This window comes from Streptomyces umbrinus (assembly GCF_030817415.1).
Taxonomy (GTDB): Bacteria; Actinomycetota; Actinomycetes; order Streptomycetales; family Streptomycetaceae; genus Streptomyces; species Streptomyces umbrinus_A.
This window is the reverse complement of sequence record NZ_JAUSZI010000002.1, coordinates 2,457,368-2,688,053: the sequence shown is the minus strand read 5'-3', so window position 1 is coordinate 2,688,053 and position 230,686 is coordinate 2,457,368. Positions and strand designations below refer to the sequence as shown.

Below are 230,686 nucleotides of genomic sequence, written 5' to 3'. Positions count from 1 at the left end.
CCACCACCGCGCCCAGGGGACGGGACTCAAGGGCGACACCCGTCGCGAAGGCCGCCGCCGACGCGGAGTGCCCCGACGGGAACGAGGTGGTGATCGGCTGGCGCTTCAGCTGCCGGACCATCGGCACCGCGTCCAGCAGGGGGCGCGGGCGGCGCACCGAGCGCTTGCCGAGGGTGTTGATGGTGGCCGAGGCCAGGGCCAGCGAGGCGACACCGCGGACGGCCGCGCGGCGGGCCCGCGGCGAACGTGTCGCCGCGAGCGCCGCCGCCGTGCCGAACCACAGCAGGCCGTGGTTCGCGCTGCGGCTCAGTTTCGGCAGCAGCGGGTCGGCGCCCGGCCAGTGCCGGGCGGCCACCGCCTCGAAGAGGCGGCAGTCGAGGGCCAGCAGCCGGTCGCGCAGGGCGTGGCCGGGTCCGGTGACGGTGAGGTCCAGATCTGCGGTCATGCACCATCGTGTACCCAGACAGGGCTCCGCCGCGCATGTCTGTCCGACGAGAACGGGTTGTGTGACCTGTCAGTCCTCCGTCCGCCGCGGTGGTCTGTCGCGAACGGTCCGCCGGCCGGGTAACCCGTTTGCCGCGCGCCCCGCCCACCCCGGACAATGCCCAATCATGGGACATCTGGAAGCCGCGCACCTGGAGTACTACCTTCCCGACGGGAGGGCGCTGCTCGGCGATGTGTCCTTCCGGGTGGGCGAAGGGGCCGTGGTCGCGCTGGTCGGGCCCAACGGAGCCGGGAAGACGACACTGCTGCGGCTGATCTCCGGCGAGCTGAAGCCGCACGGCGGCACCGTCACGGTGAGCGGCGGGCTCGGGGTGATGCGCCAGTTCGTGGGATCCGTACGGGACGAGTCGACCGTACGGGACCTGCTCGTGTCGGTCGCCCAGCCGCGGATCCGGGAGGCCGCCGAGGCCGTCGACCGCGCCGAGCACCTCATCATGACCGTCGACGACGAGGCCGCCCAGATGAGTTACGCGCAGGCGCTCTCCGACTGGGCGGAGGTCCAGGGGTACGAGGCCGAGACCCTCTGGGACATGTGCACCACGGCCGCGCTCGGAATCCCGTACGACAAGGCGCAGTTCCGCGAGGTGCGCACGCTCTCCGGCGGTGAGCAGAAGCGTCTCGTCCTGGAGGCCCTGCTGCGCGGCACCGACGAGGTGCTGCTGCTCGACGAGCCGGACAACTACCTCGACGTGCCCGGCAAGCGCTGGCTGGAGGAGCGGCTGCGGGAGACCCGCAAGACCGTCCTGTTCGTCTCCCACGACCGGGAGCTGCTCGCCCGCTCCGCCGAGAAGATCGTGAGCGTCGAGCCCGGACCCGCCGGCGCCGACGCCTGGGTGCACGGCGGCGGCTTCGACACGTACCACGAGGCACGCCGGGAGCGGTTCGCGCGCTTCGAGGAGCTGCGGCGGCGCTGGGACGAGAAGCACGCCCAGCTGAAGAAGCTGGTGCTCAACCTGCGGCAGGCGGCCTCCATCAGCCATGAGCTGGCCTCCCGCTACCAGGCCGCGCAGACCAGGCTCCGTAAGTTCGAGGAGGCGGGACCGCCGCCCGAGCCGCCGCGCGAGCAGGACATCACCATGCGGCTGCACGGCGGACGCACCGGCGTACGGGCGGTGACCTGCAAGGGGCTCGAACTCACCGGGCTGATGAAACCCTTCGACCTGGAGGTCTTCTACGGCGAGCGGGTCGCCGTGCTCGGCTCGAACGGCTCCGGCAAGTCGCACTTCCTGCGGCTCCTCGCGGGCGGCGACGTCACGCACACGGGGGAGTGGAAGCTCGGGGCGCGTGTCGTGCCCGGCCACTTCGCGCAGACCCACGCCCATCCCGAGCTGGAGGGGCGCACGCTGCTCGACATCCTGTGGTCCGAGCACTCCCAGGACCGCGGGGCCGCCGCGTCCCGGCTGCGACGCTACGAGCTGACCGCCCAGGCCGAGCAGCGCTTCGACCGGCTCTCCGGCGGGCAGCAGGCCCGCTTCCAGATCCTCCTCCTGGAACTGGAGGGCTGCACGGCGCTGCTTCTGGACGAGCCCACGGACAACCTCGACCTGGAGTCGGCCGAGGCGCTTCAGGAGGGGCTGGAGGCTTTCCAGGGCACGGTTCTCGCGGTCACTCATGACCGCTGGTTCGCTCATTCGTTCGATCGGTATCTGGTGTTCGGCAGTGATGGGCGTGTGCGGGAGTCGGCGGAGCCGGTCTGGGATGAGCGGCGGGTCGAGCGGGTTCGGTAGCCCGCGGCTGGGCTGGGCCGACTGCGGCTCGTTTGTCGGGTGCGGGTCCGTCGGGGTTGAGCGCGCCCACGCGGCGGAGCCGCATATGTCACAGCCCCGCGCCCCCAAGGGGGCGCGAGTGTGCCCCGGTGTTCGTAAGGTGGAGGGAGACACGACGATCGGGGTAGCGCCATGACCGGAGTCGACCCGGGCAGCCTGGACGATCAGCAGCTGATGAAAGAGCTGGAGACGATCCATCGCACCCGCCACGACACGTTGCTGCACGGTTCGAACGACGCGCTGCGCACGCACAACGTCCGGATGGCGGAACTGGAGGGCGAGTATCTGCGCCGGAACCCGCGCCGCCCGGTCGCCCTGGGCCGGACGCGGGCGGGGGCGCGGGACAGGCATCCGGACGCGAGCCGGTGAGGCGCGCGGCGGGCTCTGCTGAATCGGCGTAGGCCTGGCCGGGCGGGCGTCGGCCCTGCTGGACGGGCGTGGCCCTGGTCCATGGGCGTCGGACCTGCTCTACGGGCCGTGGTCAGCGGTGCTTGGCAAACTCCGGCAGGAACGCCTCGGTGAAGGCCTTGAGGTCGTCCGGTTTGCGGCTGGTGACGAGTGTCGCGGGTCCGGCCTCGCAGACGACCACCTGTTCGTCGACCCAGGTGCCGCCCGCGTTGCGGATGTCCGTACGCAGGCTCGGCCACGAGGTGAGGGTGCGGCCGCGGACCACGTCGGCCTCGATGAGCGTCCACGGGGCGTGACAGATCGCGGCGACCGGACGGCCCTGCTCGAAGAAGTCCCGGACGAACGACACCGCCTGTTCGTCCATGCGCAGCGCGTCCGGATTGGCCACGCCGCCCGGCAGTACCAGACCGGCGAAGGAGTCGGCCGAGGAGTCGCCCACGACCTCCTGCACGGGGAACACGTCCGCCTTGTCGAGGTGGTTGAACGCCTGGATCTGCCCCGGCTTCGTCGACAGCAGCACGGGTTCGCCGCCCGCGTCGTGGACGGCGTGCCAGGGGTCGGTGAGTTCGATCTGCTCGACGCCCTCCGGCGCCATCAGAAACGCGATGCGCATGGGTCCTCCACGTCCTTTCCGGCCGCGCGACATGTCACGGGGGCTGTGCTCTCGTCTCCGGCCGCGAGGTCTCTTCGAGTCACGCGCGGGCCCTCCCCCGGCCGTCGTCCGGGGAGGCCCGGCTGATCTCCGCGAGAGCCGACTCCGGGTTCTCGGAGATGGCCAGGTCGCCCAGGCTGACCATGCCGACCGCCCGTCCGTCCTCGACGACCGGGAGCCGCCGCACGACGTGGTCGCGCATCAGTGCGACCGCCGCCACCACCCCGTCGTCGGGGCCGACCACGACCGGATCGGGCGTGCACACCGACCGGGCGCTCACCGTCAGCGGGTCGGCACCGTTCGCGACCGCGCGCACCGCGATGTCGCGGTCGGTCAGGACGCCGATGAGAGCTTGGTCGTCCGCCACCAGGACATCGCCGATGTCCTGGGCCCGCATGAGCTGAGCGGCTTCGACGAGCGAGGCGTCCGGGCGGACCGAGACGACGCCTGGCGTCATGACTTCCCTCACGAAAACAGCCATGGCTGTGGGCCTTTCCTCCGTTCCCCGGCGAAGGGGTACGGCTACGTCGGTGTCACGTCGCCCGCAGTACCCCTGAGACGGCCGGTTATGCGTCCGGCGGCGGCTCTTCGGACGCCTCGGCCCCGCTCTCCGCGGAGCGCACGACGGCGTCGGCCAGTTCCTGCGCGTTGGCGTAGCGCGCGCCGCCGGGCAGCCGCTCCACTGCTTCGACGAGCGCGTCCGGCGCGTAGCGGTCCCGCAGGACGCCGATCAGCGCACGGGGACCCGCGGGGAACGACGTACGGCCCAGGTGGCGTGCCAGATCGAGGCGGACGGCGGCCACCGAGCCCCGGTCAGAACCCGGTGTCACCGGGCCGCCGGCGACCGGTGGGTCGTCGTCGGCGATCGGCTCCGGATCGTGCCACTCCTCCACCCGGGTCGGACGGCCGGACCTCAGCAGGCCCTGCAGTTCGTGCTTCATCTCCTCGTCCCGGTGGACGCTGAGGCGGTTGCTGCCTCGCTCCATGTGTCCCTCCAGCTGTTCGGGGGTGGACCCTCGCGTACCCGTCTCCCGGGCATCGACACGGAGGGTTTGCACCGGGGTTTGCAGTGGCGCGGGCACCGGCTTGTGCGCAGGAGGTTTGCCCGCCCGGGACCGGGAGACCCGGTCTCCGCCCTCCACTGTGATCCCCTTGGGGAAGGACAGGACCATGGCGGTGCTCGCTGTGATCATTCCGGTCCTGATGCTCGGCGTCGTCCTGGCACTCGGCCGCTACGAGGAATGGCTGCTCCCGGACGAGGACCGGCTGCGTCCGGCTCCGCCGGCCCAGCAGCTCGGCGCGACCGACGGCGCCGCGCTGAGCGACTGACGACCGAGCCGCTCAGCCGCCGACCGGACGGTCTTGGCCCCGGCGCCGGAACCACGTGCCCGGGCGTCGGAACCACGTGCCCGGGGTCCGGGACAACGGCGCGTGTTCGTCCGGGCAAGTCAAGTTTGCCGGGCAGGGCGAGGGGCAGGCGAAAACTCAGTGCTTCGGACAGGAGGCACGTCCGTGGGAGCGGTGTATCCCCCCGCCACGGGTGTGCCCGTCCGGCTCCGGGTGCGCTCCCACGTTTGACCGTCCAACCAAGGCACCACTCAAGGGAGTTGCACGCACCATGCGAACTCACGCGAGCGCCAAGCACCCCCACGACGACGCCCCGGACACCGCGGAGGACTTCCGCAGGCTCGCTTCGTTGCCTCCGGGGCAGCTGCGCGACACTCTCCGGGAGCAGATCATCGAGGCCTGGCTCCCCATGGCCGACCGCCTGGCAGGCCGTTTCCGGAACCGTGGTGAGAACTACGACGATCTGCGGCAGGTCGCTGCCATGGGCCTGGTCAAGGCCGTCGACCGCTACGACCCGGAACTCGGCAACGCTTTCGAGAGCTATGCCGTACCCACCATCACAGGTGAGATCAAGCGTCACTTCCGTGACCACATGTGGACCCTGCACGTGCCTCGTCGGGTCCAGGACCTGCGCAACCGTGTCCGCTTCGCCCGCCAGGACCTCTCCCAGACCATCCCGGGCCGGCAGCCCACGGTCGCCGAGATCGCCGAGCACGCGCAGATGAGCGAAGAGGACGTACGCGCCGGTCTGGAGGCCCTGGAGAGCTTCACGGCGCTGTCGCTCGACGCCGAACTCCCGGGCAGCGAGGACGGATACTCCCTCAGCGACGCGCTCGGCTCGGCCGATCCGGCGCTCGACGTCGTCATCGACCGTGAGGCGGTCAAGCCGCGGTTGGAGGCACTGCCCGAGCGCGAACGGGCCATCCTGTACATGCGGTTCTTCGGGGACATGACGCAGAGTCGGATCGCCGAGCAGCTCGGGATCTCGCAGATGCACGTTTCTCGGCTGATCAGCCGGTGTTGCAGCAGGTTGCGGGAGCAGGTTCTGCAAGACGTTGCGTAGGCCTCCGGCGGTTTGGCGGAGTACTGCGGGTCGTGGATGGCTGCGGGTCTGTTGTCGGCTGCGGGTTTGTTGTGGCTGGGCGCGCAGTTCCCCGCGCCCCTGTCGGGGCGCCCCTGCGGGGTCCGTTACCTTCGGTCCAAGTTGGCCATGGCCAGGGCTATGTGACGGGACATCATGTCCATCGTCTGGGCCTCTGCCATGGAGAAGGCCAGGCGGGGGCCGGTGCGGAAGAGGGTGAGGACGCCCTGGACCGCGCCGTCGAGGGTGAGGGGGACGCAGAGGAGGGACGTGACGTTCGCGCGGACCAGGACGGGGGCGTCGGAGGCGTCGCGGCCGAAGGCGTCCGGGTCCTCCGGGCGTACCTGGAGGGCCGTGGAGCCGCCGCGTGCCGCCTCGACGACGAGGGGGCACGCGGCAGGGTCCTGCGCCTCCAGGTCCTCGGCTCGTACGTCCCGCTGGTCCGCGGGTCCGAGGACGGTCGTACGGCACAGCCGTGCGGCCCCCTCGTCGGCCACCACCCAGTCCGCGAACCGCCCGTGCAACACCCGGGCCGCCCGCTCCAGCACGGCGGCCCGGGTGCCGGCGGGCTCGCTCAGCAGCGCCGTGGTCATCATGTCCAGCAGGTCCATGAGCGCCGCGTGCCGTGTCGTCTCGCCGAGGTCCGGCACGGGGCCCGGCCCGCCCTTGGCCGACGGCGCCCGCGCTCCGGCGGACTGGAGCACCACGAGTACGGCGGTACGCGGCTCGCCGCTCGGGCGCAGCGCGGTGAGTGTCGCGCGTACGGGAACGGTGGGTCGCTGCTGGAGGTGGACCGTGAGGCTGCGGTCGCCGTCGCCGCGCGCCACCGCCGCCGTCTGTGAGCGGAACGCGGCCCGGTCCGGGTGCGCGAGGAAGCCGGAGAGCGGGCGGCCCGTCGCGTAACCCGCCCTGACACCAGTGAAGTTGGTTCCCGCGAAGTTGAGCCTGCGGACCACCGTCTCACGGTCGATCAGCGCGACGGGCAGCGGCAGCCGTTGGAAGATCCCCTTGAGCAGCTGCTGTTCCTGACGGTCGGCGGAGGACGTGTTCGCGGCGCCGGTGGCCGTCAGCCGCTCGTACCAGGGCCACAACTGGCCGACCACATGGTCGAGTTCGAAGATCGCCGTGTCCAGCACGGTGGGCAGATCGTCGTGGGGCACGGATCGTGCCGCCTTCAGCTCCGCGACACGGCGGACGAAATCCGCAAGTTCCTCACCGAACTCCTCCGTCTGCGCCATGCGACGAACGTAGCTCCTCACGAGCACATCCGGGGAGGCCGTGATGGAACCCCGCGAACTCGTTTTCTCCGCAGGTGACCGGGAAGGCGCAGGAAAGAGGAGGTACGAAGTATGCCGGATACGGAACATCTCGGCCCCCGGCGGACGGCATCCCCGGAATCTGCACTTCCGGGTCGTCGGCTGTCGGAACTCGCCGAGCAGGCCGTCCGCTGCACCACCGACTGCTGCGGCGCGGGCACCACGGTCTCCGACGGCGGCACGGAGCGGCCGGCCGCGGTGACGCATCCGGACCTCGCCGCGCTCGTCTCGATGCAGCTCCGCTCCGGCGAGGGCCCGATCCCGGCCGCGCTGGAGCGCGGTGAGCCCGTCGAGTCGGGCGATCTGCTGCGCGAGGAGCGCTGGCCGCAGTACCGGGCGATGGCGCTCGACTCGGGAGTGCGCTCCAGCGTCACCCTTCCCTTCCGCCGGGCGGGCCTGACGGTCACCCTCAGCCTCTACAGCTTCCGCGCGGGCGGCCTGGAGGACGTCCCGCACGGACCCGCCCGCGCGCTCGGTGATCTCGCCGCGACCTGTCTGGTCCGTGACCGCTCCTACCGCGCCGCGCTCACCGAGCTCGACCAGCTCGGCGCCGCGCTGCGCACCCGCCCCGTCGTCGACCAGGCGTGCGGCATCGTCATGCATGTGCTGGCCTGCGACGCGGACGCGGCCTTCAAGGTCCTGCGCCGCATCTCGCAGGGAACCAACCGCAAACTCTCCGAGGTCGCCTCGGCGCTCGTGGACTCTCGCGGCCGCGGCCTGGAGCAGGAGCTGGTCTCCCTGTCGAACTGAAGCCGAACCGAACCGGTACGGCGTCCGTCGGTGTCACCCGCTCGGGCGTCCGCGTGGCACGAATGGTGTCCGGCCGCGCGCGCCCGGGCGGCGGCCGGGCTCTGATGGGCTGCGGGGCATGTCGGTCGTGCCCCGCCTCCGCCGCCGTCCACGGGCGTGGGGGTCCCCAGCCGCCGGCCGAAGGAGCCCGAGCCCATGCGCATGCGCCGTACCGTCCGCGCCCTGTCCGCCACCGCCCTCACCGCCGTCGCCCTGGGCACCACCGTGGCGGCCGCCGAGAACCCGGGGGCGGAAGTCAGCCCCCGCACCGTGGCCCCGGGCGGCACGGTCACCGTCTCCGTGGCCTGCGAACCGACGGGCGGTCCCGCACCCGAGACCATCGACGCCACCTCGCAGGCCTTCGAGCACGGCACCGTCCAGCTGAACAAGGACGGCGGTGGGGAGGACGCCGAGGGCGGTCCGGCCTACAGCGGCACCGCTCGTATCGCGCCCGCCGGGAACTTCGAGGAGGGCGGGCCCGACGCGGCCGGCAAGGACTCCGACTGGAGTGTCGACGGCACCTGCCCGGCCGCGCCCGGTGGCCAGGGAAAGCAGTGGAGCGCGTCCTTCTCGGCGTCCCGTGAGGGCTCCTCCGGCGAGGACTCCTCCGGCGAGGACTCCTCCCGCAAGGACTCCCACGAGGGTTCCCGTGACGAGGGTTCCCGTGACGAGGGCTCTCGTGACGAGGTGCCCCGTGACGGCGGATCGCGCGACGGCGGTGCTCGTGACGAAGGAGCCGCGGTCCAGCACGGGGTGCACGCGGGCGAGGGCGGCGCCTTCACCGACTCCACTCCCGCCCTGGTCACGGGTGGTGTCCTCATCGCGGGCGCGGCAGGCGCCGCCGTCCACAGACTGCGCCGCCGGGAGTCGTCCTCGAACGGCTGAGTTGGCCACGCGATCCACTGGGTACGCAGAGCCTTGGGTACTCGAAGCACAGGGGCACGACAGGCACCGTGGGAACCACGACGGACCACGGACCGGCGTCCACGGATCCGCGATCCACGGAGGCCCGGTCCACGGAACGCGGCCGGTCCACGGATCACTGCGCGGAGGCACGTATGCGGCGGACCGATCCGGAAGGCCACGGCCCCGTCCGTTACGGCCCACCGCTCCCCGGCCAGGACCTGCCGGTGCCGCCCGGACTCGCAGCCGCCGCGACGGGCGCGCACACCGAACCGACCGGCGGGGGACCCGCGCTCCTGGACGCCGCCCTCGCCTACTGGGCCCGGCGCGGCCTGTCCGCCGACCGCCACCGGACGGCCGCGGCGCCCGGCGCCCCCGCACTCCTCCTCGCGCTGACCGCCGCGCTCGGCGGCGACGTCCTCGTGCCGCGCCCCTGCGCGGCCTGGTGGGCACCGCAGGCACGCCTGTTGGGCAGATCCGTCTTCCACGTGGGGACACCCGCCGAGTGCGGCGGCATCCCGGACCCGTACGCCCTCCTGGAGACCGTGCGCCGAGTACGCGCCGAGGGCGGCGACCCGCGGCTGCTCGTCCTGTCCGTCGCCGACGACCCCACCGCCACCGTCGCGCCGCCCGAGGTGGTCCACGAGGCCATCGAGGCGGCCGTGGGCGAGGGGCTGCACGTGGTCAGCGACGAGACCTGGCGCGACACCCTGCACGAACCGCACGACACCGTGTTCCTGAGCCCCGCCGAGATGCTGCCGGAGCATGTCACGGTCCTGACCGACCTCGCCGGCCCCTTCCTGCCGCCCGGCTGGCCCGCCGCGATCGCCCGCTTCCCCGCCAACGACACCGGCGTCCGGCTGCGCGACCGCGTCCTCGACGTACTGACCGCGCTCGACGCCCGGATCGCGGCCCCGGTCGCCGCGGCCGCCGCGTACGCGCTCGCCGAACCCGACGACATCACCCACCGCCTCGCCGCGTCGGTACGTCTGCACGCGCGCGTGGCCACCGCCGCGCACCAGGCCCTCGTGGCCGCGGGCGCCCTCGCCCGGCCCCCGCGGGCGGGCCGCCATGTGTACGCGGACCTCGGCCCGCTGCGCTCCGCGCTCACCGAGCGCGGTGTCGGCGACGCCCAGGAACTGGAGGACTTCCTCACCGACCGCCTCGGCATGCCCGTGCCCGGCGGCCACCGCTTCGGCGACGACCTCGGCGCGCTGCGCGTACGCCTGGCCACCGGCCCGTTCCTCGGCACAACCCACGAGGAGCGGATGGCGTCTCTCTCGTCACCGGAACCTCTGGAATTGCCGCATGTGGAACGCGCGTTGAGTCTGCTGGGCTCGGCACTCGCCGAGCTCCGCGATGACGATGACGCTCGGCGACGGGAGTCCCCTCGATGACGCAGCAGTCCGAGTCGACCACGACCACCACGACCACGGACGCCGAAGACCCGGCGTCGACCTCCCCTCTGGCCTCCTCTCTGTCCTCACCTGCGTTCGTACCCGCCGTCGGAACTCCGCCCGCCGGGCCCCGGCCTCTCGCCGAGCCCCGGCCGCTCGGCGAACGCCGCGTCTGGCCCCGCTCGTTCGCGGACCGGCTGACCGCTCCGCTGCCGGGCTTGAGCGGCTTCGCCCGGTTCGCCCGCGAGGGCGCGCTGCGGCCGGGTCCCGAGGGGCTCGCCGACATTCCCCGACTTCCGTACGAACCGGGCCCGTTGCCCCGGGTGGACGCGCGCACGGTCGCCGTCTCCTGGGCGGGGCACGCCAGTTGGGTGGTCCGCATCGGTGGGCTCACCGTGCTCACCGACCCGGTGTGGTCCCGCAAGATCCTCGGAACTCCCGCCCGGATCACGCCCGTCGGCGTGGCCTGGAGCGCACTGCCGCGCATCGACGCGGTCGTCATCAGCCACAACCACTACGACCACCTGGACGCGCCGACGCTGCGCCGACTCCCGCGCGACACACCGGTGTTCGTCCCGGCCGGGCTCGGCCGCTGGTTCAGGCGCCGCCGCTTCTCGCACGTCACCGAGCTGGACTGGTGGGAGGCGGCCGAACTGGACGGGGTCCGCTTCGACTTCGTACCGGCCCACCACTGGTCCAAGCGCAGCCTCCACGACACCTGCCGCACCCTGTGGGGCGGCTGGGTCCTGACCGCGTCCGACGGCCGGCGCGTGTACTTCGCCGGCGACACGGGATACGGCCACTGGTTCTCCCGCATCGGCGCCCGCTACCCCGGTATCGACCTCGCCCTCCTCCCCATCGGCGCGTACGACCCCCGCTGGTGGCTCAGCGACGTCCACTGCGACCCCGAGGACGCGGTCCGAGCCACCCAGGACCTGGGCGCCCACCGCATGGCGCCCATGCACTGGGCCACCTTCGTCCTCTCGGCAGAACCGGTCCTGGAACCGCTGACGCGGGTGCGTACGGCATGGGAGAAGGCAGGCCTGGCGAGGGAAAACCTGTGGGACCTGCCGGTGGGCGCTTCAAAGGTGCTCGACTGAGGTCCCGTCTTCTGGGGCAGGGCGAGCAGGCAGGTCTTGGGCGCGGGGAGGGCGGTGGGCCTGGTGGGCGGGCGGTGAGCAGCAGGTCTTTTGGGCTCGCGCGGAGCGGCGGGCCCTTCAGGCGCGCGGTGACTCGCAGGTCTTTAGGGGCGCGGGGAACTGCGCGACCGGCCACACCCAACCCGCAGACAACACACGGCAGAAGACCCCCGCACCCACACCCGCCACGACCCCTACCGCGGAGCGCCACGCAATCGCCGCCACAGCCCCGGCGCCACGCTGATCACAACGGTCAGTACGACCACCGCAACCACCCCCTCCCAGGGCTCCTTGAACAAGGAACCCCCAGCCACCCCGATGAGCTGATACGTCGCAGCCCACGCAAGGCACGCCGGCACATCCCCCCGAGCAAACCTCCGCAACGGCCACTTCGCCATCAAGCAGGCCAGCATCACCGGAATACGCCCCGCCGGCACCAGCCGCGACAACACCAGCACAGCCACACCATGCTCAGCGAGCTTCTCCTGCGCCTGCGCCAGCCGATCCTCCGGCGCACGATCCCGTATCGCGGCCAGCCACCGCGACCCGTTCTTCGACCTCATGCCACGGCGCCCGAGCCAGTACAGCGCGACATCCCCGAGGAACGCCGCGAACGCCGCCACCACGAAGACCAGCACCATCGAGAACGGCGCGGTCTGGTGAAACGCGACCACCGCAGCCGAACTCACCAGCGCACCCGTCGGCACGACGGGCACCAGCGCCCCGATCAGCACCAGCAGGAACAGCGACGGATAGCCGAGCGCCTGCTGGGTGGACTCGGGCGGCACGGTCGTGACCGCGGCGGCGAGCACATCCCTCACCGGGCTTCGCCCTCCCGCTCGTCGTCGCCCCGGCCGGCCGGCGCGTCCCTCGGGGATGACCGGTACCCCGCGACCCGCGGACGCACACGCTGTCCGTGGTCCAGAAGGTGCACCGCCACCTCGGGCGCACGCTCGGCGGCCAGGCGCACGAACTCCTCGCCGGGCGCGTGGAATTCGTGGGGGCGCACGGCATCCATCCCGATCGGCCAGTACGTGCCGTAGTGCACCGGCACCGCGCTCCCCGGCTGCAGACGGGCCAGCGCCTCGGCCGCCCGCCCCGCGTCCAGGTGCCCCTCGCCCAGATACGGTCCCCATCCACCGACCGGCAGCAGCGCCACGTCGACCGGTCCGACCTCCTTGGCCATCGACTCGAAGAGGCCCGTGTCCCCGGCGAAGTACGTCCGTGCCTCGCCCTCGATCACATAGCCGAGGGCGGGCGCGCGGTGCGGCCCGACCGGCAGCCGCCGCCCGTCGTGCCGCGCCGGAACGGCCTGTACGACCAGGTCACCGACCCGCGTCCGGTCGCCGCTCGCCATCTCGGTGACCTGTAGATGGCCGAGCCTGCGCAGCCCGTGGACGGCCCGCGGGGCGCCCTTCGGCACCAGCAGCCGGGTGCCCGGGGCGAGCCGCGCCAGCGACGGGACGTGCAGATGATCGGCGTGCAGATGGGACACCAGGGCCACGTCCGCCACGGCGGCCTCCGGCGGGGGCGGCGCGCCCCGGCGCCTGCGCAGATGCGCGAGCCGGCGCGCGAAGAGCGGGTCCGTGAGCACGCGCGCGCCCGAGTCCTCGACGGTGCAGGTGGCGTGCCCCCACCAAGTGATCTCCACCGGCACTCCTTTGCCTCCTTCGCGCGACTCCCCCCGAGCGTACGGGCAGGAGTAGGGTCGGCGACGAAACCCGGAGGTGAGGGGGGACGCCATGGGAGACGCACGCCGTGCCTCCGGCATGCTTCGCGTGACGACGATCGCGAGTCTGACGCCGTTGGAGGAGCTGGAGGCGGATCCCTTCCTGGTGGACTCGCGCAGCCAGCACGCCATGTGCGCGCGCTGGGCGGCCGAGCGCGGCTATGTCGTCACGCGCGAACTGCTCGTACGGGGGCTGCGGCCGGACCACTGCGCGCTCTGGGAGGACGTCGAGGCGGGCCTCGTCGACCTGTTCGTGGCGCCCAGCCGCCGGGTCCTGGAGCGGGCGCTCGCCTCCGTCGACGAGTTCACCGCCGAGTGTGCCCGCCGCGGAGTACGGGTCGAGACGGTCGGCCACGCGGAACCCGCGTACGACGCCCAGATGAAGGCCCATGTCCACCGCCGGCTGTCGATGCCGACGGCGGGCTACGACGGCCGCTGACACCTCCGGCGCTGCCGGGCCCGGGCCGGGCTGGGGCAACTCCGTGAGGTGGCCCGCGGTCACCCTGTGTGCGCGTGGCGGACAACCGTCGTGCCCTTGTGCGCCGCCGAAACGGCTTGCGTGCTTGTGACAGGGTTGGGGCAGGTCTGAGAGCGGGGTGGAGGTGGGCGTGGCGTGAGCGGCGCGAGATGGCGGAGGCTGGTGAGCGCGCTCTGGCGGAGCGTTGCCGTGTGGGCCGTGTCCACGGTCACCATGCTGGCGCTGGCCGGGATCCTGCCGGACTTCAGAATCCAGTCCGCCGACGGGGACAGCGCGACGCAGATCGCCGTCACGGCCGCGCTCGGCGCCGGGGCGTTCGGCGTGCTCTCCTCCGTCGTGTGGCCGCTCCTCGTCCGGGCCCTGCTCCTCGTCCCCGCCCTCGTCCTCGGCCTGCTCGTCTTCTTCCTCAACGGCTCGCTCCTGTGGCTCGCCCTGCGCATCATCCCGTCGGGAGAGAGCGAGGCCGCCCCGGAGACGGCCGTGGTGGTCGCCGCGGTGATGTCGGCCGTCGCCTCCGCCACCGGCGGTGCCCTCGCCGTCCGGGACGACGACGCGTACAGGCGCAGGCTCTACCGGCTCTCCGACCGGCGGCGGGCCGAGCTGGAGCCGGGCTCGGGCCCGTCCACCCCCGGCGTGGTCTTCCTCCAGCTCGACGGCGTCGGCCATGACGTACTCCTGGAGGCGGTCGGACGCGGTCTGATGCCGACCGTCGCAGCCTGGCTCGGTGACGGCGAGGGGGCCCGCACCACCCACCGGCTCATCCCGTGGCGCACCGACTGGTCCAGCCAGACCGGCGCCAGCCAGCTGGGCATCCTGCACGGCTCCAACCACGACATCCCCGCCTTCCGCTGGTACGAGAAGGACACCCGGGAGGTCATGGTCTGCAACCGCCCCACCAGCGCCGCCGAACTCCAGCGCCGCGCCGTCGCACGCACCGGCGACGGCGGACTGCTCACCATGGACGGCGCCAGCCGGGGAAACCTCTTCAGCGGCGGCGCCGACCAGCTCGCCCTGGTGCTCTCCGTGGCCGCCAGAAGGGGCCGGGAGAACCGCTCGCGGGCCGGCTACTTCGCGTACTTCTCCGACCCCGCCAACGCCGTCCGTACCGCCATGTCCTTCGTCGCCGAGGTCGGCCGCGAGATCGGCGAGTCCACCTGGGCCCGCCTCAAGAAGCGGCGCCCGCGGGTCGGCCGCGGCGGCCTCTACCCGTTCATCCGGGCCTTCGCGACCGTCATCGAGCGGGACGTCGTCGTCACGGCGGTGATCGGGGACATGCTCGCCGGACGCTCCTCGATCTACGCGGACCTGGTGGCGTACGACGAGGTGGCGCACCACTCGGGCCCGCGCAGCCGCGACACGGAGAAGGTCCTGGCCCGCCTGGACCGCTCACTGGCCCTGATCGCGCAGGTCGCCGAGCACGCCCCGCGCGCGTACCGCATCGTCCTGCTGTCCGACCACGGCCAGAGCCCCGGCGAGACCTTCCGTACCCGGTACGGACTCGGCCTCGGCGAACTGGTCCGGGCCGGCTGCGGGCTGCCCGTGCCCCGCAAGGCGCGCCGCACCCACAGCGGCGCCGAGGCCAGGGCCGCCGTACGGGCCGCGCTGCGCAGGCCCGTCGAGGAGGGCCGCGAGGAGTACCGCCCGTCCAGCCGTCACTCGGAGCCGCTCGTGCTGGCCTCCGGCAACCTCGGCCTCGTGTCCTTCCCGGACGTACCGCACCGGATGAGCCGCGAGGAGATCGACGCCCGCCACCCGGCCCTGCTGACCACGCTCGCCAACCACCCCGGCGTCGGCTTCGTCCTCGTGCGCAGCGAGGAGCACGGCGGCCTCGTGCTCGGCGCGAACGGCGCCGAGATCCCGCTGGACGAACTGGACGAGAACCCGGGCCCGCTCGCCGACTTCGGCCCGGGCGCCGCCGACGCCGTACGCCGCACGCACGCGTTCCCGCACACCGCCGACATCATGGTCAACTCCTGGTACGACCCCCAGGAGGGCGAAGTCCTCGCGTTCGAGGAGCAGATCGGCTCGCACGGCGGCCTCGGGGGAGCGCAGGGGCGGCCCTTCCTGATGTCTCCGCTCACGTTCTCCGCGCCCGTCGAGGACGGGGAGGAACTGGTCGGCGCGGAGCAGGTGCATCACGTGCTGCGGCGGTGGCTGCGCGAGTGCGACGGCCCGCAGGTTCCCGTCGAGACCGAGCCCGAGCGGCGGGTCGCGTAGACCCCTGCGCTCCTCAAGGGCCCCGTAAATGGGCTGCGGTCCGGGGGAGGAGCCGCGCACACTGTCCGCATCGGACATCGCGCACCGGCGCGCCCCGCTCGAACACCCACCAGGAGCCACTGCGTGCAGGCAGCCGTCACCGTCACTCCCGCCCGTATACCGGAACTGCTGCTCGGCCTCGCGACCGTGCGGCCGGTCTTCATCTGGGGCGCTCCCGGCATCGGAAAGTCCTCCCTGGTGAGGGAGTTCGCCGAGTCGCTGGGTCTTGAGTGCGTGAGCCTGCTGGGTACGCAGCTGGCGCCGGAGGACCTGATCGGCGTACCGCAGATCCGCGACGGCCGTTCGGTCTTCTGCCCGCCCGAGGCGATCGCCCGCGACGAGCCGTACTGCCTGTTCCTGGACGAGCTGAACGCGGCCACGCCGGACGTCCAGAAGGCGTTCTACTCGCTGATCCTGGAGCGGCGCATCGGCAACTACGAGCTGCCGGCGGGCTCGATCGTGATCGGCGCGGGCAACCGCGCGACGGACAACGCGCTAGCGCGCCCGATCGCGTCGGCGCTGGTCAACCGGCTCGCGCATGTGCACCTGGAGGCGTCCCCGAAGGACTGGCTGGTGTGGGCCGGGGCGAACGGCATCCACCCGTGGGTGCTCGACCATCTCATCGACCGACCCGACCACCTGTGGTCCAGGCCGCCGAAGACCGAGGAGCCCTTCTCGACGCCCCGCTCCTGGCACATGCTCTCCGACGCGCTGCACTCCTTCGGCCCGACGCTCGACGAGCCCACGCTGAAGGTGATCGCCCACGGCACGCTGACGCCCGCGCACGCGGTCGCCTTCTGCGGCTACGTGAAGATCGTGCGCAGCCGGTTCGGCATCGAGGCCATCATGAAGGGCGAGGCCCGCTGGCCGAACCGCCTCGAGGACCGTGACCTCCTGTACTACCTCGCGGAGTCCTTCCGGGGCCGCCTCGTCAAGGAACTCCCCGCCAGCAAGGAGCACGCCTCGGCGAGCGGCCGCCAGACCGCCCACCGCGCGAAGTCCCTGCTCGTGCAGCTCGCCGAGATCTCCGTCGAGGTCGCCCAGAGCGTCATCGCCTCGGACGAGGACGGCAACCCCGTACTGCCCGCCTGGTTCCTGGTGGAGGCGGCCCGCGACATGCCGCGGCTGGTGGAGGCGCGCCGGTGAGCGCGCAGAGCGGGACAGCGGGCGCGTCGAGCGGGACGACGGCGGGCGAGCCGCGCGGGGTGGTGAGTGCTCTGCGCGGGACGGGGAGCGTGCCGAGCGGGACTGGGACCGGGCGCGCGCCGGCGCCGGGCGGGAAGTCGGTCGCCGGGTCCGGCCCGGCGGTGACGCAGGCAGCGCGTTCGTCCGGCCAGTCGCCGCGGCCCGCGCCCCGTCGCCGCATCTCGGCGCCTGCCCCGTCCGCCCGACGGCAGGCGGCCCATCGATGAGCCGTACGCGCAATCAGGAGCAGCCCAAGAAGAAGGACCTGGCCGCGGAGGCGTTCGCCGAGGGGATGCGGCTCGTGCGCGCCAACCGTGCGCTGGCCGCCATCGGGTTCAGCACCTGTCGTCAGGAGGACTGCGAGGAGGCGCCGGACGACGGGCTCGTGCGCGTCGACTCGGACGGCGTGCTGCACGTCCACCCCGAGCGCCGGGCCGACCCCGTCGAGTGGGCCTGGGCGGTTGCGCACGGCGCCCTGCATCTCGGCTTCGGCCATGTCACGGCGGCGACCGGCCTGCGCGCCCAGCCCGACCGGTTCGACGTGGCCGCCCGCTGCGTCGTCGTCAACCGCTTCCTGCTGGGCTTCCCGATCGGCCGGACCCCCGCGGACCTGCCGATGTCGTACCCCGACGGCGACGAGGAGCAACTCGCCGCACGCTGGCGCCGCGACGGCATCCCGGCCGTGTACGAGCGCTGCGGCACGGCGGGCCCCGAACCCGACCAGCTGCTGGTGCCCTGGGACAGCTGGCTCGGCGGCCGGCCGCCGGACTGGCAGCTCGCCTTCGCCCACGCGCTGACCCGCACGGTGGCCACCGCGATGGACATGGCGGGCGGCCGTCGCGAGTCGATGCGTGGCGGGCTCACTCCGCGGCAGCCCTGGGAGCGGGCGCTGAACTGGTTCGTCTCCTCCTACCCCCTCCTCGGCGGCATCGCGGCGGGCATCACGATCGTCGCGGACGCCGAACTCGCCCGCGCGCACGGCATCTCCGTGGCCGCGGTCGACGCGGGAGCGGCCGAGATCTACATCAACCCGCTGCGCCAACTCGACGACGAGGAATGGCGGTTCGTCCTCGCGCACGAGATGCTGCACGCCGCGCTGCGCCACGGCGACCGCTGCGGCGCCCGCGACCCGTACCTCTTCAACGTCGCCTGCGACTACGTCATCAACGCCTGGCTGGTCGAGATGCAGGTCGGCACGATGCCCGAAGGGCTGCTGTACGACCAGGAGTTGAAGGACCTCTCCGCCGAGGAGGTCTACGACCGGCTCGCCACCGACCTGCGCCGCATGCGACGGCTCGCCACCCTGCGCGGCAAGGGCGTCGGCGACATTCTCGGCGGTCCGCTCGGCTCGCCGCGCGACTACGTGGACCTCGACGAGTTCTACCGCCGCGGCCTCGCAGGCGGCCTGGACCTGCACCAGCAGCAGAGCCGCGGCTACCTGCCCGGCGGACTGGTGGAGGAGATCCGCGCGCTCAGCCACCCGCCGCTGCCCTGGGACGCCCAACTCGCCCGCTGGTTCGACGAGTTCGTGCCCCGCCCCGAGCCGGTACGGACGTACGCGCGCCCGGCCCGCCGCCAGGCGGCCACCCCCGACATCCCGCGCGCCGGACGCTACTTCCCGCCCGAGGAGATCGCCCGCTGCACCTTCGGGGTCGTACTCGACACCTCCGGCTCCATGGACCGCACCCTCCTCGGCAAGGCACTGGGCGCCATCGCCTCGTACGCCGAGGCCCGTGACGTACCGGCCGCCAGGGTCGTCTTCTGCGACGCGGCCCCGCACGACGCGGGCTTCCTCCCCGTCACGGAGATCGCGGGCCGGGTACGCGTCCACGGTCGCGGCGGCACCATCCTCCAGCCCGGCATCGACCTGTTGCACCGAGCCGAGGACTTCCCGCCGGGCGCCCCGATCCTGGTCATCACGGACGGGTGGTGCGACGTCCTGCGCGTCCGGCGCGAGCACGCCTACCTGATCCCGCAGGGTTCGTCCCTGCCGTTCACCGCACGTGGGCCCGTCTTTCGCGTGCGCTGAGCCCGAGTGTGATCGGATAGTGCTACGGACCCCAAAACCGGGACCTGATCGAAAGGGATTCATCGTGGCAACCACGCGCTCCGCACACACTGTCTGGGAAGGCAACCTGCTCGAGGGCAACGGAGTCGTCAGCTTCGACTCCTCCGGCGCCATCGCGCAGCAGCCCGTGACTTGGGCGTCGCGCTCCCAGGACGCGAACGGCAAGACCAGCCCCGAAGAGCTGATCGCCGCCGCGCACTCCAGCTGCTTCTCCATGGCGTTCTCGCACGCCCTGGCCGGGGCCGGCACGCCGGCCACCAAGCTCACCACCTCCGCCGACGTCACCTTCCAGCCGGGCGAGGGCATCACGGGCATCCACCTCACGGTGGAGGGCACCGTGCCGGGCATCGCGGAGGACGCGTTCGTCGCGGCCGCCGAGGACGCCAAGAAGAACTGCCCCGTCAGCCAGGCGCTGACCGGCACGACGATCACGCTGTCGGCCAAGCTCGCCTGACCGGCGATTTCCTGCTGGTCGGTCATCCGAGGCACCTCGGAGAGGCTGCTGGGCAAGCTGCTTCACTGACAGAGCTTGCCCAGCGGCCGGACCAGGATCCGGCGGTCCGACCAGGAACCGACCGGGAGCTCGACCTCGACCACGACGGCCTCGAAGGGCGATGCCGCCCGACATCCCCGTGGTCCGCATCCCCGTGGTCCGCGTCGTCCTGTGTTCGGCCGCCGGTCACCCGGGCTCCCTAATGTGCGGGCCATGAAGAGACTTTCGATCACGGCCGGCGCTGTCGCGCTGACCGTCGGACTCGCGTCGCCCGCCGTGGCCGACCGCGACTCCAAGGACCACGGTCGGGCCACCACGGCCTTCGGCCAGGCCAAGTTGACCGGCTTCGCCTCGCTTCCGGCCGAGACGTTCGTCCCGAACAGCGAGCCGTCCGGCTCGGCCATCGGAGCGGGCCCGTTCAACGGCATCACCGGCCCGTTCGCCGACCAGCCCGTCCAGGGCTTCAGCGGCGCCGTCAACCGTCACGACGGCAGCTACGACGTGCTGTCCGACAACGGTTACGGCGGCAAGGCCAACAGCGCCGACTTCCTGTTGCGCGTGCACCGCGTCGCGCCGGACACGAAGACCGGCAAGGTCAAGGTCCGGGGCGGCTTCGACCTCAGCGACCCGTACCGCAAGGTGCCGTTCCCGCTCACCCGGGCCAACCGGGTGCTGACCGGCGCCGACTTCGACGTCGAGTCGATCGTGCGGGCGTACGACGGCTCGTACTGGCTGGGCGACGAGTTCGGCCCGTTCCTGCTGCACTTCTCGTCGAAGGGCAAGCTTCTCGAAGCCCCGATCCCGCTCGACGGAGTGCGGGCGCCGGAGAACCCGTATCTGAACGGCGCCCAGCCCACCATCGGTGGCAGCAAGGGCTTCGAGGGCATGGTCCGCTCGGTCGACGGCCGTCACCTGTACCCGCTCCTCGAAGGCACGGTCAACGGTGACACCCCCGGCGACCTGCGCTTCAGCGAGTTCGACCTGAAGACCCGGGACTACACGGGGAAGCGTTTCATCTACCGTCCGGAGTCGCCCGCCAACGCCATCGGTGACGCAATCGCCGTCGACAAGAATCGCTTCCTCGTCATCGAGCGTGACGGCGGCCAGGGCGCCGACGCCAAGTTCAAGCGGATCTACCTCGCCGACACCCGCGACCGCAACGGCGACGGGGCCATGGACAAGACCCTCGTGGCCGACCTGATGAACATCGCGAACCCGAAGGGCCTCGGTGGCTTCGGCGAGACCTTCACCTTCCCGTTCACCACGATCGAGGACGTGGTTCTCCTCGACGACCGGACGCTGGCCGTCCTGAACGACAACAACTTCCCGTTCTCCTCCGGCCGTACGCCGGGCAAGGCGGACAACAACGAGTTCATCACCATCCGGCTCTCGCAGAGCCTGAAGGCGGACAAGCGCGCACTGCGCTAGGGGCGCGGCCCCGCCGCCGATGCCGCGGCCCGAACTGCTTCGGGCCGCGGCATCGGCATGTCCGGGAGCCGTCGCCCGGGGGCGTCGTCCGGTTCCGTCCGGGGTACCCGCCCCATTGACAGGAAGGCACTCAAGTTTTGTGATGGTAGGCGTTAGGGCCCGGGCGGAAGGGGACGGACATGGCACGTGCGGTCGGGATCGATCTCGGTACCACCAACTCGGTGGTGGCTGTCCTGGAAGGGGGTGAGCCCACGGTCGTCGCCAACGCCGAGGGCGCGCGCACCACCCCCTCGGTGGTGGCCTTCGCCAAGAACAACGAGGTCCTGGTGGGTGAGGTCGCCAAGCGGCAGGCCGTGACGAACGTCGAGCGCACCGCGCGCTCCGTCAAACGGCATATGGGCGACCCGAGTTGGCGGTTCCCCGACAGCGGCACGGTCGACGGCACCCGCTACCGCGCGCAGGAGCTGTCCGCGCGCGTGCTCCAGAAGCTGAAGCGGGACGCCGAGGCGTATCTCGGCGAGGACGTCACCGACGCGGTGATCACCGTGCCCGCCTACTTCGACGACACCCAGCGTCAGGCCACCAAGGAGGCCGGTGAGATCGCGGGCCTCAAGGTCCTGCGGATCATCAACGAACCCACGGCCGCGGCCCTCGCGTACGGACTCGACCGCGGCGAGGAGCAGACCGTCCTCGTCTTCGACCTGGGCGGCGGCACGTTCGACGTCTCGCTGCTGGAGATCGGCGACGGCGTCATCGAGGTCAAGGCCACCAACGGCGACACCCAACTGGGCGGCGACGACTGGGACCACCGGATCGTCGAGCACCTCGTCAAACGCTTCAAGGGCTCGTACGGCATCGACCTCGGCCAGGACAAGATGGCGCTCCAGCGGCTGCGCGAGGGCGCGGAGAAGGCCAAGATCGAGCTGTCCTCGTCCACCGAGACGTCCATCAACCTGCCCTACATCACCGCCTCCGCCGAAGGTCCGCTGCACCTCGACGAGAAACTGACGCGTGCTCAGTTCCAGGAGCTCACCGCCGACCTGCTCGACCGCTGCAAGAACCCCTTCCACCAGGCGGTCAAGGACGCGGGCGTGAAGCTCTCGGTGGTCGACCACGTCATCCTCGTCGGCGGCTCCACCCGGATGCCCGCGGTGACCGAGCTGGTGAAGGAACTCACCGGCAAGGACCCGCACAAGGGCGTCAACCCGGACGAGGTCGTGGCCCTCGGCGCGGCCCTCCAGGCGGGCGTCATCCGCGGCGACGTGAAGGACGTGCTGCTCCTCGACGTCACCCCGCTGTCCCTGGGCATCGAGACCAAGGGCGGCATCATGACCAAGCTCATCGAGCGCAACACGACCATTCCCACGAGGCGTTCGGAGATCTTCACCACCGCCACTGACAACCAGCCCTCGGTCGGCATCCAGGTCTTCCAGGGCGAGCGTGAAATCGCCGCCTACAACAAGAAGCTGGGCGTCTTCGACCTCACCGGCCTGCCGCCCTCGCCCCGCGGGGTCCCGCAGATCGAGGTCGCCTTCGACATCGACGCCAACGGCATCATGCACGTCTCCGCGAAGGACCTCGCGACCGGCCGCGAACAGAAGATGACCGTCACGGGCGGCTCGGCGCTCCCCAAGGACGACATCGACCGCATGATGCGCGAGGCCGAGCAGTACGCCGACGAGGACCGGGGGCGCCGGGAGGCCGCGGAGACCCGCAACCAGGCCGAGCAACTCGTCTACCAGACCGAGAAGTTCATCCGCGAGAACGAAGAACGCATCCCGTCGGACGACACGAAGACGGAGGTCGAGTCCGCGATCACCGAGCTGAAGGCCCTCCTGGAGCAACGGGAGACCACGGACACGAACACCCTGCGCACCGGCGTCGAGAAACTCGCCACCGTCAGCCAGAAGATGGGCCAGGCCATGTACGCCCAGGCCCAGCAGTCACCCCCACCCCCACAGGACCAGCCCGGCACCGAGCAGACCCCGCCGAACGACGAGGAGGGCGTGGTCGACGCGGAAATCGTCGACGACGAGAAGGACCCGACGGAGGGCAAGCCCGGCAACACCACAAAGGACACCCCGACCTGATGGCGCCGCGCCCCTGAGGGCCGCCCCTCAGGGGCGCGGGGAACTGCGCGCCCAGCCCAAGACGGCCGTCACCCAACAAACAACAGTGAGCCCCACACCCTAGAAGTCGGCCCGCCGCGCCCGAATCAACTCCGCGGTCCGCCGTGCACCCGCCGCCCCGGTAGTCATATGGTCCAGCACCTCCAAATGCGCAGCCACCTCGTTACGAGAGTCGAGATACAGCGCCCCGGTCAGATACTCGGTGTAAACCATGTCCGGCAACTCCGGCTCCGCGAAGCGGAACAGCACGAACGGCGCGTACGTCCCCGGATGGGGCCCCGCCGCGAACTCGGCGATCTGCAGCGTGACGCGGTCGCTCTCCACCGCCTCCAGCAGATGGTCGAGCTGCTCCGCCATCACCTCGGAGCGGATACTGACCGGCCGCCGCAGGACCGTTTCCTCCATGATCACCCAGAGATGGGGCGGGTTCTCCCCGGTCAGCAGCTTCTGCCGGGCCATCCGCAGGGACACATGGCGCTCGATCTCCTCGGGCCCGGTCTGCCCGACCGTGCCCGCCTCCAGGACCGCACGCGCGTAGTCCTCGGTCTGCAGCAGCCCGGGCACGAAGTGCGGCTCGTACGACCGGATGATCGAGGCCGCGCCCTCCAGGCTCACATGCAGGCTGAACCAGTCCGGCAGGACGTCGTGGAAGCGCTGCCACCAGCCTGGCTGGTTCGCCTCCTCGGTCAGCCGGACGAACGCCGCGATCTCCTCGTCGGGCACGCCGTACGTCGACAGGAGCACCTGGACGTACGGAATCTTCAGCGCGACCTCGGCCATCTCCATCCGGCGGATGGTCGCGCCCGTGACCCGCAGGATCCGCGCGGCCTCGTCCCGTTTCAGACCGGACGCCTCGCGCAACTCCTGCAGTCGTCTACCCAGCACCACCTGCCCCACGGTCGGCGCAGGACGCCTTTCACTCACGCCACGCCTCCCCACGCGCCGAGCATGGCCAGAAGTGTGCCATGTTCCCGCTCAACCCTCACCTGATCCGGAGCGTTGTCATTACCTCGGCGGTAATCGACCGTCACCCGAGGCGCACGCCATGGTGGGTGTACCGGTTTCCGGGCCGGCGCACTCCGGTCCGGAAACCGGGTCCCACTATTCCGCCACGACCTCGACGGAGGGTGATCCGCCATGTCCACAACCCAGTTCGCCGCCCTGGCCCGCACCACCGAGCCGCAGACCATGCTGCGCCGCTTCCTGGCGCTCGACGCGGCGGTGACCGGCGTGAACGGCGTCGCCTACCTCGTCGCGTCCGGACCGCTGGGGCGGCTGCTCGATATCGACTCGGGGCTGCTGCCGGCCCTCGGCCTGGTTCTGACGGTGTACGCGGCGGGTGTCGCGTGGCTGGCCTCGCGTCGGCAGTCGCCCGTCCTCCCGGTACGGGCCGTGATCGAGATCAACCTCGCCTGGGCGGTGCTGAGTTTCGTCGCGCTCGCCGTGTGGCTGTCGCCGAGCACCACGGGAGCGGTGTGGATTCCCTTGCAGGCACTGGTCGTTGCGGGGTTCGCGCTGGCGCAGTACGTGGCGCTGCGAGCGCTGACGGGACCTCAGGACATCAGCGACTGAAGGTACTTGACCGTAGCCGGGTCGGCCGGGAGCAGCGTCTCGATGGCCAGCTCGGCGACGGTCACGTCCATCGGCGTGTTGAACGTCGAGATGGACGAGATGAAGGACAGCACCCGTCCGTCGTGCTCGATCTGCATCGGCAGGGCGAAGTAGGGGACGGTCTCCCCGGTCCCCTCGTCGCTCCCGCTCCCGGGAGAGCCCTCCGAGGAGCCCTCCGAGGGATACGGGTACGCCGCCACCTCCTCGTACAGCGCACGCAGCGGCTCGGAACGGCGCAGGGCGATGTCCCGCTCCATCTGGGCCAGCAGATGGCCGCGCCACTCCCGCAGATTGCGGATCCGCGGCGCCAGACCCTCCGGGTGCAGCGTCAGCCGCATCGCGTTCAGCGGCGGGGCGAGGAGGTGCTCGGGAACGGTGTCCAGCAGCATCGCGATGCCCCTGTTCGCGGCGACCACGTTGTACGTCGCGTCCACCACGAACGCCGGATAGGGCTCGTAGCCCTGGATCAGCCGCACCACACCCTCGCGCAGCGCGTCCAGCGCCGGATCGTCGAGCGGGGTCTCGGGATAGCGGGGGGCGTAACCGGCCGCCAGCAGAAGGGCGTTGCGGTCCCGCACGGGTACGTCCAGGTGCTCGGCCAGCCGCAGCACCATCTCCTCGCTCGGCCGGGAGCGGCCCGTCTCGACGAAGCTGATGTGCCGCGCCGACGACCCGGCCCGCAGAGCCAGCTCCAGCTGGCTGACCCGACGCTGCTCCCGCCAGCCACGCAGCAACGGACCGACGCCCTTGGCGGACGTGGCAGCCGGCGTACTGGTGGACGGGGAAGCGGACGCGGCGGCGGTCATGCACCGACCGTAGTCGATCCGCGCCCCGGGAGTCGATGAGCCGCCGAGCGGCCGAATGCCTACCCCGCCCATTGCGCCGGACGCGCCTGACCAGGGACGGGACGGCCGGACTGTGGCACGCTGAAGAGATCCGGACATCATGGAAGGAGCGCGATCATGCCCCCTGCACCGCTGTCGCAGAAGGAGATCGAGGACCGGCTCGCGGAGCTGCCCGGCTGGTCCCTGGACGGAGAACGGATCGCCCGCTCCTACCAGCTAGGCTCGCACTTCGCGGCGGCCGCGCTGGTCGTGCACATCGCCCAGGTGCAGGACGAGCTGGACCACCACTCCGACCTCACGCTCGGTTACCACACGGTCTCCCTCACCGTGAACACGCACAGCGTGGGCGGAGCCGTCACCGAGCTGGACTTCGACCTGGCACGCCGGGTCGAGGACCTCGCCGCCGGGCACGGCGCACATTGAGCCCACTGGTGTTCGACTACGACAAGGAAGCCGAGCGGTACGACGTGTCCCGCGGCGGCGAACCCCGTGCCGCCGCGGCCGCGAGCGCCGTGCTCGGACTGATCCCCGAGGGCACGGGCAACCTCCTCGACATCGCCTGCGGCACCGGCATCGTGACCCGTCGGCTCGCGGAGGCCGGTCTCGACGTGGCGGGCGCCGACGCGGCGTATGGCATGCTGCGGCGGGCCGCCGAGCGCGTACCCGGCCGTGTGGTCCTCGCGGACACCCGCCAACTCCCCTTTCCCGACGCCTCGTTCGGCGCTGTGACGGCCGTCTGGCTGCTGCACCTGCTGGACGACGCGGAGCGGGTCGTCGCCGAGGCGGCCCGGGTGCTGCGGCCCGGCGGTGTCTTCGTCACGACCGTCGACAAGGCAGCCTCGCACGACGTCCGCAGCGACATCGACGCCGTGATGGCCCCGCGCCCGCGCCGCGCGGCCCGGGACCGCGACGACCTCGTGGGGTCCTTCGCCGACCGGCAGGCCCTGATCCCGGCGGGCCGGGCGTGCTTCCGCGGCTACGGCCAGGGCCGGGCTCCGGCACGGGCCGCCGCCGACGTACGGCGCGGCTGGTACTCGCTGCTGCCCCCGGGCGCGCCCCTCACCGAGAAACTCGCGCAACGCCTGGAACAGCTGCCGGACCAGCATGTCCCGCGCCCGGACCCGAAGTTCAAGCTGCGGGCGTTCCGGAAGCCGGGGCCGGCGTTCAGCCCACCCCGTACCGGCGCGTGAAGTCCATGACCCAGTTGGTCACCCATGTCTTCTCACCGTCCACGGAGAACGCCTGCTCCCAGCGGGCCGTGGTCGCCGAGATCCCCGACCACACGAACCGCACGCGTACGTCCTTGCCGTCGTGGGTGTCGTCGCCGTAGAACTCGCCCCGCCCGTCCGTGAATCGGCCGATCACGGGCGGGAACAGGCGGCCGCTGCGACTGCTGGACCAGTTCAGCGACCACTGCCCGGTCTCGCGGTCGCGCAGCCGCAGGGTCAGCCCCTTCCACCCCTGGCCGGGCACGTCCATCTCGTCGATGTTGCCTGCCCCGTCGAACAGGCTCCAGCAACGGTTGGTGGCCGGGAACTCCTCCCAGTCGCTCCCGGGGTCCAGGAAGTCGGTGCGGCGGCGGTGGGCCACGTCCCACTCGCCGACGAAGAAGTCGAAGTCGTGCGGCGTGTTCATGAACGGTCTCCAGTCGTGCCCTCGGACAGGCAGTCGGCCATGTAGGCGTCTAGGTCGGGGGCGTCGGGCGCGAGCATGTGCCGTACCCAGGCGTCGCGTTCGTGCAGGATCGGCGGCAGCTCCCAGACACAGCCGATCCACGGCAGGTCGGGGGCGATGAAGTGCGTCGGGTCGCGGTCCGGACAGCCGAGCACCGGCTGGCCCGCCGAGGCACCCTTGAAGTGCAGGACGTTGTCCCACACCCAGCTGTACGCGTTCAGGTAGGCACCGTCGTCGGCGCCCCGGTGCAGCACGACGAACGTCGCGGGCGGCGTGCTGTCTTGATTGGCTCCGCCTCCGGGGCGCCAGAGCCCGTGTCGAGCGGACGACCGTGCTCGACCCTCCGGGCCTCCGCGCGCTCCTCCGCTCGACACCGGCGCACCCCTGCGGCTCTGCCCGCTCGCTTCCGGCAGCAGCTTGGGCAGCATCGCGTACGCCGCCTCCTGGACGTCGGGCGCGATCCCCGCCGGGTCGGCGGTCACGTGGTAGCGCTTGATCCGCCGCCCCGCCACCTCGATGGGCGGCGGCACGGTCAGCAGCTTCTCCGCGAAGTTCTTCGAGGTCTCGGGGCTCTCGGGGCTCTTGGAGGTCATGAGAGGACGCTAGGGCGGCTTCACTGACACCTTCTGTCAGTGAAGCCTGACATTCTGGGGAGGTGAAATCAGCCCGCCTCGTCTCGATTCTTCTGCTCCTCCAGACCCGGGGCCGGATGACCGCCGCCGACCTCGCCGAGGAGCTGGAGGTCTCGGTGCGCACGGTCTACCGGGACGTCGAGGCGCTGAGCGAGGCCGGCATCCCGCTGTACGGCGACGCGGGACACGCGGGCGGCTACCGCCTGCTCGACGGCTACCGCACCCGGCTGACCGGCCTCACCGCGGGCGAGGCCGAGGCCCTGTTCCTCGCGGGCGCGCCCGGACCCGCCGCCGAACTGGGCCTCGGCCCGGTCCTCGCCGCCGCCCAGCTCAAGGTGCGCGCCGCCCTCCCACGCGAGCTGCGCGAGCACGCCGACCGCATCAGCGGCCGCTTCCACCTGGACGCGCCCGGCTGGTACGCCGACACCGACAGCGGGGGAGCCCCGTACCTCCCCGCCGTCGCCGACGCGGTCTGGAACAGCCGCGTCCTGAACGTCCTGTACCGCCGCTGGCGCGAGCCCACCGACGTGGAACGCCGCCTCGAACCGTACGGCCTGGTCCTCAAGGCGGGCCGGTGGTACGTCGTCGCGGGCCCCGGACCGCGTACGTTCCGGGTCGACCAGATCCTCGAACTGGCCGCGTCCGGCGAGGGGTTCACCCGCCCCGACGACTTCGACCTCGCCGCGTACTGGACGGCGTACCAGCGCGACTTCCACGACCGGCTCCACCGGGGCGAGGCGGTGGTCCGGCTGGCCCCAGGCGCACGCCTCACCGGACCGGCGGGAGACGCCGTGCGGGCCAACGGCCGTACGGGCGCGGACGGTTGGACCCTGGCCGCCGTCCCCATCGAGTCCGTGGACCACGCACACGGCGAGTTCCTTCGTCTCGGCACGGACGTCGAGGTGCTGGAACCGGCCGAGTTGCGCGACCGCATCGCCGGAACGATCGCCGCCCTGTCCCGTACGTACGACGTATCTCCTACGCACAACGAATCCCGCACGTACGACGCATAGACAGCGCTTGCTGAATCGCGGCAACTCCCGTGCCTCCAGCGGCAACTGAGGTAGCAGAACCCGTCTGCCCCTCCCAGGGAGGTACGTCACTGTGCAGCACCCGCAACGCAGACGCAGCAGCAGGACCAGGACCAGCAGCAGGACCAGGACCAGCAGCAGGACCAGGCTTCTCCTCACCACCGTCGTCGCCGGGGCCCTCGCCGCCGCAGGTCTCACCTCGCTCACCGCGACTCCGGCCCATGCCGCGACCGCGCGCCAGGTCGAGAAGCTGGACCGGGGTGTGGTCAGCGTCCACACCGACGCCGGCAACCTCGTCAGCTGGCGCTGGCTCGGCACCGACCCGAACGACGTGGCGTTCAACGTCTACCGGGCGGGTACGAAGGTCAACTCGACCCCGGTCACCGGCTCGACGAACTACTTCCACTCCGGTGCGCCCTCCCAGGCCGACTACACGGTCCGCGCGGTCGTGGGCGGCGTCGAGCAGGGTGACTCGGTGCACGCGATCCAGTTCCGTACCGGATACAAGGATGTGCCCATCACCCCGCCCGCCGGTGGCACCACCCCGGACGGCGTCGCGTACACCTACGAGGCCAACGACGCCTCGGTCGGCGATCTCGACGGCGACGGCGCGCTCGACTTCGTCCTGAAATGGCAGCCGACGAACGCCAAGGACAACTCCCAGTCCGGCTACACCGGCAACACGATCATCGACGGCGTCAAGCTCGACGGCACCCGGCTCTGGCGCATCGACCTGGGGCGGAACATCCGCTCGGGCGCGCACTACACGCAGTTCCAGGTGTACGACTACGACGGCGACGGCAAGGCCGAGGTGGCCGCGAAGACCGCCGACGCCACGGTCGACGGAACGGGCGCGGTCATCGGCAGTTCCTCCGCCGACCACCGCAACTCCAGCGGATACGTTCTCGCCGGGCCCGAGTACCTGACCATGTTCAACGGCCAGACGGGCAGGGCGATGCAGAGCGTCGACTACGTCCCGGCGCGCGGCACGGTCTCGTCGTGGGGCGACTCGTACGGCAACCGCGTGGACCGGTTCCTCGCCGGTACCGCCTACCTGGACGGCGCCCGGCCCTCGCTCGTCATGGCCCGCGGCTACTACACGCGTTCGGTGATCGCGGCCTGGGACTGGCGCAACGGTGCCTTCACTCGGCGCTGGACCTTCGACACCAACTCCTCGACCAACACGGGCAAGGGCTTCGACGGCCAGGGTTCGCACAGCCTGTCCGTCGGCGATGTCGACAACGACGGCAAGGACGAGATCGTCTACGGGGCGATGGCCGTCGACGACAACGGCAACGGCCTGTGGACCACGAAGACCGGGCACGGCGACGCCCAGCACCTGGGCGACCTCGACCCGGGGACGTCGGGCCTTGAGTACTTCAAGGTCTCCGAATCCACCTCCCAGCCCGCCGAGTTGTACATCAACCCCGCCAACGGCGCGATCCGCTGGCAGCTCGCCGCCTGCTGCGACAACGGCCGGGGAGTGGCGGGGGACATCCACGCCGGCAACGACGGCGCCGAGATGTGGTCCGCCTCCGACACGAACATCCGCGACGAGTCCGGCGCCACCAAGGGCCGCGAGCCGTCCTCCGTCAACTTCCTGTCCTGGTGGGACGGGGACACCACCCGCGAACTCCTGGACGGCACCCGTATCGACAAGTACGGCACATCCGGCGAGACCCGCCTGCTGACCGGTTCCTCGGTCCACTCCAACAACGGCACCAAGGCGACGCCGGCGCTGTCCGGCGACCTCTTCGGCGACTGGCGCGAGGAGGTCGTCTGGGCCACCAGTGACAACACGGCCCTGCGCATCTACTCCACCCCGAACGAGACCACCACAAAGATCACTAGCCTCCTCCACGACACGATGTACCGCACGGGCATCGCATGGCAGAACACCGCGTACAACCAGCCGCCCCACCCGAGCTTCTTCATCGGCAACGGCATGCCGACGGCACCCAGGCCGACGGTCTACACGCCGTGACCTGCTGAAACGGGTTCCAGGGTGACATGAAGGGGCGGCCGTCCGAGCTCATGGGACGGCCGCCGAACTCGCGTACGGTCCGTCAGCCGACCTTCTTCCACGTCTTGCATCCGGTGGACTGGAACGCCCCGTCGCTGCTGGAGATGGTGATCGTGGTGGGGCCCTCGACGTTGCCGTTGGTGATGATGTCCTCGAAGTCGCCCGACGTGCCCTTCAGTCGCGCCCAGTAGCAGTTCGGGATCACCGAATCCTCGGCGCCAGCCGTCTTGTAGGTGCCTGCTTTGATGTCGTCCCCGACGACGAAGGTTCCGTCGCCGGGGATGGTGGCGACCTTCGGCTCGGGCTTCTTCGACGGCTTCGCCGTCACGGTCTTCGTTTCGGTGACAGTGACCTCCGGTGCCGGTTCGGCGTCAGCTTTCAGCTCGGCCCCGCCGGCGGTCACGGTGACGGTCGGCCGTGCGGACGCCTCTTTGCCGGAGTCCTCCCCGCCGGACGCTCCGATGCCGGCCCCGACGAGCAACAGGACGACTGCCGCGGGGATCACGATGCGCTTGCGCGCCCAGCCCGGCCGGGGAGGTGCGGGCGGCTGCGGGGGCGGGCCCCACTGCGGCTGCGGAGGCGTGGACGGTGGCGGTCCGAAAGACATGGTTCCCCCCGGGGTTGTGGAGGAATGACCGTAACGGGAGGAGTGAAGAAAGTGTGAGGGATGTGCATGGATGGTCACTTGGTTGTGATGTGAACAATTGATGCCCGCGGCCGTCGAGCACGATGTCCGCGGCCGTCGAGCAGACGAGGAGGGCGCGGGCCCTGTCGGGCCCGCGCCCTCCTGTTCGTCCGGCCCGGTTGTCAGGTCACCGTGCAGGACTGGTCGCCGAGCCTGAACGCCGCCGGAGTCCCGTTCGTCCCCGACCAGCTCCCCGTGAAGCCGAAGCTCACCGAGGAACCGGCCGCGACATTCGCGTTCCAGCCCAGGTTCTTCATGGTGACCGCCGCTCCGGACTGGGTGTGCTCGGCGTTCCACACCTGGGTGACACCCTGGCCGTTGGGGAAGGACCAGCCAAGTGCCCAGCCGTTCCAGGTGGTTGAGCCGGTGTTGTTGAGTTGGACGTCCGCCTGGAAGCCGCCCGACCACTGGTTCGTGATCTTGTACGTCACCGCGCAGGCGCCGGTCGGTGTCGGGTCCGTGCCGCCGCCCCCGCCCCCGCCGTCCGTGTCGGACGAGTCGCCGTAGATGACGCCCCGCCCGTTCGTCGACACGTACACGCGCCCGTAGACGCGCGGATCACCGGTGATGGCCGCGCCCGTCCAACCCCACTGGTGTGCGTCGTCGTTGATGCGGGTCCAGGTCGTGCCCTTGTCCGTGGAGCGGAAGATGCCGCGTACGCCGCCGATCTTCGCGCTCGTGTAGAGGGTCTGGTAGGAGGCGCCGGCCGCCGCCTTGCCGAAGCCGATCGTGTCGGCCTGCTCGACGCCCGACAGCTTGGTGAAGGTCGCACCGCCGTCCGTGGAGTGCCACAGCCCGTACGCGCCGTCGCTCGCGCCGCCCGCCAGCCACACGTCACCCTTCGTACCCGGCAGCGCCTTGAACCGTACGCTGTCGCCGCTCGGCAGCCCGGTCGCGGACGAGGCCGTGAAGGATGCACCGCCGTCCGAACTGACGTAGAACCTGCCGGACTTGAAGCCGTAGAAGGTCTTCGGGTCGACCCGGTCCGACTCGACGATCGCACCGGCCGGGATGCCGGTCGACGCCGACCACGAGGTGCCGAAGCCCGTCGCGTAGTGGACGCCCGCGCCCTCCGGACTCCACAGGAAGCGGCTGCCGTCGGACGCCGCCGCGACCGTGCCACCGCCACTCACCCCCGAAGGGTCAGTGCCTGCGAACCAGTTGGCGCCGTTGTCCGTGGAGAACGCCACATGTGGACCCGAGTCGAGATTGCCGGCCCGCACCACCGTGCCCGGGTTGGACTCTGCGAAGTCGAGGCTCGTCGTCGTGGTGAAGTTCGGCGAAGTGAACATCATCGAGGGGACCTTGGTGAGATCCGTGTGCCGGAAGCCGCCGATGTCGCCCAGCGCGCTGAGGAGTTGGGCCCCGCCGGACGGGGGAGCGGCCAGGTCGTTCACGGCCGTCTCCTCCAGGCCCTGGACCATCGGCTTGATGGTGAACTGGCCGCCGCTGTCCCACTGGCCCAGGTTCTCGGTGCCGTAGACCGTCGCGCCCGTCCCGTACATCATCCGGGCCGAGTTGAACGGATCGATCTCCAACGCCTCGGTCATCCAGCCCAGTTTGGGAGCCTGCTCGGGCGGCGACGGATTGGCGCCCCAGCTCAGCCACGGCGAGGACGAGACGTCCATCGTGTAGCGGTTCGAGCGGTTGGGGTACGAGGTGTAGTCCCAGGCCTTCGTCCAGGTTCCGCCGCTGTCCGTGGAACGGAAGATCTGTGTGTCGGGCCACCAGGAGCTGTATGCCGTCGCCATGACCGTGCCCGGCTTCTGCCGGTCGACCGTCAGCCCGCTGAAGCCGTAGTAGGTGTCGGCCTCCGCGACCGGGCTGATGTTCGTCCAGGTGCCGGTGGCCGTCGCGTACCGCCACAGCTGACCTTTGCCGCCGTCGTACGGGCCGCCCTTGTCGCTGTACGCGAGATAGAGGTAGCCGTTCGCCGCGTCCAGGACCCCCTTGTGGGCCAGGTGTCCCGTGGGCTGCCCGGCGAGACGGGACCAGGTCGCGCCCGCGTCGGTGGAGCGGTAGACGGCGTTTTCCTTGTCGGCGACACCGACGTAGAGGGTCCCGGTGGCGTTCGAGCCCGTGCCGGTCGACTCGTCGAAGGTCACCCAGGCGATGCCCTGGTTGTCGGAGGCGTACCCGCTCGTGTCGGTCGGATCCTGCACGTAGTTGCCGACGTTCGGAAAGTTCGTCACCTGCGACCAGGAGGCACCCGAGTCCGTGGACCGCCACAGTCCCTTGCCGCTCGGGGCGCCCAGATACAGCACGCTGTTCTTGTGGGGGTCGACAGCGAGCCGTTCGCCCATGCCGCGCCCGGGCATGTTGCCGCCCAGCTTGAACGGCAGATCGGCCTTCTGCCAGGTCGCGCCCCGGTCGGAGGACCTGAGCACGGCCCCGTTCCCGGGATCCCAGCTGTTCGTGTACGTCCCGACGGCCGCGTACACCTTGCTCGGCGCGACCGCGTCCGAGGCCAGGCTCACGACGCCCGTGTGTCCCCAGCGGTCCCAGCCCACCGAGTCGAGCAGCGGGGTCCAGCTCTTCGACGACTCCTGCCAGCGGTAGGCGCCACCGATGTCGGTCCGGGCGTACGCGAGGTTCTTCTCGGACCGGTTGAAGACGATGCCGGGGACGAACCCGCCGCCGTCGATGCGCGCGTTCTTCCAGGTGTACGTGTCGGCGGCGATGGACGCCGAAGGCGCGGCCTTCTCGGCGGGCTGCGCGGCCAGCGCGGGCGGCACACCCGCAAGCAGCCCGGCCGCGAGCCCGAGCACGGCGATGAGGACGGAGGTTCTTCGCACGGTGACCCTCTCCTTGCGTGGGGGGAAGAAGACGCGAAAGGCGCGTGTGGACCGGACGGCCCCGGTGGGGTTGGGGCCGTCCGGCCCGGCGCACGCGAAGCTCTGGGCGCCCCGCGCCCCTCAGGGGCGCGGGGAACTGCGCGACCAGCCACATCAGGCCCGCAGCCTTCGTACCGCCCAATCCGCGGGGCGCCACGCGGAGCAGCAACGGGGCTATTCGAGGAGCTCCGCGTACGAGCCCATCGCGAGAGCAATGTCCGCCTGGGCCCAGAACCGGTGATACGTGAACGAGGGCGCGGCCCCGCCCGCCAGATACGCCTCGATCTTCGACCAGGCCGGATCGTCCTCGTAGAACGAGCGGATCGAGTCGAAGGTCGACGACGAGTTGATCGTGTCGCCGTTCGGCATCCTGCCGCTCCAGCCACTCGGGACGTACACGCCGTCGTCGAAGCGGTTGTAGTCGGCGCGGGTCTCCGGGACAGCGATGCCCAGCGCGTCCTGGTTGTTCTCCCACATGCCGTCGAGCAGCGCCTTGGCCGTGGTCGCGGCCTCCGCGTCACCGGAGCGGTCGGCGTAGTACGTCAGGGTCTTGGCGTACGCGGCCGCCACACCGACGTCGTCCGTGTAGTCGGCGACGGTGACGTGAAGTCCCGTGTTACCACCGGGGCTTGACGCGTTCCAGGTGTCGGGCTTGCCCGACCACTGGAGCGTGTTGGGGATGCGGAAGGAGCCGTCCGGGTTGACCGTGGTCCTGGACAGCGCCCAGTCGACCCACTTGTCGAGGACGACCTTGGCGTCCGCGTCACCCGTCTGCTGGTAGTACTCGGCGACCCGCTCCATCGACCACGCCTGGAAGCCGAACCACTGGTTGGACGGCGGGTCGTGGTAGACGGGCTTCTCGTCGTAGAACATGCCGTAGAAGGTCGGCGTCCCGGAAGGCGGCGTCGCGTAACGCCCCTGCCAGCTGTTGGTCGCGCCGCCCGCGATGGCCCCCTCACTGGACTGCAGCCAGCGGTAGAACTCCAGCTGCCGGTCGAGGGACTTGGCCCAGTCCGCCTGCCCTGTGGCCGACTTGGGCTTCAGATCGGCGTACGAGCTGAGCGCGTACGCGGCGAGCGGGTTCTGGTAGCCGCCGTGGGTGTGGCTGGAGCCGATGCGCCAGGCCCAGCCCGCCGAGGCGTCGGTGGCGCCGCCCCACGCGTAGTACCAGTTCAGCAGGTAGTGCGAGGCGTCCTTGCCGGTGCCGGCCGGGCAGGTCGACGGTCCCACGCAGTTGCCGATTTTCTTGAAGTACTTGTCGTACATGGAGTAGCGGAGATAGTCGCCCATCTTCGCGGCCTTGCCGACGGTCGCCGTGACGGCGGAGCCGTTGCCCTGCTGCTTGGCCCAGATGTCGGCCCAGTACGCGGCCTGCACGGCCCGCGCGTCGGCGTCCGGGGCGTTGGTGAACTTCCACTGCTTGGCGTACGAGGCGTCCTTGGTGAACAGGTCCAAGTACCCGTTCGTGCCGCCGTACTTGAACGCGTCGCACGTCGGCTGCGGCACTGTTTCCCACACCGACTCCTGCGATCCGCGCTGGAAGGTGTTGATGTACGAGGGGCCGGTGTCGGTCGGACCCGCCTCGCATTTGCCGGGCGAATTGCCGTACCCGTAGACGTTGTCGACGTCCTGCAGCCAGTGCATGCCGTAGATGTCGTCCGTGCCGTACGCGCTCTTCAACTCGGCGGCGATCGGGTCGGGGCCGACCGATACACCGGTGTCGAGCTGCGCCGGATACTCGTTCGGGGTGTCGTGCTCGGGCGCGTAGGTCGCGGGTTTCGACGCGTTGTAGAACGAGTTCGTCGGCTGGTCGGCCTTCGTGGGGATCATGAACTTCTCCATGATCTCCCAGGCCCCGTTGAACCTGGTCCAGTCGCCCGTCACCTTGCCGTACATGGCCTGGAGCCACAGCAGATAGCTGTACGCCTCCGACGTCGTCTCATGGCCGTGGTCGGGCGCCTCGACGATCAGCGTCTCCACCGAGTGGTACGGGATGCCCTCGGGTGAGAAGTAGCCGTTCGCCGGGTTGGTGATCTTCCCGTAGAGCTCCAGGAAGCGGGCGTCGTACTCCTTGGACGCGGCGAGCTGCGTGACGGTGACCGCGGCCTTCGCGTGCCCGGTGGCCGTCGACTCGAAGGTCGCCGAACCGGTGCCCGAGGCGGCGGCCGTGACGGTCACCTTCTGGGCGGTGTTCCAGTTCGACGGCGTGAAGGTGAGCGACGCCCCGCCGGTGACGGACAGGCCCGTGTTGCCGCTCGCCCGAGCGGTCGCCACGGTCACGTTCGCCGACGGCTGGGTCGAGAGCTTCACGTCGTACGTGCCCGTCTTGCCCTGCTGGACGCCCAGTTGGGCCGGCGAGACCACCACGGCGGGACCCGAGGCGACCGTGATGCCGACCGGTGTGGACTCCGCCGACGCGCCCAGGCTGTCGTACGCCTTCGCGAGCAGCGAATGACTGCCCACGGTCAAGCCGGAGGCCGAAAGCGAGTAGGGCGAGCTCGTGTCGGTGCCCAGCAGTGTCGTGTTGTCGTAGAACTCGACCTTGCTGATCGTCGCGTTGTCCGCGGCCGCGGCGGTTGCGGCGAGCGGGACCGCGGCGCCCTGGGAGTACACGGCGCCCGCGGTGGGACTGGTCAGCACGGTGATCGGCGGCTGGTGGGCGCCGGTGCAGGCCGTGCCGTTGATCGCGAAGGACGTGGGCGCGGCGTTGGTGCCGCTGTACGTGAACTGGGCGCCGGTCGTCACCGCGGCACCCACCGCGATCGTCCCGTTCCAGGACGCGTTCCTCGCGGTGACCGTCCTGCCGGACTGCGACCACGTACCGCTCCAGCCGCTGCTGAGCTGCTGGTTGCCCGCGTAGTCGTACGTCAGGGCCCAGCCGCTGATCGCCTCCGTGCCGCGGTTGGTGAGGGTGAGCTCGGCGGTGAAGCCGGAGCCCCAGTCGTTCGTCTTGTAGTCGACGCTGCACTGGACGGCCGCCGCCTGAGCGGGGGTCACGCCGGTCGCCAGTGTGGTCAACGGAAGGGCGAGGGCCGCCACCACGGCGGTCCACATCCGCCGCGCGAGGCGGCGTCCGGGTCTGGGTGCCATGTTCTGGTTCCTCTCCATGCGGCTCGGAGATGGGGGGAGGGGCAACAAGCCTTGAACCAGTGGGAGCGCTCCCATAGTGGGGATGAGGGTCGAAGGGGTCAAGGTGCTTGAAGAGTCGAAATGATTCGATAGATCAAGAGTGCAATTCCTCTGTCCTTTACCAACACTTGGCGCTACTTTCATCGGCACCAGTGGGAGCGGTTCCATCAGTCGACACGTCCGTCACGACGTGTCAGAGCTGCAAGGAGTCGCTCATGCGACACCCCCCGCGTTCATCTCTTTTAGTGGCCGGTGCTGCGGATCTCTGTCATGGACACCGCATGCGCGTCGGTCGCTGCACGGCTTCGGGAGTCGCGCCCGCCTGCCCGGTGGAGTGCTCCGAGCTCACCCTCATCCCCCATGACGACGGCACTCCCACGCCGTCGTACGGCATCGGGCTGCGCGAACGTCCGCGCTCCCTAGACGGATAGGACACCCCGCACATGAGCCGTACCAGAACAGCAATCCTCGCGGCGGTGGCGCTGGCCGCCGGCACCGCGGGCGCCGCCGTCGCGGCGATACCCGCGGATGTCGGCGTGGCCGCCATTCCCTGCACCGTCGACTACAAGGTGCAGAACCAGTGGGACTCCGGCTTCACCGCCGCGGTCACCGTCACCAACAACAGCGCGGCCAAGTCGAGTTGGGCCGTGAAATGGTCGTACGCCGGAAACCAGAAGGTCACCAGCGGCTGGAACGCGAAGCTCAGCCAGAGCGGCACCGCCGTCACGGCGGCCAACGAGAGCTACAACGGCACGCTGGGGACCGGGAGTTCGGTCAGTTTCGGCTTCAACGGCACCTACGGCGGCACCAACGCGCTGCCCACCACGTTCACCCTGGACGGCGTGACCTGCAACGTCGACGACGGTGGCAGCGGCCCCGGACCCACGGACCCGCCGGCCCCGGGCGCCAAGGTCGACAACCCGTACGCGGGCGCCAAGGTGTACGTGAACCCGGAGTGGAAGGCGAAGGCCACCGCGGAAACCGGGGGCAGCCGGATCGCCAACCAGCCGACCGGCGTATGGCTCGACCGGATCGCCGCCATCAACGGCGTGAACGGCGGCATGGGCCTGCGCGCCCACCTGGACGCGGCGCTCGCGCAGAAGGGCTCCGACGAACTGGTCGTCCAACTGGTCATCTACAACCTGCCGGGCCGTGACTGCGCGGCCCTCGCCTCCAACGGCGAACTCGGTCCGACGGAGATCGACAAGTACAAGACCCAGTACATCGACCCGATCGCGGCGATCCTCGCCGACAGCAAGTACGCGGGTCTGCGGATCGTCACGACCGTCGAGATCGACTCCCTGCCGAACCTCGTCACCAACGTCTCGCCCCGTGCCACCGCCACCGCCAACTGCGACACGATGAAGGCGAACGGCAACTACGTCAAGGGCGTCGGCTACGCGCTGAACAAGCTCGGCGACGTGCCCAACGTCTACAACTACGTGGACGCCGGACACCACGGCTGGCTCGGCTGGGACGACAACTTCGCACCCTCCGCAGCCCTGTTCAAGGAGGCGGCCACCGCCGAGGGCGCGACCGTCGCCGATGTGCACGGCTTCATCGTGAACACCGCCAACTACAGCGCCCTCAAGGAGAACCACTTCACGATCAACGACTCCGTCAACGGCGCGTCGGTCCGTACGTCGAAGTGGATCGACTGGAACCGGTACGTCGACGAGCAGTCGTACGCGCAGGCCATGCGCAACCAACTGGTCTCGATCGGCTTCCCGTCCGGGATCGGCATGCTGATCGACACCTCCCGCAACGGCTGGGGCGGCACGGCCAGGCCCACCGGTCCCGGGGCGACGACCAACGTCGACACCTATGTCGACGGGGGCCGCTACGACCGGCGCATCCACCTCGGCAACTGGTGCAACCAGTCGGGCGCCGGCCTCGGCGAACGGCCGCAGGCCTCACCGGCGACCGGCATCGACGCGTACGTGTGGATGAAGCCGCCGGGTGAGTCGGACGGGTCGAGCACCGCCATCCCCAACGACGAGGGCAAGGGCTTCGACCGGATGTGCGACCCGACGTACACCGGCAACCCGCGGAACAACAACAACATGTCGGGTGCGTTGGGGAACGCGCCGTTGTCCGGGCACTGGTTCTCGGCGCAGTTCCAGGAGCTCATGAAGAACGCGTATCCGGCGTTGTGACCTTCCGCTGGCGCGGGTCACCTGAGCTGGTGGTTCGTCTGCCGGCTGAGTGCGGCTGGTCGCGCAGTTCCTCGCGCCCCTAAAAGAATGCGCAGCTCCCCGCGCCCCTGAAAGGTGCGCCGTTCCCCGCGCCCCCTGAAAGGGGGCGTGGGGGACTCTTTGCTGTTTCCGCAAGGCGAGTAGCTGTTTTGGGGAGGTGGTAGCACGCTGTCCGTATCCCGGACGAGAGGCTTGGAACCATGGGACACGACCACGGACAGCACGAGGAACACGGTCACGAACACGGCCAGGGGCACGGCCACACGCACACCCACATCGACTTCGCCGAGATGCTTCCGATGCTGGAGCAGGAGGCCGAGCTGTTCACGCCGCTCTACGCGGAGGCGGCGGGCTGGCTGCGGGAGCGGCAGCCGGAGCCCGAGATGATCGTGGACGCGGGCAGCGGTCCCGGTGTCATCTCCTGTCTGCTCGCCGACACGTTCCCCAAGGCGCGGGTCGTCGCCGTGGACGGTGCAGGGCCCCTCCTGGAGGCGGCCCACGCCCGTGCCGCCCGCCTCGGGATCGCCGACCGCTTCAGCACACTGGAGGCCGAACTCGGCGACGGGCTGGGCGACTTGGAGTACCCGGCCGATCTGCTCTGGGCCAGCCGGTCCCTGCACCACGTCGGCGACCAGCGGGCCACCCTCGCCGGATTCGCCGAGCGGCTCGCGCCCGGCGGGGTTCTCGCCCTGCTGGAGGGCGGCCTGCCCTCGCGCTACCTTCCGCGCGACATCGGCATCGGCCGGCCCGGTCTGCAGGCCCGGGTGGACGCGGTCGAGCAGGAGTGGTTCACGCGGATGCGGCGTGAGCTGCCGGGGGCGGCCGAGGAGACCGAGGACTGGGCCGGCCTCCTGACGGCCGTCGGCCTGCGGCACGCGGCGACCCGTACGTTCCTGCTCGATCTGCCCGCGCCGCTGTCGGAGGAGGGCCGCGCCTTCGTCGCGACCAGCCTCGGCCACCGCCGGACCGGGCTCGCGGAGGGCCTTGAGCCCGATGATCTCGCTCTGCTCGACCGGCTTCTCGACGCGGACGACAAGGCGAGCGTGTACCACCGGCCCGATGTGTTCGTGCTTGCCGCGATGACCGTGTATGTCGGGGTGAAGGCTTAGCGCTTCGCGCTCCACAGATGTGTTGACATCGAGTGCTCTCCAAGTGATGGACTCCACGCACTTCGTGACGGACACGACACGGACACGGCTTGGGGGAACTCATGACTGACTCACCAGTGGCGCTGATCACCGGCGGCGGCAGCGGGATCGGCGCGGCGGTGGCGCGGCAACTGCTCGACGCCGGGCACCGGGTGACGGTGACGGGGCGCGGGGAGGAGCGGCTGCGCGGGTTCGCCGAACAACTCGGCAAGCCCGAGGGGCTGTTGACGATCAGGGGCGACGCGGCCGACTACGACCACGTCCAGGCGGCCGTCGAGGCGACGGTGAAGGAGTTCGGACGGCTCGACACCGTCGTCGCCAACGCCGGGTACGCCACGCACGACACCGTCGCCGAGGGCGATCCGGCCGGGTGGCGGGACATGGTGCTCACCAATGTGCTCGGCCCCGCGCTGCTCATCCGGGCGTCGATCGACCAGTTGAAGGAGACGCGGGGGCGGATCGTGCTCGTCGGCAGCGTCGCGGGCCACGTCCACGGGCCCGGCAACATCTACGGAGCGACGAAGTGGGCCGTGACCGGGCTCGCCGAGAACACCCGGCGGCAGGTCACCGAGTACGGCGTGGGCGTGACCCTGATCTCGCCCGGCCGCGTGGAGACACCGTTCTGGGACAGCTACGGCAGCCTGCCGCCCGGGCATCTGCTCACCTCCGACCAGCTCGCGGAGTCGGTCGTCTGGGCGATCCGGCAGCCGACCGGGGTGGACGTGAACACCGTCGTCGTACGGCCGATCGGCCAGCCGGTCTGATGAGCAGCCGGTCCGAGCCGGTTCGAGCCGGAGGAGATGAGAGGCCGGTCCGGCCGCGGTAGCGTCCGCGGCCGGACCGGCCTCTCATCTCCTCCGGCTCGCTGGTTCGCCGGTTCTCAGTTGCTTGATTCCTGGTTGTCCTCAAGGAACTGCTCCGCCAGCGCCTCGCCGAGGGACGCCGTCGCTTCCTGGTCCTCGATGGGGGAGACCCGGGAGTTGGTGAAGACGATGTACGTCACTCCGGAGGCCGCGCCGCCGGTCGCCGGGTCGGGATTGATGCCGAGGGCGCGCGCGGTGGCGTACGAGGCCTCGCCGATGATCTTCGTGGGGCCCGTGTCACCGACGACCGCGTACTGGACGTCGTCGCCGTGGATCACCGCAGCCACGCTGCCGCCCCTGATGCCGGAGCTCGTGTAGTTCCAGATGCCGCTGGGGCCGGGCACCACGACGTACGGGAGTTCCTCGGAGTTCAGCGGTCTGCCGTCGGACTGGTGGAAGGCCGTCTGGTCCTGGAACCACGGATCGGTGCGCTTGTTGCACTCGGTGGTGACCTGGCCGTCGCAGTCGATGTCCATGTCGGCCTTCCAGAAGACCGCGCCGTTCATGCCGCACACGGGGACGGTGGCCGGCGCCCCCACGTCGAGGCCGTACTTGCCGTTCGAGATCTGCGAGCAGGACGTCATCTCGGCGAGGAGGTCGGCGGCGGTGACCGTACCCTCCGGAGCCTGTACGGGGGTGGCGCCCGCCGGAAGGGCCGCGGCGGCGATCAGCGCGGTGCCGGCGGCTGCGGCGGCGAGGGTCAGTGTTCGAGTGCGCACTGTGGGAGGACCCTTCTGGGCCTTGGGGACGTCACGCGGCGGGGCGACGTGCATCCGACGTGTAGGGGGACATCGACGGGGACATATGTGTGTTCGCTGAACGGGTACTCGGGCGAGCCTGACCGATCCCCCTCCCGTCGGCGAGGATGCCGCGCCTTGTCTCACCCGGCCGCCGCATCCACGACACCGTGTCGGCCCCGAACACACCGGACACATGACGAAGCCGCCGCCCGAGCGAGTCGGGCGACGGCTTCCGGTGCCGCGTGTCGTACGTCCGTGTCGTGCGACCGTACGGTCAGTCGTTGACGTTCGCCGGGTTCGAGCCGACCCGGCGGTCCTCGTTGAGCGCGCTGATCGCGGCGATGTCCTCGGTGTCGAGGGAGAAGTCGAAGACGTCGATGTTCTCCTTGATCCGGGACGGGGTCACGGACTTGGGGATCACCACGTTCCCGAGCTGGATGTGCCAGCGCAGGACGATCTGGGCCGGCGTGCGGTTGTGCTTCTGGGCGATGGCCACGATCGCCGGGACCTCCAGCAGGCCCTTGCCCGAACCGAGCGGGGACCAGGCCTCGGTGGCGATGCCCTGCTCCGCGTGGTACTCGCGGGACGCGTGCTGCTGGAGGTGCGGGTGCAGCTCGATCTGGTTGACGGCCGGAATGACGGACGTCGCGTCGATCAGCTTCTCCAGGTGCTCCGGAAGGAAGTTGGAGACACCGATCGACTTGGCACGGCCGTCCGCGTAGAGCTTCTCGAAGGCCTTGTACGTGTCGATGTACTTCTCCTTGGCCGGCATCGGCCAGTGGATGAGGTACAGGTCGACGTAGTCGAGGCCGAGCTTCTCCAAGGACGCGTCGAAGGCGCGCAGTGTCGAGTCGTATCCCTGGTCGGCGTTCCAGAGCTTGGTGGTGACGAAGAGATCCTTGCGGGCGACGCCGGAGGCGGCGAGGCCCCTGCCGGTGCCCTTTTCGTTGCCGTAGATCGCCGCGGTGTCGATGCTGCGGTACCCGGCCTCCAGCGCGGTGGCGACGGCCCGCTCCGCCTCGTCGTCCGGCACCTGCCAGACCCCGAAGCCCAGCTGGGGCATCTCGACGCCGTTGTTCAGGATGATCGGGGGGACCTTGCTCACGAGCTCTCGATCCTTCAGTCGTCGGGTGGTACTCCCATCGTCAACGATCACGGGCCGTCGCGCATTCCTGTGCCGTTTTTCGGTCATTTCGGTCCCGTGTCTGCGCCGAATGGATCGGAGATTGGCCGGAAACCTACCCGGGTTCATAGGTCCGAACCATTGACCGCGTCCTGTCATGCCGAGGACTCTTTGCATGTTGGTGAACGGGGTGCACGTATATGAACCCGACGACGAGGATGAGGGACCCATGACCCCCACACGTAGGAACCTGCTCGGCGCGGCACTGGGCGGCGTGGCCGCCGCGGCCGTCGGTTCACCCGCTCTCGCGGCACCCGCCGCGTCCTGGCAGCTGAAGTGGTCCCCGTCGGCGCGCACCAACGGGCTCGGCGCCTTCGAGACCCTGGAGGACGACCGCGCGGACTCTCACCCCGCGGCTTCCCCGCACATCTTCGCCACGGGCGACAACTGGCGGTTCAACATGCACACCGTCGACCGCGACACGTCGACGGACCGCCAACGGCACGAGGTCACCGGCCTGCGCAACGGCTCAGGCAGCAACTACCTCAAGTGGACCGAGGGCCAGACCTGGCGGGTGACGTACTCGATGTACATCCCCAGCTCCCTGAAGGCGACCACCACCTTCACCCACATCATGCAGATGAAGCAGCCCGGCGCCGGCAGCTCGCCGATCGTCGTGCAGTCGCTCCGGCGGGTGAACGGCGTGCAGACCATCGAACTCAAGCTCTTCGAGAGCGACATCCTCGTCGGCCGCACGAACCTCGAACCCCTGCACAACAAGTGGATCGACGTCGACTTCCAGATCAAGGTCGGCAACGGCTCGGCCGGTTCGGTCCGCTGGATCCTGAAGAACGGCTCGACGACGGTCGTCGACGCGTCACGCACGGGCGTGGACACGTTTCTGGCCGACCGCGTACGCCCCAAGTGGGGCATCTACCGCTCCCTCGGCGACACGTCCGGGTCCCTCCAGGACTGCTATCTGCTGCTCTCGAACATGCGGGGTTACCAGTTGGTGTGAGCCGCGTGCGTGTGGCTGGTGCGGGCCGTCAGTCCGCGGTCGTGCCCAGGTACGCGTCCCGCACCCGCCGGTCGGCGTGGACCTCGGCGGGGGTGCCCTCGGCGAGGACGCGGCCCAGGTCGAGTACGACGATCCGGGCGGACAGTTCCATGACGAAGGCGACGTTGTGCTCGACGAGGAGGACGGCACAGCCCTCCTCCTCGGAGAGCCGGCGGATGACGGACGACAGGTGACGGCGTTCGTCGGCCGTCATCCCGGACGCGGGCTCGTCCAGCAGCAGCACCCCGGGCGGGTCCGCCACCGCCCGCGCCAGTTCGACCATGCGGGCCCGGCCCACCGGCAGGGCGCCGGCGAAGGTCTCACCGAGGTCGTCGAGCCCGCAGGTACGCAGGACGGCGGCCGCCCGGGCGCGGCGGTCCCGCTCGTACGTACGCCGTGTCGGGGACGCCAGCAGATCGGCGGCGAGTCCGCCTCCGCCGCCGCGCCACTCCTGGGCCACCACCAGGTTGTCGGCCACGGTGAGCTGGCCGAACAGCTGCTGGCGCTGGAAGGTGCGGCGCATACCGTGGCGGGCGCGCCACACGGGGGAGCGGCGGGTGACGTCCGTGCCGTCGAGATGGACCCGGCCCTCGTCGGGGCGCCGGATACCGGAGAGCACGTCGAAGAGGGTCGTCTTTCCGGCACCGTTGGGGCCGATGAGCCCGCAGATCTCCCCGGGACGGAGAGTGAGGCTCACGTCGTCGAGCGCCCGGACACCGCCGAAGCGGACGCCGATGCCGGTGGCCTGGAGGGCGGGGGGTGCGGTGGGTGCGGAGGGCTCGGACGGTACGGAGAGCGCGGGGGTGCTGCTCATGGCCGGACTCCTCCCCGGGTCTGGGACGGGATGGTCGGGTTCATGGGGGACGTGGGGTCTGGATCGGAATCCAGGTCGGCACCGGTATCCGCCTCGGGCGTGGCCGCCAAACCCAGATACGCCTCCGTCAGCCGGGCCGTCTCCACGGATGCCCGGGGGCCGCACCACGTCACCCGCCCCTGCGCGAGGTACGCGACCGTGTCCGCGACCCCGAGCGCCTCGGTCGCCTTCTCCTCGACCAGGAGCAACGCCGTTCCGGTGTCGCGGAGTTCGGTGAGGAGGCGGAACACCTCCTCGACGATGCGCGGGGCGAGGCCGAGGGACGGTTCGTCCGCGATCAGGACCTTCGGGGGGCGTTGGAGGAGCGGGGCGAGGGCGAGCATCTGCTGTTCGCCGCCGGAGAGGGACCCCGCGGGCACGCCACGTCGTCCGGCGAGGCCGGGGAACCGCTCGTACACGGCTTCGCGCTGGTCCTTCTCCCTCAGGTACAGGGCGAGGTTCTCCTCGATGGTGAGCGCCGGGAAGAGGCCCCGCCCCTCCGGTGCCAGGACCACCCCGGCGCGCGACCGGCGTACGGCTCCCTCGCGGGTGGCGTCGCGCCCGGCCACGTACACCTGGCCGCCGAGCGGACCGACCAGGCCCGCCGCGACACGGCATGTCGTCGATTTCCCGGCCCCGTTCGGGCCCAGGAGCGCGACGATCTCGCCGGGGTGTACGGCGAGGTCCACCCCGTGCAGGACGGGCGCACCGTCGTATCCGGCACGGACGGCCCGGAGTTCGAGGGCGGGCGTCGCATCGGTGGGGGAGGAGGGCGCCGCCGACGGGGCGCCGGTTTCGGCGACACCGGTCGGATCCCCACTCGGCGCCCCCGTCGGACTCCCGCTCGGAGCCCGGAACACCTCGGCCCGGCTCCCGCTCGGTGTCCCGACCGTGCCGCCCGTCGCACCACTCGCTGCTTCGGACTCGGCGCCTGTCACGCCAGTTGCCGCCCCGGTCTCTGCCTCCGCCCTCGCACCCATCCAGGTCCTGGCCCCGGTCGCATCCGGGCCCCCACGCACCAACCGCCTCCGATGCACCCGCACCGACACCGCCGCGCAGTACCCGTCCGGATCGTTCGCCAGTGCCAGGCCCGCCAGGCCGAAGAGGATCACCGGGAGGTGGACGGACTCGGTGACGTAGTCGGAGACGAGGTGCGGTACGAGGGCGTAGACGAGCCCGGCGACGACGGCGAACTGCGGCCGACGCAGGCCCGCCGCGACGACCACCGCGAGCCAGATCAGTCCTGTCATCGCGGTGAAGTCGGTAGCGGTGACACGGGTGTTGTAGGACGCGTACATCACGCCGCCGAAGCCCGCGAGCCCGGCCGACAGGGTGAACAGCACCAGCTTGGTGCGGACGACCGACACGCCGGAGGCCATCGCGGCCGCGGGCGCCGAGCGCACCGCGAGCATGGCCCGCCCGGACGGCGAGCCGCGCAGCGCGCTGAGCGCGGCGACGGCGGCGGTGACCAGCACGAGCAGTGCGACACCGAACGCCCGGTCGTCGTTGAGATCCACCGGACCGAAGACCGGTCGGGGGATCGACCACCCCGTGTCGCCGTTCCTCAACCAGCCGACCTGGAAAAGGACTTGGTCCGCCAGGAAGGCGAGCGCCAGAGTCGCGAGGGCGAGCGAGCGGCCACCGAGCCGCAGCGCCGGAAGCGCCACCAGGGCGCCGAGTACGGCCGCCGCACACGTCCCCACGGCGGCCGCGGCCACGAACGGCCAGCCATGACTCATCAGCAGCCCCGCCACCAGCGCCGCCCCGGTCACGAAGGTCGCCTGCGCCAGCGACACCATCGCGCCGAGCCCCGTAACCACCGTGAAGGAGACGAACACCAGGGAAAGGGCGAGCCCTTGGGCGAGGATGCCGCTCCAGAACGGGGTCGTCACCGTGTAGAAGGCCGCCGCGAGCAGCACGGCGGCCGCCGCCCACGGTCCCCAGCGCCGAAGCCGGGACCGGCCCGCCAGATAGTCGACCGGTGGCGCGTCCACGGCCGCCGTCCCCGCCGTACGGCTGCGCCTGGTCAGTAGGAGCAGGCCGGCGAAGAGGATCAGGAACGGTACGGCGGTACGGAAACCGGTGATCCGCTCGGCGAAGTTCGCGTACCCGGCGACCAGGTTCTGCAGCACCCCGAGCCCGAGCCCGCCCGCGAACGCCAGCGGGATGGAGACGAAGCGGCCGAGCACCGCCGCCGTCGCCGAGACGAAGAGGAAGAGCGTGAAGTCGTGGGCGGACAGGCCGAGAAGAGGGGTGGCCAGGACGCCCGCCAGGCCCGCGAGGGCCGACGACAGCATCCACGCGATCGACGACAGCCGGTCCGCGCTCAGCCCGCGCAGCTCCACCAGCGAACGGTCGTCGACGGCAGCCCGGAGCTTCAGCCCCAGCGGGGTGTGCCGCATCAGGATCCAGAGGCCGACGGCCACCACGGCCGTCGCGATCCAGGTGATCAGCTGGTCCGAGTCGATCCCCACGCCGTCCGTCAGCTGCCAGGATTTCGCCGGACTCGGCCCGACACCGGGCAGCCCGAACTGGTTCTCGGCCGGTTTCACCGACGCGCCCGCGTCCTCCAGCAGCTCGACGATCCACAGCCCGAGCGCGGGCAGCGCCACCAAAAGCCCGATGGTGGCGACGATCTGGGCCGTCTCACCGACCCGCGCCAGCTTGCGGAACATCAGCCGGTCGAGACCCCAGCCCAGCGCGGGTGCCGCCACACAGACCAGCAGCACGGCCGTCGGTACGGCGGGCCAGCCGAAGCCCGAGTGCAGCTCGTAGAAGGCGAGCGCACACAGGTAGGCGGTCGCGCCGTGCGCGAAGTTGAAGAGGCCCGAGGCCGAGTAGGAGAGCACCAGACCGGTGGCGAGCAGCGCGTACAGCGCACCCGACACCAGTCCGCTCAGTACGAATCCGAGAAGGTCCGCCATGCCGAGTCCCCAAATCCCCAAATACCTGAGTCGCCAAGTCGCCTTCGGTCGTGCCTACTTGAAGTCGCGCCCACCTGAAGGCGGGTCTACTTGAAGGGGATCGGCGGATAGCACTCGAAGGGCGACGAGACGGCGTACTTCCCGTCCTTGAGCTGGACGAGCGCCCCGCAGCCGAACGACTCCTTCTGCCCCTTGGGCTCCGCCCGGTCGCCGACCATCGTGCCGGTGTCCGAGAATCCGTCCGCCGCCTTCTGGAAGGACGCCACCGTCAGGTCCTTGCCCGCCTTCTCGGCGATGGCGAGGAAGAGATCGGCCGACATATAGCCCGTCATCATGTGCATGTTCAGGGGCACGTCCTTGCCGGCCGCCTTCCTGATGTCCTCCTTGAACTGCGTCATCGCCGCGCTGTCCTGCTCGAACGGCTGGAACGACAGCAGGACATGGACCCCGTCGAGCGCCTTCTTCGTCGCGCTCTTCGCGAGCAGCCCGGGGTCGTAGTCGGTCGGATCGGTGAGCAGCCCGGAGTACCCCGTGCGCTTGATCGCAGTGAACAGGCCGATGTTGTACGGGGTCTGCATCACCGAGACGACCGCGTCCGGCGCCTTGCCGCCGTTGCTGCGCAGGATCTCCTTCGTGTACGCCGACCAGTCGTTCGGCACGGAGGTCGCGGGCACCGACGGCTTCGCGAACGTCACCTTGAATCCGGCCGACGCGAAGCTCTGCCTGTACGTGCGGATGGCGAACGTCCCGGCGTCACTGTCGTTGGCGAGGATCGCCACGCTCTTGCCCGCCGAGCCGCCCAGCACCTTCTTCAGACCCTCGGGCCACGTCTGCGAGATGGTGCCGCCGGGCATCGGCACCATGCAGCCGCCGAAACCGTAGATGTACGTGGGCCCGCAGAACGACGGCAGGGTGCCCCAGCCGAAGGTGGGGACCTTCTGCTTCTGCAGGAAGTCCGCGCCGGAGAACGTCGTCGAACTCATCGGCGCGATCGCGAACACCTTGTCCTGCTGGACGAGTTTGCGGGCCGCCGTGAGGTTCTTGGCCGGATCCTGGCCGTCGTCCTCGGCGCCCAGATAGTCGATCTTCCGCCCGTTCACACCGCCTTCGGCGTTCGCGCGGTCGAAGCGGGCCCTGGCCCCGAGGTCGGTGTCCTTCTTCGAGTATCCGCTGGCGGTGGTCATCGACACGATGCCGCCCACCTTGACGGAGGTGTCGGAGACTCCGCGTACGGAATCCTCGGCCTCCGAACTCCCTGTGGTGGAGGCGGAGTTGCAGGCGCTCGCCAGCAGTAGTGCGGTTACGGCCACCGCGGCGGCGATGGTACGGGTCGGTCGCGACACAGTCGGGTCCCCCTCCGTCGGGTGACCGAAATAATCCGTGCGATCTGACGACCCGTCAATATCTGACGCATCGATACCTGACGATCCATCAGGAATGGTCGAGCTGAGGCATGCCCCTTTGGGGGCGCGGGGCTGTGACATTGTGCGGCTCCGCCGCGTGGGCGCGACCAGCCACACTCAACGCGCAGCTCACACACGACGCGGTCGCCCGGCGCGCATCGGCCGTCAGGCCCGATAGAGCGCCTCGACCTCTGCCCCGTACGCGTTCTCGATCGCCTTGCGCTTCAGTTTCAGGGAGGGCGTGAGCAACCCGTGTTCCTCGGTGAACTGGTGGGCCAGTATCCGGAACGTGCGGATCGACTCGGCCTGGGAGACGAGGGTGTTCGCGGCGACCACGGCGCGGCGCACCTCGGTCTCCAGATCGGGGTCCCGGACCAGCTCCGACGGAGACAGCTGGGGCTTGTCCCGCATCTGCAGCCAGTGTTCGACGGCCTCCCCGTCGAGCGTGACGAGCGCGGCGATGTACGGCCGGTCGTTGCCGACGACGATGCACTGCGCGACCAGCGGATGGTCACGCACCCGCTCCTCCAGGATCCCCGGCGAGACGCTCTTGCCGCCGGAGGTCACCAGGATCTCCTTCTTGCGCCCGGTGATGGTGAGATAGCCGTCCTCGTCGAGCGCGCCCAGGTCACCGGTGGCGAGCCAGCCGTCGTGCAGGGCCGCGTCGGTGGCCTTCGGGTCGTTGAGATACCCCTGGAAGATGTTGGAGCCGCTCAGCCAGATCTCGCCGTCGTCCGCGATGTGCACGGTCGTGCCCGGGATGGGCTGCCCGACGGTGCCGTACCGGGTGCGCTCGGGCGGGTTGGCGGTCGCGGCCGCCGTGGACTCGGTGAGCCCGTACCCCTCGTAGATCTGCACACCGGCACCCGCGAAGAACAGCCCGAGCCGCCGGTCCATCGCCGAGCCGCCGGACATCGCGTGCTTGATGCGACCGCCCATCGCGGCCCGGATCTTGGAGTAGACAAGCTTGTCGAACAGCTGGTGCTGCACCCGGAGCGCCGCCGAGGGGCCGGGGCCGATGCCCCACGCCTTCGCCTCCGCCGCGTCCGCGTAGCGCACGGCGACCTCGACGGCCTTCTCGAACGGGCCTGCCCTGCCCTCCCGCTCCGCCTTCCTGCGCGCCGCGTTGAAGACCTTCTCGAAGATGTAGGGCACCGCGAGAAAGAACGTCGGCTGGAAAGCGGCCAGATCCGGCAGCAGGGCCGCCGCGTTCAACTGCGGCTGATGGCCGAATTTGACCCGCCCGCGGATCGCCGCGACCTGCACCATCCGCCCGAAGACGTGCGCCAGCGGCAGGAACAGCAAGGTGGCCGCCTGGTCGCCGCGCTTGGAGTGGAACAGCGGCTCCCAGCGCTCGGTGACCGTGTCCGACTCGAACATGAAGTTCGCGTGGGAGAGGACACAGCCCTTGGGGCGGCCGGTCGTTCCGGACGTGTAGATGATCGTCGCCGTCGACTCGGGCGTGACCGCCCGCCGGTGCCGGTGCACCACCTCGTCGTCGATGTGCCCGCCGGCCTCGTACAACTCCTGCACCGCGCCCGTGTCCAGCTGCCACAGCTTGTGCAGTGTCGGCAGCCGGTCGATGACCGTGGCGATGGTCATCGCGTGGTCCTCGTGTTCCACCATCGCGGCCGACACCTGCGCGTCGTGCAGCATCCAGAAGACCTGCTCGGCCGACGAGGTGGGGTAGATGGGCACGACCTGCGCGCCGATCGACCAGAGCGCGAAGTCGAAGAGGGTCCACTCGTAGCGCGTACGGGACATGATCGCGACCCGGTCGCCGAAGCGGATGCCGTGCGCGAGCAAACCCTTGGCCAGCGCCAGGACCTCGTCCCGGAACTCGGCGGACGTCACATCGCGCCACTGGCCCTCGTCGTCCTTGCGGCCGAGCGCGATGTAGAGCGGATCCTCCTGGGCATGTTCGAACACGGCATCGGCCAGGCCGCCCACCGGCGGTGCCGACGCCAGGGGAGGGTTGGTGAACTCGCGCAATCCCCGCTCCTTGTGGTGCTCCACAGCGCCGTGAAAGCTACCCCACCATGCTCCTCGGCGGGAGGGGCGCCGAATCCGTGTGAGGGCGGGGGTACGCACTGGTCAACCGTTGAAATACGGCCACAAGGGTGCTGGCCGGGACAGAATCCTTACTCTTCCGTAAGTTTCGGACCCGTAATCTCCACGGAATCTGTACGAGCCACTTACGCCGCGCTGCGCACCGTCAGGGGCGCGGGGAACTGCGCGCTCAGCCCACGACCGGGGGCGCACGGCAGACGGCCGTTGCCGCGGGTTTGTCGGTTGTGACCTGCGGGTTCGTGGGGGCTGGTCGCGCAGTTCCCCGCGCCCCTAGGGGCGCGGTGCCGGGACCCTCTCCTCCGGGGCCGGGCTGTCGAGCGGTGGGGTCGGGTGTGGGCGAGGTGCGCGCACCAGCAACAGGATCAGCGCACCCGCGAGCGTTCCCGTCACACCCGCCACCACGGCTGCCGTGTTCAGGCCCGAGGCGAAGGCCGCGTGGAGGGTGTGGGGGGAGAAGGTGCCCCGCAGGGCCTCCGCACCGCCGCCCGCGAGGGTGTGGGCGGCCTCGTGCGGGAGGGTGTCCCGCATCCGGGACGTGAGGACCGTGCCGAAGACGGCCACGCCGAGCGCGTACCCGAGCTGCCGCGAGGTGTTGACCGCGCCGCCGGCCATGCCCGCGCGTTCGGGCCGTACGGTGGCCAGCGCGGCGCCCGCGAGCGTCGGGGCGACCAGACCCGTACCGAGGCCCACCAGGACCAGACCCGGCACGAGGACCGTCCAGGTGGTGCCCGCGTCGAGCACGGCCTGGCAGAACATGCCGGCCCCGATGAGCAGCAGCCCGCCGCCGACGGTGATCCGCGCCGGGACGCCGTGCAGCAGCTTGCCGACGAGCACAGACGCGACGACCGAGGCCCCGGTCAGCGGCAGCAGCACAAGACCGCCCCGCACCGGGCTCATCCCCTCCAGCGTCTGCAGCCAGATCGAGAGATACGGGATCACGCCGAACGCCGCCGCGTTGAAGGCCAGCGCGCCCAGCATCACGCCCACGAACGCCGGCCTGCGCAGCAGTGCGAGATCGAGCAGCGGATGGGCCGCCCGCCGCTCGGCGAGGACGAAGCAGAGCAGCGAGAGCGCCGCGAGCATGTACGACACCACAGTGGGCGTCGACGTCCAGCCGTCCGACCCGGCCCGCACCGTCGCGTATGTCGTCGCCCCCGCGAAGCACGCGAACGTCGCCGTACCCGCCCAGTCCACCCGCATCTCGCGTGGGCCGCGCGACTCGGGCACCACCCGCAGGGTCAGCCACACCGAGGCCACACTCACCGGCAGGTTGACGAAGAAGATCCACCGCCAGCCGGGCCCCTCGGCGAGCAGCCCGCCGACCAGCGGCCCGACCGCGGCCGCGGAACCGCTCACCGCGCCCCACACGCCGAGCGCGGCCGACCGCTGCCCTCCCTGGTACACCGAGCCCAGCAGCGGCAGCGTCGTCGCGAACATCGCGGCCGCGCCCACCCCCTGCACCCCGCGCGCCGCCACCAGCATCCCCGGCCCGGACGCGAGCCCGCACCACAGCGAGGCCGCCGCGAACAGCACGACACCCACCACATGCACCCGGCGCCGGCCCAGCACGTCGGCCGCCGCGCCCGCCGCGAGCAACAGCGCGGCGAGCGCGAGCGCGTACCCGTCGACGACCCACTGCAGATCGCTCAGCGAGGCGTCCAGCGCCCGCGCGATGTCGGGCAGCGCCACGATCACGATCGTCACGTCCAGCAGCAGCATGAACGTGCCCAGACAGACCGCCGTGAGCGGTCCCCATGTACGCATCCTCAACAACTCCTCGTCCCACGGCACGCCTCGTGCGTGCCTCTCCGTGCGTCCCTCGTACGATGAGACGCCGCCGGACGATCCAGGTGATCGGTGACGAAATGACGGCAGATACCGACACGGAAATGCGGTCCACCGATGGAATCCCCCACCTTCGACGCGCTCGACGTGGAACTCCTCCACGCACTGGAGATCGACGGACGTGCCCCCTTCAGCCGCATCGCCGCCGCCCTCGGCGTCTCGGACCAGACCGTGGCCCGCCGCTACCGCAGGCTGCTCTCCGAGGGCGGCCTGCGGGTCGTCGCCGTACGCAACAACAGGAAGCTCGGCCGGGAGGACTGGATCCTCCGGCTGCGCTGCGCGCCGGACGGCGCGGAGACCATCGCGAACGCCCTGGCGCGCCGCCCCGACACGGCCTGGATCGGCCTTACCTCGGGCGGCACGGAGGTCGTCTGCATGACCCGGCCCCGTACCGCGGGCGATCAGGACGACCTGCTGCTCGGCAAGCTTCCGCGGACGCCGCACATCGTGGAGATCCGGGCCTTCCAGCTGCTGCACACGTTCTTCGGCGGCCCGGTGGGCTGGCTGGTCAAGCACGGGCCGCTCACCGGTGAGCAGGTCGCCGCGCTGCGGCCGGCGCCGGTTCCCGACGCCGGGCCCGCGCGGATCACCGCCGAGGACGAGCCGCTGGTCGCCGCCCTCGAACGGGACGGCCGTGCCACGTACCCGGAGCTGCAGCGGGCCACCGGGCGGTCGGAGTCCGCCGTCAAGCGGCGGCTCGGCCAACTGCTCGGCTCCGGTGCGCTGTTCGTCGACATCGAGTACGACACCACGCTGGTCGGGTTCTCCGTCGGGGCCATCCTGTGGATCACGGCGGCGCCGGGGGCGATGGACGCGGTGGGGAGTGTACTCGCCGAGCACGAGGAGATCGCGCATGCGGCGGCTACGGCGGGGCCGTCCAATCTGGTCGCCACCGTTGTCGCGCCGGATACCGCCGCGCTCTACGCGTATGTGAGTCGGACGCTTGGGCGGCTTGAGGGGGTGCAGCATGTGGAGACGTCGCCGTTCTTGCGGCGGGTGAAGCAGCTGACCTATCAGCAGCGGACGCGTTAGCGCTTCGCGGGGTGCGTTGTGTCTGCGGGTTCGTTGTGGCTTGTCGCGCCCGCGCGGCGGAGCCGCATGATGTGACAGCCCCGCGCCCCTGAAGGGACGCCCCCCGGGACTCAGCGAGTTCGGTGAAGTCCGACTCCGCCCGCCAGGATCGACGACGCCAGCGCGTCCGCCGCGCTCTTGGCCGCCGTGTGGCGTTTGGCGTGTACGAGGACGAAGTCGACCTCGCCGAGTTCGGGGAGGCCGGCGCGGTCGGGGATGCGGACGAGGCCCGGGGGGACGAGGCCGCGGGAGTGGGCCATGACGCCGAGGCCCGCCCGGGCGGCCGCGATGAGGCCGTTGAGGCTGCCGCTGGTGCAGGCGATGCGCCAGGCGCGGCCCTGCCGTTCCAGCGCCTCAAGGGCGAGGGCGCGGGTGATGCCCGGCGGCGGGTAGACGATCAGCGGGACCGGACGCTCGGGGTCCAGCCGGAGCCGCTCCGCGCCGATCCAGACCAGGCGGTCGTGCCAGACCAGTTCGCCGCGCGGGTCCTCGGGGCGGCGCTTGGCCAGCACCAGGTCGAGCTTTCCTTCGGCCAGTTGCTCGTGCAGGGTGCCCGAGAGCTCGACCGTCAGCTCCAGGTCGACCTCCGGATGGTCGTGACGGAAGCCCTCCAGGATCTCGGTGAGGCGGGTGAGGACGAAGTCCTCCGAGGCGCCGAAGCGCAGCCGGCCGCGCAGCCGCGTCCCCGTGAAGAACGCCGCCGCCTGCTCGTGGGCCTCCAGGATGCGGCGCGCGAAGCCGAGCATCGCCTCGCCGTCCTCCGTCAGCTCCACGGAGTGGGTGTCCCGCGAGAACAGCTGCCGCCCGGCGGTGTCCTCCAGGCGCCGCACATGCTGGCTGACCGTGGACTGGCGCAGCCCGAGCCGCCGGGCCGCCTGAGTGAAGCTCAGCGTCTGGGCCACCGCCAGGAACGTTCGCAGCTGTGAAGGGTCGTACACACCCTCAGGCTATCGCGATTCATGATGACAGTCAGAGTGGTATGACGGATTCCCGATCAAGGGTCCGAGGAGGACGATGGAGAGGGCACGAGCTGGCGCTGAACCGCCGGCGCTGAACCGACTGATCGACTGAGCAACGGAGCACCGTGAAACGCCTGAAGTGGCCGTCCTGGCTGCCGATCGACCCGTACATCCTGCTGCTGCTCGGGACGGTGGGGCTCGCCGCCCTTCTGCCCGCCCGGGGGACCGGAGCCGAGGTCGCGTCCGGCGCCTCCACCGCGGCGATCGCCTTCCTCTTCTTCCTCTACGGGGCCCGCCTGTCCACCCGTGAGGCGATGGACGGCGTACGGCACTGGCGGCTCCACATCACGGTCCTGGCCTGTACGTTCGTACTGTTCCCGCTGCTCGGCCTGGCGGCCCGCGGCCTCGAACCGGTGGTCCTGAACCACTCGCTCTACACCGGTCTGCTCTTCCTCACCCTGGTCCCGTCCACGGTCCAGTCCTCGATCGCCTTCACCTCGATGGCGCGCGGAAACGTTCCGGCCGCGATCTGCGCGGGCTCCTTCTCCTCCCTCGTGGGCATCGTGCTCACCCCGCTGCTCGCGGCGGCCCTCCTCGGCGGCAGCGGCGGCGGATTCTCCGCCGACTCGCTCCTCAAGATCGTGCTCCAGCTGCTCGTGCCGTTCCTGGCCGGGCAGTTGCTGCGGCGATGGATCGGCGGCTTCATCGCGCGCCACAAGAAGGTCCTCGGATACGTCGACCGCGGCTCGATCCTGCTCGTCGTCTACACCGCGTTCAGCGAGGGCATGGTGCAGGGCATCTGGCACCAGGTCAGCCCGCTGCGCCTGGGCGGTCTGCTGGCGGTCGAGGCCGTGCTGCTCGCCGTGATGCTGGCGATCACCTGGTACGGCTCGAAGGCGCTCGGCTTCAACCGCGAGGACCGCATCGCCATCCAGTTCGCCGGGTCGAAGAAGTCCCTGGCGTCCGGACTGCCCATGGCGAGCGTGCTGTTCGGCGCCCACGCCTCTCTGGCCGTCCTGCCGCTGATGCTCTTCCACCAGATGCAGCTCATGGTCTGCGCGGTCATCGCCAAACGCCGCTCCCGCGACCCCGAGGCGGAGCGGCCCGTCACCCCGGCCCCAGCCGCAGAGTCACGAATCGCGGTCGGTACAGGGACACGTTCCGGCTGAGGTTCGCCTGTGCCGTGACCCCGCCGTTCGCGTCCAGCCAGTTGACGTCGTAGCTGAGCACGAGCCTGCCGCGGCTCACCGTCGGATGGAGCTGAGGGTTGTACGCGGCCACGCCCGCCCCCTGCTCCGGCAGCGGCGGGCTGAAGCCCTTGCCGGGCCCGTGCCAGGGCCCGGTGGGGGAGCACGCCCAGTACGAGGTGACGGTCGTCAGCCCCTCGGCGCCCGCCGCCATCGTGAACAGCACATACGTGCCCCCGTCGCGGGCGACCGTGAAGGCGCTGCCCACCCCCTTCCGCCCGCCGTCGCCCAGCACGGGCTTCATGAGCGAGGGGATGGTCCACCGCTCGCCGTCCCAGTACCGCCACGCGCCGGGATCCGCGAGCCGGCCCCGGGGCACACGCGCGACGTACGCCTTCGACGCCGGCTGGGCGGCCGCCCGCGCGTCGTCGCCGCCGAAGACGTACGACCAGTCCCCGTCGTCGGTCAGCGCGGTCGTGCCGAACAGCACCCGCTTCGCCGGGTCCTGGACCCGCTGCTGGTCGAGGACCCGCACGATGCCTTCGAGCCGCAGGTCGGGCAGCGAGAGCGTGGCGACCTCGGTGGCCGTCGGCACCCCGTAGATCCAGGGGTACGTGCCGGTCGTTCGCGTCCACAGCACGACCCGTACGACCTGCTCGGACGAGCCGGGGGAGCGGGGCTCGACGCGGGCGGCCACCGGCCAGCGCCACTGGCCGGGGGCCGGGTCCGCGAACAGCGGTGCGGGCAGCGTGCGTTGGAGACGGCCGTCGTCCATGACCACGGCCGAGTTGCGCACCAGGGGCGCGGTGGTGTCCCGCCACGCGTAGGACTCGCCCGCCGGGTTGGGCGGGCGGTACACCTGGCCGAGATACGTGTCCGAGAACAGCCACAGCACCCGGCCGTCCGGCAGCCGCACCGAGTGCGTGCCGTCGCCGCCGGTCCAGTCGTCGGCCCGCGAGGCGTCGTCCCCGTACCGCGCGAACTCGCCCGTGAGGTCCCGGTCCGGGGACCAGGAGGCGACCGTACGGGCCTGGCAGGCGCCCTCCCGGTCGTCGTCCTCCGGGAGGGCGGTGAGCAGCACGGCGCCGAGGACCAGGGCCAGGAGCAGGCCCAGCCCGGTCCCCGTGCGCTGTCGTGCTCGTGCGTCGTCGGGCACGCCCGGGACGTTAGTGGCTGCCGCTCACCCGGTCCATGGGCAGCCACAGCACGGTGTCCCGGGTCACAGGCGCGTCGCTCGTGCGGACACTGGTCAACTCGGCGTCGCTCAGCGCCCGGTCGTAGACCCGGACGTCGTCGATCGCGCCGGTGAAGTGCGCCCGGCTGTCCAGCTTCTGCCCGATGTGCACACCGAACGGCGCGTTGCGGCTCACGGAACCCGGCACGTCCGCGGTGCTGACCGAGGTCCCGTCGATGAACAGCGTGAGTTGTCCACCGCCGCGGCGCAGCGCCAGATGGTGCCACTGACCGTCGTTGTACGCGCCGGTCGTGCGCACGGACGCGGACCGCGGGGCGCTCGCGCCGTCCCGCACGGTGATCAGCCCCTGGATGCGCCCGCTCGCGGGTTCGCCGCGCAGCCACACCTGCGGCTGGGTGCCGCCGACCCCGCCCATCCACAGCAGCGGCTGCTCACCGGTGGTCGCGGTGTAGCGGAACCACAGCGACGCGGTGAAGTCCTTTGCCCCGAGCGGCAGTTCGTCGCGGTAGGGCAGGCGTACGGCGTCGTCGGTGCCGTCGAACTCGAGGGCGCCGCCGAACACGCCGTCCGTCTCCTCGGCCCCGCCGAGGACCGTGGCGCGGGGTGCGTGCGGGGCACGGTCGACGGTGGTCGGGTCGGGGCCGCGGCGGGGTTGCAGCCAGTCCTCGGTGAACCGCGCGAACCGGATCTCGTCGCGCGCGTCCACGGCGCCGCCCTCGTACATCAGGCCCACCGCGCTGCCGCCGATGCCCACCATGTCCGAGTAGCCGGACCAGTCGGTCGTGACGACCGTGCCGCGGTCCACGCTGTCCCAGGTGCGCCCGCCGTCGTAGGAGGAGCGGACCATCATCGTGCGGCGGCGGTCCGGGTCGCCGGGGCAGGCGAGCAGGATCCGGTTGCCCAACCGCAGCGTGGAGCCCTGCACCTGGGGCGTGTAGAGGTCCGGGAGCGCACGGAAGGGCGAGGTGAAGCTGTTGCCGCCGTCGCGGCTGAACGCCTGCGTGCGGTGCCCGAGATCGGTGCCGTCCTGCTCGCGGCCGCTGACGAGGATCGTCCCGTCGGCGCCCTCGGTCATCGTCATCTCGGACGGCTTCTGCCGGAACGTGCCGTCGTCCGCGATCGGCCACGAGTCCGTCGCCCCGATCCGCCAGTGGTCGCCGCCGTCGTCGCTGACGATGAGGGCGGCGTGGTTGGCGGAGACTCGACTGCCGTTCCAGGTCTCGGTGTTGACCCCGAAGACCAGTCGGCCCGCGTGCCTGCCCCGAGTCAGCTGGATGCCGTGGACGGGACCGGTCGCGTACCAGGAGTTCCAGTGGGCGGGCAGGATCTCGTCGCTGAGGTCGCGCGGCTCGGACCAGGTGCGGCCGTCGTCGTCGCTGTGCTGCATGTGCGGGGTGCGGTCGCACGGGACATCGCAGTTGCCGCCGCCCGGACGGCCCGTGTTGTACGTCTCCGCCAGCACGACGCGGCCGGTCTCGCGGTCCACGATCGGGGCGGGGTTGCCGTGCGTGTCGCCCGCGCCCTCGTTGACGACCTGGAGCGGGCCCCAGGTGCGGCCGCCGTCGGTGGAGCGCTTGAGCACGATGTCTATGTCGCCGGCGTCGCTGCAGTCGTTCACCCGGCCCTCGGCGAACGCCAGCAGCGTGCCCTTCGTGGTCTTCACGACGGCAGGGATGCGGTAGCAGGCGTAACCGGGATCCTGGGAGGCCTTGAAGAGCACCTGCTGCTCGAACCCGGTGGGGGCGGTGGACGCGGAAGCCGCGGCGGACACGGAAGACGCGGTGGACCTCGCGGATTCGGCGGGCCCGTCGGTCGGTTGGGCGTGCGCGGTGCTCGGCAGTCCGAGCAGCGCGGCGGCGGTGAGAACCGCTGTCAGGGTGGAGCCGAGGCGTGCGCGAGCAGTGGATCTGAGATGTGCGCGAAGACTTGACGGCATGGTGCGACCTGCCCTTCATGCGTCTGGACATCTGGATACATCAGGACATCGAGATAGGTCTGGACATCTGGACATCCCACGTCCAACGTGCGCGCCACAGACGGTACTTGGGCTCTCAGGCACCCCACAAGAAGCGTGCACGGGTCGTCCCGGGGGGAGTTGGCGCACGGCGGACGAGGGCTCGGTGCCGCTTGGTGGTGTGCGCCTCCCCTCGGCGGTCGGGCGGTTCGCGTTCCGGCGGTCGGGCGGGTTCCGTTCCGTGATCCTGGGCGCCCGCCCGGAGACTGTGGAACACCGGGTGCCGCGGGCAGGCGACGACGCGGGCCGGGCTAGGCGAGTTCCCTCCGTCGGAGCAGTGGCGGCGGCACCGGGAGGAACCCCGCCGGTTCGGGAGCGGGGGCGGCCCCGCCGCTTCGGCGGCAGACCAGTGCGTCCGGGTCGCCGGCGGGCGCCTGGAGGCTGTAGCCGTCCGGGCACGAGGCCCCGGGGTCGCCCTTCTCCCCCTTCTCGCCCTTGGGGCCGGGATCCCCCTTCGGCCCCTGATAGCCCTGGGAGCCGTCGGGGCCGGGCGGCCCGGCGGCACCCCCCGCTCCGTCCGCGCCGTTCGCCCCGTTCAGGCCGTCGGCGCCCGCCGGACCCGGGTCGCCGGGCCCTCCGGAGGGCCCGGAAGCGCCTGGAGAGCCCGACGGTCCGGGCGGCCCGCTCTCGCCGCGCGGTCCGTGCCGGCCGCCGGGACCGGGTGCCCCGCCCGCTCCGGTCGCGCCCCGGTCGCCCTTGGCGCCGGGCTCGCCGGGGGCGGCGGCCGGCACGCGCACCCGGTCGAGCAGGTCGTCGACGGCGTCGGACGGATCGGGTGCCGCCGGGGTGCCGCCGCCGGCCTCGACCTGGGCGCGCAGATCGCGTACGTCCTGCGCCGGCGTCGAGACGGCCTCGCCGCGCCGGTCCGCCTCGGCGCGCAACTCGTCGGCCCTGCGGTCGCCGGCATCGATCCGCGCCCACAGGATGACCGCGACACCACAGAGCGCGATCAGCACGCAGACGAGGAAGATGCTGCGCCAGCGCGGGGCAAGCAGCCGCTGGAGCCGGGTCACGGCGCACCTCCCAGTCGGTGGATGTCGAGTCGCAGACGGGCGATCTCCGACTGGTCGGCGGTGTGCATCGTCGACAACTCGTCGATGCGCGTGTCGCGTTCGGCGATCTGGCGCTAGGCCCTGTCGTCAAACTCCCGTCGTCCGCCCGGAGGGCGGGCCCCGCGGCGTCAGGTGCGTGCTCTCGGCGTGCCGGGCACAGGCCCTCGTACTGGACGTACTTGGGTCTGTGCTCGGTGCGGCGAGAGTGCGTGCATGACGCCGCGGGGCAGGCGGGAGTTTGACGACAGGGCCTGCGGTCGCGCTCGGACTGGAGCTTCTCGGTCAGGCTGGAGTAGCCGTTCAGGGCGTTCTCGCCCCGCTTCCCCAGGTACGCCACGACGGCCGCGCCCAGCACGCCCGCGCAGGCAAGTAACGAGCCGAGCAGGGTGGTGCCGGCATCCAAGTAACTGCCTCCTACCTGGACGACGGGCCGTGCGTACGGGGCCCGTTCGAGGTTGTCCGGAGCAACGAGGCAAGTGCCTCCGGGGTACGCGCCCGCCCCGGTCGTACCTCCGGACGGGTGCTGACGGAGCGTCACATCCGGCTGTACCACCGGTTGGCCGCGAAGGGGTCCAACCCGAGCAGTTCACGGGCCTGTTGATCCGGATTTCCAGTACGGACGGCTGATGCGGGCTAACGTTCCGTCATGAACGCACCGGACATGGAACCCCGCCTGGCTCTCGACCCCGCACGCACCGCCCTCGTGCTCGTCGACCTGATGGACCGCATCGTCGGACTGCCCCTGGAGCCCCACAAGGGCACCGAAGTCCTTGCCGTCGCCGAGGAGTTGGCGGCCGCCTTCCGGCGGACGGGCGCGCTCGTCGTACTCGTGCGTGTGGAGCGGCCCGGTGTCCACGAGCAGCCGCCCGGCAGTGGTCTGGTCGCGGGGCTCGCGGCGGAGGGCGACGTCGAGATCGTGAAGCGGACCACCGGCGGCTTCCAGGGAACAGGGCTGCACGAGCGGCTCCGCGAACACGGCATCTCCACACTGGTGTTCGGTGGAATCGCCACCAACCTCGGCGTCGAGTCCACCGCCCGCGCCGCCGGCGACCTCGGCTACGACCTCGTCTTCGTCGAGAACGCCATGGCTGCCCTCACGGGCCCGGAACACGAGGCCTCGGTGAAGCTGGACTTCCCGCGCCTGGGCACGGTCGTCACGGCCGACGAGGTGCGCTTCGCAAAGGGCTGACCGGCAAGCAGGCCAACTGAAACAGGCCAGCTACTGGCTTGCGAGTGAGCCGAAGGGGCGCGTCTGTGTCGAGAGACCGGGGGGTCCCCCCGGACGGAGTCTGGGGGAGCGCGGAGGCCCCGACGAAGGAGGGGTCGAGCACGGTCGGGCTCTCCACACAGGCTGTAGCGCCCCGGAGGCGAACCGAGCACTTAAAACAGCAGGGCCCCTCCGGCGCAGGGGGCGCTCCCCGCCGGGTGGGGCCCCGCCGCCGTGCAGCGGGGAGACCGGTCAGCCCTGGGCGGCCGCGGCCTGCAGGGCGATGCGGTGCTCGCCCGCGTACACGTTCATGGAGGTGCCCCGCAGGAAGCCGACCAGCGTCAGGTTCGACTCGGCGGCCAGGTCCACCGCGAGCGAGGACGGCGCCGAGACCGCCGCGAGGAACGGGATGCCCGCCATCACGGCCTTCTGGGCCAGCTCGAAGGACGCCCGGCCCGAGACGAGCAGAATCGTGCGGGAGAGCGGCAGCGAGCCGTTCTGGAGGGCGCGGCCGACCAGCTTGTCGACCGCGTTGTGCCGGCCCACGTCCTCCCGGATGTCGACGAGTTCGCCGTCCTCCGTGAACAGCGCCGCCGCGTGCAGACCCCCGGTCCGGTCGAACACGCGCTGCGCCGCGCGCAGCCGGTCGGGGAGGCTCGCGAGCAGTTCGGGTTCGAGCCGCACCGGGGGAGCCGTGTCGCCCGCCGTGTCGTCGATCGACCAGCGGGCGGTCGTACGGACCGCGTCCAGGCTCGCCTTGCCGCACAGGCCGCAGGACGAGGTGGTGTAGACGTTGCGTTCGAGGGTGATGTCGGGGATGACGACGCCGGGCGCGGTCCGCACGTCGACGATGTTGTACGTGTTCGAGCCGTCCACCGTCGCACCCGCGCAGTAGACGATGTTCTGCAGCTCGTCGGCCCTGCCGAGGACCCCCTCGCTGACCAGGAAGCCCGCCGCGAGCGCGAAGTCGTCGCCCGGGGTGCGCATCGTGATCGCGAGGGGTTTGCCGTTGAGGCGGATCTCCAGTGGCTCCTCGGCGACGAGCGTGTCCGGGCGGGTGGAGACCGCCCCGTCCCGGATGCGGATCACCTTGCGTCGTTCCGTGACTCGTCCCATGTCCTGATCAGTCCCGGTTCTGTACGTGCTGGTAGCCGAAGCGGCCCTTGATGCAGAGGTTGCCGTGGGTCACCGGGTTGTCGTGCGGCGAGGTGACCTTCACGATCTCATTGTCCTGCACGTGCAGGGTGAGGTTGCAGCCCACTCCGCAGTAGGCGCACACTGTGGTCGTCTCGGTCTGCGCCGGCTCGTCCCACGTACCCGCCGCGCGCATGTCGAACTCCGACTTGAACGACAGCGCGCCCGTCGGGCACACCTCGATGCAGTTGCCGCAGTACACGCACGCCGAGTCGGTGAGCGGCGCGTCGTGCTCGACGGCGATCCGGGCGTCGAAGCCGCGCCCGGTGACCGAGATCGCGAAGGTGTTCTGCCACTGGTCGCCGCAGGCGTCCACGCACTTGTAGCAGAGGATGCACTTGTCGTAGTCGCGCACGTACAGGTCGTTGTCGACCTTCGGCTCCTCGTTGAGGCGAGCCGCGTCGGGGCCGAAGCGGTCGGGCTTCGCCTCGTACTCCTTGAGCCATCCGGCGACCTCCGGTGTGGTCGACAGGTCGACCGAGGACGCGAGGAGTTCGAGGACGATCTTGCGGCTGTGCCGGGCGCGCTCGCTGTCGGTCTGCACCTGCATGCCCGCCTCGGCCTTTCGGGAGCACGCCGGGACGAGGGTGCGCGAGCCCTCGACCTCGACGACGCAGACGCGGCACGCGTTCTTGGGGGTGAGCGTGTCTCCCTGGCAGAGGGTCGGGACGTCCTTGCCCACCGACCGGCAGGCGTCGAGGATCGTCGATCCCTCCGGGGCCCGCACGGGCTCACCGTCGATCGTGAACTCCAGCAGACGGCGGGGGATCCCCAGCGGTATCAAGGTCATTCGTACGCCCCCAGGCGGTCGATGGCGGATTCCACGGCGTTCCACGCGGTCTGCCCGAGACCGCAGATCGAGGCGTCCTTCATGGCGCGGCCCACCTCGCGGAGCAGGGCGATGTCGGACGCCGCCTCCGCGCCCGTCCGGTCGACGATGCGGTGCAGCGCCTCCTCCTGGCGCACGGTCCCGACCCGGCACGGCACGCACTGCCCGCAGGACTCGTCACGGAAGAACTCGGCGATCCGCAGCAGCAGACGCGGCAGTGGCACGGTGTCGTCGAAGGCCAGCACGACCCCGGAGCCGAGCGTCGTGCCCGCCTCCCGCGTGCCCTCGAAGGTGAGCGGGATGTCCAGCTCGTCGGGCCGTACGAAACCACCGGCCGCGCCGCCGAGCAGCACTGCGCGCAAACGTTTACGTACGCCCGCGAGGTCCAGCAGCTCGCCGAGCGTCGCGCCGAACGGCAGCTCGTAGATGCCGGGCCGGTCCACACTGCCCGACACGCAGAACAGCTTGGGTCCGGTGGATTTGCCGGTGCCGATCGCGGCGTACGCCTGCGCCCCCATCGTGAGGATGGGCAGTACGTTGACCAGCGTCTCGACGTTGTTCTCGGCAGTGGGTTTGCCGAACAAACCCTTCTCTACGGGGAAGGGCGGTTTCGACCGCGGCTCTCCTCTGTACCCCTCTATGGAGTTGAAGAGGGCGGTCTCCTCGCCGCAGATGTACGCGCCGGCGCCACGCCGCATCTCGATGTCGAAGGCGTACCCCTGGCCGAGGACGTCGTCGCCGAGCAGCCCACGCGCGCGTGCCTGTCCGATGGCGTGCTCCATGCGTTCCAGGGCCCGCGGGTACTCGCCGCGCAGATACAGGTAGCCCTTGTGCGCGCCGACCGCGTAGCCCGCGATCGTCATCGCCTCCACGAGGGAGTACGGGTCGCCCTCCATGACCACGCGGTCCTTGAAGGTGCCCGGCTCGGACTCGTCGGCGTTGCAGACGAGGTAGTGCGGACGGTCGGGCCCCGACGCCGTGGCCTGCCATTTGCGGCCGGTGGGGAAGGCGGCGCCGCCGCGCCCGACCAGGCCCGCGTCGGTGACCTCGCGGATGACCCCGGCGGGGCCGATCGCGAAGGCCTGCCGCAGGGCCGTGTAGCCGCCCTGCGCCCGGTAGTCGTCCAGCGAGGCCGGGTCGACCACGCCGACGCGGCTCAGCAGCACGAGCTCCTCACGGCCCGCCTGGCCCGCCTGGGGCACCGCCAGGGCGGCCGACGGCTCCTCGGGCGCCGAGTCGGGCGAGCTCGCCGCGAGCACGGCCCGCTCGACGGTCGCGGGCGCCGACACGGCCGTACGCACCGGATCCCCGGCCTTGACCGCCAGCGCGGCCGGAGCCCGCTCGCACAAGCCCAGGCACGGGCTGCGCTCGACGCTGACACCACTGCCGAGGCCGAGGCGGGCCTCGACGCCCGCGCACAGCTCCGATGCCCCGGCGGCCGCGCACGCGAGGTCCGTGCACACGTGCAGGACCGTCGCGGGCCGCGGCTTCACCGAGAACATCGCGTAGAAGGTGGCGACCCCGTACGCCTCCGCCGGCGGCACGGTCAGCCGTCGGCAGAGGTAGTCGAGGGCGCCCTCGCTGATCCAGCCGATCCGGTCGTTGACGGCGTGCAGCCCCGGCAACAGCAGGTCACGGCGTTCCCGGGCCGCACGCCCGCCGCGTGCCCACCTCAGGTCGGCGTCGCTGCGGTCGGCGCCCTCCCACGAAGACTCCGGAGGACCGAGCAGCGCGTCGACCGCCTCCCGCTCCTCGTCAGTCGGCTTGCTGTCACCGAAGCGCAGGTCCACTTGACATCACCTCACTTGAATCGCAACCGGCAGCTTTTCGATCCGGATCGCCGACGCCTTGAACTCCGCCGTCCCCGCGATCGGGCAGTTGGCCTCGATCGTCAGCTGGTTGGTGTCCACCTCGTCGGGAAAGTGCATGGTCATGAACGCGAGCCCGGGCCGCAGCGCGGTGTCGACCCATACCGGCGCCACCACCGCCCCGCGCCGCGAGGAGATCTGGACCTCCTCGCCGACCACCACGCCGTAGCGCTCCGCGTCCTCCGGGCACAGCTCGACGTACTCACCGCGCCGCAGCGGCGAGGCGAAACCGCCGCTCTGCACCCCGGTGTTGTACGAGTCGAGCCGCCGCCCGGTGGTCAGCCGGATCGGGTACTCCTCGTCCGTCAGGTCGACCGGCGGGTCGTGCTGCACCAGCCCGAAGGGCGCGAGCCGGCCGCGCTCGGCCGGGTCGGAGGCCCACAACCGGCCGTGCAGATAGGTCGGTTCGATCCGGTCGGTCTCCGGGCACGGCCACTGGATGCCCTGGTGCTCCTCCAGGCGCTCGTACGTCATCCCGAAGTGGTCCGGGGACACCGACCGCAGCTCGTTCCAGACGGCCTCGGAGTCCGCGTACTTCCACTCGTGGCCCATTCGGGAGGCGAGGTCGCAGAGGATGTCGATGTCCTCGCGGGCCTCACCTGGCGGGACCACCGCCCGGCGCACCCGCTGAACGCGCCGCTCACTGTTGGTGGTTGTGCCCTCGGTCTCGGCCCAGCCGGCCGTCGCGGGCAGGACGACGTCCGCGAGCTCGGCCGTCTTCGTCAGGAAGATGTCCTGGACGACGAGGAAGTCGAGGGCCCGCATACGGCGTACCGCCTGCTCGCTGTCGGCCTCCGACTGCGCCGGGTTCTCCCCGATGCAGTAGACGGCCTTGAGCGTGCCCTCCTCCATGGCCTCGAACATCTCCGTCAGGTTCATCCCGTAGTGGGGCTGGATGACGGTGTCCCAGGCCGACTCGAACTTCAGCCGCGTGTCCGGGTCGAGGATGTCCTGGAAGCCGGGCAGCCGGTTCGGGATGGCGCCCATGTCGCCGCCGCCCTGCACGTTGTTCTGCCCGCGCAGGGGCTGCAGCCCCGAGCCGAACCGCCCCACATGGCCCGTCAGGAGCGACAGGTTGATGAGCGCGCGGACGTTGTCCGTGCCGTTGTGGTGCTCGGTGATGCCGAGCGTCCAGCACAGCTGGGCCCGCTCGGCGCGGGCGTAGGCGTGCGCCAACTCCCTTATCGCTGCGGCCGGTACGCCCGTCACCTTCTCGGCGAGGGACAGCGTCCAGGGCTCGACGAGCTGCTTGTACTCCTCGAAGCCGGTGGTCGCCCGCTCGATGAACGCGTCGTTGGCCAGCCCCGCCCGGATGATCTCGCGGCCGATCGCGTGCGCCATCGGGATGTCCGTGCCGACGTTCAGCCCGAGCCAGCTCTCCGCCCACTCGGCCGTGGACGTGCGGCGCGGGTCGACCGCGTACATCCGGGCGCCGTTCCTGATCCCCTTCAGCACGTGATGGAAGAAGATCGGGTGCGCGAAACGGGCGTTGGAACCCCACATCACGATGAGGTCGCTGTGCTCGACCTCGGCGTACGAGGAGGTCCCGCCGCCGGAGCCGAAGGCGGCCGACAGGCCCGCCACGCTGGGCGCGTGGCAGGTCCGGTTGCAGGAGTCGACGTTGTTGGTGCCCATGACCACGCGGGCGAACTTCTGCGCCACGTAGTTCATCTCGTTGGTCGCGCGGGCGCAGGAGAACAGGCCGAACGCGTCGCGTGCCGCGCCGAGGCCCCGGGTGGCGCGGTCCAGGGCCTCGTCCCAACTCGCCCTGCGGAGGGGCTCGTCGCGCGAGTCGCGGACCAGCGGATACTCAAGTCGGTTGTACGTTTTGGGAGTTCGGTCGCGCTTCCTCATACGGCGTTCCTCAAAGTCCTCGTGACGGTCCTGGTGAAGGTCCTCGTGGAAGTCCTGATGGAAGTCCTCATGCGGCTGTCCTCAGGGCGAGCAGGTCCGAGATGGCGTGGACGGTGCGGAGGGTGGGCACCGGGACGTCGGTGATCTCCGCGAGTTCGACGACGGCGGCCAGCAGCACGTCGAGTTCGAGCGGTTTGCCGCGCTCCAGGTCCTGGAGCGTGGAGGTGCGGTGGTCGCCGACGCGTTCCGCGCCGGCCAGCCGCCGTTCGATGGAGACGCCCACCTCGCAGCCCAGCGCCTCGGCGACCGCGAGCGTCTCGGTCATCATGATCTCGATGACCCGGCGCGTACCGCCGTGCAGGCACATCTGCCGCATGGTCGCGCGGGCCAGGGCGCTGATGGGGTTGAAGGAGATGTTGCCGAGCAGCTTGAGCCAGATGTCGTTGCGCAGGTCCGGCTCGACGGGGCACTTGAGTCCGCCCGCGATCATGGCCTCGCTGAACGCCGCACAGCGCACCGAGACCGAGCGGTCGGGCTCCCCGATGGAGAACCGGGTGCCTTCCAAGTGGCGGACGACTCCCGGTCCTTCCAGCTCGGTCGCCGCGTAGACGACGCAGCCGATGGCCCGTTCGGGCGCGATCACCGCACTGACCGCGCCGCCCGGGTCCACGCTCTCGACACGGTGACCGTCGTGCGGGCCGCCGTGCCGGTGGAAGTACCACCAGGGGATGCCGTTCTGAGCGGCGATCACCGCTGTCGTGTCGTTCAGGAGAGGCTCGATGAGCGGCCCGCACGCCGCGTACGAGTTGGCCTTCAGGCCCAGGAGGACGAAGTCGACCGGGCCGACCTCGGCCGGGTCGTCGGTGGCGTGCGTCCGCGCGGTGAAGTCGCCGCGCGGGCTGAGCACTCGCACTCCGTGCTGCCTCATGGCCGCAAGATGCGGTCCACGGGCGATGAGGTGCACATCGGCACCCGCGCGATGCAGCGCGGCACCGACGTAGGCGCCGATAGCACCGGCGCCGAGAACTGCCACTTTCACGGGAGGGGCTCCGTTCGGTCGAGGGTACCGAGGAGACGCTGAACAGCGTTGAACCATGTCGACTGAATATTGTCTACAGTATGGGAGTTGGGGCAGCAAGGGTTCGCGCAGCACCTGCGACAGGCTCGGGTGCTCCGCCCGGCATCGCCGGACACGGTTCGGAGTTCGCTGAGCGTCGCGCACCGAACACCCTTGGTGGAGCAGCCGAGTTCGGCCAGGTCCGGCTGAGCCCGGCTCCCGAATGCCGTTCGTCGGACCGAACCGACCGTTCGTCGCGCATCGCATACCGTTCACCGCACACGGCATACGCGTTCGTGTGGCCGTCTTCCCAACCGGCCGACCGGTTCCTATCGTCCGGGATCATGAGTCCCCCTGTAGCCCCACCGGGCTGGAGCCGCTGGCTGGTCCCGCCCGCGGCCCTGTCGGTCCACCTCTCCATCGGACAGGCCTACGCCTGGTCCGTGTTCAAGCCGTCCCTGGAGTCCGCGCTCGACCTCAGCGGCACCCAGAGCGCCCTGCCCTTCCAGCTCGGCATCGTGATGCTCGGCCTGTCCGCCGCGTTCGGCGGCACGCTCGTCGAGCGCAACGGGCCGCGCTGGGCGATGACGGTCGCCCTGATCTGCTTCTCGTCGGGCTTCCTGCTCTCCGCGCTCGGCGCCGCCACCGAGCAGTACTGGCTGATCGTCTTCGGCTACGGCTTCGTCGGCGGCATCGGCCTGGGCATCGGCTACATCTCGCCCGTCTCCACGCTGATCAAGTGGTTCCCGGACAGGCCGGGCATGGCCACCGGCATCGCCATCATGGGCTTCGGCGGCGGCGCGCTCATCGCCTCGCCGTGGTCCGCGCAGATGCTGGAGTCCTTCGGCTCCGACAGCTCCGGCATCGCCCAGGCCTTCCTCGTGCACGGACTGACGTACGCCCTCTTCATGTCCCTCGGCGTGTTCCTGGTCCGCGTGCCACGCCCCGCGAAGACCGCGGCCGACGGCACTCCGGCGCCACTCGAAGGCGTACAGGTCTCCGCGAACAGCGCCATACGCACCCCGCAGTTCTGGTGCCTGTGGGTGGTGCTCTGTATGAACGTGACCGCGGGCATCGGCATTCTGGAGAAGGCCGCCCCGATGATCACGGACTTCTTCTCGGACACCTCCACACCCGTCTCGGTGTCGGCGGCGGCCGGGTTCGTCGCGCTGCTCTCGGCGGCGAACATGGCGGGCCGTATCGGCTGGTCGTCGACGTCCGACCTGATCGGGCGCAAGAACATCTACCGCGTCTACCTTGGCGTCGGCGCGCTGATGTACGCCCTCATCGCCTGGGTCGGGGACTCCTCGAAGCCGCTGTTCATCTGCTGCGCCCTGGTGATCCTCTCCTTCTACGGAGGCGGCTTCGCGACCATCCCCGCCTACCTCAAGGACCTCTTCGGGACCTACCAGGTCGGCGCGATCCACGGACGGCTGCTCACCGCCTGGTCGACCGCCGGAGTCCTCGGACCGCTGATCGTCAACTGGATCGCGGACCGGCAGGAAGAAGCCGGCAAATCCGGAGCGTCCCTCTACGGAACGTCACTGATCATCATGATCGGGCTGCTGGTGATCGGCTTCGTCGCCAACGAACTCGTCCGCCCGGTCAACGCCCGCCATCACATCCCCGCCCAGAGGGAGGCCTCCGATGTCACCGAGCGACAGCAGTCCGTCTGAGGGCAGCCCGCCCGACCGCCGTCCACTGATCGCCTTCGCCTGGCTCTGGGTGGGGGCGCCGCTGGCCTATGGTCTGTACGAGCTGGTGCAGAAGGCCACCCAATTGTTCACAGGGTAGGTGTTCGGGTGTCCGAGGGCCTGACAGAAGCCGACAAGGGTGGCACACCAATCCTGTGGCATTACGTGCCCTCGTACCCGTGAGTACCTGATCAGACTGGTGAGTCCCGTTACCCAGGCAACCAAGGGGACCGCCCATGAACGGCTCACGCATCGCCGCTGTCGGCCACTACCAGCCCGCCAGGATCCTCACCAACGAGGACCTGGCGGACCTGGTCGACACCAGCGACGAGTGGATCACGAGCCGGGTGGGCATCCGTACGCGGCACATCGCGGGCCCCGACGAACCGGTCGACGAGCTGGCCGCGCACGCGGCGGCCAAGGCCCTGGCGGCCGCCGGCCTCGCCCCCGACGACATCGACTTCGTCCTGGTGGCCACCTCCACCGCCGTCGACAAGTCGCCGAACATGGCCGCCCGGGTCGCCGCCCGCCTCGGCATCCCGTCGCCCGCCGCCATGGACGTCAACGTCGTCTGTGCGGGCTTCACGCACGCCCTGGCCACCGCCGACCACGCCGTCCGCGCGGGTGCCGCGACCCGGGTGCTCGTCATCGGCGCCGACAAGATGTCCGACGTGGCCGACTGGACGGACCGTACGACCTGTGTGCTCGTCGGGGACGGGGCGGGGGCCGCCGTTGTCGAGGCCGCCGAGGATGCCGGCATCGGGCCCGTGCTGTGGGGCTCGGTGCCCGAGATGGGGCACGCGGTCCGCATCGAGGGCACCCCCTCACGGTTCGCGCAGGAGGGCCAGAGTGTCTACCGCTGGGCGACGACCAAGCTCCCGTCCCTCGCGCGCGCGGCCTGCGAGCGCGCCGGTCTGACCCCCGAGGACCTCGCCGCCGTCGTGCTGCACCAGGCCAACCTGCGCATCATCGAGCCCCTCGCCGCGAAGATCGGCGCCGTGAACGCCGTCGTCGCGCGCGATGTCACCGAGTCGGGCAACACCTCCGCCGCCAGCATCCCGATCGCCCTGTCGAAGCTCGTCGAACGCGGCGAGATCTCCACCGGCGACCCTGTGCTGCTCTTCGGCTTCGGCGGGAACCTCTCGTACGCGGGACAGGTCATCCGCTGCCCGTGACGTGCGCGTATTCCGGTGAGCAAGCCCCTCAAGAGGGGTGTGTGACGAGGCCAACTCCCCCTCGGCCTGGCCATTGTGCGCCGTAGACTGTAGACGAAAGACAATTGATACTGGCTCTGAGGCTGCCGTGCCGCCCGCGCGTACGCCGCCACTGCCCAGGAGGGGGACCGCGATGTTGTCGACCGGACTGCCGCAGGGGTCGGTGCCCAAGCTCGAACGGCCGGGACCGCTCCGGGACCGTGTCTACGAAGCGCTGCTCGAACTGATCACCACACGTGCCCTGCAGCCCGGCCAGCATCTGGTCGAGAGCGAGCTGGCTGGGCACCTCGGGGTCTCCCGGCAGCCCGTGCGCGAGGCGCTGCAGCGGCTGAACACCGAGGGATGGGTCGATCTGCGGCCAGCCCAGGGCGCCTTCGTGCACGAGCCGACAGAGGCCGAGGCCGACCAACTTCTCACCGTACGCACGCTGTTGGAGGCCGAGGCCGCCCGGCTCGCGGCGGCCAACACGGGCACGGCGGGCATCGCCGCCCTCGAGGAGTTGTGCGCCCAGGGCGAGGAGGCGGTCGGCGCCGACGACGTGGACGGGGCGGTCGCGATGAACGCCCGTTTCCACGCGAAGGTCATGGAGCTCGCGGGCAACACGGTCCTCGCCGAACTGGCCGCCCAGGTCGACCGGCGGGTCCGCTGGTACTACACGCCGGTCGCCCGGCAGCGCGGCCACCAGTCCTGGATCGAGCACCGCGACCTGATCGCCGCGATCGCCGCCCGCGACGAGCAGCGCGCGACCGAGGTCATGCGCGCCCACACGGAGCACACCCGCCGGACTTACCACGCCCGCCCTCGCGACTGAGTGCCCGCTGGAGGTGAGCTTGCGCATCCGCGGGTCCGTTGTGGCTGGGCGCGCAGTTCCCCGCGCCCCTTACGGGGCCGCTCGTGTTCGCCCGAGTCGGAGGTTGGGGGCCGTCAGAACGCGTTCGCGTGTTCCGTCGCCCACTGGCGGAACGTGCGTGGCGGGCGGCCCGTGACCTCCTCGACCGTGGGCAGGACCTGGGACTCGTCCAGGATCCCGTCGGCGAAGAAGCGGAGGAACGCCTCGGCGTACGGCGCCGGGAAGGCGGCCCCCAGCGCCTCTCGGGCCTCCTCGTCCGTGAGGCCGACGGTACGCAGCTCGCGGCCCAGCACCTCACCGAGGACGGCGATCCTGTCGGCGGGCAGCAGTGACTGAGGGCCCGTCAGGGTGTAGACACGGCCCGCGTGTTCGGGCGAGAGGAGGGCCCGGGCCGCGACCTCGGCTATGTCGTACGGATCGATGTCCGCCGTACGGACACCGGGGAACGGCACGCGCACCTCGTCGCCCTTGCGTATCTGGTCCGCGAGCGACACCGCGTTGGACATGAAGCTCACGGGCCGCAGGAAGGTCCAGGCGAGCCCGGACTCGCGCACCCCGTCCTCCGACGCCCGCATATAGCGGGTCACCGCGTTTCCGTCGTCGACCGCCGCCGACTTGCCGGAGAGCATCACGACCCGCTCGACACCGGCCGCCCGCGCGTCGGCGAGGACGGCCCGCTGGCCCTCGTACCCGGGCATCAGGAACAGGGCCCGCACCCCGTCGAGCGCCTCCCGTACGGTCTCCGGGCGGTTCAGGTCGCCGGCCACCCCCTCGGCGCCCTGCGGCAGCCCGGCCCCCTCGCCCGAACGGCTCATCGCCCGCACCGGCTCACCCGCGGCGGCCACGGCGCGCACCACTCCGGCGCCCACGTTCCCCGTCGCACCCGTCACCAGGATCATGAGTTTCCCCCTCTCCCGCCCCGGGTCACGGCAGCCCGGAGCACAGGGTGCCCATCCTGCTGTGTCCTTCCGCGCGTGGCCACCGCTCCAACTCGCTTTGTCCTCTCAGTGGAAGAAGTCGTCAGCAATTAGTGCTCAACTTCTTCCCAGCTTCGGCAGCCGCTGCTACGTTCCACTCGAAAGCCAACGACGGCGGTGCCGATGAGGCGGGGAGGGGCTCGTGAGACGCATGACGGCGCGACCCGGAAACGCCCACCAGGCGCGGCTGCTCAGGCTGTTGCGTGACGGGGGTCCCAACTCGCGGGCCCAGCTGGGCGATCAGGTGGACCTCTCGCGGTCCAAGCTGGCCGTCGAGGTCGAACGGCTGCTGGAAACGGGCCTTGTCGTGGCCGACGGACTCGCCGCCTCGCGCGGTGGCCGCCGCTCCCACAACATCCGGCTCGCTCCCGCGCTGCGCTTCCTCGGGGTCGACATCGGCGCCACCTCGGTCGATGTGGCCGTCACCAACGCGGAGCTGGAGGTGCTGGGGCACATCAACCAGCCCATGGACGTACGCGAGGGCCCGGTCGCGGTCTTCGAGCAAGTCCTGTCCATGGCAGCGAAGTTGAGGGCCTCGGGGCTCGCGGAGGGGTTCGACGGCGCCGGCATCGGCGTCCCCGGCCCGGTCCGTTTCCCCGAGGGAGTCCCGGTCGCCCCGCCGATCATGCCGGGCTGGGACGGGTTCCCGGTCCGCGAGGCACTGAGTCAGGACCTCGGCTGCCCCGTCATGGTCGACAACGACGTGAACCTGATGGCGATGGGGGAGCAGCACGCGGGCGTGGCCCGTTCCGTGGGCGACTTCCTCTGCGTCAAGATCGGTACCGGTATCGGCTGCGGGATCGTCGTCGGCGGTGAGGTCTACCGCGGTACGACGGGCAGCGCGGGCGACATCGGCCACATCCAGGCTGTGCCGGACGGCCGCCCGTGCGCCTGCGGCAACCGGGGCTGCCTGGAGGCCCACTTCAGTGGCGCCGCGCTCGCCCGCGACGCCACGGAGGCCGCCCAGCAGGGGCTTTCCCAGGAACTGGCGGCACGACTGGAGGCGGCGGGCGCCCTGAGCGCCGTCGACGTCGCCGCCGCGGCCGCCGCGGGTGACGCCACCGCGCTCGATCTGATCCGCGAGGGCGGCAACCGCACCGGCCAGGTCATCGCCGGACTCGTCAGCTTCTTCAATCCGGGCCTGGTGGTGATCGGCGGCGGTGTGACCGGACTCGGCCACACCCTGCTCGCCGCGATCCGCACCCAGGTCTACCGCCAGTCGCTGCCTCTGGCGACCGGCAACCTCCCGATCGTCCTGGGGGAGTTGGGCCCCACCGCCGGAGTCATCGGCGCGGCCCGGCTCATCAGCGATCACCTCTTCTCACCCGCGTAACACCTGCTTCCAGAGCCGCAACAGCGCTACTTCTCCACGAGCCGCAAGAGCGTCATCTCTCCACGAGCCGCAAGAGCAGCGCCTCTTCCCGAGGCGCTCCCGCACCACACCTCACGACACACCCTGCTTCGCCCTGCCCTGAGTCCGGCCCGCACGCCGAGGGGAACGTCATGGCTCCAGAACCATCCCTGCTCACCATGTCCGGCATCACCAAGTCGTTCCCCGGTGTCCGGGCCCTCGACGGCGTCGACCTCGACGTCCAGACCGGCGAAGTGCACTGCCTGCTCGGCCAGAACGGCGCGGGGAAGTCCACGCTCATCAAGGTCCTGGCAGGCGCCCACCAGCCGGACGACGGCACGATCACCTGGCGCGGCGAACAGGTCACCCTGCGCTCGCCCATCGCCGCCATGCGCCTCGGCATCGCCACCATCTACCAGGAACTCGACCTGGTGGAGCACCTGTCGGTGGCCGAGAACGTCTACCTGGGGCATGAGCCGACGACCGCCGGCTTCGTCGTGCGCGGCAAGGACGCCAAGGCCTCAACCGGCGCTCTCCTCAAGCGACTCGGTCACTCGGAGATCGATCCCGCACGGCTCGTGGGCGACTTGTCGGCCGCCCAGCAGCAGATCGTCTCCATGGCACGGGCGCTCTCCCACGACGTACGCCTCATCGTCATGGACGAACCGTCCGCGGCGCTCGACCCGGACGAGGTCGACAACCTCTTCCGCATCGTCGGCGACCTGACGGCGGAGGGCGTCGCCGTCGTCTACATCTCCCACCGGCTGGAGGAGATCCGCCGCATCGGCGACCGGGTCACGGTCCTGAAGGACGGCCGGGCGGTGGCGGGCGGACTGCCCGCGAAGTCGACGCCGACCCGCGAGGTCGTCGCGCTGATGACCGGGCGGAACGTCGAGTACGTCTTCCCCGAGCGGCCCACGCACCAGGCGCTGCCCGATCCGGTGCTGGAGGTCCAAGGCCTCGCCCGGGACGGGGAGTTCGCCTCGCTCGACCTGACGCTGCGTCCCGGCGAGATCGTCGGCCTCGCGGGACTCGTCGGCTCCGGCCGCTCCGAGATCCTGGAGACCATCTACGGCGCCCGCAGGCCCAGCACCGGGCAAGTCCTCGTCGACGGAAAGCGGTTGAAGCCAGGCAGCGTGCGCGCCGCCGTCCGCGCCGGACTCGGTCTCGCCCCCGAAGAACGCAAGGCGCAGGCCCTGCTGATGCTGGAGTCCGTCACCCGGAACGTCTCCGTGTCCTCCATGTCCCGCTTCTCGTACGGGGGTTGGCTCGACCGGAGCGCCGAGCGGAACGCGGCGCAGAAGGCGACGCGTGAGCTGTCACTGCGCCCCGACAATCCGTCCGCACCCGTGCGCACCCTCTCCGGCGGCAACCAGCAGAAGGCCGTCCTGGCCCGCTGGCTGCTGCGCGGCTGCCGGGTGCTGCTGCTCGACGAACCGACCCGCGGCGTCGACGTCGGCGCCCGCGCCGAGCTGTACGCCGTCATCCGCCGCCTCGCCGACGAAGGCCTGGCCGTGCTCATGGTCTCCAGCGAAGTCCCCGAGGTCCTCGGCCTCGCCGACCGCGTCCTGGTGCTCCGAGAAGGCCGGGTCGTGCACACGGCGCCCGCCCAGGAGCTCGACGAACACCGCGTACTCGACCTCGTCATGGAAGGAAGCCCGGCGTCATGACGCAGCCCGTGTCCCCGCCCCGGGACGAAATCCCGAAGCTGTCACCACAGGTGGAACCCAGTCCGTGGCGGGCGGTCGTGGCCCGTGCCGACGTCCGCACGCTCTCGCTGCTCGGTGTGCTCGCCGCCCTGATCCTCATCGGAGGCATCACCAAGCCCGACGAGTTCCTCGACACCCGCAACCTCCAACTCGTCCTCACCCAGGCCTCGGTGATCGGTGTCGTCACGGTCGGCATGACCTTCGTCATCATCTCCGGCGGCATCGACCTGTCCGTCGGCGCGATCGTCGCACTCGCCTCGGTGTGGGCGACGACCGTCGCCACCCAGGACTACGGCTTCGCCGGCATCTTCTTCACGGCGGTGATCGTCGGCGTCGGCTGCGGCCTCGTCAACGGGGTGCTGATCGCGTACGGAACCATGGTGCCGTTCATCGCGACACTGGCCATGCTCGCGTCGGCCCGCGGCCTCGCCCTCCAGATAACCGACGGCAACACCCAGGTCGTCACCGTCGACGGCATCCTCGACCTCGGTGAGCGCGACTCCTACGTCCTCGGCGTCCCGCCGCTCGTCATGGTGTTCGCGGTCGTGACGATCATCGGCTGGCTCGTGCTCAACCGCACCACCTTCGGCCGGCGCACGGTCGCCGTCGGCGGCAACGCGGAGGCGGCCCGGCTCGCCGGCATCGACGTACGCCGCCAGCGCCTCTACCTCTACCTGCTGTCCGGACTGTGCTGCGGCATCGCGGCCTTCCTGCTGATCATCCTGTCCGGCTCGGGCCAGAACACCAACGGCAACCTCTACGAACTCGACGCCATCGCCGCCGCGATCATCGGCGGCACCCTGCTCACCGGGGGACGTGGCACCATCGTCGGCTCGGTGCTCGGAGTCCTGATCTTCACCACGATCACCAACATTTTCGCCCTGAACAACCTGCAGAGCGACGTCCAGCAGATCGCCAAGGGCGCGATCATCGTCGCCGCCGTGCTCGTCCAGCGCCGTACCGCCAGCACGACCTGAGGAAAGGGTTCACCGCCATGCCAGAGATCACGAGCCGCAGAGGACTGCTCTTCGGCACCGCCGCCGTCTCGGCCGGTGTCCTCCTCGCCGGTTGCACCAGCAACGAATCCGACGACGAGCCGGCCTCCAACGACCAGCCCGCCGCCGACGACAAGCCCGGCAAGCAGGTCACCATCGGCTTCGCCGGCCCGCAGGCCGACCACGGCTGGCTCAACGCGATCAACGACAACGCCAAGAGCCGCGCCAAGAAGTACAAGGACGTGACGCTGGAGATCACGGAGGGCTCCAACGACACCGCCCAGCAGATCGGCCAGATCGAGACGCTGATCAACAAGAAGGTCGACGTCCTGGTGGTGCTGCCCGCCGACGGCAAGGCGCTCACCCAGGTCGGCCTCCAGGCGATGCGCGCGGGCATCCCGGTCGTCAACCTCGACCGGATCTTCAACTCTCCGCAGGCGTACCGCTGCTGGATAGGCGGCGACAACTACGGCATGGGCCTCAACGCCGGCCACTACATCGGCGAGCAGCTCAAGGACAAGAAGGGCGCCCGGGTCATCGAGCTCGCGGGCCTCGACAACCTGGAGCTGACGAAGCAGCGCACGCAGGGCTTCGACGCGGCCCTCAAGAACTACCCGAACATCAAGAAGGTCGCCCGCCAGGCCGCCGAGTTCACCGTCGAGTCGGGACAGGCCAAGATGTCCCAGCTCCTGCAGGCCCAGTCGAACTTCGACGCCCTGTGGAACCACGACGACGACCAGGGAGTCGGCGCCCTGCGCGCCATCGAGCAGGCCGGACGCGACGACTTCCTGATGGTCGGCGGCGCGGGCGCCCTGTCCGCCATGCAGGCCATCGAGTCGGACAACAGCGTCCTCAAGGCCACCGTCCTCTACCCGCCCACCATGGCCGCGTCCGCGATCGACCTCGCACGCGCGCTCGGCCAGGCCAAGGGAGTCAGCGGCCTCGCGGAGTTCGAGATCCCCTCGTCCCTGACGCTCTACTCGGCAGTCGTCGACAAGGAGAACGTCAAGACGTACCTGCCCACCGGCTTCAAGTAGGCCGTGCCCCCTTTGGGGCGCCCGTCAGGGGCGCGGGGAACTGCGCGACCAGCCACAACGGACCCGCAGTCTCCAACCGTGCAGCAAGCGGAGCGCCCCCGCACGACAACCCCCCACCGCGCCACGACGAAGAGGAGGACCTCCGCATGGGACAGCCGCAGCAGCCCGACGAGGCACAGGCCGGGGCAGCGGCCGGAAGGCCGCCCCTGGGCGTGGGCATGGTCGGATACGCGTTCATGGGCGCCGCCCACTCACAGGGCTGGCGCACCGTGGGCCGTGTCTTCGACCTGCCACGCCGACCGGTCCTCGCCGCCGTCTGCGGCCGTGACGCGGGAGCCGTACGAGCGGCGGCCGACCGGCTCGGCTGGGCGGCCGCCGAGACCGACTGGCGGGCACTGATCTCCCGCGACGACGTCGACGTCGTCGACATCTGCACCCCCGGCGACAGCCACGCCGAGATCGCCGTCGCCGCGCTCGCCGCCGGCAAGCACGTGCTGTGCGAGAAGCCCCTCGCCAACACGGTCGAGGAGGCCGAGGCGATGGCCGAGGCCGCCCAAGCAGCCGCCAAGCGCGGCCAGGTGGCGATGGTCGGCTTCAACTACCGCCGGGTGCCCGCCACTTCACTCGCCCGGCAGATGGTCGCCGAGGGGCGCCTCGGCACCCTGCGGCACGTCCGGGTGACCTACCTTCAGGACTGGCTGGTGGACCGGGAGTTCCCGCTCACCTGGCGGCTGCGCAAAGAGACGGCGGGCTCGGGAGCGCTCGGCGACCTCGGAGCGCACATCGTCGACCTCGCCCAGTACCTGGCGGGGGAGCCGGTCGTGGGAGTGTCCGCGCTCACCGAGACCTTCGTACGGGAGCGGCCGCTGCTGTCCGGATCCTCCAGCGGCCTCTCGGCGGCCGGGGGCAGCGAAGTCGGGGCCGTCACCGTCGACGACGCCGCCCTGTTCACCGGACGGTTCGCCTCGGGGGCCCTCGCGTCCTTCGAGGGCCACCCGGTTCGCCACCGGCCGCAAGAACTCCCTGCGCATCGAACTCAACGGAGAGAAGGGCTCGTTGGCCTTCGACCTGGAGCGCCTCAACGAACTCTCGTACCACGACGGCACTGAACCCGGCACCCATGCCGGCTTCCGCCGCATCCTCGTCACCGAACCCGACCACCCCTACCTGGAAGCCTGGTGGCCGCCGGGCCACGGCCTCGGCTACGAGCACACCTTCACCCACCAGGCCCGCGACCTCGTGCACGCGATCGCGGACGGCGCGCAGCCGCTGCCCTCCTTCGCGGACGGGCTGCAGGTGCAGCGAGTGCTCGCGGCGGTCGAGGAGAGCGCCGAGAAGAACTCCGTCTACACCCCCATCGCGAGCTGAGGAAGGCCAGTCCATGCCGCGCAACTTCACGCTGTTCACCGGCCAGTGGGCCGACCTTCCGCTCGAAGAGGTCTGCCGGCTCGCCCGCGACTTCGGCTACGAGGGACTCGAACTCGCCTGCTGGGGCGACCACTTCGAGGTCGACAAGGCCCTCGCGGACTCCACCTACCTCGACTCGCGCAGGGAACTGCTCGACAAGTACGGCCTCAAGTGCTGGGCCATCTCCAACCACCTGGTCGGCCAGGCCGTCTGCGACGCCATCATCGACGAACGCCACCAGGCGATCCTGCCCTCCCGTATCTGGGGAGACGGCGAGGCGGAGGGTGTACGGCAGCGGGCGGCGGCCGAGATCGCCGACACCGCACGCGCCGCGGCAGCCTTCGGCGTCGACACCGTCATCGGCTTCACCGGCTCCGCGATCTGGCACCTGGTCGCGATGTTCCCGCCCGCCCCCGAGTCGATGATCGAGCGGGGCTACGACGACTTCGCCATGCGCTGGAACCCCATCCTCGACGTCTTCGACACCGAGGGCGTGCGCTTCGCGCACGAGGTCCACCCCAGCGAGATCGCGTACGACTACTGGACAACTCAGCGCGCGCTTGAGGCCGTTGACCGCCGGCCGGCCTTCGGGCTGAACTTCGACCCCTCGCACTTCGTCTGGCAGGACCTCGACCCGGTCGGCTTCCTGTGGGACTTCCGCGACCGGATCTACCACGTGGACTGCAAGGAGGCCCGCAAGCGCCTCGACGGCCGCAACGGACGCCTCGGCTCCCACCTGCCGTGGGGCGACCCGCGCCGCGGCTGGGACTTCGTCTCCGCGGGCCACGGCGACGTCCCCTGGGAGGACGTGTTCCGGATGCTGCGCTCCATCGACTACAAGGGGCCCATCTCGGTCGAGTGGGAGGACGCGGGCATGGACCGCCTCCAGGGCGCACCCGAGGCACTCACCCGGCTGAAGGCCTACGACTTCGAACCTCCGACGGCGTCCTTCGACGCGGCGTTCGGCGGCAACGACTAGCCACCCCCCTCACAGAGTTCGTTCCGGGGTGACGGCGCACCCCGGCGCATCGCACCCGCATGTACAACCAGCCCCACTCTGGAGGCACTCCGTGCACGGGAACGACCACATAAGCACCACCAGAACCGAGAGCCACAGACGACGCCCGAGACTCCAACTGCGCAAGGCACTGGCCCTGTTCACCGGCGCGCTCCTCGCGGGTGCCTCGCTCACCCTGGCCACACCGCCGGCGGGCGCCGCCGTCGCCGATCCGGCCGCCGCGCCGGCAGCGCCCGCCGCCGCCGAGGACTTCCAGCAGGTCACCCTCGCCAAGGGCGAGCCCGAGGTCGGCGAGCCCATGTCGCTGGCCGTCCTCCCGGACCGCTCGGTCCTGCACACCTCGCGCGACGGCGAACTGCGGATCACCGACAGCGCCGGCAACACCAAGCTGGCGGGCAAGCTCGCCGTCTACTCGCACGACGAGGAAGGCCTGCAGGGCGTCGGCATCGACCCCGGCTTCGCCGACAACCGCTTCATCTACCTGTACTACGCCCCGCCGCTCGACACCCCGGCGGGCGACGCCCCCGAGACGGGCACCGCGGCCGACTTCGCGCCCTTCGACGGCGTCAACCGGCTCTCGCGCTTCGTCCTGAACGCGGACGGCACCCTCGACAACGCCAGCGAGAAGAAGATCCTCGACGTCCCGGCGACCCGCGGCATCTGCTGCCACGTGGGCGGGGACATCGACTTCGACGCCGCCGGGAACCTCTACCTGTCGACCGGTGACGACTCCAACCCGTTCCAGTCGGACGGCTACGCGCCCATCGACGAGCGCGCCAACCGCAACCCCGTCTTCGACGCGCAGCGCACCTCCGGCAACACCAACGACCTGCGCGGCAAGATCCTGCGCATCAAGGTGAACGCCGACGGCTCGTACGCGGTCCCCGACGGCAACCTCTTCGCGCCCGGCACGGACAAGACGAAGCCCGAGATCTACGCGATGGGCTTCCGCAACCCGTTCCGCTTCAGCGTCGACAAGAAGACCGGCATCCTCTACGTCGGCGACTACGGCCCGGACGCCGGTGCCGCCGATCCCGCGCGCGGCCCGGCCGGCCAGGTCGAGTTCGCCCGCGTCACCGAGCCCGGCAACTTCGGCTGGCCCTACTGCACGGGCGACAACGACGCCTACGTGGACTACGACTTCGGCACGGGCGCGTCGGGGGCCTCCTTCGACTGCTCCGCACCCAAGAACACCTCGCCCAACAACACCGGTCTGACGGACCTGCCTCCGGCCCAGACCGCGTGGATCCCCTACGACGGCGGATCCGTGCCCGAGTTCGGCACCGGCTCCGAGTCCCCCATGGGCGGCCCGGTCTACGACTACGACGCCTCGCTCGACTCCCCGGTCAAGTTCCCGGAGGCGTACGACGGGGACTTCTTCGCCGGCGAGTTCGGCCGCCGCTGGATCAAGCGGATCGCGTCGGACGACAGCGGCACCGTGCAGTCCATCAACGACGTGCCGTGGACCGGCACCCAGATCATGGACATGGCCTTCGGCCCGGACGGCGCGCTGTACGTCCTCGACTACGGCCTCGCCTGGTTCGGCGGCGACGAGAACTCGGCCCTGTACCGGATCGAGAACGCGACCGACGGCCACTCGCCCGTGGCACAGGCCGCGGCCGACCGCACCTCGGGACAGGCGAAGCTGAAGGTCAAGTTCTCCTCCGCCGGCACCACGGACGCCGACGGTGACGCCCTCACGTACAGCTGGGACTTCGGCGACGGCGGCAAGTCGACGGCGGCGAACCCGACGTACACCTACAAGAGGAACGGCACCTACACGGCGACGCTGACCGCGAAGGACGCCACCGGGCGGACCGGTAGCGCCAGCGTACGGATCGTCGTCGGCAACACCGCGCCGAAGGTGACCCTCGAACTCCCCGAGGACGGACAGCTGTTCAGCTTCGGTGACGCCGTGCCCTTCAAGGTCAAGGTGACCGACGCGGAGGACGGCAGGTCGATCGACTGCGCCAAGGTGAAGGTCAGCTTCGTCCTCGGTCACGACAGCCACGGCCACCCGCTGACCACCGCGAACGGCTGCTCCGGCACCATCCAGACCAGCGCCGACGGCGGCCACGACGAGGACGCGAACATCTTCGGTGTCTTCGACGCGGAGTACACCGACAACGGAGGCGGCGGCCAGGAGGCGCTCACCACGCACGACCAGAACGTCGTCCAGCCCAGGCACCGGCAGGCCGAGCACTACGGCAAGTCGGAGGGCGTCACGATCCAGACGAAGGCCACCGCACACGGCGGAAGGACCGTCGGTGACATCAACAACAAAGACTGGATCTCCTTCGAGCCGTACGTCCTGAGCAACGCCACGAAGATCACGGCACGCATCGCCTCCGGCGGTACCGGCGGCAAGCTGGAGGTCCGCGCGGGCTCGCCCACCGGCCGCCTGCTCGGCACCGCGACCGTCCCGGTGACCGGCGGCTGGGAGAACTTCCAGGACGTCACTGCCAATCTGACGAAGCCGCCGCGCGGCACCACCACGCTCTACCTCGTCTTCAAGGGCAGCGGTACCGGGTCCCTGTACGACGTGGACGACTTCACCTTCACAACCCGCTGAGGGAGGTGCGCCATGCGAGCAACTGGCCGAACAGTGACCGCTGTCGTCGGCGCCGCCCTGCTCATCGGGTGTGTGTCGGGGCCGGCCGCCTCGAAGGGATCCTCCTCCGGCCCGTCGGGGTCCTCCGGGGCCTCCGAGTCGAAGAAGCCCTCGAAGGGTGAGCGTGTCCTGGTGTTCTCCAAGACCGCCGGGTTCCGGCACGACTCGATCCCCGAAGGGGTCGCCGCGGTGAAGAGCCTCGGCGCCGCGAACGGGTTCAGGGTGGACGCCACCGAGGATGCGGGAGCCTTCTCCTCCCGCAACCTCGGCCGGTACGACGCCGTGGTGTTCCTCTCCACGACAGGGGACGTCCTCAACGCGTCCCAACAGCGGGCCTTCGAGGGCTACATCAAGCGCGGCGGCGGTTACGTGGGCATCCACGCGGCCGCCGACACCGAGTACGACTGGGAGTTCTACGGCGGCCTCGCCGGCGCCTACTTCCAGTCGCACCCGGCGATCCAGCCCGCGCGGATCGAGGTCGAGGACCGGGCACACCCGGCCACCTCGCACCTCGGGGAGTCCTGGAACCGTACGGACGAGTGGTACAACTACCGCTCCAATCCCCGGGACCGGGCCCACGTCCTGGCCTCGCTCGACGAGTCGTCGTACACCGGCGGCACGATGAGCGGCGACCATCCGATCGCCTGGTGCCAGGAGTACCGGGGCGGCCGCGCCTTCTACACCGGCAGCGGTCACACCAAGGAGTCGTACGCCGATCCCGCCTTCCGGCAGCACCTGCTGGGCGGCATCCGGTGGGCCGTCGGTGCCGCGGAGGCCGACTGCCGCCCGGAGAAGGGGTATTCACCCCTCTTCGACGGGACCGCCGAGTCGCTGGCGGACTGGAAGCAGGCCGGACCGGGCTCGTTCTCGCTCTCGGACGACGGCACACTCACGTCGTCCGGTGGCCTGGGCATGCTCTGGTACGCGGACCGCGGCCTCGGCTCGTACTCGCTGAAGCTCGACTGGAAGATGGCGAGTGCCTCCGGGGACGACAACTCCGGTGTGTTCGTGGGCTTCCCGGCCTCCGACGACCCCTGGTCGGCCGTCGACAACGGCTACGAGGTCCAGATCGACGCGTCCGACGCCCCCGACCGCACCACCGGGGCCGTGTACAGCTTCCAGTCCGCCGACATCAGTAAGCGCGACCGTGCGCTGAACCCGCCGGGGGAGTGGAACACGTACGAGATCCGCGTGGAGGGCGAACGACTCCGCGTCTGGCTCAACGGCGTGAAGATCAACGATTTCACCAACACCGATCCGGCGCGCAGCCTGCGCGACGGTCATGTCGGGATCCAGAACCACGGAGCCGAGGACCAGGTGTCCTTCCGTGACATCCGGATCAAGGAACTGCCGGCGCGAACCGGCGCGCAGGGCGATTGAGCGGCGGCGGGCGGGGGACGCCGGACCTCCGCCCGCCGTCTTGTCCCCATCTGTTTTTCTCTGTGGTTATTTGTCCCTTTGGCGGTTGATTCTCCCGGCTGCCGACTCCGGCTCGCGTTGCCGCTCGCGAATGACCTCACGTACGACAAGGAGGCTGCCCATGTCCGCCGAATCCTCCGTCTCCCCCTCCCGGGTGGGAGTGTGGCTGATCGGAGCACGTGGCTCTGTCGCCACCACGGCCGTCACGGGGTGCGCCGCGGTGACCGCGGGGCTGCACCCACCGACGGGCATGGTCACCGAGACCCCCGCGTTCGCCGACTGCGGACTGCCCCCGCTCTCGTCTCTCGTCTTCGGCGGTCACGACATGGTGGACTGCCCCCTGCCCAAGCGGGCGGAGGGGCTGGCCGCCGGGGGCGTGCTGCCGCCCGGGCTTCCGGCGGCCGTCACCGCCGAACTCGCCGCCGCCGACCGGGAGATCAGGCTCGGCGGCCCGCTCTCCGGTGAGACCCGCGACGAGGACGAACTGGTCGAGGCCCTGGCCTCCGACATCCGTGACTTCACGATCCGCTGCGGTCTGGACCGCACGGTCGTGGTCAACGTGGCGTCCACGGAGCCGGTGCCCACCGGTACGGAACTCCCGGCCAGCTCCCTGTACGCGGCGGCCGCGCTGCGGGCGGGCTGCCCGTACGTCAACTTCACGCCCTCCATGGGCCTGCACCACCCGGCACTTGCGTCCGCGGCCGCGGAGTCCGGGCTGCCGTACGCGGGCCGGGACGGCAAGACCGGCCAGACCCTGCTGCGGTCGGTCCTCGGCCCGATGTTCGCGCAGCGCGCGCTGGCGGTCCGCGCCTGGTCCGGTACGAACCTGCTGGGCGGCGGCGACGGAGCGGCCCTCGCCGACCCGGGGGCCGCGGCCGCGAAGAACGCGGGCAAGGAACGCGTCCTCGCCGACACCCTCGGCGGGGTTCCCGAGGGCGAGACCCACATCGACGACGTACCGTCCCTCGGCGACTGGAAGACCGCCTGGGACCACATCGCCTTCGACGGCTTCCTCGGCACGCGGATGGTCCTCCAGACGACCTGGCAGGGCTGCGACTCCTCCCTCGCGGCCCCGCTGATCCTCGATCTGGCCCGCCTGGCCGCCCGCGCCCACGAGGCCGGCCTGTCCGGCCCGTTGTCCGAACTCGGCTTCTACTTCAAGGACCCGGTGGGCGAGGGGCCCGCGGCCCTGGGCGAGCAGTACGCGGAACTGATCGGGTTCGCGGGGCGGTTGCGGGGGGCCGGGGATCCGCAAGGGACCTCGGGCGAGCGACCTGGCTCTTCGGGTGAACGACATGACCCTTCGGGCCAGCGGCGAAGCCTTCCGGGGGAGCGGCGATGAGCGGGAGCGGGCGGCCGGTGTCGCAGGACGCGAGCCCGAACGGCCTGCACGCGGGTCCGGCCGAGCCACACACGAGCCCGGGCGAGCTGCACGCGAACCCGGTGCCGCTGGAGGTGGACCCCGCGGAACAGCAGCCGAGCACTGAGGCGCGAGGCGTGAGCCCGGTGCCTCAGGACACCTCGAGGGCGACATCACCACGGTCCGCCAGGCAGGGAGTGAACGTGAACGCCTGGGTGGAACTCCTGCGCCTCCCCGCCCTCTTCACCGTCCCCGGTGACGCGCTCGCGGGCGCCGCCGCGGCGGGTGCGCGCCCGAACCCCCGAACCCTGGTGGCCATCGCCTCCTCCCTCTGCCTGTACGAGGCCGGTATGGCCCTCAACGACTGGGCCGACCGCGCGGAGGACGCCGTGGATCGCCCGCACCGCCCCCTGCCCTCGGGCCGCATCAGGCCGGCCGCGGCCCTTGCGGCGGCCGGCGGCCTGACGGCGGCGGGCCTGGCCCTGGCGTCCACAGCCGGCCGCCGCCCCCTCGCGGTCGCCGGCGCGCTGGCCGCCACGGTCTGGTCGTACGACCTGCTCCTCAAGCGCACGCCCGCGGGCCCCGTGGCGATGGCGGCGGCCCGTTCCCTGGACCTCCTGCTCGGCGGGGTGGCCGCCAACGGCGACATCCGCAGGGCCCTGCCCTCCGCGCTGGCCCTGGGCACCCACACCCTGGCCGTCACCACGGTCTCCCGCCACGAGACCCAGGGCGGTTCACCGTGGGCCCCCCTGAGTGGGTTGGCCACGACGGCGGCACTGGCCTGGTCCGTCACCCGCGACGGCACGGAACGGGACCGGCAGCCAGGACAGGACAGGCGCGCGGGACGGCACCGGCAGCCAGGAGCGGACTGGAAGCCTGGACGGGACCGGCATCCGGGAGGGGGGAACCGGCAACCGGGACGCGCCGCGGCAACCGCCACCAACCTCGTGTCCCTGCGCGGAGCACTCGCCGCCGTCTACGCGGCGACCGCCGTCCGTCCCCTCTTCCACGCCGCCCTGAACCCTTCGCCCCAACTCACCCAACGAGCCGTGGGCGGCGGCATCCGAGCCATGATCCCCCTGCAGGCCGCCCTCGCGGCCCGCTCCGGCGCTCCGGTCACCGCCCTGCTGACAGCGGCGCTCGCTCCGGCGGCCCGCCGGTTCGGCCGGAAGGTGAGCATGACATGAGCCTCCAGCCGAACCCCCGCCCCACCGCGTACCCCCTCCGCTACTCCTACGGCACCAACGGCCTGACCGACCTCCGTCTGGACGACGCCCTCTCCCTTCTCGCGGACCTCGGCTACGACGGCGTCGGTCTGACGCTCGACCACATGCACCTGGACCCGCTCGCCCCCGACCTCGCGGCCCGCACACACAACCTCGCCCGCAGACTGGACGAGCTCGGCCTGGGCGTCACCATCGAGACCGGCGCCCGCTATGTACTCGACCCGAGGCGCAAGCACGGCCCGTCCCTCCTCGACCCGGACCCGGACCAACGCGCCCGCCGCGCCGACCTGCTCGTCAGAGCCGTCCGGATCGCAACCGACCTCGGCGCCCACGCGGTCCACTGCTTCAGCGGCATCCTCCCGAAGGACACGGCGGGAGAGACGGACACCGAAGGGCGGACTGCCGCGGCCGAGGACGCCGCCTGGAAGCGCCTCGCCGAAACGCTCACCCCCGTCCTCGACGCCGCCACCGCCGCCGGAATCCCCCTCGCCGTCGAACCCGAACCCGGTCACCTCCTCGCCACCCTCGACGACTTCCACCGTCTGCGCACCGACCTCGGCAGCCCCGACGCCCTCGGTCTCACCCTCGACATCGGCCACTGCCAGTGCCTCGAACCCCTCTCACCCGCCGACTGCGTACGCGCCGCCGCCCCCTGGCTGCGCCACGTCCAGATCGAGGACATGCGGCGCGGCGTCCACGAACACCTCCCCTTCGGCGACGGAGAGATCGACTTCCCTCCCGTACTCGAAGCCCTCGCCAACGTCGGCTACCAGGGCCTGGTCTCCGTCGAACTGCCCCGCCACTCCCACGCAGGCCCCCAACTCGCCCAGCAGTCCCTCCCGTTCCTCCACCACGCGGCCGCCGTCTCCACACCCCCGGACGCCGACCGGCCGCCGATCCCCGGCGAGGGCCCCACCGACTCCGACGGGAGAACCCCGTGAAGGACCTCCACGACGACCTCGGCACCCCGACGGACGTCACCCCGCCGGCCTTCGCCGCCCTGCGCACCCGCCTGAACGGCCGGCTCGACGGCGCCGCGCGCGCCTGGCTGGACCAGGCCCTCGACGAGGCGGCCGCCCACCCGGGCACCCACGGGCCCATCTCCGTCTGGGAGTTGCGGATCGCCGAGGCCGGCCGCCGCTGCGGCCCGGACCACGCGGAGGCGGCCCGCGTCCTCCTCCTGCACGCGGCCCGGGCCGACGTGACCACCCTCGCCCGCGTCTACCGTCAGGGCACCGCCGACGAACGCCGCGCAGTCCTCCAGGCCCTGCCCCACCTCGTGCCGGGCCCCGACGCCCTGCCGATCGTCGAGGACGCCCTGCGCACCAACGACACCCGGCTCGTGGCCGCCGCCGTCGGCCCGTACGCCGCCCTGCACCTGGACGCCCACAACTGGCGGCACGCCGTGCTGAAGTGCCTGTTCACCGGCGTCCCCGTCGAGGCGGTGGCCGACCTGCCCCGCCGCGCCCGCGCCGACGCGGAACTCGCCCGCATGCTCGCCGACTACGCCGACGAACGCACCGCCGCGGGCCGTCCCGTACCCCATGACCTGCACCGCGTCCTGTCCCTGACCGAGCACCCGGCCACCCCGCCCGGCACCGACGCCCCCCACGGCAGCGACGGCAAGGAGTCCTGATGCGCATCTTCGACCCCCACATCCACATGACGTCACGGACCACCGACGACTACGAAGCCATGCACGCGGCCGGTGTCAGAGCCGTCGTCGAACCCGCCTTCTGGCTCGGCCAGCCCCGCACCTCGGTCGCCTCCTTCCTCGACTACTTCGACTCTCTCCTCGGCTGGGAGCCCTTCCGCGCCGCCCAGTACGGCATCGCCCACCACTGCACCCTCGCCCTCAACCCCAAAGAGGCCAACGACCCTCGCTGCGTCCCCGTCCTCGACGAACTGCCCCGGTATCTCGTCAAGGACCACGTCGTGGCCGTCGGCGAGATCGGCTACGACTCGATGACCCCCGCCGAGGACACCGCCCTGGCTGCCCAGCTCCAGCTCGCCGCCGCCTACGAGCTGCCCGCGCTCGTCCACACCCCGCACCGCGACAAGCTGGCCGGCCTGCGCCGCACCCTCGACGTGGTCCGGGAGTCCGCACTGCCCCCGGACCACGTCCTGATCGACCATCTCAACGAGACCACGGTCAAGGAGGCCAAGGACGGCGGCTGCTGGCTCGGCTTCTCCGTCTATCCGGACACCAAGATGGACGAGGAACGGATGGTCGCGGTCCTGCAGGAGTACGGGCCGGAGAAGGTGCTGGTCAACTCCGCGGCCGACTGGGGCAAGAGCGACCCGCTGAAGACCCGCAAGGTCGCGGACGCCCTGCTGAAGGCCGGATTCACCGAGGACGACGTCGACCAGGTGCTGTGGCGCAACCCCGTCGCCTTCTACGGACTCAGCGGCCGACTGGACCTGGACGTCGCCGGCACGGACGCCACCCACGAGGGCAACTCCATCCTCCGCGGCGTCCCGAAGACGGTCCCGGACACCGACCCGACGACGACGGAGGTGTGACCCGTGCGCTTCCGCCACCCCGACGGTTCCACCGTCCACCTCGCCTACTGCACCAACGTCCACCCCGCCGAGACCCTCGACGGCGTCCTCGCCCAGCTCCGCGACCACTGCGAGCCCGTACGCAAACGCCTCGGCCGCGACCGCCTCGGCATCGGCCTGTGGCTCGCCAAGGACGCCGCGCACGCCCTGGTCACCGACCCGTCCGCCCTGCGCGGGCTGCGCACCGAACTCGACCTCCGCGGTCTCGAAGTCGTCACCCTCAACGGCTTCCCGTACGAGGGGTTCGGCGCCGAGGAGGTCAAGTACCGCGTCTACAAGCCGGACTGGGCCGACCCCGAGCGGCTCGAACACACCACTGCCCTCGCCCGCGTCCTCGCCGGACTCCTCCCCGACGACGTCACCGAAGGCACCATCTCGACCCTGCCGCTCGCCTGGCGCACGGTGTACGACGACGATCGCGCCGCCCGTGCCCACGCGGCCCTGACCACCCTCGCCGAACGCCTCGACGCGCTGGAAGAGCTGACCGGCCGCTCCATCCGTATCGGCCTGGAGCCGGAGCCGGGCTGCACCGTCGAGACCACGGCCGACGCCATCGCCCCGCTCACCGCGATCGGCCACCCCCGCATCGGCGTCTGCGTCGACACCTGCCACCTCGCCACCTCCTTCGAAGATCCACGCACCGCCCTGGACGCCCTGGCTGTAGCCGGTGTCCCCGTCGTCAAGTCCCAGCTCTCGGCCGCCCTGCACGCCGAACACCCGCACCTCCCCGAAGTCCGCGAGGCACTCGCCGCCTTCGACGAACCCCGCTTCCTGCACCAGACACGCACCCTCACCGCCGCCGGACTCCGCGGGACCGACGACCTCGGCGAGGCCGTCAAGGAGGACGCCCTGCCCGACGCCTCCCCATGGCGCGCCCACTTCCACGTCCCGCTGCACGCGGCCCCCGACGCGCCCCTCACCTCCACGCTGCCCGTACTCAAGGACACGCTGACCCGACTGGTCGGCGGCCCGCACCCGCTGACCAGCCACCTCGAGGTCGAGACCTACACCTGGCAGGCTCTCCCGCCCGAGCTGCGCCCCCGCGCCCGCGCCCAGCTCGCCGACGGCATCGCCGCGGAACTCACCCTCGCCCGAGACCTGTTGACGGACCTCGGCCTGAAGGAACTCCCATGAGCACCCACGAGACCCCGGCAGCGCCGGCCGGCACCGACGGCTCCACGACCCCCACCCCGCTCCTCGTCCTCGACGTCGTCGGCCTCACCCCCCGTCTCCTCGACCACATGCCCCACCTCAAGACCCTCGCCCAGTCCGGCTCGCAGGCCACCCTCGGCACGGTCCTGCCCGCCGTCACCTGTGCCGCCCAGTCGACGTTCCTCACGGGCACCCACCCGTCCGAGCACGGCATCGTCGGCAACGGCTGGTACTTCCGCGACCTCGGCGACGTACTGCTGTGGCGCCAGCACAACGGCCTGGTGTCCGGGGACAAACTGTGGGACGCCGCCCGGCGCGCGCACCCCGGCTACACGGTCGCCAATATCTGCTGGTGGTACGCCATGGGCGCCGACACCGACATCACCATCACCCCTCGTCCGATCTATTACGCCGACGGCCGCAAGGAACCCGACTGCTACACGCGGCCCCCGGCCCTGCACGACGAACTCACCGAGAAACTCGGCACGTTCCCGCTCTTCCACTTCTGGGGTCCCGGCGCCGACCTCGTCTCCAGCCAGTGGATCATCGACGCCACCCGGCACATCATCCGCACCCGCCACCCTGACCTGACCCTCTGCTACCTCCCTCATCTCGACTACGACCTGCAGCGCTTCGGCCCCGACGACCCGCGCTCGCTGAAGGCGGCCGCCGACCTCGACGCGGCCATGGCCCCCCTCCTCGACGACGCGCGAGCGGAAGGCCGCACCGTCGTCGCCCTGTCCGAGTACGGCATCACCCGCGCGGACCGCCCCGTCGACATCAACCGCGCACTGCGCCGCGCCGGACTCCTCGAAGTGCACACGCAGGACGGCATGGAGTACCTCGACCCGATGGCATCACGTGCCTTCGCCGTCGCCGACCACCAGATCGCCCACGTCTACGTGCGCCGCCCCGAGGACATGGAGGCCACGAAAGCGGCGCTCGCCGATCTGCCCGGCATCGAGCAACTCCTCGACGACGAGGGCAAGAAGACCCACCACCTCGACCATCCGCGCTCCGGCGAACTCGTCGCCGTCGCGGAGCCGGACGCCTGGTTCACGTACTACTACTGGCTCGACGACGCCCGCGCGCCCGACTTCGCGCAGCTCGTCGAGATCCACCGCAAACCCGGCTACGACCCGGTCGAGCTCTTCATGGATCCGCTCGACCCGTACGTCAAGGTCAAGGCCGCGGGCGCGCTGGCCCGCAAGAAGCTCGGCATGCGCTACCGCATGGCGGTCGTGCCCCTCGATCCCTCACCTATTCGAGGCAGCCACGGCCGCCTCCCCCTGAGCGACGACGAAGGTCCGCTCATCATCTGCTCCACCCCCCGCGCTGTCGGCGACCGCGTCGCGGCCACCGATGTGAAATCCCTGTTGCTCGACCTGGCCGGCCTCGGGTGACTGCACCTGGGAGCGACCGGACGGGCGATCACGAAAAGTGAAACACACGGCACTGACAGTGCGTTCGGCCTGTGGATAACCGGCGTACCGCACGGCACCCGTCACAGCCGGACACCTGACGGACATGGCTGGGCCCCTGCCGAACACGGTGGGCCCCTACCCGAAAGAGAGACACCGTGACCGCGTTCAACGACGAATCCGGATCCGGCGACGCCCTGCGTCGCGCGCTCGGCGTCAACCGCCGCCGCTTCCTCAGCACGTGCACCGCCGTCGCCGCCGGGGCGATAGCCGCCCCGGTGCTGGGCGCCTCACCAGCCCTGGCCCAGGACCGGGGCAGAGGCCACGACCACGGCCGCGGTCACGTCCTCGTTCCGCCGGGCAAGCGCGGCATCATCCTCTACACCGTCCGCGACGCCACGGCCCGCGACCCGCTCGCCTCGGACCTGCCCTCCGGCTTCCGCGAGGTGTTCAAGCAGCTGGCCCGCCACGGATACCGCCAGGTGGAGTTCGCCGGCTACAACCAGCACGCCAACGCGTCCGGCGGCGCCAGCCTGGAGTCCGTCGCGGGCGCCAAGCTGCTGCGCTCCTGGCTCGACGACTACGGCCTGCGCGCCCAGGGCAACCACGGCTTCATACCGTCCTCCTGGCCGCTGACCACCGCCGACCTGGACAACTTCAAGAAGCACCTGGAGATCGCCAACATCATCGGCATGGACCACATGGGCACCGGCGGCGACCCCACCGGCAGCTCCTACCCGGCCGACTGGGACGTGGCGGCCGACAAGTGGAACGCGCTGGGCAGGATCGCCCGCCGCGAGGGCATCAAGCTGTACACGCACAACCACGACTCCGCCTACGGCTTCCTGCTCGACGGAGGCCCGCTGGACGCCCAGGGCCGGCCCACCCGCAGCTCCGGCATCCGCAAGCTGGAGTACTTCCTCAAGGCCACCGACCCGAAGCTGGTCTGGCTGGAGATGGACATCTTCTGGGCGCACGTCGCCCAGTACAAGTTCCACACCTACACCGCCCACGACGGCTCCACCCGCGAGAAGGTCTTCGACCCGGCGGGGCTCGTCGCCCGCAACAACAAGCGCTACCCGCTGTTCCACGCCAAGGACGGTGTCGTGAGCACCACCAACGGCATGGGCTACGACATGGTGCCCTTCGGAACGGGCGTCATCGACTACACCACGTTCTTCTCGCGGGTCGGTGAGCGGAACTACCACAACCCGATGGTCGAGGACGACAACTCGCCCAGTGCGACCGACCCCGCACAGTCGCTGCGCGAGGCCAAGATCAGTTACGACAACCTTGCGGCCCTCCGCGCAAGGCGCCACTGACCCCGGACACACAGCGAACGGTCCTCCCCACGCGGTGCCGTGGGGAGGACCGTTCGGCGTTTCCAAGGACGGAAGCGGTTCGTGCAGGTTCTAGAGCGTCGGGGACGTGTGCGGCGGACACGGCGCGGGACGGTTCCGCACCGCGGGGTTCATGAGGGGGCATCCCCCCACCGGCTCGATTCGTCTCCTCACCGGTTCAGGCCATCTCCTCGCCGATCGGGTGCGGGTTGGGCACGACGCGCTTGGGACTGGGGCGGCCGGGAGCGCGCAGGAAGAGCGCGAGGACTGCGGAACCGAGACCGATGCCGCCTGCCAGTGCGAAGGCGCCTCCGTAGCCCCAGGTGCTCACGACGACGGCTCCCACGCCGGAGCCGACGAGACCGGAGATGAGCTTGGAGCTGTAGACCATGCCGTAGTTGGAGGCGTTGTTGTTCTCACCGAAGTAGTCCGCCGTCATGGCCGCGAAGAGCGGGAAGATCGCGCCGCCGCCGAAGCCGGAGACCATCGAGCAGACCAGGAAGAACGGCATCGAGCCCATGTTCCCGGAGAGGAACACGCCGAACTGCGAGCAGCCGAGGACGACACAGACGATGACGAGTGTGTTCCGGCGGCCGTAGCGGTCCGAGATCCAGCCGATGACACCACGTCCGGTGCCGTTGACGATCGCCTTGAGTGACATCGCGGTGGCCACGATGCCGCCCGCGAACCCCATCTCCTTTCCGAACGGCACCTGCATGGCGATGCCGAAGATGTTGATACCGGCCGTGCACAACAGGCAGAACCACATCATCCACAGGACGGGCGTCCTGGCCGCCTCCCGCGGTGTGTACTGCTTGACCGCCGGCGGGTTCTTCGCCAGTGCCCGCACGACCCGCGGGTCGTCGGAGGTCTTCAGCGGGTCGACGTGCGCTGGCCACCAGTTCTTCGGCGGGTCCTTGAAGAACCAGCCGGCGACGGCGACGACCGTGCAGCAGATCACGCCGACCATGACCAGCACGGTCTCGTAGTTGGACAGGTCCATGTACGAGGTGAACAGGAACACGAAGGGCACGGAGCCGTAGGCGAAACCGCCGTTGACCATGCCGGTCTTGCCGCCCTTGCGCTCCGGATACCACTTGCCGACCATGTTCACGCAGGTCGCGTAGACGAGGCCGGCGCCGATGCCGCTGAACATGCCGAAGCCTATGTAGGCGACGATCACGTGCGGCGCGTACGCCAGGGAGATGTAACCCAGGACCGTGCCGAGTGCGCCGAGCATCATGGCGTACCGCGCGGGCAGCTTTCCGCTCTCGCGCAGCTGGCCGGCCGGGAAGGCCACGGCCGCCTGGAAGAACACCCAGACGCCCATCAGCCAGAAGATGTGCCCACTGTCCCAGAGGTGGGCCTCGTGCAGGGTGTCCTCGGCGGATGTGAACGCGTACTCCGAGGAGCTGATGCCCATCATGCCCATCCAGGGGAAGAGCACCATGGTCCAGCGTGGTCGCCCCATGATGTCCCGGTCGGTCTCACCGATCCGGTACAGGCGGCCGTTGCGGTCCGTCACCTCCCTGTAGGGGACGGGTGTCGTGAAGTCGGTGGTTGTCATGTCGCGTAGCACCCCTTGCGTCGAAAGATCTGGCCAGCGCCCCCTGTCCAATTCCTTTCGTGTGCGCACGGGTCCCGGGGCGGGCCGACGCGCACCGTCGGCCCGCCCCTTCACCGGGTCAAGTCATGAACCGCCCCCCAACAGCGCCCACCACGCGCCGCCGCGTCACAGCAGCCCCGCCGCCCGCGCCCAGCGAGCTGCGGCCCGCCCGGGGGACAACCCCCGGACCCCCGGCCGGTTCGCCGCACGCCGGTGGCATCACAGCAGCCCCGCCGCCCGCGCCCAGCGATACTTCGCGCCGAGGACGGCCACCGGCTTCTCGGTCGTGTACGGGTACGCCACGACCCCGCGTTCGTAGAGGTACTGGCAGGCCTCCTCGACCTCGACGTCGCCCGCGAGCGACGCCACGACCGGCTTCTCGATCCCGCGCTCCCTGAATTCGGCCACCACGCGCGCGGTGAGCTCGGCGAAGACCATGGGAGGGGTCACGATGGTGTGCCAGTAGCCGAGGACGAGCGAGTGGATCCGGGGGTCCTCCAGACCGAGCCGGATCGTCGCCTCGTACGTCGACGGCGGCTCGCCGCCCGTGATGTCCACCGGGTTGCCGGCCGCTCCGAAGGGCGGGATGAACTTCCGGAAGGACGCGTCCAGGTCCGGCGGGATCTCCATCAGGGAGAGGCTGTTGTCGGTCACCGCGTCGGACAGCAGTACGCCACTGCCGCCGGCGCCCGTGATGATCACGATGTTGTCGCCCTGGGGAGTCGGCAGCACCGGCAACCCGCGCGCGTACTCCAGCATTTCGTTCAGACCGGGCGCCCTGATGACACCGGCCTGCTTCAGGATGTCCTCGTACACGGCGTCGTCGCCCGCGAGGGCGCCCGTGTGCGAGCCCGCGGCCTTGGCGCCGGCCGCCGTACGGCCCGCCTTCAGGACGACCACCGGCTTCTTGGGGACGGTCGCCCGCGCGGCCTCCACGAAGGCGCGTCCGTCCTTGAGGTCCTCCAAGTGCATGGCGATGCACTTGGTGTTGGGGTCCTCGCCGAACCAGGTCAGCAGGTCGTCCTCGTCCAGGTCCGACTTGTTGCCGAGCCCCACGATCGCGGAAACACCTGTCTTCGTAGTGCGCGCGAAGCCCAGGATGGCCATCCCTATGCCACCGGACTGCGAGGTGAGCGCGACGCCGCCCTTGACGTCGTACGGCGTGCAGAACGTGGCGCACAGGTCCTGCCACGTCGAGTAGTAGCCGTAGATGTTCGGCCCGAGCAGCCGGACTCCGTAGCGCTCGCCGATGGCCACGATCTCGTCCTGCAGTTCGTGCTCACCGGTCTCCGCGAACCCCGAGGGGATCAGGACGGCGTTGGGGATCCCCTTGCGTCCCACCTCCTCCAGGGCCGAGGCCACGAACTTGGCGGGAATAGCGAAGACCGCCACATCCACCTCACCGGGAATGTCCGTGACACTCTTGTACGCCTTGCGGCCCAGAATGTCATCGGCCTTGGGGTTCACCGGGTGGATCTCCCCGGAGAAACCGCCGTCGATGAGGTTGCGCATGACCGAATTACCGATCTTGCCCTGCTCGTTGGAGGCACCGATCACGGCCACCGACGACGGCTGCATCAGCCGGCGCATCGAGACGAGGATCTCGTCGCGCGTGTACTTGCGGCGGGGCTTGGCCACCTCCTCGGCGAGGATGATCCGGATGTCCGCGGCCACCGCTCCCTCCGGGGTGGCGATCACCGGGTTGAGATCGACCTCGGCGATCTCCGGGAAGTCCGCGACGAGTTCGGAGACCCGGCGGATCTGCTCGGCGATCGCCCACCGGTCCACCGCCGGAGCGCCCCGCACGCCGCGCAGGATCTCCGCGGCCCGGATCGAGTCCAGCATCGACAGCGCCTCGTCCGCGTCCACGGGCGCCAGCCGGAACGTGACGTCCTTGAGGACCTCGACGAGCACACCGCCGAGCCCGAAGGCCACGACCTTCCCGAACGTCGGATCGGTCACCGCGCCGACGATGACCTCCTGCCCCTTGGGGAGCAGTTCCTGGACCTGTACGCCCTCGATACGGGCCTGGGCGTCGTAGGCCCGGGCGTTCTCGATGATCTTGTGGAAGGCGGCGCGTACGTCCGTCGCGCCCTCCACCCCGACGATCACGCCGCCGGCGTCGGTCTTGTGGAGGATGTCCGGGGACACGATCTTCATCACGACGGGCCCGCCGAAGCGCGCCGCGTACGAGACCGCCTCGTCGACGTCGGTCGCCAGCTCCTCGCCGGGGACCGCGATCGCGTACGCGTCGGCGATCACCTTGCCCTCGGGCGCGGTCAGCGCAGTCCGCCCCTCGGCCCGCACGGCTTCGAGGAGCGTACGCACCCTCAGCACCCGGTCTTCGGCCATCAATCAGATCACTCCGTTCGACTTGAGCAGGCGCAGCTCCTCGTCGCCGAGACCGAGCTCGCCGACGTACACCTCTTCGTTGTGCTCGCCGAGCAGCGGCGAACTGGTCACGTCCACGGGGGAGTCGGAGAGCTTCAGCGGGCTGCCCACGGTCACGAAGTCGCCCCGTTCGGGGTGCGGCACCGTCACGACCATCTCGTTGGCGACCAGCGACTCGTCCTCGATGATCTCCTTGGTGGAGAGGATCGGACCGCAGGGGATGTTGTGGGCGTTGAGCTGCTCAAGGACCTGCCACTTGGGGAGCGTGGACGACCACTCCTCGATGAGCTGGAACATCTTGGTGAGCTGGGGGAGCCGGGCCTCCGGAGTCGCCCACTCGGGGGCGTCCGCGAGTTCGGGGCGCCCGATGAGCTCGGTGATGGGCTTCCAGCCGACGGGCTGCACGATGACGTACACGTAGTCGTTCGGGCCGCCCGGCGCGCACTTGACGGCCCAGCCGGGCTGACCGCCGCCGGACGCGTTGCCCGACCTGGGAACCTCGTCGCCGAAGTCGTCGTTGGGATATTCAGCCAGCGGTCCATGCCCGAGGCGCTGCTGGTCCCGCAGTTTCACCCGGCACAGATTCAGCACGGCGTGCTGCATCGCCACGTTCACGCGCTGCCCGCGCCCCGTGTTCTCCCGCTGGAACAGGGCGGCGAGGATCGCCGCCACCGCGTGGATGCCCGTGCCCGAGTCACCGATCTGGGCCCCCGTCGCCAGCGGCGGCCCGTCCTCGAAGCCGGTGGTCGACATCGACCCGCCCATGGCCTGAGCGACGACCTCGTACGCCTTGAAGTTGGTGTACGGGCCGTCCCCGAACCCCTTGATGGAGGCATAGACGATCCGCGGATTGATCTCCTGGATGCGGTCCCAGGTGAACCCCATGCGGTCGACCGCGCCCGGTCCGAAGTTCTCGACCATGACGTCGGAGCGCCGGATCAGCTCGGTGAGGATCTCCTTGCCGCGCTCGGTCTTGGTGTTGAGGGTGATGCTCCGCTTGTTGCAGTTGAGCATCGTGAAGTAGAGGGAGTCGACGTCCGGGAGATCGCGCAGCTGCTTGCGCGTGATGTCTCCGGTCGGCGCCTCCAGCTTGACGACGTCCGCGCCGAGCCAGGCGAGCAGCTGGGTGGCGGAGGGACCGGACTGGACGTGCGTCATGTCGAGGACGCGGATGCCTTCGAGGGCCTTGGTCGATGTCGTCGGCGTCGAGGCCGTCGGTGTCGTCGCAGTCGTTGCTGTCAACGGTTCCACCTCACTTGTACATCGTCTGGTTCATGGTTCCGGGGGCGTACGCGTCCGGGTCGACCCAGACGTTGATCAGTGACGGCTTGCCCGACTCGCGGGCGCGCTGGAGGGCGGGGGCGATGTCGGCGGGGTCGCGGACCTCTTCGCCGTAACCGCCCAGCATCTGGGCGAACTTGTCGTAGTGGACGTCGCCGAGGGTGTTGCCGACCCGCTCGCGCTCCAGGCCGTACTTGGCGGCCTGGCCGTAACGGATCTGGTTCATGGAGGAGTTGTTGCCGACGATGCCGACGAACGGGAGGTTGTAGCGGACGAGGGTCTCGAAGTCCCAGCCGGTGAGGGAGAAGGCGCCGTCTCCGAAGAGGGCGACGACCTCCTTGTCGGGCCGTGCCTTCTTGGCGGCGAGCACGAAGGGGACACCGACGCCGAGCGTGCCGAGCGGCCCCGGGTCCATCCAGTGCCCGGGCGACTTGGGCTGCACGACCTGACCGGAGAAGGTGACGATGTCGCCGCCGTCGCCGATGTAGATGGAGTCCTCGGTGAGGAAGTCGTTGATCTCGCTGACCAGGCGGTACGGGTGGATGGGCGAGGCGTTCGACTTCAGGTTCGGCAGCCGCTTCTCGATGGCGGTCTGCTCGGCGGCGCGCAGCTCGTCGAGCCACTCCTTGCGCTTCGAGGCGCCCCCGTTGATGCGTCCGGAGGCTGCCTCGGTGACCGACTTCAGGACCAGACCCGCGTCACCGACGATTCCGAGGTCGATGTCCCGGTTCTTGCCGACGGTCCGGTAGTCGAGGTCGATCTGTACGACGGTCGCGTCCTGTGACAGCCGCTTCCCGTAGCCCATGCGGAAGTCGAAGGGCGTACCGACGATGACGATGACGTCGGCGTTGGAGAAGGCGTACCGGCGCGAGAGCTGGAAGTGGTGCGGGTCCCCGGGCGGCAGCGTGCCGCGCCCGGCGCCGTTCATGTAGGCGGGGATGTTGAGAGCGCGTACGAGGTCGATGGCGGATTCGGTGCCGCGGGTCGTCCAGACCTGGCTGCCCAGCAGGATCGCGGGCTTCTCGGCGTGCACGAGGAGGTCGGCGAGCTTCTCGATGGCCTCGGGGTCACCGGCCGAGCGGGTCGAGGCCCGGTAGTGGCCGGCGGCGGGGACCCTGGCCTTCTCGACCGGCACCTTGGCGTCGAGGACATCGCGCGGGATCTCCAGGAAGGACGGGCCGGGTGCCCCGTGGTAGCACTCGCGGAACGCCATGGACACCATGTCGGCGGCCCGCGCGGTGTCCGGCACGGTCGCCGCGAACTTGGTGATCGGCGTCATCATGTCGACGTGCGGCAGGTCCTGCAGGGACCCCATCTTGTGCTGGGTGTGGGCCCCCTGGCCGCCGATCAGCAGCATCGGGGACTCCGCGCGGAAGGCGTTGGCGACACCCGTCACGGCGTCGGTCGTGCCGGGACCGGCGGTGACGACGGCGCAGCCGGGCTTGCCGGTGATGCGCGCGTAACCGTCGGCGGCGTGGGCGGCGACCTGTTCATGGCGTACGTCGACGACCTCGATGCCTTCGTCGACGCAGCCGTCGTAGATGTCGATGATGTGGCCGCCGCAGAGCGTGTAGATGACCTCCACACCCTCCGCTTTGAGTGCCTTGGCGACCAGGTGCCCACCGGAGATGAGGTTCTGGCTGTTGTCGTCGGGCATGGCGAAGTCCTGTCCCTTCGTAGGGGATTGGGCGCGCGGAAGTGCAGCTCAGACGTGGTGCGCGCACTGTTCGTGGATGCCGTCGCGGTACATTGCATACAGTCGACGAATACTGTATGAAGCTTGTTATCCCGCATCCAGTGGGTGGTGTCCAGGGGGCGTGCGGCACTTTTAAGAGGGAGCCGAGATGGACCTGTTCGAGCACCAGGCAAGGGAACTCTTCGAGGAACACGGCATTTTGGTGCCGAGGGCGGAGGTCACGGACTCACCCAAGGAGGCACGCGAGATCGCCCGCAGGCTCGGTGGCCGCGTCGTCGTCAAGGCACAGGTGAAGACCGGCGGACGCGGCAAGGCGGGCGGTGTGAAACTCGCCGCGGACCCCGCCGCCACCGAACTGACGGCGCGCCAGATCCTCGGTATGGACATCAAGGGCCACACCGTCGGCAAGGTGATGCTGGCCCAACCGGTCGACATCGAGAGCGAGTTCTATGTCAGTTACGTACTCGACCGCGCCGCCGGCCGGTTCCTCGCCATCGCCTCGGCCGAGGGCGGCATGGACATCGAGGAGGTCGCCGCCACCCGGCCGGACGCCGTGGCGCGCGTCCACATCGACCCCGCCGAGGGCGTCACCTCCGCGAAGGCGGCCGAGATCGCCGACGCCGCGGGCCTGCCGCCGCAGACCGTCGACCTCCTGGTCAGGCTCTGGGACGTACTGATCCGAGAGGACGCCGTACTCGTCGAGGTGAACCCCCTCGTCCGTACCGCCCAGGGGCAGATCCTCGCCCTCGACGGCAAGGTCACCCTCGACGACAACGCCCGCTTCCGGCAGGCGCGTTGGGGCGACCAGGAGTCCACGCACGACGACCCGCTGGAGGCGGCGGCCGCCGCCAAGAACCTCAACTACGTGAAGCTGGACGGCGAGGTCGGCATCATCGGCAACGGCGCCGGACTCGTCATGTCGACCCTCGACGTGGTCGCCGGCTGCGGCGCGCGCCCCGCCAACTTCCTCGACATCGGCGGCGGAGCCTCCGCCCAGATCATGGCCGACGGCCTCTCCGTCATCCTCTCCGACCAGGCAGTGAAGTCCGTCTTCGTCAACGTCTTCGGCGGCATCACCGCCTGCGACGCGGTCGCCGACGGCATCGTGCAGGCCCTGGAATCCGTCCACCTGACCAAGCCGCTGGTCGTCCGCCTCGACGGGAACAACGCCGTACGCGGCCGGGCGATCCTCGACGAGCGCGCACACCCCCTGGTCCAGCAGGCCACCACCATGGACGGCGCCGCGCGCCGTGCCGCCCAACTCGCCAACGCCAGCTGAAGGAGCGGGACATGGCCATCTACCTCACCAAGGAGAGCAAGGTCCTCGTCCAGGGCATGACGGGCGGCGAGGGCATGAAGCACACCCGGCGGATGCTCGCGGCCGGCACCGACGTCGTCGGCGGCGTCAACCCGCGCAAGGCCGGGCAGAGCGTCGACTTCGACGACCGTGCCGTGCCCGTCTTCGGCTCCGTGCGCGAAGGCATCGAGGCCACCGGGGCCGACGTCAGCGTCGTCTTCGTCCCACCCGCCTTCTCCAAGGCGGCAGTTGTGGAGGCGGCCGACGCCGGCATCGAGCTCGCCGTCGTCATCACCGAGGGCATCCCGGTCCATGACTCGGTCGCCTTCACCGCGTACGCGAGGGCGAAGGGCACGCGGATCATCGGCCCCAACTGCCCCGGCCTGATCACCCCCGGGCAGTCCAACGCGGGCATCATCCCGGCCGACATCACCAAGTCGGGCCGCATCGGACTCGTCTCCAAGTCGGGCACGCTCACCTACCAACTCATGTACGAACTCCGCGACATCGGCTTCTCGACCTGCGTCGGCATCGGCGGCGACCCCGTCGTCGGAACCACCCACATCGACTGCCTGGCCGCCTTCCAGGACGACCCCGACACCGAACTCATCGTCCTCATCGGGGAGATCGGCGGTGACGCCGAGGAACGCGCGGCCGCGTATGTCCGCGACCACGTCACCAAACCCGTCATCGGCTACATCGCAGGCTTCACCGCACCCGAGGGCAAGACGATGGGCCACGCCGGCGCGATCGTCTCCGGCTCGTCCGGCACGGCCCAGGCGAAGAAGGAAGCCCTGGAAGCGGCCGGAGTCCGCGTGGGCGACACCCCGACCGAGACGGCCCGGCTGGTCCTCGCCGCACTGGACGAGTCCGGATGAAGGAGCGTGATGTCACTCATAGTTGACACGACGTTACTTTCCGAGGTCGAGACGGATCGCTAGCGTCCTTCGTACAACGTCTCCGTACGCGAGTACTCCGAGCGCTCCGAGTACGCCAAGCACTCGAAGTACGCCAAGCGCGCCCAGTACTCCCGTACGCGAGACGAGCCATGCACTACCGCCCCCGACTGTGCACCGAGAGCGGAGCAACCGAATGGCACCCACCCTCACCCTCAAGTCCCACACCTCCTGGACCGACGCCTGGCAACGCTGCCTCACCGTGGCGCCGGAAGCCTTCCGGGACGACCGTGTCCTCAACCTCTGGGGCGCCGCCTGGCAGGCGGACGGCAGGGCGCTGCCCGCCACGAGCCCCGTGGACGGGAGCCCCATCGCGGGGCCCCCGCGCCTCGACGGCCTGACGGCCCACCAGGCCGTACGTGCCTCGCTCGACCACCACCGTGCCTGGCGGCACGTGCCCCTGGACGAACGCCGGGCCCGCGTCGCTGCCACGCTCGACGCGCTGACCGAGCACCGTGAACTGCTCGCGCTGCTCCTCGTCTGGGAGATCGGCAAGCCCTGGCGGCTCGCGCAGGCCGACGTCGACCGGGCCATCGACGGCGTGCGCTGGTACGTCGACGGAATCGAGCCCATGGTCGAGGGCCGGACCCCGCTCGACGGGCCCGTGTCCAACATCGCGAGCTGGAACTACCCGATGAGCGTGCTCGTTCACGCAATGCTGATACAGGCATTGGCAGGGAACGCGGTCATCGCCAAGGCCCCGACCGACGGCGGCGTCGCGTGTCTCACCCTGGCCTGCGCACTCGCCGCACGCGAGGGGATTCCCGTCACCCTCGTCAGCGGCAGCGGGCGCGAGCTGTCGGAGGCGCTCGTGCGCGCGCCCGAGATCGGCTGCGTCTCCTTCGTCGGCGGCCGCGACACGGGCGCCGCGGTGGCCACGGCCGTCGCCGACCTCGGCAAACGACACGTACTCGAACAGGAGGGCCTGAACACCTGGGGCATCTGGAACCACACGGACTGGGACACGCTGACGGCGGTCATCCCCAAGCTCTTCGACTACGGCAAGCAGCGCTGCACCGCCTACCCGCGCTTCGTCGTCCAGCGTGAGCTGTTCGACGACTTCCTGGCGGCGTACCTGCCGGCGGTCCGTACGCTGCGAGTCGGTCACCCGCTGGCGGTCGAGCACCCGGACGACCCGTATCCGCAGCTGGACTTCGGCCCTGTGATCAACGCGGCCAAGGCGAAGGACCTCCACGACCAGGTCGCCGAGGCGATCGACCGGGGCGCGGTCCCGCTGCACCGCGGCCGGCTCACCGACGCGCGCTTCCTGCCCGGCCAGGACACGGCGGCGTACGTCCAACCGGTCACGCTCCTCAACCCGCCCCCGTCCTCGCCCCTCCACCACGCGGAACCCTTCGGCCCGGTCGACACCATCGTCCTGGTCGACACCGAGGCCGAGCTGCTCGCCGCCATGAACGCGTCGAACGGCGCGCTCGTCGCGACCCTGTCGACCGACGACGAGGCCACCTACGACCGACTGGCCCCGCAGATCCGCGCCTTCAAGGTCGGCCACGGCAAGCCCCGTTCGCGCGGTGACCGCGACGAGCTCTTCGGCGGCTTCGGCGCGTCCTGGCGGGGCGCGTTCGTGGGCGGCGAACTGCTGATCCGCGCGGTGACGCGAGGACCGGTGGGGGAGCGGTTGCCGGGCAACTTCCCGGAGTACCACCTCATGCCGTGACCGCGAGTGGGCGGCGCCGTGCGGGGCGCCGCCCACTGGCTTTCGGGAACCGTCGGTGGTCGTACGGCTCGCCCACCAGATGCCCTGCTCTACCCGTTGCCCTGCTCTACCCGATGCCCTGCCGGTCCGGGTGGAGGGCGAAGGCGCGGTCCGTGGCTTGGGGCACGGTCCGTTCCACGGCCTGGGTCAGCAGTGTGCGATGGCGGACCAACGGCTCCCGACGGTCCTCGGCAACGGCACCGAGGAGATCGTCGAGCCCGGCCAGCAGACGTCGGGTGACCTGAGGACTGGACACCGCGCACCCCCGGATCTCCGTGAAGGCGAGGTCGACCAACTCGGTCCAGCCCGGCACGGGTTGTACCAGCCGTACGGTGCCTCGCCGGTCCCGGTGCAACAGGGCTCCGAGCGGGCGCTGCGCCACCGAGGACAGGAACTGCACGATCCGGTCCACGGCCTGCACCGCCGTGGTGGGGTCGTTCACGGCCGGCGACAGGGCGCGCAACGCGATGTCCGACAACTGCCGCAGCCCGAACCCCAGATCCTGATGGAACGTTCGCTCGGCACCCACGGACACCTGAAAACTCAGCGCCCGCAGCCCTTTCGTGGCGGGACCCCCATGAACGGCGAACACCGGCGTACCCGGCACGACGAAGTCCCCGATCCGCGGGACGAGCCGCAGCACGACACCGTTCTGCCGCGCCATCCGGACGAGCCGCGCGATGTCGACGTCCCGCAGCACACCCGCGCGGCCGTGATGGGCGATGCGGGCGGTCTCGGGACCAAGGCCGGAGCCGGGGCCGGGGCCCGTGCTGGTACCGATACCGGCGGGCTTCTCCGCGGAGACGGCGAGGGGCATGTTCGCGACGACCCGCAACGCCTCCCTGGTGATCAGGTCGACGACGTGCGCGACCCGCATCAGCCGCAGCGTCGAGTTCACGTACATCACGAACAGGACGACGCTCAGCCCCACCAGGATCAGCGTGAGGACGGACTGGACGAGCGGGATCGAGGCCACCAGCGCGGGATCGCGCTGACTGTCGTACGAAGTGAGGACGAGCAGGGACTGCACGAAGGTGGCCAGGAACACCGCGAAGGTGGCCTTGGTGATCCGGCTCCGCACGAAGATCCGTACGACGCGGGGGCTGAACTGCCCGGCGGCCATCTGTACGGCGACCAGCGAGATGCTGAAGACGACACCGATGAAGGTCATCATGGCCGCGCTGATCGTGGTGACCACGGTCTTCGCGTCCTCGGCGATGCCCAGCAGATCACTGACGGCGTCCTCGTCGCCCGAGTCGCGCAGCGCGGTCAGGATCGCGTCGTCCGCCGCCGTCGCCGCGGACCACACCACGAACACCAGGAACAGAGCGGCGGTCGGAGCGAACCAGAACGTGTCCCGCAGATGCTCCCGCCACGGCGACAGAGCCCGGTGCCGCCGTCTCCGCGGCAACCCGTCCGTAGTCTTCCAGTCACCCATGGTGAGACTGTAGGCGCACCCTCCGCACCTGTCGGGAACCCCCGCCGGGACGAGGAAACGCAGGTGAAAGCCACTCCGAAAGCTTGGTATTGTTGTCCATGTCGCCACGGGGAACACCCCCGTCCAGGCGGCAGACACCTAGTCCGGGTGGCGGAATGGCAGACGCGCTAGCTTGAGGTGCTAGTGCCCTTTATCGGGCGTGGGGGTTCAAGTCCCCCCTCGGACACAACCACTGACGATACGCAGACGAGGGCCTCGACCTAACGGTCGCGGTCTTCTTTGCGTGTTCGTAACTGATTGTGATGCCTAGGGCTTCATAGAGTGGGCCTTTTGTCTCGGTATCGGCTGCGTGGATGCGCTGTGCGATGTCTCCGAGCCTCTCAGTGATCTTCTGGATCTGCTGGGCGTTGAGTGGGGCTTCCTTCTTGCGGGTGGCAGCGGGGAGCGCGTCGAGTTTCTTCCGCGCCGCTTCCTTGTCTCTCTGCGCCTCGTTGATCCATTGAGTGACGACGGCGGGGTCGGCTCCGGCTTCGAGGGCGGACTGGTAGCGGGCGAGCCGGCGTTCGCAGTCCTTGACTGCCTGGCGGGCTTGGGCCTGTTCGGGTGTTTGAGTCTCTGCGGTGCTTGCCGTGGCGCTTGCGTGGGTGAGTGCTTCGACGGTGGCGGTGAGTCGTTCGGGGGCGAAGGCCCGGGCGATCCATGGGTCCAGGGCCTGGCATAGGACGTCTTCGCGCAGGTTGATGGTGCGTGGGTGGGTGAGGCCGGGGTAGAGGGCGGCTTCCTGGTCCTTGAATTCGCAGCGGTAGTAGACGCGGTTGCGGATGGTGGCGGGCTGCATCTTGCGCCCACACAGGGTGCATCGGACCCGGCCGCGGAGGGCGTAGGGGCGTGCGCCTTGCTTTCCGGCTCGTTCCTGTCGGCCGTGGGTGCGGGCCCGCTGTCTGCGGACGGTTTGGGCGGTGTCGAAGAGATCGGGGCTGATGATCGCTTCGTGGGCGGGTTCGTTGGAGCGGATCCACGCCTCGGCGGGGTTGTGGGTCATGCTGGTGCGGTGGCCGAGGGTGACGTCGTCGATGTCGAGGAGGCGTTCTTCCTTGCGTTGCTTGTTCCAGACCTCGTAGCCGGTGTAGCGGGGGTTGATGAGGATGGCGCGCACGGTGCCCTGCTGCCATGCGGTTTTCGCGCGGTGCGGATTGCGGACCGGGTCGTGGGCGGAGGGGCAGGGGATGGAGTCGCGTGTGAGCTGGGTGGCGATGGCCTTGTCGCTCATGCCGTCGACATACATGGTGAAGATCCGCTGCACGAGGGGCGCGGCGACGGGGTCGGGCTGGAGTGCGTGGATGCGCTGGCCGGTGGCCGCCTTGGCGGGGTTGGGGTGGGGCCCGGCGTCGGTGATCCGGTAGCCGTAGGGCGGTCGCCCGCCGAGGTAGCGGCCCTGGAGCTGGACCTGGGAGCTCATGGCGGTCCGTACGCGGATCTTGATGCGGTTGCGCTCTCCTTTGCTCATGCCGCCGAAGACGGACATGACGAGGTCGTGGGCCTCGTTGTCCGGGTCGATTGGCCCGCCGACCTCCGGCACCCACAGAGGAATGCGGAAGTGCACGAAGACGGGGAAGGTGTTGCCGAACTGGTTGCCGTAGAAGGCGCGCTGCGGCTCCCCGATCACGACCGCGTCGAACCCGCGGTTCGGGTCGCGGAGTGCTTGGAGGAGTTCGTTGGCGCGGGGGCGGCGCTGCCAGGGCAGGGAGCGGCTGTGGCCGACGTCGAAGTACTCGGTGACGATGTGGCCCCCGGCGGGCTCGATCAGGGCTCGGGCGCGGGTGAGCTGCCAGTTCCGTGAGGCTTCGGGATTTTGAAGGTCCTCGGTGGAGCAGCGTCCGGCGAAGGCGAAACGGATCACGTGCGGTGAGCCCCCAGTGTGTGCGTGTCGTGGAGCACGTTGCGGGTGTTGTGTGGCGGTCCGTCGTACCTCGCAAGGGTGAGAAGAGCCAGCGGCCGTCCGCGTCTCCTGGCAAGAAGGCTCGCCCGTCCATGCCTCCTAGCCCTCTCCGGCCTCTGGGCATGGCCGGCTCGGATCGGCGATCAGGGCGCGAAGGAGGTGGAGGAGGGCGGCGGCGACGCACTCGGTCACGTCGGGTGGCTCCTCGGGGAGGGCCACGTGGAGCTTGCGGGGGTTGCCCGGGCACGGGTGCTGCTCGAATGAGAGCTGGGGGCATGCGCCGTTGGGTGCCGGGATCAGAGAGCTCGTTGATGCTGACATATCCGCTATAGAGATGTCGCACGGCAGATTTGTCGTCCGGCGTCGGCCGTAACTCACCCGAGTTCACCAGCTGATGGGCATACATGGGCGGGTTCGGGACGGCGTCGTAGCAGGTCAGCGTGGTTGCTTTTGCCGAGAACTCTGCCAAGTGCAGGTCATACCGGATGTTGGTACTCGTGGAGGGTGTTGCCGAGGTAGTCGCGTCGTACCTGTCGAGGTAAGCGATCGTATCCGGGGTCAGTAAGGAATTTCATCCGGGCTCGCACGGATTTCGGCGCTGGGCGGGTGAACACGGCGTGCTCCGCGCGCTTAAGGGCAAGAGGATCTTGACCTTGGCCCGCGACCGGGCCGACGGCTGCCTGTCGTTGCTGTCGATCATTCATCCATGAGACTCCCGTTCCTCTGTGGACAGATGACGCAGCCAGCGACAGACGCGGTCGCCCGAGCTCATGGCATGCGCCGAATGGAGCCAATGTGAGAGAGCCTCGTGCGCCTTCCGAGGCGCGCTGGAGTGATCTCGGATGCTGAGTGCTACAAGGGAGGTCGCGATGCGCACGAGGGACGGCAGTTGGCTGATTACCACTGAGGTGGTGCTGGAGCCCGAGGAACACGATCCCGATGTCCTACCTTCCGTTCTCGCCCGGCTCACCGTGATCGACACTGCGGTGTTCTTCTGGGAAGAGGTCGACCGGGCTCCGCTCTTGAACTACGACTCACAGAAGAGCAAAGCGTTTGGCAAGGTCCTGTCGGAGTGTCTGGTTGAGGTGTTTAGGCGTGCCGGGTACGAGCAACACGCGCATCTTGCCGACGCGGCCTACGCATCGGTTGTTCAGCTGCCGGTACCGACCTTCGGCAGCCCACCAACGCAATGGACCGCACTCGGCCAGTTCCTTCAGACCACCGGGACTCCGGGGGCAGCGGCAATCAGTGAGTCTCTAGGAGCGGCCCCATCCATCACATTCATGTGCGTGGTGGGCGGGACGACCCTGCTGCTGAACATCAGCCTCCCCGTTGCGAAAGCTCTTGGGCGTGGCCTTGCGTACCGCGTCGATCAACTACTCGGAACGCCCGGCAGTGGCCAGGCCGTGGAGGAGGATGAACCGTCATCGTGAGGCGTAGCCATGACGGACACGCCGCCCCTCCTGCTGGTCCTTCCCGACTGCCAGGAGGGGCGCTGTACGACAACCTCCCACCATGAGTTCCCACTCAACGGAGTGCGAGATCCCGTGAGACCGCAGCGACTGGTTCAGACGGAGGCGCCGTCGCGGTACCTGTCCCCCGAGGACGGCGTCGTGGTTCCAGGGCGCGCATCGCCGCAGATGGGGCAGTCTTCCGGCGACGTGGTGTGCGGCTCCTTTGTGACCGGGCGCTCGCACCGGGGGCACGACAGGGGATCGAGCTGTTTCAGCAGGCCGTCGGCCACAGACCGCACGAGTGCGCGGGGGCACCGGTTGGGACATCCGACCCAACCGGTGCCCAGGTCATCGAGCCGGACCCTGAAGAGATCACCGCAGAGGCAGCAGCGGACGCTCCATGCCGCTGTCGGGCTTCGGAACGGTTCTACTGATTCCAGTTCGTACCGCTCCAGTTGGGCTTCCGCCTCACGGGCTGCCAGCTTCCGGGCCGGGGTGACCGCTGGCTCTCTCCGGTCCTGCGCCCGGTGCACCTTCTTCCACGCGCGCACCCAGTCCCCCCAGGCCCGCTCGGGCACCGCGCAGGCGTGAAGCAGTGCCATCAGCTGCCGCTGGCTGGTGGGGAAGGACTGGCGAGTGAGTATGCGCTGTGCCGTCGAACGCGACAACGGCCCCAGCTCGAGCCGTCCTTCGACCCTGCGCTCCATGTCGCGGTAACTCAGTCCGCTGCGCTCGCGCAGATCCAGCAGCGCCCGGCTCATGTCTGCCCGGTCAGCGATCAGGTCCGGCCGGGGCGCCTTCCCCGGATGAGGCAGCATCGCCCGCCGTCGGTCACGGCGTCCCAACACCTGCCGGGCTAGCCCCCACAGCCGGCGCGCTTCGCCGTCGGCTATGCCGCAACCACCCTCGTAGGCTAAGACGACCCTGAGCGTGGGCAGGACGGCCCCGCCCGACGCACGCTGCAGCGTGGTAGCGCTGTACTTCGTACGGGCTGCCAACGCCGCGTTGGTCAAGCCGGCGCGGGCTCTACACCGCCGGAGGTGGCTCGCGAGCTGGCCCAGGGCGCTGTCCGGTCGCGGGACCGGGTTCTCGGTTCGGCCCACGATGCACTCACCGGGGCAGGGAGGCCGACTGCGTCCGGGCGAGATGGCGCAGCACCCGGGTCACGGCGCCGGTGGCCAATCGCGTCACGGCCACCGACATCAGGCCTGCCGCCCCCAGCAGGGACAGCGCTTTCCTGGACGGCATGCCGCCCGTGGTCAGGGCTGCCGCCACGATGATGACCACCACGATGACGGCGGCTTCGGCCCCGCTGAGGTGGCGGCGGGCAGGGCTGTCGGGTACGACGCAGAGCGCCACGGATTCGTTCACGTGCATGAGGTAGTTCCCTACGGGTTGGTGTGCTACGGCCGGCGGCCGTGGGGCTGACTGGCTCCAGCAACTGGTTCTAAGCCACGGGCAGTTGACGCTGCGTCGCGATGGGACAGCATGGTGCCACCACGGCAGCCCACGGGCACGCCATTGATGCGCAGTTGTCCCATGTGCCGATTTGAGGCAGACCCGATTTTCGGGCCGCACCAGATCTGAGACAGGACGTGGTCAATTCCGGCGAGACCGGTGACCTGGTTGTTCTCCGCGCCCGGCCGGAGCCCGGTGCCACCGAGCCGCGGGGGAGAAGCGGGTTCCTGCGTCCCGTCCCAGTTCTGTTTGCCGTGAGAGGACCTGGCTGTCACGCTCCCCGGTAGTTCCGTACGCGACTGGCTCCAGCAACCAACCGCACGGATTCGGTCGTCCGTGTTGACGCGCGGGCGCCTCACACAGCCGGCTTCGACGTCATGCGGGGCCGGCTGTGCGTGCTCCACACACACGGCGCGCAGGGAGCAGCCGGGCAATCTCGACTCCGTCACAGGGTTCGAACAACCGCGGCAGGAAGGCCACGGCCAGGTGCGCAGCCGGTCCTGGCGCGACCGAGTAGAGCCCGGGGACCGTTGGGGAGGATGGCGGTAGCGATCACGAAGGGGGCGTCGTGCGGCTGACGATCGATACCGAGACGGACACGTACGAGCAGGCGATAGCCGCTGTCCAGGCCGCCTACGGGCTGCGCCCCGTCGTTCCTGCCGACTGGCCGGAAGCCGCGGCCGTGGACCCGCGCCCCGATCCGCAGGACCTGAGCAGCGACGCCATCGGGGACGGCTGGACGGACCAGGTGCTGTTCCGCGTGATCGCGTCGCTGATGCCCGGGGCCCGGGCGGTACTGCGCCGGATCACCGACCTGGGCGGCACGGCCTCGTACGACGAAGTGCAGCAGTACTTCAGTGACCATCCGACGACCCCGATCCCGCCGAAGAAGATTGGCGGGACCCTGACCAGTGTCCAGGCGGTGCAGCGCCGCGTTGGCCCGGCCGGCGCGGACCGGCTGCTCCAGCGGGACGAGCGAGCGCGGCTGTACCGCATCGACCGGGCGCTGGTGGAGGGGCTCAGGCGGGCCTTCGCCAGCGCCGATGCCCGTCCCGATCTGCTGCGCGGTGAGCCCGCGGACCGCGTCACCTGACGCGGCCGCGCCACCGGTGGAAGAACGCCTCGCCCGGCCCTGCACCGAGCTGGACCGGCACGCCGGCCAGCAGGGTGCCGACGTCGATCGCCTGTCCCGGCCGCAGCACGGTGAACCCCTGCCGCGTGTAGTACGTCCCGAGGTCGCGCCCGGTCTCGAACTCGCCGAACAGCAGCATGTAGTACGCAAGGCATGGTCGCTCAACGACAGCCCCAGCAGCGACATCATCGCAACCGCCCTGTGCCAACTGTCCTGCCCCCTGCACGGATCACGACCTGCCGCATTTGGCCTTGGGCGGAGCAGCTAGGCGTCGCACGGGCGGAGAGAGACGACCTTCGCCAGAGACGCGGCCCGGCGACCCGCCTGCGGTACGTAGCCGCCCTTGAAGGGGTCGAAGACAGCGGTTCTCAGTAGCGAAGGAAGGCCGGAGCGGATGAACCAGGAGCTTGCCGAGGAGCTGCACCGCCGGGCGGAGAAGGACGAGGCCGCGCGGTACCACGTTCTTGAGACGCGCCATGACACCGAGATGTGCCGGATCGACGCGGAAAACACAGCCTGGCTTGAGCGGGTCATAGTGGAGCACGGCTGGCCAGGGATCAGCATCGTCGGGGAACTGGGCGCCGAGGAGGCATGGCTCCTGGCCCAACACGCGGACCTCTCCCCGGCGTTCCAGCGTCGGGCACTTGAGCTGATGAAGACCGCTGTCGTGGCCGGGGAGGCATCGGCACGGCGGCTTGCCTACCTCACCGACCGGGTCCTGGTCGCGGCCGGCGAGCCCCAGATGTACGGAACGCAGTACACCAACGACCCGGACGACTCGAACTTGCGTCGCCAGCCGGTGGCGGATCCCGAACGGCTCGACGAACGCCGCGCCGCCGTGGGCCTGGAACCCGCCGCAGAATACGACCGACGGATGCGTAGTTAGCATCTGCATCTGCCGGAGAGCTCGGGGAGTCCGGGCGGGCTGCCCGAAGAAGAAGCTGCTGAGCTCCTGTCGCGTCGTGACTCGCGACGTTCAAGTCTCAACCTCAGAGTCTGTGGTCGATCTTCTTCTCCCGCATCAGTTTCTCCAGTTCTGTGTCCGACAGCGGGTGCAGAGTGTTCAGGAGACGGCGTAGCCCGGGTTCGTCGAGGGTCTGGCTGGTGACCTCGGCCTCTGCGTTCCGGTGACGGCGGATGAGAGTGACGGCGCGGCCGTCACCGGGGAAGTCGCGGACCATGCGCATCTCGCCATGTCCGTCTACCGTGCAGGTCACGCCCTTCTCCAGGTGCTTGGGACATCGGGGTGTCGATGTGAGCGGCACACGCACCGTGAGGCCCACGTACGCGAACTCGTCCTCCCGGACGCCGCGGTAGTCGACGCTGAAGTAGGCGGGGCCGGCCCAGGCATGGGACACCCGCATGCCGGGCGGCGCAGCGCCCAGGTACAACAGCTCCGGATGCTCCCGATACCGCGCGACCTCCGCCTCGTGCTGACGCTGCTGCGACTGCGCCGGGCCGACGAAGCCCCCATAGGCCACCCCGGCCGCCAGCGCGGCCAACGCCCCCAGCCGCACCCACCGGCTCGGCACGAAGAACGCCGCAGCCACGGCGTACGGCGCCCCCGTCAGCGCGATCCGGGTACTGGCGCTCCCCAGGTCGACGTCCCCACCGTAGGCGGCCAGACCTGCCACGACGCCGAGCGTGCCGAGAGCGAAGACCAGGACCGCCCAGCCGAGCCGCTGCCGCACGGAGCCGCACAGCGGCACCACGGTCCGCGCCGGTATGCCCGCCATGGCCAGCAGGCCCACCGTCAGCGGCACACCCAACGCGACGAGCGGCGCGGCCGCGCCGACCCCACCACCCCAGCCCGTCACCAGCAGCCCGAAGCCGAGCACCGGCACCGCGGCCGCCATCGCTGCCCAGACCAGGAAGAGATGCAGGGCCGTCAGCACCCGTCTGCCACTCGTCATACCGCGGATCCTGTCAGCCGGCGTCCCGGCGCACATGAGTTCTCGTACTCAGCGCAGGCCCCCGCCCGGGTCGGGAGGCAGGGCTCTGCCAGGACGGCTGACGCAGCATCGCCCGGCATACAGGTCGGCGGCGGGCCAGGCCCTGGTGAGGGCTGGCCCGCCGCCGACCTGCTATTGATGTGGGGTCACCAGCCGCCGTACTGCAGGGGGTCAGTGGCGGTTGCCGCCGCGGTGGCAACCGCCCCAGGACTCGTCGTCGATGAAGCGGCCGCGATCGTTGCGCAGGGTGGCGGTGTCGGAGCGATTGTCCCACACATAGTGGCGGCGGTCCTGGTAAAGGTCGGTGTCGGTGTCGCGGCCCCTGCCGGTGTAGATCCGGACCGTGGCGCGGCCGTCCAGGCGGTAGTGGTTGAAGGTGTACGTGCGGCCGTCCTCGTCCTTGAGGGTCCAGCAGTCGAGGTTGACCGCACGACGCGTGGTGTTGGTGAGCTCCCCCACTCCTTGTTCAGCGAGCGCCTGGAGCGGTCGTCGCGGCCCGGCGAGTCGTACTGCACCTCAGTGATCTCCACCTTGGGGCGTGGGGCCGGGCCTGGTCGGCCGCCGACGCCGGCAACGCCACCGCCCCGATTACGGCGGCGGCCGCGAGAGCGGTGGCGGACAGACGACGGGCGGTCGCAGCAAAGAAGACATAAAGCCTCCTGGGCGTAGAGGTACCGGCATGTCCTGAAAGCCACAGGGAGGGACGTACGGGTGCGGAGTGCGGGTGGCGGGCAACCGGCCGCGCCTTCACGCCATGGCCACTGTGTGCAGATTCTGGACGCGAACACGTGCACTCCGTTGCTAATCGTACATCTTTCGGTGACTCTCACCTGTAGCCTCAATCAATGTGGCGAATGCACCAGGTTGACGCCCCGCCAGATCGGTGAGCCGTGCAGGCACTGATCCGCCACCCCGGCCGACAGGCTTCGCCACCCCAGCCACCGCCAGACCGTCACCCGAAAGTGCGTAACAAAGAGCTCAGCCACGCACCGTGACGCCGTTGGCAGGCCGTGCCGATCAGTGCCCAGCAGTATTGAAGGCGGGGCGGTGCTAACGGCAGCGAGCGTGGCAGGCAGGCAGGCAGGCAGGGGCGGGGACCAAGCCGCCGCGACGATCGCCCGGCTCCGTGAGAACACCCGGAACCGCGACTACGCCTACTACAGCGACATCGCCGCCTTCATGGCCGGCCTGCCCATTACCTTCGGGGTAGAGCCCGAGCTGGGCTCGTGGCCTCCGGGGCCGGTATGACTCTTTTTGCCCCTGTCGTTGATGATCCGGGGGGTGCTGTCGCCGGTCCTGGCGGCACCGGGTGGTGCCGCCGTGCCCACCAGTGGCTCGAACGCGAGCTGGGCCGAGCCGACTTCGAGGCGATGGCTCGTTCCGGCGGCGAGGTCTACGACAGCCTGCCAGCAGCCATCCAGGCTGCGGGATACGACGGCGCTCTCGCCGGGACGTATTTCGCATAGCGGGAATGATCGCATTAGATCAGTGTATGACCGCTATTGATCGGTAATGCAGCCTTTATGAAAAGCGTCCGGATGGCGCCCGGCTCATTGCTAGCATCCGTCGCCCGGGATGATGTTGGAGCGTGGGCGGGGGCGCCGTGGTGGGTTCGTTCGAGGGGAAGGCAGCGCGGCTGCAGCGCATTGAGTCGGGGCAGGAGCAGTACGGCCCTGGGGATCGCAAGGAACAGGCCACGCGGTTCTACCTGGACGAGATGCTTGACGAGATTGTCGAACGGGCAGCGCAGCGGAGCAATCGCCGACCGCGTACCCCGGTCCGGCTGCTGATCAGTCTCGCCGGGTTCTCGCCGATCACCACCGTGTTGGTCTACAGGCTGCTGAAGCCCCAGCGGATGCTCGTTGTCACCTCACTCAATGCGCAGAGCAGCATCGACGTGATTGGGGAGCAGGTGATCGGTGCGGGGCGGCTGCGGCATCAGGACTTCCGGCATGCGCCGGTGGTGCCCACCGACCCGCTGGGGATCTACCGTGTGGTGCGCACCGAGCTGGAGGAGCTGGAGAAACGCGACGAAGAGCGGCCGTACGCCGTCATCGACATCACCGGCGGGCGGAAGGTGATGAGCGCTGCCGCTGCATTGGCGGCGTGGCAGCTCGGGCTGGACCTGTGCTACATCGACAGCGACTACGATCCGGCGCGACTCAGGCCGGTGCCAGGGTCCGACCGCCTGCTGCTGCTGGACAACCCCACGGCGCTCTTCGGAGAGCAGAGCATGTCGGCGGCATTGGAGATGTTCGCCAATGGCGCCTTCGAGTCGGCCCGGCAGCGATACGACGAACTCTGCGAGATCGTCGCCGAGCCCGGCCGCGCCCGATTCATGCGTGCCCTGTCCGAGCTGTACCGAGCATGGTGTGACTTGGACCTGACGGCGCTGCCGCAGGGGGTGAGGGCGGTCGAGAAGGCACTGCACCACGTACGCCATGACGTCAGTGCTCAGACCGCACGGCGGCTGGAGCGGCAGCTGACGTTTCTGCATCTGCTGGCTGAGGGAGATCACGACAGCCTGCTCGTCTGCTTCTTCGTCCTTGGAGAGCACTACCGTGACGTGGGCCGGCACGATTTCGCCGCACTGCTGTACTACCGGGCCATCGAAGGCTGCCTTGCCGGACGGTTGGAGCGGCTGGCCGCAGGCTTCAGCTGTGGCCGGCCGGACTACACGGTGCTCACCGCCGATCCCGAGGGGCTGCGTGCCCGCTACGTCGATATCCAGCGATCCCTCGGCAGGAAGGACGCGGACGGCACACTGCCGCCTGTCATCGGGCTGATGAGCGCGGCCGTCCTGTTGGCGGCACTCGATGACGACATGCTGCGCAGCGCGCAGCTCTCCGGCCCCAAGGCGCTGTCGCATCTCAACTCGCTGGCTACGACCCGCAACAAATCGGTGCTGGCGCACGGCTCGGCCACGGTCGGGGCGAAGGAGAGCCAGACGCTCGGTGCCAAAGCCCGTGCGGTACTGCGCGGTTACTGGTCAACGTTGGGCACCGGCGACGACGTGGCGGCCCTGTGCGAGGAACTGAAGTTCGTCCGGACGGACCGTTGAGACGCGGCAAGCCGGGGCAACGAGTCAGACGGATCGAACGGAAAGACGGAGCACGCGAAAGATGACCGAATGGACGTTGGGTACGCCGGACTCCTGGATCGCTGAACTGAGCGACATCCTCACCGCCGAGACACGCCCGGTCTCGGACCGCCCGGTGATTCCGCTGACCTTCCGGCTCGGACTACCGCGGAAGCTGGCCGAGCTGGGCACCGATTGTCACACCGTTGAGACCGATCTGGCAGCTGGCCTGACCAGCAAGCGGTACGAGGGCAGGGACGAGGAGTACTACCGTCTGAGCGGTGCGCGGTTCGACGTCTACGTCAGCACCCAGTTCGCCGAGGGCAGTTCCTTGCCCTTGGCGGTGGTCACCTCGGTCAAGGCCCGCCGCGGGCTGCCCTACCGCGGGCCAGTGCTTCAGGCACATGTCGACTTCCACCCCGCGTACGACGAGCAGGTGTGCGACATAGCCGTGGTCCACCGGGACATCAAGGAGCGGCTGCGTCACCAGCGTGCGGTGGCCGACGCCCGGGACCGTTCGGCCCGCCTGCTGCAAGGCCGGTCGACGACCGTCGGCGCGCACAGCGGCCTGCACGCCCAGGTACGCCGTCACTTCTCGGCGTTGATTGACATGATCGAACTGTTGCAGCAGCGCGGTGAAACGGAGAACACCCGGACCGCCCAGGGCGTGGTGGCCGCCGCTGATGACCCCGCGGCGTCCGCCCACCCCAACACCGTCTGTGTCCGTACGCACCGCCGGCAGGGCGAGTTCGAGTATGGCTTCATCCTCCACACCAGTCCGATCAGGAGCCCGGGAGAGGCCGACGACACGCGAGCCAGCGAGGGTGGTCCCTGGAAGCTGGAGGTCGTCGCCGCAGAGGACGACTTCGTGTACCTGGAGCCACCGACCAAGGGCCATCTCGCCCCCGGCACCCTTGTTGACCTCAGATACAAACCGAAGTTCGCCCTGGACAGGCACAACTACGCACTGCAGCACTTCCTGCGCGAGGAGGTCGAAGGCGACTGGAGCGCCCTGGCCCGGCTGCTCAGCGACCCTGGCTCGCTGTCCGGCCCGGCGGAGGGGTTTTCCGAACCGCCGGCCTTCTTCGACGACGGGCTGAACCAGGAGCAGCGCGCGGCCGTTGCCGGGGCGCTGGGCACGCCGCACGCCTTCTTCATCCAAGGCCCCCCAGGCACCGGCAAAACCACGGTGATCAGCGAGATCGTGCGACAGCTGACCGCGCGGGGCGAACGCGTGCTATTGCTGGCGCCCATGCACGTGGCGGTGGACGAGGTACTGCGCCGCGTCGGTCAGGCGGACGGGGTGCTGGCGCTACGAGTCTCGTACGACGACTCGCGGGTCAAACCCGAGCTACGCAGTTTCACCAGGGACAACCTGGCCAGGCAGTTCGTCCGCCAGGCCCGCCGTCCCGCTGCTTCCCGGGCGGAGATCTGGCGCGCGGAGCGGGAGCAGCTGAGTGCCGAGGCGGAACTGATTGAGTCGTGCACGGGAGCTCGGGGGACTTTGAAAGAGGCTGAAGCGGCCCGCGACCAGGTGGCCGCCGCCCGGGCCACCTGGTGGGCCGGTAACCAGGACGCGGTCGCGCGGGCCACTGCACAGCTTGCCAAGGCGCGCGCTGAGGCGGACCAGGCCGCCGCCCGTCTCGCCCTGGCGGATCGGGAACAAGCCCGTGTCGCCGAGGCCCTCGCCGCCGTCGAGGGCCGGATCATCCTGCGGATCAAGGCCCTGTTCGGTAAGGGCGAGCTGGCCGTGGCCCGTGCCGCCCACCGCGAAGCGCGGCGTGCTTTGCGGGACGCGCGAGCCGAGCGCAAAACCGCCGACCAGCGTCTAACAGAGCGAGAGCGCACAGCCGATGACCTGGCGCGCGAGGAAGCCACACAGGAACGGGCGCACCACGAGGCGTGGGCGCGTGCCGGCGCCAGTGTCGACGCCGCCCGGCGGAGAGTGGACGAGACCACGGCCCGGCTGGCGACCGCCGACGCGGCCCTCACACACCTGGATGCCGAGCAGCTGGCGCGCCGGGCGCGGAGCGATCACGACCGCGCGGACCGCCTGCAGCGCTTCACCCACCTGGAACAGCGATGGTTCCGGCTCGCCGGACTGACGGACGCCTCCTCCCGCGATGCCCAGGACCTTCTCGGAGCCTTGGGCAGGCAGTTACCCAGTACAGCGAACCTGGTCTGCTGCACCACCGTCGGCTTCGCGGGCGAGCCCGGCGTGCGCGACGCGGACTTCGACACCCTGATCATTGACGAGGCGAGCCGCGTCATCGACAGCGAGTTCCTCATCGGCGCCCGACAGGCCCGCCGTTGGGTCCTGGTCGGTGACGAACGGCAACTGCCGCCGTACGTCGACCCCGCGGACGAATACCACCTGCATGCTCTGGCCGCACTGCACATGACCGAGCGCCGGGCCGCACCCGATCTTCACACCGCCGTGGAGCAGTTGGCCCAGCTGTGGGAGGAGGACGAGGAACTGCACCGGTTCCGCGTGGAGCCGGTGCAGCGCACAGCCGGGCGGATCCGTGACTCCGGTGTCTGGTCGTCGACGTACCGGCGGCCCTATCAGGCGGCGTACGAACGGTTGCGCAACCAGAACGAGGACGCCGAACGGGAACTGCTCGGCCGGATGCGCCGCCATCTCGTGCAAAGCCTGTTCGAGCGGTGCGTGGCCGAGGACCGGCAGCTGAGCCAGGCGCTGGTCGAACAGCGGCGGATGATCGAGCCGATCGCGCAGCTGGTGAAGGGCCCGGTATACGGGGGGCGGTACGTGACTCCGTCCCCGGAGCGCCTGGGCCTGACCCCGCTGGTGACCGCGAACACCTTCCCGCGGCCCATGGTGTTCCTCGACACGTCAGACAATCCCCGGGCGGGCGAGGAGCAGGTGGGCACCGGTTGCGTCAACGCGCTGGAGGCGGAGTGGGTGGCGGCGGCCTGCCGGATGTGGGAGCGGGAGCTCTCCGCCCGTGGGGAACGGCAGGTGACGGTGAGCGTGCTCACCTTCTACAAGGCACAGGCACGGGAGATCCGCCGGCTCCTTGGCGGGCCCGGGTTTCCGGGGTTCCGGGTACTGGATTTCCAGGTAGTGGACGCCATCGATCGTATTCAGGGCCAGGAGAGCGATCTGGTGTTCCTCAGCTTCTGCCGCACCCGCAGGGGCCGGCAGCGGGAGCGGCACCGATTCGCGCTGTGGCTGCAGGACGTCCGTCGGCTCAATGTCGCCTGCAGCCGCGCTCGCCGGGCCATCGTCCTGGTCGGGCACCGCAACACCCTGGCCGGTTTGCGCGGAATCCCGGCGGCGGAGCAGTTCTACGCCAACATGTTCGACCTGTTCGCTCACGGGCACCCCGACACGGTGCTGCTCAAGCAACTTGAGCAGGTGGACCGATGAAGGTGCGACAGGTGACGGCTCCCCACGTCGAGCCGGACACCGTCGCGGTGGTCGCCGAGGCATTCCTGCCCCTGCTGCACTGGCGCGGTGTACCCGTACTGCGTAGGAAGCCGCAAGAACTGACCATGCTGGAGCGGTTCGTGCTGGAGATGGGGCTGTCGCTGGGCGCTGTGGAACCGGCCGACTTCGCCGAGGTGACGTCCCTTCCGGCGACGGTCCTGGCCGGCGCGGCCTGGCGCCTGGTGGCGGACGGGGCGCTGGTCCCCCAAGGGGCGGGCTACGGTGTGCGCCCGGAGCGAGCCGCGGCCACGCTGGAGCGCCAGGCGGTCTCCCGTCTCGTCAACTCCACCGCGGACTTCGCGCTACTGCCGCGGACCGGGGACGTCTTGGCCGTCGCCGGCGGAGGCGGCGGATGGTTACGCGACCTCGATCAAAAACTCATCGCGGGGGACCGGGCGCCCCTGCCGGCCTCGCTGGTCGAGGTTCATCGCGCGGCGTACCTGGCACAGCGGGTGCAGAACGGCACCGTGGCCGGTCTCGGCGCCGAGGTCGTCGACGTGCCGGTGCCTGAAGACGACGTCCCCTTGGTCACCGGGGCCGGGCAGAACAGGGCACCGGTGCTGTGCCCGGCCTACCGCTGCCGGGCGCGGGTACGGCGAACGGCTTCTGGTGACCACCACGTGGAGGCAGTGGTCCTGGGCCGTCCCCGCCGAGGGGCCCAGGGGGATGAGGATGCCACGGTCGAAATCGAGGCAGATCTGAGCGGTGCCGACGCCCTGGTGAACGGCTGGCTGGAACTGACCGGGGCGCTTGAATTCCAGCACGTCCAGCAAGCTGCCTGGCGCACGCTCGGACCACCGTCGACCGGCCATGGGCGGCCACCACTCAACAGCGTGAGCCGACGCGGCCCCCTCGAGTGGGATATGCACGTCAGCGGCCCAACGGCCAACGCGCTGTGTGCCCACGGCCGGTCCCTGACCGAGGCGATGGGCCTGGCAGTGGTGGGCGAGGAGGCTGTGGTGGAACTGGCGTGCTGGTTCGTCCCCGCCGATGAGGAAGCGCGGGGCTTGTTCGCCCGCGAAAAACTGGTGGCACGGTTGCTCTCGTCTCGGACCCCGGACGATGAGTTCGGCCTTGCCTGCCGCGAAGCCGCCGACCAGAACCCCACTGCCGTCGCGGTCCTGTCCCCGCAGGCAGTACGGGAACGGATCTGGCAGCTCGGGCACTACCAGCTGGTCTACGCACTCCGCGAGAGGGAGGACTTCGCCCATGACTGACCGGCTGGACCTTGGCGCGCTCGTTCACGACGACGGCTATTTCCTGGTTCGGGAGCCGAAGGGCACTCGCGAGCCATACCTGTCCAACAACGAGGGCACTGGCGGAACATACCGGCACGTCCTGACCTACCCGGCCTCCCGGCGCACCATCAAGGAAGCGGCGCTGGAACTCATACAGTCCGCCCGCCACAAGGTGTTCCTGGCCAGCTACCTGCTCGGCGAGACAGAGCTGCTCCAGGCCCTGTTCGAGGCGGCGGACCGGCTGCGGGGCGGGGTATACGTGGTCTCGGAACTCAGCGATCAAAGCTTGCGGCGGAAACTGACTGAGCTGGAGGATTCTGCCGACCCGGACGCAGCCACGCAGACGCACAAGAAGTACTTCGCCGAGCTGACCAGCCACGGCATCGCCGTCCGTGGCCGCCCCGACTGCCACGCCAAGTTCCTGATCGTCGACGACCGCGCCGCTCTGGTCTCCAGCGCCAACCTGGACACCAACGGCCTGAACTCGATCGGAGAAAACGGCGCGGTGGTCACCGACGCGATCGAGGTTGACCGGCTGTCCCGGTTCTTCACCCGGCTGTGGGACTCCTGCGCGTACGAAATGCCCGCCGGATCAGCCGGCTACTCGGTACGAAAACATGCGCCCGCCCCGAGCCGCTGTAGGGTCCCCGTCCCACAGATCTCCACCCGACCGGGCATCATCTGGACCAACGGTGACGAACAGCTGATCCTTGACCACCTCCACGATGTCATTGCCAGAGCACGCACAACCCTGCTCCTGGCCACCTACTCGCTGCAGGGCATGGCCGACAGCCCCGACATCCTGCTCGACCCCCTGGTGAAGGCGATGCGCGACCAACCGCTGCGCGTATCGCTGCTATGTCGAGGACGCAACCACCCACCCTCCCAACGCCGAGACGCCGCAGCCCTGACCGAACTCGGGGTGCGCATCCACGCCGACTCCACCAACCACGCCAAGGGCGCCATCGCCGACAAACGGCATGGGGCCCTGTTCTCGGCGAACTTCGATGCCGACCACGGTCTGCTGAACGGTGTGGAGACCGGCGTCCGCCTCGACGGCGAAGCCGCATTGACACAGGCCGTGCACTACTTCGGGCACGCAATGACCCACGCCGACCTGGAGTTCGTCCCCCATCCCACCCAGCATCAGCTCGACCAGCGGCTGGCCGCCCGCTGGCGCAGTCCCTGGCGAGGGGAACGCACCGTGCGCGTGACGGCTTCCGACCGGGTGTGGCAGCGATTCGTCACAGAGGTGCAGCGTGCGCCCGTGCTGTATGAGCGGGAAGTTGACGGGCGAATCCGACTGTACGCAGGACAGTCCGGGTGGACACTGTCCACCCGGAGGCCGACCGGAGCTACGGGCGCCCGCATCCTGCGACAGGCCGACACCCCGCAGACCGGCACACTCGTCACGCACTCGACGGCGCACGAACTACTGGAGCGGTGGCTGGCCTCCCGCGGAGACGGCGTGGCCAAGACGGTCAAGCGAGGCTTCCTGCCCGCCATCATCGAACGCCAGCGGGGCCACCCCGGTCGATGAGCCGTCGCTACAGCACTGACATCACGGCCACGATCTATCTGGAGGACAGCCAGTTGCGTTGTCGAAGCGTGATCCGACGCGGCCCATGGACTAGAGACTCCCATCTTGTGGCAGAAGACTGGTCTCTTGGGCGGAGGCCGGGTACCGACCCGCTGTGCCCGTTCCCCCACCGTTGCGGCGGCTTCCAGAACGTCGAGTTCTCGGTCGTGCCCCGCTCGCGACCGGACCTCTGCGGTGAACCTGCGGTCGGTGGATGGGAGGCGCGAACAGGTGCCAGTGCAGTTTGAGGGGCTGGGGACAGACGGGACGAGGGTGCCTGCACCCGCTTGGATCGAGGCTTCGCTGAAGCTCAATGAAGGCCGGGACCCGCTCGGGCTCCAGACGACCACGCAGGACCGGCTGATGCCGCTCCTGCTGCCCGGCATCCTGGAGTTGTCACGGCGGGCCCGCTACTTCTCCTTTCACGCCTTCCTGCTTGCCGAATACCGGGACCGTCACCTCGCGGCCGACGGCAACACGCTGTCGGCTTTCATCAAGCGTCGCGAGTGGGAGTACGGCCTGGCCGTGCTGCGCTGCCCCCGAGGCTGCGGATCGAGCCCGGTAGGGGCCCGCAGACTGAGCGGCCTGGCGATGGGGCCGGGGCCCTATTCGCGGGGCGAATCGGTGGAGAGCGCCTTTGGCGGCTACGGGTTGTACTACCGCTCGCCGATGGCCGAGTTCGGCATTGTGGCCAGGGCCGGGACGCTGCTCGGCGGTCGGCCCATCCCCATCGACGTGCTCTACAACACCGACCGGGCCCGGCTGCTCGCCGGCACATTCAAGTCGGCCGTGGAGCACACGGCGTACTACCAGCGGGCCATGTGGACGACCGACGACCTGTCTGCCGACGTGATCGACGAGTACGCCCAGGCCGCCTGCCTGTGCCGACTGAGGGAGCTGCCCGAAGAACGCGACGCCGTCCACGCCGCGCTGTTCGCCCCGGACGCCGAAGCGTCCTCCACCGTGGTCGGCGAGGACAGCGAACTGCTGGGCGTCGCTGACGGTCCGACAGCGATCGGGGAGGTGCTCTCGGAGGCGGGGGTGCGGCAACGGTGCCTCAGCGTTGGCCACTATCTCTCGCTGCTCGACGCCGTCCCGAGCGTCGTCACCTCGGAAACCGCGTACCGGGACGCGTTGTGGTCGCCGCCGGCGCTGCACAGCGACGCCCACGCCGTGGTAGCGGGCCAGTGGGCCGGGCTTATAGCCAAGGACGTCTGGCAGGAGGCACTCTGCTCGGTCTGGTCCGAGTTGTGCCGAGCCGGTCTGACCCGCGCCCGCGATCTTGGCCGTGGTCTCACCTGGGATGAGGTGCGCAGGGTCGCTGCAGGTCTGGTTGCCGGGCAACCAGAACTTGACCCGACGTCCTTGACCACAGCCCTCGCCGCCCAGCTGGCGGCCGGGACACTCGTCGTTCCGGACACCGACGGCATCCACGTGAATGTGACAACCGCACCGCTGGACGATCTACGACGGCTTACCAGCCGGCTCGATACCGCCTCCTCCGGCCTTGTCGTGTTGCTTGAGCTAGCCCGCAGGATGGAGGGCCGCGCAGGAGACGGCTGGCAGAAGGCCGCCGGCATCAGGTCGGGATGGCAGCCCTCGATCGCCGCCGTCACCGCAGCCCTGCGCACCCACCTGGCCGATGGCCCCACTGTGGCGGACACGCTGTGGTGGCTGGTGTCGCGGTTCGTCGTCCCGGTCCATGAGCGGATCGCGTACTCGAAACTGCCGGAACTCACCTTCCGCTTCCGGTGGGAGGACGGCCTGCTGCGCTTCTACGACCATGGAGTCGGGCGGTTCCCGCTGGCAGCTGTCCGCAATGCACCCCTGGCGTCCCTCACCTGGGACCTCGGCTTGTGGAGCGAGGCCGACGACGAGAGATGTCCGGCAACGCTGACCGCACGGGGCATGAGATTCGTCGAAGAGGTCCTCGGATGACGAACACCCCCGAAAACGGTCCGGAGATACCCACAGTCCAGCCCATCGTCGAACTCTTCACCGGCGGCGCGGAGGCGCTATGGGCCACGACGTACACCATGGATCTCGGACTGTTCAACGAGTTCCTCCTCGCCCGGCTCGGCGATCCGCCGCTCAACATCGCCGTGCTGGCGGACCACCGGCGTCTCACCAGCAGCCTCGCCCGCATACCCGCGGAGCGCGCCGACACGCTCGCACCGGTGAACCGGCGCTGGCTTCTGCGCGGCGTCCGGATCAGCGGGGCATTCCACCCCAAGTCCTACCTCGCGGTCACCGGTGCCAGGGCCACGCTGCTGGTCGGTTCCGGAAACCTGTCGGCCGGCGGCCTGGACGACGGCCGCGAGGCGTTCACCACCTTCCGGTCTGGCACCCCGGTCGGCGACGCGGCCATCGCCGCGTGGCGATCATGGATGCGGCGCCTCGTCGGCATAGTCGGTGACACCACGCTCGCCGCACGGTTCCGGCACCTCGAAGGCCAGATCCCGTCCCCTGCCGTGGCCACCCAGCACGTGCCGTCGCCCCTACTGCACAACCTTGGCACCCCCATCGCCGACCAGCTCGCCGCTGTTGTCGCCGAGCCGGGAGCCCGGGTGAACGAGCTGTGGCTGGCCGCTCCCTTCTACGACGCCGATGCCGTCGCAGTCGGCGCCTTGCTCGACGCGCTGAAGCCGGAAGAGGTGAAGCTGTTCGTCACCGGCTCGACCAGCGTCAACGGTGAACTGCTGGCCGAGCGGCTTGCCGCGAGCGGCGCTTGCGTGTCCGTGGCTGCCTATGAGCCCGATCAGTTCGTCCACGCCAAGCTCATCGGCGTTCTGGCGGGACCGCGAGCGTGGCTGCTGTCCGGCTCGGCGAACCTCTCGAGCGCCGCGCTCAGACTGACCCACGCCACCCAGGGCAACATCGAACTCGCAGTCCTTGCCCCGCTGGATGCCGACGAGGTTCGGGCCACGTTCGTGCCGCCCGACACGACGGTCCGGGAACACAACCTCCGGGCTCTGACGTCCCTCAGCTTCCGTACCCACCCGGAGCCGGAGCCTCTCACGGTGCAGCTCGTCACCGCTACCGCGCTTCCCGACGGCCGGATCGAGATCACGACCGAGCCACCCGGGAGCGACGACTGGCTGCTCGACGACCTCACATGCCACCAGCCCCTCTCCGCCGACGACCACGGCCATGTGCGGACCGCCGGGCCGCTGGACGGCCGACTTGTCCAACTCCTCGACGCCGACGAGCAGGTCCTGTCGAACCGTGTCGTCGTCGACGATCCCGATGCCCTCGCCGCAACGCTCATCAAGAACTCGGCCCGCTCCGGTGCTGACATTCCCCCCGAACTCCACGACGCAGATCTGAACACACCGCTCGGCCGGGCGCTCGTGCGGCTGCACCGCAACCTCGCCATGGATGTCAGCGAACTGGCCACGACCACCGGGACAGGAATGGAGCCCCGTGGCGAGTCCGGTGAACAGACGGATGACGACCTGTGGGACCGCCTCGAACGGGAACAGCTCGCTCGCGATCCCCGGGCGAGTGTCTACGACCGCATGTGGAGGCGCCATACGCTCGATGGCGCCGAGCCGCTCGTCGAGCTGCTCGAGGCACTCCGCGCCCATGCCCCGGTCACCGCCAGTCTGCATCCGCATTCGCTACTCGCGCGGCTCCTCGACCACACACATGAGAAACCTGACCACGGTGAGGGCATTCCGGCACGGTCCTGGACGCCATCCGCGCGGATTCGGGTGCGCGCCCGTAACGTCCTGCGCCGCTGGGCTGCCGCGCAGACCGATCCGCGCCTTGTGTGGGTCGATCCGTTCGCCCCCGCCGGGAACTTCGCGGTGATCGCCCTTACTCTCGCTCACCTCCGTCTCGACCAGGTCCGTCACCCGGAGCGGGTCGAGCTGACCGAGGACGACCTGGACGAGATGTGGCAGCTGTGGCTGCGGCCGTTCGTAGGGACCGGTCAGGGCGACGGCTGGCTCGATCAGCTTGACGAGCCGACCCGAACGCAGGTGCTCAACCGGCTGCCTACTTGGCTGCCCGAAGCCGTCGCGGCCCTCTGCTGGCTGGTGCTAAAGCCTGGCAGCGACCAGCGCGAACGCGTCGTCGCCTTCCAGCCGGTCCTCGCTGCCGCACTAGGACACGGCCTGCTGGATCCGACCGAGATGACAAGCCGTTACCTGTCTGCCGTGACCGGGCTGGCCATCACCTGTGACAAGGTTGACGATCAGCTCCTCGCCGCCATCGACTTCATTGACGACGACCTCTGGTGCGCCCGCACAGCTGAAGAGTTCCGGTTGGAAGAGCTGAGGCTGGCAGCGTCGCCGGGTGCGACGGCCGTCCAGGTCCGTCTCGATGTCCGCGGCATAACCGCACCGTTCGTCGACGTGCGTGTGCCCCGTCTGGTCGTCGTAGCACGGCACTACCGCCGTTGCGATGGCGTAGTCCTGATCGACGCCGACAGCGGCTGGCGTCTCGCGTTCGTGACCGATGAGACGATCGCCTACCTCCCCAGCGTGGGCGAGGCGTTGGCCGAGTCGACTCAGCCCCTCATCCGCGGAGCTCTTGAGGCGCTCTGTGCGGCAGGTGGCGTCCTCGCCGATCTCTTCCCCGCCGAATACGCCACGACGCTTTGAAGCCCAGCGAGATCTTGGTGCTGGATACGCCGTCTGCCGCCGCACGAGCGGGTCCGAGGCCTGTGGACCGGACCTTGGTCTGGAATCAGCAGCATCGGCGCCGTGCCCTGTGAGTTCGAACGGTTCTACAACGAACACCGGCCGCACCAGGGCATCGAGAACGTCCGCCCACTGCACCCATTGCCCGCGCCGTTCACCGATCCGGACCAGAGCGCCCGCCTCGACATGCGAAGATGCGAGTACCTCGGCAGCCTCCTCCGCGAGTACCAGCACGCCGCATGACCTGCTCGGATCAGGTTTTCGGCAAGGGCAGGGCCGCTCCGAGCAACTGGTCGAGCAGATGTACGCGAACGGCGTCGACCCGTCACGCGTGCCGTACTTCCACGTCGTACGCCTGGCCGAGCCCGAGGCAACCCCTCTCGAGACGCGCCTCACCACGGCGCTGAACCTTCCCGCGGGCAAGCCGCTCGCGGACATCCTCGGCGCTCACATCACGCGGACGCTGGCCGAGCGTGGGCAGCCCGACCTGGAGCAGCGGCTCCCTGCCGCGTTCGGACATGCTTTCCTCACCGACCGCACCGTGTTCTCCCCCTCGACATACACCGGCAGTTGGGGGCCAGCGCCTTCACCGACGGACGCCTCGATCTCGACGCGTGTGTCCTCGCTCTGCTGCTGCGGCCCGCCGGGCCCGATCACGTCGCCTTTCGTGCACACGGCGTACCAGGAACTACTGGCCGCAAAGTTTCTCGCCGAATCGGCGAACCGGGACCTGGCAGCCGGCCTTCCCGGCGGTGCCTTCCTCACCGAGCAGGTGCGCGCATTCCTCGCCGGTATGCCCGGCAGTCCGGAAACGGACGACTGCGTGCTGTCCGCCGGGGCGTACCTGGTTGGGCCGGCCGAACGGCTGCTGAGCCGCCGCGTCGAGCGTCCCGTACGCTTCGACCGCCATGCCGTGACCGTCGCACGCTACCGCCGCTTCCTCGAATCCCTCGACGCGGACGGCACCTCGCAGTGGGACCACCCCGACCAGCCGGCCGACGTCACACACCGCCCCTGGACCGACCAGCTGCGGCGGCCCGACTACTACGAGAATCCGCGCTACGACGCCTACCCTGCCATCTGCGTCAGCTGGTGGAGCGCATACGCCTTCGCCATGTTCGAGGGCAAGCGGCTGTCGACCTCCCTCGAGTGGGAGGCCGCCGCGCGTGGCACCGACGGGCGTCTTTTCCCTTGGGGCGACACACCCGACAGCACCGGCGTCAACTGCGCCGACACGTGGGTCGGCCGGCCTGTCGTGACGTATCAGGCGTGGTACCGGGATTTCGCTGGCGACGCCGTCCGTCAGGCCGGGGCGACACCCGTCGACGAACGGCCGGGCAACCGCTCGCCGTTCGGCGTCCTCGACATGGTGGGCAACTGCTGGGAATGGACATCCACAAGCCTCGACGACCTCGGCGAGGCCGTCATCTGCGGTGGCAGCTACGACAACCCGATGCGTGCCGTGCAGACCAGCACCAAGGGCATCTACCGCAAGCGCGGCGGAAGCAACGCGGTCGGCTTCCGGTGCGTGCAGGACCACGACACGTCCGGGACCAAGGAGGCGACGGCATGAGCGTCGACGGGCCGCGTCACGGAACCATTGTGGACAGGCGTCCGAGTGGCGGCGGACTGAGCGGCACGCTCGGCACCTATGTCGTCCAGGACGACGAGGACGAGCGGTACTACAGCTTCGACTACCGGCAGATCGTGACCGAGGGTTTCCGGACCATCCGCACGGGCGAACGCGTCCGCTTTCAAGCGAGCACCGACAGCCCCGGCCAAGCGGAGTTCGTCATTCGCCTCGACCAGCCCGACCCGGCCGAATACTACCGGTGACCACCTCTGAAGTTCCGCTGCTCGAACACGTCACCGGGGCACGCCAGGAGCTCACCGTCGTCCTGCCCGTACGGCTGCTACGCGTCCCTAACTGGCCCGAAGGACCCTTCCCGTTCGAGCTGGGCAACCGCCGCACCGACGCTCAGACTCGGTCCACCTACTTCGCCCCTGCCTCCGCCCGCGCACTCTACGGGGCGCCCGGACGTCCGCGCCGCTGGCACCTGCCGCTGGACGTCAAGCACGACGGACTGCACCTACTGGGCATGGAACTTCTCCGCGCGGCCACCGCTGGCAATCCCGAACACGCCCTCGCTGTCTTGCACTTGAGCGTGGAAAGACCGCTGCTGGCCATACTGCGGGCCCTGGCCGGGCGGCGGCCGAACCTCGTCGACGCTCCGCTCACCGGGCCCTTCGACCCGGCCGGACTTCTCGCCGGCATCGCCGACGTTCGTGACCCGACACGCCGTTCGCCATAGCCCGGCCCTACACCATCGCCTTCGTGACCCCCACGGCGCGGCACACCCCCGCCCTCCGAGCCGACGGCGAAGGAGCCCTGCCCGCCACCGCGGACCGTTGGCTGTGGCAACTGGCGTCACGCTCCACACCGGAGGACTTTCCCCTGCCTCCGGAGACCGTCGGCGAACAGCTCAAGGACACCGTAAGGATCTCGGCGGACTGGAGCGCCCTGGTGCTGCGTCAAGGGGCCGCCTTCCTCGGCCACCGGCCCGACACCGGTGCGGGCGACTTCTTCGAATTCGGCGCGCTGCACTCCCGTACCGTCTATCTCGACGCCCTGCTCCTCGGCTCGCTCCAGCGCGACCACATCGACGAGCTCACCGACGAACTCTCCGAAGTATTCAACTCCTCACGCCTGGCACGCCGCGTCGCCACGCTGGAGCGGAACATCGCAGTCTTCCGCAGCACCTACTGGCGACAGCACCTCACCGCACACGGCGCGGCCAACGATCTGCTCCTCGCCTTCCAAAACCAGCACCGGCTGCCCGCACGCTTCGACGAAATCCTGGCCGAGGCAGCCGACTACAGCAGGCTCGTACAGACCCAGGAGAGTCAGCAGATCAGCGGGGCCCTGGGCGTCCTCACCATTCTCGGCCTGCCACTCGGAACGGCCCTCAGCATCCTGCAAGTTCTCGATGACCACTCCACGGCACACCTGCTCATCGTGCTCGCACTGTCGGTTGCCGCCACAGCCGCAGCCCTCACCACACGGTATGGGCGCTTGGTCCTGTCATCCCTGCGGGGCGGGGGTGGCAAGGCGTAGGACGCCCCGCCCGGCGGCCGCAGCAACGGCAGGCCAATGTCTGTACGGGCCCGGATCGGACGAAGGCACCAGTCTGCACGTGGGGTTCCGCCAATCCCCGCAACACGCATCGGCTCGAAGGGCCTTGACCCGCAGGGCCCCTCGTGCAAGTCGGTCGCTCATTTCGGTGAGCAGAACCTTCCGCCGCACGACAGGATGCCGTGTTGAGGCTCATGCTGGCCTTGCTGCACTACGACACGGCGTGATCCGACGTCGTCCTTGCCCCGGCCTTGGGAGACAAGCGCGCGACCCATCCGGTTCCCCAGACGTCGACGAGGTGATCGAGGGCGTCGTCGACCACCTGCTGCATGTCAGTTACGACGAGCGCACGGTGCTGCGGCTGACGTCCACGGGGGACGACGAGGGACGCATCACCGCTGCTCACCAGCTCCTTATCCGGTGGCCCCTCCCGCGAGTTGGATGCGGTTGAGCAGCTCGCGGGAGCGCACTGCGGCGGGGTGTTCCGGAGGAAGTTCGCTCACAAGGCTGCGCAGCAAGTCGGCCGCCTTACTCACGCGATGCAGTGCCAGCAGAAGGTCAGCGATCTTCTGCCGAAGCGTGACGGCCTCGGCGTGCGGGGCGTCTGGCAGCAGGGAGCGATACTCCTCCAGTGCCTGTTCGTGCTCGCCGAGTGTGGCCAGGCACAGCGCGATGTGCCAACGATATTCACGGAGGTCACTGCCGTCCGTCGCTTCGGCTGCCAAATGCCGGAACGCGCCGAGAGCACGGCGAAAATCCTCTCCTGCGAGCAGGACGCCCGCATGGATGCGCCGAGTCTCCGACAAGCGCGGGTCGAGCGGGTCGGCTTGGTCGAGCAACTCTTCCAGTACGTGAGCGGCCTGCGTGAAACGCCCCTCCTCGAATAGCCGCACGGCTTCCTCCTCCCCCTCCTGGACGAGCACGTCGGACAGCGCGGCGGGCGGTGCGGGACGTGCCGGTGCAGGCACGGCGCGTACGGCTGGGCGGCTCTTGGGAGCGAGTGGGGTGCGATAGGGGAGGGTGGGATCTGCCAGGCCGGACGGACCTCGCGGTGCGGTACCGGAGCCGGGTGACGGAAGGTGTGGGACAAGCCGGTCGTGCACGGCATGCGCATCAGCAGGGCGGTCGTCGGGATTCTTCTCCAGGAGGTCTAGGACGAGTCGTTCCAGCTCGACGGGCGCGTCGGGCCGCAGGGAACGCAGTGATTCGGGGCTGTCGTGGACGTGCCGCAGCGCGGCATCGCCTGTCCCGGGGAACACCCTGCGCCCGGTGAGCATCTCGTGCAGGACACACCCCAGGGCGTAGAGGTCGCTGCGCGGGCTGACGCCGACGCCAAGGAACTGCTCGGGGGCCATGTAGTCGCGGGTGCCGACCGGGCGGCCGGTTTCGGTCAGCTGGGCTGTGTCGGTCCCGAAGACAGAGGCCACACCGAAGTCGAGGACCTTCACGGCCCCGCTGCCGTCGATCATGATGTTGCTCGGCTTCAGATCCCGATGAACGACGGGTACGGCGTGCGCGTATGACAGCACGGAGCAGATCTGCGCGGCTACGGCGACCGCCCACTCGACGGGCAGAGGGCCCTGCTCGGCGACGACATCCCGCAAGTCCATGCCCCGGATCAGCTGCATCACTACATACAGTTCGGCGGCCTCATCGGGCGAGTCAGCGCTCTGGTCGATGGCCGCGTCGTAGACCGCGGGCACGCCCGGGTGCTCGATCCGTGCTGTTACACGGGCCTCCCGCCGGAACCGGCCCACCAGCACGGCGAGTTCGGCGGGTGTGCGAGCCTTCTCGACGCGGATTTGCTTAATGGCCACGGGCCGGTCGAGGACGATGTCATATCCCTCCCAGACCAGACCCATGCCGCCGGGCATCGGCAGCGCGCTCAGCTCGTAGCGATCGGCGATACGTCTGGTCCGGCCGATGGTCATGTGGTGGCGACCTCCCGATGTATGGGGCATCCCGGTCTTCGAATGAGCGTACGTCAGGTCTACACGGACACTGGCTCCTGCCCATGGCGAGCGAAAGATGCCGGGCTACGCTGGCCCGGCGCGTGCACAAACGGGGTGGCAACGAGGAGCCGAGGAGAAGCGTGAGCGGTACGGGGCGGGGACCGTCGAGGACGACGCGTCAGGAACTGCACCAGATCGAGGAGGGGCTCAAGCGGGGCTATCGGGGACTCATCGACGAGAGCGGTCTGGAACAGAAGTCGGGCCGCGACTTGGAGCGCGCATGGCTGTCGCGGGCAGTGGCAGCGACAGCGCTGCGCAGCAAGACTGGCCTGGACCACGAGACCTGCGCGAAGGCTGTCATCGACGGGTATGAGGACGGCGGGCTCGACGCGGTAGCGGTCACCGACGGAGCTCAGGTGTGGCTCGTCCAGGCCAAGTGGAACGACAAGGGGAACGCGGGCTTCAACCAGAATGCGGCCTTCGCTCTGATCCACGGGCTCAGCCTGTTGGAGCAGCGCAAGTTCGAGGTGTTCAACGACAAGCTGCGGCCCTTCACCGCACAACTGGACTCCGCACTGGCGGACGCCCGCCTGAAGATCCGCCTGGTGATCGCACTCGTCGGGGACGACCCGCTCAGCAAGCACGCCACGGACGTCCTGGACCGCGCAGTCGAGGACCATCGCGGCCACGGCCCCATGCTCGACTATGAGCTCCTGGGCACAGGTGAGTTGTTGCGGCAGCTCAAGGACGACCGGGCGCCCGCCCCGGTGGACGTCACCGTGAGGATGCAGAAGTGGATCAAGCGCGACACGCCGTTCACCGCCTTTCAGGGCACGGTAGCGGCTGGTGAGGTGGCCGAATGGTATGACGGGCACGGTCCGCGCCTGTTTTCCCAGAACATCCGAAACTCCCTTGGCCTTACCACGATCAACTCTGGCATCCAGAAGACACTGGCCGAAGAGCCCGACAACTTCTGGTACTTCAACAACGGCATCACGGTGCTGTGCGACAGCATCGAAGAGCGCTGGATCGGCCGCCGTCGCCCCGACGAGCCGGTAGAGCTCATCTTGGGGAACGTCAGCGTCGTCAACGGCGCCCAGACCGTCACCTCGATCCACGAGGCACGGAGCCTGACACCGGACACGGTCGAAGATGCGGATGTCAGCGTCCGAGTGATCGCCCTGGGCGACCTCGGCGACGAGCGGGTCACTTACGCGAAACGCATCACGCAAACCACCAACACCCAGAACGACGTATCGCTACGGGACTTCATCGCCCTGGATGACACCCAAGCGCGCATCCGCGAGGACTTCGACCTGTCCCTCGGCAAGCAATACGTGTACAAGCGTGGCGAGGCCGATCCGGCGCCGGAGGCGGGCTGCTCGGTGGCGCATGCCGCCGTCGCGCTGGCCTGTGCGCACCGCACGCCGGAACTGGCGGTTCGCGCCAAGAGGTCGACAGACCTGCTCTGGGAGAGCGGCCGACTGGGCAACTACGCGCGGCTGTTCGGCGAGGAGCCGAGCGCCCTGCGTATCTGGCGCTGCGTCCTGGTTCACCGCGAGGTCGGCGAGGTGCTGGAGCGGCTGCACGAGCAGGTTCGTGGCCGGGCAGCCGACACGACGCTCCGCGGTGACCTGCTCATCAGCCATCTGGTCTTCCAGCTCCTCGCCCCCGGAATGGAGGACGTCGACGACCCGCACTTCGACCTCGCGCCGCTCCTCGCTCGCGTCCCGGACCTGGTCAGACCGGTCGTGGAGTGGCTCATCCACCAGATCGACACGGTCTACGGACCGCAGTCCTTCCTCACCAGCACCTTCACCAACGAGGACCGCTGCAAGGAACTCGTCGGCCTTGTCCTGCCGATGGTGCGGGCAGAGCGGTCCGTTCCGGAGGTCCCCGACACCTACCAGCCGCCCGCCCCGCAGCCCCGACGCCGACGCCGCCCGAACGCGGTGCCGACCCTGGTGACCGCCCGGCTCCTGGCGGAGGGCACCCCCGTCCTGTACGTCCCGATGAACGCCCCGGAAGAGAAGGCCGTACGGGCCTGGCTGACCGCCGACCCCCGCAGGGAGCAGGCGAGTTGGACGAACGACCGCTCCAAGCCGCTGGTGTGGGCCTACGACGGCAACCCCTACTCGGCGAGCGGCCTCGTCAACCGCATCTGGGAGCTGGCCGGCTGGGAACAGGCTCCGACCGCTGTACAGGGACCGGCACGCTGGGTCGTCGGCGGCAAGAAGTCCCTGTGGGACATGGCCGTGGAGTGGCTGGCCACCGAGGAGGAGACGGAGGGCTGACAGCCACCGTCATCCTGGGGGCGCCTGGCACACATCGAGCTCCGCCCACCGTCTTGCCGACGGAACGGCGGGGCTCGACCGGCAGATGGTCGGTCGGCGCTTCGACGAGGACGAGCCCTCGGGCCCGAATGTCGTACTGACCGGCCGACCAGGCCCGCAGCTCGCTGTGGACCCGGCGTCCTGGACGGTGTTCGCCGGATACGCGGCCTCGGCTGGGCACCGAAGGGCGCGAACAGTACACGTGGAAGGGGCGGCTCTTGGTGGGCGTCTTCCGGTAGCCGCCCCTTCGCCTTACGCCCGCAGTGGGCTCAGCGGGTGTCGGGGAGGTTGTGGCGGCGCCGGATCAGACGGTACGCGGCCGTGCGGGCCTCCTGAAGGAGCTGCCCCTGAAATTCGGCATCGGAGAAGTAGCGTTCGGTGAACTTGGTGTCCGCCTCGGCCCGTTCGATCATGATGTCACGGAACCTCTTGTTGAAGGGGTGCTCGAAGTCGCCCTCGTTGCGGGCGGCGACGGCGGCGTCCTCCAGGTCCGGATCCTCCGCAGCGGCGACGATGCGCTCCTCGTACATCACACGGTCGGCTTCGCTCAGCCCGAGGCCGTAGCGGACGTTGAACTCCTCGATTAGCTCGGAAAGGAGGATCTTGTCCGGGTCTCGGTGGCCGCCTGCGCCTTCGGCACCGTACGGGGCGAGGTCCTCGACGTCGTCGTCGGTGAGGCTGATGTCGTAGTCGCCGACCTTGGTGACCCGCATATGCGTCAGGTCCATCTCCCCTATGTCGAGGGAGGGATCGTACGGGGGCGGAGGCAGGATGTTGGCGAGGTGCTTGCCGTAGAGATAGAGGCGTTCGAGGCCGATGTCGACACGCGGCATGAGCTGGGACAGGAAGCCGTACTGGCGTAGGAAGCCGCGCAGGTCGGCGCGGAACTCCTCGGCGGCGTCCTCGTCCTGTTCCTGGCGCTCGACGAAGCGAGCGCGGGCGGCGTCGGTGTGGCGGTAAAGACCAGCGTGGGCCTTCTCCCAGCGGCGGGCGCCCGGCTCACCGGCGGAGGCGGACCCGTCGACGGCCTGAGCGGTGGCCAGGGCCCTGACGAAGGCGTCCATCTCGTCCTCGTACACCAACCAGTGGTCCATCACCTCGCGCTGGGAGGTGTAGAGGAGGTTGACGTCGGCAGGCTCGGTACGGGCCTCCTTGAAATAGGGGGCGTACTCCTTCTTGACGTCCTCGGGGTCGTTGACGAAGTCCAGGACGAACAGATCCTCCTGGCTCTTGCTTGGGTGGGTGCGGTTGAGGCGAGAGAGGGTCTGGACGGCGGCCACGTCGGTCAGAGGCTTCTCGATGTACATGTGGGTGAGGAGCGGCTGGTCGAAGCCGGTCTGGTACTTCTCCGCGACGACGAGAATGCGGTACTCGGTGCGCGGGGGCGCTCCGCCCGGCTTTCCGGTGCGCATGGCGGCGTAGCGGTCGTCGGCGCGGGTGTAGGCGAAGGCGTCAGGGAGTTCTTTCTCGGAGACGCCGTTGAGTTCAGCCTCGGTGACCTTGACCTTGATGATGACCCCGTCGATCTCTTTCTCCACCTCCAACTCCCCGGAGAATGCGACGAGGACGCCGAGGTCCGCGCAGTCCAGATCCTTGGTGGCCTGCACCAGATGCCTGTACATCTTGTACGCGGCCTGCCGGGACCGGGTGACCACCATTGCCTTCGCCCGCCCGCCGAGCCGGCGGCGGCCGTGTACGGCGAAGTGCTCGACGATGATCTCGGCATGCTGGGCGAGGGTGGTCGGATTGAGATAGACGAACTTGGCGAGCTCGCCCTTCGCCTTGTCCTCGTCCACCTCGATCTGCTCGGCACCGTCCTTGGCGACGCGCCAATGGGTCGTGTAACGGGTGTAGTTGCGCAGGGGATCGAGGATGAAGCCCTCCTCGATGGCCTGCTTCATCGAATAGATGTGGAACCCGCGCTTGAGCTTGGTGTCCGGGTCGGTGACACCGAAGAGGTTGAGGGTCTTCTTCTTGGGCGTCGCGGTGAAGGCGAAGTACGACAGCATCGGATGCATCTGGCGTGCGGCAGCGGAGGAGGTCAGGAACTCCTCCTCGTCCTTGCCAGCCTTCTCCTCCGCGCCGAGTCCGCGCAGCACCTTGCGCATCTTGGGCACGGAGCTGCCGGTCTGGCCGGAGTGGGCCTCGTCCACGATGATCGCGATCCGCTTGTTCTGCAGGCCGGTGACGCCTTCGAGGATGTGGGGGAAGGTCTGCGCCGTGACGATTATGATCTTCGTGCCAGTGTCACCGAGGGCTTGGGCAACCTGCTGTGACTTGACGCCTTCGGTTCCCTTGATCCGGCGGACCACGCCCGGCGTGTGGTCGAACTGGTAGATGGTGTCCTGGAGCTGGTCGTCCAGGACGGTCCGGTCTGTGACGACCACGATCTTGTGGAAGACAGGCTTGTCGGCCTCGATACGCCCTTCGGCGACCGCCTTCGGATCGAGCGCGCCCGGCTCGGCGGAGCCGTGCAGCACGGAGAGGTGGTGGGCGAGCCAGCCGATGGTGTTGGACTTGCCGGAACCGGCGGAGTGCTCGACGAGGTAGTTCTGGCCGGAGCCGTGGTACGCGGCGTGAGTGGTGAGGCGGCGGACGGCGTCCCACTGGTGGTAGCGGGGGAAGATCAGGGTCCGGTTGTGCACGGACACGCGACGCGGCCGCCCGCTCTTCGCGGCGCCCTTCTTGTTCCTGGGGTCCTCGACGTGCAGGAACCGCTTGACGATCGCCATCCAATTATCCGGCTGCCAGACCTCCTCCCAGAGGTATGCGGTGCGGTAACCGGGTCCGTTCTCACTGTCGGGAAGGGGCGGGTTGCCTGCGCCTCCAGGATTGCCCGGCCCCTTCGACCCCTGGTTGAAGGGGAGGAAGAGCGTCTTCTCGCCCTGGAGGCGGGTGGTGAGGAAGACGAGCATCTCGTCGACCGCGAAGTGGACAAGGGCCCGCTTGGCGAAGATCAGGTCCTTCGGGTCACGGGTGGTGCGGTACTGGTGCTTCGCATCCTCGACGTTCTGGGGGTTTTGGGACGCCGAGCTCTTGAGCTCGGCCGTCGCGAGGGGAAGCCCGTTGAGAAACAGGACCAGGTCGAGTTCGCGGGTGTGGTCGGGCGCGTAGCGCAGGCGGGGGGTCACCGTCAGGCGGTTGCTCCGGTAGTTGCGGAACGCGTCCTCGGCGATGGCGTGCGCGGGCCGGAAGTAGGCGAGCTCGATGTGCAGGCCGCGGTCCTTGACGCCGTTGCGCAGCACGTCGAGCGTGCCGCGCGCGTCGATTTCGCGGGCGAGCAGCTTGCCGAACTCACGCATGGCGATGCCGGCGGCCTCGGGGCTCCCCGCCTCGCCGGTGAACTCCTTGAGTCGCTCCAGGACGGCGGGCTGCGTGGCGCCAAGGAAGGTCCACAACTGGGCCGTGTCGAGACCAAGCTCGGGATTGTAGGCGCCCTGCCCCCGCTCGCCTTCGTGCCAATCGGAGGCAGTGAGGGCTTCGACGATGGTCCGCTCGAAGGCGTACTCGGAGTCCGGGCGGGGTTGTACGGGGGCGGCGGGGGCATGGGGGCGGGTCACGGGGCCTCCACTCCTCGGGCGGTGGTGACGTCGAGCTGACCGGTTACTGCTGCGGTGATGAGGGCCTGGCGGCGTTCGGCGAGCAGAGCCGATTGGAGGGTGAGGACCTGGTACGCCTCTCGCACGGACTCCTGTTGCTTCTGCACCTGTCTGACGAGCTCCTGCTGCTTCTGGAGATTGGGCAACGGGACGGGAAAGCTGAGGATCTTGCCGCTGTTCGTGGAGGCCAGGTTGGTCGTCTTAGTTCCGGTGCTTTCGAAGTAGCACCGGCCATGGACCGTCTGGGTCATCAACGCCAGATAGTCCGGATCCAGCTTGTCTAGCTCGGGACGCAGGGCGAAGACATGATTCTGATGAAGGCAGTTGGCCAACTCGCCGCGCCACACCGTGCCACGGCCAAGCTTGTCGAGATCGCCCCCCTCGGTCATCAGCACATCGCCAGTACGTAGGGTGCTTCGCTTCGCCACATGTTTAGGAACGGTGATTTCCGTGATGGAATCGAGTGCCAGATGTCCGGCCTGAACATTTGCTACACGGAGATACGGTCGAGTGACATCACTATCGGTTCGAGCGCGTCCCTCGTCGACTGTGACACCGTTCTGCAGACGACAGACGTAGCCAAGGCGTGTAAGTTGGGTATCTTTCGGCATTGCGGGAAGCCAAGGGTAAGGGTACTTGCCGAGTGGCTGTGTGAGCGTGCCCGGGATCAGGATCTCGCTGACGGTCGCGAATGAGCGTTCGACTAGAGCGTCCAGTTGGTCGCTGCATGCACGAGCCAAGTCATCCAAGCGAGTCGTCTCGGCATCGAGAAATTCGACGATGTGACGCTGCTCTTCCAGTGAAGGCAACGGCACCCTGAGTTTTTCTACGTCTGGCATATAGATCGTCTTGTGAGTGGATCCGGCTGCGATCCGCTTGAGGTCCGGAGCCATCGCTCGCAGTGCATGCAGCAGAAATCGGGGGGCAAGTCGCGGCCCGCAAGTCCAGGTCACGAAGTCCTGACTTGTCGCCATTTCTCGTCCCATTATTGCCGAGAAGCCAACTGACGCAGTACGAGAAAGAATTACAGTTCCTGCAGGGTGCCTGACTGCGGCGGAATTTTTCTCCCCGAGTTTGCTGATCTGCTCCTTCGTCTCCACGATGAAATCAACTTGGTTGCCACGCAACTGCCAAACATCAGCCAGGGTAATCCATGGAATGGTGCAGTCTTGCCAATACTCAGGTTTGCTGCGGCTCGGCGTATGGCCAGACCCTAGTCGCGCCACGAGGCGAATTGGTGCCGTGGGCCACTGCGAACCTGCAAGCCATGGAGCGATTTCGATTGCGCTCACTCCGCCACCTCCCGCAACAGCCTCTGAACCTGCTCCTCCAGCCCCTTCAGCTTTGCGTCGATCTCCGCCAGCGGGCGCGGTGGCTTGTATACGTAAAAGTGTCGAGTGAACGGGATCTCGTAGCCGATTTTCGTCTTCTCGTGGTCGATCCATGCGTCGGGCACGAATGGGAGTACCTCGTCTTTGAGGTACTGATCCACGTCCTGATCCAAGGGCACGTTCTCGTAATCGCGCAGTTCCGGGTCCGGTTCCGGCTCGCCCTTCTTCATCTGCACCTCGCCCTCAGGGTCGCGCACGCCAATGATCTCGCGTAGCGCCTTCTGGAAGGAGGCGTTGCGGCTCCACGGAATGCGGGCCTCGGCGAGCGCCGCGTTGACCGCCGCCCAGGCCGCCTTCTTTCCTGGCCATGTCTTCCCAAGGAGGGGCTTGAGAGCGTCCGCGAAGTGCTCGACTCCGGCCTCCCCGAAGTGCTTGAGCATGCCCTTTGACTCGCGGGCCTCCTCCAGCGTCTCCTCGGTGACTTCGAAGCGCAGTTTCAGCGGGCGTTCGACGGTAATGCGCTGGTAGCCGAAGTCGGCGTTGTCGAAGACCTTGACCTTGCCGTGGAATGTGTGGGACTCGTTCTCGGCGATCTCCAGGCCCTCGGCGTAGAGCTTCATCACATGTGTGATCTGCTCCTCGCTGATCACCTTCCGCTTGTCCCCGAGGGACTTGCGCATCTTGACCCACTGGTCGCGGGCGTCAACCAACATGACCTTGCCCTTGTGGGCTGGGGCCTTGCGGTTGCTGAGGATCCAGAAGTATGTGGAGATGCCGGTGTTGTAGAAGAGCTGGTCGGGGAGCGCGACCACAGCCTCCAGCCAGTCCTTCGTGAGGATCCAGCGGCGAATCTCGGACTCGCCGGAACCCGCCGCCCCGCTGAAGAGCGGCGAGCCGTTGAAGACGATGCCGATGCGACTGCCCCCCTCGTCCACAGGCCGCATCTTGGAGATCATGTGCTGGAGGAACAGAAGCGAGCCGTCGCTGATGCGCGGGGTGCCCGCGCCGAAGCGGCCTCGATGGCCCAGGTTGTCCCGCTCGCCCTCGACCTCCCTCTGGACCTTCTTCCAGGCCACACCGAACGGCGGGTTGGAGAGCATGTAGTCGAAGCGGAGGTCCTCGAATTTGTCGTAGCTGAGGGTGTTGCCCAGCTGAATGCGCTCGATGTCCTGATTCTTGATCATCATGTCGGAGCGACAGATCGCCCAGGACTCGGGATTGAGTTCCTGCCCGAACACATACACGTCGGCCTTTGTGTTGTGCTCGAAGATCACGTCCTGACCCGCGTTGAGCATGCCGCCCGTGCCGGCCGTCGGGTCGTAGATGGTGCGCGTGGGTCTGCCGACCTTGAGTTCCCCGAGGTCCGGGGTGATGAGGAGGCGGGTGATCAGCTGGATGACCTCGCGCGGTGTGAAGTGCTCACCAGCCGTCTCGTTGGACTCCTCAGAGAATTTCCGGATGAGCTCCTCAAAGGCGTATCCCATGATGTGGTTGGAGACTGTCTTGGGGTGAAGGTTGTAACCCGCGAAAGCCGACACGACCTTGTGGAGAAGCTTCGTGTCCAACAGGTGCTGGATCTGCTCCTCGAAGCGGAACTTCTGGAACACGTCGTAGGCATCCGGGGAGAATCCCTGGACGTACTTCGGCAGATCGGCCTTCTCGTCCTCGTGGGCGCCTGCGATAGAGGCGAGCGTGTGGAGCGTCGTGTTGTAGAAGGAGTGGCCAGCCTTGGCCGGCAGGAACGGGTGAGGGTTTCTCCCCTTGCCCGCGATGCGCTTGAACTCAGCGACCACCTCGTTCCGCGTCGGCGCCAGCACGCATTCAAGGCGTCGCAGCACGGTGAACGGAAGGATCACCTTGCCGTAGTCCGAGCGCTTGTACTCGCCCCGCAACAAGTCCGCCACCTCCCAGATGAGGTTCGCGAGCTTCGTCGCCTGTGCGTACTCCGCGGCTGCTTGGGCCTTCGGATCGGTCACCACGTCCGTACGTCCTTACAATTCTTGGGAGTTGGTGTTCAGGGAGCTCGGGAAACAGAGAGTCACCGGGCAACGTCGGTCTGGGCATCGAGCGGTAGGCCGTGTTCCGTACCGCCCCGGCTGTGCAGCGCCCATGCCACCGCCTCCGTGGCGTCCTTGGCCAGATCCTGCCCCATCTCGTGGGCTGTGCGCAGGAGACGACTGAAGTCGGCCACGGCGCGGAACGCCTCGCCGTACGCGCGCTGCCGCTCGATCGGGAACAGGGGGACCCGGACGCGGCGCGGGTCCAGGCGAGTGTGGGAACCGAGGCTGCTGGTGGTGGACGCGGCCTGGTGCGCGCCTTCCGCGCTGGAGAGGAAGCCGGCCAGGTACCACGGATCCAGGATGTCGGTGTTGGCCACGAGAATGTGGTGCAGCGTGGCCTCCGGGTAGGCCCCCGCGTCCTCGGTGGTGGCGACGCGGGCTACGACACTTCGGGCGGTGACGGGCAGGAGGATGTCACCGGCGCGCACCGGCTGGTGCTGGACGGGGTCGTCGGGGGCCGGGCCCACCTCAGACGGCGACCGGCCTGTTACGACGTCTCGCGCGGTGAGGAAGAGAGCCTGTCCAGGTCCAGGGATGGGGGGCGAAGCGGAGACGGTCTGCCCGCGGCGAACATCGCCGATGGGACGTTGACGCATCACGTGGGTGGGGCGACGCAGCACCACGACGCCGCTCTTGGCCAGCTCGGCGACGGTGGCGACGCGGATACCCGCGCGCGCAGACTCGGTCAGGTCCGGCAGGTCGGGGAGCGCGCCGACGGTGGGCAGCGAGGACCTGAGCGCGCGCAGGGTCTCGTCCACGGTGGTACGAGCCGCGTCCAGTGTTTCGGCACTCACGCCGAGTGCGGCGGGCTGGGGCAGATGACGGCGCGGGGTCAAGTCGACATCGTCGTCGAGGAGATCCATCACAGGGACCGACCGAGCCACGCCGGGGCGCTCCAGGAACGAGGAAGCGTCGTCGGCCGCCGCTACGTACCGCACCCAGAGATCCTGGATCATGCTGCGCGGATCCTGCTCGTTCCCGGTGTCTGTCATCAGGACGTGGGCAGGCGGCAGTTCACCCAGTTCAGGGCGGCGCAGGACCCAGATCTGGAGGGCGAGCGCGTAGTGGGCCGCGTAGCCGGCGGGAAGGGAGAGCACCGCGCGTAGCGCGCCCCGGCGCAGCAGCTCCTGTCGGATGCGGCGGCCAGAGGGGCGGAAGGCGACCGCCGGGGGCAGGAGGAGGACTACCGGCGCACCCGGAGCGGCATGGGCGAGGGTCTGCTGGATCCAGGCGAGTTCCGACTCGCCGCGGGGTGGGAAGCCGTACTCCCAGCTCACATGGTCGACAAGCTCTTCGTGGCCCCAGTTGCGGTCGGCGAACGGTGGGTGACCGACGACGGCCGCCGCGCGCCCGGAACGGAAGGCGGGGCGGCGCAGGAAGTCGCCGGTGTGCACGTCGAAGGAGACGGCCGTCGCTGCCGGATCGGTGTTACGGAAGGCCAGGCGGAGGGCGGCGAAGAGGGCGAGGGAGTGGCTGAGCTCCTGACCCTGGACGCGGGTGGCACCCGCGTCGGCGGCGGCGAGGAGGAAGGTTCCGCTGCCGCAGGAGGCGTCGAGCACCGCGCCGTCGGTGGGCGCCCCGGCGAGGGTGACCATCAGGTCGGCGAGTTCTCGGGGTGTGGCGGCGAGGCTGGAACGTGAGCCCTGGTGCAAGAAGCGGGCGCACAGGTCGTCGAAGGTGGCGCGCGCGCCATCGGCCGCCGCGGCCTCGGTAGCGGTGACCAGGAGGGAGAGCAACCGGGCACCGAGCTCGTACTGAAGGGGGCTGAGGAGTTCGCCGAGACTGCCGACCGTGCCGCCGGGAGCCTCGGCGAAGGTGTGCTCGGCGCGCTCCATCAGCTGGACCATGCCCGCCTTGTCGTGCGGGCTCTGTGTACCGGGATGGCGGTGGAGGTGGAACAGGAGCAGGCCGGTGAGGGCCAGGGCGTCCTCGGCGGCGCTGCCAACCCTTGCGGATTCGAAGCTTTGCCACAGCCGCTCGGCCACCGCGATACGCCGGGCCTTGCCCTGGCGTCCAAGCCACTCTTCGACCTCGGCGAGGTCGAAACGGGGGCTGCGGTCGGTGCCGCCAACGGGTTGGGGGAAGTCGTTGTGCCGCTTGCGCCAGTTGCTGACGGCGGTCGGTTTCACCTCGGCGAACCGGGCGATGTCCGCCGCGGTCACCTCCACTCGGCCTGTCGTCATGCTCCTCGGCTCCTCGTCTTCCGGCAGCTCGGGGGGTGCAGTCGACCCTACGCGAATTCGCGTGAGTCGAACAGGATCACAGTAGCGTCGAACTTAGATCACAGATTTTGGTTGGCTATATTCACACTCTGGTACGGTCTTACTACGGTCGCCTCAGGGGGCCGCAGCGACGGGTGGAGTGTGCCGTGGGCACCGCAGTTGCCGAGGGAGACGGACCGTGCAGGACAGAGGCAGGGGCGGAGCAGCAGGGGCGGAGTGGCCACCCCCGGAGGGGATGACCGGCAGCGGCGCGCTGATCCGGGTGCAGGCTTCGCACGCGGCGGACGAGCAGTACACTTGCCTGCGCTTCGCAGAGGGCAAGACGCGGCCGAACGCCTGGCCTGGCCGCCGCGTTGAGCGGCCGAAGCCGTATCTGGAGAACTTCGTCCTCGGCCTCGTCCTCGCCGCTGTGCGGCTCGTCGAGTGCGAGGGCATGGCCCCACAGGACGCCGTACGGCAGGCCGAAGACTCTGCCGGGCGTTCCCTCCACCGGGCCCAGCGCCGCTTCCTGCGGCACGCCGTCGCGCGGTGGCTCGAACGCGACCGGCCCAAGGAGGCGCCGCCTGTGATTCCCGCTCCCGGCCCGTGGGTGCGGATGCGGGAGGTAGACGGGCGGACGTGGGAGCTGACCGGCTGGGGGGCCTGCCACCACAACCCGGGACGGCGGCTTCGCGAGTTCTCCTTCCTCTGCTACGGCAGCGCCGACCCCCGGTCTGTCCCGAAGGACCGCATCGCGATCGCCGCCCTCGCCGCCGCCCTCGGGGAACCCGCACGGCAGGGCGCCAAGCCCTGGCACCCGTATCGGCTCCTCGGTGCCGAGCCCGTCGACCACGTGCGCGTGGCCCTCACCGGGCTGCACGACGGCTCGTACCGGCTCCTCTTCGAGGGCGGGCCCGACACGGTCCGCGCCTACTACGAAGAGCATGCAGAAGCGCGCGTCAAGGAGATCGTGGGTGGCGGCCCTGCAACACCCGGCGGCAGCTGCGTGGGCTGCCGTCGGCTGGAGACCTGTGACGCTCCGGTTCGTTTGCCCGGCCTGCTCGGCATCCCCGCCGGCCGAGGCCCCTTCCCACTGCGGGAGCTGTCCGCCAGCCACCTGCGCTACTACCGCAAGTGTCCGCAGATGTACTTCTCCTACGCCCAGCACCTCCCCCGGACCCGCGAGTACTCCCCGGAGAACCAGCTCGGCAAGGCCGTCCACGCCCATCTGGAGGCCAACCACAGGAGCGGTCTCCTGACGCCGTGTGGGGGCGCGGACATGCCCTGGGGCGACACCGCCTGGGGTGACGGGGAGCTGCGCATGACCGATGAGTGGTCGCGCATCGGGTCCCGCATGCTCGCCCAACACATCGACATGTGCCCGCTCCTCAACGACGGCGTCACGACCGTGCTGCCCGAGCCCCGGCGCGCCTTCTACGACCCGTACGCCCATGCCGTCCTGATCGTGAAACCGGACCTGCTCTACCTGGAGCATGGCTCATGGGTGTGGCGCGAGACCAAGACGACTCAGAGCGCGGATGCCTGGATGGGCCGGGACCCCTTCACCACCGACCCGCAACTCGCCCTCGCCGTCGTCCTTCTTGCCGAAGGGGCCTTCGGCGGCGACCCTGCGGGCTCGCGGGTCGAGCTGGAGGTGCTGCGGCCGGACAGTGGCGACCCTTCGTACATCGAGCCGTGCAACGAGCCCGAGCGCGTCGAGGCCGCCCGTCGGCTTGTGCGGGAGTACGTCGATGCGTGGCGCGGCGACGAGGTCTTCACGCCCAGGCCCGGCGCCCACTGCCGCACCTGCCCTGTTACCGAGTGGTGCGCGAGCGCCCCCGAGGAGGTGCGTCGTGGCCGCCGTTGAACCCCCGGATGTCGCAGATGCCGAGTCCGAGCGGCTGCTGAGGCTGGTCGCTACTGCCTTGGTACGCCTGTCCCGGCTGCGCACGCCCGGCGATCCCGTCTACCCCGATGTCGTGCAGGCCGCCTACAACCATCTCGTCCTCGTCTGCCTGCGCACCGGGCGTCCGGCCCCCGGCAGTGTGCCGCAGCTCGCCCGGTGGGCGGCTGCACGCCCACTGGCAGACTGGTGGCCGTACCTCTTCGAAGACCAGCACATCGGTGACCTGCGGCTGGTCGACGCGGACACCGGCGCCCCCGCCCAGGAGTGCCTGGAGTGGGCCATCTTCGCACCAGATCCGGCCGCCGAGCAGATCGAGAACGCACTACTCAAAGAGGCGCTCACCCTGTGCCGGGCGGCCAAGGCCCCCGACTCCTACACCGCCTTCCGCAGGCTGCTCATCGAGCGCCCCGTCCTGACAGGTGTCGAACTCGCCCTGCTCAGCGCCGACTTGGACCTGTCACTGCTGCTCGACACCGTGAAGCGGTGCTACGAGCCGGTCACCGCCACCTACGTCAGCCATGGGCAGTGCACGCTGTGCGCCGGTTGCGGGTGTCTGCTGGTGCCCTTGCGGGACGACGGATACGCCTGCACGCTCGACCGCTGCCGCAGGAGGCCCGTGGCCGTCGGAGAACGCCTCAAACCCGGGGCCGACGGCGGTCTGTACCTCCTCACCAGGCCGCTTCGTGTCTTCATCACCGGCCCCGGACTGGCCGAGACCGACCTGGAACAGCGGCTTGTGGGACTCGGCCTCGACGTCGCGATGTGGCCCAACTTCGACGCGTACGACCTCCGTGTGGTCTTTCCCGACGGCCGGGCGTGGGGCGTCGACGTCAAGGACCGAGCCAACCCCGCGCTGCTTGGCCGGACCACCACCGCCCTGCGCGGCGAACCGCCCTACGACCGGGGGTTGCTCGTCGTGCCCTCCTACAGGTTCAAGGAGCGGGACGGCTACCGCGAAGTCTTCCACCACCATCTGCCCGAGGGAGTCGAAGGCCACGTCAGCCTGCTCACGGACGAGGAGGTCGTGCGGCAGGCGAAAAGCACCCTGGCCCGCACCATGCGGCACACCGAGCCGGGAACCGCCCGGCCGACGCCCCGGACAGCACGGAGAGTACAGCGAACGACACCGAAACCCCAGGAAGGAGAGCTCGATGCGTGACCGCAGCGGTTGGCACCGCGGGCTGACCGCCCCCTTGAAGGACGCATGGCAGGACGGACCCCGCTCCTTCAACCCCGGCGATCTACTAGATGTGGAACTCGGCCTGTACCTCCTGGAGTCGGTCATGCCGGGCCGGGCCGCCATCGACACGTGGACACTCGTCAGTGGCTACCCGTTCGGGGAGGCGTTCGGCGACATCACCACCGACGCGCAGCGACTGCGCGTCCGGCGAGCCCGGCACTACCTGCTGCCCCTGCGCAGGCGCCGGGAATGGCTGCACGCCCTCGAGTCCTACCTCGCCGTTCCCCAGGAACTGCGCGGATACGATCTCGCATCGGCGGAGTCCGTGCCCGTGCGTCGCTCGCCCGCGCGGGCCGCACGCCGCTTCGAGCGCTACGAGAAGGTGCTCGGGGAGCCGCCCCCGTACGCGCGTCACCGACTGCCGCACGCCCAGGCCGGAGACTACGTCTTCCCCGTCCGCGACCGCCGGTACGCCGTCACCTTCACAGAGGACCTGCTTCCGGACGGACCGACGGCCGCACATGACCTCGATGCGCCGCTGCCCGGCAAGGGTGAGCCGATCACCGTCGAGTGGCGCGAACTGGAAGCCGCCGCGCGCCGTATGGACGTGATCGAGTCAAAGACCCCGGACATTGCGTATGGCCACTGGCTCCAGCGCCTGAGGCGCGTCGAGCTGTTCGTACGCGACGAGGGACAAGGAAAGTTCGAGCAGAGCGACACCCTGCGCATCGACCGGCTCCTCCACCTCGTCGGCATGGTCGGCGCCGGCAAGAGCACCCTGCGTGACATCCTCACCTTCTGGGCCGTCACCGAACGTGGGCTGCGGATCACCGTCGTCGTCGGCGATGTCGCCGAAGCCCTGTCCGTCACCGGACTCCTGGACCGTCTGGGCGTGCCGACCGCACCAGTACTCGGCCACTCCACGCGCGAGCGCCACATCCAGCGACTCCACCGGCGCATCGCGTCGAGCGGCACCCCAAGCCTGCTCACCCACTGGCACGACGGTTTCGACCACGTCAACAGCGCCTGCCCACTCGATGCCCTGCGCGGCATGGAGGCGGAGCGACCGCTGCGCGTCGGCGAGGCGCCGTGCGGAAACCTCTACGAGGTGCGCCGGACACCCACGGAGACGGTGGACCCGCGGGAAGGGCTGTTCGGCGGGGAGGGTTCCGAGGCAGATCCCGATGATGATGGGGAGGCCCTCGACGGGGCAGCGGCCGCTGAACCCGCTGCGAGTGCCGCGTCCACGGACGACGAACGCCCGCGGCGTCACGGCTGCCCCCTGTGGTCCCGCTGCCCTCGCCATCACGCGGCCCGTCAACTCGTCGACGCCCGGGTGTGGGTTGCCACTCCCGCGAGTCTCGTCCACACTGCCGTGCCCGAACAGCTTCAGCAGCAGCGGCTGCGTTACCTCGAACTCGCCTGCCGGATGAGCGACTTGGTCATCGTGGATGAGGCGGACCGGGTGCAGATGCAGCTCGACACGGCGTTCGCCCCCGCCACCACTCTCGCCGGACGCGCCCCGAACTCGTGGATCGACGAGGTCGCTGCCCATGCCCTTGCCGAACTCGCCGGGCAGGCGCGACTCCAGCTCTCGGCACGGGACATCGACGACTGGACGAACGCTACTCACACCGTGCGCCACGCCACCGACCGGCTGTACTCGCGCCTCATCCAGAACCACGCGCTGCGCCACTGGATCACTCAGGACTACTTCAGCGCGGTCACCCTCCACCAGTGGCTCATCAACGCCTGGTTCCCTGACCTCAAGGACGTGGACGAGAGCACCGTGTCCGAGGGGATGCCCGAGGCCCGGCGCCTTGCGCAGCGCGAGCGGATCGACGGCGTACTCAACCGCTTCCGTGACGACCCGCTCCAGCCCCGTACCGCTGGCACCGAACCCGAGACAGATCCGGCGGAGACCGTGCTCGTCAACGAGCTCGTCCATCTCACCCTCGGTCTACTGCACGCCCCTCACGGCTCCGACACTCGCACCCAGGTGCGGCCCGTGCTGGAGCGGCTCCTCAACGGTGCCGTACGAGTCGAAGCCGGACCCGACCCCCATGTGCCCCGGTTCGAACTCACCTTGGTCCTCGCCGCTTTGCACCATCGGCTCAACTTCATGACCGGGCTCTGGCAGCGCGTCGAGGCGGTCCTCAACCTGGAGTCCGCCTCCAATGTGCTCTCCCGTCGCCCGCCCCGTGACTACGAGCCCGTGATGTCCGAGTCGCCCATGGGCAACGTCCTCGGCTTCCAGTTCCAGCTGGACGAGAGGAGAAAAGAGGGCGAGCAGAGTGGCGAATTGCGCTTCTTCCGCTGCAACGGTGTGGGACGCGAACTGCTGCTCGGTCTGCCCGACCTGCCAGCCGTCGACGGACGGCCTGGCCCGCATCTGATGCTGATGTCCGCCACCAGCTGGGCCGGGACCTCCAGCCGCTACCACGTGCACGCCGATGTCGATGCGGTGCTGCGCCCGCACAAGGAGGAGGTGCGCGCCATCCTCGACACCGAGTTCCGCAAGGAGTTCCTGTACTGGCCCGGAAGTACAAGACCGCTGCGGCTGTCCGGCTGCGACCCGGAGGAACGCCCGGCCGCCCTAGTCCAGATGCTGCACCAGCTCGCCGAGCCCGACCGCAGCCTCACCGGCTCGGTCAGCGCCCTCCAGCAGGAACTCGACGACATCGAAGACCTCGATAGGCGCCGCCTGCTGCTCCTCGTCGGCAGCTACGAGGAGGCCCGCAGGGCCGCCGCGTACCTCAACTCGATCCCCGAATGGGCCGGTCGGGTCTCCCGGCTCGTCTCCGACGACGCCGACCTCGACACGGCCTGGAGCGCCCTGCCGCATACCGCCGAGGCGAAGGCTCTGCGACGGGGCGACGTGGCGGGCTGGGCGCGCGGAGGCCAGGCCGACGGGGAACTTCTCGTCGCCCCGCTCCTCGCCGTCGAACGCGGCCACAACATTGTCGTTCCCGGAGGCAAGGCAGCCATCGGCACCGTCTACTTCCTGGCCCGCCCACACCCCCGTCCCGACGACATCGCACTCGCCGTGCAGGCCGTCAACGACTGGGCGGTACGGCAGATCCGTGGCACGGGCGAGGGCCTGCGGCGCCTGGCCCGCCGGGAAGGCACCCCCGACCGGGCGGGGCTCGCCTTCCGGCGTGACGCCCGCCGCGCCTGGAACCGCTTCCTGACTCGCCGACTGTCGTGGACCAGCCTCCCCAAGGCCGAGAAGGAGGCGTTCACCTGGGACCAGCTGGTCGTGATGTGGCAGGTCATCGGCCGCCTCGTGCGGGGCGGAGTGCCTGCTCGCGTCGTATTCGTCGACGCCGCCTTCTCACCACGCGAGGCGGGCCTCGCGGCCACCGACACCCCCGCCACCAGCCTGCTGGCGAGCATGCACGCACTCCTCGCCCCCTACTTCAGTGCCGAATCCGCCATGCCCGCGATCGACAAGTCCCTGGTCGAGGCCTTGTACGAGCCGCTCTACAAGGCACTGGCGGACATGGATTGACGCCCCCGCCGGCACTCCCGCGCCAGCGCATCGACGCACTCTCGCGCATCGGAATGACACTCACTGACACTTCTCCCCGATTCGAACGGAGACCCACCCCGCCATGGCCTACGACCACATCCAGCCGGCCGCCTTCGTCCCCACACCGGGCGGCGATCCCTTCCTCATGCCCCACTACGCACTCGCCTTCCCCCGAGCCTGGCGGGACCCTCTCAAGGACCACTGGCAGCACGGCAAGCCCGAGCGGCGCGACCGTGGCAAGGTGTCGGTGCCCATCAAGCGGCTCAACCAGGTGATCGCCGCCGTTGCCCCCGACTTGGTATCCGTGGCCAAGAGGGCCCCACTCGACGACGGCTGGCCCTGGCTGTACGCGAACGCCCCCTATCCCAAGGCGGTGATGAGCACCTTCATCCACGCCTGGCTGCGCGATCTGCAGCCGGGCCCCGAGGGACACGCCAAAGTCAAGGAGACCGCCTCCCTGCTGGACATCGACGGCCTGGAGTGGGATCTCCTCAGCGTCGACATGCTGGAGCAGACCGTCGGTGACGGCGGCACCGCCGTGCCCGCCGACCACCTGTGGCGGCTTCTGCCCGAGGTCCTCGCCGCCCGCATCGCACGTCAGGTACCGGCCTACGAGCACTTCGGCGAGCGGCTTTCGTTCCGGCAGGTCGCGATGGACGCAGGAGCTCCCGGGGCCGAGCTCGTCTCCTGGCCGCCGCTGGAGCACCCCACCGGACGTGGTGCGAAGGCCAAGGTGTGGAACTACTCCGCGTACATCCGGATCTGTCTGCGCACCGCTCCCTTCGACCCGACTCCCCGCATCCACATCTCCACCGGTGTACGCCGATGGGTACGTGGTCCCGTCTGGCTGCCGCAGCGGGGAAGCGCCTCCGTCTACCTGCTGGCAGACCAGAGCCTTGTGCCCGACGGACCCGCCCCGGAACGGTTCGCGGTCGGCGGCCTGCGCTGGGTGCCCCAGACCGGGGGCTACGCGTGGGTTCAGGGAGGGCCGGAGGGGATGCTGAACCAGATCTCTGCCGTCCCCCGCTTCCCCTCACCCGACCTCATGGCCAAGGAGCCGGAGACCTGGCTCACCGGCCGGGACGGCGTCACCGCCGCAGTGGTGCACCACACGATGATGGGACGACACGGGGTACAGGCCGGAATCGCGCCGCAGGAGCGACGGCGCCTGACGGAGTGGGCCACGGCGGCACTGTCACCTGAGTTCATGCGCGTCAGCACATCCCGGCGCAGCGGGATCCGGCGCCAGACTCCGCACAACGTGCTCGAGTCCACCGCCTCCGTGCCGAAGAAGGCCACCGACGAGGACAAGGCGAGGATCGACCGGGAGAATGTCGAGCGGCAGGCGCGCAACGCCGCCCGACGGCGCCCCCTTCTCGTGCGCGCCGTCGGCCCCGCTGGGCTCACCGCCGTACTGCTGCACCAGACCGATACCATGCGCGACCACCTGGTCGCGGCTGCCGAGGAGAACCTCGGCCTCGCGCAGCACCGCACGGCCGGTGGCCCCGACCTGTGGCAGTGGGACCATCCCGACCTGACCGTGCGTCTCCACGTCCGGCAGGCCGGGGAACTCGTCGGCCCGCTGGGTGAGGGCAGCACTCTGCGGCGCGGCGACGAATGGGACGCCGCCATGGATACGCGACGGCGTGCGGCGCGTGACGCAATGCGCACCTGGACGACCGATCTGGGCACGCACCCTCAGCTGGCATTCGTCGAGTTGGAGGGCAAGGACGGCTTCCGGCGTCGCACCAGCGACCCTAAGTCCGCGCTGCGTGTGGGGCTTGCTGACGCCGGCCTGGTCAGCCAGTTCTTGGACCTCCCGGACCCGGACGGCACCAAGCCAGAGGCTGTTTCGGACCCGCACCGGGCCAAGGCTGCCTGGAGCGATGGCCTGCGGCAGCTCGGGATGCGGTTCCTGCCCGAGCATTCACTCGGTGCGGCCATCCCGGAGGCCCTGAACCAGCTCGCCTTCTGGCTCGTCAAGCGCAACGTCAGCCGCGACAACAAATACCCGCAGTTCACCCCGATCGCCGTACTCATCCGTCCTGGCCAGGACTGTGTGCTCGGCCGTACGGCGGAAACGTCGGACTGGGTGCCGTACCCCGAGTTGCTGCGCAGCCTCACCGGAAAGATCCGCAGCACAGATCTCAGGACGCGGAAGCAGCAGGAAGACGCAACCGCCCTGTTCGTCAAGCAGACGCTGTACAAGCTGCGCGGCGAGCCGACCCTCGTCCTCACCCACGCACAGAACACCCGCCAGCGCTGGCCGTGGTTGACCAACCCCGGGCTGGCCGTCGACCGCCTGAGCCTGGGCGCCGGACCACTTCAGCGGCTTGCCGCGCACGGCCGCCGCCTGCGGGTCGTCCGCATCGCGAGCCACGACCGGGAGGAGACACCGCAGTGGTGGGCACCCGACGGGGACGTGGGCGCCGGGGTTGCCAAGGGGCTCTGGGTGCCCGCTGACGCGCCGCAGGACAATCGTCTCTTCGCGAGCACCTCGGACAAGGCCAGCCAGCACGGACACCCCCGTGACATCAGTAAGTTCACCGAGCACCGGAACACAGCCGGACGGTCTCTACGCATGCCAGGTACGCCGGCGTGGAATCCCGAAATCCTGGACCTCTGCATGGCAGCACTCCAACCAGGCGACGATCCGGAGCAGTGGGCCATGTACGTCCACCAGCAGCGCTTCCCGGACGACTATGCCAACGCGCTCCAGCTTCCACTCGCCCTGCACCTCGCCCGGCTCGCCGCGAAGTACGCCGAGCCCATGGAAGACACGGAGCAAGCCGATCCGGGGACGGCCTCGATCGGGGCCACGCCCGAGCACGGCGACGAGGACGGGTCTGAGAGCGAGGCGTAAGCAGTGGCCGACAGCATGCTCAGTGCCGCTGGCGCCTGCTGAGTCAGTCCTCCTCAGCGATGTCGCCGTCCGGTTCCGCGATCGGAGGAGGCGTGGGAGGGCCTGTGTCGGCTTGGGTCTCCTGCCGATGGGCCTGTAGCCCGGTTTCCCGTCGGGTTGAACCTGTGGTCGGGTGTCAGCCACTGGTGATGTCTCCGGATGGGGAGGCACGTCGACTGCGGTTCCCCATCGGGCGCATACTGCGGTGAAAGCCAACAGTGGCCGTTCCGGCCCTTTCGGTAAGTACCGATGGCCTCGCTCCGACACATACTCTGCGGTCCGAGAACTGCGAATGGGGAGGGACTCGTATGCCCAAGACCACCCAGCTGCGCACCTACACCGTCCGGGAGGGCATGCTCGACGAGTGGGTGGAGCGGTGGCGTGCGGAAATCGTGCCGCTTCGCCTGGAGCTGGGCTTCTCCATCGGCGGCGCCTGGGTGGACCGCGAGCGCAACCAGTTCGTGTGGCTCATCTCCTACGAGGGCCCGGAGACCTTCGCCGACCGCAACGCGCTCTACTGGGCCTCGCCGGAGCGGAAGGCGATGAATCTCGATCCGGACGAGTACCTGGTGCACACCGATGACCGCACGGTCGAGGCGGTCGAGCCGCAGTTGTGATCACCGGGCCAGCGGCAGCATGTGGTGTCGCCGCTCGTCGTCGCTGAGGACGCGGAAGACCCGACCGCGGGCTCCCGCCTCCAGGCGGTTGAAGTCGGGGTCGGCGGGCCACACGCGGGCGGTGCCGTCGAAGGACGCGGTGAGTAGGCGCGTGCCGTCCCGGGACCAGGCGACCGAGGCCACTTTGTCCTGGTGCACGCCCACGATGGCGATCTCCTCGAAGGTGGCGGACGACCAGATGCGCACCGTGCGGTCGTCGGATCCGGTGGCGATGAGTCGGCCGTCTGGGGACCAGTCGATGGCGCGCACCCGTCCCTCGTGGCCCTTAAGGCTCTCGATGTGGCGGCCCGTCGTGGTATTCCAGACTGCGGCCGTCCAGTCCCCGGAAGCGGTGGCGATGCGCTGTTCGTCGGGTGACCAGGCGACGTCGTCGACGTAGTTGTCGTGACCGCGGAGCACGGTGAGCTGTCGGCATTCGGCCACGTCCCAGAGTCGGCACGTACGGTCGTCCGAAGCGCTGGCCAGCAGGCGGCCGCTGGAGGACCACGCGATGCGGTTGATCCAGTCCTGGTGCCCTGCCAGGGAACTTAGCTCCGCCCCGGCTTGGGACGACCAGACACGCACGGTTCCGTCGTGGTCCCCGGTGGCGATGCGGTTGCCGTCGGGGGACCAGGCGACCGACTCGACGACGGCTCCCCGGTGGTCGAGGGCGTTGTCCTGGCTCGTGTGGACGATGCGAAAGACGCCGTCGTTGGTGCTAATGGCCAGCCGGTCGTCGAGCGGTGACCACGCGGCGCTCCAAACGCGGTCCGTCTGTTCGACCACGGGGCCGGACAGGGCGCCTGTGGCGGCGTCCCAGACGCGCACTATTCCGTCGTCCGACGCGGTGGCGATGCGGGTGTCGTCGCGAGACCAAGCCGCCTGGTTCACGGGTCCGCGGTGCCCGTCGAGAAGCAAGCTTTCGGCGCCGTGTGGCCGCAGGTCCCATACGCGTCCGGTGCCGTCGGTGGAGCTGGTGGCGAGCTGGCCACCCGATGGGGACCACGTCACTCCCCAGACCGTGTCGGTGTGTCCGCGCAGGACGGCGATGACTCTCGCGTCGTGGGCGTCGACGATCCGTACGGTCTGGTCAGAGGAGGCCGAGGCGAGCATCTGCCCGTCGGGTGACCAGGCGACGTTCCAGACGTAGTCCGTGTGGCCGCGTACCAGGAGCCGCAGTGCGCCGCTCTCTGCGTCGAAGATCCGCACAGTGTGGTCACCGGAGCCGGTGGCGATGAGACGTCCGTCCGGGGACCAGGCGATGCCCTCCACGAAGTCGGAGTGGCCGGTCAGCGTCGTCACCGACGTGCCGGTGGACAGGTCCCACACGAGGGCGGTCTGATCGTGTGAGGCCGAGGCCAGGCGTGTGCTGTCTGGGGACCAGGCGATGCCCCACACGTCGTCGTGATGTCCGTGCAGCTCGTGGACGAGGTCACCTGTATTGGCGGCCCACACGCGGACCGTCTGGTCGCGTGAAGTGCCGGCTATCCAGCGTCCGTTGGGTGACCAGGCGACCTGTCGCCCGATGTAGGAGGCGCCGGTGAGTAACCGCAGAGGCTCTCCGGATGCGGCGTCCCAGATCCGTACGACGTGGTCGCGGCCCACGGTGGCGATCTGGGTGGAGTCCGGCGACCAGGCTACGCCCTCGACCATGGCGCCCTCGGAGGGGAGGACCCGCAGCGAGCGACCGGACTGCGCGTCGAAGACTCTGGCGGTGCCGTCTCGCGACGCGGTGGCCAACAGGAGGCCGTTCGGTGACCAGGCGATGTGACGGACGGTGTCGGTGTGGCCGTCGAGTTGGGTGCGTAGGTGGCTGGATGCCAGAGCCGTCATCAGGCCACGCCGGGCGGCTGCTGTCGGTGTGCATTCGCCCAGTGCTGCCAGCGTCAGCAGAAGGGACTGCTCCGGCTGCTGTTCCACGGCGCCGAGCGCGTACTGCCCGATGCTGTCTGAGACGCGGCGCAGGAAGGCGAGATCATGCCGTTGCGAGGACTCCACGAGCGACTGCGTCGCCTCCGCGGCTTGCCCGGTCTCTTGCAGGATGAGCAGCCAGCGTTGGGCCAGGGTCAACCTCTCGCCGGTGAGCAGGTAGTCGGCGCTGCGGCCGGAGCGCTCCCAGTCCTCCGCCCACTGTTCGAGTTCCGCGCGCTGGCGTAGCTGCTCGGCGCGCGCCTCAACCTCCTGCCGTAAGGGGGCCCACTGGCGAAACAGCGCCTCGTGCGTCACCTGGGCGTAGGGCTCCTGGGCGACGCGTACGTCGGACATCAGCAGGCGTGCCTCGACGAAGGCGTCCACGACGCGTCGTTCCTGTGCTGTCAGCTCGGCGAGCGGCACGCGCCGCCGGGCCACCTCCTGGCCTTGGACAGTGACGAAGCGCAGCAGCACCCTCAGCACGAAGTCGATGCTGTCGCCCTCGGCACCGAGCTCCGCCACGGTGTGGTCGGCTTGCCGGGCGAGGGCGCCGGCCACACCGCCGAGGCGGTGATAGAGCTCCTCGGTGACCATCTCACCGGGACCAGAGGCGAAGTAGAGCTCCTGCAGCAGATAGGCGAGCAGCGGCAGCGCGTCGTCAGTGCCCGCGTCGTTGACGATGGCTTCCACGACGCCGGGCGCGAAGGACAAGCCCACCAGCGTGCCCGGTTGCTCCACCGCCTGGCCGAGCTGGCTCCTGCCGAGTGCGCCGATGGCGACCGGATGTTGGAAGAGCTCGGCGTGGTCCGTGCCGAGGAGTTGTCCGAGGAAGTCCACGCGCAGCGTGGCGAGCACCCGGATCCGGGAATCCCGCGTTACGCAGGCGTGGAGGGCGTCGAGGAACTGCGTGCGTTCACGCTCGCCGGCGAGCGTGATGACCTCTTCGAACTGATCGACCACGAGGAGCATGCGGCGAAACCTGCCCCCACGCAGTCCGGACAGCTCGGCGAGCAGTGCAGTGGGGTCCAGCCGAAGACGCCGCAGTACCGCGTTTACGGACTCGGGCTCCCCGCCAGCGGTGGCGATGGCGGAGGCCAAGGCCCCAAGGGGGTTGGGACCAGGGGAGAAGGCGGGCAGGACCGACCAGCGTCGACCGCGCAGCCGCGGCATCACACCTGCTCTCACCAGGGACGACTTGCCGCTCCCTGACGCACCGACGAGCACAAGGAATCTGTCGGCAGGCCGGTCCTGTACTGCGTGAAGCCGATGCGTCAGATCCTCGGACTGGGCCCGTCTGCCGAAGAAGACCGCGGCCTCGTCCTCCACAAAAGCGTCCAGACCAGGGTACGGGACCCGGTCGCGGGGCCAGTCTGTTGGCGGTGGCGCGGGGTTTTCCAGCCGGTAGACGACGACCTGCACAACCACCATCGTGACGATCAGCAGGCCGATGGCCGGTATCGCGACCTGTTGCAGCAGGTGCAGGAGCCAGGGAACGTCGTTCTCGTTGGTAGCGTAGTTGGTGACGATACCCAGCAGACTTGCGACCAGCACCAACATGACCTGGAGCAGCAGCTGCAGACGGTTCCTCATGAAGAACCAGGCAGGACGCTGGTACGCCGTCGCAGCACCTTACGTCCCCGTTCAGCCGCTACCGATCACCAGGCACCGGGATACCGATGCTCGTGAACATCATCTGCCGCGGGCGACGGGATCTCAACAGCGCCCCAGAAAACCAGTCACTGCCGTGACTCGGCTAGTGTGCGCACTGTCTCCAGAAGGATCCTGCCGGAACATGGCATCTCGCCGTCTGCTCTCCGCCACCGTTCGCAATGGTCAGGGACTCGGCCTACGGCAAGGGGCTGCCCAGGCGGTCAACTGACGGCATGTTCATGCACCATTCCGGACCATGTGCGGGCGGCTGCCCTCTGGGCTTTCACTGCGCTGGCCGAGGCTCGTCAGCTCGATGTCCGCAGGGATGGTCCACCGGCCATGTGGACATTGGCTGAACGATGGTGGTGCGCGATATTGGTGCCCTACGCGCCGAGGGTGCCGATGAGGTGGTCGTCGAGGTCGGCGACGAAGCCCTCGGTACGCCATGGGCGCAGCTCGTGGCGTGCTCGGCGCAGCCGGATGGTGGCGACTCGGCCGCCAGCGCTTGATGCCCCGTCGATGCACTGGTGCAACAGATCGGCGGCGGAGTGCGGGTCGCCGAGTCGGATGCGGGCGAGCGCCTGATCGGTGGTGACGATGGTGCGCTGCACCCGATCGCGCTGCGTGGTGAGCGCGTGGGCGGACCTGGCGAACGCATCGTGAGCCACTGCGGGATCGCCGACGTACAACTCGCACAGCCCGTCGAAGCCGCGCAGGTGGGCGGGCGAGAAACTGATCGCCGACGGATCGCCGTCCTGGTCGCCCTCCATGTCGAACCAGGCCAGCGACAGGGCAGCCTGCGCATGCCGTTGAGCTCCCGCGCGTGAGGCGATCTCCGCCTGCAGTGCGTGCGCACGCGCCCGGACGGCGATGCTCGCACCGGCTCGTGCGTCGCGTACCGCGGCATCGACGAGGTTGCGCGCGGCGTCGATACCAGGCGTCGTGTAGAGGGTGACCAGGGCGTGGCTCATGTGGACGATCGCGCGCCGCCACGGGTTGCCGATGCGGCCGGCTGTGTCGGTGGCCGCGGAGTACAGAGCGCGTGATGCTTCGTCGTCCCGGGTCTCGAAGGCGAGGCGGCCGGCGAGGGTGTATGCCTCTGCGGCGATCGAGCGCAGATCGGGGAGCAGCGGCGCGGGTACGGCGCCCGCGAGCACTCGGCGACAGCATTCGACAACGGGGGCGAGCAGCAGTTGCAGCCGCACAAACGGGATGCTGCCAACTTGCCCGTTCACGTCGCCGATCGCGGCGCGCATCCCGGAGAGCAGCTCCTTGTCGACGTGGGACGGCTCGGCGAGCGCTGCAGTCATGGCGCGCTGCGTCGTCGGACCGAGCAGCGCGAGCAAACCGCCGCCCGCATCAGTAGCTGTTCGCACGAGCAGCGCGCGCAGCTCGTGAAGCCGACGCTCACTTTCCCCCAGGTGGGCAAGGGCGTCGAGTAGTTCGGCGAAGTCCGAGCCACGGCCGAGACTGTGCTGTCCGTCTGAGCCGTCTGCATAGATGTGAGCGAGTAGGAGCTGATAACGCTCGCCCGGCATGATCGGCGCCGTCGGGCTCTCCCACCGGGCCACGGACCGCTGCACACTGGGGACGCTGGAGCCGAGGGGCTGCCCGAGCCGGGACGCCGCGTCGATGATTGCTCGCGCGGTGTCCGCCAGTGACCAACAGCGGGACAGCCTGAGCCGCTTGAGTGTGGCGGCGCCGACACGCCTGTCGTGCGCGGTCATGCCTACATGATGCCCGCTGCACGGGTTACACGGGCACGATCAGCCGAGGTTTCCCCTGTTGGGCACTGTAGTTGAGGGTCTGCCACGTACCGGACGTGCCTTCGGGACCGTCTAGCGGAAAGCCGATCACCATGTCGGAGCGGTCCACCATCCACCGATTACGTGCGTGATACGCCGGTGTCCCCAGCTCTGCGGCACCCAGCTCGACGATCTCGGCGATCCGCTCGCGGCAGCACTGGATTGCCTGTCGCGCTTCGGCCGGCTGCTGCGCGACCGTGCCCGGCGCGACGATCGTGACCCTTGCCTTCGAGTTCTCCGCAAGCCACAGCAGGGACAGGCTGTCGATGCCCTTCGCGCCCCCGATGTGGAAGTGCGCTTGATTACCGGCAAAGGCCCCCAGGAACTGGGCGAACAGCTCCGTGTACCAGGCGAGTTCACGGTGTCCCGTTGACCGCGTGCCGGTAATCGCCACAGTCAGAGCCATGATCAACTCCGTGTCATAGGTTGTCAGATACCGGAACGCCCAGGACTGCGGTGAGATCGGCGCATGGACGCCACCGCATCGGTCATTCTCGCGGAACAACTCAGGGCATGGGGACTGTCGGTAATAAATGTAGATGATCAGACAGTTAGCGTTACGAACCAGCTCAACCTGGCCCTTGTCGAGGGGGTCGGTGCTCTTGACGGACGATATGTCACCGGCTGGGGGTACGAGCTGGGCGAGGCCGGCGACGAGCCAGGCGCTGCGCAGCGGCTCGCCTACCTGCTGGGCCTCCTGGGCGACGCATATGCCCGCGGCACCGAAACGCGCAGGTAGGCGGCCCGTGCAGCAGTCACGAGAGAGGCGCTTCTCCAGCCATCCGGCCTCCGCCGCGTGCGCGCGCACCTTCGTCGCCGACACCCTCACCGAGTGGGAGCTCGACGATCGGCTCGACGATGTCCTCATCTGCGTCTCCGAACTCGCCACGAACGCGCTCAAGCACGGCGCCCCCGCTGACCGGGACTTCCTCGTGCGGGTGGCCTGCCGCAGTGAGCGGCTGCGTGTCGAGGTGTGCGACCAGGGCGACGAAACTCCGACCGTGCGGCTCGCAACAGCCGACGACTGTCAAGGGCGCGGGCTCTTCCTCGTCGGCGCACTCGCCGACGACTGGGGTGTTGCCTTCCGTCAGGAGGATGGCAAGACGGTATGGGCCGAGTTCAAAGTCAATGCCCCTGATCCGCCGCCACGCGATCACATGCCAATGACGACCAGCTCCGAGACTGCGCTGGCATCAGCAGGTCTGTTCGCCTCGCTCGGCGTTTGGTCCTGGATCAGCTCCGATGCCCACGGCGACCCGCTCGGAATCGTGCTGCTCGCGCACCCGCCTGTGCGGCGCCATGGTGAGACAGGCGAGCTGATCGAGCAGCAGATGCGTATTCTCGCCGACGCCTTCGGCCTCGTCGAGGCCGATCAGCCGCTTACTGACATTGGGCCGCGGGTGACGCTCCACCCCGGCGCCCGCATCTTGCTGCGCCCCGACGCCTCACAGTTCGGCGTACAAGTGCCAGCACATCCCCGGCTCGCCCGGCTGCTGACCGAGCGAGGCGAACTCGCCGTCGCCGTGGGACTCGACCCGCTCGCCAGGGGTGCCCCGCCCGCCAACGTCGACCTGTACATCGACCGCGGCCTGCCCGCGAACCGACTCCTGCTCGGCCGAGCCCAAGCCGCGCGTCCACTCACGCCGTCCTGAACGTCGATCGCCGTCAATCTCCCGATTGGTGCTGAAGAACTGCCAGGATCGCTCCCTGCACCGCGGTTACGGCCACGGTGCAGGGACGCATGCGCGGACTCGATATCGCCGACCGGACGGGCGAGCCCGCCGAAATGGGCGTGCTCCGCAGACGCGCTCATCGCCGGCCCCGGACGGCGGACTGAGCGTTGATCATTTGCAGACTGATGTGCTTGGCGCAGCGAAAAGTGCTCGAAAGCACTGGTCAGAGAGGGGTTCCGCTCTTCGTGGACCCACGGTGTGGTGGTCGCGTCCCAGCCGTGATCGCCGGGGAGGTCCCTGACGTGGTGCCGATTCTGTACACCGTTGTGCTGTTGCTGCCGTTCGTGACGGTGGCTGGCCCGACCGCGCTGCTCGAAGCGCGTGATTGCGTACGTCCCGGGCGTGGCCGCCATCGCCGCGTCGTGCGAGGCCGCCACGCGGCCCGGGGAGGGCGGCGATGACCTCCCACCCCGGGCTGAGTGTCACTCCGAGTGTCGTGTGGCGCTGGACGAGCTGCACCCCCAACGCCCCGGCGCACGCCCGGGCTGCCTTGCGCCGCGCCCTCGGCCAACTCGGCTATGACGGCGAGGTGATCAGTGACGCTGTGCTGGCCGTCTCCGAGTTTGTCGCCAACGCCACCGAGCACGCGGTGGGGCCGTATGAGTTGCGGCTGCGGCGCACCGACGCGGAGGTCATCTGTGAAGTAGAGGACCGTGATCCTCGCATTCCGGCGATTCCCGTATTCCCGGCGGAGGCGCCGTTCTCCCCAGCGGAGCAGGACCGGGGCGGTGGTCTGGAGGCGCTGTGCGCGTTGCTGTCCGAGCGCGGGCGCGGCCTGCACATCGTCCACGAACTGACCAAGGGTGTATGGGGGTTCCGAGGCCAGAAGGGGACGAAAACAGCCTGGCTGGCCCTGCCTGCCGCTCCTCGTGACCGATTCGGACCCTCGTAGAGCTCGGACCCTTCGCTGCAGAGCTGTAGCAGGGATGGTGCACCAGGCTTACATGTCGCCCTTGGAATCGGGGCCGCTCGAACTATCGGCAGGTCCCGATTCCTCTGCGTCAAAGCGGCATCAAGGTGACACACCGTCAAGCGGCCGTGCGGAATTCACTCTTCCTTTGCGGTTGGGGAGCGCGTCGCAGGGTACCTCCAGTCGCATATGGTCACTTAGAGTGGTCTCCCGGCTGTATAGGGTGACGGAAAGTGGGGATGGTGAGGACGCGGCGGCGGGCTAATGCGCTCCTAGCAGGAGCGAGCTTGGCGATGATGGGACTGTTACTAGCGGGCTGCACGACCGGTTCATCAGACGCTAAACCGTTGCCGGAGGGCACGCTCGAAACGCGGGTGTCTCGTACGCCGCCGGGACCACCCCCGCCTCCGGATGCAGATCATGCAGAGGCGCTCGCCGCCTACCGGGCGATGTGGGACGACCTCGCTGCCGCTGCGGCCACATCTGATCCGAAGCATCCGCGACTGAGGGCTCATGCCTCTGAAGGGGCGCTGGAGCTGCTCCGCTACATGATGAGGGAAGACCGCAAGAAGGATGTCGTCACCAACGGGCAACTTCGTCTCGATCCCTCAGCAGAGAACAGTGAGGTCACGAGGGCGGTGATCCGGGACTGCGCCGATGCCACTGACTGGCTGCATTACACCAAAGACGGCAAGCTCGAGAACGACGTGCCCGGCGGGCACCATCGCGTTGATGCAACCGTCCGGCAGCGTGGAGGGGTCTGGCGTGTTGAACGCCTGCACATCGATCAGGTGGGCACGTGCTGAGGCCCGGTCCCGCCTTGCCGACGGCAGTGGTCGCCCTGTCCATTGCGGTCTTGCTCACGCCGGCAAAAGACGCAGTGGCCGAGGATGGGTTGAGCACAGGAGCTGGTCTGGCGTGCGTTCCTGGTGCGTGCGACGCAGAGGCACAGAGTGTCAAGAGGAGCCCGGGCAGTTCCATGAAGCGTAGGTCGGTGCCTCATGGAGAAGCGGTGAGACCCGGCGGTGGTGGAGGGCCGCAGAGGCCGCCGACGGTGACGTCGAGTGGTTGGGAGTTCGACTTGGGCCGAGGCATGGGGATCTTGCCGCGCTTCGACGGCGAAACGAAGAAGAAGCCGGAGCCGGGCGGTGGGCGACAGGTTCCTGTGGAGGTGGTTGTCCGGCGGGCGGTGGAGCGGTTGGAGTTGCCGGTGCCGTTGATTCGTACGAGTCCGGATGAGGATTTCGTGCAGGTGGTTCACGTGCCCACGTGGATATGGGTGGAGGACGGGACGTGGGAGCCGGTGTCGGTGTCAGCTGCGGTGAAGGGCGTGAAGGTGACGGCGACGGCCCGGCCGCAGAAGGCGTTGTGGTCGATGGGTGAGGGCGGCTCCGTGGTGTGCCGTGGTCCGGGGACCCCGTACTCGGACACGTACAGCCCCAAGGCGTCGTCGCCGGACTGCGGTTACACATATCGGCGCGCTTCGCTGTCCGCGCCGGGCAAGGCGTACTCGGTGTCGGTGCAGGTGACCTGGGACGTCGAGTGGCAGGGGGCCGGGCAGACGGGCGTAGTGCCGGGGCTGGTGATGACGGCCGAACAGCAGCTGGTGGTGGATGAGGTACAGACCGTCGTGACGCGCTGACGGCTTGGTGTGACGGCGTGGCGTGCGACGGGCGTGCCGGGTCGGTGTAAGTCGGAATTCTCTTGATCGCGAGGTGAATCGTGGGTACCTCCATGTCTTCTTCGGGCCTGAAGGGCGGCGGGTTCCAGGTGCCGGGAGCCCGCCGGACTGGTCCGGAGCAGCCTCCGGCTGTGACGGGCGCCCGTCGGCGCAGGCTGGGTTGGGCGTGGGCCGGGGTGGGGGCGGTGGTGGTCTCGGCGGTCGGCTTCACACTGGTGGCGCAGGCGGTGGGGGAGCGGGAGCGGGTTTTGGTGCTGGCCCGCGATGTGCCGTCCGGTCGGGTGCTGAAGCCGGGAGATCTGCGCGTCGTGGAGGTGGCGGCGGACGTGGGCGTGGTCTCCCTCGCGGACCGCGGCATGGTGCTGGGACGGCGGGCGAAGGTGCCGTTGGTGGCCGGGGCGCTGCTGGCACCCGGGCAGGTGGGCACGAGTGCTGCCTTCCCGCCGAAGGGGTTCTCGCAGGTGGCGCTCGCAGTGGAGCCGGGCGGTGCGCCCCCGGATCTCGGTCGCGGGGAGCGGGTCGCTCTCCTTTCCGGTCCGTCCGGTTCCGGAGCGGCGACGGACGAGGCGGAGGAGAAGGCGGCCTCGGCGGTGGCGGGGACGGTGACGGGGGTTCGGGCGGCGGAGTCGGCGGGCGGGCCGCGGGTGGTGACGGTGCTGGTCGAGACCGGCGCGGCGCGGCGTGCGGCGCAGTTGGAGCATCCGCGTGTGGTGGTGCTTCCCGCGGAGGGGCGTGAGGCTCCGTGAGGCGGCTGGTCGTTATCGGATCGGTGACGGGCGCTCCGGGGGTGACGACGGCGGCGCTGGCGCTGGCTGCCGCGTGGCCGCCGGAGGCGGACGGCGGGGTGCGGCCGGTGATGGTGGAGGCGGATCCTTCCGGCGGTGACCTCATGATCCGCTTCGGTCTGCCGACGGCACCCTCGCTGCTGGATGTCGCGGCGGCGGCCGGAAAGCCGTATCCGGGCTCCCTGCTGGGGGCGGCGAGCGAACTGCCCTTCGGGGTACGGGCGGTGGCCGCGGTGCCGGGCCGCGGGCCGTGCCGGGAGGCCGTGCGGCTGCTGGCCGCCGAGACCGGGCGGCGCGTGCTGCTGGGGGACGACCGGGACCGGGGCACGGTGCTGCTGGACGTGGGACGCCTGACCGAAGACGTCGAGCCGCTGCTTGCTGCGGCCGATCAGGTCGTGCTGGTGGCACGGGGCGGAGCGGAACCGCTGACCCATGTGTCCGTGTACGGCCTGGACGCGCACTCGTATGCCGAGCAGCTGACGCTGGCTGTGGTCGGGCCGTGCCCGTACCCGGCAGCGGAGATCGAGCAGACGCTCGGTATCGAGCGGGTGCTCTTCCTGCCCTGGGACGCCAAGAGCGTGGCCGCGATGAACAGCGCTGAGCCCGGCGGGCGGCGCACTGCCGGGTTCCGCCCGCCACCGCTGATGACCGCAGCACGAACGCTGGCCCGCCGACTGGCAGCGCCGCCGGTGCACGAGACGGGGACGGCGGTCGCATGAGCGAGGACGACGGGACGCGGCTGATGGGACCGAGCTGGACCGGTCTGGTGCAGGTACCGGGAGTCGAAGGAAGCGGATCATGAGCGAGCAGCTGATGGCGCCGGGTGCGGTGCCCTTTGGTGGTGAACGGGAGCTGGCGCATCTGGTGCGCCAGCGGGTGGCTGCCCGGCTGACGGCCTACGCGGGCGAGCGCGAATCTGCGGGTTTGCCGGCGGAGGATGAGACGGCGCGCCGGGCCACCGTGGGACGGCTGCTGACTGAGGAACTGGGTACCCAGCGGCGTCAGGCTCTGGCCCAGGGCCGGGCGGTGATCGACGCCGCAGCCGAGGAGCGGATCGCCCAGGCCGTCAGGGATGCGCTGTTTGGCACCGGCAGCCTGGAGCGGCTGCTGGCCGATGCGGGGATCGAGAACATCTGCGTGAATGGCTGCGATGTGGTGTGGGTCAAGGACGCGGCCGGGGCATGGCGCCGCGAGAACCCGGTGGCTGCTTCGGATGCGGAACTCGTGGACCTGGTCCGTACGCTCGCGGCCCATGCGGGCGAGGAGGAGCGGCGCTTCGACCGGGGCATGCCCCGCCTTAACCTGCAACTGCCTGACGGGTCCCGGCTGTTCGCGGTGATGGCGGTGACCGGCCGGGTGTCGCTGACGATCCGCCGTCACCGCTTCCCGGCCGCCTCGATGAGGGAGCTGGTGCGGCTGGGCGTGTGCGACGAGCAGCTCGCCGCGTTCCTGAGAGCGCTGGTGCGGGCGCGCAAGAACATCGTCATCGGCGGCGGCACCAATGTCGGCAAGACCACCGTGCTGCGGGCCTTCGCCCACGAGATCCCGCCCGAAGAGCGGCTCGTGACGATCGAGGACACCTTCGAACTCGGCCTGGACGCCCATGTGGTGGCGCACCCGAACGTGGTGGCCATGCAGGCCCGCGAGCCGAACATCGAGGGACAGGGCGGCATCGACCAGGCGGAACTGGTGCGGTGTGAAGTTCCCCCCGCGAACTGGACAGCGGGTGTTTACGCTGCCGGGGCGAGGTTCTGCCTGAGCAGGGATCTCGTTTCGAGCGGGGTGACGTACCCGTAGTCGGGGTGCCGACGGAGTCGGCTGCGGTTGTACTCGACCTCGATGTAGCGGAAAACGTCGGCCCGGGCCGCCTCGCGGGTCTCCCACACGGTCGTCCCGATCTCCGCTTTCAGGATGGCGAACCAGCTTTCCGCGGCGGCGTTATCGTAACAAGAGCCGACGCGTCCCATCGACTGCCTCATGCGCAACTTGCCTATTTCGGTGCGGAATTCGTCACTCGTGTATTCACTGCCGCGATCCGTGTGCATGATGCAGCGGTACTCCAGGCCGCCACGCCCGGCCGCCATCCGCAGGGCAGCGACCGGCAGCTCGGCGCGGTGGTGGTCGGCCATCGCCCAGCCGACCACCTCCCGCGTCGCGAGATCGATGCAGGTCGCCAGATACAACTTGCCTTCCAGCGTGACAAGTTCGGTCATGTCTCCGACCAAGCGCATCCCGGGCCGGGGTGCGGTGAAGTCCCGGCCGATCAGGTCGAGCGCGAACACCGCCCGCTTCGCCTGCCGGGTCAGGCCCCGACGCCGGCGGCGGGTGATCCCGGCGATCCGGTGTTTGCGCATCAGCCGCTCGACCTTCTTGGAGTTCACCGCCCGCCCGGCCCGCCGCAGGGCGGCGTGGACACGCGGGGCCCCGTAGGCACCGCGAGATCCGGCATGCAGCACCCGGATCTCGCCCACCAGCACCTCCTCGGCCCGCTCCCGCACCGCCCGGGCCGGCCCTGCCGCCCTGTGCGCGTAGTAGGTGGAACGGGACACCCCCAGCACACGGCACAGAAACGCAACGCTGTGACCTGCGAGATTCCCCTCCGATGCCTTCTCCGCATCGATGAGGTGACACCGTGCCGCGGTGCCTACCTCATCTTGTCCTGAGCGAAGAAGGCGGTCGCTTTTCCCAGAACCTCGATCGTGGCCTCCTGCTCGCGGACCTTCCGCCGCAGCCGGACCAGCTCCTCACGCTCCGCAGTGGTCAAAGCCCCGGCGGGCCCCTCACCGCGGTCGATCTTCGCCTGCTTCACCCACCCGCGCAGCCCTTCCGGACTCACGCCCAGATCCCTCGCCACCTCGGTGACCGTCTTCTCCGAGGACAACGCCAAGGCGACCGCGTCCCGCTTGAACTCGGCCGTGTACCGCTTACTCATGTTGCTCTTCTGGCTCACTACCTGTGACTGCTTCCTCCGGGACCATCCGTCCCAGTATCAAGCTGTCCGACCGGCAGGGGGAACCTCAGTGGGGGCTGCGCATGTCCCCGGACCGGGTCATCGTCGGAGAGATCCGCGGGGCCGAGGTCATCCCCATGTGCAACGCCATGAGCCAGGGCAACGACGGCTCCCTGTCCACCATCCACGCCTCCACCTCACGCGGGGTGTTCACCAAACTCGCCTCCTACGCCGCGCAGTCCCCGGAACGGCTCACGCTTGAGGCGACGAACCTGATGGTGGCCTCCGCGGTCCACTTCGTCGTCCACCTGGGCTGGGACGCCGCGGGGCGGCGGATCATCGACTCGGTGCGCGAGGTCATCGACGCGGACGGGGCACAGATCGTCTCCAACGAGGTCTACCGGCCCGGCCCCGACGGGCGCGCGGTGCCCGCCACCCCGCTACGCACCGAGACCCTCGCCGACCTGGTGGCGGTAGGGCTCGACGCGCAGAGCGCCGCCTTCCAGTGGTGGGGAGCAGCATCATGAACAGCCTGCTGGGCCCCGGCACGTGGACGGGGGTCGCGGTAGCGTGCGGGACGGTATTCGGCCTCGGCCTCGTGGCCATCGGCTACGGCGCGGTGCGGCGCGCGGCCCCCGAGCAACGGCCAGGCCTGTGGCGTGCGCTGGAAGCGCGACTGCCGACGGACTGGACCACACGGCGCGTGGTGATCGCGACGGTGGCCGGGGTGGTCACGGGGGCGCTGACGGCATGGCCGGTGGCGGCGGTGCTGACCACCATCGCCCTGCTTACCCTGCCCGGCCTGCTCGGCCCGGACCGGCCAGCGGCACGGCGGACGGAACGCATGGAGGCGCTGGCCACGTGGACGGAGATGCTGCGCGACACGCTCTCTGCCGCGGCGGGTCTGGAGCAGGCGGTGCTGGCGACCGCGGACATCGCTCCGGCCGCGCTCGAATCCGAGATGCGGGAGCTGGCCACAGCCGTCCGGTCGGGACGTCCGCTGCCAGCCGCGCTGCGGGCGTTCGCCGAGGACGTCGATGACCCGTTGGCCGATGTGGTGGTGACCGCGCTGGTGATGGCCGCCGAGCAGCAAGCCAGCCAACTCGCTCCGCTGCTGGGCGAGCTGGCGGAGTCGGTACGCGAGCAGGTGGCCATGCGCCAGCGCATCGACGCCGGACGGGCGAGCGTGCGCACCGGGGTGCGCGTCACCGTGACCGTCACCCTCGGCATGGCGGTAGGTCTCGTGGTCCTCAACCGCCCCTACCTGGACCCCTTCAACACACTGACCGGACAGCTGGTCCTCGCGGTGGTGGGAGCCCTCTTCGCCGCCAGCTTCACCTACCTCACCGCAATCGGCCGCATCGAGGAACCCATCCGCCTCATCAGCAAAGCCACCCCCGGCACTGCGGCGGGCACCGAGCCGGGAGGCACACGATGATCGTCATGCTGCTCGGCGCCCTGTTTGGCGCAGGGGCAACCGCTCTCGTCTACGGGCTGCGTCCGCCCCGTCCCGCCCTCGCCGACGTCCTCACCGCCCTCAACACGCCCCCGCCACCTGCTGAATCACGCACGCAAGACACGGATGACACGGAGTGGGCCACCCGGCTGGGCAAGCGCGCCGTACCGCTCGTTCGGGCGCTCGGCTTCCCCACTGCCTCACTGCGCGCGGACCTGGCCGTCTGCGGCACCAGCGAGGAGCAGCATCTGGCGGGCAAGGCGGTCTGCGCCACCGCCGGGCTCCTCGCCCCCTGGGCCGCCGTGCTGTTGCTGCGCCTGGGGGCCGGTATCGCGGCGGGCTGGTGGATGCCTTTGGCCGGCTCACTCGCCCTGGCCGTGGTGCTGTTCTTCGCCCCCGACCTGTCGGTACGCCAGCAGGCCGTCCGGCGGCGCCGCGAGATGCGCCATTGCCTGAGCCTCATCCTGGACCTGACGGTCATCGCGCTCGCGGGCGGCGCCGGCGTCCAGCAGGCCCTCGCCCAGGCCATCGCCGCACCACACGGGTGGGCGGCGGCGCGGCTGCGACACGCCCTGCACATCGCGCAGCTCACCCGTACCAGCCCCTGGCCCCACCTGGGAGATCTGGGACGCCAGCTGGCCGTGAGTGATCTGACCGAGCTCGCCTCCACGCTGACCCTCGCGGGCAGCGAGGGCGCCAAGATCCGCGGCTCGCTCGCGGCGAAGGCGCGCGCGATGCGACGGCGCAGGATCTCGGAGGCCGACGGGGCCGCGCAGGCGGCCACCGAGCAGATGTCCCTGCCCGTGGTCGGGCTGTTCGCCGCGTTCCTGCTGCTGATCGGCTACCCGGCCCTCGCCCACGTCATGTCGATCAGCTGACGCCCCGCCCACCGTACGAAACCAGTAGAGAGAGCACGCGCCATGTTCCCACTCGACACCCTGGCCCGCCTGGTACGCGCCCACCTGGCCGACGTCCGCGGGCACACCCGCTCGGATGCGGGCTACACCACCGAGACCATCGTGGTCACCGCCCTGCTGGCGATCCTGGCCCTGAGCGTGGTGGGCATCATCGCTGCCAAGGTGCTGGGCAAGGCCAACGGCATCGACCTGGGCGGCTAGTTCGTGACGGCATTCCCGCGCACGCCGCGAGGTGACCGAGGAGCGGCCAGTACGCAGCTGGTGCTCGTCGTCCCAGCGCTGCTGCTGATCGCGCTGCTGGTGGTGCAGTTCGCGCTGGTCTGGCACGCACGCCACATCGCCCAGTACGCGGCCCAGCGAGCCCTGGCGGCCGCCCGCACGCAGGACGGCACCGCAGCGGACGGCCGGACGCAGGCCCAGCGCAGTCTTGCCGCACTGGGCAGCCGGGTCCTGACCACCCCGTCCGTGACCGCCGAGCGCACCACCACCCAGACCACCGTGCACGTGCAGGGGACGGTGATCCGCGTGCTCCCCGTCCCGGGGCTGGCGCTGCACGCCTCCGGCAACGCATCCGGCCCCACCGAGCGGATCACCACCCCCACCGGAGGCCAGCCATGAACCGGCAGATGCGCCGCCACGTGCGCGACGACCGGGAGCGGGGATCGGCTGCGGTGGAGTTGGTGCTCGTCACGCCGCTGCTCGTCCTGGTCCTCCTGGTCGTGGTGGCACTTGGACTGCTCGTTGATGCTCGCCTCATCGTGGCGGACGCCGCCCACCAGGCCGCCCGCGCCGCCTCTCTGACCCGCACCGAGAAAGATGCCCGCGCCCAGGCGCAGCAGGCGGCGGGCGCGGCACTGCGCGCGGCAGGAGCATCCTGCACCCGTCCCAGCGTCCGTCTCACCACCGGTGGTCTCACGCCGGGCGCCACCGTGACAGCACGAGTCTCCTGCACCGCCGACCTGGGCGATCTCACCCGCACCGGGCTGCCCGGACATGTGCCCCTGGCCGGCACCGCCTTCTCCGTCGTGGACACGTATCGGAGCAGAGCTCTTGGGTTCGCGAATTCTGAAGTGCCGGTGAGCGGGAACCGAAGTGTGGGTGGTGAGCAGTGAGCGCGCGGGGATGCTTGGGTTCACGCTTTATGCGTCGGGCGTGCTCGGGCTCCTGCTTGGCAGATGGCGCGTGCGGTGAGCCAGACAGTCTCGAACTCTTGGGCGGTGAGGTCCTGCGGCTCGTGCGCGTCCCACTCGTGGACGGGAACCTCCGCCGTGGCACCGAACGTCGCTTCGTAGTCTGCGAGGGCTCCGGCCTGCTGGGCGGCTTCCCATTCGGCCAACGAGGCTGCCGCGACGGGTTTTTCGAACGGTCCTTGGAGTTCAACCTGGCGTATGACCCAGCCGTCGGCGCCGGCCTCGAAGTGGAACCAGGTGTCTTCCTCGGCCCAGTAGCTGCGCAACCAGCGTGTCATGGCGTCATTGTCCGCGACCCAGCGGTGGCCGTCGGCTCACAGGTCCTGGGTCCATACCCCGACGGGGTGTTCGTCGGGGTGCAGCGACAGCTGGGGTTGGCGGCCAAGGAGGTCTTCTCCACCGGCCTGCCAGGGCAAGGCACCCTCGCGAGTGGGCCAGACGACCTGGAGAAACGGGAACGGAGGTTTGCGGTAGAAGCTGATCGCGGTGCCGAAGAATGCTTTGTACCAGCGGTAGTCGACCGGTTTGAGCACGACCGGGACGCTGGCGATGTCGTGCCTTTCCTGATCGGCCTCCAGAGGCTGTCCTTCGACGGTCCGTCGGCCCAGGTCGTTGAGGAGCCTCTGCATCAGGTGGATGTCCAGACCGAACATCGCCAGCTCGGAGATCCAGTGCCCGTGCCACAGGCCGACGGAATAAGCCCAGCCCAGGCTCTGGTCATCGGCGGGGATCATGATGACCTGCCAGCCGTGCTCGTTGATGGCGTCGACGGTCTCCTGGGTTCGGGGGTCCAGTCCGTCGGCGGGATGACAGATGACGCAGTGGCAGACGGTGTGATCGGTGGGCATAGCCGTGAGGCTAAGGGACCGAATGGGCCTGGCGTCCGGCGAGACGGGGCGCGCTCATACCGGCGGGCCGGAGCCGACGAAGCCGGCGATGACGGCAGACCGAACGAACCCTCCGGCAGAGGGCGATCCCGAACCCACGGATTTTCCGACAAGAGTGTGAAGCGACGCGTGCGAGCGCATCTGGCGCAGGTCCGCACTCGGCTGGCGGCCGGGGACGACCAGGGGCAGATCACAGCGTTCGTCGTCGGCATCTTCGCCGCGCTGTGGCTGTTCGCCGGCATCGTCGTCGACGGCGGGCTCGCCCTGGCCGGCAAGGCCCAGGCGCTGGACGCGGCGCAGGAAGCGGCCCGCACCGGCGCCCAGCAACTCGACGTCGGACAGCTGCGCCGCGGCGCCGACGTTCGGCTCGTACACGACAAGGCCGCAGCGGCAGCCCGCGCGTATGTCGCCTCCACCGGCGACAGCGGCACCGCGTCGGTCAAAGGCAATGCCGTGGCCGTCCGGGTCACCCACCACCAGCGCACCCAGATCCTCCAGCTGATCGGCGTGCGCACCCTCACCGTGCACGCGACTGGTACCGCACACGCCGAACGCGCCACCCCCTAACGACCGTTCACTACCCCTTCCCGGCCGAAGAGAGCGAACCGGCGATGACTCACCCCTACGCTCCCCAGCGGCTGACCGCGGCGCTCACGGCGGGCGGCACCCTGGCCCTCACGCTCGCCCTGCTGGCCGGGATGCCCTACGTCCTGTGGAAGGCCACCGGCCTTCCTTGGCCCGAACACGTCTCCTCCCTTGGGGAGTTCGGCCGACGGCTGATGCAGCCGGTCGGCGACCCGCTGATGATCGACCTGCTGGCCGTGGTGGGCTGGGTGTGCTGGGCCGCCTTCGCCTGCACCGTGGTCCGCGAGACCTGCTGGTACACGACCCATCTCCCCCAGCTGCTGCGCGACCGCCATGCCCACGATGAGCATGTGGCCGCCCTGTCGGTGAAGGGATCTCTGGCCGCGCTGTGCATCGGCACCCTGGTTATTGCCCTGATCGGTCTGTGGCGCCCGCAGCCGGTCGGCGCTCAGCAGCCCTCCTCGCCCGGCGAGGAACGTGTGCGCATCGCCGCGACGGCTACACTCCTGCCTGCTCCGGTCCGCCAGCCCACTTTTCCTGCTGTCGCCGTGACAGTCGTGGCGGGGGCTACGTCGGCCGGGCTCGATCCGGAGCATCCCGGCCCGCCTGGCACCGCCGGGGAAGTCCGGTACATCGAGTACACGGTCATCGAGGGCGACACCCTGTGGGACATCGCGCACACGCACATGGGAGACGCGCTCACCTGGCCGCGGATCTACGCGCTGAACAAGGACCGCGTACAAAGCGACGGAGCCCAGCTCACCGACCCGGACCTGATCAAGCCCGGCTGGGAACTGACCATCCCGGTCGCCCAGAACGCCACCCCGTCGCCGACGCCTGCCCCCGTCCCCGATGCCATGCCTTCACCGCCTTCTGCGCCACCCACCGAGACCGCGCCGACACAGCCAACTCCCGACCAAGGCACGGACGCCAGCCACGAGGCAGGCGCATGTCACGTCGACGCAGAGTCTGGCCGGCCCGCTGAAACCGCAGCCCGCAAGACGGACATTCCGGGCCCGGCCGCTATCGGCCTCGGGGAGGCGAGCCTGATCGGCATCACCGCGGCGGCCGGCCTGCTGGCCGCGCGCCGCTACTGGTACTGGCACCAACATCGTCTGCGGGAGCCCGACCGGGAGACAGAGGTGCCCGCCCTGAGCCCGCTGGTGGACAAAGCCGCGCAGGCCGCCCACGCGGCCACCCGGCCTCGTCGCCCCCAGGACCCCGACGCGCTGGTCACCTATCGCACCCCGCCCCAGAAACCCCGCAGTGCGGGCACAGTCACCATCGGCGTCCGGGACAACGCTGAGGTCTCCCTCGACGAACTGGCTCTGCCCGGAGGCTGCGCCTGGACCGGTCCCGGCTCCGAGGGCGCCGCCCGCGCCCTGCTCGCAGGCATCCTCACCGCCGCCGAACGCCAGCGCCCCGGGCCGCCGCCCGTCACGGTCATCGTCCCCGAACACCTAGCCGAGAGCCTGCTGCCCGGACTCCCCGCCCAGTTCACGGCCCTGGCTCAGAGCGACACCGCAGAGACCATCCGAGCCGCCGAGCAGCACCTGGTCACCCACGCCCGCACACAGGATGAACAGGACACCGACCCTGCGGCCACCGAGCCAGCGAGCACCAACTCAGCTCCGAAGACCGGCCCGGGCACCCTGGTCCTGCTCACCGTTCCGGACGCCGCCCACACTGCACAGCTGCAGGCCCTGGCCGCCTGCAGCCGCCCCGGCACACTGATCATCCTTACCCTGGGTGCCCCGTTGCCCGGCGCCGTCCTGTGGCACATCGCCGACGACGGCACCACCGCCCACCCCGACGGCCACGATCAACCCTCCAGCCCCTTGAGGCTGTTCCACCTCACGCCCGAGGCCGGGCGGGACATGGCCGAAGTCCTCCTCACCGCCCACGGCCAGCGCCCTCGTCAGCGCATCCTCCCCATCCCCACCAGCCCGCCCCCCGACGGCGAGCACCCCGACATCCCCGCCACGCCCACGGCGGAGGCACCCGCACGCCCGCACGCGGTCGAGGTTTCGCGGCCCGCCCAGACCAAGCCGGTACGCCTCCACGTCCTCGGACCAATCACCCTGTATGCCCGCGGCCACCAGGACCCGGTCGGCACCAATCTGCGGGGGGAAGTCCACGAATTCCTCGCTCTGCTCGCCGCCCACCCCACAGGGCTCCTCGCCTCCGACATCGCCGACAAACTCCACCTCGATCCCGGCTGCGACCACAATGCGCTGAAAAACCTGCGCCGCGCCGTACGCCGCGCCCTGCGAGCCGCGACCGGGATCACCGCGCAGGAATTCATCGTGCTCCAAGGGGAACTCCACAAACTCCATCCGGAGCTCGTGGAAACAGATCTCGCGGACTTTGCCCACTGCCTGAAAGAGGCGTTTTCCGTCTCCGGCGTGGACAAAAAAGAGGACGATGCCCTGTCCGCCGTGCGCGACGCCCTGGCCCACTACCGCGGGCCCTTCGCCCAAGGCGGGGACTACCTGTGGGCGGACGCGATCCGCGAACACTGCGCCGTGAAAGCCACCGACGCCGTGCTCCGCCTGGCCCGTCAGGCCGAGGGCGCCGACGCCACGTCACGCGAGCAGGACGCTGTTCTGACGCTGCTGGAACACCTGAGCACCATTCACCCTGATCATGAACGGCTGGCCCAGCACACCATCCGCCTCTGCCAAGCCGCCGGACGCCACGACGCCGCCCGGCACACTTACACCCGCCTCCGGCGGCACCTCGCCGACCTCGGCCTCGAACCCGAACCAGCCACCCGGTCCCTCAGCACGCCTCGGAGGCATGTCCGTCAGACGGGGGCGCTGTAGTACTCGCCGCAGAACAACGGATATCGCTGACGCGTCCACTGTCCGAGGCCCTCGCCCTGGGGCACGACGTCGCCGGATTCGGTGGGCAGTTCGCAGCCTGGCTCTAGGTGTCGGCGGGCGAGGTGGGAGGCGCGCTGCCACTCCGTGGGCCAGGCCGGGCAGCCGAACGGGTCGAATGCACCCAGCTGTTCGTGCCGTTCTCTATCATCTCCCAACCCGGGTCCGTGGCAGGCCTGGTCCACGAGAGCCGGGTTGACATCGTGAACGCCGTCGCAGCGAGAGAGGTGCGGCTTTTCGGCCCGCCCCCATGGCGGCGCCAGGACCGTAGGTCGAGTCTTCGTCTTGGCGAGGGCGTCGCACTCCGCTTCGTGCTGGGCACGTTCGTCCACGAGGCCGATGATCACCTGCAGCATGTGCGGTGTGGCCCCGAGGGCCGCCGTGCAGCTCGGCGAGGGGCGGACAGATCAATGCCAGCCTCGATCAACAAAGCGGCAACACCGTTGCATGAGGTGGCTATGGAACGGAGCTGCTGCCAGGTCGGGGGAGTGGTGGCTGCCGTACGAAGGGCCAGCACACTGCCGGATAGTGGGAGCTCGAGGAATCGGAGAGCGCGGCGGTGGCCCGTAGCGCCGCCGGGAAGGCCGGACGCGGCGGGCACGGAGTGTGGCTGTCCCAGGGCTGGCTTTCCCGGCCTCACGTCCAAGGCCACTTCTGGCGGCGACCGTAGCCGGATTGACTGCAGGGGCACGCAGCTGCGTGCCCCTGCAGTCGGCGACCACTGTTCCTCCGGGTGTGGTCCGTGGATGCCGACCACACCCGGACGTCCGGCTCATGCCGCCAACGGCGGCGCCATCTCGGCTTGGTCGGGGGACGAGAAAAGAGGGAAGGCGCAGTCCTCAGGTCGGCGCCCCAGCCGCTGCAGGGTGACCGCCGCGAGCAGTGCCGTACCAGGGCCGATTACTGGGGAGCGCTCCGTCCCCACGTAGTAGATGCCGTTCTCGTCGGGTTCCACGTCCACGTGGTGGAAGCCGACGGCCAAGGCGGTGCAATACCCCCACAGATCCGCGCGCAGTCCGCTGGGGAGGTCGGCGCGAACCCAGACCAGGGGGTGGGGCTTTCCGTGTTCGTCGTAGCCGATGGTGACTGCAGCACCGATGGCGTCGGGGAGCGGATACGCCCCCTCGGGGATGTCCTCGGCCACGCCGTCGAGAGCGTCGGTGATCAGTTCGCGCAGCGCCGCGATTGCCTCCTCGTCGCTGCGCCAGCCGTGCAACGGTGCGTAGACGGACCCGTCGTAGAGGTTGCGCACGTCCGTGATCCGTTTCACGCGCGCGTCCGGGGGATCGCCCTTGTACGCCTCGATCGGGCGAGCCTCGTCTTCGAGGCTTTCGCCGAACCTCGCGTTCTGCTGTGAGTCCAGCGTGATGGCAGCCCAGCCGTGCCTGATGTACTCGGTGAGGAGCAGCCGAACGAGGTGCTCCCTCGACTTGTCGGGCAGCCCTGGGACCGTGACCACGAGGAGTCGGTCGCGGTGGGCGATGAGCAAGGCCTTTTCGTCGTCGTGCAGTTCCTTCTCGAAGGTCTCCGCGCCCAGGGCGTTCTGTAGGACCTCGATGGGGAGGGCCCATGCGTCGTGCGTGTGCCGGGGGTACCGGGCCTGAGGTGATGCCTGGGCCGGCGTTCGTGCCGGCTCGGAGTCGGCCTGTTTCTGGCAGGGGCCGACGGTCGCGGTATCGGCCCGAAGCGAATTGGTTGCCATGATGTTTCCTTCCGCCGGAAATTGAGGCAAAGCCAGTCTTTGCCGCTTCCGCATGCGGAGCCTCGTAGAGTCGGAAAACCTCTTCTCGTGTGAGCTGCTGTAGCCAGGCTGGGGGGCCGCGAGTAACAGGCGGGGAGCAGGATCGGGCGTGGCGCTGGGAACCAGGTCGCACGCCCTGTATGGGCATCCCTTCGGCCGCGCGTGTGCTGCGGTCGCTCTCGGCCTCCATCTTGGAAGGGATCGTGGTGTCGGTGGCTGGACATACTCTTCTGCATCGGGGAGTCGACGGCGGAATCCGACGACCGACTGAGGGGGCGCATGTGAACGGCACCAAATCTCCGCTGACGAGTACCGCCGCCCGTCGCCGTCGAACACTTGCGCACTTATCGCCGATTTTCGATGTGCGTCTGAACCGGGCCAGAGACTCGTCGAGTGTGCGATGGGAGGCGTACGACTTCGTCGGGTTGACCCAGACGTGCGTGGACACGATCGCGCTGTCCTCCGGGCTGGACGGACATCTCGGTGCCGCGCGTGAAGACGTTCTTGCCGTCATGGCCCGCGCTGCCGGGACGATGGCCCCGCACCGTCCAGCGGATGAACACGCACACGTCGCCGGGCATCTTCTGGACCACCTCCTTCGCCACAACGAGTCTGGCCATGGGCCTCAACGAGGCCGCTGGCTACGGCGAAGTCGCCGCCACCGACATGGCCACCCCGAGCTCGACCTGCGCGAGATCATGAACGCGGTCCTGTACGTGGACCGCACCGGGGGTCGTTGACGCCGGACCGCGGCGCCGGGCAGGCCGCAAGACGTGTGACCTGCTGAGAGTTTCACCGACTCCGCCCAGACCGAACTCGAGAAGCAGATCGACGAGGAAGCCTGTGCAGCCTACTGCGCGAAGATCGAGCAGTTCCCCCTCCTCTTCGCCGCTCACGGACTGAGGGTTCCGGACGGAGTCCGGTGTGCGCGGCGATGGAGCCCGGCACCAGCAATCGCCTCAGTACTAATATAATCCATGGATGTATGGAGGAATGCGTGGCCACGCTCAAGGCGGCTCTCTTCGACACGCTCGCCAACGCGGGTAGCGAGTAGCGGGCGGCATGGCCACCGTGCTCGATGTCCGACCGCTGGAGGAGTACCTCGCGGGACACATTCCCGGAGCGCTGTCGATCCCACTGGAGGAGCTCGAGGTCCGGCTGGGGGAGTTGCCCGCCGCCATCGAGGTCGTCGCATACCGCCGTGGGGCCAATTGCATGCTATCCCGGGAGACGGGCCGGCTGCTCACCGCTCGTGGCCGACAGTCGCTGCGGCTGGCGGACGGGATGCTGGAATGGCGGCTGGCTGACTTGCCCGTCGAATCCGGTGGGGCGTGACGTGTGGTCGCAGTGTGTTCTCGCCGCACTGTGAGGGCAAAGCATCGGCCAAACCGTGGTGTGGGCGCAGTGCTTCCGCTGGTCTTGTCCTCTGGCGGGCTGGCGGGCTGGCGGGCTGGCGGGCTGGCGGGCTGGCGGGCTGGCGGGCTGGCGGGGCGAGGAGGCGGCGATGGCCCCTATTTTGAGGGCCTGCGTTCCAGGGCGAGGGCCGCGCGAGCGTGTGGACCTTCGTCGGGGTATGACATGTTCGCGCCATCGACGGTTGGCTCGGCCAACCATATGTTGCGGCCAACTGGCAAGGTCGACAAGCCCACTGTTACTCTATTCTTGAAAATGCTTGAGGAGTGGATATGGGTGACTCGGGTCTCAAGGCGGAGCTTTACGAACAGTTCGCCCGTGTAGGGAAAGCATTCGGCAGCGGCAAGCGCCTGGAACTGCTCGATCTCATCGCACAGGGTGAGCGGACGGTGGACTCGCTGGCCAAGGCGGCGGAGCTCGGCCTGACCACCGCGTCCGCGCACCTTCAAGCCCTTAAGCGAGCGGGCGTCGTGACAACCCGTCGAGAGGGCACGCGTGTCTACTACAGACTCTCGGGTGAAGATGTCGCCGCGTTGTACGTGTTGATCCGTAATGTGGCCCAGACGCACATCGCAGACACGGAACGAGCACGCGCTGTCTACCTCGGAGAGGCGACAGAAGCCATCGGTCGCGAGGAGCTGCTCGCTCGGGCGAAGGAAGGCAGCGTGATCGTCCTCGACGTACGGTCACACGAGGAATATGTGGCCGGCCACATCCCAGGAGCTTTCAGCGTGCCGCTGGAGGAGTTGGACGACCGGCTCACGGCTCTGCCATCGGACAGGGAGATAGTGGCTTACTGCCGCGGAAGCTACTGCGTCCTGGCTCACGACGCGGTACGGCTTCTCAACAGCCGGGGGCGCAAGGCGCGCCGACTGGTCGACGGCATGCTGGAGTGGCGTGTGGACGGCCTGCCCATCACGTCCGAATCGGTTTGAGTACTGCATCGAAGGGCCGAAGCGGCTCCCCGGCTCTAAGCGGCTTGGGTGAAGTTCGGTGTTGCTTGTCGGATCCGTTCGCGTTGCCGCCGCATCGCCCGGTCGACGGCGGCGCCGATGGCCTCGGTGCTGGTCTGGGCGCGCTGTGGGTAGTCCTGGTACTTCGCCTGGCGCCAGACCAGCTCGATGTCGTTCAACTCCGGGCTGTATGGCGGCAGGTAGAACAGTTCCACCCCGATCTTCGCCAGCTGGCGTCGGCGCCCCTTGAACGCCTTGGCCCCGCCAGCCGCACGCAGACGAACTCCAGCAGCACGCCGGCATCGAACTTGCCGCTGGTGTGCTGCCAGACCAGGTCGGGGGCACTACCGACGACTTGGGCGCCGAGCACGTTGACCCGACGGTTTCTGGTGTCCTCGCGTGGGACCACCACCCGTTGCCCGATCCTTGACCAGGTGTAGCCGGTGGGCATGGTCGGAGCGAACCCGGACTCGTCCAGGAAGATCAGGTCGCCTTGTCCGGCGTCGGCGGCCTGCCGCAAGGCCGCAAGTCCCCCAGCTCGGCCCGGGCGGCCTGCTGGAGGACGGGATCGGCCTGGTGCCGGACGCTGTCGCGGGTGCGTTTCCAGCGGAACCCGTCACGGCGCAGCAGTTCCCACAGCCAGTACGCGGAGATTTCCACGCCCCGCTCGTCGCGGAGCCAGTCGCGCAGGGCCGGGGCGGTCCAGGTGATCCCTGCGGCGGCCGATGTGTCCAGCAGGTCGGCCAGCTCGGCGCGGTCCTCGGGACCCAGGATCCTGGCGGGCCGGCCGGGCCGGGGCGCGTCCGGCAGCGCGTCCAGCCCGCCCTTCTCGAAGCGGTGGACGGCGGCGCGGACGGTGACCGGGTTGCACTCCAGCAGGTCGGCGACCTCGGTCACCGTCCTTCCCCGGTCGAGCAGCCGGACGCACTCCGCACGCAGCCGGGTATGCCGGGCCAGGTCGCGTCGGCCCAATAACCCACGCAGGTCGCAACGCTGATCATCGGTCAGCTCGAGATGGAGGTTCTTCGGCATCGCGTCCCTCCCGCAGGACGCCTACCCACACCGCAACCGACATCACCCAGACCGCTTAGACCACTGGCCTGCCTGTTTGACGCTTCAGGCAAGCCAGTGGAGTGCTGATTGGTTCAGACGCATTGTAGAGACGAGTTGATACTGTCGACGCGCCCCGCTGGCCTGGGAGCCTCAGTCAGGCAGGGTGACAAGGACGCAGCGCGAGCGGTACGACGGACATGACGGGCCGCGGTGTCGATGTCGAAGCATCCAAGGGACCCGACACGGAGATCGCGGCCACCACGCATTCGTCGGCGTCCTGGATTGGTGCGGCTATATCCGCTATGTCGGGAAGAGATTGGTTCCAGCTGCAAGCCAGCCCCTCCGCGCGGACGGCTGCCAACTCCCGTTCCAGGAGCCCCGGTGACACGACAGTCTCTGCCGTGAAGTGGCGCAGCCTGGCCCGGAGGACCCGAAGCCGGGAGTAGTCATCGGTGTGTGCCAGAAGCACCCTTCCCAGGGCAGGGCAGGGCAGGGCAGGGCAGGGCAGGGCAGGGCAGGGCAGGGCAGGGCAGGGCAGTGAACAAGGATACGTGCTTCCACCTCCGGGAAGATGCGTCTGTCTGTCTTCCCGCGGAGGTTCTCCGATGAGGACACTCTCACCAGTCCATACGCCAAGATGGACCGTCAAGTGCGTTTCTTCGTAGAGATCAAGCATGTAGGGCAGAACACAATCCCGGAGTTGTGATGGCGACCGGCCGTCATGGATATCGGCGAGCCGCCTGATGAGACATCCCAGGAGGTAGCCGGCCTCCTGGCGCTCGACCATTCCTATGGTCTCCAGAATTCGCAGAGTTCTGTGTGTTGTCGCCTTCGCCAGGCCGCACCGGCGGGCAAGCTCAGTCACACCGATCGCTGTTCGCCCCGGTGGAAAGGCCTCCAACACCATCGCAGCTATTCCACTGCGCCTGACGGGATGTCCTCCACGTTCCAGCCTCCTCTCCACTGCCGTGCAGGACAGACGACATCAGTAGTCTCGGCTGATGACCGCATCAGCGAAGAAGATCAGTCGATCTCGGCTCGGGGAGGCAGGGAGGGTCAGGACTGCGTTCTTGGCGGTCTCGGCATAGGTTCGCGCCATGCGTGACGCTGCGGCGACTGCGCCCGTTTCGCTGGTGATTTTGGTCAGTGCCGTGAGACCTTGCTCCGGATCCGCCGAGAAGAACAGTGCATTCGAGATCTGTTGCCTCTGCTCGGCGGTGCCCGCCTCGTAGGCAATGATCACGGGAAGCGTCACGCGGCCATTCTGCACATCACTGATGTCGGGCTTGCCTGTTACGTCACTCTTACTCAGGTAAGCCAGAAGGTCGTCGTGTATCTGGAAGGCCGTACCGATCGATTCACCGTAGAGCCGAAGTGCTTCCACCTGGTCCGGTGAACCACCACCGAGAAGGGCGCCGCTTTCGCAGGAGCCCCTGAAAAAGGCGGCCGTCTTGAGCATGGCCACCTGAAGATAGGTGGCAGCGTCGAACCTGCGACTGGCGGTCAATTCCGCTTCGAGGCTCTGCCCGCGGCAGAGATCCAATCCGGCCCGTGCAACGGCCTCCAGCGCCGCGGCGACGCGACTGTCCGGCACTCCCGTCTGCCGGCATTCGGCGAGGGAGGCGAAGTGGTCGAAGAGCAGGGCGTCCCCGGCGACGATAGCGTCGTTGATTCCGTACTTGTTCTGCACCGAGGGGCGTCCCCGGCGGAGATCGTCCTGGTCAATGATGTCGTCATGTATGAGGCTCGCGACGTGGCCACACTCCGCCCCCGCGGCGGCGGGCAGCACGGCGGCCGCGTCGCCGCCGACCGCCCGCGCCGAGTCCAGCAGGAGGATGGGCCGGAACAACTTCCCAGTAGGCACCAGGGAGTAGTGGCAGATCGCATCGAGCGCTCCGGTCCCGTCTGCCCAGCGCTTCTCCAGCTCGTCGGCCACGAGTTGGCCGAGAGGTTCAACGTCGTCAAGCAGTAACAGGCTGTCGTGGACAGGCATTCCGCTACCTCGCTTCCCGTCGAGTGCGCCCAAAGTGTGTGGCTCAGGGGTGGACGATGCACGCCGCTGCCCAAGCACTCGGGACCCCTGATAAATCTCCTTATCCATAGATTTCTATATCTATGGAGTTGGTCATCGGCACGGTCGGCCCGCGGATTGCCCGAGCCATCACCAAACGCCGCGGTAGAACTCACCGGTGACCCGATGATCGTCACCCTTGGGACTCGTCTGTCCTTGAGTACGGACAGCCTCTACTCGGAGGTGGGGCGGACTCGGACGGGCCCCCGGTCGTCGGGCGAGTGGATACACGACGCTCGACGACCATGGTCAGAGGCCCTGTCCCCAGAGTCATTTCCGGAGCGGTACGCGTCTTGGTCGGCTCACCCGGGACGATCCGCAGTTGCCAGCGCGAGGCGATGGCTGCCAGGGTCAATGTGATCTCTGCCAGGCCGAATTTGTCGCCGATGCACTTTCGGCTGCCCAACCCGAAGGGAAGCATGGCGCCCGGGGGTAGATCGACGTTGCGTCCCGGCAGCCACCGGTCGGGATCGAACCGTTCCGGCTCTGGGAACAGATCGGGATTCAAGTGCAGGAGGTAGGGGCTGTAGAAGAGGGTTGTCCCCGAGCGTAGTTGTCGCCCTGCAAGTTCTGTGTCCCTGGTGGTTGTTCGCGTCACGAGCCACACAGGTGGGCGCAGGCGCAAGGTTTCGTACAACACTCGATAGCAGTAGTCGAGGCGGGGTAGGTCCTCGAAGCTGGGCTGGCGACCGCCGAGGACTTCATCGACTTCGGTGTGCATGCGCCGTTCGACATCGGGGTTCAAGGCCAGCATCTGCAAAGCGGAAGCCGTCGCGTTGCCAGTGGTCTCGGTGCCTCCGACGATCAGCGTCATGACCTGATTGTGGATCTCCTCGTCACTCAGCCGGTCGCCATCTTCGCCATCACGGGCGCTCATCAGCATGGACAACAGGTCGCCGCGGTCCGTCCCGCTTCGGTGGTGGTCGTTGATCATCTGAGTGATGACATGCTTCATACCGGCTGACGCGTAGTCGTAACGGCGGTTCGCCGCCGTTGGAAGCTTATGTAGCCAATCGACTGGTGCAACCGTGCGGACGTAGACGCCACGGAGTATGACCGGCATGAACTCCTGGACCTTAGTCGCAGTTTCGTCACTGATGAGGCTGCTGAACATGGTCCGGGCCGCGATTCTCAGCGTCAGGTCGTGCATCGCCTGGAGAATGTCGACGGTGTGTCCTGGAGCCCAGGAGGCCAGTTCTTGGTCGATCTCTTTGAGCATCAGTTCGGCGTACTTCGGCATACGTGCTTGGTGAAACGACGGCTGTACCATGCGGCGCTGTCTCCGGTGCTCTTCCCACAGCGATGCCACCAGACCGTTCCCCACGAGTCGCCGTGCTGTCTCGAAGAGTGGCCCCCCTTTGTCGAAGATGCGAGGTTGGAGCAGCATCTGTCGGGTCGTCTCCGGATCGCATGCAATGTAGGCCCGTTTGGGGCCGAGCCGGAGTTCGACAAGGTCGCCGTGGTCGGGCAACTCGCTGAGGAACTCCAATGGCCGACGCCACAGAGGCAGTGCATGACCCAGCAGGGGGAGTGCGCCTGGAGCGATTCCGGACCTCTTCACCTGCAAGGATCCTCGGGGGTCGGAATTCACGCGCTGACTCCTTCGGCCGGCTGATCGCCTGATACTTCCGGCGATCCGACGGTCCGCTCACTGGCGCCAGTTGGGGTTGGAGTGAATCTGGCTATTGGTGCATCGAGGCTTAGCCAGCCCGCTGTTGTGCCGTCCCACACGGCGCCATCGCCGAAGTAGCGTGGCGTGAGGTACTCGAACTCCTGGCTGCCGGCGATCAGCGAGTCGAGCCCATCAAGGTAGGCAACAACGTCCGGCCGCTTTGCGAGGCGGCTCTCGAGGATGTGGTCCCTGGCGGCTATGTACTCCGTCTCGTGATGCTCGACCAACTGGCACAACCGATTAACCGCCGTCTGCAGGTCGAGGCCCTCGTGGGTGAGCAGGACTCGAACCGTGGTCATGGTGTCCTCCTGTGCGTGTTCCTTGCGCCAGGAGAGAAGGTCATTGACGATGATCAGCTGTCGCATTCCGTGCGCATGCACCTCGTCAAACGCCCCAGACGGAATCAGGCCGGTCATGTCTATATCCGCCGCATATTCGGTCAGTAGCTGGAGGAACGCGCAGCCGAAGCTGTCCACCCGGATGGCCATGCAGGCGTCGAAATCGGGAACTTCGCCGTTGAGCTTCGACTGAATCTCGGTTGCGCACCCACGTAGAAACGCGTCCAAGCTGGTAGCGAACCGCACGGTTTGCGCGGTGCTCAAGCCTGGGCTGATACGCCGCCAGAGGTCCTGCGCGGCACTGCCGTAGGGGAAGTCCTCCGCAGCGCTGGTGCCGTCTCGGAAGACGGCTGTGATCTCGGCGAAGATCTCACTGGCGCCGGCATGATTCGCACCGAGGTTCGAGCGGTCCGAGACGAAGCTGTCGATGACAGTGACGTACTGGTACCAGTCGGCGATGTTCTGGGCGCGTTCCGCAGTGGTGTGAGGAACGGTCAGAGGGCCGTACAGGCCGTTCCTTTGGCGAAGAAACCTGAGCAGTTCCGCCTCGCTACTGAAGCAGCCGCCGAGGAACTGGCGTATCCAGCCGTTCGAGGTGATCTCGATCTGAGCGGCGCTTGGGTGGTAGGCGACGGGGAGTAGGCGGGGCAGCTCCGGCAGGTAGAACCGATGCTGCGGAGGCAGTGTGGAACTCGCGAGTTGTGTTACGTGCACTGGGACCCTCCAGAGTTGCCGACCACGGCAGAGAGATCCCATTATCCATGCCTGCATGGATAATGGAACCCATGGGTAATGCTGGCTTGCCGTGCGCAACGCCGCGAGGGGGAGCAGGGCCACCCGCGGAGGTGGAGTGGGCGGCCGAGGCCACGTACCGTTCAGCCTCAGTCACACCTTAAGTCGGCACCGAAGGCGTGGCCGGGGGGCAGTGGCGTAGGTGCTCGACGGCGTCGCCGAGCCGGAAGCGGACGCCGTCGACGGTGCCGTACTGGGCGAGGGCACGCTGGTGTGGCTCGGGCGGTTTGAGCAGCAGGCACCACCAAGGCGGCCTGCGCTGGCCCCACTTGGAGATCGTTTAGCCGACACGGGCGGCCCGAAGTGGCCCCGAGGAACGGCTTGACGTGGAACCAGTCGATGGGGCGACGAAGTCGGCTATTTGGCACTTTGAGTTGCTGCTGTGCCTTCGTGTGGGCGAGGCGGTACGACTGGGTGCCGGTCTCGATGATCGCGCAGAGTCGGGGGTCGCTGAAGGGTTTTGTCCAGCCATCTGGGGCTGGCACTTGTTCCCTCACAAGGGTTGCCCCTGTCACCTGGCCGTTTCCCGTTCCTGCGGTCCTCGTTGGTTCTCGTGGCAGCAGCCCGAATGTCCAGGTGCTGCCTTGACCGTTCAGGTGCGAGGAAGGTGTGCCGGTGGCCGAGGCGAGACTGCAGGTCATCGCGGGCGGGGCTGTCCCGCAGGAGCCGCTGGCGACGGACCCGTGGCAGTTCCAGGCCGCGTGCGTCGACGCGTTCGTCGCCTCGTGGCGGGCCCGCGGGTTCAGCCCGGTGACCATCGACAACGACGTCGGTCTGCTGGAGCGAACCCTGGCTGCGCTGGGGCGGCCCGCGTGGGAGGTGACGCCGGAGGACATCGACCGCGTGGTCGGTGACTTGGGGGTGAGGGGTCGGGCGACGTCCACCCGGCGCGAGTATGTGCAGATCTTCAAGGGCTTTCACCGGTTCCTGCAGGCCCGCAAAGCTGTCGAGATCGAGGCCGCGTTCGGAGTCCGCCTCGTCTGCCCAGTCGACGAGTTCAACGCTTCCCGGCATGTCGGGGACGACTCGCCCGCTCTGCTGCCGCCTCCGACACCGGAGCGGGTGACGGAGTTCTTCGACTTCATGAAGCAGCGGATCGCCACCGCGAGAAAGTACGGACCCGCCGCCCGGGATTATGCGATGTTCCGGACGCTGTATCACGCTGGGCTCCGCTCCGAGGAAGCGTCGCTCCTGGAGAAGCCGGACCTGCACTTCACCCGAGGCCCGTTCGGCAAGCTCCACGTCCGCTTCGGCAAGGGAGCACACACGTCCGGGCCGCGGCCTCGGTGGGTGCCCATGCTCGACGGGCTGGACCTGGTGCTGCGGTGGTTCCTGGAGGACGTGCGGCCCAAGTTCCCCGACTCGCCGGTGCTCTTCGCCGACGAGTCCGGCGGCAGCCTGCATCGCGGGACCATCCGCAACCGACTCCGCTATCTGATGGAACTCGAAGGGCGCCCGGCATCCGAGCGGTTCAGCCCGCATGCTCTGCGAAGAGCCTGCGCGACGCACAACTACGAACGCGGCGTCGATCTCGTCGCGATCCAGCAGATGCTCGGTCACTGGACCGTCAGCTCGACCATGCGATATGTCCGGCCCTCCGCGACCTTCATCGAGGACGCCTAGCAACGCGCTGTCGCCAGCACATTGGCCGAGCTGACCGGGAAGGACACCACGGCATGAAGATCCAATGGCGGCTGCGGATGGCCGCCGCCCAGCGCGAGGTGTGGACCGGGACGGAACTGCGGCGGCTGCTGGCCGAGAAGGCCGGCCTGGAACTGTCCTCGGCATCGGTGTCCGCGCTGTTCACCAAGGAACCCTCTCAAGTGAAGATGACCACGCTGGCCGCGTTGTGCACCGCGCTGGAGTGCACCCCCAACGACCTGATCGAGGTCGACACCACCCCCGTCGAACGGCCCATCACACCTCCTCATCCAGTAGCCGACCTGCCGCAGGCCGCCTCCGCCAGGGGCCGGTCGATGCCGCCTTTGTGACCGGCGGGCTGCTATGGGCAAGAAGCAACGCGACTGCGTCACCTGCGGTGCCCCGGTCGGATATCTCGACCGCCAGTACTGCTGCCGGTGCTGGCGCAGGCTAAACGAGCAGGCCGCCAAGGCGGTTTTGTCGGCGTCGGCTTAACGCGGACCCTCTGACGGCGGATCAAAAGTGACTCATGTGGTGATCTTCGTCTGACTCTGGCCTTGTTGATCAAGGCCAGGAGGAAGAGGTGATCCTTGTGGAGGACTGGGCAGAGATCCGTCGGTTGCACCGGGCCGAGCAGATGCCGATCCGGGCGATCGCCCGGCACCTTGGTATCTCGAAGAACACGGTGAAGCGGGCGCTCGCGCATGACCGGCCGCCGAAGTACGAGAGACCGTTGAAGGGCTCGGCGGTCGACGCGGTCGAGGTGCAGATCCGCGAGCTGCTCAGAGAGACGCCGACGATGCCGGCGACCGTGATCGCCGAGCGGATCGGCTGGGAACGCGGGATGACCATCTTGAAGGAGAGGGTGCGCGAGCTGCGGCCCGCCTACGTTCCGGTGGATCCGGTCTCGCGGACGGTCTATCAGCCCGGTGAGCTGGCCAAGTGCGACCTGTGGTTTCCGGAGGCGGACATCCCGCTGGGCTATGGGCAGAGCGGCCGGCCGCCGGTCTTGGTGATGGTGTCTGGCTACTCGCGGGTGATCGCCGCCAGGATGCTGCCGTCGAGGCGGACCGGGGTGTCGGCGTACGTGTGAACGCGGCCAGTCACGTACGAGTGAAAAGGGCCGCTTGTTGATGTGGTGAGTCCTGTTGCTCGGCACTCTGCTGCTGGTTGGCAAGGGGCGGCGGAGGGCAGCTGACGATGGTCTTGGACCCACAACGCTGGTTGGAACTCCGGCGCTTCCGTGCCCTGTTCGAGTCCGGTGCGGTGACTTTGACGGAGGTCGCCAAGGAGACGGGCCTGAACAGGAAGACGGTCCGCAAGTATCTGTCCGGGCAGGCCCCTGCCGCGCCACCGAGGAGGGTGTCGAACGGCCGGCCCCGCCGGAAGGCGGTGGACGAGGTCGCGCCGCTGATCAACGGTGCGGCCGTTGCGCAGCCAGGACAGGAACCCGGCGACGGCCGGGAGCCCGAGGTCCTGCCACTTCGCGGTCTCGTCGCGCTGTTCAAGAAACGTCCACCACTGGGCCAGTGAGGTCGCATAGCCGCGGACGGTGTTCGGCGACCACAAGAACCGGTGGGCCTCCAACCACTCTTCGACGGGGGCGACTGTCCGGTACTTCTCGTCGATCACGGTCCACGTCCGCTGCCCGCTGGCGGGCTGGACTGAGGGGCCACGTGCTTTCCGGACAGGCGTCTGACTGTCTATTTCACGCGGCGATTCGCAACTTTTCGTACTCGGCGTGGACTTCACGTGGAGGGCGGTAACCCACCGCCGAGTGGAGGCGTTTGCGATTGTACCAGAATTCAATGTACCGAGTGATGTCCTGCCGGGCAGCCTCTCGGGTCAGGTAAGTGACCCGAGATACGCGCTCGTTCTTCAACACGCCGAAGAACGATTCGGCCATGGCATTGTCGAAACAGATCCCGGTACGGCCGGAAGACCTGCGCAGTCCGAACCGGTTGAGCGTCTTCCCGAACTCGGCTGACATGTAGTTGCTTCCGCGGTCCGAGTGAAATATCGCTCCCGCCGAGAGGCTTCTGTTCCGTGCCGCGTTGCGGATCGCCCTGGATATCAGCGAGGTTTGGTAGTGGTCGTCCATCGCGTAACCGATAACTTCCTTCGTGCAGCAGTCGATGACCGTCGCGAGGTACAGCCAGCCTTCCCCGGTCGTGATGTAGGTGATGTCACCGACGAGCTTTTCGCCAGGCGCATCTGCGGTGAAGTCACGGCCCACCAGATCCGGTACCTGGCCGGCTGCGGCCTGGGTGAGGCCGAACCTCTTCGGCCTTGGCTGGCAGGGCACCAGGCCCAGTTCACGCATGAGGCAGCGGACCAGCTCCATGCCCGCGGCGACGCCCCAGCGATCCAGTTGAGCCTGGATGCGCCGGTGCCCGTAGGTGCTGTCGGATATGTCGAAGGCTTTCTTGATGAGCAGTTTCAATTCTTCGCGCCGCTGGGCCGTTGCGGATTCCGGGCGGGATCGCCAGTCGTAGTAGCCGGACCTGGACACGCCGAGTCGGCCGCACATGAACTCGACGCTGTAGGCGTACTCCTCGGTGTCGAGCCGCATCTCGTCGATGAACTCGTACTTGCTTGCTACCGGGGATCCTTCGCGAAGTACGCTGCGGCTTTTTTCAGGAAGGTAACTTCCATCTCCAGCTCGCGGTTGCGTCGTTCGAGTTCCTTCAGGCGCGCCCGCTCGTTCACCGTCAGTTCCGCATCGGGGGCCGGTTCCTGCTGCTTCTGGTGCTTCTTCACCCAGCCGCGTAGCGTCTCCGAGTTCAGCTCAAGCTCCCGGGCGACTTCAGAGATCGTCTTGCTCGACCTCAACGCGATCTGGACGGCTTCCTCGCGGAACTCCGGCGAGTACTTACTGGGTGGCGCCACTTCTTCCTCGTTTCCTTGTTCAGGACAACCCTATTGGGTACCTGTCCGGAAACTTCGTGGCCCCTCAACGGACACCTGGTCCCCGCGTCCTGGGACCGCTGCCGGGACGTGATGCAGACCGCACTGCGCCCCGGCGACCCTCCCATGTAGCCAGGCGGAGCAGGCACAGAGGCGGCCGTGGGTCGGCAACTCGGCCACCGCTGGCCCTCTTACCGGAGCTGAGCAGTTGCTCCTCGATTCGGTGATCCCGTTGTGGGTCCTGCCTAGAGCGCTGTAGCCGGCGGGCAAGCTTCCGGTCGGAAGAGCTGCGGTGCTTACCGCAGATGAAGAGGATCATGAGGTTGTCAGTGCTGTCTCTGAGGGGCAGGCCGAGGGCCAGGGCCCGCTTCACGTCCTTGAGTCAGTCGCGAGTCTCGGGGGCGTGAGATCGGGACGCGGTGAAGTACGCGTTCTCCCGTTCGGCCGGCCAGCGCAGCACCACCGCGCCCTCGGTGATCGGCAGCGGCCTGCATCCGTGGAAGACGTCGTGGACGCAGACCGGAGTAATTGTCAATTCCTGTGGATGTCGTCGGGTGACTTGATGACTCGGGATACGGATGCCTGCACCGTTCTGGCGTTGATGGCAGGCAGTTCGGTTGGGCGTACGACGGTGTCGTCATGTTGATCGCGATGGCGGGGCTGCCCGGTGCGGGGAAGAGTTCGGTCGCCCCGAGGCGTTGGGGCGCAAGCTGACTGCTCCGGTCGTGTCCGTGGCCCGATCGAGGCGGCGATGTGGCGTGCGGGGGGGCGTGACCAGCCCACGGGCCTGGCGGCGTATGACGTGGCCGAGGTGGTGGCCGATGGTGTGCTCGGCATGGGCCAAGGCGTGATCGTCGATGCGGTCAACGCCGTGGAGGCGGCGCGGGGACAGGAGCGGTCGCTGGCGGATCATCATGGTGTGCCGGTGGTGTCCATCGAGGTGGTGTGTTCGGATCCATTGGTGCACCGTCGTCGGTTGGAGAATCGTTCCTGGGGAAAGGGCTTCGCTGAGCTGACGTGGGAGGTGGTGGAACCTCTGCGGGAGGAGTTCGCCTTGTGGCCCGATCACCGGTTGGTGCTGGATACGATGACCGACCTGCCGTTGAACGTTGCGACGGCCCTTGGGCTCCTCTCCCCGACCGCCTGATCCTCAAGTGATGAGAGATCAGTAGTCAAGATCCCTGGATTGTGGGGCTAGTTCAGGCTGCGTGGGCTTCGAGGCGATCGACGAGGTGGCCGCGTTCGAAGCGGGCTCGGGCGCGGACGAGGGCGACGAGGGGGGGTGCGCTCACGGCCCGCCAGCGTGCCTGGGCGGACTCGACGAGTGTGAAGACCGTGGCCAGGGCGGCGGCCGCGCTGCCGATGCCCTTGGTGACCTTCGTGCGCAGGCGGACGGTGGCGAAGGTCGACTCGATTGGATTCGTGGTCCGAAGATGGATCCAGTGCTCGGCGGGAAGGTCGTAGAACGCCAGCAGTCTATGCCCGGCGTCGGTAATCTTCTTGACGGCCTTGGGGAACTTCGTCCCGTATGTCTTGGTGAACGCCCCGACCGCCTTCACGGCGTGCTCACGGTCCTCGGCGTTTGTAGATCTCCTACAGGCCTTCACCGCACCGGGCTGGGCGGACTTCGGCAGGGCGTTCCCGGGAGCCAGGAGTGTCAGGCTCTACGACAGCCCCAGCTGCATGCGGAGCTGGGGCTGTCAATGAGCAGGGGAAGGGTTCATGGCATTTCCGCCATCGGGTTCCCCGAGCACCGTGCGTACTGCGATCATCCCGGCCGGACGTTGGACCCTATCCGGTTCAGAGACGTCGCAGGTTCCGCAGTGGACGCCAGTGGTTCTCCGCAGCATCCTGCAGAACTTCAGTGAAGCGGTGGCCCCACGCCTCAATGGTCGCCTGTTCGAACAGGTCAGTGGAGTACTCGAAGGTGACAGTGATGGTGTCATCCCCGGGCGACAGGACCACGTAGAGCTCGTTCCGCGCTACGCCCGACGTGGGCAGGCCGCGTACCGTGGCTGTCACCGATCGCAGGTCCAGCGCTGGTGGCGGTGTGGTGACCACGGTGAAGAGCATGGTGGGGAACAGTGAGTCGGTGGTTCCGGGCGAGACAAGCTCCGCCACCTGGCTCAGTGGCAGTTCCTGGTGGTCGAGCGCGGTGAAGAGGGTCGAGCCCAGCTGCTTCACGAGATCGGCGAAGGTGTCGGCCTCGCCGAGCCGGGCGCGCAGCAGGACGGCGTCACCCAGTAGCCCGACCACGTCCGACCGCTCGCGCTGCGTGCGGTTCGCGCTGGACGCGGCCAGCACCACATCGTCGGGCCGGCCGCACAGTCCGGCCGCCCAGGTGGCAAACGCTGCGGCCAGCACGGTGTACGGGGTTGTCCCGAGACGGGCTGCGGTGTCCGCGATCCGCCTGGGCGTGTCTCCGTCGATGGCCCAGGTGTGCAGGGCGCCCCCACCGGACAGTGACTCGGGCCGCGGCCGGTCGTAGGGAAGTTCCAAACGCAGTGGTGCACCGTCGAGTTCGCTGCGCCAGAATCGCTCGAGTTCCGCCCTGCGCTTGTCGTCCAGCTGGTGTTCCGCTCGCGCGCAGTCCGTGAACTGCGCTGCGGGTGGAGCCAGCGGGGCTTCGGTGCCGCTGCGCCGGGAGTTGTAGAACTCCTGCAGTTCATGCCAGATGATGCCCATGGACCAGCCGTCGCTGATCGCGTGGTGGAACACGGTCACCAACACCCAGCGATCGGGGCCGAGCCGTGCCAGCCGGAAGCGGAACAGCGGCGCGCGGTCCATCGCGAACGCGAGGGACGCGTGGTCCAGACACCACCGGTCGACGAACCCGGCGTCCTCTCCGTGTTCGGTGAGATCGGTGACCGGCAGGTCCACGGGCACGTCGGCCAGCACCTCGACGACGTAGTGGCCGTCGCGCCGTACCGCCCTACTGCGCAGAGCGTGGTGGCGTCGCACCAGGTCTTCCAGGGCACGCGCCAGGATTCCGTGGTCCAGGTCGCCGTGCAGGTCGATGCGGTGGGCAATGTTGTAGACGCCGGGGTCGGCGCGTTCGTGATGCCGGTGCCACAGCCGGCGCAGAGTGGAGGTCATCGGCACCGTGTCCACCACCTCACCCGGGGCGGTGACGGATTCGGACACCTCAGGCGCGGACCGTTCCCAGCGTGCCGCGACGCCCCGGATTGTCGGATCCCGGAAGAAGTCGGCCATGGACACCTCGACTTTCAGGTGATCCGCCATCCGGTTCAGCAGCCTGATGGCGCGCAGTGAGTGGCCGCCGAGTTCGAAGAAGGACCGGGTCACCGGCACCTGGGACGAACCGAATTCGTCGCACCACAGCTCGTGCAGGGACTTCTCCAGCCGGGTGGCGGGCTCGGCGTCCGCCTCCGTGGTCTCGTCATCCAGCACGGGCTCGGGTTCGGGCAGCCTGCTGCGGTCCAGTTTGCCGGACGCGTTGACCGGGAGCTGTTCCAGGCGTACCCAGCGGCGCGGCACCATGTGGTCCGGAAGTTCCGCGCCGAGTGCGGTGCGCAGTTGACGGAGGTCGTCCGACAGTGTCACGGGGACCACGTAGGCAACGACCTCCGCTTCACCGTGCCGGTCGAGGCGGGGCACGACAGCCGCGTCGCGAACTCCGGGAAGCGCGGTCAGCGCCCTGAGAACCTCGGCGGGTTCGACCCGGTGACCACGGATCTTGACCTGGTCGTCGGCGCGGCCGCAGTACTGGAGGGAGCCGTCCGTGCGCCAGCGTCCGAGGTCACCCGTTCGGTACAGCACCGATCCGGCAGCGTCGTCGAGGAAGGCCGCGGCGGTCTCGGCAGGCCGCGCGTGATAGCCGTGTGCGACCGGGGCACCGCCCACGTGGATCTCGCCGACGGCACCCACCGGCACCTCGCGCCCTGCGCCGTCCCGCAGCAGGATCCGCACCCCCGGCACCGGGGTACCGATCGGCGGCCACTCCTCGCCACTTGGGTCCACGCGGTGCGAGGTGACGATGACGGAGGTCTCCGTGGGGCCGTACTGATTGTACAGGGCGCAGTGCGGGTGCGCGGCGAGGAAACGCCGGAACGTGTCGGTGAGCTGCAGTGCCTCGCCCGCCGAGAACAGCTCGCGCAGGGACGGCAGTTCGGGCCCGGTATCGATCAGGTACTTCAGCGGCGTGCAGGGCATGAACATCCGCTGCACGTCGTGGCGGCGTACCGCATCCGCGACGGCCGCCGGATCGTGCCGCACCTTGTCGTCGATCAGCACGAGTTCGGCTCCGGAGGCCAGCGTCGTGAAGATCTCCTGCACGCTGACGTCGAACGCGGGTGACGTCCACTGCAGGGTGCGCAGCGCGGGATGCCGTGCCACGTGCCCGCGGACGAGGTTGGCCGGTCCGCGGTGGGGCACGATGACTCCCTTGGGATGGCCGGTCGAGCCCGAGGTGTAGATGTAGTATGCCGGGTCCTCTGGCCGCGCTCCGTCGTCCAGGTCATCGTCCGCTTCGTCCAGGTCGCCCGCATCGTCCACCAGGTGCACAGGCCGCCGGGCGGCGAGCTCCGGATGCCGGGCGAGGAGGGCATCGGATGTCAGCAGCAGGACGGGTGCGCCGTCGTCGAGGAGGGCGGCGAGTCGGGGAGTGGGCACGGACGGGTCCAGGGGCAGATACGCGGAGCCGCTCTTGAGTACCCCCAGCAGCGCGGTGATCAGCTGCGTCCCGCGGGGCAGCAGCACTGCCACGCGCTGTCCGCGCGTCGCGCCCCTGGCGCGCAGTTGCCGGGCGAGCTTCCCCGCGCGCGTGCCCAACTCTCCGTAGCTGAGCCTCTCTTCACCGCTCACCAGCGCGACGGCGTCCGGCGTGCGTCGCGCCTGCTGTTCGAAGAGCCCGTGCAGGGTGTCCTCGGCGTCGGGCAGTGGGGTGTCCCGGTGTCCCAGCCGTACCAGGGCCGTCCGGTCGGTATCGGTGACCGCGGTCAGTTCGCGCAACGGCGCGCCGGGGGCCTCGAGGGCACGACGCAGCGTGTGCTCGACGTAGTCCACGAAGCGGCGCACCGTGCTCTCGTCGAACAGAGTCGTGTCGTACTCGACCATGAACCGCACCCCGTCACGGTGGTGCGTGAGATACACGCTGAGGTCGAAGGGGGCGCGTTCGCTCGGCATATCCAGCAGCGCCGCCGTCAACCGGGGCGGGTCGAACTCCACCTCGCCCTCGTTCTCGTACTCCACCAACACCTGGAAGAGCGGATTGCGGCTCGGGTCGCGGCGCGGGTTCAGCGTGCCGACCAACTCGTCGAAGGGGACAGCCTGGTGTTCGTACGCCGACATGCTGCTCTCCCGCACCCGGTGCAGCAGCGTCGGGAAGTCCGGGTCACCGGAAAGGTCCATGCGCAGGGCCACGGTGTCGAGGAAGAGGCCGACGTGGTGCTCGGCGCCGGAGGGCCTGGCGGTGACCGCGGTGCCCAGTATCACCTCCTGCTGTCCGCTGAATCGGCCGAGCACCGCCGCGATGGCACTGGTCAGCGTCATGAAGACGGTGGCCCGGTGTCCGGCGGCGAACGCCCGCAGTCTGCCGACGAGTTCAGCGCTCAGCGCGTGGGTGAGGCTCGCCCCTGCCCCCGACCTGACCGGCGGGCGGGGCCGGTCCGTGGGCAGCGAGAGTTCCGGGGCATCGCTGAGCTTGCGCCGCCAGAAGTCGAGGGACGCGGCAATCTCCACGGGATCGGGCTCACCGGCCGCCGACGCCTCGGTCAAGGGTGGGAGTTCGGTATCGCCGTTCGGCCAGGAGCGGTAGCAGGCGGCGAGATCGCGGGCCAGCACCGCTGTGGAAGACGAATCGAAGACCATGTGATGGGCCAGCAGAAAGAGCAGGTGCCGCTTCTCCGACAGGCGCAGCAGCCGGGCCGAGACCAGCGGACCGGCGCTCAGGTCGAAGATCCGGCGTCCCTCGGTCTCCAGAACGCCGCGCAGCGCCTCCTCCTCCGATTCCCCGCTGTGATCGTCGATCGGACAGTCGAGGCGCGCCTGGGAACGGACCTCCTGGTAGGGAATGCCGGCGGCGTCCGGGAACACGGTACGCAGCGCCGGATGCCGGTCCGCGACCCGTTGCAGCGCCCACTGCAGCGCTGGCACGTTCAGTGGGCCGTCCAGCCGGATTGCCTTGGGCTCGTGGTACATGCTGGTACCGGGGTGCAGTTGCTCCAGGAACCAGATGCGGCGCTGGGCGGGCGACAGGGGCAGCCGCTTCGGCACAAGTGCTTCTCGCTGCCTAGCAGTCGGCTGCTCACGACGCCGGACCCGGTCGAGGGCGGGCAGGGCCGCCAGCACCTTCTCCTTCGGCACGCCGAAGTCCACGAAGCAGGCGATCTCGTCCGCTCCGGCGTCCACCAGCCGGGACACCGTCTCGGCGGCCGTGTGCTCGTTACCGATCAGCGCGCGGGAGTCGCAGTAGCGTTCGTAGGCGCGCCCGAGGAGGAACTCCACATCGTCCTCGGGGGTGTTGTCCAGGTCGACCTCGAAACCGAGGCTGTTGGTGACCTGGTCGAAGAGCGACAGCGAGGAGCGCAGGTAGGACACGAACGGCCGGTACGCCTCGGCCCGCGCCTGCTCGGCGTTGTCGCCGAGATAGGTGTGCACCAGCACCACGACTCTGCCCGCTGCGGGATCGAGCCCGTGCTCGGCGCGCGTGCGCCGGTACAGGGCGATGTTCTCCGCCAGCTGCTCGACGGTCTGCGTCATCAGGTTGGTGACCACACCCAGGTCGTGGGCGGCAGCCTGCCGGTAGCTGTCCGGGTTGCCCACCACAGCCACGTACATGGGGGGCTGTGCCTGTACGGGGCGGGGATACAGCTGTATCTGGGTGGGTTCGCCGTCGCCCGCGGTCACCGTGACCGGCTGCCCCGACCAGAGCCGCCGTACGGTGGCCAACTGCTCGTACATCACCTCGCGGTGCCGGCCGAAGTGTTCTGGGGCGAGTGCGAAGTCGGTGGCGTGCCAGCCGCTCGCGAAGCACAGACCCGCCCGTCCGCCGGAGATGTTGTCGACCACCGACCACTCTTCCGCAACGCGGATCGGGTGGTGCAGCGGCAGTACCACGGAACCGGCGTGCAGCCGGACACGGCTGGTCCTGGCTGCGAGCGCGGCGGCGAGCACGGAGGGGTTGGGGAAGAGCGCGCCGAAGGAGTTGAAGTGCCTCTCCGGGAACCACAGGGCGTGGAACCCGTGTTGGTCGGCGAAGTCCGCGGCGTCCATGATCAGTGTGTATTTGTCGCGGTCGGCGTCCTCGGGGTAGTCGCCGAAGAAGTACAGGCTGAAGTCGCATCCGGGTGCAGGAGTGGGTTGAGGGCGTACCGCAGGCGCTGGTTCGGGCTCCGGCGTGGCTTTCGGCAGTACGGGGCCGGCAGCCGGGGTCCGCTGTGCCGGGGCCGGAGTCGCTGCAGCGGTGGAGGAAGAGGACGCGAGCACGTCGAGCTGCCGGGAGATCACCCCGGTCACCTGATCGACGAGGTGCTCGGCCAGCCTCAGCTGCTGAGCGAACAGGTCGTGGTGCTCACCGGCGCCTTCGGGAACCTGCGCTGGTTCCCGAAGGTGCGGCTGCGAGGAGACGGTCACCTCCGTCTCCTCGTACGGCTCGGCCGAAGGGGCTTCGGCCGAGCCGCCCCGTAGCGACGTCAGGCGTTCGGCGAGCTTGCGCGGGGTGTCGGCCGAGGAGAACAGTTCCCTGATGGGTATGCGTACGCCGTAGCGGTGCTCCAGCTCCGTCGTCATGCCCATCAGGGAGAGGGAGTCCGCGCCCAGTTCGAAGAACGAGCTGTCGGGTGCGACGTCCCTCGCCTCGCTGCCGAGTTTGTCGGCCGTCAGCTCCCGTACCAGGTCGAGTAGTTCGCTTGGCGCGGCAGGCTCCGCGGGGGTGGCCGGTGGTTGCTGAGGGCGCCCGGGAGCCTGCGTCGGCAGGACGGCTCGGGGTGCCACCTTGCGCCGCCGCTGGGGATGCCCCGGCAGTGGCACCCTGCCTGCGTCTTCTGTGATCGCGCGCCAGTCCAGTTCGGCGCCTGCGCGGTACAGCGAGCCCAGCGCCGTCAGGAGCCCGCGCACCTGGTCGGCGCGCGTGCCCCGGCCCTGCCCGCTCACCCAGCGGCTCACGGGGAGGCAGTGCCTGCCGAGGCCGGCGAGAGTGTCCCTGGAACCGATCTCCACGAAGTCCTCGCACCCGTGGTCCGCTGCGGCGGCCATGGTCAGATCGAAGCGGACCGGCTGCCGCGCCTGTCGGCAGAGGTGGTCCGCGTCGACGGTCCATCCCGTCGGACGCAGCTCGCCGTCAGCCGTGGTGACCAAGGGGACGCGCAGCGGCTCGTACATCACGCGCTCTGCGTGCAAACGGAATTCGCGCAGTGCCGGCTCCACCGCGGCCGAGTGGAACGCCCGGTCGACGGTGAGAGCCTGCCATTGCAGCCCTTCCTGATCCAGCAGGCGCATCGTCTGCTCGACGACCTGTGGGGAGCCGGAGAGCACCTGGGCGTGCGGCCCGTTGACTGCGGCCAGTTCGGCTCCGGTGGCCTGTGCGATGCGCTGCGCAGCCGTTGTGTCGACGCGGACCGCCAGCATGCCGCCGGGCGGACAGATCGTGTGCATCAGCCTGCCGCGCCATGCGGTGAGCCGCAGCCCGTCCTCGAGGGTCAGGGCGCCGCCCGCGTGCAGAGCCGCGTACTCGCCGACACTGTGCCCGAGCAGCAGCGTGGGTCGGACACCGGCGGTGCCCCACACCTCGGCCAGAGACGACTGGTGCGCGAAGAGGGCAGCCTGGGCCGTCTCGGTGGACCACACATGGCTTTCGGCGGTGGACTGGTCCGACTCGTCGAGCAGGAGCGGGAGCAGGGTGCCGCCGAACTCGTCGGCATAGATCTCCTCGCACCGGTCGAGCGTGCGCCGGGCCGCGGGATACGCGCTGTAGAGACCGCTCGCCATGCCGAGGCGGGCGCTGCCCTGTCCGGAGAAGGCGAACGCGACCGGACCGGGCGGACCGGGCGGTACCGGCTGCCCTTGCAGGGCGCGGGCGAGTTCCTCGGGCGTTCGGCCGACGGCTGCGGTCCGTGCCGAGCGGTGTGGCCTGCCGAGTGCCATGGTGGCTGCAATGTCCTTGGCCGCGAGTTCCGGGCGCTGTCGCAGCAGGTCACTGAGCCGGTCGGTCAGTTCGCCAAGAGCCTGCGCGTCGCGGGCCGACACCGGAACAAGTACGGGTAGGTCTGTGTCAGCGGCCAGGGGCTCTGTCGGCGACGGGGGCTCCTCCAGCACCACATGGGCGTTGGTGCCGCCGACCCCGAGGGCGCTGACCCCGGCCCGCCGTGGCGCACCGTGCGGCGACGGCCACGGCCGTAGCTCGCTGCCCAGCACCAACGGGCCGTTTTCCAGAGGAAGTTCGGGGTTGGGGCGGGTCAGATGCAGCGTCGGCACCAGCGTGCGGTGCCGCAGCATGAGGACCGTCTTGATGAGCCCGGCCATTCCGGCACAGCTGTCGAGGTGTCCGATGTTCGGCTTCACTGATCCGACGGTGCAGAAGGCCGTGTTCCGTGTGCCTTCGCCAAGGGCCCGGCTCAGTGCTTCGAGCTCGATCGGATCGCCGAGCGTGGTGCCGGTCCCGTGCGCTTCCACGTACGAGATCGTGTCCGCGGGGACGGCCGCCCTGCGCAGCGCTTGGCGTACGACCTCGACCTGACCCGCGACGCCGGGGGCACTGAAGCCCACCTTTTCCGCACCATCGTTGTTGACCGCAGAGCCCAGAATCACCGCGTACACGGTGTCACCGTCGGCCAGCGCGCGGTCGAGTCGCTTCAGCAGGACGGCGGCAACGCCGTTGCCGCCGACGGTTCCGTCGGCGGCCGCGTCGAAGGCCCGGCAGCGTCCGGTGGGTGACAGGATGGAGCCAGGGTGGCTGCGGTAGCCCGTCTCCTGGGGGAGGTGCACAGCGGCGGCGCCCGCCAGCGCCAGGTCCGACTCGCCGCTCAGCAGGGACTGGACCGCAAGGTGCACGGCGACCAGCGAGGTCGAGCAGGCCGTCTGGACGCCGATGGCGGGGCCGGTGAGCCCGAGCCGGTAGGCGACTCGGGAGGCGAGGAAGTCCGGCTGCTGCCCGACGGCGGCCTGTATGCCGGTGGCTGCGTCGCTCCCGTCGTACCGGGCACCGGTCGCCGAGGGTTGCTGGTGGTCGTAGAGGTTCATGCCCGAACCCGCGAACACCCCGATGCTGGTCCCCGGTTCAGCCGCGGCATACCCGCCGCCCTCGAGCGCCTCGTGGCAGCACTCCAGGAACAGCCGGTGCGCTGGGTGTGTGAGCCCGGTCTCCTTGGGGCTCATCCCGAAGAAGTCCGCGTCGAATTCGTCGACGCCGTCGAGGACTCCGGCGACGGGCACCAGGTCGGGTGCGCGACGCTGCTCCGGGGACAGTCCCGCCGCCGCGAGCTCTTCTTCCTCGAAGACGCTGATGCTGTCCACGCCGTCCCGCAGGTTGGCCCAGAACCGTTCCACCGTGTCGGCGCCCGGGAAGCGCACGGAGAGTCCGACGACCGCGACGCGCTGGGCGGCCAGGTTTTCGGAGGCGTCGGCGGACTCGGCACCGGCGTGGGCGGGGTCCGTCGGCACCCGGGCGGCTTCGGCCATGTGCGCGGCGAGCGCGGCGGCCGTGGGATGTTCGAAGAACGCGGTCTGCGCGATCGGCATTGCGAACCGCGACTCAAGGCGCGCCCGCAGGCGTACGAGGTGAAGGGACGTCAGACCCTGTTCGTAGAACGGCACGTGCACCTCGGCCCGGTGCCCCAGCAAGGCGGATATCTCCTCTTGCACCGCCCGCGTCAACTCGTCGGGGTCCGCTGCGCCGCGCGACGGGTTGGTCTTCTGCGGCTCGCCGCCGATCAGGCGGTCCCTGAGTTCGGTACGGCGCACCTTTCCCGCGGGCGTCCTCGGAAACTCGCCGTCCGGGATGGGCAGGACATGTGCGGCGGTGAGGCGGAGCCGGGAGAACAGCGCCGCCTTCACTTCCCGTGTGATGCGCGCGTCGTCGTGGGCACCGCGGCTCACGAAGAACACGGCCAGCTCCTCCGTTCCGCTGTCCGGGTGCGGAATGCCGCAGGCGGCGACCTCCCCCGGCCTGATGCCGGCGACGGCGGCGGCGGCCTCCTCGATCTCGTGGCAGTAGACGTTGTGCCCGTTGATGATGATCAGATCTTTGCGGCGGCCGGTGATCACGACCTGGCCCTCGTCGAGAAAGGCCAGATCGCCGGTGTCGAGCCAGTCACGTCCGCCGGGGAAGACCGCCGCGTCCGCCAATGGGTTGTTGGCGTAGCCCGGGGTCAGGCGGGTGGGCGAGTGCACTTGAAGCCGGCCGATCCGGCCGTCGGGCGCCGGATCGCCGCGGTCGTCCACGATGCGAAGGGTGACCCCGTGCGCCGGCGAGCCCGCCGCGACGAAGGTGACGCAGTCATGCTCGGGTGTCTGCTCGTCGGCCCGTATCAGGTCGCCGCGCAGGCTGCCTTTCAGGAGGCGGTGCACGGTTCCTGGCCGGTCGAGCCGCCCATAGGTGACAGCCGTGACCGTCTCTGCCATGCCCCACACCGGAACGATGTGTCCCTCCCGGATCCCGTACGCGGCCGTCGCGTCGAGAAAACGACGTAGCACCGGCAGCACGATCTGCTCGCCCCCGCAGAGCAGAGATTTGACACCGCCAAGATCCCAGCCGCCCGCTGCCCCCTCCGCAAGCGCGTCCGCGACGAGCTGGTAGGCGAAGGTCGGCGCCCAGCTGTGCTGCGCCCGGTGCTCGTGGAGAAGGTCGAGCCAACGCCGGGGCTCGGACAGGACCAGCTCGGTCGGCGCGTGGACATTGGTGCAGCCCACGAAAACCGCGAGCAGGTGGTACAGCAGGAACGCGCCGCTGTGGTCGACCGGTAGCCAGTTCACCATGGTGTCGTCCGGGCGAACGTCCAGGATCCGCCGGGTACTCGCAGCGAAGTCCGCCAGACCGGCGTGCGTCAGCCGTGCTGCCTTGGGCACGCCCGTGCTGCCAGAGGACAGCATCAACAGGGCAGTGTCAGACTCATTGGCTTGGATGTGGTCGTCCGCGGGCGGCGCGCTCAGACAGTCCTGCGCGACCACGACCCGCAGCTCGGGGGCGGCCACCGCGAGCGCCGTCGCTCCGATGGCGTCACTGAACACCAGCGGTCGGTCCAGTAATTGGGCGGCGTGTAACAGGCGCTCGACGCCTGGTGAGCCCGGCGCGGGGTTCTCCGCGATGGCCACGGGAAGGGCGCCGCCGAGCACACAGGCCCAGAAGACGGGAAAGAACTCGGCCAGCGGCAGCCCGCACAGCACCACCGCGTCGCCGGCGCGCAGCCCGTGCTCCCGCAGCCCTGTGAGCAACCGCCTGGCGCTGTCCAGCAGTTCGGCGTACGACTGCGAGGTCGCCGAACCGTCAGCGGCGATGGTGACAACAGCCCCGCCGGAAGCGGAGTCCGCGGCCCGTAGCAGTGCTTGCACTGCGTCGCGCGCATCGTCCTCACTGCGATCCGGCTCAGGGCCCCGGCACAGAGCTTTTCCCCGTAGGCGGTCCATGTGTCCTACCTTTCAAGACATGAGTCTGATCTGGTCATTCGTAAGATCGGAAGGCTCAGGGGCTCTGGGGATGGCTGTCATGCGGGCGCTGGTTCGACGGCTCAAAGGACTTGGCCGACCGGAGCCCCGCGATGACCCGACCGCCGCTTGGGAGACGCGACTCGATCGCTGTTGTAGGACAACGTCGGCGAAGTCGCCTGCGGGTAGAAGGTGAGACGGCGAGCTTGCGGAGGTGCCCCCGCCCGAGAGCCGGGCCGGGGAGGACATTGGTAAGGAACTTCACCACTGAGTGGTGATCAACGCGGACGGCGAACGGCTGCTGTCCCGCCCTGTTCTGAACGACGAGACCGCGCTGCTTCAGCTCATCGGCGACGTCCTGGTGATATCCACCGACGTGCTGTGGGCCGTCGACATCAACCACGGCGCCGCCGCCGTGCTGAGCGGCCTGCTCCTCGGTCGTGGTCAGCTGATGGCCTACCTCACCGGCCTGGCGGTTCACCGGGCTTCGGTCACCTACCGCTGCGGGGGCAAGACTGACTGAGAGCATCATCGAGTCCGCGGTGTACTCCGGCTGCTCGGACCCAAAGACAGATCGGCTCCGCGCCTTGTTAGCGACGCGTTGGCCAGCCGAAGTGGCTGTGACGTCTGTCAGCGGCCCCTCGATATTGGCCACCTGGCCCCACCTGGACGGCAAGCGGCGCGTAACGTCCCGAAGTGGCCCCACTACCGCTCGCCTGCAGATACGGCCCACGAGGTGGGGCCACCGCGGACCGTCATCGAACACCCGTCGGCGCCAGCGATGGCCAATTCGGTGGGGCCCGATCGCCGACGTCGAAGCCAGCCAGAGTACACCGCTTCGCGGTGCCGGTCGGGTGCGCTGTGCGCTGATCGGGGCTTGAGGCATCCCATCGCAGTCTTGGCCGCGCTGCTTCGGCCAGCACCGCTGGGCCGTCGGCGCGGTGCGAGGAGCGACGGTGAGCAAGGCCGGGGTTACGAGGGTGGACGAGGTACTCGTCACGGTAGGGATCGACACGTACGTTGACGTGCACGTCGCTGCTGCACTGGACCAGTTCGGCCGAAAGCTGGACGTGATCAGTGTTGCGACCGCCGCGCACGGGCGCCGCGCCCTTTTGGGATGGGTACGTACATTCGCCATTCCTTATCGGTTCGGGGCGGAGGGCACGGGTGCTTACGGCGCCGGGCTGACCCGCTGCTTGCGCAGACAGAGGATGGACGTGGTGGAGGTCATCCGGCCGTCCCGCCAGACCCGGCGCCCAGCCGGCGGCAAGAACGACGCCATTGACGCCGAGGCCGCAGCCTGCACGGTCCAGGCGGGCGCTGTCATGGGCCAGGCGAAGTCCCAGGACGGTCTGGTGGAGATGATCCGCAGCCTTCCCGGCATGGGCCCCGAGATCGGTGCCGAGTTCATCGCCGCGACTGGCGGTGACATGGACGCCTTCGACTGCGCCGACCGGATGGCCGGTTTCGCGGGCCTGGCCCTCAGGCCCCGCGACTCCGGACGCGTCAGCGGCAACCTGCGCAGACCCAAGCGATGTCGTTGCGACTTGCTCTGGTTGAAGTACCTCCCGGCGATGGTCAGCCTTACGACCTGCCCCGCCTCCAAGGCGTATTACGAGCGCAAGCGCAGCGAGAGGAAGGGCCACAATCAGGCTCTGCTGGCTCGTGCCCGCCGCACGCTCAACGTTCTGTGGGCGATGATCCGTGAAGGAGCGTGCACCCATAGTTCACCTCTCATTGCCGGAGCAGCTTGACGTCACGATTGGACAGTCCTCTCCCTGACTCTCTAGTGCATTTGTGGACGATTTGGCCGGCCCGGTGCTGCGGCGGTGTGCGGAGACCAGCAGAAGGCCCAGGGCTCCGCACACCGCCGTACCGTGGAAGATGCCCACGACGGCCAAGGCGGTCAGTACCTCGAGAGCCGCCGCGGCAGTCACCGTGCCCAGCGCGAACCCGAACTGCTCCGCCGTGGCTGACAGCCCGAACAAGAGACCGCGCTGCCGGTCCGGGGCGGCTTGCAGGCGCGAGGTGTAGATGATCTCGGTACAACCGTCCGCAAAGCCCGCTGACACGGCTGCCGCCATCAGTGCCCAAGTGGGCGATTCGGTGAACGCTGCTACGAAGGAGAGCGACATCGCGCAGGTGCCGACCGCGAATGCACGCTCACCCCTCACCGCCTCGCTCTGCCTGAGTTTGAGCATCTGGTGGGCCAGCACGGTTCCCACCGCCCACACGGCCCAGAACTGCGTCATGAACACCGCCGGCTCGGACGGGGCGGAGGCGTGTGCGACGAGGGGCAGGGCGACATTGTGCGAGGAGGACGCCAGGGCGTCGACGCCCCTCAGCACGATCATGCCGAGCAAGAGGACGGGGAGGCCCGCCATACCGCGCCGCACGAGGGAGAGGGATCCGGCGCTTCCTCGGCTGTCCGACCCTGCCGATGCGCCGTCCGCCTCACTGTCCGTGCGCGGTCGCAGCACCAGCAGAGCTGCGGCAGACACCGCGAAACTCATACCGTTCATGGCGAACGCGAGTGCGTAGCCGCCGAACCCGACGACCGGAGCCGCCGAGGCGAAGCCGAGCACGGTCGCCAAAGACCGCGCCGTGACCAGCAGCCCGTTCGCGAGAGAACGGGCTTCCTGGCCAACCATGAGCGGAACCGCACTGCGCAGGGCCACGGTGAAGAGCGTGTTGCCCGCGCCCAGGACCACGACCGCTCCGAGGAGAAGGAACAGCGGTGTGTGCGAGGCGCAAAGCGCCAGCACGCCCATGATGCTGCCCTGAGCGACATCCACGCAGATCATCATGGTCCGGCGGGTGACTTTCGCGGACAGCGCCCCGGCGGCAAGCCCGGCGAGGAAACCGGAGGCCATACGTGTCGCCATCACCGCACCGACACCGAACGCAGTGCCGGTGACTTCGTACGAGAACAGGCTCAGTGTGATCAGGTTCAGATAATTGCCGTAAGCGGACACAGCGGTAGCGGCCACGAGCACGCGGAACCGTTGGTCAACACCCCCCACCCGCGTACCCCCTTGCTGCACGCCAATGGATTCACCGGCTTCACATCGTCCTGATCGTAACCGCTATAACGATCAGCGCGTCCCCCGCTTTCCCTGAGGATACGTACCTCATACGTGCTTCATATGTGCATCGAATGCCCTCGTGCCAAGCTGATTTTCGATCAATCAAGCTTAATTCTCTCGAAACCTAGAAGGGGGCGAAGTGAGCGGTATGCGAAACCGAGCCGTGACAACCGGAACGCTTGAAACGCCCATTCACCTCAAACCGTTGCCGGATTCAGATCGGGTATTGCGGCGTATCAGCTCCATGTCGAACTCTGAACTCCATGAACTGTGCGAGCGTAGCTACCTGCACACCAACGGATTCGCAAAGATCGTGCTGAATAACTTCCCAGACGGCAGTGCGCTGCGTCTTCATGTCTGGATGGACGCCGAAGCCGGTGATGAGGGGCATGTTCATTCGCATAGATGGTCGTTCAGATCCGCCATTCTGTGTGGCGAGTTGGAGCAGTGCCTCTATCGGATAGAAGACGGAGGAACCTTTGGGCGCTACCAATATTCCAGTCAGCATCATGGGAAAAGCTACACCCTGCAGCACACGGGATACGCCACTCCTGTGCTCACCGCACAGTTCGTCATGCTCGATGGGTTCTCGTATCTACTGCGCCCAGGAGCCTTCCACACGATCAAGGCCAATTCTCCGATGACAGCGTCACTAGTGTTGACCGGCCCTCCCGAGACCGAGGAGAACACAGTGGTAGCCGAAGGGGAACCCACCCTCGAACGACATAGTTCTGCGTTGACGGTCGGAGAACTTTCGAAGATCACCAAGGAACTAAGTCGGATTGCCTGCCCGTAGTCGGGAACTGACTACGGGCAGGGCGGGGAGGCCGTGTTCCGGAAGCGATGGGTTCGGAAAAATCTTCAAAACGTTGCTGGCATTTTAGCTCGAAAGAAAAGCCTCCAAGTGCCAACGACGGTTCAAGAGCAGCCAGGGTCAGCTGTCAATAGGGAAAGGTATCCATTGTGGAGCGCCTATGGGACGATCGTTTCGAACGAGTACTCAGGGATGTCATCCCGGCCATCGGCTCTGAAATAGAACTGGCGCCAGATCTGCAGCTTAAATCGCTTGGTGCAAGTTCGCTGACACTCGTACAGCTCCTGTTGCAGCTGGAGCACGAGTACGAGATAGAAATATCCGACGAACTCTTGGATTTCCGAATATTCACTACGCCGGCCTCCCTCTGGGAAGCCTTCTCTAAAGTGGTCCAAGCATGACTACTGCGATCACCGCCAAAAAGGCGTCGCCCACGATCCACGGCCGAGAACTCGCACCTTCGCGAATGACCGAATCGTAACCCCTTGCCTTAAAGGCTGCAAAACACGTAAGGGCATTTCAATGTTTATCTGCATTTCTGGAATTGACGGATCAGGTAAAACATCCACAGCTGCTGCCCTTGTAGATATCTTACAACAAGAGGGCCATTCTGCAATTTTCGTAAAACATAATTCCACCCAAACGCGGCGGCCGTACGCGAATGCGCAACTCCAAAATTTGAGAAAAATTCAACTCCAGGGTCTCGAATCACCGTACAACGAGTTGCCTGACCTTCACTGGATTCTACTTCGCGGTAGCTACTATGCGATTATCGATCACCATGTGGTGATTCCAGCCTTGCGCGCAGGCGATGCGGTAGTCGCTGATGGTTGGTTTTATAAATTTGCCGCGCGTATGGCGAGCAATGGGGCGCATAGTATGCATGAGGTGCTGAAGCACTTTGACCAAGTAAGTGATGCTGATCATAAGTTTCTCCTTGATGTACCCCCCAAGGTTGCTGCAACGAGGCTAGGGACGTTCAATGCTGGTGAACTAGGTCCTAAGAACATTGGGACGACGAGCCCTATGGAGGCATTCGTGGAGTACCAGTCGGAAGTTCGAGAGAATTTGATCAATTTTGCAAGAGAGGACAAATGGACAATCATTTCGGAGCCGGACGCGTGTGCTTCAGATATCGCAGCAGACCTCTATCGCCACCTCAAAAAATCCATCCGGTAGAAACGAAATAATGGGCCGGCCGCCGACGGCTAGAGGTGGAGCGCTACGACTAGTTAGAATTGCGCTACCTGCAAGGTGCTCCTTCTAGAGGGAAAATCTCACTGTTCTCTCTAAAAAAAGGGTTGCACTATCCGCGGCAACAGGTTCTTCCGAGGGGCGGGCAAACACCTAGGCTTTAGATTTAAGTGAAGGCCAGACCCGTCACTGCGAATGCAAGTGAGGTTTGGGGCCATGTAGGCGACTATCCGAAACTGGAATAGCATGGAAATCTTGTGCGTGCAAGGCAGCCTCGGACGCCCTTCACGGACGGCCGCAATGACCTCTCGAGTGGTTGAGATGCTGAACCAACTGAATATTTCAGCAGAATTTATCGATCTGAGCGAGCTTTGCCTACCCATACCGGATGCGAGCTCCGATCGTCAGCTTCATCGGGAACATCCAGATCCAGTCATCCGCAAGATAGTCACGAAGGCTCAAGCGGCAGACGCATTTGTACTGGCAACACCTATCTACCATAATTCCTACTCTGGTGTCCTCAAGTGCTTTCTGGACCATTTGGGAATTCAGCACTTTGCACATAAACCGGTGGCTCTCTGTGGAAATAGTGGCCGCACTGGGAGCGTGCAGCCGGTCGATCACCTGCGTATCGTGATACGGGGGTTGCATGGTGTGGCCATTCCATATCAAGCGGTGTCTCGCAATAGTGACTATGTCGTCGAGGGGAGGGAAATCCGGTCCTTTTCAGAAGATTTGCAGAATCGGCTTGAATCGATGGTGAATCAACTTATCCAGTACTCGATAGCGCTGAAACCTATTCGTGAGGCGATTGGGGAGTCTCACAGCGAACAGCTATTGGCGTCTCGTTCGCTCCGTAGCGGAGACGCTGCCGGAGTGGTTGGCGCGGCCATCGCAGACCCGGTCGCACTCGGCGAGCTGCCGTCGATCAGCACACACGGGGTATGAGCCTCGCGAAGGGCTGCCTGACTCAAGCCTGGGGCACGGTCAGCGAGGAGATCTATGACGGTGTGGGCTTAAGCGCGGACGGTGCCGGCCCAAGCCGGACGAGTGCATCGACTGGCGTTAGGTAGGCCGGCGCTATGGCGACCAGCCTGATCGGGCGGAGCCTTGCATTGGCGGTCAATGTCGTGAGTGACGAATCAGCGAGGAAGGTAGACAGTGGAATGAATAGGGCGATTGAAGTTTACGCCTCGATTGAGGGGGAGTTCCCCACTGACGACTACGTTAAGAAGTATTTGAATCTTGTCGCGATTTGTGAACGGCTCGGTTTTTCCGGGTCACTCGTCCAATTTAATCATCGAGTGCCGGACCCATGGCTGATCTCATCTATAGTAATTCAAAATTCGAGCAAGTTTGTCCCTATGATAGCGGTGCAGCCGTATTACTCTTCGCCACTTGCAGTGGCCAAAATGGTGGCAACTATCGGATATGTTTATCGACGCCGTGTTGCACTGAACATGGTAATTGGTTCAACGCCAGGCGAGTTGCATCAAGTCCAGGATACCTTGGACCACGATACAAGATTTAAGCGCATGGATGAATATCTCGAAATTTTGGGACGGTTGCTCGCAAATGAAACACCGCTAGACTATTCTGGAGAGACATATGATTACAATCAGCTTAGCTACTTTGCTGCAGAAATGGAAGCTGCGTTCAGCCCAAAGATTTTCATCGCTGGATCGTCGGACGCAGCCAAGGACCTAAGTATTCGGCACAATGCGGTCGCGGTCACAAACCCGCAACCGATTGGTCATTTTTCCAGCGATTTTGCCGGGCCACTCGAAGGAAAAGCCGAGATGGGCGTCAGGATCGGTTTGATTGCGCGAGATACACGGGCGGAAGCCAGGGCTGCTGCGCGACTTTATTTTCCCTCTAGTCGTGCGGCGCAGATCGGTGTCAAGTTGAATGGCCGGGCATCTGACTCGGTATGGCGGAGAGAACTAGCCGACCTGGCGGACCAGGAGACTCATGATGATGTCTTTTGGCTTGGTGCGATCCTGGCAGGTGGATCACATTCCCCATTCTTGGTGGGCTCCTACGAAGAGGTTGCAAGCTATCTCGCACGGTACATTGACTGCGGTGTTTCAAATATCATTTTGGCAAGTCCCTGGGATGAATATCATTCGAATTCGAAAATTCTGCAGATGGTCGGCGAGGATTTTTCTGTGAAATGATTCAGAGTGAAAATGCTGTAGCTATGCAGAGGCACTGATCCTGAATTTGCACACTTGAGGTAGTGACTCAGTGTGAACTCGTGATTGCCAGCGATCTGATCACGCTGTATGGATCGGCACAACGACCACGGCCCCCAAGGATGAACTGCATTTTTTGCGGAGGAGGGCCGCACGATATCTGTCCGCTCATTCGACGTTCCCGGCGCAATCACTCGACATCACCTCTCGTGATGGCAACACCGTACATACTGCTTGTGTCGGCTTCGTTCGTGAGTGACTGACCTTCTCGTTCTTCTGCCAACACGGAACGGACGGGAGGGTTTGGCCATCCGAAGTACGCCGGCCATCGCCACCTAGTTTCCCGAGTCGCCTTCGGCCGCTGGAGATCCTCATCTCTGGCCGCGAGTGGAAGGAGCAGCACCCGATGTCCACCGACACTATCGCTTTGGCCCACAGTGCCAGGGCAGAGGCGTGGCGCCTACTGGAAGCCATTTCCGTCGCTGACCCCGGCAGTGAAAAATTCGACGAGGCGTCTCGCATGGCGACGTGTTCAATCGACCCCGATATCCTGCTCGCTCTCGCGGCGCGCCACCGTCTGGTGCCTGCTCTCGCCGACTTCTTGCGCCGTGCCAACCTCATGAACGTAATGCCGGTCGGCACTCAGCACCTCCTGCAGCACACGTTGGAATGGAACCGCCATAAAATTGGCGTCTTACTGAGTGAGGCTCAGCACATCGCGCAGGCGTTGAGTGACAGAGGCCTGAAAGTTGCTTTCAACAAGGGCATAGTCTGTCAGGCAGCTCTCTACGACTCCCGCGGAGTCCGGTTCTTCTCTGACATTGATCTCATGGTCCTGCCCGGACAGAGGGCCGATGTGCAGCACGTACTACTTGATCTCGGGTATGAGGACGCCAAGACATATGATCTCAGTGAAGAGCGACTTGTAGATCTTCCCCGAGAAAAGCGGCTTACGTACCGTCTCTATCCTGACCACCTGCCACATTTCTTTCGCATCGACGTGGGCTCAGGTATACCGTACCTCAAGGTCGACGTAGCCTTCAGCCTTACCTGGTTTGGCAGCCGCTGGCAGCTGCCCATGGACGAGGTTATGGCAGATCTGGAGCATGTTCCGGTCGATCCCGATGCTCCGCGAAAGAAGCTGCCCACACTGGGCACTGCGTACGGCTTCCTATTTCTGGCACTACACCTTTTCCGTGAATGCTGGTTCCAGCGTACTATCGAGGAGGGGGTGTTGCGACTCAGTCAGTTTGCAGACATCCAAAAGTTCTGGGAACGCTCTGGGCGGAACCGTGCGGACGAGATATGCTCGCTTATGCGTAAACACGGACTCAGCCCGGCCATTGCATGGATCTGCCACCATGTCGACATGCTGTACGGCAGTGGTATCACCGAAGAACTGGGACTGGATTCCTACCTTGACCCGGCATGGCTCAACAGCGCTGGCGCCGCTGAAGGCAGTTATCTCTCGTGGCAGGGCGATATGCGCTCGCGACTCATGGCCGCGTCTCCACTTGTACTAACCCCCACTGGCGAGCCTCCTTACGGATCTGAGGCTCGAGCGTTGATCGACTGACGGCGAACTGCCGACGCTACCTTGCGCGAAAATTCTATTTGGTGTTCATGTGCGCCAAGTTGGCTGGGCCATATTCTCAAGCGGTTCGAAACTCTCGCTGATGCTCCATCAACTATGCATTGGATAGGTGCGAACGGTTCTGCGCGCAATTTAGCCCACAGCCGGCGGTCCAGGGCACCGCCTGAGAGAGCAGGAGGAGAACTGGCATGGCAGTCGACAATGCGGGGCGACAACACTGGGATGGAGCGTTTGGCGAGGTCCTGCGCCAGATTCTGCCCGGACTCCCCAGTCCAGCGTCGATCGCCCCCGACCAGGAACTTATGAGTCTCGGCCTGGACTCCCTGAAGAAGGTGGAATTTCCCCTTCATCTGAAAGCCGCCCACGGCAGCCCGCTGTTGGACGACGAGTTGGACTACCAGGACCCTTCTACGCCGCGCAGCCTGTGGGCCCTCGCAGCACAGCGGATCAACCTAGGCGCGGCAGAACGATGAACATTACGGAATGCGAGTCGGAGTTGGCTCCCGTTCTCGCGACAGCGCGCGAACACTCGGAACACGTAGACCGAGAAGCCGTGTTCCCAGCTGAGAGCATGGTTGCACTGCGGGCCTCCGGACTGATGGGGATGTTCGTACCCCGCGAATATGGAGGGCTGGGCGATGACCTTCACATCTACGTGCACATAGCCAGCCAGCTCGCGGCGGCGTGTATGTCGACTGCCGCTATCTGGACGATGCACGCATTTCAGGTGGACGGGCTGTCCCGCTTCGGCGGGGGCAAGCTGCGGCAGGCGGTACTACCTGCTATCGCTGACGGCAAGATCTATCTTGCCTCAGTTACGACAGAGGCGAGCAAGGGAGCCGACCTCTTCACGGCCGAGGCGCCGGTCACATCACGCGAAGGCCAGGCCTGCTTCGAGCGAAGCGCGCCGGTGGTTACTGGAGGAAGGCACGCCGACGCCTTTCTGATCACACTTCGCTCCAGGCCTGAAGCACAGCCGCACGAGGTTAGTCTCGTGTACGCCGAGCGTGAGCAGTTGTGCATCAGCGAGCACGGAGACTGGGATCCGCTGGGTATGCGCGGAACCGAGAGTGTGGGCATGACGATCTCGGGCTCGGTGCCAACCGACCAGGTGGTGGGTGAGCCCGGGCGGTTCGAGGAAATCGCCAGGGAGAGCATGGTGCCACTTGCTCATGTGGGTTGGTCTGCCTGCTGGCTAGGGGGCGCCCGCGGTGCCTTCTCCGATCTGCTGCGGTGGCTTCGCTCCCCGACGCGGCGCGGCGGCCCTGACATCCACTCGGAACTCGTGAGGGAGAGGCTGGCCCGGATCAGGGTGGACCTCGACCTCGTGAGCTCCTACCTCACGCGCCTTTGCGACGAACTCGCGGCTGCTCGCTCGGCGGCGCAGCCCTGGTCCGACATTCGCACCCGCCTCCGCGTGAACACGCTGAAACTCGCGGCGTCCGAGCTGACGTTCAAAGCGGCGGACAGCATGGTCCAGCTCGCCGGAATGAACGGTGGCTACAGTCGACTCGCGCCCATCAAGTTCGAGCGTCACTTCCGGGATCTTCGATCTGCCCGGCTCAACCATTCCAACGACCGTATGTGGCCAGCCACGGGTGCTCTCGCGTTGCTGGATCCGAAGGTCACTCTGCTCTGACGCGGGAGACAATGAGTATGTATGCGTACACGATTCCGCTGAGCCAGACTGTTCCTTTGCAGCTCGCTGGAGAGCTATCCAAACGCATATTCTTCGTATCCGAGGATATCGAGAGCTTCGAGCTGGTCGAGCAGATGGATGGCGAGGCCAAGGCTGTCAGTGCGGTGCGGGTCGCCACGCGCGTTCCGTTGGACGCAGCAAAGATGCAGCACATGCTGGACAGGCTTGTCTCCGATGAGATCGTGCCGCAGCGTTCCGTGATGGCCCAGCCGATATGGCGCTCCGGCTACCCGGCGACGATACGTGACGACACCTTCGACAGCATGCTCGAGCAGGGCATGGCGACCCAATCAGGCGAAGGCCAGTTCGGATTCGGTGAGCCCTTCATAGCCCTCACCTCTCATCTGGACAGTCTCTTCCAGGCTGCCGCGCAGCGCTCGTTCGGTGCGCTGGAACAGCAGTATCCCAGTCTCATTCCCACAGAGGTACTCGCCCGTAGCGGTTATCTCGCATCCTTCCCGCAGTTCCTGGTGTTCGCCGGCCGACTGCACGGCGAATTGGATTCCTACAAAGATTTCGTGGAGCAGGTGAGCGGCCCCACCGCGGCCGAGGACGCGGGTGCGACAGTTTCCCGTGCCGTGGCCGACCACAGTACGCACTTGGGCTACACGCTGTCCCCGGCCGTCTGCTATCACGTCTACGAGCAGCGCGCCGGGAAATGCCTTGACGCCGATCTGGTGTCGGTAACGGCGCGTGGTCGCTGCTTCCGGCATGAATCCCGGTATCATCGGTCGCTGGAACGCCTGTGGGAGTTCACCATGCGCGAGGTGGTGTTCATCGGAAGTGACGACCACGTCACAGATGCCAGAAGCTCATTTATGCGTGAGGTCTTCGCCATCGTCGAGGAGCTTGGTCTCGCAGGTCATGCGGAGACTGCCAGTGACCCGTTCTTCTGCAATGCCAGAACGGCTGAGAAGATCTGGACTCAGCGTCTCATGCAGCTGAAATACGAGTTGATTCTGCCGGTCGCCGGTGGCCGCTCCGTGGCTGCCGTGTCTTTTAACGCGCACGGCAGCGCATTGGGGGAGGCATTCTCCATCAGAACGCCGGACGGTGAGATCGCCCATACCGGCTGCGTTGCCTTTGGTCTCGAACGCTTTGCGTATGCCTTCGTGTGCCAGCACGGCCTCCACCCGTCCGGTTGGCCAGTGTCCGTCCGTAACTCGGTTGCAGCGAGCCAGAGTCGACGGGGGGAGTAGATGACCGAGGAGGGTGCCGTAGGGGCAGTGAGGTCCCTCATCGCTCGGGCGTGGTATCGGACGCTCGAGGAGTATCCAACCGACGACCAAGAGAACTTCTTTGATGCGGGGGGAAATTCTGTTCTGCTCGTCCAGATTCAGCGTGAGCTCACTGAGGCTCTGGGTGTCAAGATCCCGCTGAGAGGAATTCATCTAGCCCCCAGCGTCGAGGGGCTGCTGAAGACCATCTCAGAGTTGGCGCCATCCCCATCCAGGCCGACATCCGGGCAGATTGACCTGTATTGTCTTCCGTATGCGGGCTGTTCGGCGCGGATGTTTGACGCTTGGCGCAACCTGCTTCCGGGGCCGATGAATTTGGTGCCACTTGAGCTGCCAGGGCGCGGTTCGCGTGGTGCGGAACGAGCAATCAACAACCTCCCCGATCTGCTGCAGGATCTCTCTCGCATACTGGGGGATCGCGATGGGGAATTCGCAATCTTCGGTCACTGCTTCGGTGCTCTGGTCGCCAACGAACTGATCAGGTTCCGGCAGTCGCAGGGTTTGTCGCAGCCGCGACATCTCATCGTCTCCGCGTCACCGGCACCCCACCTCGCCACTCCTGAAGAACAGACGCACGACCTTCCGTTCGACGAACTGAGGGAGCGTCTGCGCCTACAGGGAGCTACGCCAACTGAGCTGCTGGAGAACGACGAGCTCATGGAGCTGTACGCGCCGACTCTCCGCGCGGACTACACGATTTACGACCACTATCGCTTTGTCGGCGACGGTCGGCTGGAGTGCCCGGTCCTTGCCCTGTATGGGGAAGACGATACGACGGCCAACCGGGCGGGCATGGAACCGTGGCGCGATTACACGACAGGTCCGTTCGCCATCGAGCTGGTGGCCGGCGGGCACTTCTTCGTGCAGACCGCAGAAGAGACCGTGGTAGAGAAGATATGCAGGCAGCTTGGAGTCTCCCGATGACCTTACAACCCGGCACCAGGGCTTCGGGGCGGTCCCTGGTCGTCATGGAATTCACCAACGAAGTGCCCCCGAGGAGCTTTGCTGGACTGGTTCCGGTAGAGCTCTCGGAGAGCCAGCTGGTTGTCGATCCGCTCGCCTTGCCAGGCACAGAGGGTAAAGTCTTCGAGTTCGCCGAACAGGTGGAGTTCTGGGCCGCTCGTATTAAGCACACGGCAGGGATCCCCTTGGCCGTGCTCGCCTACTGCTCGGCCGCCTCACTGGCCCAGGGGATCGTCGCTGCCTTGGGCGACTCCAAAGTCCCCCTGATCCTGTTCGACCCGGAGTATCCGGGTCGCCAGGCGCCGCAGAGCCTGTTCCGGGACCTGGTGTACTCCACAGGCGGCATGGCATCGACCGAGGCTCTCCCTGACCTTACGGATTTGTCCACCAACGAGGCACTACGGCGGGCGGGTTCGTTTCTTGCCGGGCTTATCGAGCGCAACGCACCCGATCTTGACCGCACCATCGCCGAGGAGCTGATCACCGGGCAGCGCGCCTGGCTGAGCTTCGTCCTGTCCACCGTCTCAGCTCCCCTCGGTATGCCGTGCCCGGATCATGTCTTCCTCAGCGACTCCGGCACGTGGGAGGCAGGCCGCGGCTCGGTGGTTCATTGCGTCGGGGGTTCGTCCACCGAACTCTTCCGTTCCCGGACCGTGGCGGCGGAGCTGTCCGAGGTCCTGGGCGTCGGTGTGGCATGAAACTGACGAAAACCGCGCCGACGCGGTGCCCGTACGCGCACAATGCAGCCATCCGGCCTGATCCCTGCGCGGACTATTTGGTTTGGCGGACCGATGCTCCGGTGCGCAAGGACGAGCTGCTCGGCGTTTGGGTAGTAACGGGTTTCGCAGATGTGTCACGTCTTCTGATGAGCCCCGCGCTTTCGTCAGCCTGGCCAGCTCAGGGGACGACGGAACTCCATTCGTCCGGATCATGCGACCGCGAGAGCAGGTCGCGCACGTCGGACACCGTGCGGCGATGGTTCATGTTCAAGGACGGTGGAGGCCACGCAACGCTTCGGAAACTGATGGCTCCCGTGTTCACGACAGAGCGGATCTCTCAGGTGCGCCCCTATGTCGAGGGTGTGGTGGCCGAACTGCTCGCCGCTCACGATACGGACGACGTCCTCGACGTGATGGCCGACCTCGCCATTCCGTTGTCCAGTCGGGTCATCTGCCACGTCCTGGGCCTCTCAGAGTCGGTGGCTCCACAGTTGCACGGATGGGCGCAGGACATTGCAGCCCTGCTCATCGCCGACTACCAGCCTGAGGTCGTCAGGAGGGGAGATCGGGCTCTGCGGGAGATCGAGGACGTGATCGAGGAAGCGCTCGACTGTGGAGAAGCCCGGGAGACCAGCGGCCTCCGAGTTCTCCAGCACGCCGTTCGCGACGGGCTGATTGACCAGGCCGATGTTCCGGCCACCGCGAGCCTGCTGGTATACGCGGGATACGAGACCACATCCACATTCATCGGCAAAGCAGTGCGAGCACTGATCCACTCGGGAAAATGGCGCTCCCTGAACCATCAGGCCACGTCGTCAACGGTGGAGGAATTACTCAGATTCGACACCTCCGTCCAGCAGGTCGCCCGGATCGCCGCACACTCGGTCACGGTGGGGGGACAGCGCATCGAGGCTGGCGACTTGGTGCTCCTAATGCTCGGCGCGGCCAACCGGGATGAGTCCTTGTTCGCCGAGCCCGATGTCCTGTCCCCTGGGCGGAGCATTCCGCGGCAACTGACCTTCGGGCAGGGGCCGCATTACTGCCTCGGTGCTGGCCTTGCCCGACTGGAGACCGAGGTGGTCCTCGCAGCTTTGGCGGCGCGTTGGACCTCTGTCCGTCTCGCGGCCCCGCCAGTCACCCGCTCGCACAACGGGGTGAACATGCTGGAAAGCCTCAAGATACGGGTCGAGCCATGTTGACGCAGGACGAGACCATCCACGGGGCGTTCGCCAAGCAAGCTCGAAACAGGCCAGCCGAGAGGGCACTGATCCAAGGCCAGACAGTTCTGACGTACGCCGAGCTGTCCCGGGCAGCGGACGACTACGCTGCCGAGCTGGCGGCGCTCGGTGTCCGCCCAGGCGACCTCGTGCCGGTTCTCCTCCCGCGTTCACCGGAGCTGGTGGCGACGCTGCTAGCCCTGCTGAAGCTTGGTGCTGCTTATTCCGTCCTGGACCCGAGGTGGCCGGAGGAACGCCGGACCGAGCTCGTCCACCAGCTCGGATCGTCGGTTGTCGTGACGCATGCCCAACCTGTGTCCGTGGCGATCCAGAGCGGCCGGATTGTGGAAGGCGCAGTGACCGGCGGAGAAGCGCCTTCGACGGTTTTCTTCACCTCCGGTACCACCGGAAACCCGAAAGGCGTGGTATCTCCCCACCGTGCCACCACCAGACTGTTCACTGCCGGGAGCTTTGCCGACTTCGGGCCAGGCTGCGTCACCTCAGTCGCTGCCGCGATGGCATGGGACGCCTTCTCACTAGAGCTATGGGGGCCGTTGGTCAGCGGAGGCACGGCGGTACTCACGGACGGCGAATACTTCCTCCCGGAAACACTGTCCAGGATGATCCGCGACCGTGGGGTGAACACGACCTGGCTTACCGTCTCGCTCTTCAACCTGTTCGTGGATGAGCAGCTCGACTGCTTCCGGGGGCTGTCACGACTGATCATCGGTGGGGAACGTCTCTCGCCTGCTCACGTTTGTCGATTCCTCACCACACATCCCGCGATCACTTTGCTCAACGGCTACGGACCTGTGGAGAGCTGCGTCTTCGCAACTACACACACGGTAATGCTGGCTGACACCAGGAGTAGCGATGGTGTTCCGTTGGGACGGCCGGTGCCACGCACGCAGGTTCTCGTGCTGCGGGACGAGGTGCCGGCGGCCCCCGATGAGCCAGGTGAGATCTGGATCGGCGGCGCAGGCCTGGCCATCGAATATCTCGCCAACTCAGAGGAGACCGAAAAGCGGTTCACGACCGTCCAGACCGCAGACGGCGAGGCCCGTCTATACCGTACGGGAGACCGCGGCTTCCTCGACGATGACGGGATTCTCCACTACTTGGGCCGTGCGGATCGGCAGGTCAAGATCCGGGGCCACCGGGTCGAGCCGGCCGAGGTTGAGAGTGTCTGCGAGGCTATGCCGGAAGTTGAGCGAGCCGTTGTCATTCCTGTCGAGGGTGCTGACCTCTCCGTCACCTGCCTCGCATTGTTCTACACCGCGTCGGCAGAAGGGCGTCGAGCCGGGTCGCCGACGCTGACTGACCGTCTTCGGGAGGCACTTCCCGCCTACTGTGTGCCGGAATTGATCGAGGAATTAAACGCATTCCCATTGACAGCTCAGGGCAAGACCGACCACCGCGCGCTCCTGGCCAGGCTTGGGCCGGATAAGGCCCGGACCGGTACGGGCATCGAGGTCCTCTTCCACGAAATCCTCCAGCCCGGCGACGGGCAGCTCGACCACAGGTCACCCGACACAGCTTGGGCCGAACTCGGGGGCACCTCGCTGGATGCCATGCGGCTGTGCGCCCGGATCCAGGCGCAACTCGGCGTTCGCGTATCCGTCTCGGACTTCATGAGGGACCCGAGTCTCAATGGGCTGCGGCGAGTGGTGGGACACGCCATGGCGTTGCCCGTCCGCGGCGCTTCCACGACGTCCATTGGGCAGGAGATTCCGCTCATAGGAATGCCAGCCCACTTCTGCATGGCATACGAGATGTCCCCTGCTGACACCTCCGCGTTGTGCCGAAGGGCCTGGGCGATCGACGGTCCGGTTGACCTGGTGGCTCTCGAAAGGGCCGCGGGTGACCTGCATGAACGTCACGAGGCACTGCGCGCCTCCTACCGCCTGGGGGACGGGCCGGTTGCGTACCTGGATCCGGGACGGAGCTCTTTCGCGCTCACAGATCTGGGGCAGCGGAGCGACGGCGAGCCGGCGGAATCGGCCCTGCGGGAAGCCCTGCTGCGTCCTCTGTCGATCCACTCCGGTGAGGTCTGGCGCTGTGCCGTGGTCCGAACAGAGAGCGGCAGCACACTGCTCGGTTTGACGGTGCACCACGTCGCATTTGACGGCTGGTCCGAGTCGCTGCTCGTCTCGGAACTGACAACTGCGTATCGCAGCCGGATCGCCGGGATTCGTGAGACTTTCGATGGGCCCGCCCCCACCCTGGCGGAACTCGCCCTCGAAGAGGCGACGGTCCAACGCCGCTCAGATCGGGAGCGCCACCTGGACCACTGGAAGACGAGCCTGCTCGGCGCACCGGAACTGAACCTGGCGAGGCCGCGGTCGACGGACGACAACCCGGTGGGCGTCTTCGGCTTCACCCTCGACACCCGTGAGGTGGAGCGCCTGACACGGGATGCACGGCAGTGCGGAGGGACACTGTTCCTGGCACTTCTCACCGGATACGACGCCGCCCTGCGCCAGGTGCTCGGCCAGGACGATTTCTGCATCGGAGTTCCGGTGGCGCGACGGGGTGGCGCACACGCGATCCGCGCAGTGGCGTGCCTAGTGGACATGCTGTGCATGCGCCTCCCGTCTGCTGATGAGCCCGGCTCGCTCGGGGACCGTATGCGCAGAACGTGTTCGGTGATCGAGTCGGCTATGGCGTGCCAGGACGTCGCGTTCGACGAGGTGGTGGCCGCCTTGGCTCCTCTGCGTACAGGTCGGAACCCGCTGTATCAGACCGTTTTCGCCTACCAGAGCAACCCCGCCCGGGAATTGGCTCTCGACGGATGTACCGTCCGTGCACTGCCGCAACCGCCGGCCGCGCCGCGGGCAGAACTGGCCTGCGAGGCGTGGCCGCAGCCCGACGGCGGACTTCGGGTGGAAGTGACCTTTCAGGCCCGGCTGGTACGGCGAGACATCGCGCGGCGGATTGCTGACGTGTACCAGGTCCTGCTGACAAAGGAAGACCACCGATGACATCGCAAACTGAGCCGCTCTCGCCCGTCCCCGCCTTACTGGAGCAGTTGGCCCTCCGAACGCCCACCGCCGTGGCCATCGAGACGGCAAGCGTGGAAGTTACGTACGCCCAGCTCTGGGAGAGGTCAGGGTCGGTTGCCGCCTCGCTCCGGAACCTATCGGAGTTTCGGGCCGGCGGGCTCCTCGGTGTGCTCTACCCGCGGGGCGCGGAGGGCATCATCGTTCAGTTGGGGATCTGGCGCGCGGGCTGTGCATACGTGCCCCTCGACCCCCGCCTTCCGGGCGGTCGCCTGGAAGCGATCCTGACGGACGCTCGGCCCCTGGCCGTCCTGGCGCCCACGGGTGAGGGGGCGGCCGTGGCTACGAGTGTTCCCGTCCATCATCCGGACGTCAGCCGTGTCGCGGGGTTGGGTTCCGACGAAGCCTTCACCACCTGCGCATACGTGATCTACACGTCGGGATCCACGGGCACCCCCAAAGGGGTGGAGGTCGGCCACTCAAGTCTTGCAAATTTGGTCGGCTGGCATCAGCGGACCTACGACACCAAGCCGGGTATACGGGTCGGAGCATTCGCCGGCCTGGCCTTTGACGCCACGGTATGGGACGTGTGGGCGACCCTCTCAAGCGGAGCAACCCTCGTACTTCCCGAAGATCGCACCACCACCGACGTACTGACGATCCGGGACTTCTTGACCAGCCGCCGCATCGACCACTGTTTCCTCAGTACCCCCCTGGCGGAGCAGCTGATCACACTGCCCGATCCGCCCGCCACTCTGCAGCTTCTGAATACGGGCGGGGACCGCCTGCGTGTCCATCCGCCCATTGACTTCCCTGCGGCGGTTCACAACCACTACGGGCCGACAGAAGCGACCGTCGTCACAACGGCCAGTGAAGATCTCAGGAAGGGTGACTGCGGCTCGTTCCCTAACATTGGCCGACCGATTTCAGGCGCGACCGTTCGCCTGGTCGACGCAACTGGTGCGGAGATCACCGAGCCGGGTGAGGGCGGAGAACTGTGGATCGGCGGCGCGGTACTGGCGCTCGGTTACTGGCGGGACGATGGCCTTACACGCGACCGGTTCCAGCGCACGGAGGACTGCTCGCTCTGGTACCGCTCGGGGGACATCTGCCGCTGGGATCGGCGCGGGTGGCTCGAGTACGTCGAGCGTCGGGATACCCAGGTTAACCTTCGCGGACACCGCATCGAATTGGCCGAGATTGAACAGATGTTGCTGAGCCTCCCCGGAGTGAAGCAGGCTGCAGTCGTGGTCCGTGGTGACCAATTCGGTGGATCGCTGGTTGCGTTGGTGTGCGGGGACGCGGATGGAGGCTACCTGCGAGCCGAGCTCAGCCGTTCACTGCCCACTTACATGGTGCCCGGGGTGTTCCGGTACGTGGATGAGCTGCCGCTCAACAGCAGTGCCAAGATCGACAGGGCAGCCTTGGCCCAGGTGGTCGCAACCGACACCAAGATCACGTCCCAGGCCGGTGAAGAGCCGCTTGATGAGCCGGCGAGCACGCTTGACGCGGTGGCCGGGATCTGGGGCGCTCTACTCGGCCAGACGCCCGCGCAGAGCGACGACTTCTTCAAGATCGGCGGACACTCACTGGTCGCCGCGCGGGTCACGGGGCGGGTACGTGAAGCATTCGGGATCCAAATTGCATTGCAGGAGATCTTCGGCAATCCGGTTCTCTCCGACTACGCACGCCGCGTCGACGAACTACGCGTAGGAGGACAGTGACCGATGGACACGGTATGGCACCTGTTCGACGAAAAGACCTCGCGTGAGCCGTCTGCACTGGCGGCCGTCGGCGACCTCAGGTACAGCTATCAGGACATTAAGGAGCAGGCTCAGATGCTGGCGACGCGCATCGCGCATAGCACGCCGCCGGGCTCTCTGCTGGTACTGGAAGCCGATAACGCGGTCAGCGCTGCGGTCGGTTTCCTGGCCGCGGCCCGATGCGCATGCGCTGTCCTTCCCCTCAACGAGCAGAGCCCGTCGGCGTATCGGGAGCGGATTCTCACTGACGCCTGTCCGTCGCTGCATCTCTTGGCAACCGGCGAGTGCGAATTCACGATCGCAGAGACTGGCCTCCCTGCCTCCGGGCCGGCGGAGAGGACAGACTTCACCAACGTTGCGTATGTCATCTACACCTCGGGGTCCACCGGCCTACCTAAGGGCGTGGTCGTGCCCCACGATGCGCTACTCGCCCGTCTCGTAGGGCTGGCGAGGACGCCAGGTATGAAGTCCGGTGAGGGAATCCTCGCGATGACCGCGCGGTCATTCGACATCTCACTCGCGGAGATCCTGCTCCCGCTCGCGACCGGCGGGTACTTGATCGCCGCTCCGCCCGAGGCCCGCAGGGATCCCGACGTCTTCGCGACAGTGGTGGAGCAGGCGGAACCGGACATCATCCAGGCCACTCCGAGCTTCTGGCGCATGGCTTTCGCGGGAGGCTGGTCAGGCGCGCCCAAGGCTCGTATCTGGTGCGGAGGCGAGGCCCTGACGCCCGAGCTTGCGCGTCAACTGAAGACGTCATCGATGCAGTTGTGGAATCTCTACGGCCCAACCGAGGCGACCATCTGGGCTTCGGCAGCGCGCATCGACTCTCCTGCCCCGGTCACGCTTGGTTCCCCACTGCCGGACTCAGGGCTCTGCCTGGACGGGCCCAGTGCAGAGGACGGCTCCCAGGAGGGAGAAATCCTGTTGTACGGAGCCGGTCTCGCGCTGGGCTATCTCGGCCAACCTGATCTGACACGGAAACGCTTCAGCCTGCACGAGACCCCACAGGGACGCCAACTTGTGTACCGCACGGGCGACCGCGCGCGCCGATACCCCGACGGATCCCTGTCATTCCTCGGACGGAACGACGACCAAGTCAAGCTCCGAGGCCACCGGATCGAATTGGGCGAGGTCGAGGCGGTTCTCGAAGAGCACCCCCACGTCTCCGCCGCAGTTGTTCTCCTGCGCCATGCTGAGCGCCCGGAGCGTAGCTATCTCGAGGCCTTTGTGGCTGCTGGGCCGGATGCCGCCAGTGCGGACATCCGGCAATGGGTGCGCGACCGGCTGCCTGCTGCGCAGTGCCCGACGAAGATCTCCCTCCATGGTTCGCTGCCGCGTACCAGCGCAGGCAAGGTGGATCGCGTCCGATTGGCAAGCACCCCTACGCAAAGGCTCCGTTCATGAGTGATTACGCAATCGAACTCGACAACCTTACGCGGACCTTCCGATCCGGCCAGGGCAAGACGAGACGCGCTGTCGACCAGTTGTCACTGCGTATCGAACGCGGGGAGATGTTCGGCCTGCTGGGACCCAACGGCGCTGGCAAGACCAGTACGGTCAAGATCCTCATGACCGTGCTCCTGCCGACGTCCGGCCACGCACGCATCCTGGGGGATGACGTGGTAAAGCAGGTCGAGCGGGTCCGCCACCGGACCGGCGTGATTCTGGGCGGCGACACGGGCTTGTATGCGCGTCTGTCGGCAAGGGACAACCTCCTGCTCTTCGCCGACCTGTACGGCATTCCCTACCGCGATCAGAGACGACGTATCGGCGAACTGCTGGACGTGGTTGGCCTACTCAAAAGCGAGCGGACCCGCGTCGAGACGTTCTCCCGCGGTATGAAGCAGCGGCTGCACATCGCTCGTGGACTGCTACACGATCCCGAGGTCGTCATTCTGGACGAACCCAGTAACGGAATCGATCCGGTCGGCGCACGCGAGCTTCGGGATTTAGTACGGGGAACCGTCAGGAACGGACGAACTGTCCTGATGACCACGCACTACATGTTCGAGGCCGACGAGTTGTGCGATCGAGTGGCCGTGATGCGGGACGGGAAGAAGATCGCCGAGGGCACTCCGGAGTCGCTTAAGAAGCAGACAGACGGGCAGGTCGTCCTGTCCCTGGACATCATCGGTGTCGGAGAGCCGGAACTCGATCGGCTGCGGCGACTGCCCGGAATACGCTCCCTGAGCGTGACCGCGGTGGACGGCAGCCAGCGCCTGGACCTGCACTGCGACCAGCAGACCGACATCACTGCCGCGGTCATGACAGAGCTACGCCACCTGTCCGTGCTGCGGGTTGCAAAACGTGAGCCAACCCTCGAGGACGCCTACGTCTCCCTGGTCTCAGGTAGTGGTGGCACATGGACGTCCTGACCCGACGCGTCATCAGCTCGCTGCTGATCCTCTCGCGGGGGTGGCTGTTGGAGCTCCGCCAACTGATGCGGTCCCGGCTCTACCTGGTCACAGCCGTGATTCTCCCGTTGGTGTTCGCCTCGCTTGCGCACTATATGTTCACCGGTTCAAACCGCTCGGAGGGCCCGCTCGCTATCGCGCTGAGCGCCGGCCTGATGGGCATGTGGTCCACCACGCTGATGGGATCCGGAAGCGCCATCAACCGGCTTCGCTTCATGCAGGTACTTGAACCCCTAGTCGCCTGCCCCGCTCCCACGCTCTTGTTCTGCCTGCCTTTCGCGCTCGCCACTGCCTCGATGGGGATCTACTCGCTCGGAGCCACCCTGGTCTGGAGCGTGCTCTTCTTCGGCATGCCACTGGAGCTGGCGAGCCCAGCGCTCTTCGCGGTCGCCCTGCTGGTCACTGTGGTCTCACTGGGACTGCTGGGGCTGCTGCTGGCCTCGGCCTTCATCCTCTATCCCACGGCGCAGTCCCTGGCGAACTTCTTCGAGTATCCGATCTGGATGCTAAGCGGCGTTCTCGTGCCAGTGAGTTCACTGCCTGCACCGGTGCAGTACATCTCCGATGTGCTGGCACCGTCCTGGGGTGTGAAGGCGGTAATGCGCTCCGCGACGGGTGGAGGCGGCACGCTTTCGGCTGTGTTGATCTGTTCACTCCTCTCCGCTCTCTACGCCGGGGTCACACTTATCCTGCTAAGGAGGTTCGAGTGGTTGGCACGCTCCAGCGGAACACTGGCGCTTCAGTGACCCTTCGATTGTTCTTTGTGGCCGGCTGGCGCTCCCACATGGCCCTGTTCCGATGGATGCGGCCGTCGGCGTTCTTTCCCACCGTCATCGGTGTGCCTACCGTGCAACTGATCTGGTTCGTCCATCTCGGCCACTACGTGGGTTCTCATCCGGTCGCCTACTACGCCGTAGGCAACGCCCTTCATGCTTGTGCCATAGCAGGCCTGTTCGCACCGGCTATGTCCATTCAAGGGGAGCGGTTGAGCGGAACCCTGACCGCGGTGCTCGCCACTCCAGCCCGAAGGGGCATCATGTTCCTGGGCCGGGTCGTTCCTGCGGTCCTGATCGGGTTCCTTACCTCCGTCGTCATGTTCGCTTTCGGCACGCTCGTCGCTGGAGTGGAGCTGCCCTGGGCCCGGCTTCCGCAACTCGCCGGAGCGGTCCTCGTGACGGCGACCTCCTGCAGTGCCTTCGGTCTGCTTATCGGCGCCATAGGCCTGCGAACGCGGGAAGCGATCCTGATCGCGAACCTTACCTCCTATTTCATGCTATTGGTCTGCGGTGTCAACGTGCCTCGCGAGAGCCTGCCGGGCTGGCTCGAAGCAATGGGCCTACTCATGCCGATAACACACGGACTCCAGGCAGCCCGAGACGTGCTCGCTGGAACTGCAGGAGCCGGATGGCTCATGTTCCTTGAGCTTCTCAAGGCGTTGGCGTATCTGGCCATGGCGCTTGCGACGCTGAGGCTCCTTGAGCAGAGCAGTCGTCGCCATGCCGTTCTCGATGAAATGTGAGTGTGCATGCCATGTCCATCATCGCTGTCGCTCCTCTGACATTCGGCCAGCTGTCACTCTGGAGATCCATTCAAGGCCTGAGCTCTGAGAAACTCAGCGTGGCGAATCTCCATCGATCTTGGGCGCTACCCGGAGCACACTCAGTGGCCGACCTGGAGACAGCTCTCTCCCTCTTGGCGGAGCGGCATGAGTCGCTTCGGACCAAATTCCGCAGGTCGGGACCGCGCGGCATCGAGCAGGAGGTCTGGGCCTCCGGTCTCATCCGCCTGGAGCCGCTGGAGGTTGGCGGGGAAGCGGAGCAGAAGGCGGCAGAGGTGGCGGCAGGTCTCGCCTCCCAGCCCTTCGATCTGGCGTCCGACTTCCTCTGGCGCGCGGTGGCCCTCTGCCAGGACGGTAAGCCGCACCATCTCTGCTTGAGCGTTCATCACATGGCAGCCGACCGTGTGTCGCTCGGGCTCCTCCACGACGACCTGTGCTCGCTTCTCGCGGGTAGGCCCTTCGAAGCGGCGGCCGCTACACCCCGCGCCGTTGCGGAGACCCAGCAGTCCAAAGCATGGGCCGCACGCAGAGCCACCGCGGTCGAGCACTGGCGAAGGACCCTGAAGGCAGCGCCTCCTCCTCTCCCGCCTGCCGGCCCCCGAGCGGCAATGTTCTCCGGCACTCTGCGATCGGCGCCCGCACTCCACGCTGCCAACGCCCTCGCGGACCGACTCGATATCTCCCTGCACAGTGTCCTCCTCGCCGTACTGTGCGAAACACTTGCCGAGCAGACGGGCGAGGAACGCCTTCTGATCGGGCTGATGGCGGGGAACCGGAACGATCCCGCGTCCCGAACCCTGGTGGCTTCGCAGAACCAGCTGGTTCCCTACCTGGCCGAGGTGGACGGGAAGAGCGACTTCGATACGTTTGCCCGCCAGGTCTACTGGAAGACATTGCTGGCCTATCGGCACGGTTCATTCGACGTCGACGACGTGGAGCCGCTCGCGCAGAAGTACGGACGTTACGGCAACGGCGACGGCTTCGACTACATCTTCAATTTCGATCAGAGCCCGGCGATGCCGGCCGCGGGCGGATACACCAGTCATGAGAGTGAAATCCAGGTTCGATCCGATGGACGGGATCTCGGATATCCGCTCTATTTCCAGACAGGAAGATCGAACGACCTGTTGTGCTGCCAGCTGAGCTTGCGCAAGGAGATGGATGGGTTGAGCAACGAGGGCGAAGCACAATTCCTTCAGGAGACTAGGGTATTCCTTGATAAATTTCGGCGTTCACTGATGGAGCGAGGCAATGCCTAGCCCGTTTGAGAAGGAAGACATAAAGTACTCGGTACTCGCAAATAGACAGGGTGACTACTCACTCTGGCCGACAGGATTCGCAGTTCCGGTGGGCTGGCACGCCGTCTATACAGACGACTCCTGGGCAGCATGCCTTCAATACGTCGAGACAGACGGAACCGGGTCAAGGAAGATTCCCGTGCCGGAGGCGGTACTGGCTGCGGCACCCGATGAGGGGGATCGGCAAAGTGAGGAGCGTTCGGAGGTCCCGCATCGAAAATCGGCCTGGAAAGCTTTCACGGAGTCGGACGAGGAGCGCCTCCGCCGCATCTTTGCCGACCTGCTCGGCTTGGCCGGGGTGGGAACCGAAGACGACTTCTTCGAACTCGGCGGCCAGTCCCTGCTGGCAGCAAGGCTGATCAGTCGCGTACGGTCGGAGTTCGGTGTGGACCTGGCGTTGCGCGACCTGTTCCGTTCGCCCACGGTCGCTGGGCTGCTGGAACAGATCGCATCGCATGATGGAACGGATCCCACTGAGCCTCGGCTCGGACCGGTTGTGCGCGGAGATGTCGCACCGCTGTCGTTCGCCCAGCAGCGCATGTGGCTTCTCGGCCAACTGGAGGGGCCGAGCTCCACGTACAACGTGACGGAGGCGTTCCGGCTGCGCGGTGAGCTCGACATCGAGGCGCTTCGGGCCGCTCTGGGCTACGTGGTGGCCCGGCACGAAACCCTCCGAACGGTGTACGAGGTGCATGACGGCGATGCCGTCCAGCGCGTCCTCCCGGCCGAGCGGGCAACACCCGTGCTCGAGGTCGTCACCTGCGGCGCGGATGAAGTGTCCCGGCGCATAGCGGAAGCCGCTGGCGGCGTGTTCCGGCTAGACGCCGGGCTTCCGGTGCACTGCGTGCTCCTGCGCCTCGCTCCGAACGAGCACGTCCTTGTACTGACTGTCCATCACATAGCGTGCGATGGCTGGTCGATGCAGCCTCTGATCGCCGACCTCGGTTCCGCCTATACAGCGCGCACGGTGGGCCGCCGTCCGCACTGGAAGCCCCTTCCAGTGCGGTACTTGGATTACTCGGTGTGGCAGAGGGAGCTGCTCGGCCGCGCCTCCGACCCGCTGAGTCCGCTCTCCAGGCAGCTTGCCTTCTGGCGCGAGACTATGAAGGGTGCTCCAGAGGAACTACCGCTTCCTACGGCTCGTAAGCGTCCGGCAGAGCCCACCTACGCGGGCGGCACAGTGCCGTTTTCGATCGGGGCGGCGCTGCACTCGCGCCTGGTCAAGGTGGCGCGTGCCAACGATATGACGCTCTTCATGGTGCTGCACGCCGGCTTGGCGACACTCCTCACCAGAATCGGCGCGGGGACGGATTTGCCCATCGGTTCGGCCGTGTCCGGCCGAAACACTTCCGAACTCGACGATCTGGTCGGGTTCTTCGTCAACACGATCGTGCTCCGCACCGACACGTCCGGTGACCCATCTTTCAGCGAGCTGCTCACCCGCGTCCGGGATCTCGATTTGGCGGCATTTGAGCACCAGGACGTTCCCTTCCAGAGCCTCATCGAACACCTGAGGCCCACTCGGGACAGCGCCCGGCATCCCCTCTTTCAGGTGTTTCTGCTCCTGCAGAACAACCCTGAGGCCGAGCTGCGTCTTGATGGTGTGGCGGTTGCGCCCGAGCCGGTGCTTTCGAGCACCGCGAAGTTCGACCTCTCCGTGTACTTCACGGAGCAGAGAACAGAGGACCATCGGCCGGCCGGCCTGACTGGCTCCGTCGAATACACGGTCGATCT

178 protein-coding genes, 1 tRNA gene and 11 pseudogenes (2 of these 190 cut by a window edge) are annotated in these 230,686 nt (G+C 68.6%); 122 read left to right on the top strand and 68 right to left on the bottom strand.

Annotated features, from left to right (window positions below):
* Positions 1-445, bottom strand: the beginning of a protein-coding gene (locus QF035_RS12300) for a bifunctional phosphatase PAP2/diacylglycerol kinase family protein (RefSeq protein WP_307520215.1). Its footprint begins 1,049 nt before the window's first position; only the first 445 of its 1,494 coding nucleotides appear in the window; the start codon lies at positions 443-445; its stop codon lies off the left edge, out of view.
* A 166-nt stretch (positions 446-611) separates the two neighbouring features.
* Between QF035_RS12300 and QF035_RS12295 the strand changes: the two genes are divergently transcribed.
* Both QF035_RS12295 and QF035_RS12290 read left to right on the top strand, forming a co-directional pair.
* Positions 612-2,231 (top strand): ABC-F family ATP-binding cassette domain-containing protein, encoded by a 1,620-nt coding sequence (locus QF035_RS12295; protein WP_307520214.1) that lies wholly within the window; start codon positions 612-614, stop codon positions 2,229-2,231.
* A 171-nt stretch (positions 2,232-2,402) separates the two neighbouring features.
* On the top strand, positions 2,403-2,639 hold the full coding sequence (locus tag QF035_RS12290; RefSeq protein WP_266753259.1) for a DUF6158 family protein: 237 nt from the start codon (positions 2,403-2,405) through the stop codon (positions 2,637-2,639).
* 112 nt (positions 2,640-2,751) lie between these two features.
* Here QF035_RS12290 and QF035_RS12285 read toward each other — a convergent pair whose 3' ends face one another.
* The 3 genes from QF035_RS12285 to QF035_RS12275 all read right to left on the bottom strand — a co-directional run bounded on the left by QF035_RS12285 (position 2,752) and on the right by QF035_RS12275 (position 4,316).
* A complete protein-coding gene (locus QF035_RS12285) occupies positions 2,752-3,291 on the bottom strand; it encodes a type 1 glutamine amidotransferase domain-containing protein (protein WP_307520213.1) in 540 nt (179 codons plus the stop codon).
* A gap of 79 nt (positions 3,292-3,370) precedes the next feature.
* The gene (locus tag QF035_RS12280) at positions 3,371-3,811 is read right to left on the bottom strand and encodes a CBS domain-containing protein (protein WP_307520212.1); all 441 of its coding nucleotides are present in this window, start codon (positions 3,809-3,811) and stop codon (positions 3,371-3,373) included.
* A gap of 85 nt (positions 3,812-3,896) precedes the next feature.
* Complete coding sequence (locus QF035_RS12275) at positions 3,897-4,316, bottom strand: DUF2795 domain-containing protein (RefSeq protein WP_307520211.1); 420 nt, start codon at positions 4,314-4,316, stop codon at positions 3,897-3,899.
* 184 nt (positions 4,317-4,500) lie between these two features.
* Between QF035_RS12275 and QF035_RS12270 the strand changes: the two genes are divergently transcribed.
* Positions 4,501-4,659, top strand: a complete 159-nt coding sequence (locus QF035_RS12270; protein WP_307520210.1) for a hypothetical protein — start codon at positions 4,501-4,503, stop codon at positions 4,657-4,659.
* 289 nt (positions 4,660-4,948) lie between these two features.
* On the top strand, positions 4,949-5,740 hold the full coding sequence (locus QF035_RS12265) for an RNA polymerase sigma factor SigF (RefSeq protein WP_307520209.1): 792 nt from the start codon (positions 4,949-4,951) through the stop codon (positions 5,738-5,740).
* A gap of 125 nt (positions 5,741-5,865) precedes the next feature.
* Here QF035_RS12265 and QF035_RS12260 read toward each other — a convergent pair whose 3' ends face one another.
* Positions 5,866-6,996, bottom strand: a complete 1,131-nt coding sequence (locus QF035_RS12260; protein ID WP_307520208.1) for a PAS domain-containing protein — start codon at positions 6,994-6,996, stop codon at positions 5,866-5,868.
* 111 nt (positions 6,997-7,107) lie between these two features.
* Here QF035_RS12260 and QF035_RS12255 point away from each other — a divergent pair, with 111 nt between their 5' ends.
* The 4 genes from QF035_RS12255 (at position 7,108) to QF035_RS12240 (ending at position 11,263) form a co-directional block, all read left to right on the top strand.
* On the top strand, positions 7,108-7,824 hold the full coding sequence (locus tag QF035_RS12255) for an ANTAR domain-containing response regulator (protein WP_307520207.1): 717 nt from the start codon (positions 7,108-7,110) through the stop codon (positions 7,822-7,824).
* Positions 7,825-8,025: 201 nt separating this feature from the next.
* Positions 8,026-8,748 carry a hypothetical protein gene (locus tag QF035_RS12250; RefSeq protein WP_307531061.1) on the top strand — a complete coding sequence of 241 codons (723 nt, stop codon included), beginning with the start codon at positions 8,026-8,028 and terminating at the stop codon, positions 8,746-8,748.
* 173 nt (positions 8,749-8,921) lie between these two features.
* Positions 8,922-10,163: an aminotransferase class I/II-fold pyridoxal phosphate-dependent enzyme gene (locus QF035_RS12245; protein ID WP_307520206.1), complete on the top strand. Its 1,242-nt coding sequence runs from the start codon at positions 8,922-8,924 to the stop codon at positions 10,161-10,163.
* Positions 10,160-11,263: an MBL fold metallo-hydrolase gene (locus tag QF035_RS12240; RefSeq protein WP_307520205.1), complete on the top strand. Its 1,104-nt coding sequence runs from the start codon at positions 10,160-10,162 to the stop codon at positions 11,261-11,263. Before QF035_RS12245 ends, QF035_RS12240 begins: the two co-directional genes overlap by 4 nt.
* Before the next feature lie 233 nt (positions 11,264-11,496).
* Here QF035_RS12240 and QF035_RS12235 read toward each other — a convergent pair whose 3' ends face one another.
* Together QF035_RS12235 and QF035_RS12230 are read right to left on the bottom strand one after the other, a co-directional pair.
* A complete protein-coding gene (locus tag QF035_RS12235; protein ID WP_307520204.1) occupies positions 11,497-12,123 on the bottom strand; it encodes a DedA family protein in 627 nt (208 codons plus the stop codon).
* Positions 12,124-12,191: 68 nt separating this feature from the next.
* A pseudogene (locus tag QF035_RS12230) lies at positions 12,192-12,959 on the bottom strand (MBL fold metallo-hydrolase); the annotation flags it as partial.
* An 85-nt stretch (positions 12,960-13,044) separates the two neighbouring features.
* Between QF035_RS12230 and QF035_RS12225 the strand changes: the two are divergent.
* The 7 genes from QF035_RS12225 (at position 13,045) to dnaK (ending at position 23,029) form a co-directional block, all read left to right on the top strand.
* On the top strand, positions 13,045-13,470 hold the full coding sequence (locus QF035_RS12225; protein WP_055615362.1) for a hypothetical protein: 426 nt from the start codon (positions 13,045-13,047) through the stop codon (positions 13,468-13,470).
* Positions 13,471-13,644: 174 nt separating this feature from the next.
* A complete protein-coding gene (locus QF035_RS12220) occupies positions 13,645-15,726 on the top strand; it encodes a phage holin family protein (protein WP_307520201.1) in 2,082 nt (693 codons plus the stop codon).
* Between the two features lie 123 nt (positions 15,727-15,849).
* A complete protein-coding gene (locus QF035_RS12215) occupies positions 15,850-16,911 on the top strand; it encodes an ATP-binding protein (protein WP_307520200.1) in 1,062 nt (353 codons plus the stop codon).
* A 262-nt stretch (positions 16,912-17,173) separates the two neighbouring features.
* A complete protein-coding gene (locus tag QF035_RS12210; RefSeq protein ID WP_307520199.1) occupies positions 17,174-18,979 on the top strand; it encodes a vWA domain-containing protein in 1,806 nt (601 codons plus the stop codon).
* Positions 18,980-19,043: 64 nt separating this feature from the next.
* Positions 19,044-19,472: an OsmC family protein gene (locus QF035_RS12205; RefSeq protein ID WP_307520198.1), complete on the top strand. Its 429-nt coding sequence runs from the start codon at positions 19,044-19,046 to the stop codon at positions 19,470-19,472.
* A 252-nt stretch (positions 19,473-19,724) separates the two neighbouring features.
* Complete coding sequence (locus QF035_RS12200) at positions 19,725-20,939, top strand: esterase-like activity of phytase family protein (RefSeq protein WP_307520197.1); 1,215 nt, start codon at positions 19,725-19,727, stop codon at positions 20,937-20,939.
* 179 nt (positions 20,940-21,118) lie between these two features.
* A complete protein-coding gene (gene dnaK, locus QF035_RS12195) occupies positions 21,119-23,029 on the top strand; it encodes a molecular chaperone DnaK (RefSeq protein WP_307520196.1) in 1,911 nt (636 codons plus the stop codon).
* A gap of 99 nt (positions 23,030-23,128) precedes the next feature.
* On the opposite strand, the gene QF035_RS12190 is transcribed toward dnaK, so the two are convergent.
* Positions 23,129-23,992 (bottom strand): helix-turn-helix domain-containing protein, encoded by an 864-nt coding sequence (locus QF035_RS12190; protein WP_307520195.1) that lies wholly within the window; start codon positions 23,990-23,992, stop codon positions 23,129-23,131.
* 213 nt (positions 23,993-24,205) lie between these two features.
* On the opposite strand from QF035_RS12190, the gene QF035_RS12185 reads away from it, so the two are divergent.
* Positions 24,206-24,640 carry a hypothetical protein gene (locus QF035_RS12185; protein ID WP_307520194.1) on the top strand — a complete coding sequence of 145 codons (435 nt, stop codon included), beginning with the start codon at positions 24,206-24,208 and terminating at the stop codon, positions 24,638-24,640.
* On the opposite strand, the gene QF035_RS12180 is transcribed toward QF035_RS12185, so the two are convergent.
* Positions 24,622-25,485, bottom strand: coding sequence for a helix-turn-helix domain-containing protein (locus tag QF035_RS12180; RefSeq protein ID WP_307520193.1), 864 nt, complete (start codon positions 25,483-25,485; stop codon positions 24,622-24,624). The two genes, QF035_RS12185 and QF035_RS12180, sit on opposite strands and share 19 nt — an antisense overlap.
* A gap of 156 nt (positions 25,486-25,641) precedes the next feature.
* Here QF035_RS12180 and QF035_RS12175 point away from each other — a divergent pair, with 156 nt between their 5' ends.
* On the top strand, positions 25,642-25,947 hold the full coding sequence (locus QF035_RS12175; RefSeq protein WP_307520192.1) for a 4a-hydroxytetrahydrobiopterin dehydratase: 306 nt from the start codon (positions 25,642-25,644) through the stop codon (positions 25,945-25,947).
* A gap of 8 nt (positions 25,948-25,955) precedes the next feature.
* Positions 25,956-26,714 (top strand): class I SAM-dependent methyltransferase, encoded by a 759-nt coding sequence (locus QF035_RS12170; protein WP_307520190.1) that lies wholly within the window; start codon positions 25,956-25,958, stop codon positions 26,712-26,714.
* Here the strand turns inward: QF035_RS12170 and QF035_RS12165 are convergent.
* Entirely contained in the window at positions 26,689-27,159 is a 471-nt protein-coding gene (locus QF035_RS12165; protein ID WP_307520189.1) for a hypothetical protein, read from the bottom strand. The genes QF035_RS12170 and QF035_RS12165 overlap by 26 nt on opposite strands.
* A complete protein-coding gene (locus QF035_RS12160; protein WP_307520188.1) occupies positions 27,156-27,791 on the bottom strand; it encodes a hypothetical protein in 636 nt (211 codons plus the stop codon). The genes QF035_RS12165 and QF035_RS12160 overlap by 4 nt, the downstream gene beginning before the upstream one ends.
* Positions 27,792-27,853: 62 nt before the next feature.
* Between QF035_RS12160 and QF035_RS12155 the strand changes: the two genes are divergently transcribed.
* Both QF035_RS12155 and QF035_RS12150 read left to right on the top strand, forming a co-directional pair.
* On the top strand, positions 27,854-28,843 hold the full coding sequence (locus QF035_RS12155; protein ID WP_307520187.1) for a helix-turn-helix transcriptional regulator: 990 nt from the start codon (positions 27,854-27,856) through the stop codon (positions 28,841-28,843).
* 91 nt (positions 28,844-28,934) lie between these two features.
* Positions 28,935-30,845 (top strand): rhamnogalacturonan lyase, encoded by a 1,911-nt coding sequence (locus tag QF035_RS12150; protein WP_307520186.1) that lies wholly within the window; start codon positions 28,935-28,937, stop codon positions 30,843-30,845.
* 82 nt (positions 30,846-30,927) lie between these two features.
* On the opposite strand, the gene QF035_RS12145 is transcribed toward QF035_RS12150, so the two are convergent.
* The 3 genes from QF035_RS12145 to QF035_RS12135 all read right to left on the bottom strand — a co-directional run bounded on the left by QF035_RS12145 (position 30,928) and on the right by QF035_RS12135 (position 37,493).
* Positions 30,928-31,491, bottom strand: coding sequence for a hypothetical protein (locus QF035_RS12145; protein ID WP_307520185.1), 564 nt, complete (start codon positions 31,489-31,491; stop codon positions 30,928-30,930).
* Positions 31,492-31,691: 200 nt separating this feature from the next.
* Positions 31,692-34,364 (bottom strand): cellulose binding domain-containing protein, encoded by a 2,673-nt coding sequence (locus QF035_RS12140; RefSeq protein ID WP_307520183.1) that lies wholly within the window; start codon positions 34,362-34,364, stop codon positions 31,692-31,694.
* Positions 34,365-34,577: 213 nt separating this feature from the next.
* Positions 34,578-37,493, bottom strand: a complete 2,916-nt coding sequence (locus tag QF035_RS12135; protein WP_307520182.1) for a glycoside hydrolase family 48 protein — start codon at positions 37,491-37,493, stop codon at positions 34,578-34,580.
* 320 nt (positions 37,494-37,813) lie between these two features.
* Here QF035_RS12135 and QF035_RS12130 point away from each other — a divergent pair, with 320 nt between their 5' ends.
* From QF035_RS12130 to QF035_RS12115, 4 genes are all read left to right on the top strand, one after another.
* Positions 37,814-37,963 carry a hypothetical protein gene (locus QF035_RS12130; RefSeq protein ID WP_307520181.1) on the top strand — a complete coding sequence of 50 codons (150 nt, stop codon included), beginning with the start codon at positions 37,814-37,816 and terminating at the stop codon, positions 37,961-37,963.
* Between the two features lie 12 nt (positions 37,964-37,975).
* Positions 37,976-39,688, top strand: coding sequence for a glycoside hydrolase family 6 protein (locus tag QF035_RS12125; RefSeq protein ID WP_307520180.1), 1,713 nt, complete (start codon positions 37,976-37,978; stop codon positions 39,686-39,688).
* 239 nt (positions 39,689-39,927) lie between these two features.
* Positions 39,928-40,836 (top strand): class I SAM-dependent methyltransferase, encoded by a 909-nt coding sequence (locus tag QF035_RS12120; protein WP_307520179.1) that lies wholly within the window; start codon positions 39,928-39,930, stop codon positions 40,834-40,836.
* 101 nt (positions 40,837-40,937) lie between these two features.
* Positions 40,938-41,639, top strand: a complete 702-nt coding sequence (locus QF035_RS12115; protein WP_307520177.1) for an SDR family oxidoreductase — start codon at positions 40,938-40,940, stop codon at positions 41,637-41,639.
* A 116-nt stretch (positions 41,640-41,755) separates the two neighbouring features.
* Here the strand turns inward: QF035_RS12115 and QF035_RS12110 are convergent, their stop codons facing one another.
* Entirely contained in the window at positions 41,756-42,457 is a 702-nt protein-coding gene (locus tag QF035_RS12110) for a glycoside hydrolase family 75 protein (RefSeq protein WP_307520176.1), read from the bottom strand.
* 295 nt (positions 42,458-42,752) lie between these two features.
* Positions 42,753-43,541: an aldo/keto reductase gene (locus tag QF035_RS12105; protein ID WP_307531059.1), complete on the bottom strand. Its 789-nt coding sequence runs from the start codon at positions 43,539-43,541 to the stop codon at positions 42,753-42,755.
* A gap of 289 nt (positions 43,542-43,830) precedes the next feature.
* Between QF035_RS12105 and QF035_RS12100 the strand changes: the two genes are divergently transcribed.
* Entirely contained in the window at positions 43,831-44,619 is a 789-nt protein-coding gene (locus tag QF035_RS12100) for a Tat pathway signal sequence domain protein (RefSeq protein ID WP_307520175.1), read from the top strand.
* A 28-nt stretch (positions 44,620-44,647) separates the two neighbouring features.
* Here the strand turns inward: QF035_RS12100 and QF035_RS12095 are convergent, their stop codons facing one another.
* The 5 genes from QF035_RS12095 to QF035_RS12075 all read right to left on the bottom strand — a co-directional run bounded on the left by QF035_RS12095 (position 44,648) and on the right by QF035_RS12075 (position 53,672).
* Positions 44,648-45,472 carry an ABC transporter ATP-binding protein gene (locus QF035_RS12095; RefSeq protein WP_307520174.1) on the bottom strand — a complete coding sequence of 275 codons (825 nt, stop codon included), beginning with the start codon at positions 45,470-45,472 and terminating at the stop codon, positions 44,648-44,650.
* Positions 45,469-48,435, bottom strand: a complete 2,967-nt coding sequence (locus QF035_RS12090; protein WP_307520172.1) for an ABC transporter permease subunit — start codon at positions 48,433-48,435, stop codon at positions 45,469-45,471. Before QF035_RS12090 ends, QF035_RS12095 begins: the two co-directional genes overlap by 4 nt.
* 86 nt (positions 48,436-48,521) lie before the next feature.
* Positions 48,522-49,778 carry an ABC transporter substrate-binding protein gene (locus tag QF035_RS12085; protein ID WP_307520171.1) on the bottom strand — a complete coding sequence of 419 codons (1,257 nt, stop codon included), beginning with the start codon at positions 49,776-49,778 and terminating at the stop codon, positions 48,522-48,524.
* 225 nt (positions 49,779-50,003) lie between these two features.
* Positions 50,004-51,830: an AMP-dependent synthetase/ligase gene (locus QF035_RS12080; RefSeq protein ID WP_307520169.1), complete on the bottom strand. Its 1,827-nt coding sequence runs from the start codon at positions 51,828-51,830 to the stop codon at positions 50,004-50,006.
* A 348-nt stretch (positions 51,831-52,178) separates the two neighbouring features.
* The gene (locus QF035_RS12075; RefSeq protein ID WP_307520167.1) at positions 52,179-53,672 is read right to left on the bottom strand and encodes an MFS transporter; all 1,494 of its coding nucleotides are present in this window, start codon (positions 53,670-53,672) and stop codon (positions 52,179-52,181) included.
* 138 nt (positions 53,673-53,810) lie between these two features.
* Between QF035_RS12075 and QF035_RS12070 the strand changes: the two genes are divergently transcribed.
* Positions 53,811-54,785, top strand: coding sequence for an Lrp/AsnC family transcriptional regulator (locus QF035_RS12070; protein WP_307520165.1), 975 nt, complete (start codon positions 53,811-53,813; stop codon positions 54,783-54,785).
* Positions 54,786-54,895: 110 nt separating this feature from the next.
* On the opposite strand, the gene QF035_RS12065 is transcribed toward QF035_RS12070, so the two are convergent.
* Positions 54,896-55,762, bottom strand: a complete 867-nt coding sequence (locus tag QF035_RS12065) for a LysR substrate-binding domain-containing protein (protein WP_307520163.1) — start codon at positions 55,760-55,762, stop codon at positions 54,896-54,898.
* A gap of 146 nt (positions 55,763-55,908) precedes the next feature.
* On the opposite strand from QF035_RS12065, the gene QF035_RS12060 reads away from it, so the two are divergent.
* Complete coding sequence (locus QF035_RS12060; RefSeq protein WP_307520162.1) at positions 55,909-56,952, top strand: bile acid:sodium symporter family protein; 1,044 nt, start codon at positions 55,909-55,911, stop codon at positions 56,950-56,952.
* Here QF035_RS12060 and QF035_RS12055 read toward each other — a convergent pair.
* The 3 genes from QF035_RS12055 to QF035_RS12045 form a co-directional block, all read right to left on the bottom strand.
* Positions 56,891-58,126: a DUF4185 domain-containing protein gene (locus QF035_RS12055; RefSeq protein ID WP_307520160.1), complete on the bottom strand. Its 1,236-nt coding sequence runs from the start codon at positions 58,124-58,126 to the stop codon at positions 56,891-56,893. The genes QF035_RS12060 and QF035_RS12055 overlap by 62 nt on opposite strands.
* Before the next feature lie 10 nt (positions 58,127-58,136).
* Positions 58,137-60,101, bottom strand: a complete 1,965-nt coding sequence (locus tag QF035_RS12050; protein WP_307520158.1) for a sialidase family protein — start codon at positions 60,099-60,101, stop codon at positions 58,137-58,139.
* Between the two features lie 329 nt (positions 60,102-60,430).
* Entirely contained in the window at positions 60,431-61,192 is a 762-nt protein-coding gene (locus QF035_RS12045) for a collagen-like protein (protein WP_307520157.1), read from the bottom strand.
* Positions 61,193-61,892: 700 nt separating this feature from the next.
* Here QF035_RS12045 and QF035_RS12040 point away from each other — a divergent pair.
* Positions 61,893-62,420 carry an isochorismatase family protein gene (locus QF035_RS12040; RefSeq protein ID WP_307531057.1) on the top strand — a complete coding sequence of 176 codons (528 nt, stop codon included), beginning with the start codon at positions 61,893-61,895 and terminating at the stop codon, positions 62,418-62,420.
* 270 nt (positions 62,421-62,690) lie between these two features.
* Here the strand turns inward: QF035_RS12040 and fdhD are convergent, their stop codons facing one another.
* From fdhD to QF035_RS12015, 5 genes are all read right to left on the bottom strand, one after another.
* Entirely contained in the window at positions 62,691-63,554 is an 864-nt protein-coding gene (gene fdhD / locus QF035_RS12035) for a formate dehydrogenase accessory sulfurtransferase FdhD (RefSeq protein WP_307520155.1), read from the bottom strand.
* 7 nt (positions 63,555-63,561) lie between these two features.
* Positions 63,562-64,422: a 2Fe-2S iron-sulfur cluster-binding protein gene (locus QF035_RS12030; RefSeq protein ID WP_307520153.1), complete on the bottom strand. Its 861-nt coding sequence runs from the start codon at positions 64,420-64,422 to the stop codon at positions 63,562-63,564.
* Positions 64,419-66,251 carry an NAD(P)H-dependent oxidoreductase subunit E gene (locus QF035_RS12025; protein WP_307520152.1) on the bottom strand — a complete coding sequence of 611 codons (1,833 nt, stop codon included), beginning with the start codon at positions 66,249-66,251 and terminating at the stop codon, positions 64,419-64,421. Before QF035_RS12025 ends, QF035_RS12030 begins: the two co-directional genes overlap by 4 nt.
* A gap of 6 nt (positions 66,252-66,257) precedes the next feature.
* Positions 66,258-68,183 carry a molybdopterin oxidoreductase family protein gene (locus tag QF035_RS12020; RefSeq protein ID WP_307520151.1) on the bottom strand — a complete coding sequence of 642 codons (1,926 nt, stop codon included), beginning with the start codon at positions 68,181-68,183 and terminating at the stop codon, positions 66,258-66,260.
* 67 nt (positions 68,184-68,250) lie between these two features.
* Positions 68,251-69,222: a 2-dehydropantoate 2-reductase gene (locus tag QF035_RS12015; RefSeq protein WP_307520149.1), complete on the bottom strand. Its 972-nt coding sequence runs from the start codon at positions 69,220-69,222 to the stop codon at positions 68,251-68,253.
* Between the two features lie 362 nt (positions 69,223-69,584).
* Between QF035_RS12015 and QF035_RS12010 the strand changes: the two genes are divergently transcribed.
* From QF035_RS12010 to QF035_RS12000, 4 genes are all read left to right on the top strand, one after another.
* On the top strand, positions 69,585-70,916 hold the full coding sequence (locus QF035_RS12010; RefSeq protein WP_307520147.1) for an OFA family MFS transporter: 1,332 nt from the start codon (positions 69,585-69,587) through the stop codon (positions 70,914-70,916).
* Positions 70,888-71,034, top strand: coding sequence for an MFS transporter small subunit (locus QF035_RS56260; protein ID WP_444968431.1), 147 nt, complete (start codon positions 70,888-70,890; stop codon positions 71,032-71,034). The genes QF035_RS12010 and QF035_RS56260 overlap by 29 nt, the downstream gene beginning before the upstream one ends.
* A gap of 136 nt (positions 71,035-71,170) precedes the next feature.
* Positions 71,171-72,109: a beta-ketoacyl-ACP synthase III gene (locus QF035_RS12005; protein ID WP_307520145.1), complete on the top strand. Its 939-nt coding sequence runs from the start codon at positions 71,171-71,173 to the stop codon at positions 72,107-72,109.
* Between the two features lie 172 nt (positions 72,110-72,281).
* Positions 72,282-72,959 (top strand): GntR family transcriptional regulator, encoded by a 678-nt coding sequence (locus QF035_RS12000; RefSeq protein ID WP_055616771.1) that lies wholly within the window; start codon positions 72,282-72,284, stop codon positions 72,957-72,959.
* A gap of 113 nt (positions 72,960-73,072) precedes the next feature.
* Here the strand turns inward: QF035_RS12000 and QF035_RS11995 are convergent, their stop codons facing one another.
* Positions 73,073-73,897 carry an NAD(P)H-binding protein gene (locus QF035_RS11995; RefSeq protein WP_307520142.1) on the bottom strand — a complete coding sequence of 275 codons (825 nt, stop codon included), beginning with the start codon at positions 73,895-73,897 and terminating at the stop codon, positions 73,073-73,075.
* A 229-nt stretch (positions 73,898-74,126) separates the two neighbouring features.
* On the opposite strand from QF035_RS11995, the gene QF035_RS11990 reads away from it, so the two are divergent.
* From QF035_RS11990 to QF035_RS11915, 16 genes and pseudogenes are all read left to right on the top strand, one after another.
* A complete protein-coding gene (locus QF035_RS11990; protein ID WP_189841044.1) occupies positions 74,127-75,308 on the top strand; it encodes an ROK family transcriptional regulator in 1,182 nt (393 codons plus the stop codon).
* A 170-nt stretch (positions 75,309-75,478) separates the two neighbouring features.
* Positions 75,479-76,996: a sugar ABC transporter ATP-binding protein gene (locus QF035_RS11985; protein ID WP_307520141.1), complete on the top strand. Its 1,518-nt coding sequence runs from the start codon at positions 75,479-75,481 to the stop codon at positions 76,994-76,996.
* Positions 76,993-78,012, top strand: a complete 1,020-nt coding sequence (locus tag QF035_RS11980) for an ABC transporter permease (protein ID WP_269652114.1) — start codon at positions 76,993-76,995, stop codon at positions 78,010-78,012. The genes QF035_RS11985 and QF035_RS11980 overlap by 4 nt, the downstream gene beginning before the upstream one ends.
* A gap of 17 nt (positions 78,013-78,029) precedes the next feature.
* Positions 78,030-79,067, top strand: coding sequence for a substrate-binding domain-containing protein (locus tag QF035_RS11975; protein WP_307520138.1), 1,038 nt, complete (start codon positions 78,030-78,032; stop codon positions 79,065-79,067).
* Between the two features lie 146 nt (positions 79,068-79,213).
* Positions 79,214-80,435: pseudogene (locus QF035_RS11970) on the top strand (Gfo/Idh/MocA family protein).
* A gap of 13 nt (positions 80,436-80,448) precedes the next feature.
* Positions 80,449-81,453 carry a sugar phosphate isomerase/epimerase family protein gene (locus tag QF035_RS11965; protein WP_307520137.1) on the top strand — a complete coding sequence of 335 codons (1,005 nt, stop codon included), beginning with the start codon at positions 80,449-80,451 and terminating at the stop codon, positions 81,451-81,453.
* A gap of 91 nt (positions 81,454-81,544) precedes the next feature.
* Entirely contained in the window at positions 81,545-84,064 is a 2,520-nt protein-coding gene (locus QF035_RS11960; RefSeq protein WP_307520136.1) for a PQQ-dependent sugar dehydrogenase, read from the top strand.
* A 12-nt stretch (positions 84,065-84,076) separates the two neighbouring features.
* The gene (locus QF035_RS11955) at positions 84,077-85,483 is read left to right on the top strand and encodes a ThuA domain-containing protein (protein ID WP_307520134.1); all 1,407 of its coding nucleotides are present in this window, start codon (positions 84,077-84,079) and stop codon (positions 85,481-85,483) included.
* Positions 85,484-85,643: 160 nt separating this feature from the next.
* Positions 85,644-86,864: an inositol-3-phosphate synthase gene (locus QF035_RS11950; protein WP_307520133.1), complete on the top strand. Its 1,221-nt coding sequence runs from the start codon at positions 85,644-85,646 to the stop codon at positions 86,862-86,864.
* Positions 86,861-88,069 carry an SCO3242 family prenyltransferase gene (locus QF035_RS11945; protein WP_373466637.1) on the top strand — a complete coding sequence of 403 codons (1,209 nt, stop codon included), beginning with the start codon at positions 86,861-86,863 and terminating at the stop codon, positions 88,067-88,069. Before QF035_RS11950 ends, QF035_RS11945 begins: the two co-directional genes overlap by 4 nt.
* On the top strand, positions 88,066-89,049 hold the full coding sequence (locus QF035_RS11940) for a sugar phosphate isomerase/epimerase family protein (protein ID WP_307520130.1): 984 nt from the start codon (positions 88,066-88,068) through the stop codon (positions 89,047-89,049). The genes QF035_RS11945 and QF035_RS11940 overlap by 4 nt, the downstream gene beginning before the upstream one ends.
* The gene (locus QF035_RS11935; protein WP_307520129.1) at positions 89,046-89,744 is read left to right on the top strand and encodes an EboA domain-containing protein; all 699 of its coding nucleotides are present in this window, start codon (positions 89,046-89,048) and stop codon (positions 89,742-89,744) included. Before QF035_RS11940 ends, QF035_RS11935 begins: the two co-directional genes overlap by 4 nt.
* Positions 89,744-90,631, top strand: a complete 888-nt coding sequence (locus QF035_RS11930; RefSeq protein ID WP_307520128.1) for a TatD family hydrolase — start codon at positions 89,744-89,746, stop codon at positions 90,629-90,631. The genes QF035_RS11935 and QF035_RS11930 overlap by 1 nt, the downstream gene beginning before the upstream one ends.
* A 3-nt stretch (positions 90,632-90,634) precedes the next feature.
* Positions 90,635-91,804, top strand: a complete 1,170-nt coding sequence (eboE, locus tag QF035_RS11925) for a metabolite traffic protein EboE (protein WP_307520127.1) — start codon at positions 90,635-90,637, stop codon at positions 91,802-91,804.
* Positions 91,801-93,225, top strand: a complete 1,425-nt coding sequence (locus tag QF035_RS11920; RefSeq protein WP_307520125.1) for a nucleotide pyrophosphatase/phosphodiesterase family protein — start codon at positions 91,801-91,803, stop codon at positions 93,223-93,225. The genes eboE and QF035_RS11920 overlap by 4 nt, the downstream gene beginning before the upstream one ends.
* A 176-nt stretch (positions 93,226-93,401) precedes the next feature.
* Positions 93,402-94,565: a sugar phosphate isomerase/epimerase family protein gene (locus tag QF035_RS11915; RefSeq protein WP_307520124.1), complete on the top strand. Its 1,164-nt coding sequence runs from the start codon at positions 93,402-93,404 to the stop codon at positions 94,563-94,565.
* Positions 94,566-94,761: 196 nt separating this feature from the next.
* Here the strand turns inward: QF035_RS11915 and QF035_RS11910 are convergent, their stop codons facing one another.
* The 4 genes from QF035_RS11910 to QF035_RS11895 form a co-directional block, all read right to left on the bottom strand.
* Positions 94,762-96,150 carry an OFA family MFS transporter gene (locus QF035_RS11910; protein ID WP_307520123.1) on the bottom strand — a complete coding sequence of 463 codons (1,389 nt, stop codon included), beginning with the start codon at positions 96,148-96,150 and terminating at the stop codon, positions 94,762-94,764.
* 258 nt (positions 96,151-96,408) lie between these two features.
* Complete coding sequence (locus QF035_RS11905) at positions 96,409-98,541, bottom strand: acetate--CoA ligase family protein (RefSeq protein WP_307520121.1); 2,133 nt, start codon at positions 98,539-98,541, stop codon at positions 96,409-96,411.
* 3 nt (positions 98,542-98,544) lie between these two features.
* Complete coding sequence (gene frc / locus QF035_RS11900) at positions 98,545-99,822, bottom strand: formyl-CoA transferase (protein WP_307520120.1); 1,278 nt, start codon at positions 99,820-99,822, stop codon at positions 98,545-98,547.
* 10 nt (positions 99,823-99,832) lie between these two features.
* On the bottom strand, positions 99,833-101,518 hold the full coding sequence (locus QF035_RS11895; RefSeq protein WP_307520118.1) for a thiamine pyrophosphate-binding protein: 1,686 nt from the start codon (positions 101,516-101,518) through the stop codon (positions 99,833-99,835).
* A gap of 187 nt (positions 101,519-101,705) precedes the next feature.
* On the opposite strand from QF035_RS11895, the gene sucC reads away from it, so the two are divergent.
* The 3 genes from sucC to QF035_RS11880 all read left to right on the top strand — a co-directional run bounded on the left by sucC (position 101,706) and on the right by QF035_RS11880 (position 105,488).
* A complete protein-coding gene (gene sucC, locus QF035_RS11890; RefSeq protein WP_307520117.1) occupies positions 101,706-102,836 on the top strand; it encodes an ADP-forming succinate--CoA ligase subunit beta in 1,131 nt (376 codons plus the stop codon).
* Between the two features lie 11 nt (positions 102,837-102,847).
* Positions 102,848-103,732: a succinate--CoA ligase subunit alpha gene (gene sucD, locus QF035_RS11885; RefSeq protein WP_055611810.1), complete on the top strand. Its 885-nt coding sequence runs from the start codon at positions 102,848-102,850 to the stop codon at positions 103,730-103,732.
* Between the two features lie 214 nt (positions 103,733-103,946).
* Positions 103,947-105,488: an aldehyde dehydrogenase family protein gene (locus tag QF035_RS11880; RefSeq protein WP_307520114.1), complete on the top strand. Its 1,542-nt coding sequence runs from the start codon at positions 103,947-103,949 to the stop codon at positions 105,486-105,488.
* A gap of 106 nt (positions 105,489-105,594) precedes the next feature.
* Here the strand turns inward: QF035_RS11880 and QF035_RS11875 are convergent, their stop codons facing one another.
* Entirely contained in the window at positions 105,595-106,965 is a 1,371-nt protein-coding gene (locus QF035_RS11875) for a DUF2254 domain-containing protein (protein WP_307520113.1), read from the bottom strand.
* A 141-nt stretch (positions 106,966-107,106) separates the two neighbouring features.
* Here QF035_RS11875 and QF035_RS11870 point away from each other — a divergent pair.
* Positions 107,107-107,191, top strand: a tRNA-Leu gene (locus QF035_RS11870).
* Here the strand turns inward: QF035_RS11870 and QF035_RS11865 are convergent.
* Positions 107,156-108,865 carry a recombinase family protein gene (locus QF035_RS11865; protein ID WP_307520111.1) on the bottom strand — a complete coding sequence of 570 codons (1,710 nt, stop codon included), beginning with the start codon at positions 108,863-108,865 and terminating at the stop codon, positions 107,156-107,158. The two genes, QF035_RS11870 and QF035_RS11865, sit on opposite strands and share 36 nt — an antisense overlap.
* 908 nt (positions 108,866-109,773) lie before the next feature.
* On the opposite strand from QF035_RS11865, the gene QF035_RS11860 reads away from it, so the two are divergent.
* Complete coding sequence (locus tag QF035_RS11860) at positions 109,774-110,337, top strand: hypothetical protein (protein WP_307520110.1); 564 nt, start codon at positions 109,774-109,776, stop codon at positions 110,335-110,337.
* Between the two features lie 134 nt (positions 110,338-110,471).
* Here QF035_RS11860 and QF035_RS55745 read toward each other — a convergent pair whose 3' ends face one another.
* Together QF035_RS55745 and QF035_RS11855 are read right to left on the bottom strand one after the other, a co-directional pair.
* On the bottom strand, positions 110,472-111,461 hold the full coding sequence (locus QF035_RS55745; RefSeq protein WP_373466636.1) for a helix-turn-helix domain-containing protein: 990 nt from the start codon (positions 111,459-111,461) through the stop codon (positions 110,472-110,474).
* 7 nt (positions 111,462-111,468) lie between these two features.
* The gene (locus QF035_RS11855; protein WP_307520109.1) at positions 111,469-111,735 is read right to left on the bottom strand and encodes a hypothetical protein; all 267 of its coding nucleotides are present in this window, start codon (positions 111,733-111,735) and stop codon (positions 111,469-111,471) included.
* Between the two features lie 649 nt (positions 111,736-112,384).
* Here QF035_RS11855 and QF035_RS11850 point away from each other — a divergent pair.
* The gene (locus QF035_RS11850; protein WP_307520108.1) at positions 112,385-112,909 is read left to right on the top strand and encodes a hypothetical protein; all 525 of its coding nucleotides are present in this window, start codon (positions 112,385-112,387) and stop codon (positions 112,907-112,909) included.
* Here the strand turns inward: QF035_RS11850 and QF035_RS11845 are convergent.
* A complete protein-coding gene (locus QF035_RS11845; RefSeq protein WP_307520106.1) occupies positions 112,902-113,087 on the bottom strand; it encodes a hypothetical protein in 186 nt (61 codons plus the stop codon). The genes QF035_RS11850 and QF035_RS11845 overlap by 8 nt on opposite strands.
* Before the next feature lie 255 nt (positions 113,088-113,342).
* Between QF035_RS11845 and QF035_RS11840 the strand changes: the two genes are divergently transcribed.
* A complete protein-coding gene (locus QF035_RS11840) occupies positions 113,343-113,834 on the top strand; it encodes a DUF6624 domain-containing protein (protein ID WP_307520105.1) in 492 nt (163 codons plus the stop codon).
* Positions 113,835-113,937: 103 nt separating this feature from the next.
* Here QF035_RS11840 and QF035_RS11835 read toward each other — a convergent pair whose 3' ends face one another.
* Positions 113,938-114,861, bottom strand: a complete 924-nt coding sequence (locus QF035_RS11835) for a hypothetical protein (protein ID WP_307520104.1) — start codon at positions 114,859-114,861, stop codon at positions 113,938-113,940.
* Between the two features lie 210 nt (positions 114,862-115,071).
* Positions 115,072-115,522, bottom strand: a pseudogene (locus tag QF035_RS11830) (lamin tail domain-containing protein).
* A gap of 443 nt (positions 115,523-115,965) precedes the next feature.
* Here QF035_RS11830 and QF035_RS11825 point away from each other — a divergent pair.
* The 13 genes from QF035_RS11825 (at position 115,966) to QF035_RS11765 (ending at position 132,008) form a co-directional block, all read left to right on the top strand.
* Positions 115,966-116,148: a hypothetical protein gene (locus tag QF035_RS11825; RefSeq protein ID WP_307520103.1), complete on the top strand. Its 183-nt coding sequence runs from the start codon at positions 115,966-115,968 to the stop codon at positions 116,146-116,148.
* The gene (locus QF035_RS11820) at positions 116,145-116,366 is read left to right on the top strand and encodes a hypothetical protein (protein ID WP_307520101.1); all 222 of its coding nucleotides are present in this window, start codon (positions 116,145-116,147) and stop codon (positions 116,364-116,366) included. Before QF035_RS11825 ends, QF035_RS11820 begins: the two co-directional genes overlap by 4 nt.
* Before the next feature lie 140 nt (positions 116,367-116,506).
* The gene (locus tag QF035_RS11815) at positions 116,507-117,961 is read left to right on the top strand and encodes a TIGR02710 family CRISPR-associated CARF protein (protein ID WP_307520100.1); all 1,455 of its coding nucleotides are present in this window, start codon (positions 116,507-116,509) and stop codon (positions 117,959-117,961) included.
* A gap of 61 nt (positions 117,962-118,022) precedes the next feature.
* Positions 118,023-121,370 carry a DEAD/DEAH box helicase gene (locus QF035_RS11810; RefSeq protein ID WP_307520099.1) on the top strand — a complete coding sequence of 1,116 codons (3,348 nt, stop codon included), beginning with the start codon at positions 118,023-118,025 and terminating at the stop codon, positions 121,368-121,370.
* Positions 121,367-122,647: a hypothetical protein gene (locus QF035_RS11805; protein ID WP_307520098.1), complete on the top strand. Its 1,281-nt coding sequence runs from the start codon at positions 121,367-121,369 to the stop codon at positions 122,645-122,647. The genes QF035_RS11810 and QF035_RS11805 overlap by 4 nt, the downstream gene beginning before the upstream one ends.
* Positions 122,640-124,208, top strand: a complete 1,569-nt coding sequence (locus QF035_RS11800) for a phospholipase D-like domain-containing protein (RefSeq protein WP_307520097.1) — start codon at positions 122,640-122,642, stop codon at positions 124,206-124,208. The genes QF035_RS11805 and QF035_RS11800 overlap by 8 nt, the downstream gene beginning before the upstream one ends.
* 312 nt (positions 124,209-124,520) lie before the next feature.
* Positions 124,521-126,185 carry a hypothetical protein gene (locus QF035_RS11795; protein WP_307520096.1) on the top strand — a complete coding sequence of 555 codons (1,665 nt, stop codon included), beginning with the start codon at positions 124,521-124,523 and terminating at the stop codon, positions 126,183-126,185.
* Positions 126,182-128,854 (top strand): hypothetical protein, encoded by a 2,673-nt coding sequence (locus tag QF035_RS11790; protein WP_307520095.1) that lies wholly within the window; start codon positions 126,182-126,184, stop codon positions 128,852-128,854. Before QF035_RS11795 ends, QF035_RS11790 begins: the two co-directional genes overlap by 4 nt.
* Before the next feature lie 102 nt (positions 128,855-128,956).
* The gene (locus QF035_RS11785; RefSeq protein WP_307520094.1) at positions 128,957-129,136 is read left to right on the top strand and encodes a hypothetical protein; all 180 of its coding nucleotides are present in this window, start codon (positions 128,957-128,959) and stop codon (positions 129,134-129,136) included.
* A gap of 58 nt (positions 129,137-129,194) precedes the next feature.
* Positions 129,195-130,466 (top strand): formylglycine-generating enzyme family protein, encoded by a 1,272-nt coding sequence (locus QF035_RS11780; RefSeq protein WP_307520093.1) that lies wholly within the window; start codon positions 129,195-129,197, stop codon positions 130,464-130,466.
* Positions 130,463-130,729 (top strand): hypothetical protein, encoded by a 267-nt coding sequence (locus tag QF035_RS11775; protein WP_307520092.1) that lies wholly within the window; start codon positions 130,463-130,465, stop codon positions 130,727-130,729. Before QF035_RS11780 ends, QF035_RS11775 begins: the two co-directional genes overlap by 4 nt.
* Entirely contained in the window at positions 130,726-131,205 is a 480-nt protein-coding gene (locus QF035_RS11770) for a hypothetical protein (RefSeq protein ID WP_307520091.1), read from the top strand. The genes QF035_RS11775 and QF035_RS11770 overlap by 4 nt, the downstream gene beginning before the upstream one ends.
* A 23-nt stretch (positions 131,206-131,228) precedes the next feature.
* Positions 131,229-132,008, top strand: coding sequence for a hypothetical protein (locus QF035_RS11765; protein WP_307520090.1), 780 nt, complete (start codon positions 131,229-131,231; stop codon positions 132,006-132,008).
* A gap of 431 nt (positions 132,009-132,439) precedes the next feature.
* Here the strand turns inward: QF035_RS11765 and QF035_RS11760 are convergent, their stop codons facing one another.
* Positions 132,440-133,957: a serine/threonine-protein kinase gene (locus tag QF035_RS11760; protein WP_307520089.1), complete on the bottom strand. Its 1,518-nt coding sequence runs from the start codon at positions 133,955-133,957 to the stop codon at positions 132,440-132,442.
* 161 nt (positions 133,958-134,118) lie between these two features.
* Here QF035_RS11760 and QF035_RS11755 point away from each other — a divergent pair, with 161 nt between their 5' ends.
* On the top strand, positions 134,119-136,272 hold the full coding sequence (locus QF035_RS11755; RefSeq protein WP_307520088.1) for an AIPR family protein: 2,154 nt from the start codon (positions 134,119-134,121) through the stop codon (positions 136,270-136,272).
* A gap of 308 nt (positions 136,273-136,580) precedes the next feature.
* On the opposite strand, the gene QF035_RS11750 is transcribed toward QF035_RS11755, so the two are convergent.
* Genes QF035_RS11750 through QF035_RS11735 form a run of 4 tightly spaced genes read right to left on the bottom strand, consistent with a single transcriptional unit; the run spans position 136,581 to position 145,484 of the window.
* Positions 136,581-139,871: a type I restriction endonuclease subunit R gene (locus tag QF035_RS11750; protein WP_307520087.1), complete on the bottom strand. Its 3,291-nt coding sequence runs from the start codon at positions 139,869-139,871 to the stop codon at positions 136,581-136,583.
* Positions 139,868-141,202, bottom strand: coding sequence for a restriction endonuclease subunit S (locus QF035_RS11745; RefSeq protein WP_307520086.1), 1,335 nt, complete (start codon positions 141,200-141,202; stop codon positions 139,868-139,870). Before QF035_RS11745 ends, QF035_RS11750 begins: the two co-directional genes overlap by 4 nt.
* Positions 141,199-143,220 (bottom strand): type I restriction-modification system subunit M, encoded by a 2,022-nt coding sequence (locus tag QF035_RS11740; RefSeq protein WP_307520084.1) that lies wholly within the window; start codon positions 143,218-143,220, stop codon positions 141,199-141,201. The genes QF035_RS11745 and QF035_RS11740 overlap by 4 nt, the downstream gene beginning before the upstream one ends.
* A gap of 59 nt (positions 143,221-143,279) precedes the next feature.
* Complete coding sequence (locus tag QF035_RS11735) at positions 143,280-145,484, bottom strand: N-6 DNA methylase (RefSeq protein WP_307520083.1); 2,205 nt, start codon at positions 145,482-145,484, stop codon at positions 143,280-143,282.
* 217 nt (positions 145,485-145,701) lie between these two features.
* On the opposite strand from QF035_RS11735, the gene QF035_RS11730 reads away from it, so the two are divergent.
* The 5 genes from QF035_RS11730 (at position 145,702) to QF035_RS11710 (ending at position 155,639) form a co-directional block, all read left to right on the top strand.
* Positions 145,702-147,369, top strand: a complete 1,668-nt coding sequence (locus QF035_RS11730; protein ID WP_307520082.1) for a PD-(D/E)XK nuclease family protein — start codon at positions 145,702-145,704, stop codon at positions 147,367-147,369.
* Positions 147,356-148,567, top strand: coding sequence for a pPIWI_RE_Y domain-containing protein (locus QF035_RS11725; RefSeq protein ID WP_307520081.1), 1,212 nt, complete (start codon positions 147,356-147,358; stop codon positions 148,565-148,567). Before QF035_RS11730 ends, QF035_RS11725 begins: the two co-directional genes overlap by 14 nt.
* Positions 148,560-152,099, top strand: coding sequence for a pPIWI_RE_Z domain-containing protein (locus QF035_RS11720; RefSeq protein WP_307520080.1), 3,540 nt, complete (start codon positions 148,560-148,562; stop codon positions 152,097-152,099). The genes QF035_RS11725 and QF035_RS11720 overlap by 8 nt, the downstream gene beginning before the upstream one ends.
* A gap of 103 nt (positions 152,100-152,202) precedes the next feature.
* Positions 152,203-154,983 (top strand): pPIWI_RE module domain-containing protein, encoded by a 2,781-nt coding sequence (locus tag QF035_RS11715; RefSeq protein ID WP_307520079.1) that lies wholly within the window; start codon positions 152,203-152,205, stop codon positions 154,981-154,983.
* 347 nt (positions 154,984-155,330) lie between these two features.
* The gene (locus QF035_RS11710) at positions 155,331-155,639 is read left to right on the top strand and encodes an NIPSNAP family protein (RefSeq protein ID WP_307520077.1); all 309 of its coding nucleotides are present in this window, start codon (positions 155,331-155,333) and stop codon (positions 155,637-155,639) included.
* Here the strand turns inward: QF035_RS11710 and QF035_RS11705 are convergent, their stop codons facing one another.
* From QF035_RS11705 to QF035_RS11695, 3 genes are all read right to left on the bottom strand, one after another.
* Positions 155,640-159,179: an nSTAND1 domain-containing NTPase gene (locus QF035_RS11705; RefSeq protein ID WP_307520075.1), complete on the bottom strand. Its 3,540-nt coding sequence runs from the start codon at positions 159,177-159,179 to the stop codon at positions 155,640-155,642. It lies immediately after the preceding gene.
* A gap of 443 nt (positions 159,180-159,622) precedes the next feature.
* Positions 159,623-160,966 (bottom strand): hypothetical protein, encoded by a 1,344-nt coding sequence (locus QF035_RS11700; protein ID WP_307520074.1) that lies wholly within the window; start codon positions 160,964-160,966, stop codon positions 159,623-159,625.
* A gap of 25 nt (positions 160,967-160,991) precedes the next feature.
* Positions 160,992-161,450: a hypothetical protein gene (locus tag QF035_RS11695; RefSeq protein ID WP_307520073.1), complete on the bottom strand. Its 459-nt coding sequence runs from the start codon at positions 161,448-161,450 to the stop codon at positions 160,992-160,994.
* Positions 161,451-161,513: 63 nt separating this feature from the next.
* Between QF035_RS11695 and QF035_RS11690 the strand changes: the two genes are divergently transcribed.
* From QF035_RS11690 to QF035_RS11655, 8 genes and pseudogenes are all read left to right on the top strand, one after another.
* Positions 161,514-161,783: a hypothetical protein gene (locus QF035_RS11690; RefSeq protein WP_307520071.1), complete on the top strand. Its 270-nt coding sequence runs from the start codon at positions 161,514-161,516 to the stop codon at positions 161,781-161,783.
* Positions 161,784-161,790: 7 nt separating this feature from the next.
* Positions 161,791-162,696: an ATP-binding protein gene (locus tag QF035_RS11685; protein ID WP_307520070.1), complete on the top strand. Its 906-nt coding sequence runs from the start codon at positions 161,791-161,793 to the stop codon at positions 162,694-162,696.
* Positions 162,697-163,174: 478 nt separating this feature from the next.
* The gene (locus QF035_RS11680; RefSeq protein ID WP_307520068.1) at positions 163,175-163,669 is read left to right on the top strand and encodes an ATP-binding protein; all 495 of its coding nucleotides are present in this window, start codon (positions 163,175-163,177) and stop codon (positions 163,667-163,669) included.
* A 305-nt stretch (positions 163,670-163,974) separates the two neighbouring features.
* A complete protein-coding gene (locus QF035_RS11675; protein ID WP_307520066.1) occupies positions 163,975-164,493 on the top strand; it encodes a hypothetical protein in 519 nt (172 codons plus the stop codon).
* Between the two features lie 455 nt (positions 164,494-164,948).
* Positions 164,949-165,329 (top strand): hypothetical protein, encoded by a 381-nt coding sequence (locus QF035_RS11670; RefSeq protein WP_307520065.1) that lies wholly within the window; start codon positions 164,949-164,951, stop codon positions 165,327-165,329.
* A 170-nt stretch (positions 165,330-165,499) separates the two neighbouring features.
* Positions 165,500-166,114 (top strand): SAF domain-containing protein, encoded by a 615-nt coding sequence (locus QF035_RS11665; RefSeq protein ID WP_307520063.1) that lies wholly within the window; start codon positions 165,500-165,502, stop codon positions 166,112-166,114.
* A 23-nt stretch (positions 166,115-166,137) separates the two neighbouring features.
* Entirely contained in the window at positions 166,138-166,872 is a 735-nt protein-coding gene (locus tag QF035_RS11660; protein ID WP_307520062.1) for a MinD/ParA family ATP-binding protein, read from the top strand.
* A gap of 79 nt (positions 166,873-166,951) precedes the next feature.
* Positions 166,952-167,848: pseudogene (locus QF035_RS11655) on the top strand (CpaF family protein); the annotation flags it as partial.
* Between the two features lie 35 nt (positions 167,849-167,883).
* Here the strand turns inward: QF035_RS11655 and QF035_RS11650 are convergent.
* Together QF035_RS11650 and QF035_RS11645 are read right to left on the bottom strand one after the other, a co-directional pair.
* Positions 167,884-168,774 carry an IS3 family transposase gene (locus tag QF035_RS11650; protein ID WP_307531055.1) on the bottom strand — a complete coding sequence of 297 codons (891 nt, stop codon included), beginning with the start codon at positions 168,772-168,774 and terminating at the stop codon, positions 167,884-167,886.
* 23 nt (positions 168,775-168,797) lie between these two features.
* Positions 168,798-169,085, bottom strand: a complete 288-nt coding sequence (locus QF035_RS11645) for a transposase (RefSeq protein ID WP_123471932.1) — start codon at positions 169,083-169,085, stop codon at positions 168,798-168,800.
* Between the two features lie 86 nt (positions 169,086-169,171).
* On the opposite strand from QF035_RS11645, the pseudogene QF035_RS11640 reads away from it, so the two are divergent.
* The 6 genes and pseudogenes from QF035_RS11640 to QF035_RS11615 all read left to right on the top strand — a co-directional run.
* A pseudogene (locus QF035_RS11640) lies at positions 169,172-169,630 on the top strand (ATPase, T2SS/T4P/T4SS family); the annotation flags it as partial.
* The gene (locus QF035_RS11635; protein ID WP_307520061.1) at positions 169,627-170,541 is read left to right on the top strand and encodes a type II secretion system F family protein; all 915 of its coding nucleotides are present in this window, start codon (positions 169,627-169,629) and stop codon (positions 170,539-170,541) included. The pseudogene QF035_RS11640 and the gene QF035_RS11635, both read left to right, overlap by 4 nt.
* Positions 170,538-171,437: a type II secretion system F family protein gene (locus QF035_RS11630; RefSeq protein ID WP_307520059.1), complete on the top strand. Its 900-nt coding sequence runs from the start codon at positions 170,538-170,540 to the stop codon at positions 171,435-171,437. Before QF035_RS11635 ends, QF035_RS11630 begins: the two co-directional genes overlap by 4 nt.
* A gap of 42 nt (positions 171,438-171,479) precedes the next feature.
* Entirely contained in the window at positions 171,480-171,677 is a 198-nt protein-coding gene (locus QF035_RS11625; protein WP_307520058.1) for a hypothetical protein, read from the top strand.
* A gap of 3 nt (positions 171,678-171,680) precedes the next feature.
* Positions 171,681-172,094, top strand: a complete 414-nt coding sequence (locus tag QF035_RS11620) for a TadE/TadG family type IV pilus assembly protein (RefSeq protein ID WP_307520057.1) — start codon at positions 171,681-171,683, stop codon at positions 172,092-172,094.
* Entirely contained in the window at positions 172,091-172,588 is a 498-nt protein-coding gene (locus QF035_RS11615; protein WP_307520055.1) for a TadE/TadG family type IV pilus assembly protein, read from the top strand. The genes QF035_RS11620 and QF035_RS11615 overlap by 4 nt, the downstream gene beginning before the upstream one ends.
* A gap of 20 nt (positions 172,589-172,608) precedes the next feature.
* Here QF035_RS11615 and QF035_RS11610 read toward each other — a convergent pair whose 3' ends face one another.
* Positions 172,609-172,944, bottom strand: a complete 336-nt coding sequence (locus QF035_RS11610) for a hypothetical protein (RefSeq protein WP_307520054.1) — start codon at positions 172,942-172,944, stop codon at positions 172,609-172,611.
* A gap of 36 nt (positions 172,945-172,980) precedes the next feature.
* Entirely contained in the window at positions 172,981-173,514 is a 534-nt protein-coding gene (locus QF035_RS11605; RefSeq protein WP_307520053.1) for a DUF4262 domain-containing protein, read from the bottom strand.
* 156 nt (positions 173,515-173,670) lie between these two features.
* Between QF035_RS11605 and QF035_RS11600 the strand changes: the two genes are divergently transcribed.
* A complete protein-coding gene (locus tag QF035_RS11600) occupies positions 173,671-174,120 on the top strand; it encodes a pilus assembly protein TadG-related protein (RefSeq protein WP_307520052.1) in 450 nt (149 codons plus the stop codon).
* Between the two features lie 44 nt (positions 174,121-174,164).
* A complete protein-coding gene (locus QF035_RS11595; RefSeq protein WP_307520051.1) occupies positions 174,165-176,963 on the top strand; it encodes a BTAD domain-containing putative transcriptional regulator in 2,799 nt (932 codons plus the stop codon).
* Here QF035_RS11595 and QF035_RS11590 read toward each other — a convergent pair.
* Together QF035_RS11590 and QF035_RS11585 are read right to left on the bottom strand one after the other, a co-directional pair.
* The gene (locus QF035_RS11590; protein WP_307520050.1) at positions 176,945-177,376 is read right to left on the bottom strand and encodes a hypothetical protein; all 432 of its coding nucleotides are present in this window, start codon (positions 177,374-177,376) and stop codon (positions 176,945-176,947) included. The genes QF035_RS11595 and QF035_RS11590 overlap by 19 nt on opposite strands.
* Positions 177,377-177,792: 416 nt before the next feature.
* On the bottom strand, positions 177,793-178,722 hold the full coding sequence (locus QF035_RS11585; protein WP_307520048.1) for a hypothetical protein: 930 nt from the start codon (positions 178,720-178,722) through the stop codon (positions 177,793-177,795).
* A gap of 594 nt (positions 178,723-179,316) precedes the next feature.
* Between QF035_RS11585 and QF035_RS11580 the strand changes: the two genes are divergently transcribed.
* From QF035_RS11580 to QF035_RS11570, 3 genes are all read left to right on the top strand, one after another.
* Positions 179,317-179,463 (top strand): hypothetical protein, encoded by a 147-nt coding sequence (locus QF035_RS11580; RefSeq protein ID WP_307520047.1) that lies wholly within the window; start codon positions 179,317-179,319, stop codon positions 179,461-179,463.
* Positions 179,464-179,823: 360 nt separating this feature from the next.
* On the top strand, positions 179,824-180,096 hold the full coding sequence (locus QF035_RS11575) for a rhodanese-like domain-containing protein (protein ID WP_307520045.1): 273 nt from the start codon (positions 179,824-179,826) through the stop codon (positions 180,094-180,096).
* A gap of 350 nt (positions 180,097-180,446) precedes the next feature.
* A complete protein-coding gene (locus QF035_RS11570; RefSeq protein WP_307520044.1) occupies positions 180,447-181,109 on the top strand; it encodes an ArsR/SmtB family transcription factor in 663 nt (220 codons plus the stop codon).
* Between the two features lie 35 nt (positions 181,110-181,144).
* Here QF035_RS11570 and QF035_RS11565 read toward each other — a convergent pair whose 3' ends face one another.
* From QF035_RS11565 to QF035_RS11540, 7 genes and pseudogenes are all read right to left on the bottom strand, one after another.
* The gene (locus QF035_RS11565) at positions 181,145-181,342 is read right to left on the bottom strand and encodes a transposase (RefSeq protein ID WP_307520042.1); all 198 of its coding nucleotides are present in this window, start codon (positions 181,340-181,342) and stop codon (positions 181,145-181,147) included.
* 268 nt (positions 181,343-181,610) lie between these two features.
* Positions 181,611-182,159 (bottom strand): helix-turn-helix domain-containing protein, encoded by a 549-nt coding sequence (locus QF035_RS11560; RefSeq protein WP_307520040.1) that lies wholly within the window; start codon positions 182,157-182,159, stop codon positions 181,611-181,613.
* A gap of 175 nt (positions 182,160-182,334) precedes the next feature.
* Complete coding sequence (locus QF035_RS55740; RefSeq protein WP_373466635.1) at positions 182,335-183,087, bottom strand: IclR family transcriptional regulator; 753 nt, start codon at positions 183,085-183,087, stop codon at positions 182,335-182,337.
* Positions 183,088-183,165: 78 nt separating this feature from the next.
* Positions 183,166-184,173, bottom strand: coding sequence for a polyprenyl synthetase family protein (locus QF035_RS11555; protein WP_307520039.1), 1,008 nt, complete (start codon positions 184,171-184,173; stop codon positions 183,166-183,168).
* A gap of 211 nt (positions 184,174-184,384) precedes the next feature.
* Entirely contained in the window at positions 184,385-185,812 is a 1,428-nt protein-coding gene (locus QF035_RS11550) for a cytochrome P450 (protein WP_307531053.1), read from the bottom strand.
* Positions 185,813-185,838: 26 nt separating this feature from the next.
* Positions 185,839-186,975 carry a terpene synthase family protein gene (locus tag QF035_RS11545; protein ID WP_307520038.1) on the bottom strand — a complete coding sequence of 379 codons (1,137 nt, stop codon included), beginning with the start codon at positions 186,973-186,975 and terminating at the stop codon, positions 185,839-185,841.
* A gap of 452 nt (positions 186,976-187,427) precedes the next feature.
* A pseudogene (locus QF035_RS11540) lies at positions 187,428-187,523 on the bottom strand (IS21-like element helper ATPase IstB); the annotation flags it as partial.
* Between the two features lie 145 nt (positions 187,524-187,668).
* Between QF035_RS11540 and QF035_RS11535 the strand changes: the two are divergent.
* The 4 genes and pseudogenes from QF035_RS11535 (at position 187,669) to QF035_RS11520 (ending at position 190,227) form a co-directional block, all read left to right on the top strand.
* Entirely contained in the window at positions 187,669-188,676 is a 1,008-nt protein-coding gene (locus QF035_RS11535; RefSeq protein ID WP_307519917.1) for a tyrosine-type recombinase/integrase, read from the top strand.
* 53 nt (positions 188,677-188,729) lie between these two features.
* Positions 188,730-189,044, top strand: a complete 315-nt coding sequence (locus QF035_RS11530; protein WP_307520037.1) for a helix-turn-helix domain-containing protein — start codon at positions 188,730-188,732, stop codon at positions 189,042-189,044.
* A 233-nt stretch (positions 189,045-189,277) separates the two neighbouring features.
* Positions 189,278-189,760, top strand: a pseudogene (locus tag QF035_RS11525) (helix-turn-helix domain-containing protein); the annotation flags it as partial.
* 134 nt (positions 189,761-189,894) lie between these two features.
* Positions 189,895-190,227: a hypothetical protein gene (locus tag QF035_RS11520; RefSeq protein ID WP_444968430.1), complete on the top strand. Its 333-nt coding sequence runs from the start codon at positions 189,895-189,897 to the stop codon at positions 190,225-190,227.
* Between the two features lie 175 nt (positions 190,228-190,402).
* Here the strand turns inward: QF035_RS11520 and QF035_RS11515 are convergent.
* Together QF035_RS11515 and QF035_RS11510 are read right to left on the bottom strand one after the other, a co-directional pair.
* A protein-coding gene (locus QF035_RS11515) for an IS3 family transposase (RefSeq protein ID WP_307517772.1) occupies positions 190,403-191,583 on the bottom strand; the annotation gives its coding sequence in 2 pieces (ribosomal slippage) (positions 190,403-191,319 and positions 191,319-191,583; 1,182 coding nt in all).
* A 400-nt stretch (positions 191,584-191,983) separates the two neighbouring features.
* Positions 191,984-192,136, bottom strand: coding sequence for a hypothetical protein (locus QF035_RS11510; protein WP_307520036.1), 153 nt, complete (start codon positions 192,134-192,136; stop codon positions 191,984-191,986).
* A gap of 267 nt (positions 192,137-192,403) precedes the next feature.
* On the opposite strand from QF035_RS11510, the gene QF035_RS11505 reads away from it, so the two are divergent.
* Positions 192,404-192,748 carry an AAA family ATPase gene (locus QF035_RS11505; RefSeq protein ID WP_307520035.1) on the top strand — a complete coding sequence of 115 codons (345 nt, stop codon included), beginning with the start codon at positions 192,404-192,406 and terminating at the stop codon, positions 192,746-192,748.
* Between the two features lie 52 nt (positions 192,749-192,800).
* Here QF035_RS11505 and QF035_RS11500 read toward each other — a convergent pair.
* Both QF035_RS11500 and QF035_RS11495 read right to left on the bottom strand, forming a co-directional pair.
* Positions 192,801-193,238: pseudogene (locus tag QF035_RS11500) on the bottom strand (transposase); the annotation flags it as partial.
* A 163-nt stretch (positions 193,239-193,401) separates the two neighbouring features.
* Positions 193,402-204,180 carry a non-ribosomal peptide synthetase/type I polyketide synthase gene (locus tag QF035_RS11495; RefSeq protein ID WP_307520034.1) on the bottom strand — a complete coding sequence of 3,593 codons (10,779 nt, stop codon included), beginning with the start codon at positions 204,178-204,180 and terminating at the stop codon, positions 193,402-193,404.
* 289 nt (positions 204,181-204,469) lie between these two features.
* Between QF035_RS11495 and QF035_RS11490 the strand changes: the two genes are divergently transcribed.
* The 3 genes and pseudogenes from QF035_RS11490 to QF035_RS56250 form a co-directional block, all read left to right on the top strand.
* Positions 204,470-204,721 (top strand): IS110 family transposase, encoded by a 252-nt coding sequence (locus tag QF035_RS11490; protein ID WP_307520033.1) that lies wholly within the window; start codon positions 204,470-204,472, stop codon positions 204,719-204,721.
* 418 nt (positions 204,722-205,139) lie between these two features.
* Positions 205,140-205,511 (top strand): annotated as a pseudogene (locus tag QF035_RS56255) (IS110 family transposase); the annotation flags it as partial.
* 45 nt (positions 205,512-205,556) lie between these two features.
* Positions 205,557-205,952: pseudogene (locus QF035_RS56250) on the top strand (transposase); the annotation flags it as partial.
* Here QF035_RS56250 and QF035_RS11480 read toward each other — a convergent pair.
* On the bottom strand, positions 205,926-207,221 hold the full coding sequence (locus QF035_RS11480) for an MFS transporter (RefSeq protein ID WP_307531051.1): 1,296 nt from the start codon (positions 207,219-207,221) through the stop codon (positions 205,926-205,928). The pseudogene QF035_RS56250 and the gene QF035_RS11480 sit on opposite strands and share 27 nt — an antisense overlap.
* 202 nt (positions 207,222-207,423) lie before the next feature.
* Here QF035_RS11480 and QF035_RS11475 point away from each other — a divergent pair, with 202 nt between their 5' ends.
* The 21 genes and pseudogenes from QF035_RS11475 to QF035_RS11385 form a co-directional block, all read left to right on the top strand.
* Positions 207,424-208,080 carry a hypothetical protein gene (locus QF035_RS11475; protein WP_307520031.1) on the top strand — a complete coding sequence of 219 codons (657 nt, stop codon included), beginning with the start codon at positions 207,424-207,426 and terminating at the stop codon, positions 208,078-208,080.
* A 167-nt stretch (positions 208,081-208,247) separates the two neighbouring features.
* The gene (locus QF035_RS55735) at positions 208,248-208,499 is read left to right on the top strand and encodes a phosphopantetheine-binding protein (protein WP_373466634.1); all 252 of its coding nucleotides are present in this window, start codon (positions 208,248-208,250) and stop codon (positions 208,497-208,499) included.
* 121 nt (positions 208,500-208,620) lie between these two features.
* Positions 208,621-209,277 (top strand): dTMP kinase, encoded by a 657-nt coding sequence (locus QF035_RS11470; RefSeq protein WP_307520030.1) that lies wholly within the window; start codon positions 208,621-208,623, stop codon positions 209,275-209,277.
* 261 nt (positions 209,278-209,538) lie between these two features.
* Positions 209,539-210,240 (top strand): NADPH-dependent FMN reductase, encoded by a 702-nt coding sequence (locus QF035_RS11465; RefSeq protein WP_307520028.1) that lies wholly within the window; start codon positions 209,539-209,541, stop codon positions 210,238-210,240.
* Positions 210,241-210,374: 134 nt separating this feature from the next.
* Complete coding sequence (locus QF035_RS11460) at positions 210,375-211,469, top strand: LLM class flavin-dependent oxidoreductase (protein ID WP_307520026.1); 1,095 nt, start codon at positions 210,375-210,377, stop codon at positions 211,467-211,469.
* Between the two features lie 424 nt (positions 211,470-211,893).
* Complete coding sequence (locus tag QF035_RS11455; protein WP_307520025.1) at positions 211,894-213,063, top strand: nucleotidyltransferase family protein; 1,170 nt, start codon at positions 211,894-211,896, stop codon at positions 213,061-213,063.
* 206 nt (positions 213,064-213,269) lie between these two features.
* The gene (locus QF035_RS11450; protein ID WP_307520024.1) at positions 213,270-213,554 is read left to right on the top strand and encodes a phosphopantetheine-binding protein; all 285 of its coding nucleotides are present in this window, start codon (positions 213,270-213,272) and stop codon (positions 213,552-213,554) included.
* On the top strand, positions 213,551-214,720 hold the full coding sequence (locus tag QF035_RS11445) for an acyl-CoA dehydrogenase family protein (RefSeq protein ID WP_307520022.1): 1,170 nt from the start codon (positions 213,551-213,553) through the stop codon (positions 214,718-214,720). Before QF035_RS11450 ends, QF035_RS11445 begins: the two co-directional genes overlap by 4 nt.
* Before the next feature lie 17 nt (positions 214,721-214,737).
* Positions 214,738-215,979 carry a hypothetical protein gene (locus tag QF035_RS11440; protein ID WP_307520021.1) on the top strand — a complete coding sequence of 414 codons (1,242 nt, stop codon included), beginning with the start codon at positions 214,738-214,740 and terminating at the stop codon, positions 215,977-215,979.
* A complete protein-coding gene (locus tag QF035_RS11435) occupies positions 215,980-216,942 on the top strand; it encodes an alpha/beta fold hydrolase (RefSeq protein ID WP_307520019.1) in 963 nt (320 codons plus the stop codon).
* Positions 216,943-216,986: 44 nt separating this feature from the next.
* A complete protein-coding gene (locus QF035_RS11430; RefSeq protein ID WP_307520018.1) occupies positions 216,987-217,679 on the top strand; it encodes a hypothetical protein in 693 nt (230 codons plus the stop codon).
* A 101-nt stretch (positions 217,680-217,780) separates the two neighbouring features.
* Positions 217,781-218,899, top strand: coding sequence for a cytochrome P450 (locus QF035_RS11425; RefSeq protein WP_307520016.1), 1,119 nt, complete (start codon positions 217,781-217,783; stop codon positions 218,897-218,899).
* Positions 218,893-221,898 carry an AMP-binding protein gene (locus QF035_RS11420; protein WP_307520014.1) on the top strand — a complete coding sequence of 1,002 codons (3,006 nt, stop codon included), beginning with the start codon at positions 218,893-218,895 and terminating at the stop codon, positions 221,896-221,898. Before QF035_RS11425 ends, QF035_RS11420 begins: the two co-directional genes overlap by 7 nt.
* Complete coding sequence (locus QF035_RS11415; RefSeq protein WP_307520012.1) at positions 221,895-223,640, top strand: non-ribosomal peptide synthetase; 1,746 nt, start codon at positions 221,895-221,897, stop codon at positions 223,638-223,640. Before QF035_RS11420 ends, QF035_RS11415 begins: the two co-directional genes overlap by 4 nt.
* 3 nt (positions 223,641-223,643) lie before the next feature.
* Positions 223,644-225,086, top strand: coding sequence for an AMP-binding protein (locus QF035_RS11410; RefSeq protein WP_307520011.1), 1,443 nt, complete (start codon positions 223,644-223,646; stop codon positions 225,084-225,086).
* A 107-nt stretch (positions 225,087-225,193) separates the two neighbouring features.
* Positions 225,194-226,057: an ABC transporter ATP-binding protein gene (locus QF035_RS11405; RefSeq protein WP_373466633.1), complete on the top strand. Its 864-nt coding sequence runs from the start codon at positions 225,194-225,196 to the stop codon at positions 226,055-226,057.
* A complete protein-coding gene (locus tag QF035_RS11400; protein ID WP_307520009.1) occupies positions 226,045-226,842 on the top strand; it encodes an ABC transporter permease in 798 nt (265 codons plus the stop codon). Before QF035_RS11405 ends, QF035_RS11400 begins: the two co-directional genes overlap by 13 nt.
* Positions 226,803-227,615: an ABC transporter permease gene (locus QF035_RS11395; RefSeq protein ID WP_307520008.1), complete on the top strand. Its 813-nt coding sequence runs from the start codon at positions 226,803-226,805 to the stop codon at positions 227,613-227,615. The genes QF035_RS11400 and QF035_RS11395 overlap by 40 nt, the downstream gene beginning before the upstream one ends.
* 11 nt (positions 227,616-227,626) lie before the next feature.
* Complete coding sequence (locus QF035_RS11390; protein WP_307520006.1) at positions 227,627-228,913, top strand: condensation domain-containing protein; 1,287 nt, start codon at positions 227,627-227,629, stop codon at positions 228,911-228,913.
* A pseudogene (locus tag QF035_RS55730) lies at positions 228,906-229,001 on the top strand (MbtH family NRPS accessory protein); the annotation flags it as partial. The gene QF035_RS11390 and the pseudogene QF035_RS55730, both read left to right, overlap by 8 nt.
* A gap of 90 nt (positions 229,002-229,091) precedes the next feature.
* A protein-coding gene (locus QF035_RS11385) for a non-ribosomal peptide synthetase (RefSeq protein ID WP_307520005.1) crosses the window boundary here: on the top strand, positions 229,092-230,686 show its 5' portion. Its footprint extends 2,704 nt past the window's final position; 1,595 of the gene's 4,299 nt are visible here — the first part of the coding sequence; it begins with the start codon at positions 229,092-229,094; the stop codon falls past the right edge of the window.

Excerpts from the sequence above, each read along its gene's own strand:
- QF035_RS12075 (WP_307520167.1), bottom strand. The coding sequence starts at position 53,672 with ATGCGTACATGGGGACCGCTCACGGCGGTCTGTCTGGGCACGTTCATG.
- QF035_RS11430 (WP_307520018.1), top strand. The coding sequence starts at position 216,987 with ATGGAATTCACCAACGAAGTGCCCCCGAGGAGCTTTGCTGGACTGGTT.
- QF035_RS12280 (WP_307520212.1), bottom strand. The coding sequence starts at position 3,811 with ATGGCTGTTTTCGTGAGGGAAGTCATGACGCCAGGCGTCGTCTCGGTC.
- QF035_RS12255 (WP_307520207.1), top strand. The coding sequence starts at position 7,108 with ATGCCGGATACGGAACATCTCGGCCCCCGGCGGACGGCATCCCCGGAA.
- dnaK (WP_307520196.1), top strand. The coding sequence starts at position 21,119 with ATGGCACGTGCGGTCGGGATCGATCTCGGTACCACCAACTCGGTGGTG.
- QF035_RS12120 (WP_307520179.1), top strand. The coding sequence starts at position 39,928 with ATGGGACACGACCACGGACAGCACGAGGAACACGGTCACGAACACGGC.
- QF035_RS12105 (WP_307531059.1), bottom strand. The coding sequence starts at position 43,541 with ATGCCCCAGCTGGGCTTCGGGGTCTGGCAGGTGCCGGACGACGAGGCG.
- QF035_RS11950 (WP_307520133.1), top strand. The coding sequence starts at position 85,644 with ATGTCCGCCGAATCCTCCGTCTCCCCCTCCCGGGTGGGAGTGTGGCTG.
- QF035_RS12260 (WP_307520208.1), bottom strand. The coding sequence starts at position 6,996 with ATGGCGCAGACGGAGGAGTTCGGTGAGGAACTTGCGGATTTCGTCCGC.
- QF035_RS11610 (WP_307520054.1), bottom strand. The coding sequence starts at position 172,944 with ATGACACGCTGGTTGCGCAGCTACTGGGCCGAGGAAGACACCTGGTTC.
- QF035_RS11905 (WP_307520121.1), bottom strand. The coding sequence starts at position 98,541 with ATGGCCGAAGACCGGGTGCTGAGGGTGCGTACGCTCCTCGAAGCCGTG.
- QF035_RS56260 (WP_444968431.1), top strand. The coding sequence starts at position 70,888 with ATGTCACCGAGCGACAGCAGTCCGTCTGAGGGCAGCCCGCCCGACCGC.
- QF035_RS11435 (WP_307520019.1), top strand. The coding sequence starts at position 215,980 with ATGACCGAGGAGGGTGCCGTAGGGGCAGTGAGGTCCCTCATCGCTCGG.
- QF035_RS11780 (WP_307520093.1), top strand. The coding sequence starts at position 129,195 with ATGTACGCGAACGGCGTCGACCCGTCACGCGTGCCGTACTTCCACGTC.
- QF035_RS11585 (WP_307520048.1), bottom strand. The coding sequence starts at position 178,722 with ATGGCAACCAATTCGCTTCGGGCCGATACCGCGACCGTCGGCCCCTGC.
- QF035_RS12005 (WP_307520145.1), top strand. The coding sequence starts at position 71,171 with ATGAACGGCTCACGCATCGCCGCTGTCGGCCACTACCAGCCCGCCAGG.
- QF035_RS12210 (WP_307520199.1), top strand. The coding sequence starts at position 17,174 with ATGAGCCGTACGCGCAATCAGGAGCAGCCCAAGAAGAAGGACCTGGCC.
- QF035_RS11520 (WP_444968430.1), top strand. The coding sequence starts at position 189,895 with ATGGTCTTGGACCCACAACGCTGGTTGGAACTCCGGCGCTTCCGTGCC.
- QF035_RS12040 (WP_307531057.1), top strand. The coding sequence starts at position 61,893 with ATGGAACCCCGCCTGGCTCTCGACCCCGCACGCACCGCCCTCGTGCTC.
- QF035_RS11920 (WP_307520125.1), top strand. The coding sequence starts at position 91,801 with ATGAGCACCCACGAGACCCCGGCAGCGCCGGCCGGCACCGACGGCTCC.
- QF035_RS11400 (WP_307520009.1), top strand. The coding sequence starts at position 226,045 with ATGGACGTCCTGACCCGACGCGTCATCAGCTCGCTGCTGATCCTCTCG.
- QF035_RS11625 (WP_307520058.1), top strand. The coding sequence starts at position 171,480 with ATGTTCCCACTCGACACCCTGGCCCGCCTGGTACGCGCCCACCTGGCC.
- QF035_RS11690 (WP_307520071.1), top strand. The coding sequence starts at position 161,514 with ATGGACGCCACCGCATCGGTCATTCTCGCGGAACAACTCAGGGCATGG.
- QF035_RS11615 (WP_307520055.1), top strand. The coding sequence starts at position 172,091 with ATGAACCGGCAGATGCGCCGCCACGTGCGCGACGACCGGGAGCGGGGA.
- QF035_RS12020 (WP_307520151.1), bottom strand. The coding sequence starts at position 68,183 with ATGAGGAAGCGCGACCGAACTCCCAAAACGTACAACCGACTTGAGTAT.
- QF035_RS12000 (WP_055616771.1), top strand. The coding sequence starts at position 72,282 with ATGTTGTCGACCGGACTGCCGCAGGGGTCGGTGCCCAAGCTCGAACGG.
- fdhD (WP_307520155.1), bottom strand. The coding sequence starts at position 63,554 with ATGGGACGAGTCACGGAACGACGCAAGGTGATCCGCATCCGGGACGGG.
- QF035_RS11720 (WP_307520080.1), top strand. The coding sequence starts at position 148,560 with ATGCGTGACCGCAGCGGTTGGCACCGCGGGCTGACCGCCCCCTTGAAG.
- QF035_RS12100 (WP_307520175.1), top strand. The coding sequence starts at position 43,831 with ATGACCCCCACACGTAGGAACCTGCTCGGCGCGGCACTGGGCGGCGTG.
- QF035_RS12265 (WP_307520209.1), top strand. The coding sequence starts at position 4,949 with ATGCGAACTCACGCGAGCGCCAAGCACCCCCACGACGACGCCCCGGAC.
- QF035_RS11460 (WP_307520026.1), top strand. The coding sequence starts at position 210,375 with ATGGCGACCAGCCTGATCGGGCGGAGCCTTGCATTGGCGGTCAATGTC.
- QF035_RS11590 (WP_307520050.1), bottom strand. The coding sequence starts at position 177,376 with ATGCTGCAGGTGATCATCGGCCTCGTGGACGAACGTGCCCAGCACGAA.
- QF035_RS11875 (WP_307520113.1), bottom strand. The coding sequence starts at position 106,965 with ATGGGTGACTGGAAGACTACGGACGGGTTGCCGCGGAGACGGCGGCAC.
- QF035_RS12175 (WP_307520192.1), top strand. The coding sequence starts at position 25,642 with ATGCCCCCTGCACCGCTGTCGCAGAAGGAGATCGAGGACCGGCTCGCG.
- QF035_RS11810 (WP_307520099.1), top strand. The coding sequence starts at position 118,023 with ATGACCGAATGGACGTTGGGTACGCCGGACTCCTGGATCGCTGAACTG.
- QF035_RS11980 (WP_269652114.1), top strand. The coding sequence starts at position 76,993 with ATGACGCAGCCCGTGTCCCCGCCCCGGGACGAAATCCCGAAGCTGTCA.
- QF035_RS11805 (WP_307520098.1), top strand. The coding sequence starts at position 121,367 with ATGAAGGTGCGACAGGTGACGGCTCCCCACGTCGAGCCGGACACCGTC.
- QF035_RS11630 (WP_307520059.1), top strand. The coding sequence starts at position 170,538 with ATGATCGTCATGCTGCTCGGCGCCCTGTTTGGCGCAGGGGCAACCGCT.
- QF035_RS12160 (WP_307520188.1), bottom strand. The coding sequence starts at position 27,791 with ATGACCTCCAAGAGCCCCGAGAGCCCCGAGACCTCGAAGAACTTCGCG.
- QF035_RS11570 (WP_307520044.1), top strand. The coding sequence starts at position 180,447 with ATGGGTGACTCGGGTCTCAAGGCGGAGCTTTACGAACAGTTCGCCCGT.
- QF035_RS12180 (WP_307520193.1), bottom strand. The coding sequence starts at position 25,485 with ATGACCGCCGCCGCGTCCGCTTCCCCGTCCACCAGTACGCCGGCTGCC.
- QF035_RS11835 (WP_307520104.1), bottom strand. The coding sequence starts at position 114,861 with ATGACGAGTGGCAGACGGGTGCTGACGGCCCTGCATCTCTTCCTGGTC.
- QF035_RS11845 (WP_307520106.1), bottom strand. The coding sequence starts at position 113,087 with ATGCTGCTGTTCGGCGAGTTCGAGACCGGGCGCGACCTCGGGACGTAC.
- QF035_RS11800 (WP_307520097.1), top strand. The coding sequence starts at position 122,640 with ATGACTGACCGGCTGGACCTTGGCGCGCTCGTTCACGACGACGGCTAT.
- QF035_RS11580 (WP_307520047.1), top strand. The coding sequence starts at position 179,317 with ATGAACACGCACACGTCGCCGGGCATCTTCTGGACCACCTCCTTCGCC.
- QF035_RS11695 (WP_307520073.1), bottom strand. The coding sequence starts at position 161,450 with ATGGCTCTGACTGTGGCGATTACCGGCACGCGGTCAACGGGACACCGT.
- QF035_RS11495 (WP_307520034.1), bottom strand. The coding sequence starts at position 204,180 with ATGGACCGCCTACGGGGAAAAGCTCTGTGCCGGGGCCCTGAGCCGGAT.
- QF035_RS12225 (WP_055615362.1), top strand. The coding sequence starts at position 13,045 with ATGGGAGACGCACGCCGTGCCTCCGGCATGCTTCGCGTGACGACGATC.
- QF035_RS11985 (WP_307520141.1), top strand. The coding sequence starts at position 75,479 with ATGGCTCCAGAACCATCCCTGCTCACCATGTCCGGCATCACCAAGTCG.
- QF035_RS12030 (WP_307520153.1), bottom strand. The coding sequence starts at position 64,422 with ATGACCTTGATACCGCTGGGGATCCCCCGCCGTCTGCTGGAGTTCACG.
- QF035_RS11465 (WP_307520028.1), top strand. The coding sequence starts at position 209,539 with ATGGAAATCTTGTGCGTGCAAGGCAGCCTCGGACGCCCTTCACGGACG.
- QF035_RS12130 (WP_307520181.1), top strand. The coding sequence starts at position 37,814 with ATGCGCGTCGGTCGCTGCACGGCTTCGGGAGTCGCGCCCGCCTGCCCG.
- QF035_RS12165 (WP_307520189.1), bottom strand. The coding sequence starts at position 27,159 with ATGAACACGCCGCACGACTTCGACTTCTTCGTCGGCGAGTGGGACGTG.
- QF035_RS11455 (WP_307520025.1), top strand. The coding sequence starts at position 211,894 with ATGTCCACCGACACTATCGCTTTGGCCCACAGTGCCAGGGCAGAGGCG.
- QF035_RS11965 (WP_307520137.1), top strand. The coding sequence starts at position 80,449 with ATGCCGCGCAACTTCACGCTGTTCACCGGCCAGTGGGCCGACCTTCCG.
- QF035_RS11940 (WP_307520130.1), top strand. The coding sequence starts at position 88,066 with ATGAGCCTCCAGCCGAACCCCCGCCCCACCGCGTACCCCCTCCGCTAC.
- QF035_RS12270 (WP_307520210.1), top strand. The coding sequence starts at position 4,501 with ATGGCGGTGCTCGCTGTGATCATTCCGGTCCTGATGCTCGGCGTCGTC.
- QF035_RS11390 (WP_307520006.1), top strand. The coding sequence starts at position 227,627 with ATGTCCATCATCGCTGTCGCTCCTCTGACATTCGGCCAGCTGTCACTC.
- QF035_RS11605 (WP_307520053.1), bottom strand. The coding sequence starts at position 173,514 with ATGCCCACCGATCACACCGTCTGCCACTGCGTCATCTGTCATCCCGCC.
- QF035_RS11895 (WP_307520118.1), bottom strand. The coding sequence starts at position 101,518 with ATGCCCGACGACAACAGCCAGAACCTCATCTCCGGTGGGCACCTGGTC.
- QF035_RS12115 (WP_307520177.1), top strand. The coding sequence starts at position 40,938 with ATGACTGACTCACCAGTGGCGCTGATCACCGGCGGCGGCAGCGGGATC.
- QF035_RS11910 (WP_307520123.1), bottom strand. The coding sequence starts at position 96,150 with ATGACAACCACCGACTTCACGACACCCGTCCCCTACAGGGAGGTGACG.
- QF035_RS11990 (WP_189841044.1), top strand. The coding sequence starts at position 74,127 with ATGACGGCGCGACCCGGAAACGCCCACCAGGCGCGGCTGCTCAGGCTG.
- QF035_RS12295 (WP_307520214.1), top strand. The coding sequence starts at position 612 with ATGGGACATCTGGAAGCCGCGCACCTGGAGTACTACCTTCCCGACGGG.
- QF035_RS11705 (WP_307520075.1), bottom strand. The coding sequence starts at position 159,179 with ATGAGGAACCGTCTGCAGCTGCTGCTCCAGGTCATGTTGGTGCTGGTC.
- QF035_RS12240 (WP_307520205.1), top strand. The coding sequence starts at position 10,160 with ATGACGCAGCAGTCCGAGTCGACCACGACCACCACGACCACGGACGCC.
- QF035_RS11680 (WP_307520068.1), top strand. The coding sequence starts at position 163,175 with ATGACCTCCCACCCCGGGCTGAGTGTCACTCCGAGTGTCGTGTGGCGC.
- QF035_RS11450 (WP_307520024.1), top strand. The coding sequence starts at position 213,270 with ATGGCAGTCGACAATGCGGGGCGACAACACTGGGATGGAGCGTTTGGC.
- QF035_RS12275 (WP_307520211.1), bottom strand. The coding sequence starts at position 4,316 with ATGGAGCGAGGCAGCAACCGCCTCAGCGTCCACCGGGACGAGGAGATG.
- sucD (WP_055611810.1), top strand. The coding sequence starts at position 102,848 with ATGGCCATCTACCTCACCAAGGAGAGCAAGGTCCTCGTCCAGGGCATG.
- QF035_RS11560 (WP_307520040.1), bottom strand. The coding sequence starts at position 182,159 with ATGCCGAAGAACCTCCATCTCGAGCTGACCGATGATCAGCGTTGCGAC.
- QF035_RS11790 (WP_307520095.1), top strand. The coding sequence starts at position 126,182 with ATGACGAACACCCCCGAAAACGGTCCGGAGATACCCACAGTCCAGCCC.
- QF035_RS11735 (WP_307520083.1), bottom strand. The coding sequence starts at position 145,484 with ATGACGACAGGCCGAGTGGAGGTGACCGCGGCGGACATCGCCCGGTTC.
- QF035_RS11595 (WP_307520051.1), top strand. The coding sequence starts at position 174,165 with ATGACTCACCCCTACGCTCCCCAGCGGCTGACCGCGGCGCTCACGGCG.
- QF035_RS12050 (WP_307520158.1), bottom strand. The coding sequence starts at position 60,101 with ATGCCGTCAAGTCTTCGCGCACATCTCAGATCCACTGCTCGCGCACGC.
- QF035_RS12285 (WP_307520213.1), bottom strand. The coding sequence starts at position 3,291 with ATGCGCATCGCGTTTCTGATGGCGCCGGAGGGCGTCGAGCAGATCGAA.
- QF035_RS11405 (WP_373466633.1), top strand. The coding sequence starts at position 225,194 with ATGTTCGGCCTGCTGGGACCCAACGGCGCTGGCAAGACCAGTACGGTC.
- QF035_RS11820 (WP_307520101.1), top strand. The coding sequence starts at position 116,145 with ATGACTCTTTTTGCCCCTGTCGTTGATGATCCGGGGGGTGCTGTCGCC.
- QF035_RS12250 (WP_307531061.1), top strand. The coding sequence starts at position 8,026 with ATGCGCCGTACCGTCCGCGCCCTGTCCGCCACCGCCCTCACCGCCGTC.
- QF035_RS11880 (WP_307520114.1), top strand. The coding sequence starts at position 103,947 with ATGGCACCCACCCTCACCCTCAAGTCCCACACCTCCTGGACCGACGCC.
- QF035_RS55740 (WP_373466635.1), bottom strand. The coding sequence starts at position 183,087 with ATGGTGTTGGAGGCCTTTCCACCGGGGCGAACAGCGATCGGTGTGACT.
- QF035_RS12145 (WP_307520185.1), bottom strand. The coding sequence starts at position 31,491 with ATGTCTTTCGGACCGCCACCGTCCACGCCTCCGCAGCCGCAGTGGGGC.
- QF035_RS11855 (WP_307520109.1), bottom strand. The coding sequence starts at position 111,735 with ATGCACGTGAACGAATCCGTGGCGCTCTGCGTCGTACCCGACAGCCCT.
- QF035_RS11775 (WP_307520092.1), top strand. The coding sequence starts at position 130,463 with ATGAGCGTCGACGGGCCGCGTCACGGAACCATTGTGGACAGGCGTCCG.
- QF035_RS12010 (WP_307520147.1), top strand. The coding sequence starts at position 69,585 with ATGAGTCCCCCTGTAGCCCCACCGGGCTGGAGCCGCTGGCTGGTCCCG.
- QF035_RS11555 (WP_307520039.1), bottom strand. The coding sequence starts at position 184,173 with ATGCCTGTCCACGACAGCCTGTTACTGCTTGACGACGTTGAACCTCTC.
- QF035_RS11860 (WP_307520110.1), top strand. The coding sequence starts at position 109,774 with ATGCGCACGAGGGACGGCAGTTGGCTGATTACCACTGAGGTGGTGCTG.
- QF035_RS12095 (WP_307520174.1), bottom strand. The coding sequence starts at position 45,472 with ATGAGCAGCACCCCCGCGCTCTCCGTACCGTCCGAGCCCTCCGCACCC.
- QF035_RS11715 (WP_307520079.1), top strand. The coding sequence starts at position 152,203 with ATGGCCTACGACCACATCCAGCCGGCCGCCTTCGTCCCCACACCGGGC.
- QF035_RS11575 (WP_307520045.1), top strand. The coding sequence starts at position 179,824 with ATGGCCACCGTGCTCGATGTCCGACCGCTGGAGGAGTACCTCGCGGGA.
- QF035_RS11420 (WP_307520014.1), top strand. The coding sequence starts at position 218,893 with ATGTTGACGCAGGACGAGACCATCCACGGGGCGTTCGCCAAGCAAGCT.
- QF035_RS11530 (WP_307520037.1), top strand. The coding sequence starts at position 188,730 with ATGAAGATCCAATGGCGGCTGCGGATGGCCGCCGCCCAGCGCGAGGTG.
- QF035_RS12090 (WP_307520172.1), bottom strand. The coding sequence starts at position 48,435 with ATGGCGGACCTTCTCGGATTCGTACTGAGCGGACTGGTGTCGGGTGCG.
- QF035_RS12290 (WP_266753259.1), top strand. The coding sequence starts at position 2,403 with ATGACCGGAGTCGACCCGGGCAGCCTGGACGATCAGCAGCTGATGAAA.
- QF035_RS11930 (WP_307520128.1), top strand. The coding sequence starts at position 89,744 with ATGCGCATCTTCGACCCCCACATCCACATGACGTCACGGACCACCGAC.
- sucC (WP_307520117.1), top strand. The coding sequence starts at position 101,706 with ATGGACCTGTTCGAGCACCAGGCAAGGGAACTCTTCGAGGAACACGGC.
- QF035_RS12070 (WP_307520165.1), top strand. The coding sequence starts at position 53,811 with ATGGAATCCCCCACCTTCGACGCGCTCGACGTGGAACTCCTCCACGCA.
- QF035_RS11975 (WP_307520138.1), top strand. The coding sequence starts at position 78,030 with ATGCCAGAGATCACGAGCCGCAGAGGACTGCTCTTCGGCACCGCCGCC.
- QF035_RS11955 (WP_307520134.1), top strand. The coding sequence starts at position 84,077 with ATGCGAGCAACTGGCCGAACAGTGACCGCTGTCGTCGGCGCCGCCCTG.
- QF035_RS12185 (WP_307520194.1), top strand. The coding sequence starts at position 24,206 with ATGTCCACAACCCAGTTCGCCGCCCTGGCCCGCACCACCGAGCCGCAG.
- QF035_RS12125 (WP_307520180.1), top strand. The coding sequence starts at position 37,976 with ATGAGCCGTACCAGAACAGCAATCCTCGCGGCGGTGGCGCTGGCCGCC.
- QF035_RS11700 (WP_307520074.1), bottom strand. The coding sequence starts at position 160,966 with ATGACCGCGCACGACAGGCGTGTCGGCGCCGCCACACTCAAGCGGCTC.
- QF035_RS12200 (WP_307520197.1), top strand. The coding sequence starts at position 19,725 with ATGAAGAGACTTTCGATCACGGCCGGCGCTGTCGCGCTGACCGTCGGA.
- QF035_RS11470 (WP_307520030.1), top strand. The coding sequence starts at position 208,621 with ATGTTTATCTGCATTTCTGGAATTGACGGATCAGGTAAAACATCCACA.
- QF035_RS11995 (WP_307520142.1), bottom strand. The coding sequence starts at position 73,897 with ATGATCCTGGTGACGGGTGCGACGGGGAACGTGGGCGCCGGAGTGGTG.
- QF035_RS11760 (WP_307520089.1), bottom strand. The coding sequence starts at position 133,957 with ATGACCATCGGCCGGACCAGACGTATCGCCGATCGCTACGAGCTGAGC.
- QF035_RS11645 (WP_123471932.1), bottom strand. The coding sequence starts at position 169,085 with ATGAGTAAGCGGTACACGGCCGAGTTCAAGCGGGACGCGGTCGCCTTG.
- QF035_RS11840 (WP_307520105.1), top strand. The coding sequence starts at position 113,343 with ATGAACCAGGAGCTTGCCGAGGAGCTGCACCGCCGGGCGGAGAAGGAC.
- QF035_RS12245 (WP_307520206.1), top strand. The coding sequence starts at position 8,922 with ATGCGGCGGACCGATCCGGAAGGCCACGGCCCCGTCCGTTACGGCCCA.
- QF035_RS11440 (WP_307520021.1), top strand. The coding sequence starts at position 214,738 with ATGTATGCGTACACGATTCCGCTGAGCCAGACTGTTCCTTTGCAGCTC.
- QF035_RS11410 (WP_307520011.1), top strand. The coding sequence starts at position 223,644 with ATGGACACGGTATGGCACCTGTTCGACGAAAAGACCTCGCGTGAGCCG.
- QF035_RS11710 (WP_307520077.1), top strand. The coding sequence starts at position 155,331 with ATGCCCAAGACCACCCAGCTGCGCACCTACACCGTCCGGGAGGGCATG.
- QF035_RS11635 (WP_307520061.1), top strand. The coding sequence starts at position 169,627 with ATGAACAGCCTGCTGGGCCCCGGCACGTGGACGGGGGTCGCGGTAGCG.
- QF035_RS11415 (WP_307520012.1), top strand. The coding sequence starts at position 221,895 with ATGACATCGCAAACTGAGCCGCTCTCGCCCGTCCCCGCCTTACTGGAG.
- QF035_RS11945 (WP_373466637.1), top strand. The coding sequence starts at position 86,861 with ATGAGCGGGAGCGGGCGGCCGGTGTCGCAGGACGCGAGCCCGAACGGC.
- QF035_RS11445 (WP_307520022.1), top strand. The coding sequence starts at position 213,551 with ATGAACATTACGGAATGCGAGTCGGAGTTGGCTCCCGTTCTCGCGACA.
- QF035_RS12135 (WP_307520182.1), bottom strand. The coding sequence starts at position 37,493 with ATGGCACCCAGACCCGGACGCCGCCTCGCGCGGCGGATGTGGACCGCC.